The following is a 217,593-nucleotide window of genomic DNA, read 5'->3' as shown; positions in this document are numbered from 1 at the left end:
GATGGTACAACCTGCAGCAGCAGGTAAAACAATGTGCATTTCGGAAATGAAGAATTTACCATCAATACCATTATGAACAGGAAGGATGGGAAAATAAAATGGGCGGATATGTCCAATACCCTCCATCTTTCCCTACGGATGAATTGTGACGGGGATTATAAGAATTGTCAAATGGAAGTACCCTTTCTTATTCAACGTAACTTGAAACTGGAATTGTTGTAATGAAGGCTATGAGCGGGTTTTAACATTTGTTAAAGGCAAAGTTTGTTATATTAGGATAACAAAACCTAAACCTTTACTTATGGGAAATATTTACTCTCGCTGCATAACCTGCATTCTCCTGGTCATGCTAATCGGGCAAAGCCTATATGTTCAATCACAGGACCCCGTACGCAAAAACACCAGGTATCTTTCGGGTTTCCTCTATTAACACTACAGGAATTGACAACTGGTATACAGACTATTGTTACCGGTATCGGCAATCAGAAAGTGGAGGATGTTAAAGGAAGAGCAACTTATAGCCTATCCTATCGTTATTTCCCTTCCCGCCGGTGGGGATAGGTGTTACCGGTATCTACCAGAAGCTTGATGTTAAATTCATATCTCCGGCAGCTAAAAAGTCTTATTTAACAACGGCTATTATGGCCAATGGCCAGTATAACTATTTAGATAAACCCAAGGTTGATGTTTATTCCCGGCTGGCAGCAGGCGTGGTCCAATTTGATGAAACGGGAATTAATGACGGACCTTCCTATACTACATTAGCATTCCAGGTTACAGCCATAGGTGCCCGGATTGAGGTACGTTCAGCACTTTTATCGAGTGCGGATTTGGATATGAGGGTATTATACATGCAGGCTTTTGCCTCAGGATCTGATAGCGAGTGCCTACATGCCGTCTTTTCTTTATAGCTTAGGCTCCCAACCTTTCTCGTATTCCCTTTTCCACATTTTCATGGCTTGCTTATCCTTGAGTATATGTCCATTCGTAGGGTCGGTATGCAGGGTTCTTCCTGTACGCTGGGCAATATTGGCCAACAAGCAAAGCAATATACTTTTATGCCCCTCATTCACAGATGAGTTGAGTTTCTCCCTCTCCACGAATGCTATTGATGAAATTATTGAAGTGATAATAATCCAGGTTGCCGGTAGAACTTACCAGGTTGCCGGATTCGGCTTTGGCATCTGATTTCACTTCCTTGATCAGTTTCTTATTGTAGTCGAATATTTTATAGGTATCGGCTCCGTAATTCACCAAGGTGCCTTTATCGCCGTAAATGATAAAGCCCCTGCTGGCGCCTTCTACCGGGTAATCATTGCAGCTCCTGCTTTCCCAGGTAATCGCTTTGTTGCTGCCAAATTCAAAACTAGCTACCTGGGTATCGGGCGTTTCCCAATCGTCATTAAAGGCATAACGCCCACCGGCAGAAGTAACTTTCGTAGGGAAGTCGACACCCAGGAACCAACGACAGCAGTCAATTTCATGGGTACCATTATTACAAGTTTCGGAAGTACCCCAATGCCAAAACCAGTGCCAGTTATAATGTACCAGGTTATCCATATAATCCCTGCGTGGGGCAGGGCCCTGCCACAGGTCAAAATCAAGGGTCATGGGTACGGCTACTTTATTGCCCCGACCAATGGATTTACGGTTATTAGCATACCAACCTTTTCCCAAATACACATTACCGATGATACCTTCTCTTACTTCTTTCACTGCATTGATGAGGGTAGGGAAAGAGCGGCGTTGGTTGCCCATCTGAATCAGTTTACCGTATTTATTCATAGCCTGCACCAGCAATTCGCCTTCATAGGGGTTATGGGCGCAGGGTTTTTCCACGTACACATGTTTACCATGTGATACGCCTAGTATCGAAGCAGGCGCATGCCAATGGTCAGGCGCGGCTATTACCAGTGCATCGAAATCTGTTTTCTGTACCAGTTGCCGGATATCTTTTATCACGGTGGGTTTTCTGCTGGCCTGGACAAATGGTTTTAAACCATTCTGAATAGCTTTTTCTTCCACATCACACAGGTAGGCTATTTCTACATTGGGTAGTTTGGAAAAGCATTCGGCCAGGTAGGCGCCACGGCTATTGACACCCATTACAGCCAGCACGACTTTATTGCTGGGGGCATTCTTTCCAAATACGGGGAAGTTGAGTATGGTGATACCTGCTGCTGCCATTGAGGTGCTCTTTATAAAATCCCTTCTTTTCATGGAACAATCATTTTGTAGGTATATTAAAGTTGTTGGGCCAGTGAAATCAAAATAACTTATCTTTTAAATACATTCATTGATTAGCGCGCCTTATGATCCATTCTTTTAACATTGCCATCGTTTGCAATACCTTGGCTGGTAGTGGTTATTCAGCACATCTTACCCGGCAAATGCAGGACCTGCTGGAAAGCCAGCAAATACCCTGTACAGTCTTTATGGACCAATGGCCCGACCAGTTTACTGGCTTTACGGATGTCTTTATCCTGGGTGGCGATGGTACCTTGAACCATTTCATCAACCAGTATCCAAATATATCCATTCCCTTGTCAGTTTTTAAGGGTGGATCCGGAAACGATTTCGGCTGGAAGTTATATGGCAATCTTTCCTTTGAGGCGCAGGTGCGAAGGGTGTTGGCAGCCTCGCCCAAAATGGTGGATGCGGGCAGCTGTAATGGCCGTTTATTCCTGAATGGGGTAGGAATAGGCTTCGATGGAGAAGTGGTAAAATCGATGGGTAAGAAGCGCTTTATAGCCGGCCACCTGGCCTATCTGGCCACTGTGATCAGGAAAATCTTCTTTTACCGGGAAAAAGTACTGGAGATTGAATACAATGGGCAGGTAGAAAAAGACCGTTATTTTATGATCAGCATCGCCAATGGCTCACGTTACGGAGGTGGTTTTATGGTGGCACCCCAATCGGTTGTGGATGATGGCTGGCTCGACCTCGTGATCATCCGGAAAATACATCCTCTCAAAAGGCTTTTTTACCTGCCCAAGGTGGAAAAGGGCAAACATATAACCCTTCCATTTGTGAAAACGGAAAAGATAAAACAGGTAGTGATCCGTGCCACCGAGCCGATACCTGCGCACCTGGATGGTGAACTCATAGAGTGCGCGGAGTTCTCCCTGGAAATGTTGACCGGTAAGTTCCTCTTCAGGGGCCAGAAGCATGTATAGTCAGCAGGGTATTTTGAACCCATTACTTTTCCTGACCGGGGTAAAATAAAAAAGCCCAACCTGAACAGGATGGGCTAATAAACCTCTAAAAAACTACTTATGATGCAGAAATCGATTCATTCTTTTGGTCGACGGTAATAACAGGAATATTTGAACCATAGGACAGGATCTTTTGGTGAGCCTGCTCCACCAGCCTGGTAGGTGAAACTCTTTGAAAGGATTGGCCATGATCAGGTCGGCATTGATCCGTTTAGAGAATTCGAGGGTGCTTTTGGCCAGGTTCTTTCCTTCAAGCAGGAAGGACTGAACGGGTATGGTAGATAGGCTTTGCACTACTTCCAGGGCTTTATCCATGATGTTTTCGGCCGCATTGCCATCGTTATCGTTGCGCAAGGATACCAGGTAAACGGTCGATTTAAAGGAACGGGCCAACATGGTAGCGAGTTTAATGCGGTGCATGGGCAGCTCACCGGTCAATGGCAATACGATCTTTTGAAATGGCTTACCAGTCCGCTGGAGCGGATAGCTAGTACTGGCACATTGGTTTTACGGGCCAACCTGCTGATGGATACGGAAGAAAGTATGCGGTGTATGAGGTTGAATTTGGCCAGTCCCACTACGACCAGGTCCATTTCGTATTGTTCAATGTATTTAGACAGCTGCTGACTGGCATTGCCTTGCAGCAGACTGATCTCAATTTTACCCCCGCCACAAATATGCTGGCGATATATGTCTTTTAAAGCTTCCAGCTTTCTGCTGGCATTGTTCATTTCAGCAGCATGGCCAGGCATGTTCAAGCTGGTTTCTATCGGCAATAATGGCAGCAGGTTATTGGATACCACATGGACCAGGTGAATATTGCAATGAAAGGTATTAGCCAGCTCTATGGCTTTGGATATAGCCCATTTGTTTTTTCCAGTGAAATCTACCGGCACCAGGATATTGTAAAAGGTTTTAGGCATACGCGGCTTTTTAAAGGTTTACAAATTGAGTGATTGTTGTTTTAAGCGAGAGACAGCAAGGGTTCAAAGCTGTTTTCCCGGATATTTTTCAATGCGATCGATTCAAGTAGTTCATCTTTGGTACAAAAGCAACGCCTTTACCGGCATGGCCCACCATGCAACGGTCATCACGGCTATCGCCTACGGCCATACAGTTCTTCAACTGAACGCTGTATTTTTCACTGGCATATTGCAAGGCATTGGTTTTGCAAAAAGAGTGGCCACATATACTGTCGGGTGAACCAAAGAAATAGTAGGGCAGGTTTACTTCGCCAGTGGCTTTCCCTTCAAAGAATTCGAGCTGGTTGGCATAGGAGAAATCAGCATCTATCTGCTGACGCACATAATTGGTAATAAGGGTATAGCTATTGCTGATAATGCCTATGATATACCCTTTCTCCTTGAGTTGCTTTACTACTTCTTTAATGTCTGGTACCATGTTTATTTTACTGGCCACATTGAGCATATCATCCATGGTACGACCTTTGAGCAGCATACCAATTCGTTTGGTAAGGATAATAGAATCCTTCTCCTGTGCCCGCAGGTCTTCCAGTTTTCCGGTGAATCCAAATTCTTTTGCAAAGGCGTCAATAGTCCGGCCCATGAGGATGGTATCATCCATATCGAATACCACCATTTTGTGAAAGCCGCTCAACTTTTCACGCAAGGTTTTATTCATTTCCCGGTTGATGGTTTCCAGTGAATGGATCTCTTCTTCGCTGATATCTTCGGGATGTTGGCGTTGTGCCTTGCTGATGATGGCACGAGACACCTCTTTACTCATTTTGCCCAGGGCTTGCCAGGGTTTACTTTTGTTCTCTATATAACCAATATTCACTTCTTTGATACGGGCTTTCATCAGGTACATGTCGATCAGGATCCCTATATCCACTCCATAATCGTTGAAGAAATCGATCTTTTTAAAATAGGATCTCTTACCGGCAATCATTCCGCTTAATGGTTGTGTGAAGGAGGAAAGGCCCGGATAGAATATATTCAGCAAGGGTTTTGCTACCAATTCGGTTACCCGGCCAGCGTTGCGGGCAAAGCTGCCTTTTACGAAATCTGCTTCATCATTGATGAGGGGCTCTGACAAGCCTGTAATGGTGCCATCGGGATAGGGATCAATATCTCCATCAAGAAAGAGGATGATCTCGTTGGTTGCCTGTTGAATGCCATCCTTCATGGAAATACCTTTGCCTCGTACCTGGCTGGTAATTACTTTAGCGCCTGCAGCTATTGCTACTTGTGCGGTTGCATCTTCTGACTTATCATCTACTACAATAACTTCCGTTACCTGTGGATGCTGGCGACAAAAGGCAACAACACGGGCAATGGTTTGCTCTTCATTTAAAACGGGAATAATAACAGTTAGCACAAGTACCTCCTTTTGTAAATTCTACGATTATGATTGGTATAAACTGCAGCTTTTGTTCCACAAAAGCCTGTTGTTTCCAAGGTCAGGTTTATATTGACAAAAGCCATGCCTTGTCTATGGTCATTAGATTAAATTTCTGTGTTCGCAATAGGAAGCCAATGACTTAATTCAATCAGCTTTCAACGGGTGAATAATATCGGCTTTGCACCTTCAGGGAGCATTAAAACGATATTAAAAGGCAATTAAGATGAGGAGGGGGAAAGGCGGGAGGTAAGTGGCTAGGGTGAATGGCCCCAACCTACGATTGGAGGTGTTTGTTTTGAAGGGATGGGGAGGTGAGTGTTCAGTTGTGAGTAGCGCGGGGAATGGGAGGCCTGGCAGAGGGGAGGATATTGTGGAGATGACTGGGTATTGGGAATGAGTGTTCTATAAAGTAAAAAATCCTTCTGAGTGATCAGAAGGATTTAGTGTATACAAAGAGATCAAATTTGATTAATAATCCCTGTTGTAACCGCCGCCGCCGCCGCCGCGATTGAAGCCACCTTTTTTGTAGCCGCCGCCGCCGGAACCACCGCCGCCGAAGCTTCTTTTCTTGAAGCCGCCACCGCCGCCACCCTGAGGTTTAGGCTGTGCTTCGTTAACGATGATCTTTCTGCCGAGTACTTCTGATTCGTACAGGCTGCTCAATGCATTTTGAGCTTCGCCATCTTCGGGCATTTCTACGAAACCGAAGCCTTTGCTACGGCCGCTTACTTTGTCCTTAACGATTTTTGCAGAAGTAACAGAACCATATTGTTCAAATAAGGTTCTCAGATCCTCGTCGGTCATTTGCCAGGAGAGGTTCCCTACGTAAATGTTCATTGTAACTAAAATTTTTAAAGTGCTGAAAAAAAACCGATAATGACAATAGTTACTGCAATGAACTGAGGAAACCAGGATATTAGGTAAGACACTTCAGAACACGAGAACTAAGTACATTAATCAACTGTGAAGATAGTGAAATAATTATGTAAACAACAAAATTATTCCGCTGACCCTTTACTGGGGCGGATTTGGGAGGTTTTGCAGATTTAAAACGTTGTAAACCTGTGTAAATTGTCTGATGGAGACATACCATGAATAATCTTCTTTAAGATTCGTTTGCAATGCCTTTCCAACCTGATCTGACGGAAGCATTTTATTGCAATATTGTTTTCCCCAGCCTGCCATCCCGGTTGTATACATCCTGCCTGAAATTCAGCTTGCCATCTGATGTTACAAAGGCTGTAAAATAGCCAATGAATACAGGAACAGGCTGTTTAAGTGTGACATATTGTTCTTTGCCGGCATTCATGGCCTGGGTGATTTTGTCACTGGTCCATTCTGGCTGATTCCTGAGCAGGTATTCGGCTAGTTTTTTAGGTTCGGCCAGTCGGATACAGCCATGGCTGAAAGCACGATTTTCGCGTCCAAAAAGGCTTTTTGAAGGGGTATCATGCAGGTAGATATTGTAGCTATTGGGAAAAGGAATTTTACCTGTCCAAGTGAGTTACCGGGACCGGGCTTTTGCCGGTAGGTATTGCCTACTTTTTCCATCCGGTGGCGGGCCAGGTAATTGGGATTGCGGCGGATACCGGGTAAAACTTCATTTTTCAGGATGCCGGGAGGGATGTTCCAGTAAGGGCTGAATACTACGTATTTCATTTCGCCATAAAAGATAACGGTTTTGTGTACAGCTTGCCCCACTACAACGTTCATACTCCACAATGCCGAGTCTTTATTGAAAACATACAATTTGTAATCGGGGATATTGATGGCAAGGTATTCGCCCATGGGCCGTGCAGGCACCCAGCGGCAACGTTCCATATTCACAATAATTTGTTCAATGCGTTGGTTTACAGGGACGTTCATTTCGTTGATCACTGCAGGGCCTATTACAGCATCCTCATTCATGCCGAAACGCCGCTGAAATGTTTTGATGCCTCGCGTAAGCGCTGTGTCGAAATGATTGCTGCCATCATCGGCCTGCAGGTCGCCGGTAATGCGCAGGTATTGCCGTATCTGTTTGATGGCCGCTCCTGAATCACCCGCCTGGTATTTTTTCTTATCGGCCTTGATGGCTGGCCACCCGCCTTGCGTGGCTATATTCCGGTATTCTTTGAGCTGATCCTTTAGTTTGTAGTACTGATAATACAAAGGTTCATCGGCCAGGAAGGAATCGGTAGGTGATTGCAGTAAGGAGTCGAGCATGGCATTCTGTGCTATTTTTTACGGGGCAGGAACCAATCCAGGGCCTTGGTTTCTTTTTCGGGTATACCCTGCCATACATGGCGGGCGTAATAGAAATACTGCGCCGTAAGCATGAGTTCTGTATTCACATCAACAGAAGGTGCGGTGGTCTTGTCATTGGTTTTGTATTGTTCATCTGCTACCAAGGTATCAAAAGCGCCTTTGTACAGTACTTTCTGGGGTATGCCTTCATCGCTGATGTTTTCTACTCTATTCAACAGGTTGCCTGCCTGCTCAATAATGCCCAGGCTATCGAACCAGGCATAGGTATAACCGCGGCCGCTATAGAATTGCTGTATTTCCTTGCTATAGTCTTTAATTAGGGATATGCCGCGAGGAATTGAACGATCTGTGTACTGTCAAAACGAAGTGATCGTTGCGTACTGAAATTACCAGGTATGGAAGGATCAATATTACTTTTTAAGGGGAGGGTATCTTTTGCTGTTCTTACATAGGGCTTTTTTGAGCATCCTGGCAAGCAACAAGGCATACCAAGGTCAGGTACAGAATGTAGAAAATACGCATTGTGAAGGATTGTAATATAAATATACGGGAAGCTTGGAGAATTCTGAAGTCAGAATTTGGAATACAGCATTCAGAATATAGAATACAGAAGGGAGGGTTGTAAGTGGATAGGTTGATGAGTTGACAGAGGAGGGAGGGGGAAGGGTTGACAAGTTGAGAAGTTTAAATGCAGACAAGGGGCGGAAAATAAAAGACCTTCCCGGCGGGGAAGGTCTTTTAATGATTTGTATCAGACGAGCTTACTCGGCTACCACTTCAAATTCAACTTCAGTACTGTTGCCATTACCGAAATCAATAGTTGCCTTGTAATTACCCAGTTCTTTTACTTCATCCACGATAGAGATCTTCTTGCGGTCGATCTCATATCCTTTTTGCTCACGGATAGCGCGGCTGATCTGTAAAGAGGTAACGCTACCGAAGATCTTGCCACTGGTACCGGTTTTAGCACCGAGTTTCAGCACTCCATCTTTCAGTTTAGCGATTACCGCATTTACTTCTTTCAACATCGCTTCTTCCTTTTTGCGGATCTGCTTCATCCTTTCTTCCAGTTGTTTCAGGTTGGAAGGATTGGCTTCTACTGCAAATTTTTGAGGGATGAGGTAGTTACGGGCATAACCATTGCGCACTTTCACTACTTCGTGAGCGCCGCCCAGGTTATCTACGTCCTTTATCAGGATGATGTCCATGATGTTTTTTTGTTCACCGTTTCCCAATCTATCCCGACTTATGGGAGGGGATGACTGTCTACCCGTTCATCACGGGATTAGGGTGAGGTTTACTTTAATAGATCCGTTACATAAGGCAGTAATGCCATCTGGCGGGCTTTCTTAACTGCCTGCGCTACTTTACGTTGGTACTTCAGAGAGTTACCGGTAATGCGGCGGGGAGCATCTTGCCCTGATCGTTCAGGAATTTCTTCAGAAATTCACCGTCTTTGTAATCAATGTACTTGATACCATATTTCTTGAAACGGCAGAATTTCTTCCGGGGTTTCTCGGTTTTAATGGCGGTCAGGTACTTAATTTCATTTGCTTTTGCCATGTGTTATCCCTCCACTGCTTTTTCGACTCCTGTAGGTACACCACTTCTCTTTCTTCCATTGTACTCGACGGCGTATTTATCGAGTGCAGTGAACATGTGACGGAGCACATTCTCGTCACGAAGCAATTGAATTTTCAATTGCTCATTGAAGGTGGATGGCGCATTGTATTCCAGTACCCAGTACAAACCAGTGGTTTTTTCTGGATGGGATACGCCAGTGATTTCAGACCCCAGGGATTGGTGTGCACAATTTGACCGCCATTATCAGTAATGAAGGCAGTAAATTTTTCTGGGCGGCTTTGAAGTCGTCCTCAGAGAGCACAGGGGTAAAAATCACCATCAATTCGTAATTGTTCATGATCCCTGTTTAATTGTTTAGAAAAAAATTGATTAAATCCCCGTTGCTACTAAATTTCAGCCAAAGGACTGGGATTTTTTTGCTAAGGGGCTGCAAAGATACAATGTTACAGGGACCTGGCAAAGGGGATGGCGGAAAGTTTTAGAATCAGGGGGAACTTTTTGGTAACTGATAGTCAGTTGTTTATCTTGCACTCTCAGCAAAAGTAGGGTTTTGCTGCCAGGTCCAAGCGATTTTAAAGCCACTCAACCGGTAGGCTAAGGTGTTTAAATAAAATCCAAACTCTTGTGCTGGACTGACTTATAAAGGCACCCGCTATAATAATTGAAACAACAAATTAAACTGAACTTTCGTTTATCCCTATACCTATTACCCCCTATTTATGCAACTTCAGCGAGCTTACTTATTCTTTTTCTGCATCCTGGTATGTACAGGATCGATTGCGCAGGATAAAAGCCTGTATAGTTATCAGGAATTATCAAAAATATTTTATGAAAAGCAGAAAGATTCCTTGAAAAAGGCTTGGGTTTGTCCTGTTCTCTACAAAGAGAAAGAAACCCAAAAGAAGTATAAAGAAATTTGGGATTCACGGAGCAGTTTTTTGACTGATGCTATCGAAAGCAACAGCTATGTGCATGATAAAGAGGTTTTTAGTTATGTCTATGGCATTGTTAGCCAAATTGCGAACGCAAATAGGGACCGGGTACCCGTGGCTCCCTTTATATTGTTGGACAGGAGTAGTTCAGTGAATGCTTATGCACTTGGCAATAATATCCTTGCCCTGAACCTTGGGTTAATTACTTTTTCTCAGTCGAGAGAGGAGCTGGCACTGGTATTGGCACATGAGATGTCGCACAACATTCTTGCGCATCCCGAGAATGCCATGAAACAGCGGGCCGAGTTGCTTACCTCGGAAGAATATAAAAATTCTTTGAACGCCGTATTGGATTCTAAATATGAGCGTCTTACCCGTTTGAAAAAGATACTGGCGAATTATTCATTCAGCCGAAGCAAGCACCAACGGTACCATGAAAGTGATGCCGATTCTTTGGCCATTATTTTATTGAAGAAGGCTGAAATTTCATTTACAGCAACCTATTTTTGCGGTTGGATAGTGCCGACATACAATACAGGCAGCCATTGAAAGCGCCTGTTAAGGAGTATTTTACAGCTTATAATCTTCCTTTTGAAGATGGATGGTCACAAAAGCGATCAAAGGGGTTATCTACCCGGAACTATAACTTCAGGGATACTTCAACCCTGCAGGACTCTTTAAAAACCCACCCTGATTGTGAAGAAAGGTATCATAAAACGAAGGGTTTTACGGACGTGAAATCAATTATTACACCTATTCCGGCTGCTATCAGGGAAAGGACTAATAAGATAGTGCTGTGGAATTTATACAACAACATGAATCTTACCACCTGTTTGTACCGGATTATGCTGGAAAAGGATAAAGGCAATAAAGATGAGTGGTATGATTTTATGGTATACAATATATGTTCGGGACTGTTTTATGCTGACAGGGAATTGATGCGGTTCAATGCCATTGGTGTAATCCCCAAGGAATACGTATCAAAGGAGTATTATGAATTGCAAACAACTCTTGAACAGATACCACGGGAAAGTCTTGAGGGATATTGTAAATCATTTCAAAATGCCCATTTTTGGAAGAACATGCCGCCAGCCGAAAAATCTTTCAAGAGGTTGATGTATGCGCTGGCGCTGGATGCCGATAATTCAGATAAGCATAAAGCTTTAATTGCAAAAGAGTTTACTGTAGATAACTCCACCAGTTTGTATCGTGAATTTGCCAGAATGTTTGAAACCAAATAAATCAACTCTCCCCTTAAACATGGTCTGAAATGAAAAAAGTAATGTTACTAATGCTAACGTTTTCGTTGGCTCGTTTGTGTTCTACTGCTCAATCGAAAGTATTTAAAGAAGTAAGTGATGAGATATCCTCACAGGTAGGGCCTATTACACAGGATGGCGCCCTGGTAGGTTACCTTGTATTTACACGGCTTGAAAAAGTGAGTGAAGATTCTTTTAATTACCGGGTAACGATCTTGGATGAAAATCTGAATGATATCGGTTCTGTGAATTTTAAAGACGAAAGTATCTATCTGCAGTGCGTAGCTTTTGAACAGGATGTTCTTTGCCTGGCCTATTTCAAATCCCGTTTTTATGGAAAGGCCTTTGCCAACAAGAAAGAATTCAATGCGGCACAGCCGGGATTCAAGCATGCTGTTATGCTCCAGTTTTTGGGACTGAATGGGAAAATACTAAAGACAAATTTTTGCCTATTAAACTGGAGATGGAATCCTTTCCTACCGGAAAACACAGGGAAGTAAAAGCTTATGGAAAGTTGAAGAATGATATTCAACTTATCAATGTGCCGCAATATGGTTTTGCCTGTTTCTTTGGCGGTGAAGATAAAAAAGAGCTTTCTGTTTTTACACCTGACGGAGTGCGCTTATGGCAAAAGCAGGTTAAAGAGGAACCCGCCGGCTATTTTTTGGCTTCTGGCAAGGATCTGTATATGGTGATGAGAAGTAAAGACAATTCAGCATCTGTTGATTATGAGGTTCATAGTTTTGGCGTACCAGATAGTGTTGTTTATCCGAAATATCCGGTGAAAGATAAGAAAGGACACAGATTGGGTGTTCTTGCTTTTGAAAATAATCCTGCTACCGGAAAGCCTTATATCAGCGGTTATATAAAATCGAATCGTAGTAGTGCACATGGGGCCTCTCCCAAAGGTATTGCCAAAGGGTATTATGCAGGCATCTATAACTGCAGCATCGATGGTCATGATAAAAAAGATATCAAGGAAACGTTTTCTTACTGGGATGATGAGTCCAACCCATCTATTTCGGCTAAAGGTTATTACAGGGACAAGAAAGTGTATGCCGACCTGATGACCTCTTTCAAGGATTATGCGGGCAACACCTATTTTGTAGGCAACTCTTTTGTAAAGCGGGCCAGAATAGGAACCATTTTTTTTTCTTTAATTACGGCTCCGCTGATCACCCCACCAATATTTATCCTTGCGTTGGGTGGTACGTCGAAGGCTAAATTGAAAGATCCTATTTTACTCAAACAGGATGCAAAGGGTGTATTAACTTATGAAACGCCTGTGGAAAGTAAAAAGGGAGCCTTTCGCAGGTCGGCCTTTCCGCTGAGTTTGAGTGGATACAGGGCGTTTTCAACCGTATTGAATACCAATTCAAAAACCCATTACCTGATTGTTGATGATGGCGAAAATTCAAGTATTTATAATGTGAATAGTAAAAAAGTTGTTCGCAAAGTACCAGCAAAGGATGGCAATGCTACAAGGAAGATATTGCCCGCCAAAGAAGGATATATTATGGTTTCTGAGTACAATAAAAGGAAAAATTTACCCGGGTTTCTATTGAAGCTATATAGACAGGAACTGAAGGCCACTTCCTAAATTATACCCTAATCAAATGGTTGTTTTCCGAAATAATCTGATATGTATCCTGGGGGCATTGTTGTTGCTCTATACTGCCCATGCATATACGCCTGCCAAACCGGCCGGTCTGAAATGCGAGTACCTGGTCAATCCCATCGGGATTGACGCAGCACAACCGCGTTTTTCCTGGCGCCTGATGGATGAAAGAACCGGGGCGCGACAAACAGCTTTCCAGATTTATGTTTCTACCTATTCAGCAGATATGAAGAAGGGGATGGTTTGGCAATCGGCCAAAATGAATGGACCTGCCAGTTTGATCATTTATGCAGGCAAGGCCTTACAACCTTTTACCCGCTATTTCTGGCGGGTGGATATTTGGGATAAGGATGGTATTAAGTCCGGCTCCTCTATCGGGAGTTTTGAAATGGGTATGATGGATAAACGTAACTGGAAGGGGGCCTGGATCTGTGATGTAAACGATGTAACTGTAAAACCTGCCGGTCAGTTCAGGAAAGTGTTTGAAGCGGCTAAAAGATAAAGCTGGCAAGAGCCTATATCGCAGTGGCTGGATTGTACGAATTATATATCAATGGGCAACGGATCGGTAATCAACGACTGGATCCTATGTATACGCGATTTGACCGGCGCACTTTGTATGTAACGCATGATGTAACGGCGCAACTGCAAAGGGGTAAAAATGCCATTGGGGTATTATTGGGGAATGGCTGGTACAATCACCAGTCGACCGCTGTCTGAATTTTCACAAAGCGCCCTGGCGGGCAAGGCCGGCTTTTTGCCTGGACTTACAGATTACCTATGAAGATGGGTCCATGGAAACGATTACTTCGGGCAAGGATTGGAAAACGGCGCTAGGACCTGTTGTTTTTAATAGTATTTATACAGCGGAGCATTATGATGCCCGCCTCGAACAAGCTGGTTGGAATACAGCAAGTTTTGATGATAGTAAATGGAATGCTGTTGTGTATCGTGCTGCTCCTTCCAACAATATAGTAGCGCAGGCCATGCATCCTATTCGGGCGGTAGAAGAGATCGCTCCGCAATCGGTGAACCGGATCAGTGATACGGTTTATGTGTTTGACCTGGGCCGGAATATTTCGGGCGTGAGCCGGCTAAAAGTGAGCGGGGAAGCCGGCACCATTCTCCGGCTGAAACATGCAGAACAATTGTATCCCAATGGCCGGGCCGATCTCTCTAATATAGATGTACATTATCGCCCTAGTGATGATAAAGATCCTTTTCAAACTGATATTTTCATCCTGGCTGGCAAAGGGGAGGAGAGTTTTAGGCCCCGTTTTAATTACAAAGGCTTCCAGTTTATAGAAGTGACCAGCAATAAACCGGTAACGCTTACGAAGGAAAGTCTTACGGGTTATTTCATGCACAGTCAGGTACCAGTGGCGGGCCAGATCAAATCATCAAACAACACGATCAATAAAATCTGGTGGGCTACCAATAATGCCTACCTGTCGAACCTGTTTGGTTATCCTACAGATTGTCCGCAGCGGGAGAAAAATGGCTGGACAGGTGATGCACAGATCGCCATTGAGACGGGCCTGTATGGGTTTGATGGGATCACGGTGTATGAGAAATGGCTGGCCGATCACCGTGATGAGCAGCAGCCCAATGGGGTATTACCTTCCATTATTCCTACGGGCGGCTGGGGCTATGAGTGGGGCAATGGTCCTGACTGGACCAGTACGATTGCCATCATACCCTGGAATATTTATTTGTTCTATGGCGATAAAAATTACTGGCCGATTGTTATGACAACATCAAACTGTATGTAGATCATATCAATGAATTGTATCCTTCGGGCCTTACTACCTGGGGCCTGGGCGATTGGGTGCCGGTGAAATCAAAGAGTCCGGTGGAATTTACATCTACCGCTTATTATTTTACCGATGCTACTATCCTGGCCAAGGCAGCAAAACTATTGGGTAAGGAAGCGGACTATAAAAATATAGTGTCCTGGCAGCTAAAATAAGGGATGCCTTTAATGGGAAATACTTCAATAAAGAAAAGTTTACCTATGGCTCAGGATTACAAACGGAACTGAGTGTGGCTTTGTATTGGGGACTAGTGCCGGTTGAGCATAAAAGTAAAGTAGCGGAAACGCTTGCCAAAAGGGTAGAGCAGGATAATTTCCACCTGGATGTGGGATTGCTGGGAACAAAAGCGATCCTCAATGCTTTGAGTGAAAACGGCTATGCGGACGTTGCTTATAAACTGGCTGCACAGGAAACATTCCCTTCCTGGGGCTGGTGGATTGTGAATGGCGCTACTACGTTGTATGAGAACTGGGACATCAATGCCAAGTCAGATCTTTCGCGTAACCATATCATGTTTGGTGAAATTGGAGGGTGGTTATACAAAGGTATTGGCGGCATTAAGCCCGATGAAAAAGAGGCTGGATTTAAAAATGTGATACTGGAACCTCATTTTGTCGAAGGGCTGGAGCAGTTTGAAGCGGTACACGAAGGCCCTTATGGAAATATCATCGCTGCCTGGGAAAAAAATGCGGGTTTGATCAGCTGGTCGGTTACGGTTCCTGCCAATTCAACGGCTACCATCCTGCTGCCGGTCACTGATGGTCAGCATTTGTATGAGCATGGCAAGCTAGTGACCGGTAATGAGGGCGCGATACGTGCTGCAGATAAATATATGCCAGGTAAACAAGTGTATCAGGTGGTGGCGGGGACTTATCATTTTGAGATCAGGTAGCGGTGAGATACACGCCGGATCCATGTGGAATAGCCTAAATAGCCTCTTTTAATTGCACTGGGATCCACGCCGAATTGCACTGGCCCTCTATAGTGGAGTGCTAGTTGTAGAGCATCCCAGTGCAATTCCCAGGCCCTTTTAGGCGTATAAGCTAGTACTAGCCTAGGTTTCAGCTTGTACCAATCACCCAATTTAATACAATAAAGGCTGGCTACCTGGCTGTAGTGGGAAGCACCATTTTGCCTTATTCCCCGATAAGTTATTGGTTATGAATATAATACGGCTAAGTCTGAATGTAAATGGCCGGTAGCGGATTCCGCTACCGGCCATTCTTATTGAGGGTAATCGGGGAGATATCTATTTTACCATGACCTTCTCCGTTCTTGTGCCACCGGTACCGGTGATTTTCAATAGGTACATGCCGCCAGGCAGTTGGCTTACCGGAAGCTGAATGACCTGGTTGGACGAGGCTTGCAGATTACGCTGTTGCAGCAAACGTCCGTTGAGGTCGGTAAGTTGAATAGCCAGGGGAGCATGATTGTTCTGGATATTTATGGTCAGGTACTGATAGGCCGGGTTGGGGCCGAATGAAATAGAGAAGCTCTTATTGATCGAAATTTTAACTATTGCAGAGGCTTTCTTCCTTTCATCCAGGTCAACCTGCTGCAGGCGATAGTAGGTATTGCCGTTGAGCGGTTGCTCATCGGTAAAGGAGTAGTTTACTACTTTATTGGAATAGCCTGTTGCATTCACTTTTCCGATCGGTTCAAAGCTGGTTCCATTTCCGCTTTTCTCTATGATAAACTCCTTGCTGTTGTTTTCCTGCGCCGTAGTCCAGGTAAGGTTTACCCGGTTGTTTACTTCGTCGTACTTAGCACGGAAGCTGGCAAGGGTAACGGGGAGCAGCATATCATTGCGCGTGTACCAAATGGGAGCCGTTACTGCTTTATTACCATCTTCCTGCGTAATCACTGCATAATAGTACCAGGTAGTGTTATTGGGCTGAGTGTTTTGCGGATCGCCACTGGTAAAGTTGATACTGGCCGTATTGGTATAGGTCTTAATAGCAGCAGCCGGTGTTGCCGAACCTACCTGACCACCCCATATTTCAATAGTCGTTACCAGTTCGGCATCGGGATCGGTTACGTTGATGGACAATCCAGGAACGCCGCTGTTCATCACCTGGCTTCCCATGGGGCGTGTATCATTTTTGAAATCGATCCGCACATTACAATCCTGTGAAGCGTAATAGCGCATGGAACGAATGGCTTCCATAACAGCTTCCCTGCTTTTGGCCGAACTGAGGACTACCATCCTGTTGGCATTGGCCGTACCAAAAGTGAGGTTATGGTTATCCTGGTCCATTTGAGGAGCCAGGTGATATCCTTTGAAAGCATGGTGCGGTAATAGCTTAAATAAGCCAGGCTCGACGGGAAATCATTGTAGGTAGTAGAGGTGGAGAACGCGGGACCGCTTTCAATGGCTGCTCCCACAATGACTGCATCTGCTGTTGCATTATAACCTGCTGCCAGGTCGCTATAGTCGGCTGTATTGGGATGGGCCAATGTAACAAAGGCGCCACTACGGCTATTAACAGTATTCCACAATGCGGCATAATCGTTCTTGGCCACAAAGAGGTCATAGTTACCCGATTCCCATCCTATAAGGTCGTCATCAAATCCGTACACCAGTACGTGACCACCATTTTTAATGACACCCCATTCCATACCCCAGAGGGTTACAATGCTATGTCCACCCGGACCTGCCACTCCATTCAACGAATTGGCTTCAGCAAAGCCCTGGGCATAGGTGGGATAGCTCATACCGGCACCTGCATGGTTGTGTTCTGATATGCCGAGGAAGTCCATGCACAGAGCATCCCGTGCAAAGGCAAAGTCTTCATCAGGTGTATTGGCCGTATTATCCTTATTGCCATCGGAATAAGATGAGTGAGCATGCAGGTTACCATACAAATACAAGTAACCGGTGGCCGGATCGAAAGGAATGGCAGTGATCTGCGTGCCATTTGAATAGCTACTTCCTTTGCGTGTAAAGGCCTTGAAATAATAGGTAGTGCCATTAGTAAGTCCTGTAACAACTACATTGGTTCCGGTGCCACGATATACTACTTGTTCCCCTCCAGCATAAGCCGGGTTGGCTGGCGCAGGATAAGTATCACCGGTGCCTATAATGGAGCTGGTGGATGCCACCACAATTACTTCATCATAGCAGGCGGCAGCAGGAAGTGTCCAGGAAACGGAGATCTGTGCATTGCCGACAGTTCCGGCAAGTGCAGTCACATTTTCCGGGTTGATGCAAAGGGTTGTGAAATTGCCGGTGAGCGCGGGTGATAGATAACACAGGTCTGCACTATTGTATTCGTATAATGAAAAATGATAGGTTGTATTCTGCGACAAGCTGGCATAGGAAAATGCAGCGGCAGGTCCGTTATAGATCACAAAATTGCCTGAACCTATTTCTGTACCAGCCGGGTAGACCAGGCTGTTATAGATGGCGCTATTGACTGGTTCTCCCTTTCGGGCTATCACCAGTACATTATCGCCGCTGCCCCTTGTCCAGGTAAGGTCGATGGTATTGCCTGTGATAGTGGGTGCTGCCAGTCCAGACACCTGCGTGGTTGGCGGTGTACAGGCTGGCGGCGCTGTAGTGGCAATGGTTCCTGTTAATGGGGCACTGGTATTATAACAGTTGGAGGCTGCAATGGTCGAGAATACGAAGAAATAATAAGTAGTAGAAGGTGTAAGCCCTGTAGCGGTAAAGGTGTTTCCGCTCAGCGATACTACATTGGCATTACCTATCACATCATCAATTGCATAAGCTGTTCCGCTGGAAGGCAATTCGGTTAGGGTGGGGGCAGTAGAAACCAATACCAGGTATGCATCAGCCGGAGTGGTTCCTGCTACAGCATTTGTAAAACTACCATTGATGGATTGCAGGGCGGGTGTAAGGTTGAGTATTGTAGGTTGATTAGTAGGCGGTGTACAGCCCAGTGTAATCGTAAAATCATCGATGCCAAGGCCATCTTCGGCGCCCGTTACGTCAAAATCTTGCCAGCGGATGCCAAAAACAGCACCATTGGGTATAGACAGCCCATTGATGATATAATTAATGGTTACACGATTGCCGGTTGCATTACCATCAAATGGCCCTACCGTACCGGATGCATTGGGAGCAATGAAATCCAGACCGTCAATATCTGCCCATGTTCCGGTAGTGAGACTGGTAGTTGCAGGGCTGAATTGAAAATCCATACGGTCATTCCTGTTAGCAGTACCCAGTCTCCATTGTTCCCCGGTATAGGTAATGCTAAGAGAAGTAACCGTAGCACCGGTATTGTTGGTGAACAAGGCGCCAATGACCGGCGTAAGGCTTCCTGATCGGAGGGCGCCAAATGCCCTGTCTGCATCGGAGCCTGTACCAAAGCTATAGGTGTTGCCGCTATTGGCAGCACCAGCGCTTGCGGCATAGGTGAGGTCGGCATTGCCGCCGCTTTCAATAAATGCCCAGCCTATAGGAGTGACACTCGATGTGCCGGTGGCAGCCAGTGTATTGAAATCTTGTCCATAGGAGCCGGTAAAATTGACGGTATTGATATCCTCGGAAGTGAGGTTAATGGAAGCGGTAGCGCTTGCAATGGTATAAGGGCTGGTAGCGCCGGTAAGGTTGATGGTTATGGTTTCGGGTACTTCTGCCAATGCATCATCTATTACATTAATAGACACCAGGGCCGAAAGTTGTCCGCCAGGTATGATTATATCGCCTGCTTCAGGATCCGAGAAATCGGCACCCAGGGTGGCTGTACTGCCGGTAAAGTTGTAACTAACGGTTATGTCTGTAGCCGATACGGATGAAAGGGTAACGGTAAAACTGCCATTGGTGGCAGGTTCTGCAGCATTGGTGGTAGAGGCTACAGAAACGGTGGTACCAGGGCCGCCTCCGGTGGTATAATTGATAGAGAAATCATCTACTGACAGGCCGTCATCGGCGCCCGAAGGGTTGAAGTCGTTCCAGCGGAAGTAGAAGGTGCTGCCGGCGGGAATGCTGAGGCCACTGATGGTAAAGGTGACGGCCGTGCGGTTGGCGGCATCATTACCATTCATGGAGCCGGTGGCGGTAACGTTGGGAGAAGAAAAATCCAGCTGGTTAACGTCGGTCCAGGTGCCTGTTGCCAGATCAGTGGCATTGAGGCTGTATTGAAAATCAAGCCTGTCTGCTCCCCGGCCGGTGGTGCCGCAGCGCCACTGCTCACCAGTATAGGATACCACAATGGATGAGATTGTGGCGCCAGTATTATTGGTAAAACCTACGCCAATGGTGGGAGTAAAAGTGCCGGATAATAAGCCGCCCAGCGCTCTTTCGGCAACGGATGCTGCGCCAAAACTGTACGTATCCCCGGCGGTTCCTCCGCCATTGCCGGCAGTATATTGTCCATTTACCGTGGCAGAGGTACCGGTTTCCAGGATCAACCAACCGGCAGGAAGGACATTGGAGGTACCTGTGATTGCCAGGGTATTAAAATCCTGGCTATAATTGCCATTGGGAGTGGTGAGTGATACTTGCGCCTGTATTTGGTTGATTGCCAGGCATAGCAGTATCATAATGAGATAGTAGCTTTGTCTCATGAAATTGTTTTTTGGTTATTGTAGCTGGAGCACAAGGCACAGAAAAGACGGGCCTAACAAAGGATTGGATGGGGTGTTGAGGTGGGTTGTATCACTTCAAAGATAAAGGCAGTAAGATTACCTCAATGTTATGGATAGACGGAAGTTTTCAACAAAGTTGGTTTTTGAGGTAACTGGGTAGATGAGAACGGTTGAGGGTGGCCCACCTGACATTTTTACCGGTTTGTTCTGGCTGGCATTTTCTTTGGTAGCTTGTATGAACAAAACCTGCTTTTTATATGCAAAAAGGAACGATACGGGTACAAACAGAGAATATTTTCCCCATCATTAAGAAATTCCTGTACAGCGATCACGATATTTTCCTTCGTGAGCTGATCAGCAATGCGGTAGATGCCACGCAGAAACTCAAAACTCTTTCTTCCATTGGTGAAGCAAAAGGTGAGTTGGGCGAATTGCGGATCGATGTAAAACTGGATGCCGAAAAAAGACGATTACCATTTCTGACAGAGGGGTGGGTATGACGGCTGAGGAGGTTGAAAAATACATTAACCAGGTGGCCTTCAGTGGTGCTGAAGAGTTTGTAAAAAAATACAAGGGGCAGAACGAGAACAATATCATCGGAAAGTTTGGTCTTGGCTTTTATTCTGCTTTCATGGTGAGTGATAAGGTAGAGGTATTTACCAAAAGCTTCCGCGAAGGCGCTACTGCGGTTCGTTGGGAATGCGATGGCAGTCCGGAGTATACTATTGAAGACACGGAAAAGGCCGATCGTGGTACGGATATCGTATTGCATATCAACGAAGAAAGTAAGGAGTTCCTGGAGGCATCCCGGGTAGAAGCGGTATTGCACCGTTTTTGCCGTTTCCTTCCGGTACCTATTTTCTTTGAGCCCAATGCCGGAGAAGAAAAGAAAGAAGAAAGTGCAAAGCCCGAGCAGATCAACAATACACAACCTGCCTGGACCAGGAAGCCTTCGGATCTAACACCGGAAGACTACCAAAATTTTTACAAAGAGTTATATCCCTATCATGAAGCTCCTTTGTTCTGGATCCATGTGAATGTGGATTATCCCTTCAACCTTACGGGTATTCTCTACTTCCCCAAGATCAAACAGAGCTATGAGATCCAGAAGGACAAGATACAATTGTATAGCAACCAGGTTTTTGTAACAGATGAAGTAAAAGACATTGTACCGGAATTCCTGATGTTGCTGCATGGTGTGATCGACTCACCGGATATTCCGCTGAACGTGAGCCGTAGCTACCTGCAAGGTGATCCCAATGTGAAGAAGATCAATAACCATATTACCAAGAAGGTGGCCGATAAGCTGGAGGAGATCTTTAACAAGGATCGCACATCTTTTGAAGAAAAATGGGATAGCCTGGGATTGTTTGTGAAGTATGGTATGATGACGGATGATAAGTTCCTGGAAAAGGCCAATAAGTTCCACATATTTGAAGCTGCTTCTTCCAATACCGGGGATAAGAAATTCTATACGCTGGAAGAGCTGCGATTGGCTACAGAAACCCTGCAAAAAATAAGGATGGTAAACTGGTAATCCTCTACACGACCGACCCAGTACAACAGGATGCATACATCAAAACGGCGGCAGAGAAAGGATATATTGTAGTGAAGCTGGATACCATGGTAGATGCCGCTTTCCTGAATCAAATGGAAAGTAAGTGGAATGATGTGCATTTCAACCGGGTGGATGCGGACATTGCCGAAAACCTGATCGACAAGCAGGAGAATACAGAATCGGTATTGAGTAAAGACGATGAAGCAAAGCTGAAAGAATTGTTCAATATACAACCGGCCAACCTGCATGTAACAGTAGAAGTGAAAGGGCTAAGTACCGAAGCGCCGCCCGTAGTGGCTACCCGCCCAGAATTTATGCGCAGGATGAAAGATATGGCTGCCATGCAAGGACCAATGGGAGCTTTTTATGCCAATATGCCCGACGAGGTGATCCTCACAGTAAATGGTAATCACCCCATATTCCAGGGCGTACTGGCCGAGGTTAATACTGAAAAGCAATCTAAAACCGTACTTAACCTGGCCGATCTTGCCTTGCTATCACAAGGACTGTTGAAGGGAAGTAACCTCACTAATTTCATTAACCGCAGTGTAGAATTGATGGGAGGTGAGAAGAAGGAAAGTGTAGTAGTGGAAGAAGCTAAGTAGTGAATAATGAATCAGATTGATATTAAAGGCCGGGCTTCTTAGGTAGTCCGGTTTTTATGCTTCCGACAGCCTGAAGTCGATCACTTTTAATTGTAGATGTTTTTCGTCATTCCATACATTCTCATCGAGGGTGAAAACGATATCCAGTGGTTTTTGTTCCTGGAGCAGGTAAAATTTGCGGGCCATATTGAAGCCAATGCCGTTGAACAGGATATTTTCCTGGCGGAGGGAGAACTTAATATGGTTGTCCTTGACCACCCTGGAATAGCCGCTATTCGTTACATTTTTGGTTACCCAAATGGGTTTGAGGTTATCGGGGCCAAAGGGTTCCATTTGGTGGGTAATATTATAGAATGCTGGCTTCAGGTCCCTGAAATGGATTTCCCCGTCAATGATGATCTCGGGTATCAGCAGTTCGGGATTTATGGTGGCAGCTACTACTTCTTCAAAGCGGGCGCGGAAAGCATCTACATTACCCGGTTCGAGGGTCATACCTGCCGCATAAAAATGCCCACCATAGCCCAGCAGCAGGTCTTTGCATTGGTGAATGGCTTCATATACATTAAACCCGGCCACGCTACGCGCCGAACCAGCTACATATTCGCCTGATTGTGTGAGTACTATAGTAGGGCGGTAATAATGGTCAATGAGGCGGGAGGCCACAATGCCTACAACGCCCTTATGCCAGTGGGGTTGATAAATAACGGTGGATTTACGCTCCAGGAATTCGGCATTGCCTTCAATGAGGGCCAGGGCTTCGTCCGTAATATTTTTATCGGCCTCCTTGCGGTTGGTATTGTCCGAATGCAGCATCTCGGCATATTGGTGCGCTTCTTCCTGGCTGCCAGCAATGAACATTTGTACTGCTTTGCGGGCATCGTCCATTCGTCCGGCGGCATTGACCCGGGGGGCGATCATAAACACGAGGCTATTGATAAACAGGGCCGATTCCAGTTTGCTGAGCTGCTTCAGGGCACTAATGCCATAATTGGGCATCTCATTGGCCTTTTTAACCCATAAAAGGCCAGTATGCGGTTTTCACCGGTCATAGGCACAATATCAGCCGCAATGGCTGTAGCTACCAGGTCGAGGTATTCTTCGGCCTCGGCTGCCGGCAATTGGAGGCGTTGGGTAAGGGCAGCAATCAATTTGAAACCCACACCACAGCCGCAAAGCTCTTTATAGGGGTAAGGACAGTCCGCTTGTTTGGGATTGAGGATCGCTACTGCTTGTGGCAGCACTGCATCGGGGGTGTGGTGATCACACACCACAAAATCGATTCCCAGGCTCCGGGCATAGCTGATGAGATCAACCGATTTAATACCACAATCGAGGGAGATGATGAGGGTAAAACCGTTTTCAGCGGCGAAATCAATTCCCTGTTGGGAAATGCCATAGCCTTCCCGGTAGCGGTGTGGAATATAAAAGTCTAATTTTTCGGGGTTATAGTGCTTTTTCAGGAAGCTGAACATGCAGGAGACGGAGGTAATACCATCAACATCATAATCGCCAAAGACCAGTATTTTCTCCTGTTTGTCAAAAGCGGCCAGGATGCGGCGTACGGCCAATTCCATATCTTTCATGAGCCAGGGATCATGCAGGTCGGAAAGTTGTGGCCGGAAATATTGTTTGGCGATGGGGTAGTCGCTTATGCCACGCTGTACCAACACTTTACACAGGGCGGGGTGTATTTTGAGGGATTCGTACAGGGCCTGTATCTTGTCTTCATCTGATGTCAGTATATTCCATCGTTTCTGCATGGTAAAAGCCAATGTGTTAATTTGAAAATTTGAAAATGAGTCTCTCTGACTGCAAGGAAATTACTTATTAAAGGGTATTTGTTTCATGCCTTTGGGGCATTTACAAATGGCCTAATAAGCACATTTTCAAATTAATACTTTCTGTCTGTTGTAAACCGTACCAGTTCTTCGAGCCCCTGTTGCACTTCCGGGTTTTTAAACTCCTGTAATATACTCAAAGCCTCGTCACGATAAGCAAACATCTTTTGTTCGGTGTATTCGATACCCCCATTCGCTTTACGGTATCGATAACTTCCTGAACCTTTTCTGCATCCTTATTGTGGTTTTTGATAATATAAATGAGGCGCCGGCGGGTAGTGGCATCAGAATTGTTAAGGGTATATATAAGTGGGAGGGTGAGCTTTTTTCTTTGATGTCATTGCCGGTAGGTTTCCCGATGGAATCAGTGCCATAGTCGAACAAATCGTCCTTGATCTGGAAGGCAATCCCCACTTTTTCGCCAAAAGGCGCATTTTTTCAGTCAAGGTCTCATTTTGAGTTACCGACCAGGCACCTGCAGCGCAGGCAGAAGCGAGGAGAGAGGCCGTTTTACCGGTAATGATCTCGAAATAGACATCTTCTTTGAGGTTAAGGGTCCGGGATTTTTCCAATTGTAGCAGTTCTCCTTCACTCATTCGCCGGATGGCGTCTGAAAGGATTTGGAGGATTCTGAAATCGTCGTGGTCAAGGGATAGTAGCATCCCCTTGGCGAGGAGATAATCACCCACAAGTACCGAAATCTTGGTTTTCCAGAGGGCGTAGGTGGAAAAAGCCCCGTCGTTCCAGGGATTCATCCACTACATCATCATGAACCAGGGTGGCGGTATGGAGGAGCTCTACCAGGGAAGCGGCGCGATAGGAGGATGCGGTTACGGGGCCGCATAATTTGGCCGAAAGCAGTACAAACATGGGTCTTAGCTGTTTGCCTTTCCGGTTTACAATAAACCGCATAATGCGGTCCAGCAAAGGCGTTTGGCTTTTAACTGCCTCCCGGAATTGTTTCTCAAATTCAGTCAATTCATCCCGTAGTATAGCCTGTGATAATTTCATTTATTCCAAAAGGAACGGCAAATTACTATTTTACTTCGTAAGTAAGACAGTTAATTAGCCATACATATAGGAGTCTTATTGAATGATAGACAGCAAGATAATACAGGTGTTGTTGGGTAAAAAATTTGGTATTTAGTTTTCAATTAATATTTTTGTGACTAATTTGGACATTGGTTTTCTTAATCCTTCACATAAACTTTAGTTATGGCAAGCAAAAAGTACACAGGTCTGTTTGGCTTACTATGCCTGCTCGCGTCTGGCTCGTTTGCCCAAATAGGCGGCAGCTACGATGTACAGGATTCCTCTGTAATACCATCAAAAAGATTACCTCAGCACAGTGAATTTATGGCTAACAATTATCCCTTTCCTGCTAAACCCAGGAATCGTTGGGAAATTGGTATCAAGGGCGGCCTTGGTAACATAATCGGCGACGTTCGCTCCAAGTTTGGATGGGGCGCCGGTTTACATGTTCGTAAAGCACTGGGTTATGTATTCTCTTTACGTGGTGATTTCAATTACCTGAACACGAAAGGGCTTAATTTCCAACCTTCAACCAATTATCAAAAGAATCCGGCCTGGAATGCATATACTACGCAGCCGGTATTCTACAATTACAAAACTAATATCTACGATGCGAGTTTGCAGGCTGTATTCACACTGAATAACATCCGCTTCCATCGGGCCAAAACCGGCTTCAACGTATACGCGTTTGCCGGTATTGAGGAACGATCTTCGACACCAAAGTCGATGCCTTGAACAGCAGCGGTGCTGCTTATGACTTCTCCAGCATTATTTCTAAGTACGGTCCTAGTGGTTTCCAATACAAGGATCGTAAGGATATCCGCAAGGACCTGAAGAATCTGTTGGATGGTAAGTATGAAACCGAAGGTCAGGAAGACAATGGTCAGGCTAAATTATTTGGTGAGCCTTTCCGTCCCAACCTCAACTTTGGTCTCGGTATGCAATTCAAACTCAGCAAAACCATCAGCCTAGGTATTGAAGACAAGATCACCCTTCCCAAAACGGACTTGTTGGATGGTAATCAATGGCAAGAAAATGGCCGCCCCAACACTGCTCAGACCAGGGATATGGATTTGTACAACTTCTTCTCAGTTGGTTTGAACTTCGCTATCGGTGGCAGCAAATCTGTGGAGCCACTGTGGTGGATGAATCCCCTGGATTATGCTTACAACGAGATCAACAAGCCCCGTCACATGAGACTGCCAAGACCAGTTTTGGATGATGCAGATGGCGATGGCGTTACCGATCAGTTTGATAATGAGCCTAATACACCTGCTGGTGCACCGGTTGACTCTCATGGTGTAAGCCGCGATACCGATGGTGATGGCGTTCCTGATTACAAAGATAAAGAACTGATCACACCTACTCAGTGCCAGCCTGTTGATGCTGATGGCGTTGGTAAATGCCCTCCTCCTGCTTGTTGCGATGAACTGAGAGAAGCGATGAAGAACTTGAAACCAGGTAGTGCTTGTAACATCGGCAGCCTGCCAAGTGTAAGCTTCAAAGGCAAATCAGTAACCCTGAGCAATGATGCTAAAGCATTGTTGGCCAGCGCAGCTCAACAAATTCGTAACAATCCTGATTGTAAGATTGCTGTAGTAGGCTATTGCTCTACTAACAAATCCGAGCAACAATTAAGCTGGGATCGTGTAAATGCAGTAATTACTTACTTGGTTGAAAAAGAAGGCATTAGCTCCGATCGTTTCATCTTCAAATATGGTGAAGCTGGTGGCGAGTGCACTACTGTTGATCTGCGTGATGGAACTGGTGAGCAAGGTCCGAACTCCGTACCTGCTCCACATCCGAACTTGCGCCGCAGAGGATAATACTTTTGCTGTCAACATTATAAATAATAACCCCTCCTTGTAAAAGGAGGGGTTTTATATTTATCTTAACGACCGGTTTCGATCCATTATACAATCCTTTCCTATTATTGCACCTAATACCTTAACTTTGCCCACCTTTATGAAGTCAGCGCTTTTAATTGTATTTTTCGCGATAGGGATTGCATCCTGTTCTAAGTTTGCCAAAGTGCAGAAAAGTAATGATTATGATTACAAACTGCGAATGGCTGAAAAGTATTACGTAGCCAAGAAATACAATTACGCCAAGCAACTTTATGAAGAGCTGTTCCCCTATTGAAAGGGCAGCCTCAATTTGAAGATCTTTTCTATAAGTTTGCCTATTGTGGCTATTATTTGCGTGACTGGATGAATGCAGAAAACCTGTTCAAACAGTTTGTAGAGGTATTCCCCAATAGCCCCCGCGCAGAAGAAATGGAATATATGCGGGCCTATACCTATTACCGGCAATCACCCAAAACGCCATTGGATCAAACCAATACGCAAAAAACAATTGGGTTGATGCAGACCTTTATTAATACGCACCCCGGCTCAACCAGGATCAAAGAGGCTACCGATATCATTGACAAATGCCGTTTGAAACTGGAAGCGAAAGAGCATTTAAGCGCAGAGCTGTATTACAATATGGGCAAATACCGGGCTGCAGCTATTGCTTATACGAGCTTGATGAATGATTTTCCTGATTCGCAGAAAAGTGATGAATACAAATTCAGGATTATCAAATCGTATTACCAATTTGCATCCAATAGTATTGAAGATAAAAAGCCTGCCCGTTTTGAACAGGTAGTTACGGAATGCAACGATTTTGTGGACCGTTTTCCGGAAAGCAAACTAATAAAAGAAGTTGAGCGTTATTCCAGTTTATCGCGAAACAATATTAAAGAAATCAGTAAAGTATTCAATAATGAGCAAGTTAAGAAGACAAATTAGCGCTAATACCGCTAACACAGCGGAAACCAAAGATCTGAACGTGATCAAAGGCAAAACCGGTAATGTGTATGAATCCATTGCCATCATTGCCAAACGTGCCAACCAGATCAATATTTCCCTGAAAGAGGAGTTGCACAATAAGCTGGAAGAATTTGCCAGCCATACTGATAGCCTGGAGGAGATCCACGAGAATAAAGAGCAGATTGAAATATCAAGGGCTTATGAGCGTATGCCCAACCCTTCTTTGTTGGCTACCCAGGAATTCCTGGACGACAAGATCTACTACCGCAAGAACGAAGATGATCTGTTTAGCTAATTGACTGAACAGGTAAAAATAGTAAGCGATGGGGTTCACCCGTCGCTTTTTGTTTTGAACACTATTAATTTGATAATGTGGTAATTTGAGTATTTGAAAATGGATGTAGTGCCGAGAACAATAACATTTTCAAATTAGCTGATTTTCAAATTTTCAAATTAGTTTTATCTTATGTTCCAGGACAAAAGATATTGCTCGCTATTACAGGAAGCATTGCCGCCTATAAATCTATATTACTTACCAGGCTAATGGTAAAAGCCGGGGCAGAAGTAAAAATAGTAATGACGCCGGCAGCCCGTGACTTTGTTTCTCCCCTTACACTTTCTACACTTTCAAAGAATCCCGTAGTCATAGATCTAGCCAATAATGAATCTTGGGCCAACCATGTGCAATTGGGGCGTTGGGCCGATTTGATGGTAGTGGCTCCTTTAAGTTGTAATACACTCGCTAAAATGGCCCATGGACTATGCGATAATATGATGCTGGCTACCTATCTCTCGGCCACTTGTCCAGTCATTGTAGCTCCGGCGATGGATGAAGATATGTGGCATCATCCCGCCACCCAAGCCAATTTGAAGTTATTGGAGGGCTATGGCAATAAGCTGATCCCAGTAGGCAGGGGAGAGCTGGCCAGTGGCCTGTATGGCGATGGCCGGATGGCCGAGCCGGAGTCCATTATGCAATTTATACAAGAGCATTTTTTTTGAAGCAGGACCTGGCGGGTAAAATTGCCCTCGTGACGGCCGGCCCAACTTATGAACCTATTGATCCTGTTCGTTTTATAGGGAATCATTCCTCCGGAAAAATGGGCGTGGCCATTGCCGATGAATTGGCCCGGAGAGGCGCTACTGTTCATCTGGTATTGGGACCATCGACGGTAAATTCTACCGCGGCAGGGGTCAAAATACATCGCGTGCAAACAGCCGAACAGATGTATGAGGCATGTATACGGGAATTTGTACAGGCAGATATAGCTGTTATGTCGGCAGCAGTAGCCGATTTTACCCCGACTGTTACCAATCCTGAAAAGATCAAAAAAACAGCTGGTGATCTAACTGTTGAGCTTACCAAAACCAGGGACATTCTGAAGTCGCTGGGGCAGGAAAAACGGAAAGGACAATTGCTTGTCGGATTTGCTTTGGAAACCAATAATGAAAAGGAATACGCCCGTGAAAAACTGACTGGTAAAAATGCCGATATGATTGTCTTGAATTCCTTGAATGATGAGGGCGCCGGATTTGGCCATGATACCAATAAGATCACTATTTTTGAACGGAGCGGCAATGAAATTCCTTACGATCGGAAACCCAAGCAACAAGTGGCTCATGATATCGTTGATAGAATTGTAAACCTGTTGTATGCGCAATAAGTTGTTTTTACTGGTATTATTATTTTCCGGGTTGCAAACCTCGGTCTATTCCCAGGAGCTGCGGGCACGTATTAGTATCAATGCCAGCCAGGTAAGCTCCCAAACGGATAAAAAGATATTTCAGACCTTACAGAACTCCCTGAATACTTTCCTGAACAACCGTAAATGGACCAATGAAACTTTTCAAACGAATGAAAAGATCGCTTGCCATTTCCTGATCGTTATCCGGGCTGCCCAACCAGGAAACGTGTATCAGGCATCTATTACGGTACAGGCAGCCAGGCCGGTATTCAATACCAATTATGAAACACCCCTGATCAATTTCCAGGATGAGGCGTTTACCTTCAAGTATGTAGAATACCAACCGGTTGAATTTAATGAGAACCGTGTTTCAGGCTCCGATCCGCTGGTGTCTAACCTTACGGCTACCCTGGCTTATTATGTTTACCTGATATTAGGCCTTGATTTTGATTCTTTTGCTCTTCGTGGGGGGATCCTTATTTTCAAAAGGCACAGGCTATTGTAAATAATGCACCCGAGAACCGGGATATTGCCGGCTGGAAAGCCTTCGATGGATTGCGTAACCGTTACTGGCTCATGGAAAACCTAACCAATAACCGGTATACAATGGTACATGACGCTATTTACAGCTATTACAGGCTTGGGATGGATGCGATGTATGAAAATGAGACAGAAGGCCGCAATGCGGTATTGAATACCCTGAATATCCTGAATACCCTGAATACAGATATCTCCAATACAATGATCATTCCTTTCTTTTTCAGGGAAGGCCACGGAATTTACGCGCATATTCAAGAAAGCATCACCAGAAGAAAAACAAAAAGCACGCGAAATTCTCATGAAAGTTGATATTACAAATGCCAATACTTATAAACAGGAGCTAAAATGATGGGATTGATGAGTCGGAAAAGACAGCAAGTCCGGAAGTCCGGAAGTATTTCGAAGTATATGGCTACCGGACTTTCGGTCTTCCGGACTCTCGGTCTCGTTATTTTGTTTGTTGCCTGTACAAATAAGAACAAGATCCCCAAGGATGTAGTACCCCAGGAGCAAATGGAAAAGGTGATGTGGGATATGATACAGGCCGACCGTTTCTCCTCTCAATTTCTGGAACGTGATTCAGCTGCCAGAAAGAATATTAAAATTGAAACCCTACAGCTGTATGAGCGGGTGTTCCAGATCCATAAGATCACCAAAGACGAGTTTGTACACAGCTTTGAATTTTACCTAAGTCGTCCCGATATCAATAGGGTTTTGTTCGATACGTTGGCTGCCCGGGCCAACCGCCGGAGGGCGGACGTGTACACCAATCCCGATGCGCCACAGGTTGTTGATTCGGTAAAACGGGTAGAGTAAATTGTTGATCACCTAGTGAGCCGTCTCTTACATCAAAGAGCTGTAAACGAAGAACTATACACTTTATGAATAAAGTTGTTGCTAACGCTGATGCTGCCATTCATGATATTCCTGATAGCGCCACTATTATGTTAGGAGGGTTTGGCCTATGCGGTATTCCCGAAAATTGTATTGCTGCCCTGGTACGTAAAGGGATTAAGGACCTGACCTGCATTTCGAATAATGCGGGGGTAGACGATTTTGGCCTTGGCATGCTGCTAAAGACCCGGCAGATCAGGAAAATGTTGAGCTCCTATGTAGGAGAGAATGCTGAATTTGAACGGCAATTGTTGAGTGGAGAGCTGGAGGTTGACTTGATACCGCAGGGCACCCTGGCTACCCGTATACAAATGGCCGGGATGGGTATTCCCGCATTTTTACCCCAGCCGGATATGGAACCGAAATCGCCGCTGGCAAAGAGGTACGCGCCTTCAATGGAAAAAATTACCTGATGGAAGAGGCATTACACGCCGATTATGCCATTGTGAAAGCCTGGAAAGGTGATTATATGGGTAACCTGGTATTCCGCAAAACTACCCGCAATTTTTCTACCTCTATGGCCAAAGCCGGTACCATTACTATTGCAGAAGTAGAAGAACTGGTGGCGCCGGGAGAACTGGACCCCGACCATATTCATGTAGCAGGCATTTATGTACACCGCATCTTTGAAGGGAAATCCTATGAGAAAAGGATCGAAAGAAGAACAGTGAAAATGAGTTAAGTTGATAAGTTGGAATGTTGACAGGTTGATGGGGAAGCCCTTGCTAAACAAACAGGGCTGCATTAAACATACAATCATCAGAAACCCATAAATTATTATGGCATTAGATAAATTCGGTATTGCTAAGCGTATTGCGCAGGAATTGCGTGATGGAATGTATGTAAACCTGGGTATTGGTATTCCTACCCTGGTGGCCAATTATATTCCTGCTGGTATTTCTATTATGCTGCAATCGGAAAATGGCATGTTGGGCATGGGCCCTTATCCGGTGGCAGAAGAAATTGATGCGGATCTTATCAATGCAGGTAAAGAAACTGTGACGATATTGCCAGGAGGTGTTTTTTTGATAGTGCAGAAAGTTTCGGGATGATCCGGGCAGGTAAGGTAGACCTCACTGTATTGGGAGCTATGGAGGTGTCGGAGCAAGGGGATATTGCCAACTGGAAAATACCCGGCAAAATGGTAAAAGGGATGGGGGGCAATGGACCTGGTAGCCAGTGCCAAGAATATCATTGTGGCTATGATGCATACGAACCCTAAAGGCGAGTCAAAAGTATTAACAGCCTGTACCTTGCCGTTGACTGGTGTGCAGTGCGTGAAGCGCATCGTTTCGGACCTGGCTGTCATAGATGTACTGCCTGTGGGAGGTTTCAAATTGGTGGAAAGAGCGCCAGGCGTCACGGTAGAGGAGATCCGTTCTAAAACGTTGGGCAGGTTAATTATTGAAGGTGAGATACCTGAAATAGCCATTTAACGTATGTATGTTTTGCCAAGGGCCTGTAGCAAAGCAACTACTCTTATTTACAACATCCTTTCCATTGGCTCCTTCTTTGGCTGGGCGCAGCAAGCTGCTACAATAAAAAACGCAAAACGGATATCATTGATCACAGACAATAAGATCAATTTTTCCTGTTGTAATGCCAGGGCTCCCTTATCCTGTGAACCTACAAAGCCAGTAAGTATAAACATCGTAAAGTAACAGATATTACCGCCCGCTATCCAAAACATAGGCGATTGGAAAATAAACAATTGTTTATCCCTGATGAGTTGTAGTAAGGCAACAATTGCAGCCAATAACAGTATGAAGGCGGCGGTCATTGCCAACCCGAATGAATAATTGGCTGCACCGCGTAAGGCATAAATAGTAATGGCTACCGATGTAAATGACACTAAAATGGTATGGATCATTTCCCGGATCCACAATGAAGAGATCGTCAGTTTAAAGAGGTAAAATAATAGGGCGAATTCTCCGAGGCCAAAGATACCATTGATGAAAGTAATGTTTACTGGTACCAGTTGAGGAATATACACCATGAGGTGTTGCATAAAGGCAAGCAGACAAATAGCGCCCAGGAAGATCATTATATCCTGCTGCCAGGTACGTCGTATAAAAGTGATCAAAATAGGGATAATAGGCAATAGGATTGCCAATAAAGAAAGTATCTCTGGTATGCCAATACCGGTTTTTACCATGGTAATAGGTTCGGAAACCGGTTTTCCATAGAAGAAACTCTCTCCCGTTCTACTCCCGATTATCCAACTGGGAAGGGGTTAAGTGACTGTGGTGTTATTGAGATTTTTAAGCTGTATATATCAGTGGGTTAAACGATCAGTAGGTTGATATATGTCAGCAGCAGTAAATAAAATTAGTCAATTAAGTTGTTCTTTACCGCAAAGAAAACCAGCCCGGCGGTATTTTTTGCTCCAAACCGTTCCATCAGCCTATCTTTTATGGCTTCAACGGTACGTGGGCTCACTTCCAGTTTTTGAGCAATTTCGTGGGCTGTAAACTCCATACAGATATATTTGATCACATCCCTTTCACGGTCGCTAAGGGTGATCTCACTGTTCAGGGTGGGTACTACTTTTTGACGCGCATGTGATTTCTTAAGTAAGATCCTGTTAACGAAGTTATTAAGGTAGTAGCCTTTGCTCATGACTTCCATGATGGCTTTCTTGATCTCTGCAGGATCAGCACTTTTAAGCAGGTATCCATTGGCGCCTATTTCCATCATATGGCTAACAAAGCGCTCATCTTCATACATGGTAAGTGCTATGACATGTATTTGTGGGTATTGTTTGGCAACTACTTTAGTGGTTTCGATGCCATCTTTCTGCGGCATGCGGAGGTCCATCAGGATCACATCTGGTTGTTCCGGAGCTGAAGGAAGTGTGTCTAATAATTCTTGGCCGTTTTCTGCTTCAAAAACAAACTTGATGTTGGTATAGGGCCGTAAAGACAGGATAACACCCTTCCGGAAAATTTTGTGGTCATCAGCGATAGCAACTTTAATCGGTCCCATTGTTTTTATGATATTGGCAGCTCAATTTACTTAAAATAGTCCGTTATCACTACTATCTACCTGCTGTAAATCCATGAATACTCACTGATAACGAAGCACAAATGTAATTAGTTTTAATGCTTCAACGCTTGATTATTATCGGATATAATAAGCTGTTTATTATTCAACTGCAGGTTCTTCTTCCTGTTTAGGGATCTCAATAGTGACTTTATAATAAGTTTGAGACATGTCTTTTTCAAAGAATATGCGGCCTTGCAATAATTTCAACCGGCTTTGTATATTTTTCAATCCCAGACCAACATTACTTTTATTGAGTTTCTCAAAATCGTTTTGAGTGATCCCCGGCCGTCATGATGCAAACGGATGTAAAGCTTACCACCACCCAGGTTTTGGGTGAGATGAATAAAGCTGGCATTGCTGTGCTTGAGGATATTATTTACAAGTTCTTGTATAACGCGGAAAATGATCAACTCCTGATCGGGATGGAGGCGTTCGCGGTAGTCGTGAAAGCGACAGCTGGCGTTCATGCTACCCGAACCGCTGATCTTTTGAAAGAGGTCATTAACAGCCGATTCAAGCCCAAAGTTTTTAAGGGTGGGTGGCATCAGGCTGTGGGAGATATTACGGATCAGTTGTATCGTATCGTCAATGATTTGTTTGGCATTGTAAATGCTTTGCAGCTGGGTGGTCTTGTCGAGGTTGACCAGGTTTTCGTTCAGGTAAAGCCGGGCGGTAGCCAGTAAGGCCCGCATCATCGTGCAAGTCGGCAGCAATGCGCTGGCGTTCTTCTTCCTGAAGGCGAATAGAGGCATTCAGCAACATTTTTGCTGTTCCTGTTCCAGGCGTTGCAGGCGCATCTGGTAGCGGATAACCTTTCGCTGGTGAAATATAATAAATACAATAAGCCCGATGGTAAGGGCCAACATACCCACTGTACCAAAGAAGAGTACCAGTGAAACGGGGCTGTCGGGGTTATTGATTTGGAGAAAGAACATGGGTGGTGACTGTAGGGGCAGGGTTGGTTTTAGGGGTTAGATGGCCGGCCTCTCAAATAGCTCATCGTCATAAGGGCGGTCAACAAATGATTTTGGTTTATAATTGGGTATAATGAAAGCAGTTGCAAGCAACAGATTTTTTATGATATTGGATATATAATTTATGAACCAGTAGGCTTTTCTTTCTTCCTGGGTAAAATATTGGGTGGAGACAAATAGAAAGAAGGTAGCCGCCATATAAATAAGTATGGCAACAATGATCCAGAAAGTTTTGGACGAATAAACGAAGGAAACTTCCATATCCCTGATCTGCTCAAAAAAGAAGCATACACAAAAGATAATGATGAGGATGGATTCGATGGAAGCAGGTATGGCGTCAAAATTGTTCGATTGGTTCTTATTGAAGAGGGAATACAATACCAATGTAATAAATAATGGGGCAGCCCATACAATGATCTGTTTGATGAGTTTAGATTTCATACTGAGGTACAGGAACAGGGAGAAGAATGTATATTCCATGACTGTAAAAAAACTAAACACATAGAATTTTACAGGTGAAGGCTTGGGTAATTCACTTAGTAGATTATCAGTAAGGTAGGACAGCGTTACATAAATAAAAATTACCCATAATTTACTTTCCTTATTCCGTTTGAGGAAGATGAGAAAGAAAATTATGGGTATGATGCCCGATATTATACTTAATCTTTGGATCAGCAAAGCCTTTTAATGTTTCTCAAATATAAAAGGCATTTGCTTAATAGTCAAGTAATCAGGGAAAAAGAGTTTTTACCAGCCAAACAGCCATTTCCAGAAGGAACCTTCGTCTGCATCAGACCTGTCGCCTACAACACCGGCCTCATTCGTAATTTTACCATCGCTATTTACTACGCTGTATTCGAAGATGTTATTGCCATCCTTGTCAATACCAACGTAAACCAGGGTTTTTGCCTGCTTCGTTGATAGCGTTGTAAAAATGGATGCCTTCACAACCTGGTTGAGCCAGGATCTTTTCAATGATGTTTCTACCTACAATATAGTTGGAGGTGTCGGTAGGGTTTGCTTCACGGTAATTGTTGATCAGTTCAGTGCCCAGTTCCAGGCCAATTTCCTCACCAATAGCAGCCGTAGGGCGCTTGGTAATGAGTTCATTTGGGATCATAGTAGTAAGTTTTTAGAGGTTTAGAATAGTAGTTTGGAGCACCAAAAACCTCCAAAAAAAAAAAAGGTAGACAACGGGTGGTATTCATGGTCAAAATGGATTAAATTGCCTGCAATTCAATAGGGTAGTGGATTTGCGAGGATTTAAGTGGTAACTATACGAGGTAAAAACGAGTAAAAACGCTGAACCGACTTAGTATTTATACTAACGTATAAGGCGCATAATGGGTGGGTAGACTTACTAAATCTAGGCGGGTTATTAATAATTGAGGCTGAAATGTGGATAAATGCGAGCCCTGGTTATTGGCTGGATTTTAAAAACGGGACTGCCAGATCAGTAATATGCAGCAAATATTGTGCTGTTTTTTGCTTCCCGACCTCCGGGTAGCCGTTTACAGAAAAATACCGGTTTTAGTATTGGACAACACGCCAGGTAGGTTCGACAAATACGATAAAGGCAGGATCAACAAACAAGAGAAGGAAGAAGTTGACTGATATTGGATTTGACGTTGGTTTTCATAAGATTAATGGAAATTATTTCTGGACGGTAACTCTGGACATTGGATGTGAGAGGTTGCCTATCCGCTCATCAATCAACTTCAAAACAAAAATAACCGGATACATTATAGGGGTCAAGAGCACTTTTGCTCATTTTTATTCGTTCAGTATTTACACGGTCGGACGTAGAAATTCAATATCCCGGTTAGAAAAACCCGATTGATAATAATCAACTAACTATTGTTGTGCAGATCGGGTAGGATTTTTACCCGAAATTGCTTTTACAGGAATGTTTCGTGCGTTGGGAATGGATTACCCCTGGCAATGATAGTGCCGTACCAAAACTTGGATATTATGTAGCCTAATAACCCGTTAATAAGCCAAACCCGCCTACAACTATGAGTGCTGAACTGGTAATTAAAGTTTCACTCGCGGATGACCATAAAATCTTCCGTGATGGTATTAAGATGGCCCTAAAAGGAAAGGATTATTTGAGGATCCTTTGGGAAGCCGAGGATGGAAAAGACCTAATGCATAAGATGCAACTCAAAAAACCCGATGTATTACTGATGGATATCCGCATGCCCGAAGTAGATGGGGTAAATGCCATCGGGATCCTGCGGAAAGAATACAGTGATGTGAAGATCATCGTGCTCACGATGTATGACGACCAGGAAATGATTACCAAGATGATGGAAATGGGAGCCAACGCCTATCTCACCAAGACCTCCGATCCCGATGAGATCTACCAGGCCATCCTTACCTGCATGAACGATGATTTCTATTTCAATGACCTGGTTAACAAAGCGGTGCTTTCCAAGTTACAAACCAAAAAGCAGGTACGCCAGTTTTATCCCAACCCCGTCAAGTTTTCGGAAAAAGAAGTACGCATACTGAAGCTATTGGCGGAGGATAAGACCACGGAAGAAATCTCCAAAGAGATCTTTTTAAGTCCTCGCACGGTAGAGACGATCCGGCAGAATATGAAATCCAAAGTAGGGGCCAAAACCATTGCAGGCCTTATTATGTATGGAATGCGTAACAAACTAATCGACTAAAGTATAGATACTATTTACACCTCATTTTCTTATTGTAAAACAAAAGGTACAAGCTACAGTAGCTGCAACTTGTACCTTGTATTTTGAAGTTCTTGATTCTTATCTTTTTCTTAATCCCGTATCAATCTTTGCAGACTGCCTGGTTCCTCATCAGGCTTTGGGATTCAATTTGATCTGTAATTCATCCAATTGTTTATTGTCGATCGTTGCAGGTGCATCCAGCATTACATCCCTGCCACTGTTGTTTTTTGGGAATGCAATAAAGTCACGAATGCTTTCACTGCCACCCAGGATAGCGCACAGCCGGTCAAATCCAAAGGCAAGACCACCATGGGGGCACCATACTCAAAAGCACCCAGCAAGAACCCAAATTTATGCAGGGCCTCTTCCTTACTCATACCCAGTGCCGCAAACATTTTCTCTTGCAGGTCGCGTTGGTAGATACGGATAGAGCCTCCTCCGATTTCATTGCCATTCAATACCATATCGTAAGCATTGGCCTTGATATTGGCATAGGGATGCTTCAGGTATTCAGCAGCATTTTCAATGAGCGGATTATTATTGATCATTGTTTGGATCTGATCGGGCTTAGGAGCAGTAAAAGGGTGGTGACGAGCAACCCAGCGATTGTCTTCTTCACTGTATTCAAACAGCGGGAAGTCCAATACCCACAGTAACCTGAACTCATCTTTCTTACGAAGTCCCAGTCTTTCGCCCATTTCAGGCGCAACTCACTAATGGCTTTACGGGTCCTTTCTTCCAGGCCGGCCAGGATCAGTACCAGGTCGCCCGCTTTGGCGCCGGCTGCATCAGCAATTGCTTTCAATTTATCTTCTGTAAAGAACTTATCTACACTGCTTTTGTAAGTGCCATCTGCATTACACTTGATAAATGCCAATCCTTGCATACCGATCTGTGGTCGTTTTACCCAATCGGTCAACTCATCGGTTTGCTTGCGGGTATATTCAGCGCAGCCGGGAACCGCAATGGCTACCACCGTCTCTGCATCATTGAACACTTTGAACTCGGTACCGGCAATCAGCTCTTTTTTGCCAATGCCGCATACTCTTTAGAGAAGGCCGATTTAATGTTCAGCAAGGACATACCAAAACGGATATCGGGTTTGTCATTACCATATTGCCACATCGCCTCTTCCCAGGTCATGCGTTGTACCTTATCAGTATAATCAATACCCTTTACTGCTTTGAAGATGTGTTTGATCATGCCTTCAAACATGTTCAGGATATCTTCCTGCTCTACAAAGCTCATTTCACAGTCAATCTGTGTAAACTCGGGCTGACGGTCGGCACGGAGGTCCTCATCCCGGAAACATTTTACTACCTGGTAGTAGCGGTCATAGCCGCTTACCATCAACAATTGTTTGAAGGTTTGTGGCGACTGGGGCAGGGCATAGAACTGACCTGGGTTCATCCGGGAAGGCACTACGAAGTCACGTGCTCCTTCCGGCGTACTTTTAATAAGGAAGGGTGTTTCCACATCCATGAACTGTTGCTCATGGAGGTAGTTCCTGGCGGCCCGATTTACTGAATAGCGCAGTTCCAGGTTCTTTTTAACGGCATTGCGCCGCAAATCGAGGTACCGGAATTTCATGCGCAGGTCATCACCACCATCTGTATCATCCTGGATGGTAAATGGTGGGGTAACTGATTTATTAAGGATCGTAAATGAATTAACTTTGATCTCGATATCCCCGTGGGCAGGTTGGGGTTTTTATTACTGCGTTCTGCCACAAGGCCCTTTACCTGGATGACGAATTCACGGCCCAATGGCTGTTGATCCAATTGGGGATTCAGTTCTTCTCCGAATAGCAGTTGAGTAATGCCGTACCGGTCACGCAGATCAGCAAAAGTGATGCTGCCGAATTTCCTAACCGTCTGTATCCAACCGGCGAGTGTTATTTCCTGGCCGGCCTGTGCTAACCGTAGTTCGCCACAGGTATGCGTTCTGTACATGCCTATTGTTTATTTTATGTTTATCTGTTTACAATGAATATGGAAGCAAAACGTTGTTTACCGAGACCTGTTACTGAAGCTGTTTTTTTCAGCTACGGAATGATAAACAGTTAATATTCAATATTCAAATTCAAAATGGTCACTTTTGATCAGTGAGCGGCAAAGGTAACAGAAAACAGGCATCCTTCCGCTGCTGACCGGGGTGGCCGGAAATGATTATTTTCGACAGCCATGCCCCAGGATTCCACCAATATGTTTATTCTCCCCGGAAGGGATACCATGTATCGTCCATTGGATAGTACTACCAGGGCTTTTATTGATAGCATTCATAAGGGGGCACAGGTTCGGATTTCGGAACAAGAGCGAATAACCCACCAGTTGGGCAACTGGATTTTTGCCATCCTTTTAGTAGTGTTGCTGGTTGGACTGGTTTTACCCCGCATTGTCCGCCGCTTACGCCTGCTTTTTATTCCCGGAAAGCCCTGGCTGTTTATGACGACCGGCAGCCCGATTACCATGCCCTTTTGATGCAATACCTGCCTTATTACCGCAATTTACCCCCTGACCAACAACAGCGGTTTTTGCGGCGTACTGTGGTATTTATGACTACCAAGCAATTTGAATATGTTGAAATAGAGCCCGAAGAGCGGATGCCTTTACTCATCAGCGCCACGGCCGTCCAACTCAGTTTTGGACTGGAGCATTACCTGATGGATCATTTTGAAAAGATCTTTGTAATGCACCATGACTATCATTACGGTTTTAACAGTGTTCCTTTTCAAGGACACGTAACACATGACGGTATTTATTTATCCTGGAGTAATTTCCTGAAAGGGTTTGATAATTACCAGGACGGTGATAATGTGGGACTTCACGAGATGGCACATGCGCTGGCTTATGTGAACTTCAACGTGAATGAAGGGCGGGATGATGGTTTCCACGACCGGTTTTTTAACTTCTCTTTAATTGGCCGTAAAGTATTTAAAAAATGCAATCTGATGAGGAGGGAGGATTCCTGGGCCGGTATGCTGCTTCCCGTTACGAAGAGTTCTGGGCTGTATGTGTAGAGAATTTTTTGAGCGCCCAACTTCATTTAAAATACAATTGCCTGAATTATATGCTGCTATGTGTTTATTGCTAAATCAGGACCTATTAACAACTGGAATATTGCTTAGTCCGGTAGAAGATGCTTAACATCAGCATGTTATAATAAGTCCACAAAAAATGGCGCAGGGGCTTTCATTTATCAACTATTGTTTTTATTTTGTTCCCGGGTTGAGATACCCGCTTACGAATTGAACCCCAATTGATCTTGTAACTTCCATCTCCCGAAAGACCGTTTTTCTAATCCAAACTTTGTGAAACCATCCGTGGCTCGCGTACCTATTCACAAAAAGAAAAAAATGGACCCTTATGGAAATTTTGATCATTTTCCTGGTGGTTTCAAGCATCCTCATACTCCATAATCCGGTGAGTGAGTGGATCAACCGCCTGTTAGTTAAACGTCAGTACAAGACTTTCCTGGCACAAGAAACTTTTTATCACTCCATCATTTCCCCTTATATTCGTTATTATAATCGGTTAAGCCTGGAAGATCAACACAAATTCCTGTTTCGTACTTACCTGTTCCATAGGTCAAAAAAGTTCCATTATATAGAGGTGAGCGAAAGTGCCGAAATGCCTATTCTTATTAGTGCTGCTTCTGTTCAACTTACTTTCGGATTGGACAAGTACCAATTGAATTATTTCAGGGATATCTATGTAATAAAGGACGATTATCATTATGGTTTTTATTCCCGTCCTTTCATGGGCCATGTTGATCTCAGTGGTATTTATTTATCGTGGGATAATTTCCTGAAAGGGATCAAAGGCGAATCGCCCAATTGTAATGTAGGCTTACACGAAATGGGGCATGCACTGGCCTGGGTTAATTTCATTACGCAAACGGAAGAAGACAAGCATTTTAAGAAGGAATTTAAAAATTTCTCCAAGGTTGCCCGTCCTATTTTTGAATCTATGCAGCAGGGGGCAAGGAATATGCTGGGCGAATATGCTGGTGTTAATTACCACGAGTTTTGGGCAGTGAGCGTGGAGGTTTTCTTTGAAAACCCTATCCGCATGCGTCATGAACTGCCTGAACTTTTTAAGGCCATGAGCCTCTTACTGAAGCAAGACCCTTCTGTGATTGTAAATACCGCCAAAATTGCCGCCTAGCGAAGTAACGTTTACCTGACTCAATTTTAAGACATAACAGGCCGTTTTTATGAGCACCATCCTTTGGTGCTCATAAAAACGGCCTTTCCATTTTGCTGCGACCATTTTTCTCAATAGTTTTATCATTTCCAGGAACTAACGCATTATGAACTATCAACCGGGCCTGCACATTATTGCAGAAATATCCTCCTCTCGCCAGCACTTGCTTGAAAAATCTGCTGTCGTACGGCAACTATTGAATAGCCAGATAGAAAAATACAGCCTTAGCAAATTAGGGGAAGTGTACCACGATTTTGAGCCCGGCGGTTTTACGGCAGTCATCTGTTTGAGCGAATCCCATATTTCACTTCATACATGGCCTGAATATGAACGTGTTAACCTGGATATTTATCTTTCTAACTACCAGCGTTACAATGATGATACAGCGCGGCAATTGTTTGATGAGTTGGTGGCTTTTTTGAGGCTGGCATTATCTCCTGTCAACAATTAAAAGATAACCGTATCTATTCATGCAGACAACCCTTCATAGCTGTCCTTCCTGTTCAACGGTCATTACATTTCATTCGCGGGATACCAATTGTATAGTATGTCACCAATGTGGCAGCAGGCTGCAACGGTGGGATGATGGCGTATTGAAGGAAAAGGGAGAAATGGTTAGTGTGCAGGATACACTTTCTCCGATACGGATTGGCACAACAGGTGTATGGAATAATAAAAAGTTTACCGTCATAGGCAGGGTGCGGTGTTATTTTGAGGAAAGCGTTGTTAATAACTGGAATATCTACTTTGAGGATGGTCGCCTGCTGGCGCTCGTAGAAAGTTATGGGCAGTTTGCTATTTATGAAAAGGTGCCATCTGACGTAAAGTTGACCTATAGCAAAGTGTACCGGTTGGCAATGGGAAATGGCGTCGTTGAATCGGCATCTGGTCAAAATTATATACTGGAAAGGAAAAATACCTGCCTTCGTATTGAAGTGGAAGGGGAGGTATGGGTGTTTGATTGGAATGGTGTATTTGGAACTGTGGAAGCGGCCAGCCTCGAGGGCGACCGGGTAGAAATTATGGACCTGGAAAACAATTCATATCTCTATTTCCGGATACATTACGAGGATTTTGATGCATTCAACTTTCAGCAATTGCGCTCATTGAAAGTGGGGAATATTACTAAAACCCTTCCCTGCAACCAATGTAATAAATCTAATGAATTAAAGTCATTCCCGTTGGCGCAGTCCTTCGTTTGTAAGCATTGTGGGGCGGCGCTCTCTTACCATGAAGGGCGGGTGAAGTATCGCCAAAAGCTGAAATTGGATAAAACGCCTGCTATTCCTTTATATTCCAAAGGGGTGCTGAAGGGCACTGAATATGAAGTGGTAGGATATGCAGAGAAAGAAGATGCACACGGATGGCCATGGCGGGAATATACCCTATTCAGTCCCATGAAAGGATATGCTTTCCTGTCGGAATATAATGGGCACTGGATATTTCTGCTGGAAAGAACAAAGCTCCTGTCATGCCATACAGCAATAAACAGGAACTACTGTTTGAAGGAGAGCCATTCCTCTTGTATAACGAATATCACTATTCCATTAAAGATGCACGTGGTGAGTTTCCCGGCGACGTATTCAATGATGCGAGCCCTCATTGCCGGGAATTTATTTCCCTCCTGAAATGTGGGCCAGGGAATTAAACAAAGAAGGATTTGTATGGTATCATGGCGAGCATATCAGTTCTTATGAAATATACAGCGCCTTTGGCCGTGACATTTCATTGCCTTACCGGGTAGGGGTTGGTGCTGTGCAACCAGTGAAAGGAGTTGTCAACCTGCAATGGCTCAAAAGATCCATGCTGGGTGCTGTCTTGTTAATGCTCGTGTTGTTTGGCATTACTACCCTTTTCAATCGGGAGGAGGTAATTTATTCAAATACCCTGTACATGCTGGATTCTACCAGTACGGAATCGGTGGTAACACCGAAATTCAGATTGGAAAAAGGGAGTGGCAACCTGTTGGTAAAGGTGGATGCGCCATTGGTCAACAATTGGCTGGAGACCAATATAACATTGGTAAATGCCGATAATGGAAAAGAATATCCGCTGGTAGTGGGTTTTGAACACTATAGTGGATATGAGGATGGTGAATCCTGGTCGGAAGGTGGCACCTCAATGATGGCCTGCTTACCCAAATACCTGGAGGCAACTATGTTCTTGAGATCATTGCCTCCAAACAGGCAGGTACTGCTATGCCTTATTATACCATCGAAGCCAAATATGATATACCCATGTGGAGCAACCTATGGATATTTCTGGTGCTGGTACTGATACCCGGATTGTTGGTATATGCTTATATCCGTAACCGGGAAGGCGCACGTTGGTCCAACAGCAATTTTTCACCTTATCATACTTCTTCCTAATGCTATTCAATAATCCCAATATAAAAAAGATGGGCTGGTTTTACCTGCTGGTAATTATACTGGCAGGCTGGATGACCTACGCCAATCTGACTGGCTGGAAACTGTTTTATTCCAATGCACCACAAACCTGGAGCTCAAGTGGCCCCGGCTATCATAAATAATCAAACAATATTTTATGCAGGCAAATCCTATTCTAAATTCCGTGATCTATTCCTTTTTGGGGATCGCTGTGCTGGTAATCTCTTTTGTGGTTGTGGAGAAGTTGACTCCCAAACACAACCTCTGGAAGGAGATCGTGGAAAAACAAAATACTGCCCTGGCCATTGTGGCAGGTTTCTTTATGCTGGCCATTGCAATTATTGTAGCATCGGCTATTCACTAACGCGGTAATTATTTTGTATGCAGTTGTTGTTGTTGCTGGCAGTTTTTGTGATTGCCACCTGTGGATTGATATACGAGTTGGTGGCTGGTACCCTTGCCAGTTACCTGTTGGGTGATTCTGTAACACAGTTTTCCACCATCATTGGAGTATACCTTTTTCCATGGGCGTGGGCTCTTTTCTTTCCCGCTATTTTAACCGGAATCTGCTGCGTTGGTTTATCCAGATCGAACTGTTGGTAGGTTTTATCGGCGGATTTAGCGCCATGCTTTTATTCATTGTTTTCCCATTGGCTTCCTCCTTTCGTGTGGTACTGTATACCCTGGTGTTTTTGACAGGAACGGGTGTAGGACTGGAAATACCCATATTAATGCGGATACTGAAAGACAAGGTAGCCTTTAAAGAGCTGGTATCCCGGGTCTTTACATTTGATTATATTGGCGCACTGCTTGCCTCCTTGTTGTTCCCCTTGTTGTTGGTGCCCTACCTGGGGCTGATGCGCACCTCCTTATTCTTCGGCATGCTCAATGTGGGGGTGGGCTTGTTCCTGGCTATTAAATTTGGGAAGGAGATCAGAAATGCCAGCTTATTACGGGCTACGGCTATTGTGCTCATCCTGGCTCAATTGGTAGCGTTTGTATTGTCAGAGCGTATTTTGAATTATTCAGAAAGCCTGGTCTATAACGACCGGATTATTTTTGCCACTTCTTCCCCTTACCAGCGTATTGTACTTACGCGTAATAAAAGAGAAACCCGATTATTCCTGAATGGCAATCTTCAGTTCAGTTCGGCAGATGAATACCGGTATCACGAAGCCCTGGTGCATCCGGGCCTGCAGGCCGTACCCCATCCCAGGCATGTATTGGTATTGGGCGGCGGTGATGGATTGGCCATCCGGGAAATACTCAAATACAATTCGGTTGAAACGGTCACCCTGGTTGATCTTGATGCCGCCATGACGAAATTGTTTACCGCTAATAGTATGTTGGTGGCGCTGAATCAGCATGCCCTCTCCAATCCGCGTGTGCAGGTGATCAATGGAGATGCTTTTTCCTGGTTGCGCAACAATGACCGGCAGTTTGATTTTGTAGTGGTGGATTTCCCAGACCCTTCTAATTTCTCCATAGGGAAACTATACTCCAATACGTTTTATAAATTGTTGTATCAACGCCTGACGCCGCAAGGGATGGCTGTTATTCAATCTACTTCGCCCTATGCAGCGCCACGTTCATTTTGGTGTATTGATCAAACAATCCGGTCGGTAGGATTTCACACAGCCCCTTATCATAACCTGGTCCCTTCATTTGGCGAATGGGGGTATATCCTGGCTATAAAGGACAGTGTATACCATACGCCGGCAGTGTATCCCGCCGGACTGAAATTCCTCAACCCGGCTACCGCCCAACAGATGTTTGTATTTCCGCAGGATATGAAAACTACCAAATCGTTGGCAGTTAATAAACTCAATAACCAGGTACTGGTGGATTATTTTGAAGAAGAATGGGGGCTTACCTGGAATAATTATGCGCAGAAGGAATTTCATACAACAAGTGGCTGCCCTGGCAGGAACCGGATTGGTACTATCGGGGTGTAATGCTAACAACAAACGGCTGGTGCCTGGCAGGATAGTGGGCGCCGCTGCCAAAACCGGGCATTTGCTGCGGGATGGAAAGATACCCGGAGAACCGCAAAGTATTGGCCAGGCGAAGGTAGTGATAGTGGGGGCAGGTATCAGTGGCTTGTCGGCTGCCCGCAGTTTGCACCGGCAGGATATGAAGGATTTCCTGGTGCTGGACCTGGAAGACCATGCCGGTGGTAATGCCTCATCCGGTGCCAATAATGTAAGCCATTACCCTGGGGGCTCATTATGTGCCCCTGCCCAATAATGACCTCAAAGATTATTTATCCTTCTTGCAGGAATGTAACGTGATTACCGGATACGATGCGCAGGGATTGCCCGTATATAATGAATACCATTTGTGTTTTGACCCTGAAGAGCGTTTATATATTAATGGTTCCTGGCAGGAAGGCCTGGTGCCGAGAAATGGTGTGCCGGCCGATGAATGGCAGCAGGTGCAGCGTTTTCTGGAGCACATGAACCAGTTACGATATACCAAAGGGCGCGATGGGAAAGATGCTTTTGCCATACCGGTCAACAACTCTTCCAACGATGAGCAGTTTGTTCAGTGGGATTCACTTACCATGAAAGAATGGTTGTTGCAAAATGGATATACCACGGAATACCTGCATTGGTATTGCAATTATTGCTGCCGGGATGACTTTGGTACACGTTATGACGAAATAGCTGCCTGGGCAGGCATTCATTATTTTGCTGCCCGCAAAGGGCAAGCTGCCAATGCCAAACACCAGGATGTATTGACCTGGCCGCAGGGTAATGGCTGGCTGGTAGAACAGTTACAAAAAGATTTTTCAGACAAAATAAAGCTCAATAGCCTCGTTACCAGCATACGCACTATGGCCGATGGGGTAGAGGTCAGGTACCTTGATGTGGTATCCGGTCATTTACAGGCCATCAGGGCCCAACATTGTATTGTAGCTGTTCCGCAATTCATAGCCTTGCGTTTACTGGCACCCGACACTACCCGCCAGCAATTGGTGCAGGAACATTTTACCTATGCTCCCTGGATGGTGGCCAATCTCACCGTCACTACCTTGCAGGAGCGCAGGGGCGAAGGCCTATGTTGGGACAATGTGATCTATAATAGCGAAGCATTGGGATATGTAGATGCCACCCATCAATCCATTAAGCAGCAAGAACCCGAAAAGGTGCTTACTTATTACTGGCCGCTAACACGGGAGGATGTATTAGCAGAGCGGAAGAAAGCATCTGTCAGAACGCATGAAGAATGGGTGAACCTGGTATTACAGGACCTGGTCAAAGTACATGATAATATTGCCCATGCTGTAACCAATATTGATATTATGATCTGGGGGCATGGCATGATCAGGCCGGTCAGGAATTTTATTCACGGCAAAGCCCGCCGTATACTCAATGAACCTATAGGCCAACGAATATTTTTTGCTCATACCGATCTGGCGGGTCTTTCTTTTTTGAAGAAGGCTTTTACCAGGGCGGGCAGGCAGCAGCAGCGATCTTACAAGTAATCAAAACAGGATGAAGCAACCATGGATATATTCGTCCAGGCTCGATAGTATCTTCATACTATCCCCGCCTTTTATTTCATTACTGATCGTTTTTCTTTTCCCCGGCTTGTTTTCTACCGGTACAGGAATGTCTACTGCCTGGTGGATCATATTGGTGGTTTTTATTGATGTGGCGCATGTATACAGTACCCTATACCGTACTTATTTTGACAGGGATACTTTTCAACAACAGAAAAATAGGCTGATTGGTATCCCGGTTGCGGGATTTATCATTGCTGTATTGTTGTATTACATGGATGCTATGCTTTTCTGGCGGGTGCTGGCTTACCTGGCGGTCTTTCATTTTGTGCGTCAGCAATATGGTTTTATGCGCATATACTCCCGTAAAGAGCCATTCAATAAATGGTATTACCGCATTGATCAGGTGGCTGTTTATAGCGCTACTATTTACCCCTTACTTTATTGGCATTTACATGCACCGCGCAACTTCCACTGGTTTGTGGAAGGGGATTTCCTTTACTTTAAGGCAGGAGTTTTATCGGTGGTGGCCGCTGTAGGCTACCTACTGGTGATCATAGCTTACCTGATCAAAGAGTTTGTATTTGTAAAAAAGGAAAGATTTTTTAACTGGCCACGTAACCTGGTGATGGCAGGCACTTTCCTTTCCTGGTACTTCGGTATAGTATATTTTAATGGCGATATGGCATTTACCTTGCTCAATGTGGTGTCGCATGGTGTGCCCTATATGGCATTAATATGGGTATATGGCCACAAGAAAAGTACCCAACCTGGCAACCGGTCTTATGGCAAACTGGTTAAGCACCTGTTCACAGAATATGGGGTGGTACTGTTTGTATTGAGTATGATGTTGCTGGCGTATGTGGAGGAAGGCTTCTGGGATGCCTGGATATGGAAGGAACATAATAATGTATTTGGTCTCTTTGAGGCTATTGCCTTCAACCCCAAAAGATATACTGGCCCTACTGGTGCCATTACTAGCCCTTCCACAAATTACACATTACATCATCGATGGGTATATCTGGAAAGTTTCTAAGGGGCATATCCCATTCAAGAATAGCTGATGATTTTTTAGCGCAGTATACAACCTGTTTTCTCTGGCTCCAGGCGGCAGCACCTGCATGAAGTCTGTATATTTAACCTGCTTTACCGGATTAAACCTCTTCTGCCGTTGCCGGAATTACCGTTACCTGAACTGCTTCCGCTTTATCCTTTTTGCGTTGCAGTGGCGCATAAATAAGATAATAATACCCCAGGATTAAGATGCCGATGGAAAAGGGAATGATACAATAGGGTTTTACTTTTTCATCTACCGCATAAAATTCCGCGATCATCCAAATGGAGTTGGCAGTGATCCAGATCGTGATGGCCAGGTTATGCGCCAACTCGGCCACAATATGTTTATTTTTCCAGGTAATCCACACGGCCACCAACAAAGTGGGGGCAATCATGATCATGCCCAATGGCCTGAATAATAGGCACCAGCAAAGGTCTTTTACCAACCAGAAAAGAATGTGCAGGTTTTCCAGCTTACGGAACTTGGCCGGAACTACATAAAGCTCCTGTGATTCCTGTGACAAGGCAGTAAAGTTTAAATGACAAAGGGTGGTGAACGATGCAAAAATATAAAACCACGCAGAAAAATACCTCCCCAAATTGAGTAGGGGGTAGGGTATTGTGTGTGAATGACTTAAGGGGTTTAGTGGTCAGTGATGAGTTGTGAGTAGGGGCGGTAAGTCACTTCCCACTCGCCTACCGGGCTAATACCCGCTGAAATCGCTTCACATCAGCCAATGGATCAAGTGTTGTACCGCCTTTCAGGGAGTTGACCCATTGGTTGGCAAACCAGGGAGCCAAAGAACAACCCTTGGTGCCCATGCCATTGAAAATACCTACCGCCGGATGTTGTGGATGAAAGCCAACAAAGGGCCGGCGTTCCAGCGTGGCAGGCCGTAAGGATGCTTTATGGTCAATGATCTGGAAAGGCAGTTTAATGGTTTGTAACAACCAGTTATGGGCAAACTGGCGGTATCCCGGCGTAGGCAGGTCATTGTCAAACTCCCACAGGTAGGTGGAGCCCAGCCAGAAAATATCATCCTTCCAGGGCACCAGGTTAAATCCTTTTTAAAAATATGGGTAGCTGGCAGGTCCTTGATCTCTACCCATACGGCTTCGCCTTTATTGGGAGCAAAGGGCAGGTTTTTGAAGTAAGGGTTTTGAGCCGTGGCTATACCATCGCTAAAAATAACACGGGAGGCCGTAATGTCTTTATAAGTAATACCATCGGGTGTTACCTGCAGGTGGTCTAATTCAAACCATTCTTCCCGTAGTAGTTGCTGGCTTTGCAGGAGCGAACGATAAGCTGGTAAAATATCCTGCAACCTGATCAAATAACAGGGATCTATCTCACCATAGCCAAAGTCGTAGTTGAATAAAGTATGCCAGTGATAGATATCTGCTGGTAGTGATAAATATTGTGGGTCCTCTTCGTACTTCTTTTCAAAAGCAAGTTTCATTTGTGGGGTGGCATAAAAATCGACAATGCTTGTTGTTTCCATGGCCTTGATATCCAATGCAGCCCCCAAGGCTGTATAGGCTTCCTGTGCAAGAGGCATTACCTCATCGATCAGCCATGTTTTTACAATGCGCCTGCCGGTAACCGGGTTGATGATGCCGGCTGCCACTTTGGAAGCGGTATTGTTTTGCGGCTGATCGATCACCACGTAAGAATACCCGGCTTGTTGCAGGTACCAGCTTAAAAGGTTCCGCAAATACCCTGGCCCACGATCAGGAAGTCTTTGTGCATAATGCAAAAATAAGCCGGCCACCCTTTCAAAGAGTGGCCGGCTTAAAAACCCAACTGGTTTATTTGTTTAGTAGAGGTGACACCTTTCCCTTGCGACGCAGACGAAAGGTGTCACCTCTTTCTGATAAGGTGGGCCACCCTGCCGCCCGGCAAAGCAGCGCTGCAGGGTGGCCCGCCTTTGTGTGCAATCACCTCTTATTTCGTTTCCACATTTACCTTCACTCCTTCAGAATGACTGGTAAATTCAGGTGCATACATGCACTGAATGCTGGTTACCCCATTGCTGAAGGTACCCGTATGGGTAACGAACAAGGGATATTCAAATACCCAGGTGCCCTTGGGCAGGTACCCAAAGAAGAAATTGGTGCTGGCATCCCTGGTACTTTCATAATAACCCAATCCGCCCTGCCATTTGTAGCTGCTCAACACATTTACCGGTTCCATACAAGCAGCCCGCATATCTTTCATGTGCACATATTCCATATTGCGGTCTACCCGCAGCTCAATACGCACTTTTACTTTATCACCTACCTGCAGCGCATCACCTTCGTTAATGGGCTGTAATACCGGCCCACGGTCTGTGAGCTTTTCTACAAACAGTTTCTTACTCAGCTTCAATGGTGTTTCTGCCGAAGTGATCTTGTCCAGGTTCTCAAAATACTGCCAGTATACAGCTCCCCAGGATACCGACTCGTTGGCAGCAGGCGCCGATGAAGAAACCGTTACTTTGATATTCCCCATTTCGGGTTTTACATCTTTACCATCAATTACTTTCTTAAAGTAACCCGTACCCGCTTCGGCGGCCTGGTCATTGCTGCGAATAGTGTAGTTACCCAGGCTGATCTGTACTTCGGGTGTATTGCTAAGCCAGTCATTGCCTTGTAATAACAGCGCATAACACGCATCTGCTGTGGCCCTGGTGGTTTTCCAGTTCTGCGTTTGCTTTTGTTTCAACAGCCAGGCCTTCATATCCCCAACCGCTTTGCTGTCTTTTGTTACTTCCGTAAAGACTTCTATCATCAATGCCTGGCTTTCAATGGGGCTTTGGTACCAGTAATAACCTGGAGCAAAGGCTTTCCAGTACATGCCCATCTCTTCATTCACCAGTGCATTTTGCTTCAGCGATGCTACTACCGCATTGGCTGTTTTACTATCGCCCGTGCGGTGAAGGGCCAAAGCGATCATGCCCTGCATGTACTTGCTTTGTTTTACCCAATGCTGTTGCGCTTGTTTCCTGAAGTAGTTATAAGCTTTAGACACCTCGGCCGGTATGGCAGTTTCCGGGAAGAAGCTGCGCATGTACAGGTATTGGATCTGTATGTTGCTCAATCCTTCCAGCGGCTCTTTTGCTTATTGCTCTTCAACAGGTCCTCATAATCCTTTTTCAAGGCTTTATCCAGGTAAGGGATGGCAGCTTTTATGATGGCGGTGATCTTTTTATCATCCTGCAGGGCTTTCAGTTTTTAAGGTGGCCCATGCTGGTGATGATGTACTGCGTAATATAGCGGTCATCGGGCCCGCCCTGGAACCATACAAAGCCGCCATTGCTGCTTTGCATATCCTGCAACTGGTTAAGGGCCGATTGCTGTTCGCGGCTCATGCGCACCATGTCAAACAGCAGACCAATATTCCTTTTTGCTGCGCTTCTGTTTTTGCTTCCAATACCCAGGGTGTTTCCTGCAACAATACAGACTTCAGTTCTTCATTCTTTGCAGGTTGCTCAACAAGGACGCTGTATCCGTCGTTTTCCAGCGTTCAAAGATGGCCTTGATACGGGGCGAAGCATTGGCAATAGAGCTGGCCAGCGAATTGGCATAATACCGGTTGAATACCTGCTCGGCACACTCATAGGGGTACTCCATGAGGTAGGGAGGGCCTGTACGGCATACCAGGCGGGATTGCTGGTAAACTCAACAGTCAGTGCATGCTGGTTCAGCGTTTCACTGGCGCCGCTTTTCAGCAGCTTATCAAAGCTGAAGTTTTTAGTGGCATTACCACGCACAGGCAGCGGCAGGCTTTCTGTTACCAGCATCCGGTTGCTCACAACGGGCAGCATATTTTCTTCTCCATCACTCAAGGCTTGCTCATTAGACCCTGCCTTGGTAGATGCTACCAGCCGGTAAGTAACCGGTTTATTATACTGATAAGGTATCTCTAAGGAGAAGTTAACGGGAATGCTTTGACCCGCACCTACTGTAAAGAACTGGTTGGGGAACACATTGCGGAACCAGCCATCCACCGATTGGTTGGTGGTGGGATCGATCAGTTGCAATTCTACCTGCCCGGTCAGTTCTTTACTGCTTAGGTTCACGATCTTACCGCTGAAGTCCATCCGGTCGCCTTCGCGCATAAAGCGGGGGGCATTGGGTTGTACCATTAGTTCCTTCTGCGTAATGATGTTTTTCTCACTGTAGCCAAAGGCCAGTTCCTTGCTGTGGGTCAGGCTCATCCATTTCCATTGCGTAAGCGCTTCGGGCATGGTGAAGGAAAACTCCACATTGCCTTCGGCATCCGTATGCAGGTCGGGGAAGAAGAAAGCCGTTTCATTGAAATTCTTGCGCGGTTGTACAGCAGGGGCAGAAGGAGTTTGCTGCTTTTCATCAACTTCTACCAGATCAGCAACGGTCTTTTTTGTCTTTTCTCCCCAAGCAAACATCTCACCTTGGGATTTTATTTCTTCATTTGCTATAGGAGCTGCTGCCGCTACTGCCATTTCTGCTTCTCCTTTCCGGTAAAGTCTTCTTCCGCCTACGGCTCCTCTTAGCATAATTTGGGTGCCGCCCCCACTACCCAGGTCCATCAACTGGTCATACGTTTTTTCAAAGTAGGCCGGATTATCATCCCGGTCATTCCATTCCTGCGATGCCACCTGCCGGAAGTTCGCATTGCCATCCCAATTGGATGAAAAGTAATAATAGTTCCAGATAGAAGGTGATTGCCAGTTGTGCGTCTTAAACTGATCGAGTGAAGCGTCATACATGGCGGTGAGCATTTCGGCTGCCACCTGATCTCCTTTGTATCCACTGATCTTTACTTTCCACTTTTCGGCACTGCCAGGCAAGGTCTTATCGCGGAAGGTCGTATAGGCAATGGTCAGTTCCTTATTGGTGTAAGGAATAGTAAACTGCAGGTTATCGGTATATACCCGGTTATGCTTTTACAAAAGCGATCTGTACACCCAGCCCGCCACGGTCATTTTCCGAAACAGGTAGCTCAAAAGACAAACTATTACGATTCAACAGGGTGAACCTACGTTCTTCTTTGGCATCCCTTCTTCCAACATCATGGATCATAAATACATCGCCCAGGTTGGTACTAAGCTGGTAGCTGGCTGTTTGGCCTGGCTCGTAAATGGTTTTCACAGCCTCAATACTACCATAAGCCGCAGGGTTGATGTTGCTGGTTGTATTGTACAACTGAGTATACTGTTTGTCCTTTACCGTTTCACCAAATTTGTCTTTGGTGATGGCTTCCACTACATACCAGCCGGCTGGCAAGGAAGATTGTTTGATGGCAAACTTTCCGTTGGCACTGGTAGTATCTGTAAGTTCCAGTACCTTCTCTCCTTTTCCCAGGTGCTTACCTCATTTTCATTTTTATAGATATCATAAGGGAAAGCTGCCTGGTATTCCTGCTGCGTCAGCACAAACTGGTCGGGCTGCTCCCAATAACGATTGCGGTAGCTGCGTTCGGGCACTTTCAATTTGTGGATGGTGAGGGTTACGGTGGCTTGCTCAAACAGGTCATTGAAATTGGTGGTATTTACCTGGATGGTCTTAATGCTGTCGGTATGTAGTTTTGCCAGAGCGCCTACCTTTAACTGAAGGGCCTGGTAAGCTACGGCTACCGAGGCATTGCCACTTCGTGTTTCTCCGTTAATATCTGTTACATCGGCACTCACTTCATAGTGGAAGCTGGGCTGGTCTTTTTATCTACGCCTAGATCGGGCAGCGCTTTAAAGGTGATCTCAAAGCTGCCATTGGCCTTGGTGGTGGTAGTGCCATGGGCAACTTCCACTTCTTTGCTGCTAGAAGGCGGCCATATTTTATGACCCCAGCCATAATACCACATCGGCATAATGGTTTTGCGTACTACCCTGTACTTTACGGCAGCCCCGTCTATATTATTACCGGCATAAGCTTTGGCCGTACCAATTACTTTGATACTGTCGTTGAGCCGGTAGCTGCCGGCAGGTTTGGCAATCTCTGTATAGAACTTAGGCCGCTTGTATTCTTCTACTGAAAAATAAATACTTCCATTCGTCTTTTTGTCCTGCAGGTGAAACTGACCATTCAGCACATTGGAAGGCAAAGTAAACTTACCGGAGTAAGATCCATAGGCATTGGTAGTTACTTTGATGGAGTCTGCCTGTTGCCCGTTTACATCTATCAATGCCAGGGTGGTAGAGAAATTGGCCAACACTGCATTTTGATTGGACCCTCACGCCGGTTGAGCACAATGCCCTTAAAATAGATGATCTGTCCCGGCCTGTAAATAGAACGGTCGGTAAACAGAAAACTTTGGTTGCTGGAGGTCGCAGGCGGGGTTTCCCCACGTTGGTAGTTATACTGGAATTCATCCAGCGACAGGCGATCTTCTTTGGTGGATATTTCTATACGGAAATAATTATTGCTATTCGTCTTGGGCGGATAAAGGGTAAAATACCCGTTCTTATCGGTGAACATATTTTCTCCCTGACGTTCCACTTCCTTGCTGGCATTGTAATCATAGTTGCGGTACCATACCTGTACGGCAGCACGGGCAATGGGCGCGCCTGTTTCACGGTCCAATACAAAATAGTCCTTGTCCTTATTGATATAGGCCAGGTTGGAAACGTAAAATTGCTGTATGGCCAAAGGATTGTTGGTAAAACCAAACTCTTTGTTAGCGCTCACCAGGAAAGCATATTCACCTACGGGCAATCCATCGGCTTTGATCTCTATCCGATGCTGCTGATAATCTTTGGTATCAGGCAGGCTTTGTGTAAAGGTTTTAAGTACGGGCAAGCCAATCAGTTTTTTCCAGTAACCGTCACCCCAGGTATCATTGCCCAGGCTGGTCCTTGTTTTTTTATCCATTTTCACCAACCTCACGTGCAGTTGTGTAATATTCCGGTAGGTAACCAGCGTACGGAAAGCTTGTCCTGGAATATTTACCCTTTCTGTTTGCAGGTTCACCTCCTTGTGTTGGATAGTCGCCAGCAGGTTAATGCAATTGGCTTTTCCTTCACTGTTCTCTTTTTTGTTGCACAACCTGTTCGCAAATTTCTTTGGCTTTTAAATAAGCGTAGCGGTGGGTGGTATCTTTTAATGCATCGTAGGATCCGGCTTCTTCCACATAAGTATTGGCCAGTAAATACCAGGCCTGTGCCGCAATGGGCCGGTTGCTGTGGGCGGTAGTAAGCTGTTCCAGTGCTTTGCGGTACAGTCCTTTTTATTATCAACAACGGCATAGCTGTTTGCGAAAGCCAGGCGGTCAATATCAATATCAATCAGCGCATCCGGTTGGGCATCCGTGAGGTGAAACTGGATCAGGCGTTGGTAAAGCTGCAGGGCTTTGGCATGCAGCGACAGGCTATCAGTCGTCACAAAACGGTGATTGGCAAAAGTGCGGGCATCGGCAAAAGCGGCGGCGTCATCAATTTCAAAAGCATCGGCCGGTTTGTTGATATTCCTTTCATCCGTTTTGAAATAGGTCAGCGCATGATTGGCCAACAGATCAAAGAGGGTGGGACGCAGGTGCCGTGTATTGCCCTTTTCAATGATGGCATCAAAAGGTTCCAGTTTCGTTTGCCTTAGTAATTTTTCATTCTTTAAAGAAGCCAGGTACAGGTCACTGATCTTTTTATGCAGATTGGCGCTGCTCCAGGTCGCAATATCTGTTTGGTTAAAGTTGACTGTAGTGGAACGGTCATACAATTTCCAGCGGTTTTGCTGGAAATAGCTCCAATACAAACTGGCCGTTATGTTTTCCAGGATGGCGCGTGCCGGTTCGGCAGCTTTGCCTATTTCGGCTTCCATCTCCGCAATGGTGCTTTTATTGGGATCTTCTTCCTTGATATCCCTTAGCTGGGCACGGTATATCAATGCCTTGATGAGCTGTGCATCATTTTTTTTCTTTTTGTGCCTGTGCATATAGCTTATTCACTTCCGTGAGGGCCGATGCGGGTAGCCCTTTTGTTGAATAAGACTGTCAATTTTTTCCAGGCTTTGTCGTAAGTAGTCATTTTTGCTGGGCGGTTGCGGTAAATAGAAATAAGGCGGATAGTGCTAAGCATAAGACCTTTTAACGGGCATACTATCAAATTTTATACAAGTTATACAATCTGCAATATTTTTGCGTCTTTGCGCGTTTTAAAATGCGCATTATCCTATTGTGATGCAGTAATTGATCCAATTTCATACACCTAAAATCCCCTATGGCTGATATAGCAAAGCTTTAACATATTCTTACTAAACGATCTGTACATCCTGGCATCTAATCCTAAACAACCAACAGGAGGTTTATATGAAAACAGTTTTTACCCTTATTTTACTGGTTTTCGCTTATACGGTGACTGCACATCCCAATAATGGAAAATTAAGCATTACCAACCTGGGCAACCAGCGGCTACTGGTAGAGGTAGATGGTAAGCGGTTTGAAAACCGTATCCGGGATGATGATAAGTTTATGTTAATCCCTGCTTTGTCTACGGGTATACACTCGCTTAAGGTGTATGTATTAACAAATGGCAGGAGTGGAATAACACGGAAGCCAAGCCTCCTCTTCCAAAAAAATATCAACGTACGGGCGCAATACCATATTGATGTAGTGATCAACCGTTTTGGCCGGGTATTGTACGATGAATTGTCCATGAAGGATCCCAATTATGTGGATACAGATGATAATGATTGGTACAATGATCGCCCCAAAGGCCGTGATACGGATTATTATCCCGGCCGTGACGACCGCGACAGGCCCCGGGATAGGGATAACAGGTATGACCGGCCCATGAGTGATCAGTCTTTTGCTGCCCTGAAAGAGACCCTTACCAAAGAGCGTTTCGATAATTCCAGGGTTACCATTGCCAAGCAGGTAATTGACCAGAATTATTTTACGGCCGAACAGGTAAAACAACTGGCACTGATGTATTCATTCGATAGTTATAAGCTCGATCTTGCAAAATATGCCTATAAGAATACCGTGAATAAGCAGGATTATTTCATACTGTATGAAGTATTTTCCTTCAGCAACAGTAAGGACAACCTGGCCAATTATATCCGGCAATTCAAATAACTGTTTCTACGTGTTTAAAGTGATGGATTAAATTGAAGGCCCCGGCATTGCCCGGGGCTTTTGATTGTTGGGGTCTGGCAAAAGTATAATAATCTGGCAGAAGGGCCATAAAATACCGTTAGCAGCAGTTAAGGGATCAATGTCGTTTAGTTCTTTTAGGGGAGTCACTCTGCCGCCGGGCTGATGCAGCGCTGCAGCGGGACCCACCTTTGTAACTGGCAAAAGTTTTCTTAATGAAACGATATTGGTTGAGGAATAGGCATCCTAAAGAAAAGCGGCCCGCTATTGGAAGCGGACCGCTTTTAAAGTATTGGTCAATTGGCCGGGCGATCCCGGTTATTTTTCTGATCACAGCAGCCATGGTTGCACCAATGTCTGCAGGGCTGGATACTACATGGATACCGCAATCGGCCATGATCTTCATTTTGGCTTCGGCAGTATCTTCTGCACCGCCCACGATGGCGCCAGCGTGGCCCATACGACGTCCGGGAGGAGCCGTTTGACCGGCAATGAAACCTACTACCGGTTTTGTGCCATGCTCTTTGTACCAGCGGGCAGCTTCTGCTTCCATGCCGCCACCAATTTCACCGATCATTACGATAGCTTCTGTTTCGGGATCATTCATGAACAATTCCAGGGCTTCTTTGGTAGTGGTACCAATGATGGGGTCGCCACCGATACCTACTGCAGTTGAAACACCCAACCCAGCTTTAGCTACCTGGTCAGATGCTTCGTAGGTGAGGGTACCTGATTTAGAAACGATACCGATCTTTCCTTTCTTGAATACAAAACCGGGCATGATACCTACTTTGCACTCATCGGCTGTGATAACACCGGGGCAATTGGGCCCAATCAGCCTGGTTTTAGTACCCTGGAGGTACAGTTTGGCTTTTACCATATCCTGTACAGGGATACCTTCGGTAATACAAACTACGAGGCCAATACCCGCTTCAGCAGCTTCCATAATAGCGTCGGCTGCAAAGGGAGGGGGACAAATATGATCGATACATCGGCTTTAGTGGCTTTCACGGCTTCTGCCACGGTATTGAATACGGGGCGATCCAGGTGGGTAGTACCGCCTTTATTGGGCGTTACACCTCCCACCACATTGGTACCATATTCGATCATTTGGGTAGCATGAAAAGTGCCTTCCGTACCGGTAAAGCCTTGCACCAGTATCTTTGATTGTTTGTTAACTAATATGCTCATAGCGGTGATTTATAAATTCAGGAGCCGCAAAAGTAAGGCATAATGTGCATATGTAGGGAGGTAAAATCAACAGGCCAGATACGAGAACCGGAACCCCCGAAACGCACGCTAAAAGCCTCTTAATGAAATGAAAGAGAGCCTGATAGATCCGATATTAATAATAATTTAATACCAGCAATATGGCCGTCATTTATAGCCCCATTGATACCTTTTGCAGGTGATCAAAGGCAAGTACAAAGCGAAAATATTGATCTATTTGTCAGACAAGCACCGACGCTACAGTGAGATCAAACGAAAATTCCCTTTGATGAGCGAACGTATCCTCATCAAGCAATTGAAGGAGTTGGAGCAGGAGGGCATCATTGCCAAAACTGTTACCGGCCATAAGCCACCCCTCATCGTACAATATTTCATCACCCCGTATGGTTCCACCGTATGCCCCATCATCAAACAAATGTGGTTCTGGGGCGAACGGCATGAACAACGCCCGTGTTAAACCATCACCATTTGTTCGTTATTGCCTGGCTTTGCCATTCCTGGTAATTTTGCATCAAATAGAAAGTTATGCTTACAGCAGTAGATCAGCAGTTGAAGATTGTGCCTTATGAACCCATTCACCGGGATGCTTTTCGCCAATTGAACCAGGCATGGATCAACCGGTATTTCCGCCTGGAAGAGGCCGATAACCGGGCGCTCAACGATCCGGAGGGGTATATACTAAACAAAGGAGGTTTTATTTTCATGGCCTTATGGGAAGGCGAAGTGGTGGGCGCCTGTGCACTGATCAAGGTTAACCAGCGGGTATTTGAATTGGCCAAGATGGCAGTAACCGATAAAGTACAGGGCAAAGGCATTGGTTATGCATTGGGCAAAGCCTGCATAGACAAAGCCCGGGAGTTGGGTATTAAGAAGGTTGAATTGTTGTCCAATACCCTCCTCAAGCCCGCTATCCACCTGTATACCAAACTGGGCTTCAAAGAAGTGCCCTTACCGGCTACAGACTATGAACGGGCCGATATAAAAATGGAGATCCACCTGCAAGACCTGGTGAAAGCGGTAATGATCATTGCCGATGACCTGCCCGCCGGCCTGGCCATCAATACAGGTGCAGTACTGGGTGCATCACTCGGCAATAAGTTGCCGTACATGATAGCGGAAGACCTGCAGGATGCTTCCGGTGGATTGCATACAGGGCTCACCTGGATTCCCTTGCCCATGTTGAAAGCCAACCGGCAGGTTATACAAGGCATTTGTACAGAAGCAAAGCAACTGGGTGGATTACTGGTGATCGACCTGTCGGAAGTAGCGCAAACAGCGCGTAGTTATGAAAACTATAAAGCTTCACTCGAAGCGCTTTCAGAAAAGGAGATCAGTTACAGTGGAATAGCCATCTATGGAGATAAAACAACCATCAATAGGCTGACCCGGAAATTGGAATTATATAAGTGATCACTTGATCAGTTTTGTTCAGTCGCCAGCCTCTGGCTGGTGACGGCTATTGGTGAGCCTCCGGCTCACTTGATCAGCTCATCCATATTCCGGTCGTTATCGATCTTGCCGGTTTGTTCCAGCATACGCATGTCTTTGGCGTCTTTTAAGAATTCGGAAGCGAAGATAAACTCATTGAGCAGTTCATTTTTACTGAAGATGATCTCTTTATTAGTGCCTTCCCATTCTTTAAGGCCCTGGTGCATGTAAATGATATGATCACCAATTTCCATTACGCTGTTCATATCATGCGTATTCACGATGGTGGTGATATTGTATTCGGTAGTGATCTCTTTGATCAGTTTATCAATAACGAGAGGTTTGGGGATCAAGACCTGAATTGGGTTCATCACAAAACAGGTATTGGGGATTGAGTACAATGGCGCGGGCAATACCCACCCTTTTTCATACCCCCGCTGAGTTCGGAAGGGAATTTTTTGTTGACATCTTTGAGCTTTACGCGTTCCAATACCTCATTCACCCGTTTCAGCTTCGTGGCATAATTGTCTTTCGTGAACATATCCAGGGGAAACATAATGTTCTGTTCCACCGTTTGGCTGTCAAATAAGGCCGATCCCTGGAAAAGCATACCAATCTGCTTGCGGATATCTTTCCGCTGCTCATCGTCCATCGTGATGAAGTTGATATTGTTGTACAGGATATCTCCTTCATCGGGTTCAAATAGCCCCACCAGGCATTTCATGAGCACGGTTTTGCCGCTGCCGCTGGCGCCAATGATCAGGTTGCATTTACCTGCTTCCATTTTCGCGCTCACGCCTTTCAGCACCTGCTTTTCTCCAAAGCCCTTCTTGATATCTTTTACTTCAATCATAAGATAATGGCGTACTGCCGGGCTACCGGCAGTACGCCTGATTTATCGTTAATTACTTAGCAACAATTGCGACAAGATATAATCGGCAAATAAGATAGCAATACAGCTAACTACTACCGATTTTGTACTGGCCCTGCCGATCTCCAAAGCGCCGCCACTTACATGATAACCATAAAAGGCGGATATGCTGGAAATGATAAACGCAAATGTATAAGCCTTTATCAGGGCAAAGAATACGTTATACGGTACAAAGGCATTTAACAACCCGGTATCAAACTCCTGTGGAGAAAGAATGCCCGACAGGGTACCTGCCAGCCTGCCACCCCAGATGCCCAGTCCACCTGCAATAATGATGAGCATGGGTATGGTCAGCAAGGCCGCCAGTATCTTGGGCAGTACCAGGTAGGCCTTGGTATTGATGCCCATGATCTCCAGGGCATCGATTTGCTCACTTACCCGCATATTGCCCAATTCACTCGCTATTTTACTGCCTATCACGCCGGCCAGTACAATACATACCAGGGTAGGTGCAAATTCCAATATAATGGTATCGCGTACGATCTGGGCAATGGTGCTTTTGGGAATGATGGGACTTACCAACTGATAAGCTGTTTGCAGCGTAGATACGGCTCCTATGAAGAAAGAGATCAGGGCCACGATGCCCAATGACCCAATACCAATTTCACCGCATTGGTGCATGAATTCCTTCCAATACATCTTGCCGTTCTCCGGTTTGGAGAACATGCCTTTAATCATCAACAGGTAACGGCCAAATTCGGTAAATAGTGTCATAAATTCTTACTACAATAATAAGCCAACTAACTGAGTATTGACCATATCAGGAGGTTAAATGTGCAAGAATGCCCTTAGGAGGCATCCTTGCTTTCTTTTTACCTTTTTCCACCAATGCGTTCTTACCGCTTCGGCAGGATTGCCCTTGCATTTTAACTGCGCGTCAATAACGGTGATCAGGGCCATATTGTAAATGCTCCTTACCGAACTGCCCAGTTGCAGGATATGCACGGGTTTCTTAAGACCCAGCAAAATAGGTCCAATAGCATCAGCGCCCCCTACTTCCTTCAATAAATTGTAGGCTACATTACCCGCTGCCAGGTTGGGGAAGATCAGGGTATTCACTTCCTGGTCTACCAGCTCACTGAAAGGGTAACTTTCTTTGAGGATCTCCTGGTTAAAGGCAATACTGGCCTGCATTTCACCATCCACAATTAAAGTAGGATCTTTTTGCTTTACAATATCACGGGCCTTGGATACCAGCCGGGCTTCGGGCGAATCGCTGCTGCCAAAGTTGGAATAGCTCAACATAGCTATGCGCGGGGTAAGGTTGAAGTTCCTTACTTCCTGTGCTGCCATCAGGGTTATATCAGCCAGCTCTTCGGCCGTGGGATTGAAATTGACCGTTGTATCCGCCATGAAGATGGGGCCGCGTTTGGTAAGTAACAAATACATACCGGCTATCTTCTTTACGCCGGGTTCGGTACCAATTACCTGCAGGGCCGGACGAATGGTTTCGGGATAATTGCGGGTAAGGCCCGAGATCATACCATCTGCATCGCCGGTTTCTACCATCATCGCACCAAAATGGTTGCGGTCTTTCATGATCTTGGTAGCCTCATAACGGTTAATGCCACGGCGTTTTCTTTTTCAAAGAACAGGTCGCCATATATCTTCCTGCGGTCTTCATAATCATCATTACGCGGGTCAATGATCGGCATATCATCAATGTCGATCTTCATCGAATTGGCAATGGCCCGTATCTTTTTCTCATCACCCAACAGGATGGGGTAAGCAATACCTTCCTCAAAAGCGATCTGCGCGGCCTTCAGGATCTTTTGGTTATCGGCCTCAGCAAATACTACCCGTTTTGGATCACGGCGGGCTTTATTACCCAGGATACGCATCACCTGGTTATCCTGGCCCAGGCGTTTTTCCAATTCAATGGCATAGGCTTCCCAATTGTCGATCTTGATCTGTGCTACACCGCTTTCAATGGCTGCTTTGGCTACTGCCGGAGCAACGGTACTGAGCAGGCGGGGGTCAACCGGTTTGGGAATAATATATTCAGGACCAAAAGCCAGGTTGTTTTGGTTATAGGCCAGGTTTACAATATCGGGTACAGGTGTACGTGCCAGTTCGGCCAGGGCTTTTACAGCCGCCAGTTTCATGGCTTCATTGATCTGCGTAGCACGCACATCAAGGGCGCCACGGAAAATGAAAGGAAAGCCCAGTACATTGTTAACCTGGTTGGGATAATCACTGCGGCCAGTGGCCATAATGATGTCCTTGCGGGCAGCGGTAGCTACCTCGTAACCAATTTCCGGATCAGGGTTGGCCATGGCAAATACAATGGGGTTTTTAGCCATTGATTTTACCATTTCGGGCGACAATACATTGCCCTTACTAAGGCCAATGAATACATCGGCATCCACCAGCGCCTCTGTGAGGGTAAGGTTTTTACCGCTCGACAGGAATTCTTTTTCATATCATCCAGGTCCGTACGGCTTTCATGTATCAGCCCCTTACTATCGAACATCCGGATATTCTCTACTTTAGCGCCCAGGGCTATGTACAACTTGGTACAGGCCATGGCCGAAGCACCGGCGCCATTCACCACAAACCTGGCCTTCTCTATTTTCTTCTTTTGAATTTCTACTGCATTCAGTAATGCGGCTGCGCTGATGATGGCGGTTCCATGCTGGTCGTCATGCATCACCGGGATCTTCATTTGCTCTTTCAGCTTTTGCTCAATATAAAAGCATTCAGGCGCCTTGATATCTTCCAGGTTTATACCACCAAAAGTAGGTTCCAGTGCTTTCACGATCTGTACAAACTTCTCAGGGTCTTTTTCATTGATCTCGATATCAAATACATCAATATCAGCGAATATTTTGAATAATACTCCCTTGCCTTCCATCACGGGTTTGCCGGCTTCGGGACCAATATCACCCAGGCCCAATACAGCGGTACCATTGCTGATAACGCCTACCAGGTTGCCTTTGGCGGTGTATTTATAAACTGCTTCAGGATTGGCTTCAATTTCCCGGCAAGGTTCGGCTACTCCGGGCGAGTAAGCGAGGGAGAGGTCTCTTTGGGTTTTAGTCTCTTTAGTGGGGATTACTTCGATTTTTCCAGGTCTTCCTTTGGCATGGTATTCCAGCGCCTGTTCCTTAATGAATTCTTTTTCATACTATTTATTTAATCAGAGGGCAGAGAAGGGGTGGTTTGGGATATTTGGTTGAATGACCTTCACGCCATAAAAACAGGCGTGCAATTTAAGGTAATTATACTATCCGGGTGTTAATCTGCCAGTTAGGTAAAAACAAGGCCAATATCCGTATGGCGCCTCCCCGCTTTGTTGGAGCCACCTATATACCAACTCCGGGCTTTGTTTCAGGATAAGTTGTATTTAATCAGCACTTAAACTGCTTATAAGCCGTAGATAAGCCATATCTAATAAGGACAGCTTATCTACAGCTTATCTACGGCTTATTCCCAAATCTGCCCCGAACCAGTCAGCAACTTGAAACGATCCTTTGGGGGTAGTGCATACACCTGGAAGGCGCCCGTATGGCCATGGCCGGGCAGCGGGTAGGGTGCTTTGAAAGAAGGTTTCAATATAAGTAATTGATTGATTATGAGTGAATAATAAAGAGATTGGATGAGCGGTAAGAAAAAAAAACACAAATTATTTGGAGGAAGGCAGACAGTAGTAGTATGTTTGTGTACTATATAAGTAGTACACTAAAACACCGAGCATGGTAAACATTCAACAATTGCACTTTGGCTACCGTAAGAAAAAGGTATTTACGGGACTAAGCCTGCAGCTACAACCCGGCCATATTTACGGGTTACTGGGTAAAAATGGAACGGGTAAGTCGACCCTGCTGCGCAATATTGCCGGCTTGCTGTTTCCCGACCAGGGCCAGATTGATGTGATGGGGTTTGTACCCGGTAAGCGGCAACCTGCTTTTTTTGCAGGAAGTATTCATGATTCCTGAAGAGTTTTACCTGCCCAATAATCCTGTGGCGCAACTGGTGAACAGTCTTTCTCCCTTTTATCCCCGCTTTAACCAGCAACAATTTGACCGGTACATCCAGGAGTTTGAAGTGCCTGCTGCTCAAAAAATGGAGAGCATGAGTTATGGACAGAAGAAAAAGTGCTCATCAGTTTTGGCCTGGCCTGCAATACTTCTTTATTGCTGATGGATGAACCTACCAATGGATTGGATATTATGAGCAAAAGCCAGTTCCGTAAAGTAATGGCGGGAGCTATTGATGAAAACAAATGCGTGATCATCAGCACCCACCAGGTAAAAGACCTGGAAAACCTGATTGACCGTATTACCATTATTGATGAAGGAGCCATCTTGTTTGATCAGTGCATTGAGGATGTAGCGCACAAGCTGTCATTCCGTATTTCTTTCGACCAGGATGAAATTAAACATGCCTTGTACAGTGAATCGTCTTTGCGTGGCAGCGCCATTATTACTGCCAATACCGATGGCGAGGAGAGTAAGATAGACCTTGAGTTGTTGTACAAAGCCATTGTTACCAACCGTAAACCCATTCAATTAGCTTTTAATTCTTAAATCACGAACATGAACCAGGTTTTTGATCTTCAACGCTGGGGGCTATTGGTGCGTAAGCACTGGGCCGATAACCGGAATAAATATTTGCTGTCGCTGGGAGCTATTGCGGCCTTGTTGCTGCTGTGGTATGGTTTTCTGATGCTGGTAGATGGCAGAAGTGTTATGCAAAAAGAAGGACAGATCATTACTTATTATGTAGGCCTTTTCATAACGGGCTCTTTATTTGCCAGCCTGCTGTACGGTGATCTTGCCAATAAACCCAAGGCTATTAATTTTCTGACGGTACCTGCCTCGCAACTGGAAAAAGTGCTGGTGATGGTGCTGTATTGTGTACTGATATTTTTTGTATGTTATACCATCATCTTTTATGCTGTTGATTATATCATGCTGAAGGTGAACAATGCAATTCAACTGGCCAAATGGGAAGAGCAGCATGAAGTGGGTAGTGTTTTTGTTCCGGAGAAAGTAGCGAATGTATTTGCCCGGTTTAGCAAGAACGATTACGAGAATCCGTTTAATACGCTGACGCTGATATTGCTGATCTTTTTTGCTGTACAGGGGCTTATGCGCTGGGTTCAATTTACTTCCCTACTTATAGTTTTATTAAAACAACCATCGCTTTGCTGTTGGTGATGCTGTTCTTTGTGATCCTGGTTGGCAAGGTGCTATTTCCCATATTGCCGTCGGGTGGATTTGGAAACGGCTTAACAGAGTTCTATTTGCCTGGCCCCACCGGCCAATGGGGACAGCAGGCCATCGTACTGCCCTCCTGGACGGATAAAGTGTTCTTTGGCTATTTCAAATTCGTACTGGCGCCGGTATTCTGGGTGATCACTTATTACAGGTTAAAGGAAAAAGAGGTTTAACCAACGTAAACAAATTATTATGCAATTCAGAGAATCGCAAGCTATATACTTACAGATCGCAGACTATGTATGCGAGAAGATACTGCTGCAGGAATGGAAGGCGGAAGAACGGGTGCCTTCGGTAAGGGAACTGGCTGTACAACTGGAGGTAAACCCCAATACCGTGATGCGCACATTTGAATTCCTGCAACAGCAGGAGATCATTTATAACCAGCGGGGCATTGGCTATTTTGTTTCACCAGGTGCGCTCAACCAAGTCATCAAATACCGGAAACAGGAGTTTACGGATAAAGACCTGCCACAGGTATTCCGCAATATGTACCTGCTGGGCTTATCGCCGGAAGATCTGAAGCCCTGGTATGAAAAGTATAAACAACAACATTTCGCTTAACCCGCATAACTCAGTAAGATGAGAACGAGTAACAAAATATTATTAGGACTGTTCCTTACCACCATCATTGTTTTTGCCAGCCTGTTCATTTCGGTACGGGTCATGTATGCCAATGGGCGTATTGTGCAACGTGACCGGATTAATAACTGGAGTGATATACATCGGATAAAAGAACCCATCCGGGAAGTGAGGCTAAATGGAATAGGGGATATCATGATCATTCCTTCCGATTCGACCAAATTGGAAATATGGAAGGATAACCAGCATGTAAAGTGGCGGGTTGAAAATGGTGTATTGTATGTAGAGGCCGATTCCACCCTGACACGTGATGGGAAAATCAGGCATCAAATATACGGTCATATAGAACTGTCGCTTCCCAATGTAGACAGTATCCAGGCGGTGAGCAGTAATGTTGTTGTAAAAATACGGCTGATGCTGCCAGGTTCAAACCGGTATATCAATTCCACCTGCAGAATACCGAATTGGCTTTTGAGCAAGGCCGCAGTAATGAAGAAGCCACATTTTACGATAAGCTAACCATATATGCCAATGGTGGATCGGCCTTAAGATTCCGTGGCAATATATGGGTAAATGAACTGCAGACCAGGCTGGCTGGCGCCGAGTTTGAAGACGGGGACGCTTCCTTTGGCAAACTGGGCATGCAAATGGACAATTCTTCGAACATCCATATAGACGGACGAAATCTTCGCAAAGCAATCATTACTTCAACAGAATAACATGAGTAAGCATATTATCGAAACCCAGCGACTGGACTTTTTGTTCCGGTCCGGACAACCCATCCTGCAACAGTTAAGTTTACAGGTGCCCACAGGAAGCATTTACGGATTTCTTGGCCCCAATGGCGCAGGTAAAACAACTACGCTGCGACTTATCCTGGGGTTGCTAAAAAAACAGCAGGGCAGTATCAGTTTATTTGAAGAGAACTAGGCGCCCAACGCCTGGAAGTGCTGAGCCGCCTGGGATCATTGATCGAACAGCCTTCATTGTACTTACACCTTACAGGCAGGGAAAACCTTGAATTGTTCAGGTTGTCTTATCAAGCCCCTAAAAGCAGGATCGATGAAGTGCTGAATATTGTAAGGCTCAAAGATGCAGCCAACAAAAAAGCCAAGGCCTATTCGCTGGGTATGAAACAACGCCTGTCGATTGCCATTGCCCTGTTGCACGATCCGGAACTGCTGGTATTGGATGAGCCTACCAATGGATTGGACCCCAGTGGTATTATTGAAACACGGGAGTTGATCAAAACGCTGAACCGTGAGCAGGGTAAAACCATCCTGGTATCCAGCCATATGCTGGCCGAAGTAGAGAAGATGGCCACGCATGTAGGCATCATCAATAAAGGCAAGCTGTTGTTTCAGGGACCACTGCAGGAATTGCAGCAATTGAAATCAAAGCAATCGGCTATTGAAATTGAGGTGAATGATACGGCCCACGCACAAAAAGTATTGAATGGGCATTTCCCCATCAAAGAAGTAAATGGCACCAAACTGCTGGTACATTTTGAGGGTAAGGAAAAAGATGGCCTTGATAAACAAAACACTGATACAGCAGGGTGTTGAAGTGTATCAATTGTCGCTGACACAAAATGACCTGGAAAACTTATTTATTCAAATTACATCTGAATAGTTATGGCCTCCTTTATTATCAATACCAAAGCCGAAATATTGAAATGCCGTAAAACGGCTGCCTATTGGCTTACCTTATTGGCCAGTGTATTTGTGCCTTTATTATCCTGGTTGATGCTGGTAGCAAAACCTGAACATTTTGTGAAGAAGCTTAAACCGGATGCCTGGCATATTTTTATGAATATGTGCTGGGAGCCAGCCGCTGCTTTCTTTTTGCCCATGTATGTAATACTGGTGACCAGTTTGATCGTACAGATTGAATACCGCAATAATTCCTGGAAGCAGGTATATGCTTCTCCCCGGAGTTATGCCGATATCTTCTTCTCCAAATTTCTGGTGATCCATTTGATGATCATTGCTTCTTTGGTCTTGTTCAATGTTTTCATGGTAATAAGTGCACTGACGGCCAATGCCTTGAATAGTGGCTATACCTTTTTAATTCACCCTATCCCTGGACGGATATACTGACCGTTACCGCCAGAATGTATGTATCGATACTGGCAGTCACGGTTATTCAATACTGGATCAGCTTACGGTTAAAGAATTACATAGCCCCGGTGGGTATTGGTTTGGCCTTGTTGATCACTGGTCTGGTAGTCATACAATGGGAGCATATCAGGTATTATCCCTTTGCCTATACGATGCTCACCTATTTCACCGACTTAAACAAGGGAACTTAACGCATCTAAACTATTCTTATATCTGGTTTACGGCCATCCTGGTACTGGCTTTCCTGGATACGGTGAAGCGTAAGGAGCGGGGGTAAGTATTAAGTTAATGTATAAATTGATAGTTATGAGACTCCTGGTACCGATCGTGGTATTGTTGGTTACCTTCTTTTGCTGCCCCGGCCTGGGGAGGAGGGACAGGCAACAACTGATGCAGCCACTTATGGGCAGGATGAACGGCCTACCACAGGGGCTGATGTCACCAACCTGACAAAAGAGGCGGCTGATTATGACGATGCAGTGGAAGCGGCCGGGGTGTTGAACAGGCTGGATCTGCTGAATTTTTAACAGGGCAGGACACCTGTTTGTCATCCATCTGGCTGTGTTGGTGGATATAATGCCTGATTTTATTGAAAATGGTGTAACCTAGCAGCTGTTCAGGTAGTCTCAATGCGAATAGTAAAATCCCATAGGGTACATCTATGATATTTCATACACCAAAACAAAAAAGTATAGCCATGAAAAAAATGCTCTTATCCTTTATGATCCTGCTGCTGGCCGCAACGGCCAGTATAGCCCAATGCGACAAAAAAGTTGTGTTCTACTCCGATAAGCAGGAAATGATCAGCCCGGAAGGGAATGTTATGGATAACAAAACTGATGTACTAACCCTTGAATTTTCCAAGGAAAGCGTTACTGTCAGGATAGCCGATAAAGACGGGACTTTGGACGGAACGATTCAGGAAGTGATTTGCGAGTGGAAGGAAGTATACAAAGTAGGAAAGGCTGTTTATAAGGGAGCGTTTCAAAAGTCCAACAGCAGCGAAAGCACTACTGGTAGCATGACAGTAGAAGCCAAAGATGGGCAATTGCAGATAACTGTAGAACTGGCACGGCTGGACGGAAGGAAGATCAGGATACTGGTGAATAAATACGAAGAAAAATAAGGCTGGGTTGCATGAAAAAAAAAATGATCTTCTTCTTAATACTGATTTTTCAGGCCTGGCTGGTACAGGCCCAATCAACCGTGTGGGTAAGTGGAACAATCGATAACCTGGGTAAGGATAGTATACGGGTAGGGGTATTATTGGATGGGGTTACCAGCCAGTTCCTTACCTTAAAAGTAGCGGTTGTTAACAGGGCGTTTGGTGTAAGGATACCGGTTAAGCAGCCCGCCCTGGCTACCTATAAGATTGGCGGTTATCATGTGTTTACTCAGAATAAAGGCCGGGAACATGCTATGATAAAGGACTACCAGGTAAATGGCTATCCTACCACCTACATCATTGGCCCTGATGGAAAGATGGCCGTGGTGAAGCCTGCCCGTAACGCACAAGGATTAATCAAGGAAATAGAGGCGGTGTTGCCGCATTAATTACAATGACTTTTAGTAAAGCTTAACCCCCTTTAAGGAGAGTCACACTGCCGCCCGGCGGATGCAGCGCTGCAGCGTGGCCTACCTTTGTACCTGGTAAAAGTTTTCTAGCTAAACGGCATTGAATAGGGTACTGCAAAGATTGCCTGGAATAGTATGCCAGGTTCATTTTAAAACAAATACAGCATGAAAAAAAGAAATTGTAGACCATATCGGTTGCCTGCTGTTTGGCAGCCAGGTACAAAACGGAATGAACAACCCCCTGCACCTGCACAGCGAAAAGCAGTTCAGGGTAGGGCCTGGCGGTAAGCTGGAAAGTACGGCCTCTGTGCTTACGGATATTTGGGTAGACCAGGAGGCGATCTACCTGCATTATTTATTGCCCGATGGACAGGAAGTACGGTTTGCCAATAAGGTAAAGCAGGTGGATTGTACGATGAACAGTGATTATACGGTGCGCAGTATTGTGTACGAAACAGAGCCGGTGCAAACGGGGCAGGAGCGGCCGCGCTTAATGTTTACCCTGCAGTGCGAAGAGGACAGTGTTAAGTTTTATGAAGCCAATGAAGGAGAATCAGGAGCGGCCAATAAGGTATTGTTTGAAATATGCTGAACCAGTAAACAGTTTTTCTATACGCAAGTTAACCTTAGTTAACACGGGGCGGGTTTATTCCTGCCCCTCTTTTATTTAAGCAACCAGGGTGGACCGTCGACCGGCGGCCCACCCTGATCATTTTATTTCATCACCGATAGTTCGATATGGGAAGGGTATTGGGCCGACCGGTGGATGGAATGGGTGGCGACTTGAAAATCGGATACTTTGGCTTCAAAAATATTGGGCATATATTTTTGCGGGTTGCGGTCAATAATGGGAAACCAGGTACTTTGAATCTGTGCCATGATCTTATGCCCTTTCTTAAATACATGGTTGATGCTGTGCAGGTCAACCGAATAGCTTTCTACTTTACCCGGTATAATGGGAGTAGGATGCTCAAAGCTTTTGCGGTAGCGGCCACGGAATACATCATTGGCCACCATAAACTGGTAGCCACCCATTTTACGGTCTTTGGGATATTCAGCCGGGTATACATCAATCAATTTTACCACCCAATCGGCATCACTGCCGGTAGTAGCCGCAAATAGCTTGGCCCACAACTGGCCGGTGATGGTAATGTCTTCGGTCAATACATCCGTTTCCCAACTCAATACGTCAGGGCGGTTGTGCACAAAACGTTGGTCTTCGGTAAGCCAGGTGCGCCAGCGGGAGCCCGGTCCATAAGTTTGTTCAATGGGCCTTGGGCGGTAAGGTACGGGATGGGCTGGATCGGAGATATAACTGTCGGCCGCTTTGGGGGTTACCGGTTTATCGAACGAGAGTTTGCCATGGGCCTGGAAATACAGGTTTTGTTGTACCGCTTCGGCTGGCGGCCAGCTGGCATAGTTCTTCCACTGGTTGGACCCTGTTTGGAAAGTTATGGCTTCTGAAAAATTACCATCTCCTTTCCTTTGAGGTGATAGGCAAACCAACGGGCCTGTATGTCTTTACGAAAGGTAGGGCCGGTGGCGGTATCAAAATTGATATTGCCTAAACTGTTACCGGCGCCGCCCGACCAGCCACCATGATTCCAGGGGCCTGCCACGATAAAGTTTTTATGGTTGCGGTCTTTTTCTCCAATACCTCATACGCTTTGAGTGGGCCGTAAAAATCTTCCTGGTCCCACCAGCCTGCCACATGCATGGTATACACCCTGGGTGAATCCAGGCGATAAGGGAGTGATTGTTTTTGCCAGAAAGCATCATAATTGGGATGGGAGGCAAAATCGTTCCAGGTAGGAATATGGTTGTGGAAATATTTCTTGTTTACGTTGGCCAGCGAGCCCAGTTGCAGGTACCAATCGTACAGGTCGTGCATACCAAATGGGAAGAGGCTGTCGGTTTTGGCGGCTTCTTCCATAAAAGCGTATTCAAATCCGTAACTGAGGCGGAAAGCGCCATTGTGGTGAAAGTCGTCACCCATCCACATATCAGAAGGAGTAGCTTGTTCTGATACAGCAATGAGGGCGGGATGTGGGTCAATGGCGCCCTGCATGGTGGTCCATCCATCATAGGAAATGCCGTACATACCGGCTTTGCCGTTGTTGTTGGGAATGTTTTTCAGCAGCCATTCAAAAGTATCATAGGTATCAGTGCTTTCGTCGATGGCCCTCGGATCTTTCTTGTCGCGGCTAAAGCGTTGCATCTCAAACTTACCTTCACTTTTATAGCGGCCACGGATATCCTGGTATACAAAGATGTAACCATCATCGGCCAGGTCTTTTACATAACTCCCTTTATCGGGGCGCCGGCGTCGCTTACACCATAAGGTGTACGCCTTAGCAGGAAGGGGTATTTCTCGGTGGCAGCGGTGGGCGTAAAGATCACAGTATTGAGTTTTACACCATCCCGCATGGGGATCATGAGTTCCTGCCGGTTGTACTTACTTTGAGTAGTGCTTTGTGCCTGTGCAATAACAGTGAATAGCAGCAATAAGAAGGTTGGTGCAGTTAGTCGTGTCATAAGAATAGGTTTTGACAATCGTAAGGTATTTTCCTGTAAGGTGGGCCACCCTGCAGCGCTGCAAAAGCCGCCCGGCAGGGTGACTCACCTTTAGTTAATCCATTCGCGCATTGGCGCCCAGCCAGGCCATCATACCCATCCCTGTTTCAATAGCACTTTCATCAATGTTAAAGGTGGGGGTATGTACACCCGAGGTAATGCCCTTGGCTTCATTCATCACCCCAGGCGGTAAAAGCAGCCGGGGATCAATTGGGTATAGTAGCCAAAGTCTTCTGCTCCCATGCGCATTTCGGTGGTTTCTACATGTTCCGCACCCATATAGTCTTCGGCCAGTTTCCTGGCAGTGGCACTCAACCCCTCATGATTATAAACGGTAGGATAGCCCACGTCAATATGCAGGTCAATTTCGCCACCCATGGCATGTACCAATCCCACGGCATTGGTGCGGATGAGCTCATGGGCTTTAAAACGCCAGGTTTCATCCAGCGCGCGGAAGGTACCCATCAGTTTCACTTCACTGGGAATTACATTGGTAGTATGCCCGCCTTGTATGGAGCAAATAGAAAGTACGGAAGGGGATAAGGGATTCCTGTTGCGGCTGATGATCTGTTGCAGGCTCACAATGAGGTGCGAAGCAATGAGGATGGTATCTACTGTTAAATGGGGGCTGCCGCATGACCACCTTTACCCTTGATGGTAATGTAGATCTCATCGGCGCTGGCCATTACTTGCCCGCCACGGAAACTAAGTTGCCCTACCGCCAGCTGTGGATGTACATGCAAGCCAAAAATGGCTTCCGGAGCCGGATTGGTCAATACGCCCTCTTTGATCAATATGCTGGCACCGCCGGGATTGCGTTCTTCACCAGGTTGGAAGATCAGTTTTACCGTTCCTTCCCATTCATTCCGCAGCTCCTGTAGTATTTTGGCGGCGCCCAACAGGCAAGTGGTATGTACATCATGACCACAGGCATGCATCACGCCTTCGTTCTTCGACTTATAAGGAATATCATTTTCTTCCAGGATGGGCAGGGCATCAATATCGGCCCGTAAGGCTATCACCCTTTACCTGGATCCTTACCTTGTATCAATCCTACCACACCAGTAGTAGCCATCACCTGGTAAGGGATGCCAAATTCCTGTAGCTTTTGTTGTATGAACTGTGAGGTTTGTACTTCCTGGTAACTCAACTCTGGATGGGCATGCAGGTGATGCCGTATATCAATAAATCCGGGAGCATAGCTATTGGCCAGGCTTTGTATTTTCTGTTTCAGGCTGCTCATGGCTCAAAAGTAAAGCAATAGTCCGAAAGACCGTATGTCCGAAAGTGTTTTGCGAACCTTCTTCCGGACTTTTCCGACTTCCTGACTTCAGCTGACTTCTTAATTCGCTGCGGGGTCAGGGTTCACTTCAATGGTATCCCGCACCACATATACGCCCGAAGGGAATAGGCGCTGTAGGTTGGGCAGGTAGTCATCGGCTTCTTTGCGGTCTTTAAAATTACCGGCCTTCAGTTTATAGAAAGGTGCCTGGTACATGAGGTATACGTGCAGATCAGGAAATTCCTGGTACAGTTTGGATTTAGCACTCATGGCCTTATTACGGTCGTTGGTATTGACCACCAGGATGCGGAACCCCGGAACAAAACGCCTGGCATTGCGGGTAGTTATTTCATTGATCTCTATCTGTTTTTTAACCAGCATATCAATGCGCGGATCTTTGTGTACGACCACTGAACTGGTATCGGTTTGGGCCATGCTTTGAAGGCTGATCAATAGTCCTAGTATGACAACTAAATGCTTCATGTTATAATCTCTTAATAATAATCAGTAATTATTAATTAATAATTACTGATTATTAGGTTCGTACTTTTATTACTAATAACTTCCTGTGCTATTTTCCTTTTCCCCCGTTACAATGGCTACACTGGCACTACAGCCCAGCCTGGTGGCGCCGGCATCTACCAATTCCCTGGCAAAGGTATAGGTTCTGATACCACCTGAGGCTTTCACCTGGATGGTAGACGGTAAATGTTTGCGCATCAGTTGCACTGCTTCTACGCTGGCGCCTTTTTCGGCATACCCGGTAGAGGTTTTAACAAAGTCCACACCTGCTGCTGCATACAAATGACAACATTGGATGATCTCTTCTGTCAACAATATGCCACTTTCAATGATCACTTTTACCAGCCTGTCATGCCGGTGAGCAGCGGCCAGGATACCTTTTATCTCTGCCTCCAGCAAGCCTGTATTGCCTGCTTTGAGAGCTACCAGGTTAATTACTACATCCAGTTCATCTGCTCCATCGGTTATAGCCTGATCTGTTTCTGCCTGTTTGGCAGTTGCCGTGGAATAGCCAAAAGGGAAACCAATGACGGTAGCCACTTTAACGTTACTGCCGGATAAATATTTTTTTGCCAGGGATACGAATGGGGAGGCACACAAACAGCAGCAAAGTGATACTGCATCGCTTCGTCACATATTTTTTTATCTCATCTGAAGTGGCAGTGGGTTTTAATAGGGTATGATCAATGTACTGGGCTATATTCATAGAAAAATGAGCAATTTTAATAATTCATGAGCAGGAAACAATGGCTATAAACGTCTCATGGAGGTTATTTGCCGGTCAGGCAATTTTGCATGGTCTAAATTAATGCATTTAGCTAAATTGGACCTTTTCTGTTCAGATTAAAAACCAACCAGCATATGAGAAAAACAGGCTTAGCCCGCCAGGGAGAATGCTTTCCCTAATGGGGCTGTTACTCGCGTTAAATTCTTCTACACTGGCGCAGACCACCTTCCCGGTAAATGGGGTGGCGGATCCAAAAAATGGCGCCTACGCTTTTACGAATGCCACGATTGTTAAAGATGCCCAAACCACGCTTACCAACGCTACGCTGGTGATCAGGGACGGGAAAATTGTTGCTGTGGGCGCCAACCTGGCTGTTCCCAAAGATGCCGTAGTGGTGGATTGTAATGGCAAATTCATTTATCCATCTTTTATTGACGCGTATGCTGATTATGGTATTACAGCGCCTGCCCGCCAATTGGGCGGCTTTAATTTCAATGCACCTGCCCAGCTTGCCTCCAACCAAAAGGGGGCTTATGGCTGGAATCAGGCCATTCATGCCGAAGTAGAAGGAGCTAAGCTATTTAATACGGATGAGGCCAAGGCCAAGTCACTGCGTGATATCGGTTTTGGTACGGTACTAACCCATCAGAAAGATGGAATTGCCCGTGGTACCGGGGTGGTAGTTACCCTGGCCGATGACAAAGAAAACCTGGTGATCATCAAAGAAAAGGCTTCCGCTCATTTTTCATTGAATAAAGGAGCGTCCACACAAAGTTATCCCAGCTCCATGATGGGTACCATTGCCCTGCTGCGCCAAAGTTATATTGATGCAGCCTGGTATAAGAGTAACCCCGCCAAAGAGGGTACCAACCTTACGCTGAAAGCATGGAATGAAAACCAGGGCCTGCCACAGATCTTTGAAGCCAATGATAAATGGAATGTACTGCGTGCCGACCGCGTAGGTGATGAGTTTGGTGTACAATATGTTTTCAAAGGCGGTGGTAATGAATACCAGCGTATCAAAGAAATGGCGGATACCAAGGCTTCTTTTATCCTGTCGTTGAATTATCCCGCCGCCATGGATGTGGATGATCCCAATGATGTTCGCTTCACTGGTTTGGATGATATGAAGCATTGGGAATTGGCGCCTTCCAATCCAGGTGCTTTTGAAAAAGCAGGTATTACTTTTTGTTTGACCACTGCCGACCTGAGTGCGGTGGGTGATTTCTTAGGTAACCTGCGCAAAGCCATTGAATATGGCTTAACAGAAACGAAGGCGCTGGAAGCGTTGACCAAAACGCCCGCTACCCTGCTGGGTGTTTATGATAAAACCGGTAGCCTGGATGCGGGTAAACTGGCTAACTTCCTCATTACTTCAGGCCCCATCTTCCAGGAAAAGACCGTGGTATTCCAAAACTGGGTACAGGGCAACAAGTACGGCGTGAAGGAAGACAGCTGGTTTGATGTAAAAGGCACTTATAAATTAGTAGCCAATATGGCTGCTGGTGCAAAAACCTATGCAGTAGAACTGAAGGATGGCGGAACGGCTTCCTTTATTGAAAAAGATACATTGACCGGTAAATATTCTTACGATGGCAAACTGGTGAAGCTGAGCTTTACAGAAGGCCGCGGCCCGCGTGCTGTTGAAACAGTAATGAGTGGTGTGGCAAGCGGTCAGGTTTGGAATGGTGCCGGCCGTGATGGCGCCGGTAATAAATTTACCTGGACAGCCAATTTTGAAAAAGCAGCGGTAGCCAAAGCTGATAGTGCAAGACCCAAACAACCTTTACAACTGGGTAAAGTAACCTTCCCCTTCCTGGCCTATGGTGCCGAAGAAGTACCTAAACAAGAAACCATCCTCATTAAAAATGCAACGGTATGGACCAATGAGAAAGATGGCAAGCTGGAAGGAACGGATGTACTGGTAACAGGGGTAAAATCACTAAGATCGGTAAAAACCTCTCTGCAACAGGTGCTAAAGTAATTGATGGTACGGGCAAACATTTAACACCAGGTGTTATTGATGAGCACTCGCATATTGCGGCTGCTTCTATTAATGAAGGGGCTCAAAGTGTAACTTCTGAAGTACGGATTGCCGATAACCTGAATCCGGAAGATATCAATATCTATCGCCAGTTAAGTGGTGGTGTTACTACTTCCCATATCCTGCATGGATCGGCCAATACGATTGGTGGCCAAACCCAGTTGATCAAATTGCGTTGGGGTGCCAATGATGAGGAACTGAAGTTCAAAGGGTCTGACCCCTTTATCAAGTTTGCCCTGGGTGAGAATGTGAAACGCAGCAGCTCCAGTGCCAACAACCGTTTCCCTGATACGCGTATGGGTGTTGAGCAGGTATTGACAGATGCTTTCCAGCGTGCGAAGGATTATGAAAATGCACTGAAGGCTAAGAAGCCAGGTGTGCGCCGCGACCTGGAGCTGGATGCACTGGTAGAGATCATGAATAAAAACGATTCATTACCTGCCACTCTTATGTGCAAAGTGAAATCACTTCTACCATGCGTGTAGCGGAGAAATTTGGTTTCCCCATCAATACGTTCACGCATATCCTGGAAGGCTATAAGGTAGCGGATAAAATGAAGGCGCATGGTGTCAATGCTTCTACTTTCAGTGACTGGTGGCAGTATAAAATGGAAGTGGTAGATGCTATTCCATATAATGCGGCTATCATGCAAAGGGTAGGGTTGAATGTAGCGATCAACTCCGATGATGCCGAGATGGCGCGTCGCCTGAACCAGGAAGCTGGCAAAATAGTGAAGTATGGCGGCGTAACAGAAGAAGAAGCGCTGAAGATGGTAACACTCAATCCTGCTAAGATGCTGCATGTGGATGATAAAGTGGGCAGTATTAAAGTTGGTAAGGATGCCGACCTGGTACTGTGGAGCAATAACCCCTTAAGCATTTATGCAGTTGCCGAGAAAACAATCGTTGACGGTACGATCTACTTTGATCGGGATCGTGATAATGAGTTACGTGCACAAATACAGGCAGAAAGAACAAGGTTGATCCAAAAGCTGGCAGCGGCAAAACGTACCCCCTGCAGCAGGTGGTGGCGCTCCCGGTGGTGGTTTTGGACGCCCCAGGCCCCGCTATGAAGTGATCCTTACCTGTACCGATCACTACCATAGTCATGGATTGCTGGCTATTACCGAAGAGGAAGCCGAAGTTCTTAATGAAAAAGATAACCCTGTAAACGAAACTGAATTATGAAAAGAATATTCTTCACTATATTATTGGGTAGCTGGATCGTAACAAATGTTTCCGCACAGGAAACGGTGTATCCTGCTCCCGCCCAATCGCAAACTATTGCGCTTACCAATGCCACGGTGCATGTAGGTAATGGGCAGGTTATTGAAAATGGCATGGTATTGTTTTCCAAGGGCAAGATCGTTGATGTGCGCCCTACAGCAGCCGTTGCTGATGCGAAGGTGATTGACTGCAAGGGCAAGCATATTTACCCCGGTCTTATCTTATCTGAATCCAACCTGGGTTTGGTGGAAGTAGGAAGTGTGCGGGCTACCGTTGATGAGAATGAACTGGGTTTGATCAATTCCAATATCCGTTCGCTGGTGGCTTATAATACGGATTCTAAGGTTACCAATACCTTACGTAACAATGGTATCCTGCTGGCGAATATTGTACCTGGCGGCGGTGTGATCTCTGGTAGTAGCTCTGTAGTGCAACTGGATGCCTGGAACTGGGAGGATGCAGCTTACCTTCCGGATAATGCGATCCATTTCCGTATGCCATCGCTGTTGATACGTGGTGGTGGCCGTGGTGGTTTTGGCCGTTTTGGCGGCTTTGGCCAACAGCCTGCCGGTGATCCCATTAAGCGGGCGCTGGATCAGATTGAAAGTGTAAAGGTATTTTTCCGCGAGGCCAGGGCTTACCACCAGGAAGCCAGCCATGAGGAAACCAACCTGAAATTTGAATCAGTAAAAGGTTTGTTCAGCAAGAAACAAAAGTTGTTCATTCACTGCAGCATTGTGAAAGAAATGCTGGTAGCGATCGACTTTGTAAAGGAGTTTGGTTTTGAAGTCGTGATCGTGGGCGGTTCTGAAAGTTATCAAATTGCCGATCTGCTGAAGGCAAATGATATTGCAGTGATCCTGGAACAAATGCACAGCCTGCCTACCATGGTAGATGATGATGTAGACCAGCCTTATAAAACACCTGCTGCTTTGCAAAAAGCCGGAGTGCTCTTTGCTATCAATGATGATGATGGCAATACCCGTCAACGCAACCTGGCTTTCAATGCAGGTACGGCCGCTGCTTATGGGTTGACCAGGGAAGAAGCACTGGCGGCTGTTTCACTCAATGCCGCTAAAATATTGGGCGTGGGTGATAAAACCGGTTCACTGGAAAAAGGTAAAGATGCCAACCTGTTGGTATGCGATGGCGATCTGCTGGATATGCGCAGCAATATTATTCAACAGGCATTTGTTCAGGGCCGGGAATTAAATCTCACCGACAAGCACAAGCAATTGTACGAGCGGTATAAATACAAATATGGATTAAAGTAATAAAGATCCGTTCTCTTTGACAATGGCCCCGCTTCAGTGGGGCCATTTTCGTTGTGTGCCGGGCATGTATATCAGCTCTAGGGTGAAAGTCCCGAATACGTGTTACAGTGCATAGTATTAGCCAAGGGCAAGGGTGTCCATCGCGAGGTGGAATCTGAAAGAAGCCGGCGGCAAACGTTCGAGCCTACGAACAGAAATTGCATACAAGGCGGGCTGACATGGGTGATGTTGCAACACAAACAGAAACCCTACACTGTGCAGACTGTCAGAACGTAAATGCAGAGGCTACATGAACGGAAAGCGGATATACTTACCCCGGGAGGTCTGCAGGCGATTCTTCGCTTAGAGCAGAAGTCAGCCGAAGCCGTAGTAGGAAGGAAACGAGCCATCTCCCCGTAAAGGGCAAAGACGGAAGACTCACAGCCAAACCGAAGGGCCGAATGTTAGAATGGCGAAAATGAACAAGACGTTTATGATTGATGCGATTACAATAGAAGAACATTAGAAAACTACCTGTGTGAGGATAAGCCGGAAGCTAAAAGTAAAACACAGGAGGAGTTGAGCCTCATCATGCAACCAATGGGAATAACGCTGGGATGATTTTTTTTTAAGTAATAGTATGCTGGAAGAAATATTAGATATCCGCAATGTACAAAAAGCCTTTAAGCAGGTAACTGCCAATAAAGGGGCTGGAGGTATAGATGGTATGCAGACCGATGAACTTCGCGACTACCTGAATACCAACTGGCAAACACTGCGTACTAGTATTTTAGAAGGCACGTACCGCCCCCAGGCAGTGAAGAAAGTAGAAATAGACAAGGAAAACGGAGGCGGTAAAAGGATGTTGGGAATACCTACAGTAATCGACAGGTTAATTACGCAGTCAATAGCCCAGTGGTTGAGTCCGCAGTATGAAGCGGAGTTCTCCAATTATAGCTATGGGTTTAGAGAGAATCGCAGTGCTCATCAGGCAGTGTATCAGGCTCAAACCAGCCTGAACGACGGCAATGAATGGGTAGTAGAGCTGGAGCTGGAGAAGTTTTTCGATCGGGTGAACCACGACCGGTTAATGTCGGCGCTGGCCCAAAAGATAACGGACAAGCGGACACTGAAGCTACTGCGAGCGTACCTGAACTGCGGAATAATGGAGAATGGAGTAGTGATAGAACGCAAAGAAGGCACTCCTCAAGGTTCTCCGTTATCACCGCTGATGAGCAACATTGTTTTAAATGAACTGGACAAAGAGTTAGAGGCAAGAGGCCACCGGTATGTACGATATGCAGATGACTGTAGCATCTATGTGAAAAGTGAAAAGTCAGCGGCTCGAGTGCTGACTACAATCACAGAGTTCATAGAAAAGAAGCTAAAGTTAAAAGTAAACCGCACAAAAAGTAAAGTCAGCCGCCCCAATGACAGTACGCTACTGGGTTTTTCTTTTTACCGAAGCGAAAAGGGCTGGCAAATACGTATTGCGCCCAAATCGCTGAGAAAGATTAAAGAAAAGATGAAAGAGCGAACTCAGCGTAAAGCCCCGGTAAAGTGGAAGACAAGATAAAGAAGATGGAGGCGACAATCGTTGGTTGGGTGAACTACTTTAGGATGGCCAAAGCCAAAAGCAGAATGGAGGAACTGGACAGATGGGTAAGAACGCGTCTAAGGATGGGAATATGGAAACAATGGAAAAGACCAAAAACGCGGTGGATTAACCTGAAAAGGCTGGGAATCAATCCTGGGAAAGCCTATGAGTGGTCAAATAGCCGTAGGGGCTATTGCCGCATTGCACACAGTCCAATATTGACAAGGGCATTAAATAATGAATACTTTGTCAGGCATGGATACGTAGGGTTCGCAAACTACTATTACTGGAAAACAACTCACCAAACTAAGTTATTCTGACAAACCGCCGTATACCGGTCGGTACGTACGGTGGTGTGAGAGGTCTGTGAGGGAATTAATCCCTCACAACCTACTCGATTTCAGTTATTGATCTTAAGCCCTTCAGAGGTGACACCTTTCCCTTGATTCGAAAACGAAAGGTGTCACCTCTGAAAGGAAAACTAAGTCTCACATAAAAGGGTAAACACTGACATTGTTGTTAGCGCATGAAGGGAGTAGCTTGTGTATCCAGGGCATCCTGCAGCCAATAGGGATTTACCTGTGCCAGGGTATCGGGCAGGGCATCTTGAGGAAAATAACGAAGCTCGGCCGTTTCTTCATTGGAATAACCGGGTGTTATTTCCTGCAGCAGGTTTACCTCAAAGTAAGTGGTAACATATTGCACAGTACGATGGGAATAATGGTAGGTTTGTGATGAGGGCGATGAATAGATGCCTATGAGGCGTTTGATGCTGGCGCTGGTATCCGTTTCTTCTTTTATCTCGCGCAGGATGGCTTCGGTTACACTTTCTCCAAATTCCACATGCCCTGAAATAAGCCCCCATTGCCCCACATCTTTACGGCGCTGTAATAATACTTCTCCCTGGTGATTGAAAATGATGGCGGCTACTGCGGGTAATATTTCTTGCCTGCTTTGCATAGATGGGTAAGTTTGAGGCCTTCATCAGGCTATCATGGCTACCCTGATAAATGCATTGCCGTTTTTAAATAGGAATTTCTTTTTCAACTGCTGGCGGCCTTTTACAGTAAACCATTGAGGGTATAATTAGCTCCATTGGTAACCCGCAGCTTCCAGCACAATACTTTTCGGCTCCCGGAATACTGATCATTTCTTTTCCTTCCACTTCCACCTGGGTAGTGTATTCAAAGTACCGCATACCGGGATTAACGGTTTTCAAAACAAACTGCTTTTGCTTTTCAAAAGGTAATACCGCAATGAGTTCATCGGTCATTACGCCATTGTAAAAGTGTGCATTTGTTTTCGTAAACCTTCGAGTACTGTCCTTAAAGGTAATGGTATTCTCTATTATGCCATTGGCGAATAGGACCTGCTCCTGGTATTGCTCAGATTGAATAGCCGAAGAGTAGGCCAATGGCTCCAGGTTGGTGGGCTGGCAATAGCTGGAATCACGGTCAATGCCTTTGGCCGTTTGATACATTTGTATGATCAGGAAAGCATCCTTTCCCTGATAAGTTGTTTTTTGAATGGTACGGGTTAAAACAGCATTGAAATGGATAAGGCCGTCTTTTGTTTCAGTGTATTGCAGGTACTTTCTTTCTGAAGGATTTAGTTTACCAGCAACATCTTTAATAAGAAAGGTATCGCGCATACCGGCCTGGGTCATGGGGGCCACCAGTACCAATAATAGGGGCAGAACAGCTGCATGTATAGTACGCATGTATGATGTGGTTGAATGTGTACCACAAAATACAAGGATGCTGGTTTACTTGCCTCAAGGGCCAGATGAACCGGCAGTTTAATTGATTAAATTGTACGAATTAACTGCCAGGATCTACCAGCCAATTCTCTTTGATGATATTTCACTACCGACTGTAGGGGAGATTCCATTCATTAATCGTATACAAAGGGTTCATCCCTCAAAATGATCAATATTTCATTGGCCTGATCGTAGTTGATGCCAATATACTTTTTAGCTGTCATGGTAAAAGTGGAGGACTTGGAAAGGTTTCCATTGATGACGACCTTAATGGAATGGTTGCCATGACCTTCATCGAGTTGGGTACTGCCTGCAAAACCCACTGTAGAGGTTGTTACTCTTTGATGGTATACTGATTGACCATCAATGTAGATCTCCACATCGTCGTTGTGAAAGGTTGAGTTGGCTGCTAATACCAGTTTATGCGTTTCGCCAGTAGCTGTTTCCTTATTTTTCTTACAGCCGGTAAAAACAGGGTCGTTATCAAAAGCGATCCGGTAAAGGTCAGGAGTTGCTTCATAAAGGAGTTGCTTGTTTACCTGCTGACCTGTTTGGCAGGAAAAGCGTTGCATATCGGGGTGATATATTTAAAATTGAAATCTGTTTGGGGTAAATATGCTACTGCGTATTGAGGTATTCAAACAGCTCAATAAGGTCCTTCTCACGCTTAAACTTCAGTTTCTTTGATTCGGCCATGTTTTTAATAACATCGCCATACCCGGGAAGGGTATAGAGGTAGTCCTTGTCTTTTTGATCATAACGATCTGCCCATCGGGCAACTGGGCATACAGGAGTTCTTTTATATTATCCTGCCTTTTTCTTCGGTCACTTCATCTTTATACAGGCCAATGGTTTTGGCCTTGCACTTCAGCAACTGGAATTTGCCTTCTACCAGTACCTGGTAAAATGTTTCGCCCGTGTTTTTATGAATGGGGGATAGCCATTTTTGAAATGAACAGCGGTCGTATCGCCTTTTATAACGAGTAACATATTGAAGGCGGCAACGGGATGGTTAAACTCCATGGTAGTGCCGCCTTGCAGGTAATATAGTTTTTCACCAAATTCATCGAAGAGAAGGGGCACATTCATGGGAGGCGTGCCATTTCTGAAGATCACCAATCCGGGCACCCAATCCTGGTTGAGGAATTTGGAGCGAACGGTTTCATCATCGGGCATATCGGGGAGGCGGCTGATGGCTACGGGGCGACCGGCCGAGCGGGTATCGCTGCCCGTACCTTGTGCCTGGGCAACAACAACCATCATGAGCAGGGAAGCGCTGCTAATATTTTTCTCATATGACTGTCTTTGCCTAAATATACTGAATTTGGCTGATGACATTAATGACCGATTGATCAAAACACCATGAATTGCTTTTTGCGTGTATCCAGTACCAATATATGATGTAAAAATAATTTGTTGCCCGTCATACCGCCGATGCCCATTTTCATCATCTGACTTACCTGGGTTTCGCTAACGCCTTCTATCCAGCTAGCGTGGCGAATAGGTGTTGCCAGGCCAGCCAGAGTGATGCTGTCATTGGTGGTAATGGTATTGGCCATTAATGATTTGCCCCAGGACGACACAGGGTATTGAACCGGCTGATGGTTGTCTATCGCCAATTGAAGGCAGGTGGCTTTATTGGTGAGCAGCTCAAAAGCACTGGACCCGGAGTCAAAATAGAGGATGGTTTTTTTCCCCTTGATCTCTGCAGGCAATAAAATACGCCGCATGGCATACATAAAGCTCGTAGGTGTTGCTTTGCTGTATGAGGCAGGTAGGGTATCGCTGATGATCAATTGTTGGCGGGGATAATCAAGGATAGCGATCTTGTTATCGATCAGGTCTGTGCCCAGGGTGCCAATAATATGAATAGCTTTTTTGTTCGTCCAGTCAATGCCCGTGCTGTCAAAGGAGCGTACGGCAATTTGGGCGGCTTTGAGTGAAAGCGGGCCAGCCTTGAAGGAATAGTTGCTTAGGCTGTCGGCCAGCCTGGACAGGGCCTTGGTGGCCGGGTATTGCTGGTGAATGGCCTGCAGTTGATCCTTGTAAAAGAGAGAGTAGGGCGAGCCGGTATCAAATTGCATGTAAAAGGTGCCGGGACTACCCGGAAGGGTCACTGGGATCAGGAGCGCAGCATGAGGGTCCCATTGTCCGTTCAGGCTATCACCTTTCCATTGCAAAGGCAGGGTATGGGTACCAGCCGGTAAACTAAGTTGCAGGGCAGGCAGTGGTGGGGGAAGCTGGGCCTGGATGGCTTGGGTACAAAAGCAGAACAGGAGTAGCGGAATGAATTGTTTTTTCATGAACCGAAGGTAGGCCCATGCTTGGGAAATGCCTACGCCAACACCCCGACATTACCCCGTCATTTACCCGACAAGTGCTGTTGATCAGTTGTTTATATAGGAGGCCCGGCTGTAATGCCTGATCCTGACAGCCGTAAAGCCAATGATAAAAGCATTGAGCACATACATACCGGCAAAGATCCAGATATAGTTCAGTAGATTGCTTTTCTCGAACCAGGTGGCTTGAATAAGATTATAAATGAGGGTCAGCAACAAGAGAAAGTGGGTGCTGATGGTCCACCAGATCTGCTGGCGGATGATGCGCTGCCCGGTTGTTTGCAGGGTGCCATCTTTTTCCTTCCACTTTTTCAGGAGCAGGATGGGGATGAGGAAGTGTATAAAGGGGACTACGAGATAAGAAAAGGCTGATAGGTTGAGCATTTGTAGAAAGTGGCTGCTTTCCTGGCGTTCTTCCGGGCGCTGCTCATTTTGATGCAGGAGGCAGAAAGCGCTATTGACTTTGAGGCATGTTCTGACGGAAATAAACTCTTCCAGGGGCATATTGAGGGCGGCCGCGATGGCTTTGAGGGTATAATCACGTGGAATACTTTCACCGTTTTCAATACGTTGAATGGTGCGTACGGTGATCGTTGCTCTCTCGGCCAGTTGTTCCTGCGTTAAACCTTTGCTCTTTCTGGCGCTGACTACTTTGTTTCCAAGACTCATGGTTGTAGAACTATCATTAGGGTACTCCATAAGCAAAGCCGGTGCCACCGGCTACTAATAGACTTTGGGGTAACGAATACAAAGATAGTTGCGGGAACCCAATACCGGAAATATTGTGCAATTTGGTACGGGTTCTTACTTAGGATAATGCGGAAAATACTGTGTAATGATTTGTCTGTTAGGGGATTAAATAAATGTCAAATTTACTTTTGATTGCCCTGGTTAGAAATAGATCATGGCCAGGGAACCACAAAGGGCTTTCACCAGCATCAGGCCATCAATAATGAACAGGTAATAGAGGATGGATTTGCGCTGGTGCATGGACCAGGCCACCCGGATGAGGGCCACAAAGGGAATGATGTTCAACCCTATTTTCATGGGATGGAAATGGTTAGCCACGGCAAACAAAATAAAAGAGGCCAATCCAATTACACAAAGGGGAATGATGATGTAAAAAATGGTCTTGCGCAAGCCCGCTTTTACTACAAATGTTTTGAGCTGGCAATTATAATCCACCGCATAGTCCTTTATATCGAACATGATACACAATACGGTAATAAACATAAAGTTCTTGATGAAGAACCAGCCATCCACCAGGGTAGGTTGAAATACCTGCCCATGATCAATAAGGTAATACAAAACAGGGTATACCGTGACCAGGCCTGCCCAGGCAAAGCCAATGATGAAGGGTTTTAACCAACCGGAATTGCGAAGGCTAAAGCGGCCCAGTTTGGAGTGATTGAATCCGTAATACAGTAAAGCGGTGACCGGGAATATAAAAAGCAGCAGCCAGGTGAGCGGCGGCTGGCTGATCAGGTGCTGCCAATTCTTATACAACATAATTGCTACCCCTGCGGCCACAATAAGGGTAAGCATGACCTGGGAAAAAATACCCAACGCTTAAACTGCATGTACCAATTGGTTCTTTTATTGGTGGTTTCAACGGCTACTTCCGTAATATACGCCCGGGTGTAATAGAGGATGGTGGCACAGAAAACGAGGGTATAATACAGTCCGCTGTTCAGCGGGTACTGTTGCTGGAGACTGGCTTCTATAGAAAGCGCTACGGCACACAATCCATAGAAGTAATTACCAAAGAAGATAAAGCGGGTTATTGCATGATAAAATGACCTCGTCATGGTTTATGCGCCTTTAACAGCTGCAAGGTATGCTGTAAAGATTGATTATTGCTCCATCCCTCATGGCCAGGGATAACATAAATGGGTACAGGAAACTTTTTCATCACTTTCCGGAGAGAATGGGGCCATTCCTTCACATTGGCATCCGACAGGTTGCCCAGGCTGGTGGCTTCGGTACTTTTAACGAAACAGCCGCCATACAATACTTTTTCGCGGGGAAACCAGATCACAATATTATCCGGGGCATGGCCAGGGCCGGGATAAAATACTTCAAACTGCCGGCCGCCTGTTTGGAAGGTAGTATCACCTGCAAAATGGAAGGCGGCTTGTTCTTCTCCTTTTTTCTTACACAGTTCAAAAGTTTGCCAAGTGGAATAGGTCTTCACACCGTGTGCATACAGGTGATTGAGCCCTGCCGTACGATCGGAATGGAAATGGGTGGAAATAGACAATACCGGTTGTTGGTGGTGGCGTGCCTGTAAACTATCGAGTAATGGTTTGAGCTGTGTGGTGTCCCAGGGCGTGTCAAAAGGACGATCCCTTTGGGGGTTACCAGGTACATGCTATTGAGGGAAACAGCTCTTTTCCAAAGAGGTTATAGGTAGTATAGACGTAGAGATCGCCGGTAAGGTGGGTGATCTTTAATTTGGGGCCGGTAGTTTGTGCCGACAGGTTGAGGGTAGATATGGTTAGGATAATAGCCAGTAAGGCAGGTAGGCGTTTCATGTGCTAATACTGATTGGTTTGGTTTATTATCTCGCGTTTCCACGCAATGACTTGTACGCCGTGCGAATAATGTGCCAGTTCGGGTGGGGTGGTGAGGTTTATATTACCGATCTTATAGTTTAGGTCAAGAGAATATACATCTGCACGTTGCAATGACCAGGGGCGGTGATCGGTATGTAGATGGATATTATCAGTTAAATACATGCGTCAGCCATTTTGCAGAGGTGAGTAATCAATCCTGATATCCTCCTCCCCAAATGCAAAAAAGATACGTCAGCGTTATAAAAAATTTACCAACCTTACTACCTGCATCATCCATTACTCTAAATATGCCACAGGTGCCAAGATCGCCATATACGGTATGGGTAAAGTCGGGGATTATTTCCTTGATAAAAGTAAACTGCACAGGGATAAACTTACATCATAAATTCCAGATATGGAATCATTTCAGCCACACTACTTTTTGCTCTGACGTATGTTCCATTCCAATAATTTCACGGTATAAGTCTGGCCGGCGCGCTTTGATATAGCGGTGGCCCCCAGCCTGGATAAGTTTTTCAGGTGTGAGGCTGGCAGTTACAAGGTCATCACCCAGGGTACGGCATTCGGCAAGCACATCGCCAAAGGGGTCAATGATCATAGAACAGCCATTTTTGAGCTGGTCGTCGTCCATACCAATAGGATTGGAGAAAACAGCATAAATAGCATTGTCGTAAGCGCGTGCGGGCAACCATTTCATGAGCCAGTCGCGCCCTTTCATGCCATCAAATTCCAGGCGTAGGGAAGTAGGATCGGCTTCGCGGTTTTCCCAGAGCTTAGCATCTACAAAACCAGCCCCTGGCCGGGTAGAAGGGGTACACATGGTTACATGGGGCATAAAGATCACCTGGGCACCTAACAAACGGGTGGCCCTTACATTTTCAATCACATTGTTGTCATAGCAGATCAGGATACCGCATTTCCAGCCGTAAAGGTCAAATACACAATATTGATCGCCTGGGATTAAGTAGGGATTGATGAATGGATGGAGTTTCCTGTATTTGGCAATCAGTCCCGTCTTATCTACACATACATAGGCTTTGAATAAGTTGTCCTGATCGTCTTTTTCAAACAGTCCGGCCAGGATGGCCATATTATGTTTGGCGGCAATGGCTTGCATTGCTTGTATGCTTTCACCATCCGGAATGGGTTCGGCAATGGCCAGCATTTGTTCTTTGGATAGGTGGCGGGCAAAAGTGTAGCCGGTAATAGAGCATTCATGAAAGGCTACTACCTGAGCGCCTTGTGACGCTGCTTTGGCGGTCAGTTGATCAATGATCGAAAGATTGTAGGCTTTGTCGCCGCTTTTATTTTCAAACTGCGCAGTGGCTATTTTTAAGTTGTTCATGGTATTTTAAATAAATGGATAAGATAATCGGGCACATAAATGTAGAACACATTAATGGTGCACTTTGATTAACAGTTGTTAATATTTAATACTACCATTACCAGGGTGTTCCCTGCAGGTCAATGGCAGCAGGCGATATTGTTTTATCGGGGCTTAGCAACATGGTATTGGCGGTCCATAACTTCCTGCCGGATGGCTGTTCAATATAAACGGTGCTGTTGACCGTGTACCAGCCCAGCCTGTTATAGAAAGGGATCATGGCATCAGCACAAAGCAATAAGGCGTGTTCGCTTTTTAATTCATCAAACAGGAAAGAGGTGGTTTGAGTAAGGGCCTGGGAGGAATATCCCTTGCCCCGGAAAGCGGGCGGGGTGATTACGTTGTTGACGCCTGCTATTTTGGAGGGAATGCCATCCAGCAATACCTGCCGCTCAATAATATTGAAGAAGGTAACAATGGTATCGTTCTCGGTGTGCAGGATTGTCCAGTCAGGTATTGCCCAGGTGGTTTCCTGTACAATGGGAATATGGCCAAATTCGGCCTGGATATAATTGTGTAGTGTTTCTTTAATGGCTGGGGAAAGGGAGTCGTATTTTTCGATGCTGATCATCCTGATGAAGATAGCATAAAAAAGCATCCACTTGCGTGAATGCTTTTCAATATAATGGCTTAATTATTAAGCGTCTTTACCGTGGCAGTTCTTGAACTTCTTGCCGCTGCCGCAGGGACAAAGATCATTGCGTCCTACTTTGGGGCCTACGCGCACAGGTTCTTGTTTTACCTGGGTAGAAGGATCGAAGTAATCATTTTCATTGGCTGCATAATCATTACCCCGACGGTCGATATCTTCCTTATTGGCCTGCATACGGCTCATATCCGTTTTCTCTTCCCGTCCTTCCTTGATCTGCTCCCCATTGTTTTGCTCCACTGGAATATTGGCATGGCATAGGAAGCTGATGATATCTTTATTCACATCACTGTCCATGCGTTTAAACAGGTCGAAGGCGGTGATCTTATAGATCACCAGCGGATCTTTCTGCTCCAGGTAAGCCGTTTGTACACTTTGTTTCAGGTCATCCATAGCCCGCAGGTGCTCTTTCCAGGCATCATCAATGATGGCCAGGGTGATCTGCCGTTCCAGGGCATTGGTCAATTCACGCCCTCCGGTTTCTACCGTCTTATTCAGGTTGGCCAGTACCTGCATCCCTTTCTTACCGTCGGTAAAGGGTACTACCACATTCTCGATATGGTTGCCCTGGGAAGTACGGATATTTTTGAATACAGGAACAGCCTGGGTTTGTACGTCCGTCAGCTTGCGTTGGTAACGGGCTATTGCTTCATTATACAGTTGATCGGCCAGTTGATTGGCATTGGCCTTTTTGAATTCGTCTTCTGAGATAGCGCTGTCAATGCCAAAGTTTACGATGGCTGCCATCTTGAAGCCTTCATAGTCTTCCTGCTCCTGGAAGCCTGTGATCAAACTTTCGGCTACAATGTAGAAGGCATTATCGAGATCAAGGGCAAGGCGGTCACCAAACAGGGCGTGGTTACGTTTTTGTAGATCACGTTCCGCTGTTTGTTCATTACATCATCATATTCCAGTAAACGCTTACGGATACCGAAGTTGTTTTCTTCTACTTTCTTCTGCGCCCGTTCAATGCTCTTGGTTACCATGCTGTGCTGTATCACTTCACCTTCTTTGTATCCAAAGCGGTCCATGATGGAGGCAATGCGTTCGCTACCGAATAAACGCATCAGCTCATCTTCCAATGACACATAGAATTGAGTAGTACCAGGATCGCCCTGACGGCCGGAACGACCACGCAACTGCCTGTCTACACGACGGCTTTCATGGCGTTCTGTACCAATGATGGCGAGGCCACCAGCTTCTTTTACACCAGGCCCGAGCTTGATATCCGTACCACGACCAGCCATGTTCGTGGCAATGGTGATGGCGCCGGCCAAACCAGCTTCTGCTACCACCTGCGCTTCCCGGGCATGTTGTTTTGCGTTCAATACATTGTGCGGGATCTTTTTACCAGCCATCATCTTACTCAGCAATTCACTTACTTCTACGGAGGTAGTACCTACCAGTACGGGGCGGCCTTCATTGCGCAGCTTTTCTATTTCATCAATAACGGCTTTGTACTTCTCGCGCTTGGTTTTATAAACCAGGTCTTCATGGTCTTTACGGATGGCTGTTACGTTGGTAGGAACCGTCACCACATCCAACTTATAAATATCCCAGAACTCACCAGCTTCAGTAATCGCCGTACCGGTCATACCGGCCAGCTTATGGTACATCCGGAAGAAGTTCTGTAAAGTAATGGTAGCATAGGTTTGCGTAGCGGCTTCGATCTTCACACTTTCCTTGGCTTCTATGGCCTGGTGCAGGCCATCGCTATAACGCCTGCCGTCCAGGATACGGCCTGTTTGCTCATCTACGATCTTTACCTGACCTTCCAATACCACATATTCAATATCCTTGTCAAACAAGGTATAGGCTTTCAATAATTGTTGAACAGTATGGATACGATCGGCCTTGATGGTATAATCATTCAGTACCCCTTCTTTACGTTGCAGCTTTTCTTCACTGTCCTGTACTTCTTTTTCAATTTCGGCCAGTTGAACGCCAATATCAGGCAGTACAAAGAATTCAGGGTCTTCACCGGCCTTGGTAATGGCCTGGATACCTTTATCCGTTAATTCTACCTGGTTATTCTTTTCGTCAATATGGAAATACAGTTCCTGGTCTACCGTAGGCATTTGTTTCTGCTGATCGGCCAGGTAATAGTTCTCCGATTTTTGGAGTTTTACCCGCACGCCTGGTTCACTTAGGAACTTGATCAGGGCGCTGTTCTTGGGCAATCCACGATAAGCGCGCATCAGGGCTAGTCCGCCGCTCTTGGGTTCATCATCTCCTGCTTCAAATAATTTCTTGGCCTCATTCAGGTATTTATTGGTTACCTGCTTTTGCATGTCTACCAGCTTTTCCACCCGGCTTTTCAGCACATGGTATTGCTGATCATCGCCACGGGGTACGGGACCTGAAATGATCAGGGGGTACGGGCGTCATCGATCAATACACTATCCACCTCATCCACCATGGCAAAATGGTGTTTGCGTTGTACCATTTCTTCCGGTGTATGCACCATATTATCCCGGAGATAGTCGAAGCCAAATTCGTTATTGGTACCATAGGTAATATCGGCCTGGTAGGCTTTGCGCCTTTCGGCGCTATTGGGCTGGTGCTTGTCAATACAGTCTACCGTAAGGCCCAGCCATTCAAAGATCGTTCCGTTCCATTCAGAGTCACGTTTGGCCAGGTAATCATTCACCGTAACGATGTGTACACCTTCCCCAGCCAGTGCATTGAGATATGCAGGCAGCGTAGATACCAGGGTTTTACCTTCACCCGTTGCCATTTCGGCAATCTTTCCTTCATGCAATACAGTACCACCAATCAACTGTACATCATAATGTACCATGTTCCAGGTAATGGGGGCGCCACCTGCATTCCAGGTATTCTTAAAGATGGCCTGGTCACCTTCTATGCGGATATATTCTTTCTTTACACTCAGGTCGCGGTCCAGCTGAGTAGCCGTGGATGCGATCTCAGGATTGTCTTTAAAACGGCGGGCAGTCTCTTTCACTACGGCAAAGGCTTCGGGCAGTATTTCCTTCAGCACTTCTTCGATCTGTTTATCCCGGTCCTTGATCAGTTTATCTACTTCCTGGTAAATGGCATCCTTGCCATTGATATCACTGAAGGGTAATTCCTCGGCTTGCTTGTTCAGGGCGGCAATTTCGTCGTCGATCTTTTGCAGGTGAGCCTTGATACGCTGACGGAATTCCTGGGTTTTATTCCTTAACTGGTCATTGCTCAGGGATTGGAAGGCCGCAAATTGTTGGTGAATCTGCTGTACGAGGGGCTGAATATTCTTAATATCCTTCTCCGACTTACTACCTCCGAACATTTTCGATAAAAACCTAACATGATTATAGCTGGTTGAAATGTTTACAAGATTAATGAATCTTCTAGCCGTCAAAAAAGGTGCTATAGTTTGATAACGAGCCAATTTGACAGGACGTCAAAGGTAAGGAAAAGCGATGGTAGTCAGGCTTAAAGAGTGGTTAGCGCTGCAGGTCTGGGCGATTCATTTAAAATTATCCCATAGCAAGCTGTAATGAAACCAAAATTGGCTGTTACCGATTGCATTAATGCCCATTTTCATGGGTTCCAGCCGCTTCATTTTTATAAAGTATACGAAGCAGCAAAAAGCTAATGTGTCAATACGTACAAAAAGGATTACAACGATAGTATGAGCAGGTAAGGTAGAGATCAGTGTGAAAAATTATTTTCTATGAAAATGAACAATCTGGAAAATATCGTGGGGTGATCCGCCAGGTTTGCATAGAAAACCATTTTTAGGGAGCATTTAAAGGCAAAAAGGCAGAAATGCCAGGTAGTAAGTCAGGATGATCAGTTTTTAGCAATCCCCGGTATAGGTCAGGATACCATGCCGACCTATACCGGGTAGGGTGATCTTGCTTATGGGAGGTGGTCAATAAACTCCAATAGGCTATTTTTCAGTTAATTACCCAATAGTTGAGGGCGTTCAGTGTCATTGTTTAAGGCTGATCAATCCCGGTTTAACCTCATTGTGTACAGGTGTAAGCGTTTGCAGGTATTTAAAAATCGCTTTGAGTTCATCATCACTCATACGGGAGAAGGAGGGCCATGGCATGGGACTATGCGGAATAATCCTTCCCTGGCGGAATCTTTGTACAAATTGTTCCCGGGTCCAGCCCGTTAATTTACCCGTGGCGGCATCGGGTGTAAGGTTGGGAGTAAGCAGGGAAATCTTTTCCGGGTCTATGATTGATTCCATGACGAGGCCTCCTGCAAAAGGCTCACCGATCAGAGCGCCTGTAGTCATATCGCGGTTGGAATGACAGCCCACACAATTGGCGATGCTATTGGCCAGGTATTTACCATAAATGACTGTGGTATCGCGCGGAATACTTTTGCGGATGGGGCCCGTGGGGCCTACAGGTTTTATCATAAAGGCTTTAACCACTTTGCCCAGCATGAATACATCATGGTCGGGCACTTGATGATTGACTGGCTTTTGGCTTCTTAAAAAGAAATAATGGCCGTAAGGTCTTCGTCCGTGGCATCATGAAAGGGCATAAAATCCAATACAGCTGTTCCATTAGGACGAACTCCATACCGTAATAAACGGGCTATTTCTTTATCGGATATTTTACCGATGCCTGTTTCCATATCCGGGGTAATATTCCTTACATAAATGGTAGCAATGGGTAATTTGAATGGCATACCGCCGGTAAGCGGTACATCGGCCCCTTTCAGCATCAGTGCCTGGGAACCTTCGGCCCGGTGACAATCGGCGCAATGACCCGGACCATAGGCCAGGTATTTACCGCGGGCTATAATACTACTGTCGGTTGATGCCTGGATATCCGGATAAGGGGCTTTAAACCGGAGGTTCTGCCGGCAGGCCACTGTGAGGGCCAGTACCACGATCAGGAATACAATAACAATACCTGTCCACTTCAGGATCTTCATTAGCAACTTCATGGCTTAAAAAAATGTTCAATGGTTATATACTAAAGATTAGCGAGGACAAAACTTCAACTTTATTAAGGGGTGGGAAAGTGGATGCGGATAGACTGTGGATTGTGGGTAGTGAATTGTTGTTGAGGACGGAATTTTTTGAATCAGGCCACCATTTTATTAAACATTTGCCGTCTTATACACAATTATTAGTGGGGAGTGTTAAAAATATTTGTTGGTGTGACAAAATAATTAGTAATTTTACTGCTAAAATTATTAGTCTATGGCAATAGCTGGTAAAAACCTGAAGTATCTCCGTAAGTTACGGGGTGGACCCAGGAAGAGTTCTCCAATAAACTGGGCATCAAGCGTTCCCTATTAGGCGCTTATGAGGAAGAAAGAGCTGATCCTCGCATTGAAGTGTTGGAACAGGTAGGCGAGATGTTCAAACTTTCGTTGGATGAGTTGCTATTAAAAGACCTGGGGGATGCTAAAGGTAATTACCTCGCTAAGCGAAGGGCACAAAAATGGCTGCAGGATCCAGCGAGATCCAGTTGGTGCCTTTAAAGGCTGCAGCCGGTTACCTGGCTGGTTATGCCGACCCCGAGTTCCTGGATGAATTGAATACCTTTACCTTACCCATGCTGGCCCCAGGCTCTTACCGGGCTTTTGAAATAGTGGGTGACTCCATGTTGCCCACGCCGAGTGGGTCTGTAATTGTAGGTGAAAAGGTGGATGATGTAGAAGATGTAAGGAATAACAATACCTATATCGTTATCTCCCGCAATGAAGGTATTGTTTATAAACGCGTATTGAAGAATACAAGAGCTAAGAATAAGTTTACACTGATAAGCGATAATGTAGCTTACCAGCCCTATAATATCAATGCCGAAGATGTGATTGAATTGTGGAAAGCTACCATAGTCATCAGTAAGGCCAATACCCAACAACGTTGGGATGTGAACCAACTGGCCAATGTAGTGAGCGACCTGCAAGAGCAGGTGAGCAAGCTGAAGAAGAAGAAAGCGAATTAAAGAAATTGACATTAGGTTGGCCGTAGCAGTTACTTCGTAACGATACAAGTCGCATGTCAATTTATTTTGCAACGCAATAATCAAATAATTACTAATTAAGAATTATTTGATTATTGCGTTGTTGTTTTATAGTTACGTTGGTTAGAAGTAAATATCCAGCGCAGCCCGGAAGGTATTGCAATGCGCTTCTACAATGGTCTTGATATTGGGCGAATAACCTCCACCATGGCAACCGTGCAGGGAATATGATGTTGGTGCAGGAGCGAGAACACTATTTCATCTCTTTGGCGACAACCTGGTAACGACACCTGCAGTTTACCAAATTTATCGGTAGCCAGGATATCTACGCCCGAAAGAAAGAAAGCGAAATCAGGCCGTACCTGGTTGATCAACGTTTGCAGCGTATTTTCCAACAAGGGCAAATAAATGTTGTCATTGGTGCCATCTTTCAGCGCAATGTCCAGGTCACTGCGCTCCTTATGAAAAGGATAATTGTGGTCGCCATGCATACTGAAGGTAAATACCCGTGGTTCTTTTTCAAATAAACGGGCTGTACCATTTCCTTGGTGTACATCGAGGTCGATGATCAATATTTTATGCGCCAGGCCCTGATGCAATAAGTAGTTGGCGGCTACCGCAAAATCGTTCAGCAAACAAAAGCCCTCTCCCCGGTCGGCAAAGGCATGGTGGGTACCACCTGCCACATTCATGGACACGCCTTGTTCAAAAGCATGGTGGCAGCAATCGATGGTGCCCTGGGTGATCACCAGTTCGCGCTGTGTTAAAACGGGCGATTGGGGAAAGCCAATATGTCGTTGTTCTTTGGCCGACAGTGTTTGCTGGTGCAGCTTTTCCAGGTAGGCCCCATCATGTGTCCACAAGATGATCTCATCCGGACAAGCAGTAGGTGCAAACAGGTTTTGCATGCTGATACTGCCTTCATACAATAGCTGTTCCGGGATCAATTCATATTTCAGCATAGGGAAGCGATGCCCTTCGGGCAGGGGATGCGCATAAATAGGGTCGTAAGCGATCTTGAGGGATGGTGCGCTCATTGCAATTGAATGATCTGTTTATTTACAATGGCAAAAACATTTTCGTTGGCGGCAGGTTTGATCATGGCCAGGCCCGTAAACTGGCCAAATGCCGGTAATACACAAAATGTTTTGGTAAAATAGAAACAGGGGAATGAAAGCGATTGTTTGCCCAGGCCATTCACCCGGATGCCGGGGTGCAGGTGGCCGGAGAAATAATATTGTTTGCCGGCTCCATTCATTTGTTCGGGCAGGAGATCGTGTATAAAGTGAAAATGCGTATGGAGGCAAAGGGAGTCTTCAATGACTTCTATGGCGGCTTGCTGGTACCACTGATCGTGCAGGATATCATGATTGCCCCTTACCAGGCGAATGGATAAGTGAGCGAAATCATGCCGCCATCTTTTAAAGAGTTCCAGTTCTTTATTCTCGTGGCTGTGAAAGAGGTCGCCTACTACAATTAATTGCTTTGGCTGGAAATACTGCAACTGACTAACCAGGCGTTGCAGGTCGTTCTTGTATACCGTTTGGGGAACAGGGATACCGTGTTTACGGAAATGGCCCGATTTGCCGAAGTGTAAGTCGGAAAGGATTAGTGCTTTCTCTTCTTCCCAGAATACACACCGTTCGGGCGAAAGCCAAAACTGGTGCTCAAATAAAGTATGTGAAACAGGCGCCTGCATGGGTGAGGGCAAAGGTATTGAAAAGCGGGCATTCTCATTGGCTTACTTCACTGCGGGAATCTCACTCGCTCGCCTCTGGCGAGTGAGGGTATTTTCAAGCCTCCGGCTTGGGCTTGTGAGTCAGCGGCTCACCCATAGAGGTCACCAGTCAGAAGCTGGCGGCTAAGGGAGATTGGACTGGCAACTGCTTGTAGTTGATCCGGATTTTGCTTTCCTGAAAGGAGATCTGTCTCACTCGCTCGCCTCTGGCGAGTGAGGGTATTTTCAAGCCTCCGGCTTGGGTTTGTGAGTCAGCGGCTCACCCATAGAGGTCACCAGCCAGAAGCTGGCGGCTAAGGGAGATTGGACTGGCAACTGCTTGTAGTTGATCCGGATTTTGCTTTCCTGAAAGGAGATCTCTTCACTCGCTCGCCTCTGGCGAGTGAGGGTATTTTCAAGCCTCCGGCTTGGGTTTGTGAGTCAGCGGCTCACCCATAGAGGTCACCAGTCAGAAGCTGGCGGCTAAGGGAGATTGGACTGGCAACTGCTTGTAGTTGATCCGAATTTTGCTTTCCTGAAAGGAGATCTGTCTCACTCGCTCGCCTCTGGCGAGTGAGGGTATTTTCAAGCCTCTGGCTTGGGTTTGTGAGCCAGCGGCTCACCAATAGACGTCACCAGCCAGAGGCTGGCGACAGTTTGTAGTTGATCCGAATTTAGCTATTCTGGAACGCTATTCCCTTTGTTAAATCTTTTAATCTCACATTTTCGTAAGTGGTATGTTTTCTTATTAATAAAATCCAATGCTTATGTCTGAGTTACGTAAAGCTAATTTTGATGGACTCTTTTTGTGACTTTGACAGTCGTTGGATGGGTAGATGTGTTTAGTAGGAATTTGTATACTGACATCCTGGTTAAAACCTTCAGTATTGTCAAAGTGAAAAATCTTTGGAAATATATGCGTATGTAATTATGACCAATCACCTGCATCTAATTGCTGCCCAGAAGGAAGGCGACCTGCAGAAAGTGCTGAGCCAGTTCAAAAGCTTTACCGCAAAGGAGATTTTGAAAGCCATAGAAAGCAATGAAAAAGAAAGTCGTAAGGAATGGTTGCTTCACATGTTTCACTTTCATGCCCGGTTTAATAAACAATATTATGAATATCATTTCTGGCAGGCTACCAATCACCCTACTTATATTGCTGGCCGTAATATGTTGATGCAAAAGATAAAATATTTGCAAATGAATCCCGTACGTGCAGGTTATGTAAGAGAGCCTGATCATTGGTATTATAGTAGTTCAAATCCTTTATCCCCACTGAAGGTGTTAGAAGTATAGGTATTATAATATTCGTTTCCTTGTAGCCAAGGACAGTCTATCATCTAAAATTTATTAATTAGAATATGGGAAAAGGGAAATATACTTTTTACAATTGTTCCGCTGCAGAACTTTCTGGTGATGTCTTTTCTTCATTGAAACTCACTGCTCAACAGACAAAACAAGCAAAAGAGCAACTAGCAAAGGCAAGAAAGAAGGCCCAAGAGGAAATGAGTGAAGATACCCGAATAGAACTCAAGCTTCTAAGTATCCGGTTTAGAATGGAAGATTGTATTAATAATAAGAATTTTGATATTACTCAAACATTTGGCGTTTTTCTTAAGCAATATATGGAGGTGTTTGGTGCAAAAGAAAGGAATTCTCCAGACAACTTAGCATAGATGAAACTTTGTTAAGCCACCTCATCAACGAGTCTCGTATGCCCCCAGATGATTTTTTTTATTAGATTAGAAACACATTCTAAGAATGAGATACCTGCTAAATGCTGGTTTAAACTAGTGGAAATGCAAAAGGAATTTTCTCACTCGCTCGCCTCTGGCGAGTGAGGGTATTTTCAAGCCTCCGGCTTGGGTTTGTGAGCCAGAGGCTCACCAATAGGCGTCACCAGCCGGAGGCTGGCGACTGTAAAGCAAGTGCATTCATAGAATACGTGCTAGTATCTAACAAATTAATCTGGCTTACTTCACTGCGGCAATTTCTTCTTTCAGCTGTTTGGCCCAGGCAATCAACACTTCTTTGTCTTCTTCGCTTAATTTGGCTTCTCCATGCATCCAGAGGTAGCTGTTAAGTGGCATCTCATTTTTTTCGATCACCTCTATGATCTCCTCCATTATATGGTCCTGGTCTTTGGGCTTGTAAGTGCCAAATTCACTAAAGTTTAAATTGCGTTTGCCGTCTTCCACATGCTCCTGCATCCACCAGCCAACCGGCTGAATATTGGTATACCAGGGATAGCGGGTATGATTGGTATGGCAGTCGTTACAGGATCTTTTCAGCAGATCAGTGATAGGCTCAGGCACATGGTACTGCTGGGTAATATCATTGGCAGTAATGGCTCCCGATTCATTGCGGGCCGGGCGAATAAATTGAATGACCACCAGGATAATAAGGATCGCCAGGAGAATTTTCTTTTTCATGTAGCCTGATTAAGGTGCACTAATGTAGTAAATCTATTGAAAGAAGAAGCCGGCTTTACACGAACCGGTGTGTTTACTTGCCCAATTGCAGTTGCATTTTCTTCACCCGGTCTTCCAATTTTTCGGAGGTCAGGTTTTCACGCATACTGTCAACCTTAATGGGGAAGCAGAAGGGAGTAAGTTGTTGAGGAAAGGTGAGTATGATATTGGAATGTTGTATGCGCTCCAGCATATTGCGCAGGCGCACCTCTTCCATCTGCTGGTCCATTACCTCCTGGTAAGCCTGCCTTAATAACAGGTTCTTAGGTTCATATTCAGCAAATACGTTGAACAGCAGAGAGGCAGAGGACTGCAGGTGCCTTGCCTTTTTTGTTCGCCAGGAAATCCCTGGAAAATAAGTCCACCGATGACAGCGATATCCCTGAACTTACGTTTGGCCATTTCGGTGGCATTGACACTTCGCTGTATATCGGCCAGTATATCAGCGGGGGTAAAGAGTTCATATACATTGGTGTCATCTACGGGAATAGGCTGATCACTCAACAGCTCAAAGCCATAATCATTCATGGCAAATGAAAAGTAATGGGGCGTATCTTACTGATGCGATAAGCCAGTATGGCTGCCATTGCCTCATGTACCAGCCTGCCTTCAAAAGGAAATACAAAGAGGTGAAAGCCGTCTTTGGTTTCTATTTGTTCAATCAACAGTTCGTTGGCCTTGGGTACGTGGGACAGGTTTTCCTGTAGCTGGAATAGCGGCTTTAATACTTCCAGCTCAATATCTTTTAGTGGTTTCCGGCTTCTGGCTTTGGGCTCCTTGCTGCCGGTTTCTACCTCATCAAACTTCTCCCGTAATTTCTTTCCCAGGTTGGCGGAGAGCGGCATTCTGCCTCCTTGCCAACTGGGTACAATGGATTTGGTAGCATTGGTTTGCGCACCAGGGCTGTCATATCCTTGATCATAACCAGTTCCAGGTTCCTGCCGGCCAGGGTAAATACTTCTCCCGGTTGTAACCTGGAGATGAAATATTCTTCAATCACCCCAATAAAGCCGCCGCTTATAAACTTTACTTTCATCATCGATTCACTCACGATGGTGCCAATGTGCAAGCGATGACGCATGGCAATGCGGCGATTGGTAATGCGGTAAAGACCATCTATGATCTCTATCTTCTTATATTCATCATATTGTTGCAGGGCAGTACCGCCGGCTGTTACAAAATGGATGAGGGAGGCCCATTCATCGGGTGTCATATCCCGGTAGCAATAGGTGGCCGTGATCTCTTTGTAAAGTTCATCGGGCCTGAAGCCGTCGGATATGGCAAGCGTGCCCAGGAATTGTATCAATACATCAAAACAAAGGAGCATAGGCTCCCGGCTTTCTATGAAGTTGTCTTCAATGGCCGATTTCAAAGCCGCTGCTTCTACCAGTTCTAAGGAATGAGTAGGCAGGAAATGTATTTTACTCACTTCTCCGGGCTGGTGACCACTGCGCCCGGCACGTTGGAGGAAGCGGGCTACGCCCTTGGGCGATCCTACCTGGATGACAGTTTCTACCGGGCGGAAGTCGACACCCAGGTCCAGGCTGGCGGTACATACTACGGCTTTAAGTTTACCGCTGTGCAGGTTTTCTTCCACCCAGATGCGCAGGTCTTGTTCGATACTACCATGGTGTAGGGCAATGGCGCCTGCCAGGTCGGGCGCTTCATTTAACAGCGTTTGGTACCAGCGCTCACTCATGCCCCGCGTATTGATGAAAATGAGGGTGGTGCGACTGGCATTAATGATGGGTATTACTTTATGGGCCAGCTTGATACCAAGATGTCCGGCCCAGGGGTATTGTTCTATTTCATCGGGTATAATGGATTCGATAACTACTTCTTTGCGCAAACGGGCTTTGACTGTTTCGCCTTTTGCTCCTACCGGTGATAATAATACATCCTGTGCCTGATCAAGATTGCCAATGGTGGCGCTGATGCCCCATACAGCGCAATGCGTATTGAACTGGACCTGCTGCACATGCACGATCCTGGTAATAGCCAGTTCAATTTGTACACCCCGTTTACTGCCAATCAATTCATGCCATTCGTCAATGGCTATAATTTTAAGGGATTTGAACACATCAGCATAACCCTTTTGGGCCAGCAAGAGGTGGAGGCTTTCGGGCGTGATCACCAGGGATTCGGGCATTTGCCTTTTTTGCTTTTGGCGTTCTGCAATGGCAGTATCTCCATTGCGGATGCCTATTTTCCATTGCATGCCCAGTTCAGTGATCACTTCTTCCATGGCGCGGGCAATGTCTTTGCCCAATGCACGCAAAGGGGTTACCCACAATAGTTGAAGGCCATTCTTTGACTTGGTTTTGTAATTGTTAGGATGTTGATTGATAAAGTTGATAACAGCACCGAGGAATACAGAAAAGGTTTTGCCAAATCCGGTGGGGGCATTAACGAGGCCGCTTTTGCCATGCATAATATGCTCCCAGGTTTCTTCCTGGAAAGGAAATGGTTGATGGCCTTTGTCGGCCAGCCATTGTTGAATAACCTTGTATCCTATGGTATCACGAAGTTCCAAATGAGATATCCCCACAACTCCTATTCCAAAACCCTTATTTTACCTGGTTCAAGAATGATAAACGAGTGTTCTTGCATCAGAGCGATTACTTGCTGGGCATTTTGTTCAAAGTATTTTTTATATCCTGTAACCGCATATTGCCCAATTTTACAAGGACTAATTTAAAAGGTTCTTTCTTAGCAAGGTAAGAGTAGTAAAAATCAGTATCTTTTGTTATAACAGTGCGTTGTTCAGTTATTGAAATGGTGTTGATTGTTTTGTCTGAAGTTAGATTGCCTTCAGAGAGTTCAGAAGAATGAACAACGTCTTGATCCTTAAAAAAAAGAAGCAAGTGATTTGGGTAGATGTGCGTCTAGGAGGAACTTCATGCAGCAGGGATCTCAATATCCTTGAATTTCATTGAGGCAGTTGCATAGGCAAGACAAGCAAGAATGTCCTCTTTTGCAGGTCCGGAAACTCGCTCAAAATATCATCTATCGTATCTCCGCCAGCAAGATATTCCATAATTGATTCCACAGTATACCTCATATTCCGGATAGTAGGCTTTCCATGAGCAACTTCAGGATTTATTGATATGCGCGATAAAAGGCTTTCCATTCAACACTATATTTCTTCAAATTTAATTATAATTACCGGATTGGTATAATCCTCATTAGGTGGTTAAATACCAAATCGTTATGCTATAGTTTCTTCATATACTCCAGCAGGGCTTTTCTTTCGGCCCCGGTTAATTTATCGCCAAAGGTATGGCCATAATTGGCATAGCCGGGTGTGGTTGTATTGTAAATGTTTTTGCCGGGCTGATCTTGTTTTTTGTATACCCAGCCCATCTTTTGATAATCATATTCGGGCTTGTCGAAGTTCCTGGACCAATAGGCGGGGCGCAGGTCACTGTTAAGCAGCGCTTCCAGGGTAGGTACCGATCCATTGTGCAGGTAGGGCCCTGTAGCCCAGATGCCATCGAGTGGTGGAGCTATATATCCATTGAATGGTTCCAGGCGGGCGGGATGGCTGCCCTGCGTAAACCAACTCTTGTTGAACCAGGCTACAAACTGTGGATTGGAATAATTGCTTTTGTACAGCATAGAGTCAGTTTGGATCACTGCTGCGGGGATCAGCAGGTTGGGATAGCTTGTCGCTGTTCCATAAGTGCCATGGCATTTGGAGCAGCTATTGATAAAAACCTTTTCGCCGGTAGCTGCCAGGGAAGAATCAATAGTGCCGGGATAAGGCGGCGGTTGCAGGGAATAAATATAGGCCAGCAGATCCGGCATATGAGTATCTACTTCGGCCGACTCGCTGGTATCTACTACAGTAAGCAGGTTGGACGCGCCAAGGAATTTACCAAAATCACCCCTGCCAAATCCATTGTAGAACATGGCATTTTTCTTTTTCAGCAACCACCATGCGGGTACATCAGTAGGAATTACCTGCGTGGGAATTTCAAGTAGTGCAGAGTCGCTCCACTTAAAAGTAACCGGATCACGATGAGCTGCCAATAGTGCAGCCAGCCGGTCGGCAGCATTTACCCCTTGCACTTCGGTTTGTAAATTGGTGCCAATCGCTTTGGCCACTTCGATAAAGGCTTTGGAAGCATGGTATTTTTAGGCGCCGTGAGTTTGAGAAAAGATTCCAGTGTTTTCAGGTTCTTGATATTGAGCTTGTCATTTTGGGTAAAATCAATCGTGGTATTGCCCATGCCAATGTATAACTGGCCTTCAAATACCTGTGCATGACATTGGAGGCAATTGGGAGCTACCAGTATTTCTCCATTAGACGCTGTTACCGCAGTATATTCAAAAGGAATCTTTTCATTTTTGCCTTCCCTTTGTAAGAAGTTTCGTTTGTCCTTACCGAGGCCCATCACGAAGGCACTGTAGGGGATGCCTCCTTTTACATAGTCACCAGTAATGAGGTATTCATATCCTTTTGTTGCGTCGCCGCCCAATCTTTGCGTGCTTGGCGGAATGGGTACAGGATCATACTCATTGTACACCTGTATCCAGGTAGTAAATGCAAAGCCGCTCACCAGCAATAGCAACAAAACAAAATAAGTTCTCATGAATCCCCTTTTTCAACCTTTAAGTTACTACATCCGGGGCGTTTTTGTCGTTAATATTCAGTACCAGCATTGGTTGCGCCCTATGGATTTGGAGGATTTTGAATAGGCAGCCTTTCTTCAGGCAGTGTAAACAGGGTTTTATTCCAATAGCCATTTTGACCAGAACGAGTACACTCAACTGGCAAGCGTTGGGAACTACAAAGGTTGGTTAGGTAAAAGAATTCCTTCTAATCATAGAAATCCTCAAAATCCAGGTTCAGACAGGCTAATAAACAGCTTTTACTACGCCATCTACCTTTTAATGAAGTAGAGTTTTTGTTTTCAAAGTAGTCCAGGGTCATCGTTTGCTTGTCGATAACAGGCTGGATATCGAATTCCGTGAAGAGTTTGAATTTCTTATCCCCCAGGCCTGATCCAATATTTTTACCATGCCAGGAAAGGAGGTGGCCAAAATGATAAAGGCTTTCATACCCCCTGTATACCATATCGGAGGGGCGGGAGTAATAGTTAACCCTGAAGTGATCCTGTAAACCAATGGCCACTTTATCGGCAGGATTGATATAAAAGGGAGTGCTGTAATATACTTCTATGCCTTTGAAGAGGGGCTTCTCAAAATCAAATTGGTCCCAGGTGGGCATTCCTATCACAGTAGATGTATAACTGCTGCTAACTGCGGCCAGGTGCTGGCAAACCTGCTGTCCAAAAAAGCATCGAGGCTGGCTACCAGGCATACATTGGTTTTATTACTATCAAGGTAATCCGTGATATCGTCCTGCGTAAAATTATTCTCCAGCGTCACGTATTTCATTTTCAATGGCAATCCCAGTGTCGATTTTTCGGCTTCAGTGAAGTAGTTCTTCAGGATGTCTTCGTTGGGGCCTTTTTCCGGAATACCACAATGGTGGAAACGGAGAAGTTCTTTTGCAGGAACTTATAAATGCCCACACACTGCGTTGATAAGGTTGAGTTGAGGATAACGTAGTAAGGATTATTCGTAGCCCCTGCCTCATTGGGCATGTTTACATTGATAAAGGGGATCGTATGCGAAGCGGCTATTTGTACCAGTAAATTGGCTTCATTCAGATTCACGTGGCCAATCAGTAGATCCATTTTCTTTATCTCCTCACTTTGTAGTATGGACATTAATGACTGGGTAGCCGACCGCGTATCATATACATGTATTTCCAGTTGCAGCCCTTCTTTTTCATGGAATCAATGGCCAGTTGGGCGCCTTCCCAAAACTCCAGTCCGGGGTTAATGAACTTGGGAAAACTTTTCGCATAACGGTATTGCCCGGTGGCATCAAAAGCCGAGTCGAGGTACAAAGGGGCGAATAAGGCAATATGGTGACGCTTGGGAAGAGAGTCGGGCCGTATGGCCGCTGAATCAACCTGCGAAAAAGAAATAGTCCACTGCAACAGGGCGCAAATGGTTAAAAAGATAAGCTGTCTATTCTTTTTCATGATGGTTCGTTATGAAGTGATCCCTTCCACAATTTACCTGAATGGGCGCAGGCAATAACGCACTGTGCTATACAGATATTTTATTGAATTACAAGGATTATGAGTCAAGACGGTTACTCCCACTCAATCGTTGCAGGGGGCTTGCTGCTGATATCGTATACCACCCTGTTGATCCCTTTCACATTATTAATAATATCATTCGAAATATGTGCCAGGAAATCGTAGGGGAGGTGGGCCCAGTCGGCCGTCATGCCATCTACGGAGGTTACAGCGCGCAAAGCAAGGGTGAACTCATAGGTACGTTCATCACCCATTACGCCTACACTTTTTACCGGCAGTAGGATAGCGCCGGCCTGCCATACCTGGTCGTACAGGTGGTGTTCTTTCAAGCCTTCCACATAGCGGTCGTCCGCATCCTGTAACAAGGCTACCTTATCGGGGTGATCTCTCCCAGGATACGAATGGCTAAGCCAGGGCCGGGGAAAGGATGACGATTTAACAAATTAGCAGGGATTCCCAGCTCAGCGCCTACCCGGCGTACCTCATCCTTAAAGAGAGAACGGAGAGGTTCAACCAGTTCGAGGTGCATAATATCAGGCAGGCCGCCCACATTGTGGTGCGATTTGATCGTTACAGAAGGACCATGGACTGATACACTTTCAATGACATCGGGATAAATGGTGCCCTGGCCCAGTAAGCCAATCCCATCTACTTTCTTGGCCTCTTCCTGGAAAACATCTATAAAGAGCCTGCCAATCACTTTGCGTTTGGCTTCGGGATCAGTTTTGCCTTTCAATTCACGGTAAAAAGTTCCTTCGCATCTATGCCTTTTACATTGAGGCCAATGGTAGCATAAGTATCCAGTACCTGCTGAAATTCGTTTTTGCGTAATACCCCATTGTCTACAAAAATGCCAAACAGGCGGTCGCCAATGGCTTTGTGTATCAGGGTAGCCGCTACGGTAGAATCCACTCCACCACTTAAGGCCATGATCACTTTACGATCGCCGATCTGTTTTTTGAGGGCGGCTACCGTATCGGTAATGAAGTGGGCAGAGGTCCATTCCTGTTTACACCCACAAATATTGACCAGGAAGTTCTTCAGTATCTTTTTACCCTCGATAGAGTGGTACACTTCGGGGTGAAACTGTACGCAATAGAGCGGGAGTTCGGCGCCATTCTTTTGAAGGCAGCATAAGGGATGGTATCAGTGGTGGCCAATACCTCAAAGCCAGCGGGGAGGTCCAGCACAGAATCAGCATGGCTCATCCACACCTGGCTATTATCCGTTACGTCTTTCAGTAATACGTCTTCTTTTGCCTTGGTCATCAGCGCGCGGCCATACTCCCTTTTATTACTGTTGGCAACCCGGCCGCCATATTGTTTGGCGGTGAGCTGGGCGCCATAGCATACACCCAGTACGGGTAATCGCTGATGCAGGCTTTCTACATCCACAACCGGCGCATTGGCATCATTGACCGAGAAAGGGGAACCCGACAAAATAATACCCTTCAAAGCGGGGTCAAATTCAATTTTGTGGTGGTAAGGGACTATTTCGCAATATACATTGGCCTCGCGGACGGCCCTGGCAATCAATTGAGTATACTGACTGCCGAAATCGAGAATGAGAATCTTTTCCGTCATGGTGGTGCGAAGGTAATAAATTTCGGGTTTATGGAATCCTGTAACGTTTGCCATTCTCTTGCGTCTAATCATGAAAATCAACCAATAATTCAGCATTTTTGTCGAGCCAAACTACCAACACATGAAAAAACTAGTATTTATCCTCTGCGCTTTGAATATCCTGGTCCTATCGTCCTGCGATTTTGTTGCCGGCAAACGGGTCAAGGGAATGGAACCGTGCAAACTGTTGACCGGAATGAATCTGGCTTTACAGGCATCGTATCCGGCAGTAATTTCGATACCTACGTGGGTATCGGTCCCTATTCAGTAAAAATAGAAGCGGAAGAGAACATCATACCTTATATAGAAACCTTTGTAGAAAATGGCATACTCAGGATTGAAACCAAGGACGGTTTCTGGCTCAAGCCCCGCCGGTCGGTAAAGATCATTGTTACCGCTCCCCGCCTGTCCAAACTCCATGCCAGCGGTAATGGCGGCATAACCAGTACTACAAAAATTACTGATTCGTCCAGGATCGATCTGCGTGTAACCGGTAATGCGGAAATGAAAATGGAGGTAGATGCCCCTGAAATTGACGCGGAACTAACTGGTAATGGCGGCATTAATTTAAAAGGACTGACCCGTGATTTTAAATGTAAAACAACCGGCAACGGTCATATTGAAGCCCTGGACCTGCAAGCAGAAGCTGCCAAGGTGGAGATCTTTGGAAATGGAAATGCCGATGTGTCGGCCAGCGTAAAACTGGATGTACGGATTGGAGGTAATGGCGATATCCGTTACAAAGGCAATCCCCAAACTTCTACACAGATAACCGGTAATGGAAGTTTGAAGAAAATAGATTAATTCACATCACATATTCACATACTTTACCGTAATCCACACATCCCTGTTCCGGCCTTTATCGTCGGTACAGGAGATCTTTACGGGACCTTCTTCAGGAATAAAGAATTGTTTGGCCTTCGCTTCGGCTGATTTATAGAATTTGTTGTTGATATACCAGAATACTTTACTTACATCATTGCCTGTTTGACAGGTTAACTGAAGTGGTTCGGGGTGTTTACGGCTGATCAGGTATTCTGCGCCATTGCGGGAGCGGTAATCGCTGGCGCCCCGCCAATAAATATTTTTCACAATTGGGATTGTGTACGGGTATTTTTCATAGGCTATGCGATGCTCATCATAGTACTGCTGCATTTCGGGAGTTACGGTTTTATACCATTTCTTTTTATAACCAGCCTGAGGCATACAGATCTTACAATAGGATATTTTTTCATCGGGTGAGATCATGACTTCCTGCCGGTTGTTGCAGGCCAGGGTAGAAGATATCAGGGGAATAAAATAATCAGTTACTGTATTTACGCAATGCGCTGCGGGTACCATACCGGTTTCTGAACAAACCAGGCGGCTTTCGCAATCCTTCGGTTGGGTAAACCATTCCTGATCACTGTCATAATCAATGGTATTGAAAACCTTGAACAGTAAGGGGGTGGCAACATTGGCGCCACTTAGTTCGGGTATTCCCTGGGCCGAAAAATTGCCTACCCAGATGCCTACAGTAAAGTTTTTATTATAACCAATGCTCCAGGCATCGCGGCGACCGTAAGAAGTGCCTGTTTTCCAGGCAATTTTAGGCATGTGCTCGGTGCTCTGCCAATTGAGGGGAAATCGGGCCGGTTGACCTTCGATAATATTTCATTGATCATAAAGGTAGCCGCGGGACTCATCATGGAATAACCAGCGCGGTCCTTACTGGTTTCTGTTGCAAGCGTTCCATCCACTGCCCTGGTATAGTTGGGGCGAAAGTATTTGCCTTCATGGGCAAAAGCACTGTACAGGCCTGTCAGCTCTTCCAGGGTGGCGCCACAGCCTCCCAATACCATCGACAATCCTAGTTTTTTCTGATCTTTTTTACCTGCCTGAAATCTAGGGCGGCCAGCTTATGTACCAACTTGTCTTTGCCCAGCATACGTAAGCCCTTCACCGCCGGAATATTGAGAGAGTGTTCCAACGCATATTCCATCGTTACATAGCCATTGAATTGCTTGTCATAGTTTTCGGGGCATACCCATCATAATTAATCGCCACATCCGTAATGATCGCCTTGGGCGTCATCAATCCCTCATCCATGCACATACCATATAAAAGGGGCTTTAAGGTGCTGCCGGGTTGGCGGATGGCGGCGGCGCCATTGACCTGTCCCGCATCCAGGGTGTCATAAAAGCCGGAAGAGCCAATATAACCTGCTACATTATGTGTTTGATTATTGATGATGATCACTGCAGCATTGCGGATGTTCTTGAGGCGCAATGAACGCGTATAATCTTCCACCAGCTTTTCTACCCGGGTTTGGATATTCATATCAATATTGGTGGCAATGATATCGCCGCCCTGCTTTTTTAACTTCCAGGCGAGGTGGGGAATCAGTTTGGGCACCACATCACGGGTAGCTGTGAGGGGTTCACTAAGGGCGTCTTGTATTTCTTTTTCAGTAAATACTTTGTCTGCGGCAAACTTTTTGAGCCAACGGTTCCGCTCCTGTACGATCAGGTCATTGTTTTTGCCCATTACCAGCGTGGAGGGGCGGTTGGGAATGATGGATAAAGCTGTGATCTCCGCCAGCGAAAGGTGGTCGGGGTTCTTATTAAAATACAAAATAGAGGCGCTTTTACACCTTCAATATTGCCACCATAGGGTACCAGGTTGAGGTAGAGTTGTAGGATCTCATCCTTACTGTATTTCCATTCCAGCTCAAAGGCCCGGAATACTTCTATGAGTTTGTTGAAATAGGTTCTTTTTTAGGTTCTAATGCCCGGGCCACCTGCATGGTGATAGTGCTGGCGCCAGAAGTACGTTTTAACCGGAAAATATTCTTGGCCATGGCCCGGCCAATAGCCAGGAGGTTTACCCCGGGGTGGTAATAAAAATACTGGTCTTCTTTTTCTATAATGGTTTTGCGTAGCAGGGGGATATTTCCTCGAGGTAGGTTTTCATGCGCCATTTTTCATCCCTGGTGAGATAGGCATGGATCACTTCGCCTTTGTGATCCGTAATAATGGTGGAATATTCTACCCGGTCGGGCAGGGGAAACCACCATTGAAGCAAAAGAAAAAGCAGGAAGAGGCCACCGCTGGTGATCAGTAACCATTTACCGCCTTTTTTTAGCTTGCCCCGGATATTTTTCACGGGCTAAAGATAGGAAAGGAACGATTAGACCGGACTGGTCCAGTTTATAAACCGGTATTGCCTGATAAATTCATCATATTCGTCAGCGTAACTCTTTTTCTGGTGATGGGCAACCTGGTTGTCAATATATCCTCTTACGGTATCTACCCGGGACTCACTGACGGAAATGGCAAAATATTCATCCTGCCAGTCTAATTTCTCTGTTTTGAAGTCTGCCTTGTTATTAAACCAATAAGCAGACTCACTTTTTATTATTTGGGCTGTTTTTTCGATGCTTTGATCTGAAGCCAGGGATACCAGGCAATGTACATGATCGTGATAGCCATTGACCCTGTCGAGGTAAATGTTATTTTGGAGAGCGTTGAGGCGGATTTGTTCAAACAATAATTCCCTGTATGGATTAATGAGGATGCGTTGCCTGTTCTTTGTAGACCATACATAGTGTACCCAAACCCGGATATAAGGCATATTATTTTACCGCTACATACGAACATTTATGGGAAACCGATTTCCAGGAATCATTTTCCAGTTGTCTTTTCTTTAAAGGCATCTTACTTGAGCTGTATTGTGTCGGGTTGAAAAATATTGTGGCAAATGGGGTTGGTTTTTGGACCTACAATTTAACAAATCCTTATCCATTGCAATTTGCAAATGGCATTAGCCGTTATGTATCTTTCGTATGAAATTATCCCTATATGGCTTCGTCCAGCCTTCCTCCTTAGCTTTCCTGAATATACTTATGCTGCCGGGTTCAACCGGAAATAAATGGGGCAGTTGAACTGCTGTGGCCACCTGCCAGCCGAGTAAACTTTGTGGGGACTTTCTCACGGTTTTCCGTGATTTTACCGCATAATCTTTAACGAAGGCTGGGTAATCCCTGATATTTTGTACTTTTCCCCCGCTTTTACCTTTACAATCATGTCAATGTTAACTCACTATGCGTAAACACTTGTTAGCCGTAACAACCGCACTGGTTGTTATTTTTTGTTTGCCTGTAACCGCAGTCTGGTAAACCTCGATTATACCAATGCCAAAGGGGAAGTACAATCCCTGGGTAACCTGGTATTCAGGTTTGATAAATCGCTCATAGCCGACTCGCTGTTGAATCAATGGGATTCTACGGACTATATTAGTTTTGAACCCAAAATACCTGGCCGCTTTCGCTGGGAATCCCCCGACCAACTGGTCTTTTCTCCTTCCCGGCCTTTACCACCCGCTACCAGTTTCAAGGCAAGGCTTAACAAGGATATCCTGGCACACAGTGAATATGGTAAGATCGGTAAGGCGGAAGACATCAGCTTCTCCACGCCCTTTCTGCAACTGGATAATACAAATGTAACCTGGACACTGGCGGATGAACGTAGCACTACGGCCCTGCCACAGGTAGACCTCTATTTCAATTACCCCGTTAACCCAACCACCATAAAAGAAAAGCTGAAATTGGAAATTGGCGGAAAAGCTGCCAGTTTTGATATGCTTACCCTGTCGAACGACAGTAAGATCTCTTTACGGCTGGCGGGTATAAAAGCGGAAGACAAGGACCTGGATGCCAAGGTAACCCTGGATAAAGGATTGATACCGGATGGTGGCGCCAATGGCACCAAAGAAGCCATTGAGAACAAACTCATCATCCCTTCGCCTTTTAACCTGGGTATTAATGATGTTACAGCCGAGCATGATGGTACGGGCGGTACGGTGTATGTACGTACCACACAACAGGTAGTGATGGAAAATATCAGCTCCCGCATTCAATTTGATCCGGCTGTAAAATTTACGGTGCAGCAAACAGATGATGGGTTTAGTATAACCAGTGAAAGTTTTGACGCTGATAAAACCTATGTCATTACTTTATTGAAAGGATTGCGTGGCCGTATTGGCGGGGTATTGCGGGAAGAGTACAAAGGCAATGTAGCTTTTGGTGAGCTGGAACCTTCGCTAAGCTTTGGCAACAGTAAGGGGGTATACCTCTCTTCCAAAGGCAACCAGAATATAGAAGTGAAGATCATCAATATCCCCAAGGTAAAAGTGATCATTTCAAAGATCTATGAAAGTAACCTGCTGGTAGCGCAGCGTTACGGGTATTATCCCAAAGATTCACGCGGCGGATCGGATGATGGGGACTATTATGAGGAGGATTATGGCAGTGGTGGCGGTGATGTGTCGACCGGGGATGTTATCTATGAAAAGGAAATTGACACCCGCTCACTGCCCAAATACGGCAATAGCCGGTTATTTACCTTTAATGTTGAGGACCGCCTGCCCGATTTCAAAGGGATTTACCATATCAAGATCCGTTCTACCACAGATTATTGGGTTAACGATAGTCGCTTTATCTCTAAATCTGATATTGGTTTAATTGCCAAAGAGGGTAAGGACAAGATCTTCGTATTTGCCAATTCCATCAAAACGGCCGAAGCCGTAAATGGGGTCAACGTAATTGCTTATGGCAACAATAACCAGGTATTGGGTACCGCTACTACCAATACTGATGGCGTGGCCGAGCTGGCCTTGTCGCGCAAGGAATTTGCAGGTTTCCGTCCGGCCATGATCATTGCCAAAACAGCAGATGATTTTAACTACCTCCCTTTTAATAATACCCGCGTCAATACCTCTCGTTTTGAAGTAGGCGGTAAACGCAGCAATAGTACAGGGCTTGATGCCTTCATTTATGCAGAAAGAGATATTTACCGGCCGGGTGAGAAGGTAAACTTTTCCGTGATCCTGCGCGACCGGTTGTGGAAATCGCCAGGTGAACTGCCTGTTAAGATGAAGTTCTTGATGCCGAATGGTAAAGAATTAAAAACTTTCCGTAAGAGTCTCAATGCACAGGGCTCGCTGGAAGGGGATGTAGACATTGCCGTATCGGCGCTTACCGGTAGTTACACCTTGGAAGTATACACTTCAAATGATGTTTTGCTGGGCAGTAAGAACTTCAGCATTGAGGAGTTTGTTCCCGACAGGATTAAAGTAGCTGCCAAACTGGATAAACCGTTCCTCACCCCGGGGCAAACGGGCACACTTAGTATCAATGCGGTCAATTTCTTTGGCCCACCCGCTGCCAACCGTAATTATGAAGCAGAGATCCAGGTAAAACCCAGGTATTTCAGTCCTAAGAAGTATAACCGTTTCAATTTTAGTTTAGAAAACCAGGCTATTTCTTTTGATAAAGACGTAAAAGAAGGTAATACCGACGACAATGGAAATGCCAGCATGAGTTATTCAGTACCGGATATCTATGCCAATAAAGGCCTGTTGCAGGCTACTTTCTATGCCACCGTATTTGATGAAACCGGCAGGCCGGTGAGCCGGAATGCCTCGGTTGATATCTATACACAAACCGTATTCCTGGGTGTGGGTAATGATGGTTACTGGTACCATCCGTTGAACCAGTCAATCCGTTTCCCATTGATCGCTGTAGATAAAAATGAGGCGATTGCCAGTGGGGCCAGGGCCGAGGTAAAAGTGATCAAACATGAATACCGCACCATCTTGCGCAAGGAAGGAAGTTATTTTCGCTATGAATCCCAGCGGGATGATAAAGTGGTGGCAGAGCAGGTATTGCCTGTAACCGGTGAAAATACCGCCTTTTCTTTTGTGCCCCGTACACCAGGCAACTATGAATTGCGCGTGTCTGTACCGGGCGCTTCCAGTTATGTAAGCAGTACCTTCTATAGTTATGGCTCCTGGAATACCGACAACAGTTCTTTTGAAGTAGATGTAGAAGGGAATATTGACATTGAACTGGATAAATCTTCTTATAAATCGGGTGAAAGTGCCAAGGTCTTGTTCAAAACACCCTTCAGTGGCCGTATGCTGGTGACAATGGAAACCGATAAAGTTGTTTCTTACCAATATGTAAATGTAGAAAACCGTAGTGCTTCGGTGGACCTGAAGTTGACTGTAGACCATTTGCCCAATGTATACGTTACTGCCACGCTGATCAAACCACATGATGTAAGTGAAATACCGCTTACAGTAGCGCATGGTTTCAAAAGTATCCTGGTAGAGGAAGCCGACCGTAAAATAGCAGTTACCATAGAGGCCCAGAAGGCTGTACGCTCACGCACACACCAAAAGGTAACTGTAAAGGCCAAGCCGGGTAGTTTTGTTACCCTGGCGGCGGTCGACAATGGGGTATTGCAGGTGAGCGATTTCAAAACGCCCGATCCTTATGGTCATTTCTATGCGCCCAAATCATTGGAGGTACAAGCCTATGATATGTACCCACTGCTGTTTCCTGAATTAAGGGCTCGTTTAAGTAGTACGGGTGGTGATGGCGACCTGGAAATGAATAAGCGTACGAACCCCATGCCGGCCAAACGCATCAAGATCGTTTCTTACTGGAGTGGAATTGCCAAAGCGGATGGCAGCGGTAATGCCAGCTTTGAATTTGATATCCCGCAGTTTAGTGGCGAAGTGCGATTAATGGCAGTAGCTTATAAAGATGAGAGTTTTGGTAGCACTGAAAGCGCCATTACCGTGGCGGATCCGTTGGTATTGAGCACGGCCTTGCCCAGGTTCCTAAGCCCGGGCGATACCGCTACAGTACCGGTGATCATTACGAATACGACTGCCAGGAGTACATCGGCCACCGCTACGCTTAATGTAAGCGGGCCGCTCAAAGTAATTGGTGATAACAAGCAATCCGTTTCGCTGAATGCCAATAGTGAGAACCGGGCGGTATTCCAGGTAGTAGCTGCCCCGGCGGTGAATGTGGGCAAGATAGCTGTAGAGGTAAATGGATTGGGAGAGAAGTTTACGGATGAAACAGAGATCAGCGTACGTCCCGCATCACCTTTGCAGGTATTAACGGGTGCTGGCAGTATTACTGGCGGTAATACCCAGCGGGTAACGATGCCGCTCAATGACTTTATGCCTGGCAGTGCAGATTATCAGTTGGTGGTAAGCCGTAGTCCGGCGTTGGAGCTGGGTAAGCAATTGCGTTACCTGGTGCAGTATCCCTATGGCTGTACGGAACAAACAGTGTCGGCAGCATTCCCACAATTGTATTATGAGGATATGGCGCAACAAATGCAGGCAAAAGGGGCCGGTAATTCCGGAGCAAATTATAACGTACTGGAAGCGATCCGTAAAATTAAATTGCGTCAGGTGCATAACGGTGGCATCACTTTATGGGATGGAGAGGGTACGGAACAGTGGTGGACGAGTGCGTATGCCGGGCACTTCTTAGTGGAAGCGCAGAAGGCGGGCTTTGATGTAGATAAAAGCCTGCTCAGTACCCTGGTGAATTTCCTCAATAACCGGTTAAAGAATAAGGAAACCATCCTATACTATTATAATCAGAAGGAGCAAAAGAAAATCGCGCCCAAGGAAGTGCCTTATAGTTTGTATGTGCTGGCGTTGGCAGGAAAGCCCAATGTATCCGCTATGAACTATTATAAGGCCAATCCCCAGTTGTTGAGCCTGGATGGTAAATATTTGTTGAGTGTGGCCTATGCGATTGCAGGTGATAAGGCCAAGTTCCGGGAACTGTTGCCTACCTCCTTCAGTGGCGAGGTATCGGTGGCCCAAACGGGTGGTAGTTTCTATTCTGATATCCGCGATGAAGCGGTGGCTCTAAATGCCTTATTGGATGTTGATCCGGGCAATCCGCAGATACCGATCATGAGCAGTCATGTGGCCAATAAGCTCAAGCAACGTACCTGGTACAGTACCCAGGAATGTTCGTTCAGCTTCCTGGCCTTGGGCAAGCAGGCGCGCGCGGCCAATAAAGCAACCGTAACAGCCGAAATAAAGGTGAATGGTAAAACGGTGGGTACCGCAGCCGCCAATACGCTGAAATTAAATGCGAAGGAGCTTGGTAACAATAATGTAGAGATTACGACTAAAGGGGAAGGAAGGTTGTATTATTTCTGGCAAAGCGAGGGTATCAGTGTGAGTGGCGCTTATAAAGAGGAGGATAATTACATCCGTGTACGCCGTAAATTCTTTGACCGTTACGGCCGGGTGATTACTGGCAATACCTTCAAACAGAATGATATGGTAATCGTTCAGATCAGTTTGGAAAAGGCCTACAGTGGGGATGTGGAAAATGTGGTGATCACCGACCTGTTGCCGGCTGGTTTTGAAATAGAGAATCCCCGTACCAAGGAAATACCGGGTATGGATTGGATCAAAGATGCCAATACACCTACTTACCTGGATGTGCGTGATGACCGTATTAACCTGTTTGTGGACCTGACAGGCGCCCGCCAGACATACTATTATGCAGTTCGTGCCGTATCGCCCGGGTTGTTCCGTATGGGGCCTGTAAGCGCCGACGCGATGTACAATGGTGAATACCATTCTTATCATGGAGCAGGGTTAATAAGAATAACTCAATAGGATTGTAGAGTAGATTCTTTATACTGGTTCAATACGAACCGTAAGGATCAAATAGATCAAAAACTATCAAATGAAACCTAAAAGATTGTTTAAGTTAACAGTGGCTGTTATCTGTGCGTTGGTCGTGGGTACTTCTTTCCTGACTCCCGAACGTGCGCCGAAAAAGCAAGGTAGTGGAGAGTTTGTCATTGAGTACAAAGGGAAAAAGTATGTGGCTACTGAAAGGAATGGTACAGCCACTATTGGAGCCGATAAGAAAGCGTTTGTATTTATTGTGGGTGACTGCATGGAAGGCAAAAAGAGTTTCAGGCTGCAGTTCAACTTTTATCCCATGCCCAATGCGTTTAAATTGGGTAAATATGAGTTAACTACCTGCGAGAACCACACTGACAGGCACCTGAAAGACGGATGTGTGATTGTAAGTTACGGTACCCTGGCTGATAATGATAATGAGGCGCCACCGCAACTCCCTGGTGATCTGGCAGGCGTTTCGGAAACCGGTTCGGTTACCTTTACTACTATCAAAACGAATCAGCCTGACAAAACAGCTTTAATAACCGGTAGCTTTGAGTTTACAGGTAAGAACGATGTAGATTATTCCACTGAAAAGACCTTTTCGATCAAAGGTACCTTCAAGAACCTGGAAGTTACCTATGCCGATTTATCGGGCCCTATCAGATAATTGGATCATAACATTCCTATAGTCAAACAGCGACTGCCTTTGGTGGTCGCTGTTTGATTTAAAGACCTTGGTGAATTGACCTGGCCAGCGCTCACGTTTCACATCTCTCCTTTCCCGTTTCGCTGTATCTTTGCGTACTTATCTGCTAATAGTATGGAGGAGTATCGCCCACTTTTAACTACCTACGCTTATAATATTCTCGGCACACTGGATGAAGCAAAAGATGTTGTGCAGGACGCCTTTCTGAAATTTATGGATGTAGAACGCGGTAAGATCGCGGATAAACGCAACTACCTGATCCGTACAGTAATTAACCTGTCCATCAATGCCAAGAAAAGGCAGCGAAAGCTGGTGGCGGAATATCCGGGGCCTTGGTTGCCGGAACCGGTGGCAACAGAAAATGCAGATGGTGGGCTGTTGCAAAAAGAGGTATTGTCCTACTCACTCATGGTATTGATGGAAAAACTCAATGTACGGCAAAGAGCTGTTTTTATTCTCAAAGAAGCCTTTGATTATGAGCATGAAGAGATTGCAGCGGCATTGGAGATCAGTGTTGACAATTCAAGAAAATTATTGAGCCGGGCCAGGGAGCAACTGCAAAAGGCACCCCGGTTGCGATGAAGCCAACCTCCACTGATTACGTCAATAAATTCCTCTCCGCCATTCAGCAGGGCAATACGCAGCAACTGGAGCAAATGTTACATGATGAGATCGTGTTGTTATCAGACGGTGGGGGGAAAGCGGTGGCAGCTACCAGACCATTGGTTGGTATTAAAGCAGTTAGCAGTTTTTTGATGGGCATATATACCAAACATTACCAGTACGCACGTCTTGAAAGCGTAATGTTGAACCATGAACCTGCTTTGTTTTATTACGTTGATGATGTGCTGGTTACCGTGCAGGTGTTCAGCATCAGGGATAACCATATAGGCAATTTCTATTTTATGCGCAACCCGGATAAGCTAAAAGAACTTCAAAAATAATTGCCGGAAACCGTCACGTTTTGCTTTGCTGCTTTGTTTTCTATGTATAAATCATAAAAACAAAGTATATGGAAAGAATCCCTTTTTCAGCAATGCCCGAAGGGTTGTATAATGTCCTGGCGCAAGGAGAAGCATATATTAGTAAATCTGGAATTGATCTTACCCTCATACACCTCATTAAAATGCGTGTCTCTCAAATAAATAGTTGTGCGTATTGCCTGGATATGCACTATAAAGAGTCCATACATGCAGGAGAAACACCCCTGCGACTGATCTCTTTAACGGCCTGGCGGGAAACGCCTTATTATACTCCCCAGGAAAGAGCAGTACTGGCCTTCGCAGAAACATTGACGTATATGCCCGCCAATGAGAACAGTGATCATATTCATGATGAACTGGACAAATTTTTTTCCAAAGAGGAGATTGCTAAAATTACACTGGCCATTATTCAGATCAATTCCTGGAACCGGTTGGTCCGCTCAACAGGTGTAGTGCCTGGTAATTATAAGGTGAGAGAGAAAGCAGCGGCACATTAGGTCGCTTCGGTTAAAAGCCTATATATTCATAAAATCAACGCAATAATCCGTAATTATTAATTACTGATTATTGCGTTCTTCATTATTGATAAATTTCTTACGGGCTATTTCCTTCCCCTGCCTATTGTATGTTTTTACGCCATGCAGCCTTCCCGAGGTAGTGAAATATTTCCAGGTATCTTGTTTGCGTCCCCGGTGATAAGCGCCGGTAGCGCGCATGGCTCCATTATTGATCCACTCCACCCATACTCCTTCACGGAGACCATTGTTATAGAATCCTGAATCTTTTACCTGGCCATCGGGATAGTAGTTGATGTATAAACCATCGTGCAGGCATTCAGTGAATGGGGGCAGGTAAGGTTGTAAGCCATTCAAGGTATTCTGTTCCACGCGATCTTCGAGTGAGCGGGGGACTACCGTTTGGGGATCGGCTGCATTGATGGCCAGGGTAAGATAGGAGTACAGGGGGCTGAGTAATTGGTAGGCGTAAGAAAGATCTGTTTTTGCAATATCAGTAATGGCAAAAAAGTGGCTTTGGCTTGGCGACGCGCAATTTCATCTTTAATTCGGTGCAACATATAAGCGTTGTAGGTCCGAAGTGAACGGGGCTGACCATTGCTGTACCAGCTTTTCCACTCACCATCGGGTATGTTGCGTACCAGCCTGCCCGAATCGCAAAGTTGGCCGGGATGATACCAGCTCATCCAGGTGCCATGTAGCCGCCCTCGTTTGGAGGCTCCCGAAAAAGCGTATCGCCATTGGCAGTGAAGCCGGTGATGGTAGTTTTTGCCGGTGTTTTTATCGATGAGCAGGGGTGGGTTGGATGTTGATGGATGCCATCCGATGGGTATGAGCAACGATTTGGAAGAAAGGGGTATACTGCCCGCGTTGATACCGGATGGATGCTGTTGTGCCCGGCCAGGGTATACAAACAGTAATGCCCATACGGTAGGTATGAGTAGGTATTTTTTCATAACAATGACAAGCTGTTACAAGTATAAAGTTAGTACAGCTGGCGGTTCAATGAACGTTTGCAAGAAAAAAATTAATACCTTTCTAATTCAGTTACAGGATACAGTGGCGGTTTGGGCGCCATGCGGGCACAAAAAGAAGGAATGTGTTTAAATGATAATACGAGTTTTCTTTCCTTCCTGCGGATGGGATAGGCGCATCAGCGAAAAAAAGGAACACTGTATTTCATGGTATAGTCAATTGGGCGGTTGTGAGATACCGCAGGAGACCATTGAAGGGTATTAAAGAAACGGATCACTTCAGCCGACATGAGCTCGTGGGGAGTAGATAAAACTTTGATATGCGTCATTTTCCCTTCCTTTGATATGGTATACGCTATTTCCACAGTTCCTTCAATATTGGCTCTTTTCAGTGATTCGGGCCAGAACATATTATCAAGTGCATATTTATCAAAATCAATGAACTTGCCCTGGACTACGGGTATTTTTGGATGGCGCAGGCTTTACCCGAGGAGTTGCCTTGTTCATCAAAACATTCCAGGCCAGTTACTTTATTGTTTTCATATTTTTCTTTGGTGCTGCGCATACCATTCTCCCGGTAATATTCCCATTCACCAAATTGTATATTGCGTATATAGCCGCCTTTCGATTCCAGGTTGCCATTGCTATACTTGTATTTCCAGGGACCTTCTTTGCGGTTGAACCGGTAATCCCCCGAGTCCCGTACCTGGCCATTGGGGTAAAAACTCATTGAAGGGCCGTCTAATATGCCCACACTGGTATCACCTGCTAATAGCGGAGCGCGTTTTTCCCTTGGATTGATATAACCACGGATTGTTCCGGTGATTTTAATGGAATCCTCGTAATGTTTAATAGCAACCAATTGTCCTGAATCGTTCCAACTATGCCAGATACCGGTTTGGTAATTATTGATGTAACATCCTGAATCCTTCAGTTGGCCGTTTTCATACCATACCTTCCAGATGCCCTGTTTCACATTCTCAATAAATCGTCCTTCAATGGCTTTTTGTTTTTTGGGATGATAAAGCACAAAGGTGCCATCTTTAATCGTGAGCTCCTCATCCAGGAAATAGACATTCAGTAATATGGCCGTGTCTTCATAAACGGACATTAGTTGCCAGTGGCTGCCATTCCGCACCGCCAGTGCAGGGAAAGTCATGTTGGCTTTATTGGTAAAGGCCAGCCTTTCATCCAGGTATTTGCGTACCGTATCACGTTGTTTTTTCTGCGCGATACCACTGAAGCAGGAAATCGTCATGGCAAATACAAGTACAATTAATTTATACATAGGCCAAAGTTCGATAAGTATTGAACACATGCATATATAAATACTCAATGGTCAATCAATGTCGTTTACTTAATCTGTCAACCTTCGACGGGCGTTTGGTCCCCTTTAGAGGCCCCGCTTTGTAGCAACATGTTGCGTTTTTAATGCGGCGCCGTAGCTGACGCTACGCCTGGCTTAAGTAAACGACATTGATTGCTCAATTTACAACTCTAAAAACAGGATACCGATTATGGGCCGGTTCGTACCAGGGCGAATTCCTGTATATAAAATCCAGCTGTGCCCCGGCGCTTTTGGCCAGGGTTGTATCAGTGGCTTTCTTTTCTTCGAGTTTGGTTTTAAGGCTGGGGTTGTCTTTCAGGTATTGTGCAGCAATATCTTCAAAAGCATAGCCGCTGAAGCCTTCTTTTTGCCCCAGTATGCCATCGAAATAGTTCCAGGCAAAATAAGAATCATCAGCCTGAGGTTCCAGTACTTCTATCAGGAAGCGATTGGCGGGCTGATTCATAGGAATATAATAATCGCCTTTGCGGAAGGCTATTTTTGGAGGCTGGCACTCAGTTTCACATCACTGTTGAGGTGGTGCATTTCGTAAGGGCGGGGGCCGTTTTATAATCCTCAATGCGATAGGCTTCAACTTCAATAACAGTATCTTTTGTCAGCGGGGTCATTTGTACTTTGTTGATCTTTAAGAGATCGAGCACCGTCCACCAGCCCTGGGGTACCATGTACGCTGCTGGTTTTTTGATCGTGGTCTTTGCGTCGAAGTAATTGTAATACTTCAGTTCTTTTTCATAGGGCTTCGTGCGATCGTAATACAGCCTGGGCAGGCCCGATATGTCGCTGGGTTTGCGACTGGCTTCATAACCTTTGAAGGTAACCGTAGCATTTTTATTCCTGTTGAGTACCCAGCTTACGGGAAACTCGGTTTGTTGTTTGACCGATTGTTTGGTTTGCGCACGCAGTTGTTTGATGGTGCTGCTGTTTTTGGCCGTGAAAGCGATGAAGCTTTCCATGAGTGCGTAGGTAGATTGTACCCTTTGTTCATAGGGTTTGAGCATATGCGTTTCGGGCACAAAAGCAAAAGTATGCCAAAGGGTAGCATAGCCGCTGCTGTAGCGTGGCCCATCAAAGTAAGCGGTAAGGCCCATATCGGGCGTGCCGCCGCCAAAGCTCACATAAGGAACCAGGTCGTAACCCTTTTCTTTCATCAGGCTGTACAGCCCGGGTTCAAACTGTTGGTTCATGTACTCGCCCATAATACCGCCCAGTTTGCTGTGTTGCGAAGTGAGGAGAGTCATGATATGCTGGTAATCGGCTCCGTTGCTCACATGGTTGTCTACAAATACATCCGGATCACACAGTTGAAAGATCTCCATAAAGGACCTTGCTTCTTTGGAATCCGCTTTGATGAAATCCCTGTTGAGGTCGAGGTTTTGTGAGTTGCCACGGAAACCAAATTCCTTGGGACCATTTTGGTCAACGCGGTAGTTGGCGCTGCGGTTGAGGCAACCCCCGATATTGTATACGGGGATGATGGCTAGTACCACATTGGCGGGTAATGTTTTCTTGTTGGTAACGATATCGCGCACCAACAACATGCTGGCATCGATACCATCGGGTTCGCCCGGGTGGATGCCATTGTTGATGAGGATAAAACGTTTGTCTTTCTTTTTGAGGCTGGCAATGTCCACATCCTTATCGGCGCTAACAATGACCAGGTTGAGTGGAAAGCCTGCATCGCTGGGCCCCATCGTCAGCATTTTGATCTGTGGGAAGCGGGTATCCATCATTTTCCACCAGGCGATGGCTTCCTGGTAGGTAGGTGTTTCCAGGAAATGGGATTGCTCGTATTTGGTAGGGATCGTTTGAGCAAAAAGAAGGAGGGGTGTACAGGCGCAAATGAACAGTAAAATTCTTCTCATTGTTATTTGGTTGTGCCATAAAAATAAGGAAGCCCTGATTAAGTAAGTTAATCAGGGCTTGTTTTCACGTAAAATTATGGGCCGGTCAACCGGTGGAGCCGCCGGCCAGGGTTTTCGTTCTTCCACCAATTGTTTTACTGTACGGCCTCCTACTTTTTCAATGACATCTCCTTTTTGTAAACCCGCTTTGGTAGCCAGGGTGTCATTATAATTACCGGTTACTACCAGTTCATCACCGATAAAGTATGTAACTACGGGGAGGTAGCCATCAAATTGTTTTTCTATGACGGGATTGTAGCTACTGGCATGAGAATCGTTCACACTGTTGATCAGCTGTGCCAGGGAGGTATTATAAGACAGCGAGTCCTTTGCTTCTGCCATTTTGGGAATAAACTCATAGAGGATCTCATTCCAGTTGCGGCCGATGATGTTTTTATAAGGAGAGAAGTAATGTATGATGTTCCAATAGCGGTATAACGTCAACAGCCGGAACCCTTCAATGGGGTAAATGCCATTGCGCCATTTGTATTCCGATTCACCAAATACAGCGATGTTTCCCGCTCCTTCATATTGGGCGTATTGGCCGGGACCTTTGTGGCGGTTGGCCAGTAGGAACTGCAATTTTTGCTGCAGGTCATTGATGAAATGCTGGTCTTTCATCCAGGCCAGGTCAATATTATAAGTGAGCGCCTCATCCGGTATATTGGTGTTGCAACTGCTGCAGGGGTTGATCACACCCAGGCTGTCGATCCAGCGCAATAATGTTTCGCTGAAACCGCCATCATCGGTTGCATTTTTAGCCAGAGGTACCATACGCAACAGTTCCCAGTCCCAATTGAAATTGCCTTTAGCTACCAGGGGATGGTAATATTTTAGGAACCCCCAGGTTTGTCCCAGCAGCGCGAGGCGGGTAATCTGGTCACCGGAAAGCGGCTGGATCTTTTCGTTGACGGGTTTCAGAAGGTGGTGGTTTCCTGAAGAGGTTTCCCATCGGCCAGGATGGTAAAATTGTCGAGCCATACGCTTCCTTCGCCTTTGTAATACCCCGAGATACGGAAGTGATCGATGGGGAAGGTGAGTTTGGACAGATCGATCTCGCCGGTGTACAAGGTCCAATCAGTTGAGCCCGTTATTCTGAATGTTTTTGGTTTCCACTGTTTTCTCTCCCCGGTCCTGGGCGGCATAAAATCAAAAATGCATTGATTTACGGGGCCTGTGAGCTTGGCGTAAAAAGATACCGTGAGGGTTTTGCAGGGTACATCAAGTCCTATGCTGTTAACCACCTGTCCTTCTGAAAGTTTTTGCCCTGGGGGTTGTATTGGAAGCGGAGGGCGTATTTACCCTGGTGCACAGTGCTACTGTCTGGTTCCACCTGGTAGTGGAGATCAGAAAAGGCTGTTTTGGTCCAGGAAACAAAAGATTGATTTTGATGGTTGTATTGCTCAAAACCCAGGTTCCAGGGGTCATTTTGAGCAAAAGCCCCTGCTGCCATTAAGGAGCTGGTAATCAGTAGGATCAGGTTTCTGACGGTGTTGTTCATTGGTTTGGTGATGTTTACTGTAAAGCGGCTTCCCTGGAGCGCAATCTGGTTAAAAAACCTGTTAATGCACAAGAGGCCAGGAAAAATACGGAATATACACAGGTATGCCTTTTAAGGAATATTATGACGAATGGGATCGGCGATATGGTTGGGGCCTCGTCAGACTCTTCTTTATGGAACAACGGGCGCCAAGGAAGCTAAGAGTCACAGGTCAGGACCAGCCCCCTAGGGTGGTTCCAAGGTAGAACAAGGGTAGTCCAAGGGTACCGGAAGGGTAGTAAAGGCGCATTTTCATAAAAAATAGAGAAATTCTGACCTTTCAGCCCAATTCAATGCATCTAATTAATAATCAATCAGGTAGGGGCATAAAAAATAGTCCCGTCACGAATGAGGGGACTACAGTAGCTTTATTAAAGAGTCTCGGAAAAACTATTTTGCAGCGGCCAGAGCGTTCACTTTTCTAGTGAGCTTGCTTTTCAGGTTGGCAGCTTTATTCTTGTGGATGATACCTCTTTTAGCGAGTTTATCGATCATAGAGGCTACTTCAGGCAATTGTTCACCAGCTTCTTTACCTGTCTTCAACGCTTTCAGGTCACGGATCGCATTACGGGTTGTTTTACCGTAGTACTTGTTTCTGTCCCTGCGTTTTGTAGCCTGACGCACATCTTTTTTGGTAGCCTTATGATTTGCCATGTTCTTTCGAAAAATTTAGGACGGCAAAGGTAAGCCTGGACAGGAATAATCAAAAAAATGGGGTTTATTTTCTAAAAACCTTCTAAGGTGTTCAAAAATAAGGAAAAGGGGTTGAAATGGTGCAGATACGGCTTCAGAACAACCGGCACCCCTTCGCTGTTAATCTAAATGCAATAAAATAGGCTGATCGTCTGTTAATCAGGGAATCGTGGCTATATTTGTACCCCGATTTTAAATACCTATATTCTTTTAGCATTTCAACGGCTTCTTCATGAAGGACTTTTCGTACATCACCAGTTCATCTCCGGCTTTTATTGAGAGTCTCTACCAGGATTTTGTGAAAGACCCCAATAGTGTGGACCCGGAGCTTAAGAAATTTTTTGAAGGGTTTGACTTTGCCATTGGTGAAGTAAAATCCGGCGCCAATGGTACGGCTGTGGCCGAAGTGCCTGCTGGCGTTGGCGGCAGCATTGATTGGAAAAAGAGGTGGGAGCTTACCGGCTCATCCTCGGTTATCGCAATAAAGGGCATTTGATTGCCAAAACAAATCCCATTCGTCCACGTAAGGACAGAGGCGCCAATCTTGACCTGGCTTTTTCGGTTTCACCGAGGAAGACCTGGACAAAACATTCCATGCGGGTAATATGATCGGTCTGGGCACTACTACCCTGCGCAAAATACTTTCGCACTTGCAAACTTGTTATGCGGAGCATGTAGGCACAGAGTTTAAATACATCAGCGACCAGAAGAAAGTAGACTGGTTGACGAATGAGATGGAGCGCAATTTTGGCAAGCCGATCCCTGTGGTACAGAAAAAACGCATCCTGGAAAAGTTGAACCAGGGCGTCATGTTTGAGAAATTCCTACACACCAAATACATTGGTCAAAAACGCTTCTCGCTCGAAGGCGGCGAAACAACCATCGCTGCACTGGATGCCATCATCAATACGGCTGCCGATTTTAATGTGCAGGAAGTGGTGATCGGTATGGCGCACCGTGGCCGTTTGAATGTGCTGGCCAATATCATGGGTAAAACCTATGAGCAGATATTCAGTGAGTTTGAAGGTACCGCCAAGTTGGATCAAACAATGGGTAGTGGCGACGTGAAATACCATATGGGTTATGGCAGTGAAGTGCAAACCCCCAATGATAAAACAGTGCACCTTAAATTGATGCCCAATCCCTCACACCTGGAAGCCGTAGATCCTGTGGTAGTAGGTTTTGCACGTGCTAAAGCCGATGTGCTGTACGAAAGCGATTACGATAAATTATTACCGATCCTCATCCATGGTGATGCTTCTGTGGCCGGACAAGGCATTGTATATGAAGTAGCACAGATGAGTGAACTGGACGGTTACTATACAGGTGGTACCATCCATTTTGTGATCAATAACCAGATTGGTTTTACAACAGATTTTGAAGATGCCCGTAGCTCGGACTATTGTACGTCGCTGGCCGCCATGATCAGGCGCCCGTGATGCACGTGAATGGCGATGATGCAGAGGCAGTGGTAAAGTGCGTGGAAATAGCTACACGTTACCGCCAGGAGTTCAATACGGATGTATTCATTGACATGGTTTGCTACCGCAGGCATGGACACAATGAAGGTGATGATCCGAAGTTTACACAACCACACCTGTATGCTTTGATTGAAAAGCATGCCAACCCACGGGAAGTATATACGAGTTACCTGCTGGAAAATGGTGAGGCGGATGCCAAAGAGATGGCAAAAGACATGGAGAAGAAGTTCTGGGCCGATCTGCAGGAACGCCTGGATGAGATCAAGCAAAATCCTTTGCCTTATCACTACCAGCAACCTGAATTGGATTGGAAGAGCTTGCGCAAAGCCAATCCGGAAGATTTTGACCAGAGTCCTGTTACAGCGATCAGTGAGGGTGATTTCAGGAAAGTGTTTGACGCACTGATGGTATGGCCTGCGGATTTCAAACCATTGAAAAAGGTAGAAAAGATATTGCAGGATAAAGTGAAGTTGTACAATGAGGAAGGAAAGGTAGATTGGGCTACCGGTGAATTGATGGCTTATGGTACTTTGTTGGTGGATGGAAAGGATGTACGGATGAGTGGACAGGATGTGTGCCGTGGTACCTTCTCACACCGGCATGCTGTATTGCGCGATGAAAATACCGATAAGGCGTATAGCCGCTTGAGCAATATACCGGATGCGAAGGGAAAATTCAGGATCTACAATTCCTTATTGAGCGAATATGGTGTACTGGGATTTGAGTATGGTTATGCCATGGCTAATCCCAATACACTGGTATTGTGGGAAGCGCAGTTTGGTGATTTTTGCAATGGCGCGCAAACAATGATCGACCAGTTCATTGCAGCCGGTGAGCAGAAGTGGAACCGGATGAATGGAGTGGGTATGTTACTGCCGCATGGTTATGAAGGGCAAGGCCCCGAGCACAGCAGTGCACGTATGGAAAGGTTCTTGCAAATGTGTGCGGAATTGAATATGGTGGCTACGAATATCACTACTTCGGCCAACTTCTTCCATGCCCTGCGCAGGCAGCTGGCCTGGCCATTCCGGAAGCCCTGGATCAATTTCTCGCCCAAAGCCAACTTGCGTCATCCCGGTACTTATTCGCCCAAACAGGAATTCATGGAAGGTGGTTTCAAAGAAGTCATCGATGATGCGTTTGTAGGGAATGCTGATGAGGTGAAGAAAGTATTGTTCTGCAGTGGTAAAGTATATTTTGACCTGGCCGACCGGCAGCAGAAAGAAAGCAGAAAAGATACCGCAATCATCCGGGTAGAGCAATTGTATCCGCTGCCCCTGAAGCAACTGGAAGCTTTGTATGCCAAATACAGTAAAGCCACCTGGTTTTGGGTTCAGGAAGAACCCCTGAATATGGGTGCTGCTGCTTTCCTGCAAATGAACCTGAAATCAATCAACTATGGTGTCATCAGCCGCCAGCCCAGTGCTGCCACAGCCACCGGTTATATGAAGGTGCATACCTTGGAGCAAACGGAGATCATTGATACGGCATTTTCCATTTAAAATGAAGTAACTTGGGGCCCTTTCGGGAGGGCTGCTAATTGTATAGCAGCAAACTGCGCCTGACTGGTTAAAGTCACCCCAAAAACAGAAATAAGAAATAAGTTAATATGATCGATATTAAAGTTCCGACAGTAGGTGAATCAATCAGCGAAGTGACTTTACTGAAATGGGTAAAGAATGATGGAGATTATGTAGAAAGGGATGAAGTGATTGCTGAGCTGGAAAGTGAAAAAGCAACTTTTGAAGTGAATGCTGAAAAGGCCGGTATTTTAAAACGGGCGGTTCAGGAAGGCGATACACTCAATATTGGAGATGTATTGGCTTCTATTGATGACACTGCCGCCAAACCCGAAGGCGCTGCTGCTTCTAATGGCGCACCGGCTGCCAAAAAGAAGAGCCCAAGGCTACCCCGGCTGCTGAAAGCAAACCTGCTTCACAAGCGCCGGTAACTGCTGTTCCCAATGACCTGAAAGCTACACCCGTAGCTGCTGCTATTATAGCCGATAAGAAAGTAGATCCTAAATCTGTAACGCCCAGTGGTTACCAGGGTAAGATCGTAAAAGATGATGTACTGGCTGCCCTGGCCAATCCGGGTAAAGTAACGGGCGGAAGAGCCCTCTTCAACAGAGACCAACGCCGGGAAAAGATGAGCCAGTTGCGGAAGACCATCTCTCGCAGGTTGGTAGAGTCTAAGAATACAACGGCGATGCTGACCACCTTTAATGAGGCCGATATGAGCCGCATTATGGAGATCCGTACCAAGTACAAGGATAAGTTCAAAGAAGCACACGGTGTAGGTCTTGGCTTCATGAGCTTTTTTGCCAAAGCTGCCGCCATTGCTTTACAGGAATGGCCTGCCGTGAATGCCTATATTGATGGCGACCAACTGGTATACCATGATTATGTAGATATTTCTATTGCTGTTTCTACGCCACGGGGTCTTACTGTTCCCGTAATTCGTAACGTGGAAAGCCTTAGCATGGCCGATATTGAAAAGAAAGTAATTGAGCTGGCAGGTAAAGCACGCGACAATAAACTTTCCATGGAAGAATTGCAAGGGGGTACCTTCACCATCACCAATGGTGGTGTATTTGGCTCGCTGATGAGTACCCCAATCATCAATCTGCCACAAAGCGCTATCCTGGGTATGCACAAGATACAGGAGCGCCCCATGGCCATCAACGGACAAGTAGTAATTAAACCCATGATGTACCTGGCTGTAAGTTATGACCACCGCATCATTGATGGCAGGGAGTCAGTAAGCTTCCTGGTAAGGGTGAAGGAATTGCTGGAAAATCCTGAACTGTTGTTGTTTGGTAAAGATCCGGTGAAGTCTTTGCTGGAATTATAAGTGGAGAAACCAGCTTCGGGCCAACCTGAAGCCGAGGTTCGTCAACGCTATAAAGATATATGTTTCAAAAAGCCCGTTGTAAAGACGGGCTTTTTTGCTTTGGAGAGTGGCTTATAATGGGTCAGGGAGTACCGATCTCTCGGGGCCATGTTGGTGTTGTATAAATGGGTATACGAGGCTTTTAGGGGGACCTTTGTACGTTTCAAATAAACTGCTACGAATAATAAAAAGCAAGGCCGGTGAGAACACCAGCCTTGCTGGCGGGATTAAAAATTTTAATGCCTGCCATTAGTATCACCGCACTTCATTCTAAAGCTTTACTACCCGCAGGTATTGGAGCCGGAAAAGTTTTATTTAGGGGTTAGTTTACATATCGAACAGGGTAAAAGGCGCCGGTTGTTCAAAGTTCAGGACCCGGTAAATAGAAGTCAATCCCCTTTTGAGGGGGCGTATAAATAAGTGACATACTGGCAGGAGTGAAGGCGGAGAATTAAGCAAGTATCAGCCTGGTCTCTCCCAGGATCAGCCGGAGATCAGCCGGGGTTTAGCCGGGGATCAGTCCAGTATTAGGTAAGCCAAACGTAAACTTGAAGTAAACCGGAAGTAAACTTGAAGTAAAGTGAAAAGGTGATTTACCAGTCCATTGGCCGCCGGAAGCGTGCCGGAGAAAGTAAAAACTAAGATGGATAACCCCAGCTGGCATTTGAAAAAGGTTATGTGTTTACACCCCTAAATTACTGATAAAATGTCATATTGCGCACCTCATTTCCAATTGACCACCCTGCCCCGAAGCAACTAAATGTCGATTCATTGTAGTTTAGGTAAGCCGCCCATATAAGGTGGGTCGCTCTGCTGTCTGGCGCACGCAGCGCCGAAGAGCGGCTCACCTTTGAACCGGACAAAGTAAGTTCGATTAAGCAAACGGTATTGAGTCGTAAATAAGCTATGTTTTGCCTGGAGGTGAAAATTGGATGTCGGGGTCTGAGGATCGAGTGAAGCATAGCGGCTCAGACAATCCTTTCACTCAGGGCCTTGGCAATGGCTTCTTTGCCGCAGTTGACATGAAGCTTCTGATAAATGTTTTTGAGGTGGGCGCGTATGGTATCAAAAGCCAGGTTCATTTCGGAAGCTATCAGCTTGATGCTGTACCCTTTGGTAAGCCATTGAAGTACTTCAATTTCGCGGGGGAGAGGTGGTATTTGTTGCTATCGGGTCGGGCCTGGAAGGTCTTCAGTACCTTTTAGCAATGGTGGGCGACATAGGTGCACCTCCTTCCAGTACTTCTTGAATGGCATCGAAGAGTTTTGCCGGGGGCGTTTTTTTAACAGGTAACCATTGGCGCCCGCGCAAAGGCATTGGAATAGTTTGTCATCATCTTCAAATACAGTGTACATGATCACAGAGGTTTTGGGATGGGCTTCCTTGATCAATTGCACACCCCGGATACCAGATTCGCCAGGCATATCAATATCCATCAACACTACATCGGGCTTGTATACACGGGCAATATTGGCGGCGTCATTGCATTGGTTATAATCGCCTACTACATCGTAGTCGTTCATCTTTAACAGGTAGGCCAACGATTCGCGTAGCCTGTCATTATCTTCAAAAATGGCAATCCTGGCTAACATGCTATAAAGGTACGCTTATGATACCACTAACTGGTATCGCTCATTTGGGGGATGAGTGGGGGCTAATTTACCGGGAAGCTGATGGAGGTACGGGTTCCTTTTCCGGGAGTAGACTGGATATGCAGTTTGCCTTTCCATTTTTCAGTGCGTTGCTGCATGTTCTTGAGCCCATTGCGATGGGTAATATGTGAGGGGTCAAAACCTTTACCATCATCTTCAATGGTCATGTGCAGTTGATTGCCTTCGAGCCAAACACGGATATTTACCCGCCGGGCATCCGCATGTTTGTAAATGTTATTGATCACTTCTTTGAAAAGCAGGAAGCAGTCGCGCCGTTGTTCCATATTCAGTTTGCGCTGGGCAAAATGTTCATCCAACTGCAGGGAGTACTGGATATTGGCCCCATCAAAGATCTCTGCCGCATAGCGCCTCATCCGCGCAACAGTTTGCTCCAGGGTGTCGTTGTTGGTATTGATGCTCCATACAATATCATCCAGGGCCTGACTGGAGTTGTTGACCTCTTCGGCAATGCGGTTGAGGAATATGCCTGCTTCTTCCTGGCGGTCGAGCTTTTGCCGGCTTAATTCAGACAGGATGCTGATATTGGTTAAGGTGGAACCTATATCATCGTGCAGATCCGTAGCAATGCGGTTGCGCACTTTCTGTAAAGCGATGAGTTGATTAATACGGTATTGGTAAAGAGAATAGAGTAGGGCGCCCAGGACAACCACCAACAGACCCAGGAACCACCATGTTTTCCAGAAAGGAGGCGTAATCGCGATGGAAAGGATGGCTTCGGCATTTTACTGCCTGTGGCCGGGCCCCAGGCTTTAACACGAAAGGTATATTCGCCCGGGGAATATTGGTATAAGCCGCATAGGTTCTGTTGCCTGCTTCGATCCAGTTTTTATCGTACGGGTATAGCTGGTAGTAATAATTGATCTTGCGAGGGGCTACAAAGTCCAGGGCCGCAAAGCTGAAGGACAAGGAGTTTTGATGCCAGGACAGTTTCAGTAGTTTTTATAAGTAATAGCCGTATCCCCCTTCCAGGGTTCATTGTTAATAGTGGCCTGGGTAATCACAACAGGTACCGCTGGGTTACTGCCCGTATATTTGATAGGATCGAACCAGTTCAGGCCATTAGAACCTCCAAAATACAGAACCCCATTGCGGTCGGCATAGTAGGCGCCCGTATTGAACTCATTGCCTTGCAGGCCATCTTCGGCAGTAAACAAACTGAAATGGGAGTTATTGATCTTATGTAGGTCAGTGGGGGATAAAGCGGATAATGCCGCCATTGGTGCTCATCCATAAATTACCCAATTTATCGGGTACGATACTATAAATGGTATTGTTGGGCAACCCGTTTTCTTCAGTAATGGGAATGGATTTACCGGACGTAGTATCAAACACAATGATACCATTGCCAAGCGTACCGATCAATAAATAGGGCGGTCGAAAGAAGAGGCATTTCAGGGTGGGTTCTTCTTCGCGTAATTGTTGAAGTGGTTTGTCTTGCGAGAGAAAAGAGAATTTTTCTGACCGGGTATTGAAAAACTGGATGCCCTTATTTTCAAAGCCAAGGCATAATAGGGTATCGTTGATGGCAATGATGGTGCGGATATTGTTGTCGGCTATCCCCTGCTTATCTAATGGGTTGTACTGGAAGTTCCTGATAAGCCCCTGCTGTTTGTCCAGCAGGCATAGCCCTGCATTACGGGTGCCCAGCCAGGCGCGGTTATGGTTTACAGGGAGTATGGACCATACAGTATGATCGGGCAAATAATATTTTCCTTTGGCCTTGGGGGTGAAATTGGCTTTGGTAACTTTAGTTTGGCTATTCATGATCAGCAGGCCATTATCCTGGATGCCTATCCAGGTATCATCAGCATCTGCATGCAGGGCAACAATACGTTCGCTGCTATCCGTGATATGCGCTGCTGAAAGGTTTACCCGGTCCAACTGGCGGCTTTGTATATTGGTGGCATAAGATAGCCCACTGGAAGAGGTGCCGATCCATAAACCTCCTTTATCGTCGGTGGTGATAGAGCGTACCTGTTCGATAGGTATTTTCTTCTGTAGCGTATTTTTCGAGAGAAGGGAAAACATATTGAGGCGCTTGTCGTACAAACTGGCGCCACCGCCATCGGTACCTACCCAGGTGCCTCCCAGTTTATCGTGTTGAATGCAAAGCACATCTTTATAGCTTAGACTAGCGGCATTGCCTTCCTCAGGTTTGAGTTGGCGAACAGTAGAATCCTTCGGGTTTAATATGAACAACCCTTTGCTAAGGGTGCCTATCCAGATACGCCCCTGGGTGTCGGTCTTGATGGCTTGTACCACCAAATCAGCAGGCAGGTTTTGTTCGGAGCTAAAACCAGTATAGGGAACGAATGTATTATCCTGGGGGCGTTTGCAGTAAATGCCCTGGGCATAGGTGCCCACCAGAGGTTGCCGCTGCTGTCTTCCTCCATTACACTGCAGGAAACAGGAGTACCAGCGGCCTTGTGAAGGTAGTGCGTCTTGCCACTGGATTGGCCAGGTGTCAATGCAGTAATGCCATTGGTAGTAAGGACCCAGTATTTTTGTTGTGGCAACGAAAAAGAAAGTGAATAGAATCGCTGTTGAGCCAGCCATTGGCCCTGGTATAATGGGTGGTATGAGCGGCTGTATCCTGGTAAAACAATCCTGCTCTTTCAGTACCAATCCACAAAGCGCCATTTTTCTCCTGACGAAAGCAACTGACAGCAGGTAATTTCATTCCATTTAATAAACTCCGGAAAGGGGTAGAGGAGTCATTGTACAGGTTAAACCGTTCGAGTTTACCCCCACTCGTGATCAGCCAGAGGTCATGATCAATACCTGCTATGACTTTACCCAACCGGCTATAAGCACGGGTGGTAATATCATCGAAGTTTTTCCTGAATACAGCAAATTCTTTGCCGTCGTAGCGGTTGAGCCCATCTTGTGTGGCAAACCAGAGGAAACCTTTATCGTCGGTGGCGATATCTATGACGCTGTTTTGCGACAAGCCATGGTTGATGTTGATCGTTCTGAATGAATAAGCGGCTTCCTGGGCTGCTGCCCATCCAGGCAGTAGTAAAATATACCATATCAGGAGGCGAATGCGCATGGATTGGAAAGGTACTCACTATTGACTATTCACTATCTTGCACCGGATGAAATTTTTCGCTCACCTCAATACCGCTGTGCAGGTGCTTGACCGCTACAAAGGGCAGCAACCTTTCGGTATTTTTATTAAAGACTTCTTCAGGCAGGATAAAAATACGGATCGCGAGACAGGAAGAGTATCAGTCACCTGTGTTATTGTTATTTCCGGTTGGGAAAGGCTTTCTCCCAATTGCCCGCGGCAGAAAGGGTAGTGGCGGGTTTATTCCTTAGTTCAACGGCCCCTAATGAATGGCTGGGGCAATTAAAACCGGCCTGGAATGAGCAGGTGGCTTTGCCATTGGAGGAAAAGTTCTTACTGGTAGCGGCATCGGCTTCAGAAGGAGAAAGTGTACAGGCTATTTTTCCGTGGGGCACTGCGCTTAGCCAGGGCATTGATTGGGAAGCATTCAACGGCTCCTTTTTGGTACAGCCACAGCTTTTCTACGACTAAGGCCCGGCAGGGAAGTAGTAGTGCGGCAAAAGCTGGAGGCCGCAGGTATGGCGTATAGCATGCCGGCAACCAACTGTATTGCGTTGGCCAATGCTTCAAAAGTGGATGAACTTATTCAGCTTAACAAAGAGGCAGTCATACAAGACTATAGTTCACAAAGGGTAGGGGAGCTGCTGAAAGTGGAGGGGTGGCCCCGGCCGGGTATCCCCGTATGGGATTGTTGTGCGGCTAGTGGAGGTAAATCTATTTTGGCCTGCGATATACTGGGTAAAATCGATCTCATTGTTTCAGATATACGCGAATCAATTATCGTTAACCTTAAAAGCGCTTTGCCGAAGCAGGGATCACCCAATATGGGTCTTTTGTTGCTGATCTTAGTAATGGGCATGAGCGGTTGCCATTAGCTAAAGCACCTGAATTGATCATTGCAGACGTGCCTTGCTCGGGTTCGGGCACTTGGAGTAGGACACCGGAGCAGTTGTATTATTTTGATCCGGCAGGGATTGTGCCGTATCAGGAGTTACAAAAGAAGATCGTGGGGAGGGTAATTAAAGAGTTAGCTCCCGGAGGGCATTTTTTATACATTACCTGTTCAGTATTTGAAGGGGAAAATGAGGCCGTGGTACAATATATACAGGAGCAGTTTGGCCTGCAGGTGATCAAAATGGAGTTGTTAAAGGATATGACCAACAGGCAGATACAATGTTTGCAGCCCTGTTGAAGAAAGGGTAATGTGTTTGATGACCAGGTTGATTAGGGTAGCTTCATTACTTTTGATCAAAGAAACGGTTCGATCCATTGTACAAGGATACCTTATACATGCCACTCTGCCAACCGGCGGAGTAGATCGGCCAGTTAAAATAACCAACTGGTTTGCTGGCGATACGTTTATACACAATGCGGCCTTGCATATCACTGATCTGTATACCCAATTTATTGATTGCATCGGGTGAGTTGATCACAATATTGACCTGGCTGCTAAAGGGGCTGGGCAATATGCGGGTAGTATTAAGGGGGAAGCAAATAGCATTGATGGACGCTTGTAGCGTGGCTATCTCAAAAGTAGTATCGGTGCCAATAGCCTGTACAATCTGATAGGTAGCCAATCCTTTGGCTGTTGTAGTGATGGTATCCTGCCAGGTATATTGATTGGATTTGAAAGCCTGCGAAGCGGAGGCCACCTTTTAACAGGGGTAAAAGTGGTTTCGCCCGGTAGTTTGCGGGCAATCGTGTACACCATGCTGGTATCGTCCTTGCTGGTCCATTGGAGGTTCACCATACAATTATTATAGGTACTGCTGGCATGGGCTTGTTTTTGCAATAGCGATACCATCGCTTTTTAAAGTCGGGCAAGCCATATCCAAAGCGTTCATCGGGGTTGTTGAACTTGTGGGCGCTTCTTTGTACGGCATCAATAATGGCCATATTGTTTAATTCAGGGAAGGCTTGCCAAAGACAGGCTATCAAACCAGCTACATTGGGATTGGAGAAAGAGGTACCGTTACTGGACATGGGATTGCCGTTTACATTGGCCATAATGGCGCCCTGGCCTACAGAAACGATATTGGGTTTTATACGTCCCTTGCTATTGGGCCCCCAACTGGAAGAACCAGCTATGATTCCAGCATTGTTGACAGAGCCAACCGCTACTACACTATCGCCATCTGCCGGACAGATTACAAACTTAAGATCGTCTGTGCGGTTGCCATAATTGCCGGCGCTGTTCATTACAATCATGCCTTTGCGGGCTGCATAGTCGGCTGCGCGGGTAATGATGGAGGTATTGCCATCCCGTTGTGCATACGTATGATCAAAAGCGTGGTCATCGAAGTCGGCATAACCCAGGGAGGAAGAGATCATATCTGCTCCGGCACTATCGGCAAATTCAGCCGCAGCGGTCCAATATTGTTCTTCAACAGGATATTCAACCCCTACTTGTTCAGTGCGCAATAACCAAAAACTGGCATGGGGGCCGTGCCTACTATCACGCCGGGCCTATTGGCTGCAATAATCGTAAAGCAGTAAAGACCGTGTGTGTCATCCTCCGTAACACTGCTTTCATTCCTTACATAATCCCAGGTACCGAGTATGCGGTTTTGCAAACGTACACTATCGAGTGCGGGATTGGTAGTATAGGTACGGAATCCTGCATCGAGAATGGCTATAATGATGTCTCTGCCTGTAAGACCGTGGTTGTGGAGGTAGTCGCCCCGGTGGATGCGTACCTGGTTACTATTGCTGCCATAGTCAAGTGCTGTTTCGCCATTAGTTCTGGCGGCCTGATCAATGGCCCCGGCAGTGAGCGGCGTATAGGTTTCTGTGAATTTATTAATGTGTTTATTATCCTGGCTACTTTGGGTTCTTAATCCCAGTGGACTGGTGGCTATTACAAAGGGATAGGAATTAACCTTGGCCAAAGCATTGGCATCGGTAGTAGTGATCAACACCTGGTTGAGCCATTTGGAGCTATTCAAAATCGTGAGGTTGGGAATTTTCCGGAGACTGTCGAGCCAGGCTGCAGATACCGGCAGGTCCGTAGAGTCGATGGCGATATGCTGACGTGTTCTTCTTTCAATAGCCCTGGGAGAAAGAAAAGTGGCAGGTGCTGCCAGGGTATGGGCAGTACCTTTTTATCGGTAAACCTGACAATATAACGGGAATATTGTGCCCGGGTACCCAGGGAAAGCAAAATAAGGCAGGCTATTGTAAAGAGGTACTTCATGCAGCAATGGTTTTGGCCTTCCTTCTGCTTTAAAGGAAAGGTTTAATTATGATCCAGGATGGATAGTCTCAAGCCAAAGCCCACCTTTTTACCCATGGGTTCCGATTGAGTAGGCGGTTGGTACTCCCAAATGGCTACATCCCGATAGATAAGACCGATGTTTTTAGCATATTTCTCTACCCATACAGTTTTGAGGCAGGCTTGTGAATATCAATAACAGGCACATCGGTGGAGTCATTGATCTGCGTAATCGTAATGGTATTGTCGTATGCTTTTCCGTTCAGTTCGGCAGCGCCAAATTCTTCATACGTATATTCCCAAAACTCCATGCCCTCGGTGATGCTGAAATCAAATTGCTTATAGGGTTCTTCGGGTAAGTAACCATTGCCCTTCCAGCTACGGCCTTCTTTGACCGGGCCTTGCATTTTGAGGAAACGCAGGTTGTTTTCATTTACTTCAACAATATTATCACCCTCAATCACTTCATAGGCCACATTGGCCTTCCAATCGGTTTCGTTGGTACTGTTCAGGTCACGCAGGTAGCGTTGTATGCGCCAGGTAGGCCGGTTGAGTTGATCGGCATACTTACCTTCCACAATGTCCTTCGCCTGATAGGAACTGATCGTTTCATCGAGCCCAAAATTGGTGAATTTGGTGGAGTCTAACCTGTATATGACATATTTGCCTATTTGCAGTTGGAGGAAATCAGTTGGTTTATCATACTGCGTATCGTCGGTTTCCTTGCCACAGGCATTGATGATGACCAATAAAGTAAGTACTGAAAGCCAATGTAACAGGGTAACGTGTTTTTCATGGTAAACCGGTTAGATTCTATGGATATCTTCTTATTGGACAAGTATAACTCTTTTTAGTTGCCTCCTTAGATACGTTCAGCATAGGGCTGATGGATGGGGCAGGGTATAAATAAAAACCGGGAAGTTTTGATCTTTCCCGGTTGTGATAACGTTTTATCAGCCTATTTATTGCTTGAAAATCAGGTCCGAAAGCGACTTCAGGGGGTGTTTTATCCTCTTTGGATGATGCCTCCGCCAATTACATCATTCCCCTCATAAAATACAGCACTTTGTCCAGGAGCTACGCCTTTGGCATCTTCATAGAACCTGACATTTACGCCTTTTTCATGGGTGTAGAGGTTGGACAGGGTGCCCTTATCCTTGTAACGGATCTTGGTAATGGCTTCCATACCGTCGGTTATGCCGTCGTATTTAAGCCAATTGATCTTGCTTACGACCATGTCATGGCGGTTGAGGTCATCCTCATCGCCCAACATGACGGTATTGGTTTCGGGGATGATATTGGTCACATAAACAGGCTTCCCAAAGGCAATATCGAGCCCTTTACGCTGGCCAATGGTATAAAAGGGGTAACCCTTGTGTTTGCCCAGGACCTTGCCTTCTTTATCAACAAAATTGCCTCCTGCCACCTGTTGTTCCAGTCCATCGACCCGGCGTTTCAGAAAGCCGCGGTAGTCATTATCAGGCACAAAGCAGATCTCATAGCTTTCGCTCTTTTTGGCCAGTTCGGGGTAACCGTAATCGAGGGCCATCTGGCGGATCTCGGTCTTGCGGTAAGTACCCAGCGGCAGCATGGTTCGGGCAAGAAGGTCTTGCTGAAGGCCCCACAGCACATAAGATTGGTCCTTTGTTTCGTCGACTCCTTTGCTAATGTAATGACGGCCATTCGTGTGTTGGTGAATACTGCCATAGTGACCTGTTGCAATGAATTCACAATCAAGCGCATCGGCACGTTTTAACAGTGCCCGCCATTTAATATGGGTATTGCACATCACGCAGGGATTGGGAGTACGTCCGGCAAGGTATTCATCTACAAAATTATCGATTACAAAGCCGCCAAATTCTTCCCGGATATCCAGTATAAAGTGCGGAAAACCATGCTGTACGGCTGCCATGCGGGCATCATTGAAGGAGTCTACATTGCAGCAGCCCGTTTCTTTTTACTGCCTCCGCTGGCGGCATAATCCCAGGTTTTCATGGTAATACCCACCACCTCATAGCCCTGGTCGTTGAGCATGAGGGCTGCTACGGTACTGTCAATACCGCCGCTCATGGCTACCAGCACTTTTCCTTTACGACTCATTTTTGCTTGTTTAGTATGGAGAATAACAGGCAAATATACAAACTGTTCGGGGAAGTCTGGAAGACGGGAGAGTTGGGGGAGTCCGGAGGTCGGGAAAGTCCGGAAGACTGGAGAGTCCGGAAGTTGTAGAAATTAGGCTGGTATGCATAACGTGTTGAATTATTGTTGATTAATGAGTCGCGGCAAATCGTTGAACGGCTTGCCGGTTCGCGCATCATTGTTTATTTTTCCGGGTTTATACCCAACCAGAAACAATATGAGAAAACTGCTATGGGCCCATGGCTTTGTGGCCTTTCAATTGCTATCGCTTTTTGTACAAGGGCAGGACCTAAATTATTACCTGCCGGATTCGGTTAGTTACAGTCCTGCTATTCCCAAACCCAAAGATGTTATTTTCCACGAAGTGGGTCAGTGGCATGTTACACATGACCGGCTGGTGAATTATATGCGGGCAGTGGCAGCGGCGGCGCCTGAGCGGGTGAAGCTGGAAACAATGGGTTTTACCTACGAAGACCGGCCACAGGTATTGTTGATCATCACTTCTCCTAAGAACCACCAGCGGCTGGAAGAAATACGACAGCAACACGTACAGCTGACCGACCCTTCGCGCTCGGGTTCCCTGAATATTGATAACATGCCCATCGTGGTTTGGATCGGACATTCCATCCATGGTAATGAGCAGAGTGGTTCCAATGCTTCACTGGTAAGTGCCTATTACCTGGCAGCCGCGCAGGGCAAGAAAATAGAAGAATTGCTGGATAATGTGGTGATCTTATTTGACCCTTCGTTTAACCCGGATGGCATGCAACGGTTTTCATCCTGGGTCAACCAAAACAAGAGTAAGAACCTGGTAACCGATGTAAATAGCCGGGAGTTTAATGAAACCTGGCCAGGTGGAAGGTTCAACCATTATTGGTTTGACCTTAATCGTGACTGGTTGCCAGCGGTGCATGTGGAAAGTCAGAATAGGCTCAAATGGTTCCACGCCTGGAAACCCAATATTCTTACAGATCATCATGAACAGGGTAGTAATGCTACTTTCTTTTTCAACCGGGTGTGCCTTCGCGCGTAAATCCGTTGACCCCTCAAAAGAACCAGGAGTTAACCGCTAAACTCGGGATATACCATGCTGCGGTACTGGATCGTATCGGATCACTCTATTTTACCAAAGAGAATTATGATGACTTTTATTATGGGAAGGGGTCTACCTATCCTGATGTGCAGGGTTGTATAGGCATCCTTTTGAGCAGGCATCCTCTCGTGGACATGCGCAGGAAACCATGAATGGCGTACTGCGTTTCCCCTTCACCATCCGGAACCAGTTTGTAACAGCCCTGTCCACATTGGAAGGTGCGCAGGCGCTACGCAAAGAGTTTCTGAATTACCAACGTGAATTTTATAAAGAAGCATTGGCCGAAGCTGCTGCGGCGCCACTGGGCGGATATGTATTGGGGTATGGGAATGACCCCTTTCGTACTGCATTGTTTGTTGAGATGTTGCGCCGTCACCAGGTAGAGGTATATGAACTGGGGAGTAATTTTACGAGCGAACCCGGGATTGGTTTTAATAAAGGCGAAGGGTATGTAATACCCGCCAATCAACCACAGATCCGTTTGCTGCATGGCATTTTTGATAAAACGCTTACCTATAAAGACAGCTTGTTCTATGATATTACTGCCTGGACAATGCCACTGGCTTATGGCCTGTCTTATGCGGAAGTGAGTAAGGGAAGGTTCGCTCCTTCGCTATTGGGTAACAAAGTAGATAAAGTGGTTTTTCCGCAAGGCAGTGTAAATGGTGGTAAAACGAACTATGCTTATTTATTCAGGTGGGATGATTACAATGCGCCGCGTGCTTTGTATGCTTTACAAAAAGTGGGTATTGCCGCCAGGGTTTCTACAGTGCCTTTTCAAATTGCTACCGCCACGGGCAACCAGTCATTTGGATATGGAACTATTTCTATTCCGGTACAGTTGCAAACGGTAGATGGTGACAAATTATATGCTACGGTGCAACAGGTGGCAGCTGATAATGGGATTACGATCTATGCGGTTAAAACGGGAAATGTGATCAGTGGAAGCGACCTGGGCAGCAGCCGGATGCCAGTGGTTACCAGGCCTGCTATAGCTTTATTAACCGGCGCAGGCGTGAACCCTATAGATGCGGGGGAAGTGTGGTATTTGCTGGACCAGCGTTTTAATATTCCCGCCACACATTTAGATATCAATGTGTTCAATATTATTGACCTGAACAGGTACAATACCATGATCCTGGCGGGAGGTAATTACAATAGCCTGAATAAGGACAAACTTAAGACCTGGGTGCAGGCTGGCGGCACCTTAATATTGACCGAAGAAGCAGTGGAATGGGGTGCGCAGGCAGGGCTTACCAATGTGGGTTTCAAAAGGCCAAAGAAGATACTGCCAAATTGCTGCGGTATAATGAACGGGAATACCGGGAGGGCGCCAGGCGCATGTTTGGTTCCATCTTACGGGCCGAGGTAGATCAAACACATCCACTGGGGTATGGTTATAACCAGCCTTATGTTGACTTATTCAAGGCCAACAATATTATTCCGGAGCGTAGTAAAAATCCTTATTCCAATCCGTATGTGTATGGCGAGAAGCCCTTGCAAAGTGGTTATATGGTTAAAGAAAACCAGGAGGCTTTGAAAAATTCTGCCGCTGTGCTGGTCAGTGCTATCGGGAATGGAAGAGTGATCTCTATTGCCGACAATCCCAATTTCCGTGCTTTGTGGCTGGGTGGTACGAAGTTATTTATGAATGCTATTTTCTTTGGGCGACTTATTGATGCCGGTGCTGCAAAGGCGGATGAATAGCTGGGAGGTAGTATTTAGGCGATGGCTGAAATTGCGGCAGGCGTGCAATACTTCACATGTTATCAACAGCAAAAATACTATTTATGGTTACCGTTGCGGGAAACTGTAAATTGCCGGTTGAAACAATTAGTACGAAGCTAAAATTATTAAGTATGATTAAACTACAAGCAATCGGTAACCTGGGTAAGGATTGTGTTACCAACACAGTGAATGGCAAAAATGTGATCAACTTCAATGTTGCGCATACAGAGAAGTTCCGGGATGCCCAGGGTAACCAGAAAGATAAAACCATTTGGGTAGAATGTGCGTATTGGACAGACCGTACGGGTATCGCACCTTACTTACGTAAGGGTACTCAGGTATATGTAGAAGGTACGCCTGATATCAGAACCTATTCCAAGAATGATGGAACTACAGGTGTTTCTTTAACCTTGCGTGTATTGAGTATCCAATTGCTGGGCAGCCGTGGTGAAGGTGGTGATAACCAGGGTGGCGGTTACAGCAATAATAATAACAACTATGTTGCTCCTGCCAATAATGCAGTACCTGCAGCTGCTGGCAATTATGGCGAAGCTCCAATGGATGACTTGCCCTTCTAATTTTGTACTATCCCACTGTTTTATAGTTTAAGTAAATGCCCCGCTTAGCGGGGCGTTTTTGTTGGCGTCGATTACACGGTTATTGGCCATTTTGACACGCTTTTGGCTTGTTTTTGCACGAATATCAGTTTGCACAAAAAGGTAGCCCGCCGTTGATTAAATTAGCTGATTATTTTACCTATAACCGTGTATATGAAATATTTAAAGATTGTTTTGGGCGGCGTGCTCCTGTATATGTTGGTATTTTCTACCGGCACACAGCTCGCCTCCTGTCAGAAAGAGCCCATTTATGATACAGTTATTGTAAAGGATACAGTCACTATCCGGGATACGGTTGACTGCGATTGCTACGATTTGAAAGATGGACTGGTAGCCTTGTATAACTTTAATGGCGGTACCCTTAATGACAGCAGTGGCAAGAATAACCATATTGTATTTAATAATGCTACCAAGACTACGGATCGTTTTGGCCGGGCCAATGGCGCTTATTTATTCGATGGAAGTAATAGCTATATGAAAGTGACCAATAGCGCCAGCCTTAATCCAGCGAGCAGTATTACCCTCTCGGCCATCGTTAAAGTGCAAGGCTTTTATCATGGCCTTTGTAAGGGAAACCAAATTATAGGGAAACAAATTTCCAATGATTATGAAGATGGTTATTATGCACTCCGGTTTTCAGACTACACCGATTGCTATACACCTATTGATGTAAATAAGCAGTTCTTTTCAGGGGGTATGGTAATAATTATGGATCATCTGGAACAGCTGCGATCGCAGACACTAATGCTATTAAGGTAGGAAGATGGTATAACGTTGTGTACACTTATGAGAATGGTGTTTCAAAAATATACATAGATGGATTGCTGAAAGCAGAGCGGAATAATCCTGCTTCGTTCACTCCAAGCAATGCCGATGTATATATTGGAAAGACCATCAACCCACAATATCCTTATTATTTCAATGGGGTTATCGATGACATTCGTATTTATAACAGGGCTTTATGTTATGGTGAAGTAAAACAATTAAACAGGTTGAAGAACTAATATTTAAGGCTAAACGATAAATAAGAGCGGGCGCTTCTTGTTCTTGCGAACACAGGAGACGCTCGCTTTTTTATTGAGATCCTTCTGCATTAAGCTGATTAAATGGATGATTTGAATTATCTTAAAGGCATGGCAGGATCTGGCTGTTTATGTTGTAATTAATTATTGATTAATCAACTGTTATGAATGCCCGCACAAAAAAGGTATTGGTGAGTAGTTTACTGATCATAACTGGTTTTTATGTAGTGCTTTGCATCCTGGTGTATTTTCTGCAGGAGAAGCTGATCTTCTTTCCGGAAAAGCTTGCAAAAGATCATGAATTCCGATTTAGCCAGCCTTTCCAGGAAATGAGTTTTAGCATGGACGATGGTAAGTCATTGAGCGGTCTGTTGTTTAAGGCGGATAGTTCGAAGGGGCTTATTTTTTATTTGCATGGAAATGCGGGTTCGCTGGATTCCTGGGGTGAAGTGGCCCGGTTTTATACAGATGCTGGTTATGACCTTTTATGCTAGACTACCGGGGTATGGGAAAAGTGAAGACAACATCAGCAGTCAGGATAAATTTTACAGCGATGTGCGTGCTGTATATGATCAATTGAAAGTGGGTTACCGGGAGGATTCAATGATTATCCTGGGGTATTCAATCGGAACAGGGGCTGCTACCTGGCTGGCCGCTCAAAGCAAGGCCCGCTTACTGATCCTCCAGGCGCCTTACTATAATCTGTCGGATATGGTGCGTCATTATTATCCAATCTTGCCACCTTTCTTGCTTAAATACAAGTTTGAAACCAACAAGTTCTTACCGCAATGTAAAATGCCGGTGGTTGTATTTCATGGTGATGCAGACGGGGTGATCTATTATGGGTCATCTGTCAAGCTGAGCAAGCTCTTTAAAGAGAAGGATACGCTAGTCACTTTACCAGGAGGAGGCCACAACGGCATGAGTGAGCGGCAAGACTACCAGGAAACCTTTAAGCAACTACTACGGAAGAACTTTTAATATTTCCGTCATTCTTTACTCGATTTATTACCTGTTCCGCTCGTAGGTCTTCACCAATTGTTCCAGTTCGGCACGGCTAACAGGGGCCTGCTTATCATCAAGGTTGATAACAAAGAGGTAACCCTTGCTGCCAACTGTGGCCATAAAGGCGCTCACCAGGTTGAACTGTTCACTCACCAGCAAACGGCCATTGGAAACATTCCATAATTCTTTGGCGCAAAGGCAACCATTGGTGGGGGTAAGGGGATACCAGGGCTTATTCTTAAAATACTCAGGGTCGATGGTCGTGCCGTGGGCGATGATCTCCGTACGGCCAATTTTGCCCGCCTGGAATACTTCAGTCATGGGTGTGTATTTCCTCCAGGATGGAGGGAATAGGTCGAGATAGGAAACCATTGAATCGCGCGTGCTATCCCAATGTTCCCAGGGAGGCATTTGAAAATACTTTTCCCAGCTATTTTCATTGGGCATGATCAGTTGAAGGTTGGGGGTAGGGCCAATGAGCGTGTTGCCAGATACAGCGGTACCCTGTATGCTGTAAATGCCCTGTGGTGTACTCCCATTGGTAATAAAATAAGGCAGGTTGGAGGCCGAGCGGGCCAGTTGTTCAAAGATCATCAGCCGTCCATCGGGATGCCGCATAAAGCGGCCTGCAGCATCCTGCACAATGGCCATTCCTGCATAATCGCGGTTCCAGCGTTGAAAAGAATAAATGGTTTTTTGTTTACGGATAGCTTGGCTGCTAAAGAGGGCAGTAAGGTCGGGCGTTTTACGGGCCTTATTGGTGAGGTAGGTGTTGAGGTGATTTTCCAATGCCTGCAGCAAGGGTATGGAGTCATAATTGCTGAACTGTTCTACCATCCTGATCTTGATATCATTCACGTTATTGGTAGACGTATCATGCCGAAAGAGATAAGCTGCGCACATGGCAAACAGCTTGGGGTGCGTTTCGTTTTGAAACACCTTTTGTACCTGCTGCGCAAAAGTACTTGGGTAGGTGGCATAGACCGCTTCCAATAAGGCTCTTTTGGTATCGTATTGGAGGGAATCATATTGAAGGAAGAGTTTGTCAAATCCATTAGCCACATCGTCGCCGGTAAGCTGAAACTGGGAGATTGCCAGGCAGGCTGATTCAAATTGGTATTCTGAATTACTATCAAGGGCTTGAGTGAAATGGTGGCCTATTACATTTTCCCGCAGGTCTTTTTCGAGCCAGGCTCTTTTTTTCGTACAAAACAAAACCGGAGTAAATATCCTCCCTGCGTGTTTGAGCAGTGGAAGTAGTTTGCCACAAGAGCAAGCCCAGCAAGAGTACCAGCCATAACTTCATGTTACAAATGTATGGCCCTGCGGCATAATATGAACAAGGCGATAAGGCAACAAGGCAATAGGAAGTCTTAGACAGTCAACCGTATACTGGGTAAGCCGTCCCGATAACTGGCGGGAAGGGGCCCTCCCTAAAGCTGCCTTCGGCTGGTGACGGAACAAACTGTTTAATTGAGGTGTATTTTCTCCAGTTGCTTTATTTTTCCAGGATCAGTTTTTTCTCCGCCAGCGAGGTGGTAAGGTTATGTGCCTGAGAAAGGTACTGCCGGCCATTATTACAATCACCCAGTTGGCTATAGAGTTCACCCAATACAGCTGGGTAGAGGTATTGTGTTGCTACGAGTTTCTCGATACCCTCGATATTCCAAATTTCCTGGATAGCTTCAGCCGCCTGATCCATTTGAGCCAGCACAATGGCCCGGTTTAAACGAACGAGAGAGGTTGGTTTTTTTCGAGGAGGAGGTCATAGAGGTAACGCATTCGCTGCCAGTTCGTGTCCTCAAAGTGAGCGGCCATGCAATGTTCGGCTGCGATGGCCGATTCGATATGATAGATGGTCAGTGCCTGTCCTTGTGAAGAATGATTAAGGTATTGAAAACCGCGTTTGATCAGGTCTTTATTCCAGGTACTGCGGTCCTGGTGCTGGAGCAGGATAATGGTATTGTGCGCACCTATGCGACTTTCAAATCGGGAGGCCTGGAAACACATGAGGGCCAGCAAGGCATACGTAGCAGGCCGGCTGCCAACAGCATGTTGAGACAATAGTATGCCAAGGCGCAGAGCTTCCACGCAAAGGTCATGCCGTATGAGTTCATCTTCTTTGCCCGAATTATATCCTTCATTGAACAGGAGGTATAATACTGAATATACAATTTCCAGTCGCTCCTTTAGCTGTTCACCCACCGGAATTTCCAATGGGATATGTACTTCTTTCAGGAATTGTTTGGCGCGGTAGAGGCGTTTCTGAATGGTAGCTTCATTGGTAATGAGTGCGCGGGCTATTTCGGAAGCACTAAAACCAGAAACAGTTTTCAAGGTCAGGGCTATCTGGTCTTCTTCTTTGAGGGCGGGGTGACAAGAGGCGAAGATCATACGCAACTGGCTATCGGCAATCTCCGTATCGAGGAAGAAATGTTCGAGCGCTTCTTCAGCCTCTGTTTTTAGCTGATGTACCAGTTCTTGCGAATACAAACGGAAATGATGTTCACGGCGAATGAGATCGATGGCTTTGTTTTTAGCCACACGCATCAGCCAGGCTGCGGGATTATCGGGTAATTGTCCATAACGCCAGCTTTGGGCGGCTTTGAGAAATGCCTCCTGTATTACATCTTCTACCATGCCCAGGTTATGGGTTCCAAATACGCGGGTAAGCACAGCAATCATCTTGCCGGACTCATGCCGGAAAAGATGTTCTACAACCTGCTGGGGAGATTCGTTGGGCATTAAATACCAATTGCTTATTGCCAGTTAACAGATACCGGTTACCAGCTTGCTGGTAACCAGATAAGGATGTACAGTTACCGGTTTCCGGTTACCAGTTGCTGGTAACCGGAAGCCGGTATTCTTGAAATGATCTTTTTCGTTAAGTTTAGTCCGCACCAGGAATAATCTGTACTTCTCTTACTTCCAGGCTGCCAGCTAATGCAAAATCGGGATAGCCTTTAGAATGTTGTACCGCTTCGTCAATGTCTTTGGCTTTGATAATAAAGTAACCGCCTACGAGTTCTTTGCTTTCAGCAAAAGGACCATCGGTAACCACGGCATTTTTACCGGACACCATTTTGCCTCCTTTAATTAAGGGGCGGCCTTCAACATAAATGCCTTCATTTTTAAGCTGCTGTACCCAATCCAGCCATTTGTACATATTTGCTTCTGCTTCTTCGGCACTCAAATTCATGTCTTCATAATAAGGGCCTTTGAAAATGAACATAAACTCTTTCATACGAATGATTTTTGCGTTATTAAATGTTATTGTCGCAAGTATGACGGATAAGGAAAGCGTGGGAGGACAAAATTGAGAAAATCTTTCTAGTCTTCCTTACCGGGTAAATAAAAACCCGGCAAGTGCCGGGTTTTCTGGTCATTGGGTAGTTTTCTAAGGGAGTATGCGGTGATAATTCTATTGAACCCTGAAACTTTTACTCACTTTTTTATCGGGTCGGCTGGCTATCACGGTATAAACACCTTTGTTAAAGCCGCTTACATCGAGTCGAATAATACCGGTTTGGTTTTGGAGGTTTTGGGTGATAAGCATTTGTCCCTGCATATTAAACAGCTGGAGATTTGCGAAGGGCTCATTCAATTGCACTTGTAGCTGGCCATAAGTGATCACTGTAGGGAAAAGTTGTAGCTCCATGCCTTTTTCGGGATCGGTATCCAGGCTGATGATCTTTGAATAGGTGTAGGTGGCATCTTTATCGATCGATTTTAACCGGTAATACATCCTGCCTTCGAAATGGGTGGGGTGCTTAAAATAGTATTCGGGGCTTACATTATTAGGATCTGTCAGTACCGTGCCTGCTTTTATCCACGCTGATCCATCATTGCTGTATTCAAGGTCAAATTGCTGCAGGTTGATCTCCCGGCTGGTTTTCCAGCGTAATTCATTGTATCCTGTCTGTGCTTTTGCTGTGAAAGAAAGGAGCGTAAGGGGCAAGGCGCTGGAAACGGCTACTTGGAAAAGGGCGCCTGCAGTAAGGGAAAGGGCATAGAGTTCACCATTTTCGGCTTCACCAAATGAGGCAATACGTCCAGGCAGTCCACCTTGTTGCGTTACCTGCCATCCGGTACCGCCATTGGATTTGATGAGCCATACATTGTTGGAAATATAATCGGCACAAATATAATAACCCGCCAGTGTGGGAAATTGGGACCCTCGATAAACATAACCACCAGTCACGGCAAATCCACCGGTCACATTATCGTGTGGATACGAAAATATGGGGCTTATATAATTGGCTGCAGGCAGGCAACCACTGCTATTAAAAGGGGCATTGGCTTCATAACAACGCCATCCATAGTTAACGTTACCCGTAGCTGCAGCCGGACGGAAATTGATCTCCTCCCATCCATCCTGTCCCACATCGGCAATCCACATGTCGCCTGTACTCCGATCGAAGCTCCAGCGCCAGGGATTGCGCAGACCAAAGGCCCAAATGGCGTGTAAGGTATCCGTTGCAGAAATGTAAGGGTTGTCGGCGGGGATGCTGTAATATGGAGGCGTTGTAAAGTTACCTACATCAATCCGGATCATTTTCCCCATGAGGCTATCGCCGCGCTGGGCATAATTGCGTTCATCACCACTGCCGCCCCCATCGCCGGCCGCAAAATACAAATAGCCATCGGGTCCAAAATTGAGCTTGCCTCCATTGTGGTTGGTTTCGGGTATTGGCTTCTCAATGGTGAGGATCACGGTTTTGGACGATGGGTCGGCCAGGTTGGGATTACCTGCCTGTACCTGGTAGCGGGCAATTTCCACATCACCAACGGCATTGGTATAGTGTACAAAGAAATAACGGTTGGTGGCGTAGGCGGGATGGAAGGCCATGCTGAGTAATCCTCGTTCTCCGCCAGAAGTAATGCCGGTTACGGTGAGGAACGTCCCCAACAAATTAAAGGAAGCATCGTAAGCTTTGATGGTGCCGCCTCGTTCTACAATAAAGAAACGGTTGGTGCCATCGGATGCATTGACCACATCTACCGGCGCGCTGAGGCCTGAAGGAATAACGGGGGTGAAGGTCAATACGGGCTGAGCTTGCAGCGTTGTACATGCCAACAGCAGGTACACAATTAAGCCGGGCAGAAAACGGCCATGCAGGGGAGTAGTGTTAGTCATATACTTGATTTTACAGGTGGAAGCCAGGTAAAAACAGTTAGACAGGTACTGGAAAAAGGAGTTATTGGAATGGGTACAAATCCAATGCCCGGAGGTAAAAGGCATGTAGGGACGGAATCAGGAAAAAGGTAATTGGCAGGGGGCTTAGAATAATGCGAAAGGCATGTAGAAAATACCAATAATTGTTGTAATACTACGTATCTAATGGCTTTCAATGCATAAGAGACTGATAATCTGTTGGTGTTTACAAAAAAGCTCCTTAATTTTACGGGTAATCAGCCAGGCTGTATCTTTCCATCCGTACCCCCGGCACAGCTGCCAATGAATGACTAATTTACCCAACACATATTGTATTTAATATCTTCCTGGAAGATATGAGAGGTTGTCAAAAGGGCCTTATTTCGCAATAAACAAAGGGGGAAAACGCAATGATGAAGAACATGAATGATTTAACATGCGTTCTTTGATTTAGCCGCCTTAAGCGGTGCGAAATAATTAAAGCCAACTTTTGTACAACCTCTTTTTCATTTGCCCCTGGCAATTATTTTTGTAGCATGATCACTTATAATCCTAAAGACTGGTTCACCTTTATTTTTCGTTTTCATAAGGGCGAGACGTTGCTTAGGCTGGTACCCCTTATCCTGGCTATTAGCGCCTATACGACCTTGATTGCCTTCCTGGAACTGGAGGTATTCAAAATGAGCCAGAGCAACTATCTCAAGAATATTTCGCTGATGAATAATCTCTTGAGTTTTGTGATCTCGATGTTGCTGGTTTTCCGTACGAATACTGCGTATGACCGCTGGTGGGAAGGACGCAAGATGTGGGGGCGCTGGTGAACAATAGCCGGAATCTGGCGATTAAAATGAATGCGATCCTGGCTCCCACGGATGATGGGAACCGGGCTTTTTCAGACGCGTAATACCTATGTATGCCAATGTACTGGCGCGTCATTTGGGAGAAGAAAGTACGCGCTTGGCGTTGGATGAAAAAGAGCATCCTGAACTGGAAGGGCTGGATCATGCCAAACATGTACCAAACCAGGTAGCGGCCTTGTTGCTGAAGCGTGTTTATCGCCTGAACCAGGAAGGAACGATTAGCGGCGATCAGTTAATTACACTTAAAGACGAGTTACAGGCTTTTACAGATGTATGTGGCGCCTGTGAAAGGATCAAAAATACACCCATCCCTTTTTCTTATAGCGTGTTCCTGAAGAAGTTCATTTTCTTTTACGTGATGACCTTGCCGCTGAGTTTTGTTTTCAGCCTGGGATATATCGCTATCCCTGTAGTAGCTTTTATATTTTATGTACTGGCCAGTCTTGAATTGATCGCCGAGGAAATTGAAGATCCTTTTGGCAATGATGCCAATGACCTGCCTACACAAAAATTGCCAGCAATATCAAGAAGCATGTACAGGAGATCTTGTAGGGAGTGTAATTCTTCCGGTAGCCTAATAATCATTGTTTATTGCGTTGATGTTGTGCCTACCCGATGAATGGTAGTTGACCCTGATGAGGCAGATATTTTCTTTTATTATTCCACCAAAGAGAGTTTGTATTTTCTGGCATGGCGGTGAGGGCTTATGGGTTGCTGTTTATGCATAGCCCATACCTTCAGGAAGCAGGCGCCGTAGTAAAACATGAAGGAGCAATAAAATACAAAAAGAAGGAGCAGCACAAAGGAAGTAGAAGTGGCGTAAATATTCTTGATGGTACTGTATGATAAAAGTAACCCCAATATCATTTTTGCCCAGGGTAAAGAGCATACCCGTAAAGAATGCACCTGCCAGGGTGACCTTCCAGCTGGTAAATCCATCGGCAATGTATTTAAACAGGATGGTAAACCAGGCAGTAGCGGCAATTACAGAAACCAGTTGTTTAAAAACCCGTACGAGAAATACTACTTTATCGGGGAGGAGGGAGAAGGTTCCTTCGACCAGGAGGACCGCCAGGAACAAAATGCCTGCCAGCAGAATGACTACGAATGACCTGCCCCTTTGTCTTAATTGAAATTTTATACCTACACCTTCCTTAACACGTATTTCCCATAGTTGGTTAAGGGAGTCCCGTATTACTTTAAAGAGAGTGGTGGCTACAAATAAGAGGAATATGAATACAGCCGCAGCAATATACCAGGATTGTGTGAGCAGGCGGACATTGCGCAGGGTAGCCCGCATTTCTTCAACTGCATTGGGTCCCAGGATATCTGTGAGCCCTGTGAATAGTTGGTGACCGATGGCCCTGCGCCCCATGATGAGCCCGAATATCTGTATAAGGATAATGAGTATGGCTGGCAATGCAAAGGTGGTAAAGAATGCCGTAGCTGCAGCCATACGCAAAGGTTCATTCTTTTAAACTCCCGGAAAGCCGCCTTTAATAGTCCTGATAATGTTACTGCGTCACGAAAAAAAGCCATGAGGTGCTGGATTTTACTGTAGCTCACGAAGTGGCTAGCCGGGATGAAGGTAGTTAAAAGGAGGGAATGGATATTGCGTGCAATCGTATTAGTTGAATAAGGACTGGTTAACAGTTATAATAAAAACTCCCTTTCTGGAAAAAAAGGGAGTTGGGTAAACCATCCAATATGTATATTCCTTTGAAAAACTGTAACCATGTTTAAAAAAACCGGGACGCTCCTGCTACGCTACATTCAGTAGAGGGAGGATGAGCTGACATTGGGTATCCTTCACCCTGCTGCTTTCCTGCCCTGTTGAATAATTTGATTTCCTGCTTGCCATACTTGTCTCGCGCCTCTCTTCACGGAATCCCGGTTTTGTTGTTGGTATGCTGTAAGGGTTAATTACAGCTGTTTCCAGGGTACCTGTACGATCTTTTTGGGTACGAATAGTTTAGGTATGCTCTCCAATTGAAAGGAACAAAGACCATCTTGACAAGATTTATGAGATAAGGTCCGGTTGGTCATTTGCTCCTTTGATGACACAAAACTAATGGGAGTAGTGACACCTGTAAAATGCTATTGAGTAAACTGTGCTTATTGTTTAATGAATGGCGTCAAAAATGCTATGAACTGTCGGTCAATAGCTGGTAAATGAGGCCAAAAGCCACTTATAGGAAGGCTTAACAAAACATTAAATGCTGGTTCCGTCCAGTCGGGCGGGATATTTCGTATCGGTTTAGAGAAAGATATGCCTTATTGAGCGGCCTTTCGGCTATGTTGGGCTGATATTGTAGTTGCCAATGGGCAGTATGGGCCGTTTTGATAGGGGGTATTGGTTTTGCACAGTATTCTTGGTAAAAGCTTATTTTGCCGTTTTAATCAGGTGGGACGTATGCGGTTTACGAGGTTGTTTATTTTTTGTTATTGTTCCCTGTCGCTGCTGCTGGTGATGGAATTGCCGGCGCAGGTGGTGCCTGATACTGCCATTAAAAAGGCAGGATTTAAAAAGCCTGATACCATCCGGCGGGCTAGTATCGACAGTTTCATCCTGAAACGGCGGGGGCTGTTAGGTAAACTGGCCCGCAACCTGCTCTCCAACAATCCTACCGGCGATGAAGTAACGGGGCCTATCAGGAATGACCTGCTTTTTAGTATCTATAATGACCGGGTCATCCGGAGTATCCAGATCGTTGGGCTGGATTTTGGTACAGCGATAACAGATACCAGTAAAACATTCAAGAGCCGGCTTACGAACCTGGCCAACGGGTTTCACCATAAAACGCGCGGGTTTGTGATAAGGAACAACCTGTTTTTTGAGGTGGGCGACCGGGTATTTCCTTATCTGTTGGCCGATAACGAGCGTCATTTGCGTGACCAGTCTTATTTGCAGGATGCGCGGATCGTGATCAGGTCATCCGACAGGAGTAATGATTCGGTGGATATTACCATCTTTACGAAGGATGTATTGTCAATTGGTGGCTCATTCAGGATGCACAATAGCCAAAGCGTGAGTGGATCGATCAGGGAAGATAACCTGGGTGGTTGGGGCGACCGTTTGCAAGGGAGTGTGTTGTATGACCAACGGCGTAAAGAACGGGTAGGGTATGGTGGGGAATTTATTAAACGGAATATTGGCGGCTCTTTCATTGATGGCTCAATAGGCTACGATAATTTTAATGATGCTTTTAATAGTGGCCGGGATGAGGAAGTAACTTTCTATGCACGCCTGATAAGACCGCTGGTAAACCCTTATTTGCGATTTACTTATGCAGCTGAAGTGGCATCACACCGCACGGAAAATATGTACCTCAATGATTCTACTTATAAAACAGATGCGCGCTACCGCTATTTTAATTATGATAGCTGGGTGGGATGGAATACGGGTGCTTATAAACTGGGTAAAGGGCAAAATGAGAACGACCGTACGCGTACGTTGCTAAGTGTTCGTTTTTTCCGGAAACAGTTTCAGGAGGTGCCGGAAGTGTTTTCCCAAGAGTATTATTATGACTATATAGACAGGATGGCTGCCTTGGGCTCTTTATCCATTTTCCGCCAGGATTTCTATAAAGTACGCTATATCTATGGTTTTGGCCGTAATGAGGACGTACCAGAGGGAATGGACATCTCGCTTACTGCGGGCTGGACAAAAACGCAGGGTAGGGAAAGGCCGTATGCCGGTATTGATTTTCAACGTTTTTTCTTTACAGAAAAGGAGCATTATTTTAATTATACTGGACGGGTAGGAGGGTACTTCAACAAGAATACGCTGGAGGATGTAGATGTGTTGTTTAACCTGGATTATTTTTCCAATTTACAAAGTCTGAGTAAGAAGTGGAAGCAACGCACTTTTGTTAGTGCCGGTATAGCGCTACAAGCCAATAAGGAATTGAATGAACCGCTGTTTCTGGAAAGCCAATTTGGACTGCCTGAATTGCGCAATACTAAAAAGATATATGGTGAGATCCGAAGCACCTTGAAGGCTGAATCTGTTTTCTTTAGTCCCTGGATGTTTATCAACTTCCGGTTTGCCCCTTTTATATTCGGGAATCTTACGCTGCTAACCCCCGAAAAGCAGGAGCTTAATAAAAGTGATCTGTACAGTAGTATTGGGGGAGGGTTGCGCAGCCGCAATGAAAGTTTGATATTTGGTACGCTTGAGTTTAAAGCTTTTTCTTTCCGCGTAAGAATTATTTTGGCGACAGCTGGCGGCTGGAAGTCAATAGCAGTGTTAAATTCAAGTACAACCGCCAATTTATTAAACGCCCCGAGTTGATCATTGCCAATTAAAGAGGTATCTCTATAGGAAAAGAGGTGGCACCTTTTCCTTTGACTACTGGAAAAGGTGTCACCTCTTTTAGAGCGCTTCGGGCAAAAAAAAGGGCGGTGTAGAAACACCACCCGTTCATCAACGATTGCTTGCCATACGAAAAAGCAGTTTATCTCATGTAACGATATAGTGGCATGCCACTATCAATAAATTGAAGGCGATGTAGAAACATCACCCGTAGGTTCAGGTATGAAAGTTGAACCGATGCAATGCAGTTACGGGTGGAGTCGAACCACCGTAGAAGGTCTTGCCAACCTTCGCCTGTCCTCTCGGCCACGTAACTCGTGTCTGTTTAAGAGCTTCTGTGCCGGTGATATACCCATTGGAGGTAATACACCCGGATAGTGTCGAAATAAGCGATCAGCAATATGGCTGCAAACAACAGCAGTATATTGAGCCATATTGCAGGATATACCAATATAAAACCTATCGTGAGGATTAATAAGCGTAAGAACTCCAGGTAATAGATCCATTGTTTCTGCTCCATAATGGCCCCGCAATTGATCAGGGTTAGCAGGATAGCCAGTGAGATCAATACTTGCTGTGTTAAGGGTATATTATGTTCAAACAGGATGAAAATAAAGAGGAGACCAATAGTTAGGCCGATCTGCCATACTACATACCTGTTCAAAGGCTTATCAAAAGGAGCATTGCTTTGGCGTATCTGGAACCGTTCTTCTGCTATTTCCCGAACTGCCGGATCTATTTGATCTGGTTTACAGAATAACAATTTCAATTTGTTCCAGCCTCCCTGGGTCCGCCGGATGGCGTAGGTAAGTTCGGCCAGAAAATGAAAGTGTTGCCAAAGGAAGCTGTAGCTTTTGACAGGATGCGTTAAGCCATATTTGATCTCAACATTATCCTCTTCTTTTTGAAAAGTGCCAAAGAGCTTATCCCAGATGATAAATACATCGCCATAATTCTTATCCAGGTACTGTTCATTGCTGGCATGGTGTACCCGGTGATGTGAAGGGGTGACTAACACATATTCGAGTATGCCAAGTTTACCGATCAGGCGGGTATGGATGAAAAACGGGTAAAGTCCATGCACCAGTAATATGCTGGTGATCATTGGCGCCGGGAACCCGAGCAGGGGTAGTACTGTCCAGAAACCGGTGCGGATGAAAGCCTGTAATACGGTAATTCTTGCCGAAACAGTATAATTAAAGTCCTCACTCTGGTGGTGTACGATATGCGCAGCCCAAAAATATTGATCTCGTGGGCAAGGCGATGATACCAATACCACATAAAATCGGTACATAACAAAAGCAATATCCATAACAGGAGGCCAGGTTTTATATCAAACAGTCCATAGTGCTTTTGTATATAGTCGTATATGAAAAAGAATAAACCAACTACCCATACATCCAGGAGGCGCTCGGCAATGCCCACGCTGATATTGGCAATAGAATGATGCAGGTTGAAGTAAGGCAGTTTTTACGCCTTGCCACCACATATTCCAATATCATGAACGAAACAAAAGAGGTACTGCAAAGGCCAGTAAGTTCAGTTTCATAGCTCGCTGTGTTGATGGAATAGCCGTGTATCTATTTCGGATCGAGTTTTATCGTGGTTTTTTTAGAAGGATCTTTGATGCTAACCTTTTGAGACCTGTATTTAGGGTGCTCAATTACCAGTGTTACCGGTAGTTGTTGCCAGGTAGAGATCACAAACACGCCATCTTTTCCGGACAGGGCTTCTTCTTCACCAGATACGATATAGACATAAGCATTTTCAACCTGCCTGCCATTGAGGCTGTGGATGATATTGCCTTCTATTTTTACGGGTTTAGACGGAAAGATATCCGATGGGTTCATGATGAGTGCTGGTACTGCAATAAACCAGCTGAAGGCGGACGTAGATTTCATGTAATTATTTTGGATAAACAAATAAGTGTGTATTCCTGTTAGGAAGTACTAACTACATCGCGCTTTTGAATTTTGTGGTAGCATCTCTGATTGTTCTGATTGCAATGATAGTGATATATATTAAGTCTACCAAAATAGTGGACTACTATTGTGTAAGTTTTTGTAAAAAGAGGAGATATGCTGGGAAGTTCGGGGAAGATGGTATTAATAATGTACGTAAATAGCTATTCCAAAGTTCGTTGAATGGTGTATTTATAGCGTTTTTATATTGCAAACGGGAGGGGGAGGCAAGTCTTTAAGGAGGGCTTTACAACCCCGTAACTACTTTTTTTTCCACTTTTTTGAGCATAGGCATAGAACTTGTATTATAAGGCGGTGACGGTTCTATTCACCACTTAAAACGCTTAAACTTATGACCACCAAGGGAAAGTTATTGGGCTTTTGCTCAATGGTATTAACTATTGCTGTCGTTTTTTTGCCTGCTCCAAGGATGATTCCATGAAAGAAGAGCCGGTGCCAGCTGGTAAACAGCAGGTTAAATTGTATCTCACGGATGATCCTGCATTGTTTGACAAAGTTCTCATTGATATTAAGAGTGTAATGGTATTAATAGATACCTGTGATAAAAACAAGGATGACGATGATCATCATGGCAATCATGACGATGATGATGACCATTGTGTAAACTGGGCTAGCCTGAATATTACACCGGGCGTATATGATCTGCTCACTTTGCGTAATGGGGCGGATACATTGCTCGCCAGCGGCATTATTCCTGAGGGCAGGATCAAAAGATCAAAATTGAGTTGGGTACTAATAATTCACTGGTAAAAGACAGTGTTACTTATCCGCTTAGTCTTTTCCCTGGTACACAGGCCAGTATTGTGTTGAAACTGAAGGGTGGGGAATGGGATGAATACCTGCCAGGCCGTAGCCAGTTGTGGCTTGATTTTGATGTGTCCAGGTCAGTAATCAGAGTAAGAGATGGTAAGTTTTACCTGTTGCCGGTGATCAAGATCTTTACTGTGAAAGCTACGGGGAGCCTGGAAGGCAAGGTTTTGCCTAAGGAAGCCTATCCTGTTGTGAGTGTGTACAATGCCCAGGATACAGGATATGCCATTCCATGGTTCAATGGAGAGTTCAAGGTAAGGGGGTTGAAGGAGGGTACGTATAATGTGTTTATCAATGCTTCGAATGGTTACCAGGACACTACCATTACGGGTGTTGAAATTCGCCGGAACAGGGAAACTGCGCTGCCTAAGATCACGCTGCATAAATAGTCAATACCATTAGATCAGATACCAATTGAAGGAAGTGGGGTTGTTTTCAACTCCACTTTTTTTATGGATAAGGGCGTAACTTTGTGGCTTAAGGACTACTATGCTGATTTACAAAGAATTTACCTTCGATTCGGCTCATTTTCTGCCCAACGTGCCGGATGGTCATAAATGCAAGGAGATGCATGGGCATACTTACCGGCTGCGGATATGGATCAAGGGGCAGCCTGACCCTCATCTGGGATGGGTTATGGACTTTGCGGTATTAAAAGCATTGTGAAGACGGTAGTAGCTGAATTGGATCATAAGTGCATGAATAATATAGCAGGGTTGGAAAACCCCACTTGTGAGCTGATAGCAGTATGGATATGGAACCGGCTCAAGCCTTTGTTGCCGGCCATGGATCACCTGGAATTACATGAAACACCTACTTCGGGTGTTATTTATAACGGAGAATAGTCCGGAAGACCGAAAGACGGAAAGTCCGAAAGGCTTTTGTACTGACTTACGGGCTTTGCTGACTTTCAGGCTTGCTCCCCGGCTTATTTCGGGTTAAGCCGGAAGTAATTATCCAATGACAAGGGCCCTCCACCTTCTACCAGGAAGAATACCAGCAATAGGAAAATAATGGTTGTGAATGGCAGTTCCGTGCCCGATGCGAATATGCCGTACTGGTTGGCCATAATGATAATGGCTGCCAGGAGGATGGGCATTTGAGTAATACGGCCCAGCGGGTGAGTAATCCGATGATGATTAAAAATCCTCCCAATAAGTGAGCCCAGGTAATGATAATGATAATGGCATCGGCAGCATTACTAAAGATGGTGCTGTACAATAATTGATGGGCATGTATGGAGTTAAACATGAAGGAAATGCCTTTGTAGATTAGGCAAAGGCCCAAGGCCACCCGGATGACTACCAGCCAGCGGGGGTGATGTACCAAGCTCCAGTTGTGGATTTGTTGAAGCGTACCCATGGCAGATTATTTTAAAAGAACGATGATATTGTCTTTATAAAGTTACGGCTATTATTCAAGCTGGTACTGCATCCGAAATTAATTTTTGCAGGCAGTTATAGCTTGTTTTTAACATTGATTTACCAACGTATACGGTATCCGAAACCGTCTTATTCACATTACATACTATTTTTATTGCTGGTACGTTTTTAGTGTTACCTATATTTGCAATCTTCTATGAACCAAACCCGGAGGCCGTAGGTACGTTGTCCTCCCTCAAAACATAATTTCACTATGAACAATAAGACCTGGTTACAGGCCACTGTGCTGTGCGTAACAGCGACTGTATGTACAACCTTATTAAGCAATTGCCAATCGACCGCTGCCGAATCTCCTGTCATTAGCAAGAATACAGCTGATACTACTGATAAAAAGCTGCTGGAGAAACACCAGCCTCTCCCACTACTTTTTGGATACAGCATTGTATGATGCCACTATGCGATCGATGGTAAATGGCGATTCAACCGGTAAATGGCCCGTGAAGGCCGATTACCCGTTGCCTGGAGCTATTTTACCTATGAAAAGGGTATTGGCCTATTATGGCAACCTGTATTCTACCAGGATGGGTATCCTGGGTGAGCTGCCTGAGCAACAGATGTTGGAGAAGTTACAGGGGGAAGTAAAACGCTGGCAGGCGGCTGATACTACAGTAGAAGTGGTTCCTGCCCTGCATTATATAGCGGTTACTGCCCAGGGAAGTCCTGGTGCGGCTGGCAAATACCGTCTCCGGATGCCCTTTAAAGAAATTGATAAGGTACTGGCCATGGCCGCCAAAATCAATGCATTGGTATTCATTGATATACAGGTAGGTTTGGGTACAGTCCAGGATGAAGTGCCGCAATTGCAGAAGTACTTCAAAATGCCGCATGTTCATTTTGGCATTGACCCCGAGTTTTCAATGAAAACGGGCGCTAAGCCCGGATCAGTGATAGGAAGCTTTGATGCCGCTGATATCAACTATGTAACGAATTACCTGGCCAGGATCGTCAAGGAAAATAACCTGCCTCCTAAGATGCTGGTGGTACACCGCTTCACACAGGCGATGGTTACTAATTATAAGCAAATTAAAATACAGCCTGAAGTTCAGATCGTTATGGACATGGATGGATGGGGCGCAAAGGCCAGGAAGATCACTACCTACAAAACCTTCATTCATAGAGAGCCAGTTCAGTTTACCGGTTTCAAGCTATTCTATAAAAATGATTTCCGGGAACCAGGTAGCCGTATCATGACGCCAGAAGAAGTATTGAGCCTGAAGCCGAAGCCCATCTATATTCAATATCAATAGTGAGTGGGGATGCGGCGGCAAACTCAGCCCAATGAGAGACAAGTTGAAAGCAACGAGCTGCGAGGGGATACAGTTGGGGGATTGTGGGTGACTGGTGAATTGTATGTAGTAAGCAGGTGTGGAGTGGGAAATGGGAGTAGGGATGTCTAATGAAAAGGAACCTGTGATTGAATTATTCTGAAGGATATCAAAAGATTTAAATAAAGGAGCCTTGCAGGTATCGATCCTGCAAGGCTCTTTGCTTTGACCGGCTGCCCCATTAAAGAGGCAGGGCCGGCTATTTTATTTTGTTACCAAACCAGCTTTTGCGGAAGGCCAGCATTTCGGCAGTAGGTGTTTGTCCCTCTTTTCGAAGGTCACAATACTGAAATAAGGATTGCCAATTAAAGTAAGGGTAGCGGTTTTCTTTTTCGCCACGGTGATCATATTCTACCTGAATAGCATCACCTGGTTTGTGTTCTTTCAGAATGGGCTCCAGGTCGGCTGTTTTTTTAACGGGTTTGCCATCCAATGTCAGGAGTTGATCATCAATATCCAGTCCGGCATTGTATAAGGGTGTTCCGATCACAGTATTAGAAGTGATGGTGAGGTTATTGCCTTCTTTCATTTGCACATAACCCAACCAGGGTTTACTTTCGTTGGCCCTTTTAAAACCAGCCCGGCTTTTTCCAGAAGGGGTTTGTAGTTAAAGGATTCATGACCGGTTACGTATTTGCTGAAAAAGTCGGCTGAAAATTTCTTGTCGCCGGTAACATTTGCCAGTACGTCTTCCAGTCCGGGAATGGTATAAGGCACTGCTGTTTTGCCAAACTTTTTCCAGAGGGCGGTCATGTAGTTGTCCAGTGTAAGGTTGCTGAAGCGGGTACGCAATTCAAGCTCCAGTGCCAGGGCTACTGCTCCCCCATATGGATAGTAAGATGTATACATATTGGCATAATTGTTCTTATCAATGGCGGTACCAGCATCTACAAAAACAGCATGGCGGCTCATTTCGGCCGGGGAGAATCTTTTGGCGCCGGCGCTGTTTTCTTTGGTATTGATAAGGCCTGCCAGGGAAGGCAGGAACTCATCTACGGTTTGTAAGTTTGAGCGGGTCATAAGCAGGTCGCCATAATATTGGGTAAACCCCTCTGCGCACCAAAGCTCATTGCTCATGTTGCTTTTTCAAAATTGAAAGGCTCCAGTGTTTTGGGGCGTATGCGTTCTACATTCCAGCAATGGAAAAATTCATGGGAGAATACATCCAGGAGGTAATTGTTGCCATCAAAATTGGCCGGGATGCTAATCATGGTAGAGTTACGGTGTTCCATACCATCGCCTTTCACCCAGGGATTGATGCTGGCTATAAAGGTATATATGCCGTAATCATAGGCCGGTACTTCACCAAAAACAGTCTGTGCTTCTTCGGTTATGGTTTGTACTTTACGGGCAAAAGCGGTAGCGCCAGAGTCGGTGGCTTTGGCTTCCATGGCCAATCTGAATAGGTATTCCTTACCATCCGCATTTTTAAGTTTCCATTCTTTCCAGATAAGGTCGCCAATCTTGGTGGGACTATCCATAAAATACTGTAATCCGGGTGCTGTAAACAGGGTAGGATTGCCTTCTACAGGTTTTAATTGGGTGGCAATGGTCCATTTTTTGCCTTCGGGGATATCGAACTTGATATCGATAGGGGCTTTTTCAAGTCCTTTTACCCACATAAAAACAGCAGGCATATTGAAGTGAATGTTTGTTTGGTCAATACCCGCATAAGTTCCGTCGGGGTGATTGGCATAGAGGGTATATTCTACGCGTACATAGCCATCCTGACGGGATACCTCGTATACGTCGCCATCGATGCGATTGATGGTAAGCGGTTTGCCTGCCCGGTCAAATGCCTTTACATCATACACGTTTTTACCAAATTCGTGGGTGGCATAGCGGCCGGGCGAAGAACGGCTCATGCGGAAGGTGGCATTCCTTTGGGGAATGTCGGTAGCGATCAGGGTGATCTTAGCTTCATGGTGTGCAATATTGGGAAAGGAAACAATATAGCTTACCTTTTGGGCCAGTACGACAGATATTGACGATAAACAGAGCGATAGCAACAGGAGTTTCTTCATTTTGAGCGTTTATAGGTGGACAAGATAGATAATATTTGACAGGATGGGCTCCGGTGAGCCCTACCAGATTGTAGTAAATTAGCGATCAAATTAAGTTGATATGACGGAACGTGAACATCAATTTATGCAGACGGCTATTGAGCTGGCTCGCCAAGGCATGCATGCAGGGCATGGAGGGCCTTTTGGGTGTGTGATAGTGAAGGGTAATGAAATTGTGGGGCAGGGCTGTAATGCGGTTACCTCCAGCAATGATCCAACGGCGCATGCTGAGGTAGTGGCTATCCGGGATGCCTGTCGGCATTTGCAGGTGTACCAGCTTACGGGTTGCGAATTATATACTTCGTGTGAACCTTGCCCTATGTGTATGGGAGCTATTTACTGGGCCAGGCCCGATAAAGTATTTTTGGCGGTACCCGGTTTGATGCTGCTTTTGCAGGGTTTGATGACTCATTTATATATGAAGAGTTGACTGTGCCGGTGGCAGACAGGCGAATACCCTTGGTAAACCTGGACAGAAAGGAGGCGGTGAAATTGTTTGAAGAATGGCTACAGAAACCGGATAAGGTGAAGTATTAAAGACTAGCTGCGAGCTTTGAGCTACGAGCTGCGAGGTAGTAAGAAGGCGAAGCGGCTTCCAATGGGCAGTGATTTGTGAGAATTGTGAGCGGTCAGTTGTGAGGGTAGCTTAATGGGGGTAATCAGCAGGAAATGCCTATTGTTGGAGTTTTTTGATAACGATATAACCCAGGATGATGAGTAGTAATATCAGGAAGATGGCGAGGTAGGTCCAGGGTTGTTCCTGGATCTTACGACGTTCGCGGCGTTGTTTCTTATGCTTTATGTATTGATTCAATTCTTTGTTCAGCTGGTCAACATAGACATTGAGGTCCTTTTGGCAGAAAAGTCCTGTAAGCCTTCCATGGCTTCATTAGCAAAGTCATTATCAGCCATCCAGCGCTCTACTTCATTTTTATCCTTCTCAGACAGCTTGCCTGCCAGGTAATCCATCAGCTTCTGGTTGTCGATGTCCTTGTTACTGTTTGATAATATGTTTAACAAGTCATGATTCATGGCATTGATGCGGTGTATAGCATTGTTTGATCAGCGATTAAGTTTCTTGTCCAATAATATTTTCAGGTTCCTTTTACCATTCTGAATATAGCTTTTAACCTTCATCATGGGATAGCCTGTTTTGTTGGCTATTTCCTGGTAGGATCGCTTTTCCAGGTAAAACAAAGTTACGCACAGTTTCTGCTCGTTGCTAAGTTCACGAAGGCTTTCGTCCATTAATTCCAATTGGCGGTCTTTTTCCAGGTGTAATTTGACGCCTTCCTCTTCTACGGGAGTAACGGCCATTTGCTCCTTGATCTCGGTTTGGCGGCCTGGTTTATCGCGTAGATACATGAGGCAATGGTTTTTGCCACCATGTATAGCCAGGATTTGAAGTATTCTACGCGGTATTTATGCAGTTCGGTAATGGCTTTGAGGAAGATCTGTTGAACACTGTCCTTGGCTTCCTCCTCATTTTTCAGGTATTTCATGCACACTCCCAATAACAGGAGGGTGTATCGCTGTAGGAGCACTCCCAACCAGTAGTTGTTATGGTCGGCATAAAAGCGATCCAATAGTTCCTGGTCGGTTATATGTGCATATTGGTCTGGTTTCACCGGGGGAAATTAGCTATTTTCTTGTAGTAAGATGCAGGAGCTGGGATTTTTCATAAAAGTTAACGGGTTAATTAGTTAGGAGGTAGGAAAAGGGAGGGCTTTTTTGTTTCTTTGTTTAAAATTTGGAATAGCCTATGTCATTCGTAGTATGTTGTGTTCCTGTAAGCCCTTTGCGGGCCGAATCGAGCCATAGAAGTGAAATGATCAGCCAGCTATTGTTAGGGGAAGCGGGGAGTTATTGGAGGAGACGGAGAATTTTGTTAAGCTGCGCTGCTTGCATGATGGTTACGAAGGCTGGTGTCAGCGTAACCAGGTAGTGATTGAGGAAGTACTACCAGGGCATACGGATAATGGTTTGTATGTGGGCGACTGGATGGATAAAGTGTTGATCAATGGGGTAGTGGCTTGGGTGCCGATGGGAGCCCCTGTATTGGCGCCAGCACAGGAAGTAATACAGGCGGGGCCTTATAAACTTCAATATACCACGGGAAGCGCCTGGCAGGTTGCGGGGGCGGTACCAACACCGGAAAGTGTTAAGGCCAGGGCCGAGCGATTTTTAAATACGCCTTATTTATGGGGTGGCCGCAGTGTTTTTGGCATTGATTGCAGTGGGTATTGCCAGTTGGTATTCCGTTTTTCAATATTCCCTTGTTACGGGATGCTTACCTGCAGGCTACGCAGGGTGAACATATTGGGTTTTTACAGGAAGTACATGGGGGCGACCTGGCATTTTTTGACAATGCCGAAGGACGGATCATTCATGTAGGCATATTGCTGAATGAATCGGAGATCATTCATGCTTCTGGTAAAGTTCGGATAGATAAGATAGACAATGCGGGTATTGTGAATACGGATACTGGCCAACGTACGCATCGGTTGAGGATGATTAAGCGATTTTTTTAGACGTGAATCGGCAATCGGCAATCTCTTACTTCGAGGGGACGCGTTCGTTAATTCATGCTTAGACGGGACAAGCAGCGTATCTTTTGCTTTGAATATAATAGAAATGGGCCCAAGGTAGGATACCGCTGGGCCCATTTCTATTATTAATGCCTGCTTATTTGGTAAGCAGCTTGGGCAAAAATTCTCTTTATAAGTATTGATGGCATCCTGTACTACTTTCAGGGCCATGGATTTGTCGCCAAACTCTTCAACTACCACGGTTTTATTCTCTAGTTTTTTATATTCCTCAAAGAAATGGCGCAATTCTTCAAAGAAGTGACGGGGCAATTCTTCAATATTGTTGTAATGGTTAACACCGGGGTCGTTGGCGGCTACGGCAATGATCTTGTCATCGGCATCGCCGCTGTCCACCATTTGCATTACGCCAACCACCTTGGCTTCCATAAGGCAAAGTGCCTGTACGGGTAAAGAAGTAATAACAAGGATGTCCAGGGGATCCTTGTCATCGCCATAGGTTTGGGGATGAAGCCATAATTACAGGGATAATAGAAGGACGAATATATTACGCGGTCCAGTTTGAGCAAACCGCTATCCTTGTCAATTTCATATTTGGCTCTCGAGCCCTGTGGAATTTCAATCACTGCATTTACGATACGGGGGCATTGGCACCATAGGGCACTCCATGCCAGGGATGAGAAATTGTTGTGGTCATGCTGATTACAAATTAATGTTGTACAAAGAATTGATAGCTGTTAATCAGGCGATGGCAATCGTTGGGGGTGCAAGTACAGGTATCATCCCGGGAGGATGATCTGCAGCTATTGCATTTTGATCACGGATTTGAGGTCTACCAACCATTCATTATCGACCCTTACGATCCGTATGGTAGTAGTATCTGTCGGATGAAAGGAGTTGTTGTATTTGTAGTTGGTAACGGAATCATTTACCGGCTGAATTTCTATGGGAAGGATGCTGGCCTCACCAAAGGAATGCTTGTCCTCATTGGTCATTTTCTGGTAATTGGATTGCTGCTTTTTGAGCAGGGTAAGGTTGTCATCGTCTTTCAGGAGGTAGAATTTGGCTTTTTCGTAATTGCCATCCAGGGAGGCGCGGATAAACTGGCGGCCTGCATCCTGGGCATCTTCGGCTTTCTCGTAACCGGTGCTGCCCGAGCAAGCTGCGAATGTTACAGTCAGGGCTATAATGGTGAGCTGTTTGATCATAAAGCAAAAGTAAAGGTTTCGGGATGAAAATGCTACGGGGAGGCCCTGGAACAGGGGGTAAAGGCAGTTTTTTGGGAATCAGTCAGGATAATATAATCTGAATATGGCCTGGATATGGACTAAATATAGAGCTACAGGCTACCTAATAGCAAGGTAAAGACTAGGAATATCGCTATAAGGTCGCTGTAAGGTCGCTATAACGTCGCTATAATATCACTAAAGGACGCTTTAATAGCGCTATGGGTGCCTGGGCAAAGGGAGGTGGCATCCTGCCCGGAGTGGGCGGTATACCCTGTTTGGAGGTCCATTTGGGCAGTATTGGGCATTGGCCTATTCATGGTTTTAAAGATACGAAAAAGCCCAGGCAAGAAGGCCTGGGCTGCTTTAAAAATATTTATCTGGAATTACCCTTCTGTATTGGGTCTTTCGTCCGCAAATTTATTATTGCGGTTTCCCCTCCAGTTGCCGGGTGTGTACTCGGGTGGTGGGTTTTCCTTCTGGTCCTTGTCATAGGCCTTGATAATGGCTTTCACGAGGCGGTGGCGCACCACATCTTCCTCATCCAGTTCAATATGGGCGATGCCGTCAATATTGCGCAGGATACGTACGGCTTTTTCGAGGCCACTGCGTTGGTTTTTGGGAAGGTCAATCTGGGTCATATCGCCGGTAATGATGGCTTTGGCATTGGCACCGATGCGGGTCAGGAACATCTTGATCTGTAAATCGGTGGCATTTTGGGCTTCATCCAGGATAATGAATGCATTATCGAGGGTACGGCCACGCATGTAAGCCAGGGGTGCGATCTCAATTACGCGGGTACTCATATAATAGCCCAGCTTATCGGCAGGTATCATATCGTCGAGTGCATCGTATAAAGGACGCAGGTAGGGATCGATCTTCTCCTTAAGGTCACCGGGCAGGAAGCCAAGGCTTTCGCCTGCTTCTACAGCGGGCCGGGTGAGGATGATCTTTTTAACCAACTTGTTTTTCAATGCCCTTACAGCGAGGGCTACTGCGGTATAGGTTTTACCGGTACCGGCAGGGCCAATGGCAAAGACGACGTCATTTTTTCTGCTTCGTGCACCAGTTTTTCTGGTTCACGGTGCGGGCACGAACGGTTTTCCCATTGGGGCCAAATACGAGGACATCATTGGGGTTGCGTTCAATAAAATTGTCAACGGTTTCCGCATCATCTCCACCGAGTATTTGCTCAAAATAGTTTTGACTCATGTGGCCATTTCGTTGGAGGTATTGAACGATGAGGTCAATCTTCTCTTTGGCATTGTCCACCTGTTCGGGTGAGCCGCTTAATTTAAGTTGTGTACCGCGGGAAAGAATTTTTAATAGCGGGAATCTCTTTTGAGGATATCTAATTTACCGTTGTTTACACCGAAAAACTCAATGGGGTTTACGGCGTCCAGGCTGATAATAGTTTCTGTCAATGCACTTCAATTTAAGTTCACAAAAGTGTACCGATTAGTTTCGATACTGCTAACCCTTCCAGCTATTCCAAATATAATTTTTGAAACAGCTACAAAGCAAAGTTACTTATTAACAAGGTGTGGAAATCACAGGTTAAAGGATTTAACAGAATTGGGTGATGTATTCACCGATTAAAAAATTGAATGGATTTTGGTGATGCAAATGGATTGTATCTTATTGAAATTACAAACTTCTTGATCAACATGCACTTATTGCTACTTTATGTTTTTGTAAAGCAATTTGTGCAGTTAATATCAAACATTTGCTGACAGTATTTGTTTGGTATCTTTTTGAAAGTGATTAACTATTGGAAACCGGGTTTCCATTGGCTACCGAATAAATCTTTTTATGCCTGTTACTACTGATACGACTGAAAAGCATAGACTTAGTCATCCAGCATGTAAATCGCAAATGATGCCTGTACAGGATGCGCTGGATATTTTGCATGGCAAATGGAAACTGTTGATCCTGATGTCGCTGTCAACAGGCCCCATGCGTTTTAAGGAAATACAAAGGCAGGTGGAAGGTATTACGGCTAAAATGCTTTCCAAGGAGTTAAAAGATTTGGAGATCAATGAGCTGGTGGAAAGAACGGTATATGATACAACCCCTGTAGCGGTAGAATATTCAAGAACAGCTTATGGTAATAGCCTGAAAAAGGTAATTGATGAATTGCATGCCTGGGGTGTACAGCACCGCAAGCGGGTGATGAGGAAGAGTAGTTGAGTGCAGGATGCAGTTTTTAGGTATTAGCATGTAGCCATGGGCCGGAGGGGGTGGTATGATAACCATACCGTTTTATTCCTCTTTTTTGAGGCTACGAAGGAGTTCTCCATAGCTCCATTTACGAGAAAGGCCATTAAGGGTTTGGGCTATGCGTTTGGTTTTGGTGGCTTCTGTTTTTGCGCTTTCAATCCATTTACTGAAATAGCCCTGGTGAGATTTGGCCAGGGAATTAAAAAAGCAAGGGCCTGTGGCTCATCGGCCAGGCATTCCATTAATTCGGGTGATAATTGCTGGGGTGTCTTATCTTCCTGTAATTGTACCTTGAGCATGGCACCTTTGCGTTTTTGGTGCCTTTGCGCATTTCGGCATTAATGGGCATCAAAAAACTACCACCTCCATGTGGCAATAAGGCTACGTTCTTAATGGAGTGATCATCCAACTTCCCTTTCACCCGAAAGCTTTTCTTCCAGCCTGGTTTCAGCTGGTTGGCCATATCGGGTGGGATGATAATATAGGTCCACCTGGTTTTATCACCTTGTTCAGCAAATTGCAATATTGTGGTCGTGAATTGCACCATGGGTGTAGCCGGCAATCTTCAATTCAGCATTGTTGATTGTGCAATATACTTACCAAAGTGCAGAAAACATCCGGTGACTGTTATGTATTGTATAACAGGAGAATAGGCCTTATATACTGCGGAGTTCTTCTTCTATCTGGTCGTGGAACTGGGCTTCGGTATCCATGATCCAACGGGGAACTGATTGAGGAACGATTTTCCAATTGCCTTCTTCTTTTTGCATGCGAAAGAGGATGCGGTTGCCGCGGTCGTCCACCACATCAACGGTAAAAATGCCTTCATTAACACCGCCCAGTTTTCTGAAATTAAACTCTCGCAGGCGGCCTTCTACTTTCAGCAGTTTGGTGAACTGAATATTTTTAACGAATTGGATGCGCATATACTTCTATTAAACGATTTTGAGTTATCAATTCTCATGCTACACTTTGTCAAAACTTTCTTAATAACCGAAAAAGTTTTGCACAGAGGGAATAGCTGTTAGCTTTCAGGTATTAGCTTTTAGCCGGTAGTGACTGGCTAATGAATCTAAAAGGTTAAGGTAAAGTTGAGGGGATAGTTTTTCTGCGGCGGATATAGGTGAATTTCTGCAAAGGTAGGTATTAAATTCCGTTTGAGGGGTGGGTAAAAAATAACCCCCATCCTGCTGATGCGGGATGGGGGCTTTATAAATGGCCTTTTGGCGATTAATACCTGTAATGCTCGGGTTTGAAAGGACCTGCTTGAGGAATACCGAGGTAGTCGGCTTGTGCATCGGTCAGTTCATCCAGTTCAACACCGATCTTTTGAGGTGTAAACGGGCAACTTTCTCATCAAGGATCTTAGGCAACACATATACTTTGTTCTCGTATTTGTCGGTGTTGGTCCAAAGTTCCAGCTGAGCCAGGGTTTGGTTGGTGAAAGAGTTACTCATTACAAAGCTGGGGTGACCGGTACCGCAACCGAGGTTAACGAGGCGGCCTTCAGCCAGGATAATGATGTCTTTACCATCTACATTGTAGATATCAACCTGTGGCTTGATGGTGTCTTTGGTATGACCATAGTTGGTATTCATCCAAGCCATGTCGATCTCGATGTCGAAGTGGCCAATGTTACAAACGATGGTTTTATCTTTCATTGCACGGAAGTGCTTTTCTGTGATCAGGTCGCGACAGCCGGAAGCAGTAACTACGATATCGGCTTCTTTTACTGCATCGATCATTTTCTTTACTTCAAAGCCGTCCATAGCAGCCTGGAGGGCGCAGATGGGGTCGATCTCTGTTACGATCACGCGGCAACCGGCGCCAGCCAATGAAGCGGCAGAACCTTTACCAACATCGCCATAGCTACCTACAACGGCTATTTTACCAGCCAGCATTACATCGGTAGCGCGGCGGATAGAATCAACGAGTGATTCTTTACAACCGTATTTGTTATCGAATTTGCTCTTGGTTACAGAGTCGTTTACGTTGAAAGCGGGGATCGGCAAAGTGCCTTTGGCCATTCTTTCATACAGGCGGTGAACGCCGGTAGTGGTTTCTTCGCTGAGACCTTTGATATGTTGTACCAGCTCGGGATATTTGTCGAATACGATGTTGGTAAGATCGCCACCATCATCGAGGATCATATTCAGGGGGCGGTCAGCAGCGCCAAAAACAGGGTTTGCTCAATACACCAATCAGCCTCTTCGAGGGTTTGTCCCTTCCAGGCATAAACACCGATTCCGGCGGCAGCAATGGCAGCAGCGGCATGGTCTTGGGTAGAGAAGATATTGCAAGAGCTCCATTTTACCTCGGCGCCAAGGGCGATCAGGGTTTCAATGAGCACAGCAGTTTGAATGGTCATGTGTAAACAACCAGCTATCCGGGCACCTTTCAGTGGCTGAGAAGGTCCATATTCTGCCCGCAGGGACATTAAGCCAGGCATTTCTGCTTCTGCCAGACGAATTTCTTTGCGGCCCCATTCAGCTAAGCTGATATCTTTTACCTTATAGGGTAAGGAGAAATCAATGTTTTTTGAGATAGTTGACATATTATTTTATTATTTCAGGCCGCAAAGCTACAATTTAGGGTTGTAATGGCCAAGTATGAGCGTTGGGAATACGGCTGCGCGCTAGAGCGAATACAGTTGAGTAGGTGAGTAGTGGGTGGTGTGTTTGGAGGCTGAAATCAATCCAATGAGTTTGAGATCACAGAGGTGTATCGTTTGGAAGGCAATTCTGACCCTGCGGATGAAGCGGTAGTATATGCTATTGAATCCAGGCAAGGGGAGAAAGGTGTCCTGGTGGATGGATTTGGGCCCAGTTCCGATACTGCCAGCGAAGCAATGGTTGAAAAGCTGGCAGTCCGGCGTCCGGCTTAATGCTTTGAGATATCAGCTACAGTCTTCTTTTCCAATAATTTAAGGGTTGCATCGCGCACCTGGATCATAGAATCATGGAGACCGCATTGCTTTTCATCGCAATTCTTGCAACGTTCATAAAAATAGAGGCTTACGCAAGGTAGCATGGCAATGGGGCCGTCTATGAGGCGCATAATTTTTGCCATAGATACTTCTTTAGGGGCTACCTTAAAAAGTAACCTCCTCCTTTCCCTTTTTACTTTCAAGTATGCCTGCTTTTTAAGTTCCAGCAGGATATTCTCCAGGAATTTTAAAGGAATCTTTTTCTTTTTGGCTATTTCTGCAATGAGTACGGGCTGATTATCTTTTTTTCAGCCATGTACATCAAGGCTTTAAAAGCATATTGGGCCTTTTTAGAAAGCATGTGACGATTTGATTTGGCGGCGAGAAAGTTAGAATATTTTTTTGAATGACCAAGAACTTATACCAGTTTATGTTCATAGATATATTTAATAAGACCGATTACGTTGTTAGTCCTGGTTTTACGAAGAATGTTTTTGCGGTGTGTTTCAACGGTCCGTTCACTGATGCCAAGCTGGCCTGCGATCTGTTTGTTATTAAATTCCCGTTCGATTAGGCGGATAACTTCTAGTTCGCGATAGGTAAGGGGCGTATTTTCCGCTGTACCTTCTAGCTGCTTTTTCATACTATCAGATTAATTTTCAGGTGACAAAGGTTAATGGTCAACCGGTATATGATACCGGTAATATATGTTAAAGAATAGATGACAATGGTTACAGTAAGGTTGTCTGAAGGGGCACAATAAAAGGAAGCAGGTTCTTTTTCCCGGATAAAGGTAAGGCGGTGGAATAGGATAACCCATAAAAGGGATGTATAGGGCCAGAATAGGGTAATGGCTTGATCAGCCATGAAAGAAAACTTCATGCAGCACATTTTGGTTAAGCCCCGAAAAATTACATCAATTGTTCAACAGCCCGAAATAAAACTTGGTCAAATTGCTTGCGCCAGATCAAATTCCCAAAACATCGCTCATGGTGTAAATTCCTTGCTTATTATAGAGGAATTCTGCTGCCAGTACAGCACCGATAGCAAATCCTTTCCGGTTGTGGGCCGTATGCTTGATCTCGATATCGTCGATGGCGGAAGTATAAGTAATAATATGCGTTCCGGGTGCCGGATCTATCCGTTCGCTGATGATGGATAGGTTTTCGGGATGGGTAGTTTGCTGGTTAACCCATTGTTTTTTTCCAGTATTGATGTCCAGTATTTGTTCGGCCAGGGTAATGGCTGTTCCACTGGGGGCATCTTTTTTTTTTGTGTATGGTGCACTTCTGTAAGCGATACGTCGTATTCCTTATGGGGCGCCATGAGTTCGGCCAGGCGTTTATTCAGGGCAAAGAAAATGTTTACGCCAACGCTAAAGTTGCTGGCGTACAATAGGGCGCCTTTATGAGTGAGGCAAAAATTGGCAGCTTGTTCATAGCGGGCCAACCATCCGGTAGAACCACAAACTACGGGTACGCCGGCTTCCACACAACGTACTACGTTTTCAAAAGCACTTTCGGGACCGGTAAATTCGATGGCTGCATCGGCCTTACGGATATTGTCAATGGTATTGTCTTCCAGGTTTTCAATACCTACCCTAAGCACAATTTCATGGCCACGTTGAAGTGCTATTTCTTCGATGGCTTTTCCCATTTTCCCGTAACCGATGAGCGCAATTTTCATGTGGAATATTTTGGAGAATACAGCATTTAGAAGGAATACATAAAATATTTCCCTGAAGATGACCTTCAGGGGAAGGTTTAGCTTCTGACTGCTGACTTTTTTACCGCAGCGAAGATATTGTTTTTGGCTGATTTTTACCGACGGTGAATACTAAACTCAGACCGGGTACATTGCCAGACAGGATGGTGGGCTTTACGTGGAAGGAGAGATCGTCGCTTACGTCAAAATCTTTCAGGTGTGCATCTACCGTAGCGTCTACCACATTGAGGCCCCATAATAGTAATCCGAATAGGATGGCATAGTCTCTATTGCGGCGAAACTCATTGCGGTAATTGATGAGTGAATTGGTGCCATTGGCACTTTTTACGAGTGGCAGGAGTTGTGGATCCACTTTGTCCAGGAATACGGGCAATCTATTGTCAAGTGCTGCTACTTTTACGGCATACCGGGTGCGGTTGTACCATTCCTGGTTGTAATACACCAGGTAGGCGGGTATGCCAATACCTGCTGCAACGAGGGGTAGTTTCCAGTATTTTTGTTGTACACCTGTCCCCAGCCGGGAATGATGGCCGAACGGAGAGCGGCTTTGCGGGGGCTATGTTTTGACTTGGCAAGTGTGTCTTTGATCTTGGTGGTATCGATCTTTGAAGGGCGTTCTTCTTTTATTTTACCCGTGGTTGCATTTATTTCCAGGACTGGTTTGGAAACGGTAATAGTATCCTTGGGCCGTTGTGCCGGGACCAACAGGGGCATGATGATGACAACTGTAATAACAAGAAATACTCTGATCATGCAAAAGATACTTAGTTGGCAGTAACACCAATGGCATCCAATATTTTATTCAGGTCCTGGATGGAGTAATACTCAATGGAAATGCTACCGTGTCCTGTTTTGTTGTGATTGAGTTTTACTTTGGTGCTAAAATGCGACGCTAAATTATCTTCAATTTTCTTGTAAGCAGGTGGCAGAGAGGCTTTTACCGAATTTTTAACAGCCAGTGGGCTTTTGTACAGTCTACGTACCAATTCTTCGGTTTGTCTTACAGAAAGATCTTTGCTTTTGATCTCATTGTAGATAAAGAGTTGTTTGTCTACTGTATCTACATTGATAATAGCCCGGGCGTGGCCCATACTGATGATACTGGTGCGTACTGCTACCTGAATATCGGGAGGTAATTTGAGTAAACGAATGTAATTGGCTACGGTGCTTCTTTCTTTGCCCATGCGCTCAGCAACCTGTTCCTGGGTTTGGTTCAGTTCTTCCATCATTCGCTTATAGCTAAGGGCAATTTCCATAGCGTTGAGGTCTTCACGCTGGAGGTTTTCCAATAAAGCCAGTTCCAGCAATTGCTGGTCATTGGCCTGGCGTATATAAGCAGGTACATCTACAAGGCCCGCCAGTTTGAGGCTCTCCAGCGGCGCTCGCCCGATATGAGCCTGTATTTGCCATTGGGGAGTGAAGAAACGGTAATGGGTTGTACCAGGTCGTGCATTTTGATGGAGGCCGACAGTTCATTGAGGGCTGTTTCATCAAAGTCACGGCGTGGCTGTTTGGGATTGGGTTCTATATTTTCTACAGGAATGCGCTGCATGGTGGTCACTTGTTCTACCACTTGTGTTTTGAGGCTGCTACCTGTTGTATTCTTCAGGTCGGAATCAATGCTTTGCAACAGGGAACGGATTCCTTTTCCCAATAACTCTTTATTATTACCCTTTTCTTTTGACATTGTTTATTTTTTAGCTGCGGCTCCCGCTTGGGCGGGACAAGTTTTGAGCTGCAAGCTGCGAGCGATAACCCGTAGCTAACAGCCCGGAGGCCGCCGCTTATTCTAATATTCTTTCTTCCTGTTTAATTTTCGTCATATCATTCTTTTGCAGGATCTCTTTGGCCAGGTTGAGGTAGTTCATGGCTCCTTTGCTTTGGCCATCGTACAGGATCACTGGCTTGCCTACGCTGGGGGCTTCGCTGATACGGCTGTTGCGATGAATGATGGTGTTGAATACCATTTCATCAAAATGTTTGCGTACTTCATTTACCACCTGGTTGCACAGGCGCAAGCGGCCATCATACATGGTCATCAGGATGCCTTCGATCATCAGTTCGGTATTCAGCCTGCTTTGCACTATTTTAATGGTATTGAGTAATTTACCCAATCCTTCCAGGGCGAAGAATTCAGTTTGTACGGGAACGATCACGGAGTCGGAAGCTACCAGGGCATTCACGGTAATGAGGCCCAGGGAAGGAGAACAGTCGATGATCACAAAATCATAATCGTTCTTTACAGGCTCCAGGATACCTTTTAATACGCCTTCGCGATTGGGGTAATTGATCATTTCAATTTCGGCCCCTACGAGGTCGATATGTGAAGGGATCACATCGAGATTGGGTACATCTGATTTTAAGATCACATCTTTTGCCAGGGTACCATTTACCATGCAATCGTACAGGCTTTGTTGAATGTTGTGCAGGTCGAAGCCTACACCAGTGGTGCTATTGGCCTGAGGATCTGCATCTACCAACAGGGTCCTGAATTCCAGTACGGCCAGGCTGGCAGCCACATTGATAGCTGAAGTGGTTTTACCTACACCGCCCTTTGATTGGCTACTCCAATTACTCGCGCCATTGTTTTTAATAAGGTTGTTTTACGTGAATCGCTAATTCCCGCTTTAGCGGGACAAGCTGTGAATCGGCAATCGTTGCTGGTCGTTTGATCCCCAGTCTGTTTCGGGCGCCATAATAAAGAATAATCATTAACTAATAATTACTGATTATTGCTTTTGCTAATAAACGCTTTATAATAGATCAATAGTATCACCGATTTTTACCAGTTTCAGCTCCGCGCCGGCGTCAGCAAATGTTTTGATGGCCTGCTCATGGTCAATTTTTATATACCCGAAAGTGTCATAATGAACGCCAATAATGGTCTGGCAATTTACTATACGTGCGCATTCAGCCGCGTCAGCAGCATCCATGGTAAAGTTGTCACCAATCGGTAAGATGGCAAAATTTAGTTTTGCCCAACGGGGTATCAATTGCATGTCGAGCGTGAGGGCGGTATCGCCACTATAATAAAAATTTCCTTCATCTGTATAGATGATGAATCCCATGGGGTTACCGCCATAGCTACCATCTGGCAAACCGGAAGAATGTTGTGCCACCACACATTTTACAGTAAAAGGGCCAAAACGCCATTTACCGCCGGTATTCATCTGGTGTACATTGGTTATGCCTTGTTTTTGGAGCCATTCACCAATTTCCCAGTTACAGATCACCTGGGCGCCGGTGCGGGAGGCTACCCGCACACAATCGGCCGTATGATCGGCATGGCCGTGGGAAAGCAGGATATAATCTGCCTCTATTTGATCAACATCTATAATATTGTTAGCCAATTCGTTATACGTAATAAAGGGATCGAACAACAGTTTCTTACCTTTTATGGTTACCGAGAAACAGGAATGGCCGTAATAGGTTAATTTCATAGTTTACACTAATTAAACGAATTACACGAATTAATTGAATTGATCCAATACACGAATTGAATAAATTACAGGATATTTCAAAAGGACGGCAAAAATACGTTTTCGGTGTAAGAAATAACAACCAAAAACCTTCTAAGCTGTTAATGCTTTAACATGAGTGAGTTTTATACTATTATTTCCGGCACAAACAGGGTGGGTAGCAATACTATAAAAGTGGCCCAACATTACCGGGATCTGTTAGAAAGCCACGGAATTAACACCAGGCTGGTTTCGCTGGAAGGCTGGAAATCGGTAGATAGAACGCCGGAATATGTTCAATTAGAGCAAGAGGTATTGATCCCTTCCAAGAAATTCATTTTTGTAGTTCCTGAATACAATGGCAGTATTCCCGGGGTATTGAAAGTGATGCTGGATATTTCGGACTATAAAAGGTTTGGTGGGGTAAAAGGCGCTTTTGACCGGGGTGGCGCTGGGGCGGTCGGGCAATCAACGTGGGCTGGACCATTTAACAAGCATCCTGCACTACCTGAAGGTTGTTGTATATCACAATAAACTGCCCATTTCGTCTGTGGATAAGTTACTGAATGGCGCCGGTGTTATTCATGATAAGGGTACTTTGGATGCCATTCAGGCACAGGTTGATGAATTTATAAGCTTTTAGAGAAAACCGGAAAGCCGGGAAGATAGAAAGGCCGGAAGGCTGAAGGAATGGAAGAAGTGAGTGGCCGGTGTAGAGCCTAAAAAAATTACTACGCATAAAATATGCTCACGCTCCAATCGTCTACCGGGTATAAACAAAAATGTAATAGTCCTGATTTGAGTATTTAACTGCTGCGGGCCTGACCGGTGCCTGACGGCAGGATGGCTATTTCATTTTATCTATTACTAAATTAACTTTTCATGCGTAATGCAGGATTTACATGGGTTTTGATGGGCATCATGGTTTTATTAGATATTTATGTGTACCAGGCCATAAAGGTAATAGCGCCGGTATCGCCCAGGATGCGCCTTTTGTAATGACAGTTTATTGGATACTGTCGGTGGCTGCTATTGCCATGATCATGATGTTGCCTTACAGTAATCCGGCGGCTTGGCCCAAATGGATCCGTACCTATGTATTTGCCATTGTGATCGGGTTGTTCATGAGCAAGCTCCTGGCTTCTCTATTCATTGCGGTGGATGATATTCGCCGTGCGGGTACCTGGGTAGTACAGCGGTTTTCGGGAAAAAGCCTTGGTGCAGGAGAGGAGGGAGCAGGAGGAATTACGCGGTCGGCTTTCTTAAGTTGGTTGAGCCTGGCAGTGGGTGGTGGGCTTTTTGGTACGCTGCTGTATGGATTTAACAATAAATACCGCTACCAGGTAAATAAGCTTAGGTTGAGTTTTGCCAACCTGCCGGCTGCATTTAAAGGATTGAAGATTGTACACATTTCTGATATCCATTCGGGCAGTTTTACCGACAGGCAGGCTGTGGAGAAGGGAATAGAAAAGATCATGGAGCAAAAGCCAGACCTTATTTTGTTTACCGGCGATCTGGTGAATGACCGTGCCACGGAGATGGAAGAATATAAATATGTATTCAATAAATTAAAAGCGCCGCTGGGTGTGTATTCCACCTTGGGTAATCATGATTATGGTGATTATGTACATTGGGAAAATGAATCGGTGAAGGCAGCCAACCTGGAAAACCTCAAATCGGTGCACAGTGATATGGGATGGCGTTTGTTGATGAATGAGCACGTGGTGCTGGAGAAAGAAGGACAGCAAATTGCCTTATTGGGTATCGAAAACTGGAGTGCGCGGGGCAATTTCCCTAAATATGGCAAGATGCAGGAGGCGCATCCGGGTACGGAACAATACGCATTCAAAATATTGATGAGCCATGATCCCAGCCATTGGGAAGCTGAGGTGCTGGATAAATACAAAGATGTAGACCTGATGTTGGCAGGCCACACGCATGGTATGCAATTCGGCTTAGAAATTCCCGGATTTAAATGGAGCCCTGTACAATATATGTATAAGCAATGGGCGGGGTTGTATGAAGCTGAAAAGCAGAAGCTTTATGTGAACCGGGGTTTTGGATTTATTGGTTATCCGGGCAGGGTAGGTATTATGCCAGAGATAACGGTTCTTGAATTGGCTTAAAACTGTACTAGTTGGTGAGGGTGCAATTATCAATAGCAAAGGGCCATTTACTGATCGTAAACGGCCCTTTTACTTTGACGTAAAATAAAGTTGCTACTAATTGCAGAACCAAAACCAGTTAACATTAACCATTGTACCAATCCTTAAATGCGGTCCTTCTTAATCTTCACAAATCTTTCTGCATACTTGTTTGGCTGGGTCACTGTATGCAGTACATGTTTTAAAATGGGTACAGCGTAAGCACAGGAATCCTAAAATGGTACGGTATTAAAAACGGACACCCAGGATCTAAAAGCCATCATGTTGCCAAGTCACAAAAAAAGGAGCGTTGCTGGTAAAATTTAAGCTCATGTGACCCGCATGATCTCTAATAGGCGGATGCTTAGGGGTGGTTTTTCAAACAGGCGAAAAAGTATCTGAACATTAGTTAAGGGTAGGGTTCAGGGGGCAAGGTTTTAAGTGTTTTCCTTTTTAGTAACCTGTTACTTTGTAATCACATAACAAATATACTGCGGCTATTGGGGAGGATGAGGTTGAATCGGTGAGCCGGGTTAAATTGTAGCCGGAGTACTTCAATTAGCCGGTGGGGGCAATGGCGGGTGATAAGGGGCTAGTGAGCGCGCGACTAATGGTAAATGGTTAGTGGCGATTGGTAAGTAGTTGATCGTTAATGGTTAATGAAAATTCCGAGGGAGTGGAGCTTTATTTCAATAAAGGTAATCAGGGAGGGTTCAATTTGTGTATTACAATAATTTCAATTTTTTCATGAACTGGCTACGATAACTTTCGGCGATGGGTATGGGTGTACTCATGATATTGAGTACGCCATCTTCAATGGTGTCTATTTTATCCAGGGCTACAATATAACTGCGATGGATGCGCATCAGATTGGCCGAGCTTAATTTTTCTTCCACTGCTTTGAGGGTAGTATGTACAATATACCATTTACCGGGGGTATAGATCTTAATGTAATCGCCCATCGCTTCTATCCATAAGATATCTTCCAGCTTCATCTTTTTTAAGGCGCCATTGTCTCGAATGAATAGGTAGTTCTCATCTATATTATTCACTTCCGTTTTATCGCGCTGTAAAACTTCGCGGGCTTTGTCAATGGCCTGCAGGAGACGGGGAAGAGTGACTGGTTTCAATAGGTAATCGGCCACATTGAGCTCGAATGCTTCCAGGGCATAATCTTTATTGGAAGTGGTGAATATGATCAGTGGCTTTTTGGGCAGCGATTTCAACAATTCAATGCCACTCATTCCAGGCATTTCAATATCGAGAAATACAAGATCGGGAAACTGGCGGGTTATATTTTGATGGGCTTCCAGGGCGTCCCTGCATTCGCCTAAAACTTCCAGCACGCCTGTTTGCGTAACGAGTTGACTGAGCATGAGCCTGGCCATTTCGTTGTCATCTACTATGAGGCATCTTATCTTTTTCAGAGGATTAATCTTTGGATAAATGGAAATGTTACGTTTAAGGTAGGAAAAATATGGCAATGAAAGGGCCATTAGTATTTTTTAATACTAATATGGTTGTATTCATTAAACGTGCAACCGTTTCCGGGCATCCCTGCCCCTTGGCTACTGGATAAGTTGCACAAAAAAATAAGCAAGGAGGGGGTATTGTTTACATGGGTTGTACTGCACGGGGCATGTAGATAAAACCCCATTTGAAACATTAGCTGGAATGAGGAGGCAAACGATTTTATAACTTTATTCACGAACGGTGCAACGAATTAACAACCAGTTTTGTTTCCTTGGCATATAAGTTGAAAAATACTTTATGAACTAAATATCAATTGATTTATGAAAAAGAAATCACTGGCTTTACTAACAGTAGCCCTGGCCCTTACTACCCTTTCATTTGCGCAAGGATTTCATGTTGGTGTGAAGGGGGCGCCAATATTTTTAAAGTAGATGGAAAGTCATTCAATGATGAATTTAAGTTTGGTTATAACCTGGGCGCCTTTGCCGAGATCAACTTCAATCAAAAATGGGGGTTGCAACCCGAGCTTTTGTGGAATCAGACGAATTACCGTACCGGAAATGATTTTTCGTCTTTGTATCCCAATGGGAAAAATGACGTGAAAGGAAAACTGAACTATATCAGTATTCCTATCTTGTTAACCTATCGCCCAGTAAAGATCTTCTCTTTACAACTCGGACCTCAATTTGGTATTATGACCAGTCAGGATAAAGACCTGTTGGGATCAACCAAGGAGGCCTTTAAAAGCGGTGATTTCTCCATGTTAGGCGGCGCTCAACTGAACCTCGGTGGTTTGCGTGTAGGCGGCCGGTATGTAGTAGGGCTTACCAATATTAATGATATTGACAACAAAGAAAAATGGAAGAACCAGGGTTTTCAGCTCTACCTGGGGTATGCCATATTATAGTGCTTAGGATGAAGGATTAAACAAAAAGCCTTGCAGGCCTGCCCGGCCTGCAAGGCTTTTTGTTGCGATTATTGGTAAACAATCGCTTTTGGCTGTAAAACACTGCCCTTTGTTTTCAAAACAAAGGTTATTGGCTGTAAATCAACGGCTTTTGTGTGTAAAACAATGCCTGTTGTGTGTAATACACTGGGTATTGCAGGTAAAGCAATGACCATAGCTTGTAAAACAATGGCTTTGGCCTGGAAAACAATGGGCATTGCTTGTAAAACAATGACCACTGGTTGTAAAACAATGACCACTGCTTGTAAAACAATGACCACTGCTTGTAAAACAATAGTTATTGTGTGTAAAGCCATAGCTTGTGCAAACCCACATTTGTCAAATTTTAGGCATTATCCGGAAGGCTATGTACTAGCTTTTTAATGTGGGCCGTTATTACAATAACCGGCCTTCCTAAAATGGATTTGCTATTGCTGTGTGCCGGGTATTGACCGGCAATATATTTAATGTGAAAACCGCCCGTTGTATGAAAAAGCCAAGACTAAAATCGGACTTTACCCGGCTTACAGATGCGCTAATGGAAATTAAAGCGGAAGCTATTGTAAGAGCTATGACGGGCAATGCCTTTTTCCGGCTCCATTGCCTGCGCTGGCACTGGTAAGTGTAACCATCGCCGATTATGCAACGCTGCTTTCGAGGGCGCAAACCGGAGATAGGATCCAAATTGCTTTTAAAAATGAAAAACGGGAAGCCCTGGCACAATTACTCACCCGGCTGGCTGCTTATGTAACGCTTGCTGCCGATGGCGATGAAGCGATCATGGTGAGTAGTGGTTTTGAACTGGCAAAGGAGCCTGGCAACAGGCCGCCAATAGGAACGCCGGAAAACTTTTTGGTAAATTTTGGCCTCAATACAGGCGAAATGGTGAGCAGTGTAGCCAGGGTAATGGGTGCGCGATCGTATGTTCATGAGTATACGCCCGATCCCATAGGGCCAGATAGTGAATGGAATAAACAGTTTACTACGCGGCGCAAATATACTTTTGCCGGCCTGGTGCCGGGGCAAAAATATTGGTTCAGGGTGGCTGCCATTGGCCCGCGGGAGCAAATAGTATATACCCATGCACAGGTTAGCATGGCAGCATAAGCCCGCCCCCGGCCCCTGCTACAGGAGGGGTGTAGGGCAAAATATAGCTATGAAGAGCTGGATTTTAGCAGCAGCATTCCGGTTGCCATAATTTCTGTTACCTGCCTTTTAATGCCTTCTTTATCGGTGTAGCTGCGGCTAAGCAGTTTACCTTCTATCACTGTATCCCTGCCCTTCTGCAAGTATTTTGCTGCCAGTTCTGCCAGCCTGCCCCAGGCAATTACTGTGTGCCACTGGGTTTCGGTTATTCTTTCGCCCTGTGCATTACAATAGGTTTCATTGGTAGCTATGCAAAAGCGTACCCATTTTTTGCCTTTTTCTGTAACCTTTATTCCGGGCTTTTTACCAATGCAGCCAATGAGCTGTACTTTATTGCGGAGTGCATACATAGGTGTATTATATTAATTGGAAGGAGGTAATAATATTAATGAGCGTGTGGATCGGCTACCGGGAAAATTATGATCATGCCATGGAAGGAAATTATTTTGGCATAATCATCGGGTTGGAAGCCGATCCCATACAGCCATTGACCGGCAATTTTTATTTCAGGATCTATGGCGCTGCGGCCATTGCTATTAGGAAAAACGTGGCGGCGGGCCAGGGAGCGGTACCGGCGGTTTACTTTAAGGTGCTTTTGCCGGGGAGCCGTAAACTGGCCCTGCTGTATAAGGGTGGCCAGGTAGGCCTTAAGTTCCAGGGTATCAGAAACAGCATCTGCCAGCAGGCCGGTTATAATAAGGGTGCCGGCTTTGGCACTGGCATCCGGGCCATTACCGGTTATGGCGGGCAGGGGGATAACTTTGGCTTGTTCTCCGGCACCGGCCAGTGATGAATTTTTTGTTTGTGGTTTCATAATACATTATTTTAATGTTTCGTATGGGCGTGGCTGTATTGCAAAGGCATACCCAAAGTAAAGAACAGGCCGGCGGGTAATGAACCACAAAGCGATGTATGATACATTGAATGCAGTGTGTTTTACCATAAAAAAAAGCGTGTATAATACACGTTAGAATTTTTTAAATACAGGGCGATTTTGATATATTTGTAGGATATAAATAAATGAGCTATGGCATCAAAAGCAGTACACCACGGTAATAATGTAAAGCGCCTGCGCGAAACATTGCACGTAAAGCAGGAAGCCCTGGCGGATGCTATGGGAGTGAGCCAGCAAAAATATCACTGCTGGAACAAAAGGAGCAGATTGACAGGGCACAGATGGAAGAAATAGCCAAGGCCCTGAAAATACCGGCGGAGCTTATTGAGCATTATGATGCGGAAGCCACCATAAGTATTATTGCTAATCATTTTACGAGTCAGGATGATTCTACGCTCAACGGGAATGCTAACAACTCAGGCGCAAAATATGAGCAGTGTACATTCAATCCTCTTGATGAGATGTTGAAAGCAGTTGAGGAAAACAGGCGGCTGAATGAAGAACACAAGCAATTGTATGAGCAGTTGCTAAAGGCAGAGCGCGAGAAAGTGGCACTGCTGGAGAAGATGGTGGGTAAGTAGTGCGAAAAAGAGCTATTTAAGCCAGGGCATGCGTAGCTTCTTTGGTTACTTGGAATACTTAGTACTTTTGCCTGTAAACTATTTAGTATAAAAGCGTGTATAATATACGTTAGTAGTTTCTTAAATGGAAGGTAATTTTATTATATTTGTAAGATATGAATACCACAGCTATGGCATCAAAAGCAGTACACCACGGTAATAATGTAAAGCGCCTGCGCGAAACATTGCACGTAAAGCAGGAAGCCCTGGCAGATGCTATGGGAGTGAGCCAGCAAAAAATATCACTGCTGGAACAAAAGGAGCAGATTGACAGGACACAGATGGAAGAAATAGCCAAGGCCCTGAAAATACCGGCGGAGCTTATTGAGCATTATGATGCGGAAGCCACCATAAGTATTATTGCTAATCATTTTACTAGTAATGATACTTCTACATTAAATTGTACCAATTACGGCTGCACCTTCAATCCATTAGATGAATTGCTGAAGGCATTAATGGATAACAGGCGGCTGAATGAAGAACACAAGCAATTGTATGAGCAGTTGCTAAAGGCAGAGCGCGAGAAAGTGGCACTGCTGGAGAAAATGGTGGGTAAGTAGTGCGAAAAAGAGCTATTTAAGCCAGGGCATGCGTAGCTTCTTTGGTTACTTGGAATACTTAGTACTTTTGCCTGTAAACTATTTAGTATAAAAGCGTGTATAATATACGTTAGTAGTTTCTTAAATGGAAGGTAATTTTATTATATTTGTAAGATATGAATACCACAGCTATGGCATCAAAAGCAGTACACCACGGTAATAATGTAAAGCGCCTGCGCGAAACATTGCACGTAAAGCAGGAAGCCCTGGCGGATGCTATGGGAGTGAGCCAGCAAAAAATATCACTGCTGGAACAAAAGGAGCAGATTGACAGGGCACAGATGGAAGAAATAGCCAAGGCCCTGAAAATACCGGCGGAGCTTATTGAGCATTATGATGCGGAAGCCACCATAAGTATTATTGCTAATCATTTTGCGGAAAATCCTACATTAAACGATAGCGCCACGTTAAATAGTGTAATAAATGGCAACTATACCTTTAATCCACTTGATGAAATGCTGAAGGCGATAGAGGATTACAAGCGGGCACATGAAGAGAACAAGCAATTGTATGAGCAGTTGCTAAAGGCAGAGCGCGAAAAAGTGGCACTGCTGGAGAAGATGGTGGTGGGTAAATAAAGGAAAAGGTTATATAAGATACAGATCAAAACGGACTATCCTCCCTGTGGGGCTAGTCCGTTTTGTATAAATGAATGAATGTTTTGATGAAAAATCCTGCGGTTAAATAGAACCGGCTGCCGGAATTTCTACAATTCAACAAAAAACTATTTGAAGCATGGCCCTTATTAATCAAACATTGAATGGTTATACATTTATAGAATTTATTGGGGCAGGAGGGTTCGGCTCCGTTTATAAGGCTTCCAAAAACGGAAAAACTTTTGCTATAAAGGTTTTCAGGGAAGAGTACATTCTAGCTGAATACAAAAACGGCAGTAAAAATAATCGTATTCAACAGGAGATTGATATTATGAAAACTGTCAATCATCCCTTTTAGTAAAATATATTGACGATTTTCAAGGTAGTGATTTGAATGTTCCCTCTTATTTTTGGTAATGGAATATGCTGTGGGCGAAACGCTTGAAAAACTTATAGAACGGCATGGTTTTGCATATCCGGAAAAGGCTGTTACCATTTTCAAAAATATCCTTGAGGGGATAAAAGGTTTACATCAAATAAGGGGCAACGATGATAATAAGGGTATTATTCACCGGGATCTAAAGCCGGAAAATATTATCGTCCATGGAGAAACAATCAAAATATTGGATTATGGTATATCCAAGGTAATTGACTATACAGCTTTAACAAGTACCGGTAATTTTTTGGGATCTCCTTTATATTCTTCACCAGAGCAGATAACAGATAGTAAACATATTGATAAGCGAAGTGATCTTTATACTTTAGGGGTCATATTTTATCAAATGCTCACAAAAAAAAGTGCCTTATGAGTTTAGAAACTTGCCTGAGTTAATAGATAAAATAAAAATGAAAGTCCCATTCCCCCAGGAAGTATTTACCTGATATAGCTAATAAATATGAAAATATCATATTCCGGTTATTGGAAAAAAATCCTTATCAGCGATATTCCAATATTGATGACTTAATCGGGGTGTTTAATTCAGATGAGCCTGCCTTTGTAAGGAAGTATGATACAACACCAAAGTTTGTTTTGCGGCTTTGGAATGATGGCGCGGCCCTACAGGAATATCTGAAAATTCATAGCGATAAAATGTGTGTTGACTACCCCGCGATACATCAATTTCAGCAAAAACGCTTCTACAATTAATACAAGGCAATCAATTCGTAAGAATAATTGACCCTGAAACTGTACGATTTGCATATGATACGTATATAGACAGAGAAGGATTAAAGAAACTTCCTTATTGTCCATCAGGATTTGAAGTAATTACACCTGCCTATCTGAGGTCTTATAAGAAGCAACAGGAGTACGTTAAACAGGTTATTGATGAAGAAGCAAAATTGGGCGCAGATATCTTTGTTTCTCCTTATCATTATACTCATAATACAACACTACTTCCTACTTATAAGCAAAACCCGGTTGAACAATGGTTTGATTTGGATATTAAGCTTTTAAAAGAGAGTATTGATTATAAAAACTCAGTGCCTGCATATGAAGGTAAAAAGTTATATGCAGGTATTTGTATAAACAGCAGCAGTTTAACCGACAATCAAAATAAGAATGATTTATTGAATTATTATTCAGCCCAGGAATGTGATGGTTACATTGTTTATGCTGATGGTATTGATAAAAATACAAGTGCTGTTGTATTGTATCATTATATTGATACATTGTTAAAATTACAAAGATTTACAGGGCGTCCGGTTATTGCGGGCCGGGTGAGTAGCCTTGGTTTAGGGCTAATATCTTTAGGCCTTTCTGGTTTTTCATCGGGAGCAGCAAGATTTGAGAGCTTTTCGGAAGAATTACATAAAGATGCTGCTGCCGGATATAACCTTTATGAAAGGTATTATTTTCCTGAATTGTTGGGAACTGTTTCGATTGAGAAAAACGCCCAACTAGGCTTAATCAAATTTCAAGTATTCTGGGAGCCTGCAAATGCCCTTATTGCAAAGGGAAATCTGCTGAAGATGTAATTAAAGCGCAAAACAATAAGCTACATTATTTGCATTGCGTACATTTGGAAGTAGAAACGATTAAAAATACCCCGGATAAACATACTTATTTTAAAAATAGAATAAAACTGGCAATAAGTAATTATCAGCGCTTAACAGCGGTTTATAAGCGGGATGATTACAAACACCTGATTGTTTGGAAGGAGGTTTTTGAAAATATAAGACAACAAAACTATGTTCAGATATGAAAAGGAAATGATACCCGTATTGGTTGAAAACCTGGCAAAGATTTTCAATACACAATACATTGCCAAAGAATTTAGTACCGGCAATGGCATAGCTGATTTGGTGTTTACTACCAATCTGAATGAAGAAAGCCTATTTTTAACGATTATGGCTTAATGGCTTTGTTTGTGAACCTGTTTCAGCAAAAAAAAAAGTCTTAAGAAGGGATTGGCTGGATGAAAGCTGTTATGATAAAGCACGGCTGAAAAAACTATTACAGCACCTTGAAGGAGAAGACTATATTTATTTTGAGGGTACCAAGATAATGCAGACAAGAAAATACAAAGCCCATACACAAAATTTGTTTTCTATAGAAGCCAAGCTAAAAGATTGGAAAAGTGGATTTTATCAGGCATTGCGGTATAAATTCTTTTCGAACAAATCTTACCTGGCATATCCCAAACAATACATTCACAGGGTTGATCTGGAGCTGTTGAAACAGCACAATATTGGTTTGATTGCTGTAGACAACGACAGTATCGAATTTGTATATGCCCCAAAAGTTGAAAAACCTCAGGATAAAATTTCTCATTTATTCCTATCCGAAATGTTTGCTCAACCCTTCAAGTTACGAGCCTGAATTTTAAGTGTAACCATAAATGAGGTCTTTTTATGAAACTGGAAAAGTGCCATCCTTCAGTGTAAAGGTGGCTCTACAGAGATAAGGTCGGTTTGTCAATAGTAGTTTATTCTACTACCGGCCTTTTCATTGCTTTGTTACGTGAAAAAGTACCAGACCGGGCGATAATCCACCTGTCTACAGACCATTTGCCACTGCCATTGATAACAAGGATAATGGAGATGGCCCAGAACAGGATATCAAATTCATATCCTTCTCCTTTGTTGGTGCCAAACCAGTTCATAAAAACCATTGGGCAGGTGGGCTACAAAGAAGGCGCCTGTCATTACGATGCCCATGAGGGCTGCATTGATTCTGCCGGCAAAACCGATGATGAGTAATACGGCGCTTACAGATTCGATGAGTATCACCAATGCGCTAAGCCAGGAAGGAAGGCCCACGGTGCCGGTAAAATATCCCATGGTATTGTGCCATCCAAAACCGCCAAACCATCCGAGCGCTTTTTGTAGTCCATGACCAAGCATGACCACCCCGAGGGCTACGCGTAATATAAGCCAGTTGTAATTGTTGGAGGTTGCTAATAATCTTTGTTGCATGTCTATTCTTTTTATCCTGAATGATTAAATTGATAGAACAAAATTGCATCAAAGCCAGCGCTGTAACCAATGATATGGGATAAGAAAAAGAGCTAACCTGGGTTAGGTGATTTTAAAGTTTACCCGCCATTTGCCGCCTGATGCGGCTTAGTGATTCGGGGCAATGCCCAGGTAGGAGGCTATTTGTTTGAGGGATAGCCTTTGTTCAAAATGGGGGTAGCGGTTAATAAAATCGAGGTACCGTTCTTCGGCAGTCAGGCTCATAGTATCGCTGATGCGGCGTTGCATGCTGATAAAGGCATTTTGCAACAGGATGCGGAAGAAGCGATCAAATTTGGGTATTTCTATGTACAACTGTTCCAATTGATTTTTTCAATCAGGAGTAATTCTGTGTCTTCCAGGGCGTCTACGTTATACAAAGCAGGCTGTCCGCTCAAAAAACTATACATATCACCTGTCCACCATTCTTCAAAAGCAAACATGAGAATGTGCTCCTGGCCATTGTTATCAACCTGGTAGGTTCGCAGGGAACCCTTGTTCACAAAGCATTCATAGCGGAAAACATCTCCTGCCTGTACCAGGTACTGACGTTTGCGCAGGGTACGGGGTTTCAAAACCGCGGTAAAACGGTCTGTTTCTGGCGGAGTTAACTGTATGAAGCGGGCAATGTTTTTGAGAATAAGATCATACATGCGGTAAAGATAGGTCAGTTCCAGGTTTAGCTATGTTGTTTTGGGCTGCTATCCTACTTGTGGAAAAAGGTTATGCGTCATTAGCTAATGGTAGAATTATGGAAATTAGTAATCAGATGGAGCCGGTTGTTTTACCAGCGCCAGCATATGCTCCTGTTAAAGAAAATGAGCAAGTGTTGTTGGCACTGGGTATTACGGTAAATCATATTGCTGCGCTGCCCATAATCGTCCGTACAGGTGTGTGTTTTCTACTCCTGGAGGTACGTAATTACGAGGTGCTGCAATCCCTGCATCCTGCTCCGGAAAATATGCGCCTTTTGTCAGATGAGTATGAGCTGGCGGGCTTTTGTATTTTTGCCGTAATGCGGCCAAGCTGGCCGCTGCTACCGCGCGCCTTTTTACCTGCCTGGCTGGTGCAGGTGTACCGGGTATTCCTGCTGCAGGGGCTCTTGCCTGCTATCTGTATGATATAGCGATGGTTAAGAAAGAGGAAATGACAATTTTGCAGGTTCAAGCTACCGCCCCCGGCGGTATGGAGCAGGTTACCATTCACCTGCAAGTTCAGGCCGGAAAGATCCTTTCAATCCAACCCCTGGGCGGAGCTAAATGACGCCCACAGGGTGTATCCCTTCATAGCTTATCTTTGGTTTATCCGGATAGTGTGAGGTTGTAACCTATTAAGTTTTAATCAGAAGTAGTTACCTGCTTTCTGGTTGGCATTAAACTTGACCTATATACCCTTCTCTTCAAAATCCCAGGATTTTAAGAACCGGCGTGTTATTTTGTCATAGATAAACTGTAGTATGAGTAGTATGAAAGAATCCTCAATTTTGTTTCAGTCAGAAGATGATATGGACTTTATCCCGATAATCCCCCTGAATGAAAATGAAGATGATAACGGCCCCGAGATTGTGATTCCGGGCGAATTGCCGCTATTAGCGCTTAGAAATACGGTCTTATTTCCCGGCGTGGTATTGCCCATTACGGTGGGGCGCGATAAAAGTATCAAGGCCATAAATGACGCTTATAAGGCTGACAAATTGGTAGGCGTGGTTGCACAAAAAGACAGTAACGTAGAAGACCCTACTGTCAGCGACCTGGAAGATATTGGAACCGTGGCCCGGATCATTAAGCTGATCAAGATGCCGGATGGCGGTACAACGGTGATCATTCAGGGTAAAAAGCGCTTTAAAATAGCCAGTATTCTTACCGATGATCCCTATTTCAAGGCGGCCATTACGTTGCTGGAAGAAGATGATGCTGCGAAACCAGACGATTTTGAGGCCTATGTAGCCAATATTAAGGACCTGGCTACGCAGATCATCCAGCTATCGCCCAATATTCCTGCGGATGCGGCGATCATTTTAAAGAATATTGAGAATCCCTCTTTCCTCATCCACTTCATTTCAAGCAACCTCAATACAGAGCTGGTTGAGAAGCAAAAGCTGCTGAAAATGAATAATATAGAGGCTAGGGCCGATTTGTTGATGCAGTTGCTGCAGCGGGAATTACAGTTTGCCGAGCTCAAAAATAAGGTGACCACGAAAACGAAGACGGAGCTGGACAAGCAGCAGCGGGAGTATTTCCTGCAGCAGCAGATGAAAAGCATTAAGGAAGAGCTGGGTGGTGACAGCAACGACCGGGAAGTAAAGGACATGAAGAATAAGGCAGAAACCACCAAATGGTCTGAAGCTGCCAAAGAAATGTTTAAGAAGGGAATTGAAAAGCTGGAACGTATGCATCCCAGTACGCCCGATTATTCGGTGGTGTACAACCATCTTGATCTAATGCTTGACCTTCCCTGGGGCATTTATACAAAGGACCTTTATGACCTGAAAAAGCCAGGAAGATACTGGACCGCGATCATTATGGTATGAACAAGGTGAAAGAACGTATCCTGGAATACCTGGCGGTGTTGAAATTGAAAGGCGATATGAAGAGTCCCATCCTATGCTTTATCGGACCTCCCGGTATTGGTAAAACTTCACTGGGCCGTAGTATCGCCAGCGCCATTGAACGGAAATATGTGCGTATTAGTTTGGGTGGCTTGCATGATGAAAGTGAAATAAGGGGGCACCGTAAAACGTATATTGGCGCCATGCCTGGCCGTATTGTTCAATCGCTTCGTAAAATAAAATCATCCAACCCTGTTGTGATCCTGGATGAAATTGACAAGGTAGGAACTGATTTCCGTGGCGACCCCTCTTCGGCTTTATTGGAAGTATTGGATCCCGAACAAAACCATACTTTCTACGATAACTACCTGGAGTTGGAATATGATCTTAGTAAAGTATTGTTCATTGCTACGGCCAATGATATAAACAATATTCAACCTGCACTGCGTGATAGGTTGGAGATCATTGATCTCAGTGGGTATGCTGTAGAGGAAAAGGTAGAGATCGCCAAACGACACCTGCTTCCCAAACAAAAGGAAGCGCATGGCCTGAAGGATATTAATTTCAAGATAGGTGATAAGGTATTGGAAAAGATCATCCAGGACTATACGCGTGAAAGCGGGGTGCGGGAGCTGGATAGGTACCTGGCATCGGTAATGCGATATGAAGCAAAGGAGTATGCTATCAAGGGAAAGGTTAAAAGCACGCTTACAGCCAATGATATAGAGAAGATACTGGGTAAACCTCGTTTCAGCAATGAAATGTACAAGGTGGCCAATATGCCGGGGGTGGCTGTAGGGCTTGCCTGGACCTATGTAGGTGGTGATATTTTATTTGTGGAAACGAGTTTAAGTGACGGCAAAGGGGAGTTGAAACTGACGGGCAACCTGGGTAACGTAATGAAGGAAAGTGCTACAACTGCATTGACCTGGTTGCAATCGAATGCTAAAAAGCTGGATATCGACAGCAGCATCTTTGAAAAGAAAACCATCCATATCCATGTACCGGAAGGGGCTACGCCTAAAGATGGTCCCAGCGCTGGTATTACCATGATGAGTGCCATCTGTTCGGCTATCACCGGCAGACGTGTAAAGCCTTATCTGGCCATGACAGGTGAAATTACTTTGCGTGGGCAGGTGTTGCCGGTTGGCGGCATTAAGGAAAAAGTGCTGGCGGCCAGAAGGGCAGGACTTAAGGAAATCATCCTTTGCTGGCAAAACGAAAAAGACATTCAAGACATTGATTCCGGTTTTATCAAAGGACTGAAATTCCATTATGTGAAGACGATGCAGCAGGTGTTGGAACTGGCATTGGTATAGTTTTTAAATAGTTGGAGAGGTGACACCTTTGCTATTGTTGCACAGAAAGGTGTCACCTCTTTGCTTTAATGAGATTTTAATAATATTACCCTCCACACATCGAACAAAAAAATTGAGGCCTTGTTATATTAATATAGTGATCACGACGAAGTAGATTCAGGATCACTTAAAATTTTTCATGTTGGTTGTTTTAAGGGTTAAAGGAATTCCTCCATATCGATGGAGGAATTTTTTTTTAACAAAACCTTGAGAATTATCACCTATTTTCGATAGCATACTGCATGCGGAAAATACTGCTGATACCGGTTTTGTTGTTGATACAGCTGTATGGGGTTGGCCAAACCCTGGGCGGCAATACTGTTTACAATTTCCTCAGATTATCGAATACGCCTCAATTGACCGGCCTGGGTGGGATCAATATTTCCAATCAGTCGGCCGATCTGGGATTGGCCTGGCATAATCCCGCCTTGTTACGTACTTCGATGCATACCCAGGCTAATTTTGTATTCAATGCTTTTATGGGAATATCCGTAATTATCATTTGTTTACAGGGTTCAGGCATGAAGCCTCAAAAACCACCTTTGCTGCAGGGGTTAATTACTTTAACTATGGATCCATACCCGGAACAGATATAGCCGGTAACCGGTTGGGCGATTTCAGGCCATCGGACTATGTAGTACAGGTATCGGCCAGCCGGCAATACCTGGAGCACTGGCACTATGGAGCTTCTGTTAAATATATTCATTCCAACTATGGACAATACCGTTCTTCGGGTCTGGCGTTGGATATAGGGATAAGTTATGCCGATACAGCACACTTTTTACAAGCATCATTGGTGATCAAGAATATGGGCGCCCAGATAAAAACCTATGCAGGAACAGCAGCTGGCGATCTCCCTTTTGACCTCCAGGCCGGTATTTCTAAAAAACTGGCCAAAGCGCCCTTGCAGTTTAGCTTTACAGCGCATCACCTGCACCAATTTGATATCAGCTACCGCGATACGGTCTTCAATAATGAGAATGGATTTGATCAGAACATGGGCGATAAAAAGTTCACATTTGATAAGTTATTTCGCCATATTGTGTTGTCGGTACAGTTGTATATAACGGATAAAATAGAGATCAGTGCTGGTTATAACCATTTGCGCCGCAGGGAGTTAAATGTAGGTAATACTGGTAATGGGATCAATGGTTTTTCATTGGGAGCAGGCGCCTTATTCAGGAAAATACAGGTGCGTTATGCCCGGAGCTATTATCAAAACAATACTGCCTATAATCAATTTGGCCTTTCACTGTCGCTTCGTGATTATTTTGGCAAAGGCAAATAAACGCTCCGGCGGCAGCGGGGCAATTAATTGTTTACCCTTAGTGTTTGTTAACACCTTCCTTTGACTTTCTTAAATTTAACTGACAAATTTCTTTATTTGAAACAGATTCAAGTACTTTAGTAGGCATGCCTTGTAACGGATAGTATGTTCGTAACTACCTGGATTGACCTAAGTGAATGACTACTGCATTGATAATAATCAAACGCTTCAAGGCGACGAAAAATCATAATGTTTCTATATCAAAATAAGTCCGTTAATGATCAAAGTGGTTATTGTAGATGATCACCGCCTGGTGCGGGAAGCGTGGAAACTGGTATTGAACAGGGATAAAAGATTAACGGTAGCAGCCGTTTGCGAAAATGGTTATCGGGCTGTAGAAGCCTGCCGTAATTTACATCCGGATGTGGTATTAATGGATATCAATATGGACCCCATGAATGGGATCGAGGCCACCAGGGCCATCCGTGAATTTTCACAAACAATCAAGATCATTGGTATATCTGTACATACGGATCTGTCCTATATTAATGCACTGATGAATGCCGGGGGAATGGTTATGTAACTAAAAATTCATCCGGCGAAGAAATGATTGGCGCCATCATGTTGGTAATGGAAGGACAACAATATTTCTGCAAGGAGATATCGGATAATATTCATTAATGCAAGGCCCTGCCTGCTTTTTTAATAAAAAGCCTGAAGAATATATATCCTTCAGGCTTTATGCTTTTATAGAAAAGTTGTTTAAGCTGTAGTAGTTTCCAGTGCGTGGTGGTGATGACCTTGCTCCTGTTCGGCTTTAAAGGCTTCTCTTGGTTTTAGGCCCAGCATGTCGAACATGGCCATATCCTCATCAAAGGAAGGGTTGGGGGTGGTTAACAATTTTTCACCAGCAAAATGGAGTTAGCGCCAGCCATAAAGCACAAGGTTTGATCTGAAATGCTCATGGTGGCCCTGCCGGCACTTAGGCGTACCATTGCTTTGGGCATGAGAATGCGGGCGGTGGCTATCATACGTACCATATCCCATACATTTACCTTGGTATTGTGCTCCAGGGGCGTCCCTTTACGGGTACCAGGGCATTCACCGGCACGCTTTCCGGATGCTGGGGCATGGTGGCCAGGGTATACAACATTTTAACACGGTCTTCGTGGGTTTCACCCAGTCCTACAATACCGCCGCAGCAAACGGATACACCGGCTTTGCGCACATTGTCAAGAGTTTGCAGGCGATCATCGTAAGTGCGGGTAGTAATGATCTCTCCATAATATTCGGAAGAGGTATCCAGGTTGTGGTTATAGGCATACAGTCCGGCATCGGCTAATTTCTGTGCCTGGTTTTCCGTCAGCATGCCAAGGGTACAGCACACCTCCATCCCCATTTCATTCACGCCTTTTACCATGTCCAATACCCGGTCAAAATCGCGGTTATCCCGTACTTCGCGCCAGGCGGCGCCCATACAAAAACGGGTAGAACCAGCCTCTTTGGCCTTTTGGGCATATTCCAGTACTTGCTCTTTTTCATTAAGGCCTGTACATTTACATCTGTATGGTAACGGGCAGCCTGGGGACAATAGGAACAATCTTCCGAACACCCCCTGTTTTTATGGATAACAGGGTACAAACCTGTACTTCATTGCTTTCATTGAATGTCCGGTGCACAGTAGCAGCCCGGTAAACCAGCTCCAAAAAGGGCATATTGTAAATTTCCTGTATCTCCTCTAGCGTCCAGTCGTTTCTTATCATAGTAGTTAGATTGTCTGTTTAGACCCAATAAGGGTCAAAAATATAAAAACTATTTGCTGATAACAACAAGGTCTTTTTATTGTTCACAACCCTTTATGGCAGGTATCACTAGGCCTCCGGCAGGCTTATTTGCCAGATAAATAGGTAGTAGAGTCTTTTAATAGTGGAATCTGTTGATTGAACAGGGTATTGAAGGTGATCCTGAAATAATTTACGTTTGACATGCTATCGTAAAACTTCGAGTAGTTTTTGTCTGGAAAATACGTGGCATTCAGGTTCCTAAAAATATTGATGCTGGTATCGCTCCTGTTCCTGTAGCCATGATCGCCCAGTAAAATAATGGCGGCGGATGAGTTGGTATTTTTTTAATGGTATCTACCAATTCCCGGATCTTACTGTTCACGTACTGTACATATTCAACATAGTTGGCAGGGTTGGGTAGTATTGCTTCCCGAACCAGCGAAGAGTCTGATTTTTGATTCCCATAACGGTCAAAGAAGAAGGGGAAATGAGGCATCATAAAGTGGGTATAGATAAATCGAGGCTCTTTGCTTTTTATGGTTGATTGGTGGATTACTTCCCTGAAAAAGGTTGCATTGTTATCCCTGTGTTCAAGAAAAGTAAAGGCTGCTTTCCCAAAAAGTTTTGCGAGTAGTTTATTAGAATAGAAATACCATTCAAAGTCGCGGTATATCCTGGCAAATAAAGTACCCTCTGTGATCATCCGGGTTTTTAATGGCAGTAAGGATTGTTGTACGATAGAGGGGCTGCCTGCCAGGTCGAAAATAGACAAATTGACGATGGTGTAGCCATTCATGCCCAGGAATTTAATCACCTCATTCTTTTCTATCAAAGGGTTACAATTCAGGTAGTCATACCGGTTTACCCTGCCGCTGCTGTCTACAATGTGCAGGTAATTCATGTTGAGAATAGAAGCTACCGAGAAAGGCGTGAAATTATAATTGCTGATACTATTGGGTTGTAAACCAAATTGGCGGGATACCAGGAAACTGTCGAGGTCATTAACGTACCCAAACCTTTCTTTTAAAAAGCGGGAACTTCCGTATTCATCAAATATGAAAAAATAAATATCTGGTTTCTTACAAGAATCGGGAATGTGCAGGTTGTTTTGCCGGGCAAAGCTGTAATTGCCCATTTTATTATTGTCCAGGTAAATTGCTTTCCAGCCAATGGTGGCCAGGTCAATACCGAGATAGATCAAAAACAATACATTCAAAAGAACACAAGTTTAGTAAAGGGCTTTTGGTTTTTTTCAGGAAAATAAACAAGGCAATAGATCCGGCTGCCAGTATGGAAAGCAATATGCTGTACCTGTGTAATCCTTTAATGGGTGAGTGGGCTTTCAAAAAATCAAACAGGGCGCCATAGAATAAATAAACCGACATGAGGGCTGTGGCCATCAAGGCCGCTTTACTGGTATTCCGGAAAACGAGCTGGAATGGCAGGAAAACAACCAGCGTGGCTACACAATAGCTACCCAGCAAATAAACAATATCCCGTATACCGATAAAAGCAAAATGTTCAGCATAACCATGAATAACAAAAAGAGGGGCAACAAAAGCACAAACCAGGGCTTCTGTTTTAATGTTTGGGGCATCATGACCTTTTCCTTTTCATGTGATACAAGGTACGCGCTGTATGCGGTACCGGAGCCTTTTTCAATATATCAAAGTGAATTGAAAAAGCTTCTTCAAAATGGGCTACAGTATAGTCCTGGAAGATATCTGCACGGCTGGCCAGCATCTGTTTTACTTTTTCATCTTCCTTCGGCACAAATTCAATAATAAGCTCGGGTGCTGTATCCTGCAAGTAATCAGCCAGCATAGGGAAGGGGATATTTCTCCCGATAGCAAGGTGATGAATGAGTGCCAACGCTATGACCAGGTCAACTTTTATCCTTTCATGGAAAGCGGCCCTTTCGCGGTTATGAAAGCCTATTGCGGGAGTAGGATTGGAAATATCCAGTATCAGTGGCAATATATTAGGGATGCCTTTCTTCTTTATCTCCTGGTATAAACGGTTAATGCACTGCCCGTCTACATCTGTGGCGATAACCTGTAATCCCCGGGAAGCAAGTATCTTTGAGAAATAGCCGTCATTGGCGCCTGCGTCGAGGACTGTTTGGACATTTAACCCTTCGCAAAACTGACGGAAAATAACTTCCTTTTGCTGCAGGTATTCCTGGCTTATGATCGTGTGTTCGTAGTAATTGTTCCAGGTAGTTTTATGCGGCCGCTCTTCGGGAAAACGGTGCAATATACTTTTGAGGTGGCTGATAAGATCAAGCAGCTTCTTTTTTTTGAAACTGGACGGTATTACCTCCTTCTTTCTTGTTGCGCTGAACCGTATTCTGCAGGTATACATGCAGCCATACACCCAGGCTTAGGCTGCTTTTCCAGGGCAAAAGGCGGGCCGTTACATCAACCGGAATGCCATCGATGTAGGTACTGAGTATTTTCTGTACGTCTTTTTCAGGTAATGTTCCAGGTACAACGGGAAAAGAAAGCATTGGCAAAACTGGCGGTAAGCCACCCAGGGTTTGGTATGATCGTAGCTTTCAAAAGAAAGGGTGTCAATGAAAACGGGCCTTCCTTCAATAAATTGAATGTTAAAGGGAGTGGCATCTTTGAGCGTCATGCCATGGTTGAGGGCCGTTTGTTGTATATCTAATGTTAGTAAGGCCGCATCCCTCAACTGGTCGAAACTCCATTCATAAGGGTAGGTAATAAAAGGAACAGCAGCCGGTTGTAAGGTTTTATACCATTCCGGCATTTGGGTGATGTTATCAGGTATTTCCCGATGGTCGATCAGCTGTTGCTTGTTCACCAATTGCTGATACAAACCACTACTCATGAGCCGGTCGTAAGCAGCTGCATAGGATTGATTGACTTGCCTGTATGTAATTCCTTCAGCCTGGAATATGAAACCAGCCGGGTCTTTGAAGGATGACGGATGCCTGTTGTAGTTAATCATTTACATTGTCGTTCCCGGTCGCGTCGTCCTTTTTGGGTTTAAAGAAAAATGCTTTGACACGCCACCATATATTTTTGAAATAGAACAAAGCGCCTAAAATAGCAGCTATAATGGCTTGTACGAGGTAGCTGCCACTACCGGGATCAACATATAGGAATATGGATGTTAATATCATAGGTAGCTAAGCTTTGTTTTGGGCGATAAAGTTAATAAAGTCTCATACATCAGTTGTATGGTCTGTTCAATGTCGCTTTTATGCAGCATTTCCACCGTCGTATGCATATACCGCAGGGGGATAGAAATAAGTACCGAAGGGCAACCGTCGTTAGCATAGGCAAACGAGTCGGTATCTGTACCAGTACTTCTGGAAACCGTTCTTAACTGTACGGGTATCTTCTTTTTCTCGGCTACGTCCTGTACCAGGTCCAGCAGTTTGTTGTGAACAGCCGGGCCATAAGCCAGGGAAGGACCTTTGCCACAAGCTACATCCCCTTCAATCATTTTATTGACCATGGGTGTATAGGTATCGTGGGTAACATCGGTTATGATAGCAATATTGGGTTTGATGCGGCGGGCTATCATTTCGGCCCCACGCAATCCTATTTCTTCCTGTACTGCATTAACCACATAGAGCCCATAGGGAAGGCTTTTTTATTTTCTTTCAGCAAGCGGGCTACTTCGGCAATCATGAATCCGCCAATACGGTTGTCAAAAGCCCGGCCGATGTAGTAATCATTGGCCAGTTCATCAAAACCATCCTGGTAGGTGACCACAGAACCAATATGAATACCCAATTCTTCCACTTCTTTCTTATTGCGGGCGCCGGTATCGAGAAACAGGTTGTCTACCTTGGGCTGGGGGTCTTTAACATCAGGGTTGCCCAGGCGGGTGTGGATGGCCGGCCATCCAAATACGCCTTTACAGGGCCCTTTTTGCCATGAATGAATACCCTTTGTCCCGGGGCTATCTGATGGTCTACACCTCCATTACGTTTCAGGTACAATAACCCCTCGGCAGTGATATAATTTACAAACCAGCTTATTTCATCGGCATGAGCTTCAATGACTACCTTAAAGGGAGCTTTGGGATTGATGATGCCTACTGCTGTTCCATAGGGATCAACAAAAGTGGTGTCAACATAACCTTTCAGGTATTCAAGCCATAACTTCTGTCCACTGCTTTCAAATCCTACGGGTGATGGATTATTGATATATTCTTTCAGGAACCGGAATGCGTTGTTTGTGATGATCGATTTAGCCTTTACTGCTTTTGCCATGGTTATTGATAATAAGTTGAATTTGTATATAAAGCTTTAAAATTACATATTTCTACCTTGCATTTTAATGGATCTTCAATACTACTATTCTTGCCTGTGCATTGTGTGTGATGGCTGTGGCAGATTTATACAGCCCTGTTTGCTGAAAGGCATCTAAATCGGTACTGTACCGGTAAAAAAAAGAAGAAATAGTCGATGCCATTCTCCTGAACAGCGGTTTGCAATTCCCGGTAATTGTTGGCCTCTCTTGTTGGTATATAGTATTGAGAATCATTTATATATGCTACCCGCTGCAATAGCTGATGGTTACCGTTGGCCGTAGAGGCGAATTTCCCCTGGATGCCTTTGGCTTTCCATTCTTTGGCCAGCATGAACAGCTCTTTGTCGGCCCCGGCGGCATCCTTTAGCCAGTTAACAGGGAATACCAGAAAACTGCTGAAGAAAAGCACCCAGGCAATCATGCAGTATTTGGGGGCCAGCCGTATCAGCTCTACACTTTTTTGCATCAGCAGGGTTCCGCTGATCAGTAGCAGGAAAGTGATAACCCAGATATAACGCTGCTGGATACTGATTGCCATATAGCCGGCAAGAAAAAGTACCATGACCTGGAGAAATATGGTCAACAGTTGCTCTCTTTTTTTAAGTAGATAAACCAGCTGACCAAGCAAAATGGTGATACTTAAAAAGAAAGCGTGGTCAGCGTTTGTAAGGCTGTCATAAAATTGGTAAGGATAAGCCTGATCTCCTGGATCAACAGAAAGAAAAAGCTTGCCTTTTCGTACCGGAATGGGTAATTGAGGGGTCTTCCCATTCGCAGGGTGAACCTGATAAAGGGGGCGCTTTTAGCAGGGAGCCCTGGTATTCCAACCTGTTCAGCAGGGTCCATTTAAAGTTCAATTCGGCAGCATATCCAAAGGTTAGAAAGCCATATTTGCGGTAGAGTAAATAGATCCAGGGGCTGGCCAATAGCAGGAAAGTGGAGAAGGCTATAAAAATGTTCCTTACAACCAGGGCTTTCCTATTACTAAGGATGGATGCCCTGTACATCCATAGCTGAATCAACAAAAAATGGACAACAAAAAGGCAAGACCGAAGGTTTTGGCAAAATATGCCAGACAGGCAATAATACCACAGGCAATATTCCTGTTACGGTTGGTGAAAAGATCTTTGGCAGAGACAATATCCGTATAGATCAATACCAGGAGACAGAATAATATATCGGCGGCCAATTCATAGTAGGCGTAGCTTACCACAATCGGGATGCAGGTAAGCAGGGCGACGGTTTTAAGCGTTTCGGTGATCGTGGTTTTATTCAGCAGCCTGTTTACCCACACCAGGATGCCCCACCCTATTATACCATTTGAAATTTTGAAAGCTGTGATGCCATCTATACCACATTTGAGAAAGGGAACAATGAGCCAGGAATGCAGGGGCTCCAGCAACCATTGACAGCCCCTGAATAATCGCCGGCGGCCAGTCTTTTAGCCACCATCAGGTAGCCGATACCATCAAGATCAAATATATACTGGTATAAGGGATAACAAAGAGCAAAGACAAGCAGGTAAAGTACCGAAACAACAAGCAGCCGGTTTGTATTCTGCATCAGGTATTGATTTTATCCGCGATAATGCAACCAAAGCTAATGAATGGATACAAAGATTGAGCAGGCTGGTATTTTGCCTTGCCTGAAGGTAGTGCCGGTGTAGTACTGGCTGGCCGGTAATAACTGGTTTTTACTAACGAAGGATAATGATCTTGTCAGTTTGTACCGTGTCGCTGGTATGACCGCCTTTATCCTGCAGGGCAAACCTAATGATCAGCGTGTCGGATATTTTTTAGTGGGATCGCTGGGATCCGTAGGGGCCTGTGCCGCTGAAATGAGGTGATTTTGATAATCCAAGTTCAAAATGATCTCACCAGTCGATTTGGCCGGGAAATCAGGAATTCTTAACCAAAAGCTGTCCCTGATGGTGGTGCCACTGACGGGTGGTATGGTATTGAGGCGTATTTTTTTCACGAAAAGTGAATCATTGACATCTCCTCCTTATCATTGAACTCCAGGGTAATACTCAGGCCGCCACTGGGCGGTACAATATTCCCACTGACCGAGGTAATTTTTATGGAGGGTTTGGTTGCCGGCTTATCTTTGCCACAGGCCAACACCAACAATATACCGGCGCAGAGGGTTATATAACGCATATTTTTCATGATTGTGTACAAATTTAACCGCTTGTGGTTTAACAATACGATATGAAATGTGAACATGAAGATAAAATATTTTCAACGGATAAGGCTCATTTTGAAGAACTGGCAATAGACCTGTTTCACTTTCAATATAAACATAACCCCGTTTATAATCAATACGTAAACAGCCTGCCAATAGTTGGGCAGTCTATCAGGTCCCTGGCCGGGATCCCCTTTCTGCCCATCCAATGCTTCAAAACCCATACTGTCAAAACTACGGCTTTTGAGGCCGAGGCGATATTTGAGAGCAGTGGCACTACCCAAACCATCAACAGCCGGCATTATGTGAAGGATCTTGGCCTGTACAAACGCAGCTTTTGACCGCATTCAGGCAGTTTTACGGTGCGGTGGAAGATTGGTGTATCATTGGATTGCTTCCATCTTACCTCGAACGCAGCCATTCTTCCCTGGTGGTGATGGTTGATGAGCTGATCCGCCAAAGTGGGCATGAGGCCAGTGGGTTTTACCTCTACGAACATGCAAAGCTGCAGGGTATTTTACAACAGTTGGAAGCACGAGGCCAAAAGACCCTGCTGATCGGCGTAACCTTTGCCTTGCTTGACTTTGCTGAAAAGTTTCCCCTACCTTTAAAACATACCATTGTGATGGAAACTGGCGGTATGAAGGGCAGGCGGGAGGAAATGACCCGTCAACAGGTACATGACCTCCTGCAAGCGGCATTCGGACTACCGGCCATTCATGCAGAATATGGTATGACGGAACTCTTATCGCAGGCTTATTCGACCGGGGCAGGAGTTTTGCATTGCCCGCCCTGGATGAAAGTGCTGGTGCGGGAAGAAGATGATCCCTTTGCCGTACACCGGGCAGGTAGCGGTATCCTGAATGTAATAGACCTGGCCAATATTTACTCCTGTTCCTTTATTGCGACCGAAGATGTGGCGCGCGTATATGAAGATGGTAGTTTTGAAGTACAGGGGCGTATGGACAATAGTGATATCCGGGGTTGCAGTTTGATGGTGGCAGGAATGTAAAAGCAACGTTTTCAGATCATCTAATGTCAATAACCAAATTTTAATCGCTATGAAGCAAACCATTATCGCCATCGTAGGGGTGGCCATTATTGCCTTTCAGTGTGGCGTGAACAAAAAACAGCCATCAAAAGATTGTGTACAGGGAAAAGTGATCCGCATCAGTTGCGCCAGTTATGTAGTACAGGCGCTCAATAAAGACACCGTAGGAGAAGATGGTTGGAAAAACATGATGGATACAACCATGGTCTACGACAATGTATTTGATGTAGCCAATAAGTGCAAGTTGCCCACCGATATTAAGGCTGGCGACACCATTTACTTTACGATCCATCCTACAGAGCCCTCTGATTGTGTAAGCTGTATGATGTTTGATGGGCCGCCTACTGTAAAATATGACCTCAAGGAAGTTTTCAAAACCCCTGCCAATAGTTAGCGGTAGGGTATATCCAGTAAACCTGAACAGGGAATAGTGCCTTGCCGCTGATGGCTTTCCAAAGCCAGTTCAATCATGCGCACCGTATTATAACCGTGTTCAGGTTTTTCTTTTAATGGCGCCTGGTGTACAATGGCATCGTACAGGTTTTTGTAGTATAAGCCAAAGTCGCCGGCCTGGGAAGGCCATTTTTTCTCTTACCAACTTTCCATCCAGTTCGGTATGTAGCAAGCCATAAATGGCCTCAGGTTCCTGCCCCCACTGTTCTCCCCGGGTAATGCCCCTGCCCGCAACAGGGCTTCCTGAGGATCTTCCCCACTTTTAATAAAAGAACCTACTGTTCCGTGGATCATGTACCGGGGGCCTGGCTCGCGCACCAACATGCTGGCATGCAGGATTACCCTGGTAAACCCATAATCGAGCCGCAGGTCAAAATAGTCATCTACCTTGGCATGGGGCCGTTGCTGGCGAATGTCGGCGGTTATGTTTTTGGGCAATCCGAAAAGTACAAAGCCTGATCGATCAGGTGGGCCCCCAGGTCGTACAGGATACCACTGCCTGGCTTCACTGCCTCACGCCAGGCCGTTGGCCGTGCTTCGGCCCGATAACGGTCATAATGCCCTTCAAACTCATGCACGTCACCCAATAGCTGCTGATCCAGGATATCGCGGATGGTTAAAAAATCGCTCACATAGCGGCGGTTCTGGTATACACTTAATACCTTATCGCTACTGGCTGCCAGCTCCACCAGTTCTTTTGCTTCGGCCACTGTATTGGTAAACGGTTTTTCTACTACTACATGTTTGCCGGCCAACAGGGCTGCTTTGGAATAAGGGAAATGCGTTTCATTGGGTGTAGTGATCACAATAAGGTCAATGGAAGGATCGGCCAACAGCTCCTCCATACTTCTCACTACCCGTACATAGGGGTATTTTGTTTGCGACTCATTTTTGTTCTTTCCACTACAGCTACCAGTTCATACTCCGGCATGGTAACAAAAAAGGGCGCGTGAAATACGGTTGCCGAGATACCAAAGCCTACAAGACCTACCCTGATTGGTTGTGCCATGCTGTATTTTTGGCAAGATAGCCAATTTGAAAGCTATATAGCCTGGTAAATGATTTGCTATTACTAACTTGCCACTATCTATGGATTCGCTTACACATATCGTACTGGGGGCCTGTATTGGAGAGGTCGTTGCCGGCAAACGGTTTGGTAAAAGGCTATGTTCTGGGGCATCCTTACCCAAAGCCTGCCGGATATTGACTTTGTCGCTTCTTTTTGGATGAATCCGGCCAATGACCTGCTGGCGCATCGTGGTTTTACCCACTCTTTTTTATTCGTAGTGCTGGTTGCGCCACTGCTGGCATTGGCGGCCAACCGGTGGCATCGGCCACATAATTATACCTGGCGAAAATGGACCCTGTTCTTTGCCCTGGAAATGCTGGTACATGTGGTGTTGGATGCCTGCAATGCATACGGCACCGGCTGGTTTGAACCATTCTCGCATTACCGGGTTTCTTTTAACCTGCTTTTTGTAGCCGATCCTTTATTTTCTATTTGGCCCCTTATTGCTTTCCTGGTATTGCTGTTTTCTCGCACCAGCTATGCCGCCCGCCTCAAATGGGCCATTTCGGCTTTTGTACTGTGTGTAGTGTACATCGGCATCAGTATCGTCAATAAAAATGCGGTCGACAGATCAGTGAAAGCCATTGCCCGGGAACAAGGCATTACCTGGAACCGATATTTCAGTACGCCTACCCCCTCAACAATATGCTATGGTTTGTAGTGATGGAAGACGATAAAGGTTACTATACCGGCCATCGGTCTGTCATGGATAAGGGAGGTGATACCACTTTATTCCATTATAAGTTGCGCCATGATGATTACCTGGAGCCGGTGAAAGAGGCCGGAGACCTGCAAAGGCTCATCCGGTTTTCACAAGGATATTATATTATAGACCAGTACGATAGTACCTTGGTATTTAATGACCTTCGCTTTGGGCAGATCATTGGATGGCAGGAACCCGATGCCCGATTTGTATTTCATTTTTACCTGCAAAAACCCGACGAAAATTCGCTGGTTATACAACGAGGGCGGTTCATCAACTGGAACAAAGCGACTGTACTATCTATGTTTCGCCGCATCCGCGGTCTTAAATGAACGTTGTTTGAAATAGAAAGTAAATAGAAAGAAAAGAATGCGTATTACCTGGTAACAACATTGTTGGTATAATCTTTTCAGAAAATTATACCGGATCCGGTAATCCTCTTCCGTGATCCGTTCACAATCCTCACCGATCACCTGCTCAATATGCTGCTGCATAGATTGAGCAAATATTTCTTCCTGTACATCCAGGTTAAGCTCTATACTGGCAAAAGCACTGATATTATTTACATTGTAAGAGCCAATGGTGGCCCACTTGCCATCATATGTAGCAATCTTGGCATGTAATACACTTAATTTGTATTCATATACCTCGATATTATTGCGGAATATCCAACGGTAAATATAACGTTCGGCATGTTTGGCCAGTTTTACATCCGAGATGCCTGCCAACACCAGTTTGATCTTTACCCCTCTTCTGGCGGCGCGGGCCATTTTCTTCCGCACCAGCATGCCCGGTAAGAAATAGCTGGACATAATGTATATATGCGACCTGGCTTCTTTAAACATGCCCAGATAACTATTCGTGATCTGCGCTCTTTTTGTACCCAGTCATTTCTCCGCAAGCGGATGGCACAGGCGGGCTGCGGTTGACCAACTGGTGGGTGGGTTTGCCACAATAGTTTCTTCCGTTCTCTTTTTGACTTTGTCCACAACTCCAGGCATACCCGTACCAATTCCGGAACTATTTCACCTTCGGTGTACAAAGCCCAGTCGAGCCAGGCCGGCTGGTCAAAGCCATCATTGTATTTATTGCTGATGTTGATACCGCCCACCAGGCTGTAGCGGGCATCTATTACGGCTATTTTATGATGCAGGCGTCGGCCAAAATAGAAATGGTCACTTTTTAGTAGGGGTTGAAAGAAGCGGAAGTGAATACCTTCCTGTTCCAACTTGCTGATAAAATGGGCCGGTAAGTTTTGTGAGGCATAACCATCTACCAATAGGTAAACGGCTACCCCTCGCCTGGCTGCTGCCATGAGTGCTACCGCCACTTCCTGGCCCGTTTCATCCTCATCATAAATATATACCTGTAAATGAATGGTATGCAGGGCTTTGTCGATAAGCGACAAAAGCAGGGTAAAATAGGCCCCTCCGCCACGGATCAATTGGGCTGTATTGTGGCTGGTATAGGCAAAAGAGGGCCTGGATCTTACCGAAGACATAGGCTACAAGCTAGTAAAATATTCTATTCTGAAATAATTTGACTTTTCTACAGGCAATAAAGTGATGATACCTGGTACAAGGGGATGCTAGCCGAGAGGTGTAATCTGTATCCGGGCAATAGCCCATAATCAGGCACGGGACTTGTTTTATATCAAAAAAACAAGGGGCTAAATTCAACGCCTTAGTTTTTATTAGTAGTAATTACTTACCCGGCAAATTTTAGGTTAACCATAACTGCTATATTTCCATGTTCTTGCCAGGATGTGTAGAAGCAGGATAAAGTACAATTATGGATTTTAATTTAATGACCGGGGAGCATACAGCAGTAGCTTATTCTCCAACAATACCTTCCTCCCTTGCCCGTTTCCATGTGCCTGGCGCCAGGGAGCTATATGCTACTGGTGATTTTGGGGCCTTGTTGTTTTATGAACAGGCCGGGCCAGACTTTAGTTTTTGGTACAAAAGCTATTTTATAAAGCAAAGCACCTTTTTAAGTGCAGTCGCAGAAGCGCCTTTATTTCAGTTGTGTTTTTCAATCAATCGTACCCTTCGGTTTCAGCAGCAGGGTATGGGTAAAACAAGGCTGCCCCAAGGCCAGTTCAATATCCTGTATGCACCTGCCATACTAAACCAAACCTGGTTTGATAAGGGGAAAAATACATGGTGTATGATATTCACTTTTCCCGCAGCCACCTGGAAAAGTTGCAGTCGCATTTTCCCTACCTGGCCGAATTCCTTATTAAGACCGAACTGGGTTTACCTTGCCAGTTGAGCCCGGTGCATGCCCATATTACGCCTGATATGATGACGATACTGCACAATATGCATTATTGTTTATATACCGGCAACCTTAAAAGTACCTACCTGGAAGCCTTATTACTTAGGTTATTGTTGATGGCCCTTACCCGCCTGATGATGGTAAAGATCCCGGTCAATGAAGTAAAGCTGCAACCTTATGAATTGGCCAAGTTGCGGGAGGCCTGGGAATATTTGCTGCATCATTTGGATCATCCTGGCACCTTGATGGACCTTTCATATACAATAGGTTTGAATGATTTCAAACTCAAGAAGGGATTTAAACAATTGTATGGCATTACCATTTTTGAATTTCTGCTGGAAGCGCGGATGGAGAAAGCCCGGAGACTATTGCAGGAAACCACGATGACAGTGCATGCGGTAGCCATAAGTGTAGGCTATAAAAATATATCCAGTTTCACAGTGGCGTTTAAGAAAAATTCAGCCTCTTGCCCAGTGAAGTACAGGGCAATGATCACGGGAGGAACCCGCATCCTAAACCGGGGAGGTAGGTATTATGGAATTGTGCTAGGTGTTGAACAGGCGCTCCAGCCTTCGGGATCGCCAAATAAGCGCTGGTTGATCTTTTCCAGCCCGGCCAGCGCTTTAAACTTTCTAAAGTCGACCATTTGTTGGTGGAGTTTGTCCGGATCGGTTAATTCATCAATTAATAATTGGTTATCTGCATGCTCCTCGGTCCAGGCTTGTAGAGTGGCTTTGTCTGAAGCAGTTGAGTGAGTACAAAGGGCCTGGGTGATTAGCCTTGCCATTAAGGATGCTTGAATGATTTGCTCTTCTTTCATCGGATGTAAAGTTATTAATCTATATGCTGGTGAAACATAAGACGTTTTCGAGCCTATGGGGTGGTGGTTTGGCCAATCCACAGGTTGGCTGGTTTAACCAGGATGCGGAAGAGAGTAAGCGATAGTCAGAAGTACAAGTAAACTTGATGGGGGTATTGGAATTAATATTACAACACAACGAATCATTGAACTATAGTTATAACAACTGTATGGGCTTTTAGTACTAAATGGAAATCGAAAAATTATTATTAAAATTTGAATACACTCGTGAATTATCTATGGACAAAAAGTGACCCTTGGGTCTGTCGGTAGCCATTATATAATTGGTTAATAACGTATAAGTGAAGGAGTAATTACAGAACGTAGTTTTTTGATACCATTTGTCTAATGGTTTTCACTTAATAGACAGTCGAAAAAAATGAGTTAGTAGTCAATTATAGAAATTTTTATCCGGATAACATAAACAAAGTGACTGAATCGGTTGGATATTTAGGTGGGAAAGAATAGTATGTTTAACCCGGCAGGTTTTTGGGATAATCGCCTTCCTTTTTAGCCTGCCTTGAAAAATGGGATATAGTAGTAACTCTTCTTACAATCCGGGTGCCTGGTTATGTATAAGGTCCATTTGGTGTTAACGAGGCCTTGGTTATGTTTAGGTTAGAGGGTCAGCATAATTTGCAAGGTGTACCATTGAATGGCGGTGTTTTCCCTGCTCTGTCGCTCCTGGCAGTGGAAATACATGGGTGATAACGCGGTTTTGCATAACCGGCACCCGGATTATAATTAAACAGTTCATGAAGTTGCTTTTTCGTGGACTGCATAAACCGAAGCCTGTTGGATGTTAGGTGCGGAGGAAGCAGATAGGCAGGGCTCCTTGCGAAGTAGGGAGAAAATAAAAGCCAGGTAAGAATACCCGGCTGTGGGGATTCATGTGCCCTCTTCTGTACCCGGAAGAAGGCATGATGCACATGAGGAAAGAAAGTGAACGGGGTTCACTTTTTTCTTTAGTCCGGTGTCCTGTTGTTTTGTTCAGGGAAGATTCTTTCCGAAAGTTTTTATTTAGATGCCGGCTAGAGACCGGCTGCTTAAAAGAAAAATAAAAGGGAGAGTAGAAACACTCCCTTGTTGTGACCCAACCAAACAGTCACATGAGATCAAAACTAACTGCTATTATAGACCCATTACAGGCCATATAGGAGCAGCATTACATGAATTTGGTATGCTGAGAGGGCAATTATTTTATCTAAAGAACTTAATTCCATTTACAACTCACTGTTATTATCAAGCTCACCTAAGCGCCGGCGTTAACCTGATCCTTATGCGGAGCGTTCTACTTATAAAACAACTTATTGGTCATTTTGTACTAAACGGAATCAAAATATATTTTTTTGCTATGTATTTATTATTCCCAAAATGATACAGGTTTATGCTAATAATGACTGCTGTTAAAGGAATATATGAGTTAGCAAGTCGCTTTTTACACGCAAAAAGTAGTTGTACGTAAGCAGGAATGAATAAGGTTTTAACTTAGAATTTGAGTGCCTTCAAATTTGGTGCGTAATAATTGAATGCCCCTGGCTTTTTGATTCCTGACGGTATGGATGGAAATTTCCAACTTATCTGCGATCTCATGGTTTTTAAGGCCCTTTACATAGCTCATCTTAAGGATGGTGCGGCATTGAACCGGCAGCCTGTTTAGCTCCTGGCCAATAACCCGAAGCACTTCCGCCCGGATCATTTCATTGAGAACAAATCCTTCTTTCTTTTCTGCCAGATAAAGCATTTCGGCCTGTGATAAGGTATCCCGTTGGGATTGCTTGATAATATTAATACAGGCATTACGGGTAGTAATGTAGAGGAAGGCTTTAATGCCATGCTCACTCTCGAAATCTGACCGTTTGTCCCATAACTTCATAAACGTTTCCTCCACAATATCTTCCGCTACCTGCTGATCTTTTACCAATCGTTCGGCAAAATAGCAGAGCGGGTTATAATGGAGGTCAAAGAAAATGCAAAAGCCTTCGGATTTTCGCCTTTAAGCTCGGTTAACATAGTTGCGCAAGTTGCCTCTTGGTGCATCAACAGCAGGTTTTAAAACGGTTTAAAGAAATAACGTATCGCAAACCAAACGATGGCCAGCACTATCAGTTTGGACAATAACTCATTGCCACCGATAGTGGTGCTAGAACTTTACTGATGGGAATACAAGGACAAGTAGATGCTCATTACGAACATTCAACTGTTGAACGAAAACTCGTTAACCAAAACAGGAACTATTCAATAGTAGTACCATTCGATACTATACTAATGAAACATTGCTACCTGAGAGCTTACTTTTACCAGAATGAGGAGGAGGAATACTATTTTCAAGAACAAGTTTACAAGTAATATTCAATATTACAAAATTCGCCCATCTACTTTTTACACCGGGACATTGTAATATATTAATATATAAGGCGCTATTGCTTAAAAATATTTTAGCAAAATAACCATTCCCTTTGCCGTTATGAGCAATTTCCCCTGAATTTTTAGATTTTAATAAAGTGGCGCTATTTTATGCTACCCATTTGCACAAACGTTTCAGCAACTGCCAGGATGTTTCCTGGCTGCTAAATCTGCCCAGGGCTGCTTTGTGGAAGCGGGCAGCCTTAGGCGTACCCGTTGGGTGAAGGTGCGGGTCATGATTTTGACATCCAGCCAGGTGGAAGCATTGCGCAGGTAAAAATATCCCACTGATAACGCCGGGAAATAGCTTCATAATCCATGGCTGGCCCATGAAAGCCATTTACCTGGGCCAATCCGGTAATACCCGGTTTTACCATATTCCTTAACTTATAATGGGGTATCATCCGGCCAAATTGCCGGCAATCAGCATGCATATGAGGGCGCGGACCTACAATACTCATCTGGCCCAGCAGTACGTTGACAAACTGGGGTAATTCATCCAGGTTGGTTTTCCGGAGCCAGCGGCCTGTCCGGGTAATACGACTGTCATTCTCCTCCGCTTGTTTTTCATCGGCCTCCTCATTAATCACCATCGTACGGAATTTATAACAGGTAAATGAACGCCCACCTTTACCCACTCTCCGCTGTAGAAAAATACGGGCCCCCGTGAATCCAGTTTCACCAACAATGCCAGCAAAGGCAATAACCAACTGAATACGCCAAGCACGATAAATACCGACAATACCATATCAATTACCCGCTTCACCAGGAAATAAGACCACTTGCCGGCAATATAATTCCTGTACGATATGCTTCTTTTTCCCTCCTTAATCAAGGGGGCATCTTGTTGTAGTGTTACTGCCATGCTTACATTGATTGTATGAGCTGTATATTAATCAATACCAGGCTTCGGTGATCTTGTGAGTAGAAGCAACCTTTTTTTGCCAATCACAGTATTTCAAAGAGAATACGATACCATCAAAAAAATAGTTGCCTGCATGTATACTATTGATACATCGCCCGTGTGCCGTACTGCTGACCTGGAGGATAATATTTTGAAAGTATTGGCATGGTTCGACCTGTTTAGCTATCCACTTACTGCACCCGAAGTGTTGTTTTTCCTGGAATGCACCGCCAGCGCCGAAGACCTTGAACCTGCGTTGCAATACCTGGTACAAGAAGGGCTGGTATTTGGGCAGGATGGGTATTATTCATTGCAGCAAAAGGCCGAGTTGGTGCCCCGCCGGATAAAAGGGAATAAGAAAGCCAAACAGATGCTCAAAACAGCGCACCGGATAGCCCGGCTCCTGTACCATTTTCCTTATGTACGGGGTGTTTGCATTTCGGGGTCCTTGTCCAAACATTTTGCTGATGACAATGCCGATATTGATTTCTTCATTATTACCAGCGCCAACCGCTTGTGGATAGCCAGAACAATGATGCATTTGTTCAAGAAGCTCACTTACCTATGGGGTGGACAACATTGGTTTTGTATGAACTATTATATTGATGAGGAAGCCTTACTGATCAGGGAACAGAATTATTTCACCGCTATCGAACTGGCCACCCTGATGCCGGTTTGTGGTAATGAGACCATTCCTCAGTTCTTCCGCGAAAATGACTGGGTGCAGCAGTATTTTCCCGGTTATGCTGGAAAAACAGCGCTGTACCCCGATAATAATAAGGGTGATTGGTTTAAAAAATTAAGTGAGCATATATTCAATAGCCGGATTGGAAGTCGCCTGGAGGATTACCTGATGCAACTAACTACCCGCCGGTGGAAACAAAAGGAAGATGAACAGCGTTTGAATATGCGGGGAGTAAGAATGGGCCTGTCTACGGGTAAACATTTTTCAAAACCCAACCCTGTTTTTTTCAACAAAGCATCTTGGAGCGATACCAGCAAAAGCTGGAGGCAGTTTGGGCCCGACGCGCCTTGCTGCAAACAATAGATCATTCACTACAGCCGGCACATGCCCATGCGCAGTAACCGGTTTACGCCTGGCTTCTTCGTTCTTCCAATCGCATACCTCTTTGCGCCAATACCGCTCTCCACTTGAATACCGGTAGCCGGAACAGGTTGGCCAGGGGCTTTTTCAGTGCTTTGTGGTAAAACATTTCATTGTTGATCAATTGGATCGCATAATCGTAGTAACGCCGGTTATAAGTTCGTTTGAAATCTATATCCCGGTCAGTACTGCTTTCCCAGGGCAGGCTGGTAACAAACCGGTCTTCTACTTCGGCATACAAAGGTGTTCCCTTAATGGGGTAGGTTACTGTAATCGTAAACAGGTCGGGCTCGGCCGATTTGAGGTGGTGGATGGTTTCATAGATATCCTCTTTTGTTTCGCCAGGATAACCTACCATGATGAAAGTACCGGCTTGCAAACCATGATACCGGGCCAGTTTGATCATATCCCTTACCTGCTGTACTTCTACCCGGCGGTCCATGAGGTCTATAATTTTTTGTGATCCGCTTTCGGCGCCGATCCATACCCTGAAGCAGCCACTGGCTTTCAACTTCAAAATAACATCCTCATTCATCCGGTCGGCCCGGGTAATGCATTCAAAAGGCATGACAATATTTCGACTGGTAACCTCTTGCGTAAATTCATCCAGCCATTTATGGCTTACCGTAAATACATCATCTACAAACCAAATACTGTCTACTGAATAATGCGTTTTGATCCAGGCAATTTCATCGGCTACCGCAACGGCACTTCTGCGCCGGTAACTCTGTCCATATACCGCCCTGCTACACCATTTACAGGAATAGGGGCAGCCCGCATGGTGCTTACCGAAATGGCATTGGTGCCATGGCGTTCTTTCCAGGCATCGAAATACAATTGCAGGTTCACCTTTGTACGATTGGGCATGGGCAATTCGTCCAGGTTCTTTAGTTTACCCCTTTCCCGGTTTTGGCGTACGCCCAGTTGTGCATCCAGGTAAGCAATGCCATCGATGGTACTTAAGTCGCTCGTATTGGTTCCTTCTACCCATTGTACCAGTTCCAGCATCGTTTGCTCTCCTTCACCCAATACTATGAAATCGGCCTGCTGTTCCAGGAATTTCACCAGGTGATTGCGCACTTCAGGTCCTCCCAATACAATTCTCGTATGGTTTAATAAGGGTTCTTGTTTGATGAATTGAATGATGCGCAGCACATTCAGTTTTGTCATCAGGTTGGTATAAATGCCTACTACCTGTGGCCGGTCGTCCAATAATGCTTTGCAGAGGTTATCAAAAGTTGAGAAGGTACTGTCAAATACCCGGTTCTCATATCCATGTTGTTCCAGGTAGGCCGAAATATACAGAATACCCAGGGGCACATAGGGGCGCATAATGGCTTGTTCTTTTTCGTCTTCGCCCAGAAAGTAACCATGGGTAAGCAGGATCTTCATGGTGTTTGCTTTTTTAAAAGTAGATAAGTATGATCGGCTAGTGCACTGCAAAAGGACACAGGGCGCACCCATTGTTCTATTTTTACCAGCAGGCCAAATACCCGTTTGTACTTGCGCATGCTATGTTCCATATAGGATGGCGGGATGAAGAGGCCTACCGGTTTTTTTTTTCAGCAGGGCAAAGGGTTGCATGTTCTTCATAAACCGGCGTACAGAATAATAGAAAACCGGTTGTGATACAGTGGGGGTAAGCCGGGCGTCCACCGGCCTGCGTGTCCACCTTCTGAAAGCATTATGGCCATCGCCTTTCAATAAATAATAACAGGTTTCCCACCAGCAATATTTGCCAAATAATACCGCGGCTATATGGCCATGATCAGTAAGCAATTGCTGCAATGCCTCATTAAGTGCAGTGAGCCCTTCGGGCGATAGGCAATTCAGGCCGGCAAAATTGGAAAATACCAGGTCAAAGCGTTCCTGTGCCAGCGTATTGCCCAGGTCTTCAAAGGAACAGGTAATAAACACGGGATTGCCACTAGCCATGCCAGGAGCTGTTTTTCCCT

290 protein-coding genes and 24 pseudogenes (1 of these 314 only partly in view) are annotated in these 217,593 nt (G+C 45.2%); 128 read left to right on the top strand and 186 right to left on the bottom strand.

Going from position 1 to position 217,593, the window contains the following annotated elements; genetic code table 11:
• Positions 1-33: 33 nt before the first annotated feature.
• Both RS881_RS49695 and RS881_RS49690 read left to right on the top strand, forming a co-directional pair.
• On the top strand, positions 34-222 hold the full coding sequence (locus RS881_RS49695) for a hypothetical protein (protein WP_315817609.1): 189 nt from the start codon (positions 34-36) through the stop codon (positions 220-222).
• A gap of 329 nt (positions 223-551) precedes the next feature.
• Positions 552-911, top strand: coding sequence for a hypothetical protein (locus tag RS881_RS49690; RefSeq protein WP_315817608.1), 360 nt, complete (start codon positions 552-554; stop codon positions 909-911).
• On the opposite strand, the gene RS881_RS49685 is transcribed toward RS881_RS49690, so the two are convergent.
• On the bottom strand, positions 906-1,073 hold the full coding sequence (locus RS881_RS49685; protein ID WP_315817607.1) for a hypothetical protein: 168 nt from the start codon (positions 1,071-1,073) through the stop codon (positions 906-908). The two genes, RS881_RS49690 and RS881_RS49685, sit on opposite strands and share 6 nt — an antisense overlap.
• Positions 1,066-2,220 carry a Gfo/Idh/MocA family protein gene (locus RS881_RS49680; RefSeq protein ID WP_315817606.1) on the bottom strand — a complete coding sequence of 385 codons (1,155 nt, stop codon included), beginning with the start codon at positions 2,218-2,220 and terminating at the stop codon, positions 1,066-1,068. Before RS881_RS49680 ends, RS881_RS49685 begins: the two co-directional genes overlap by 8 nt.
• A 92-nt stretch (positions 2,221-2,312) precedes the next feature.
• On the opposite strand from RS881_RS49680, the gene RS881_RS49675 reads away from it, so the two are divergent.
• Positions 2,313-3,176: a diacylglycerol/lipid kinase family protein gene (locus RS881_RS49675; RefSeq protein ID WP_315817605.1), complete on the top strand. Its 864-nt coding sequence runs from the start codon at positions 2,313-2,315 to the stop codon at positions 3,174-3,176.
• A 93-nt stretch (positions 3,177-3,269) separates the two neighbouring features.
• Here the strand turns inward: RS881_RS49675 and RS881_RS49670 are convergent, their stop codons facing one another.
• The 10 genes and pseudogenes from RS881_RS49670 to RS881_RS49620 all read right to left on the bottom strand — a co-directional run bounded on the left by RS881_RS49670 (position 3,270) and on the right by RS881_RS49620 (position 9,637).
• A complete protein-coding gene (locus tag RS881_RS49670; RefSeq protein ID WP_315817604.1) occupies positions 3,270-3,659 on the bottom strand; it encodes a hypothetical protein in 390 nt (129 codons plus the stop codon).
• A complete protein-coding gene (locus tag RS881_RS49665; RefSeq protein ID WP_315817603.1) occupies positions 3,650-4,138 on the bottom strand; it encodes a universal stress protein in 489 nt (162 codons plus the stop codon). Before RS881_RS49665 ends, RS881_RS49670 begins: the two co-directional genes overlap by 10 nt.
• Positions 4,139-4,226: 88 nt before the next feature.
• Positions 4,227-5,555, bottom strand: coding sequence for an HAD-IB family phosphatase (locus RS881_RS49660; protein WP_315817602.1), 1,329 nt, complete (start codon positions 5,553-5,555; stop codon positions 4,227-4,229).
• A gap of 492 nt (positions 5,556-6,047) precedes the next feature.
• Positions 6,048-6,416, bottom strand: a complete 369-nt coding sequence (rbp, locus tag RS881_RS49655; RefSeq protein WP_315817601.1) for an RNA-binding regulator — start codon at positions 6,414-6,416, stop codon at positions 6,048-6,050.
• Between the two features lie 316 nt (positions 6,417-6,732).
• Positions 6,733-7,784 (bottom strand): annotated as a pseudogene (locus RS881_RS49645) (L,D-transpeptidase family protein).
• An 11-nt stretch (positions 7,785-7,795) separates the two neighbouring features.
• Positions 7,796-8,065, bottom strand: a complete 270-nt coding sequence (locus RS881_RS49640) for a L,D-transpeptidase scaffold domain-containing protein (RefSeq protein WP_425476408.1) — start codon at positions 8,063-8,065, stop codon at positions 7,796-7,798.
• A gap of 522 nt (positions 8,066-8,587) precedes the next feature.
• Positions 8,588-9,034, bottom strand: a complete 447-nt coding sequence (gene rplI / locus RS881_RS49635) for a 50S ribosomal protein L9 (RefSeq protein WP_315817598.1) — start codon at positions 9,032-9,034, stop codon at positions 8,588-8,590.
• 89 nt (positions 9,035-9,123) lie between these two features.
• Positions 9,124-9,389 (bottom strand): annotated as a pseudogene (gene rpsR, locus RS881_RS49630) (30S ribosomal protein S18).
• Positions 9,390-9,392: 3 nt separating this feature from the next.
• Complete coding sequence (locus RS881_RS49625) at positions 9,393-9,575, bottom strand: hypothetical protein (RefSeq protein ID WP_315817597.1); 183 nt, start codon at positions 9,573-9,575, stop codon at positions 9,393-9,395.
• Positions 9,524-9,637, bottom strand: coding sequence for a hypothetical protein (locus RS881_RS49620; RefSeq protein WP_315817596.1), 114 nt, complete (start codon positions 9,635-9,637; stop codon positions 9,524-9,526). The genes RS881_RS49625 and RS881_RS49620 overlap by 52 nt, the downstream gene beginning before the upstream one ends.
• A gap of 621 nt (positions 9,638-10,258) precedes the next feature.
• Here RS881_RS49620 and RS881_RS49615 point away from each other — a divergent pair.
• From RS881_RS49615 to RS881_RS61055, 8 genes and pseudogenes are all read left to right on the top strand, one after another.
• A complete protein-coding gene (locus RS881_RS49615; protein WP_315817595.1) occupies positions 10,259-10,891 on the top strand; it encodes a M48 family metalloprotease in 633 nt (210 codons plus the stop codon).
• Positions 10,855-11,583 (top strand): hypothetical protein, encoded by a 729-nt coding sequence (locus RS881_RS49610; protein WP_315817594.1) that lies wholly within the window; start codon positions 10,855-10,857, stop codon positions 11,581-11,583. The genes RS881_RS49615 and RS881_RS49610 overlap by 37 nt, the downstream gene beginning before the upstream one ends.
• 29 nt (positions 11,584-11,612) lie before the next feature.
• Entirely contained in the window at positions 11,613-12,101 is a 489-nt protein-coding gene (locus RS881_RS49605) for a DUF6770 family protein (protein ID WP_315817593.1), read from the top strand.
• A complete protein-coding gene (locus RS881_RS49600) occupies positions 12,047-13,201 on the top strand; it encodes a hypothetical protein (RefSeq protein WP_315817592.1) in 1,155 nt (384 codons plus the stop codon). Before RS881_RS49605 ends, RS881_RS49600 begins: the two co-directional genes overlap by 55 nt.
• A 16-nt stretch (positions 13,202-13,217) precedes the next feature.
• Complete coding sequence (locus RS881_RS49595; RefSeq protein WP_315817591.1) at positions 13,218-13,721, top strand: glycoside hydrolase family 78 protein; 504 nt, start codon at positions 13,218-13,220, stop codon at positions 13,719-13,721.
• Positions 13,722-13,744: 23 nt separating this feature from the next.
• On the top strand, positions 13,745-13,939 hold the full coding sequence (locus tag RS881_RS49590; protein WP_315817590.1) for an alpha-L-rhamnosidase N-terminal domain-containing protein: 195 nt from the start codon (positions 13,745-13,747) through the stop codon (positions 13,937-13,939).
• Positions 13,894-15,520 (top strand): annotated as a pseudogene (locus RS881_RS49585) (family 78 glycoside hydrolase catalytic domain); the annotation flags it as partial. The gene RS881_RS49590 and the pseudogene RS881_RS49585, both read left to right, overlap by 46 nt.
• A 24-nt stretch (positions 15,521-15,544) precedes the next feature.
• A complete protein-coding gene (locus RS881_RS61055; RefSeq protein ID WP_350340339.1) occupies positions 15,545-15,925 on the top strand; it encodes an alpha-L-rhamnosidase C-terminal domain-containing protein in 381 nt (126 codons plus the stop codon).
• A 357-nt stretch (positions 15,926-16,282) separates the two neighbouring features.
• Here the strand turns inward: RS881_RS61055 and RS881_RS49570 are convergent, their stop codons facing one another.
• Both RS881_RS49570 and RS881_RS49565 read right to left on the bottom strand, forming a co-directional pair.
• On the bottom strand, positions 16,283-17,290 hold the full coding sequence (locus tag RS881_RS49570) for a T9SS type A sorting domain-containing protein (protein ID WP_315817588.1): 1,008 nt from the start codon (positions 17,288-17,290) through the stop codon (positions 16,283-16,285).
• A complete protein-coding gene (locus RS881_RS49565; RefSeq protein WP_315817587.1) occupies positions 17,233-20,568 on the bottom strand; it encodes a hypothetical protein in 3,336 nt (1,111 codons plus the stop codon). The genes RS881_RS49570 and RS881_RS49565 overlap by 58 nt, the downstream gene beginning before the upstream one ends.
• 278 nt (positions 20,569-20,846) lie before the next feature.
• Here RS881_RS49565 and RS881_RS61050 point away from each other — a divergent pair, with 278 nt between their 5' ends.
• The 3 genes from RS881_RS61050 to RS881_RS61040 all read left to right on the top strand — a co-directional run bounded on the left by RS881_RS61050 (position 20,847) and on the right by RS881_RS61040 (position 22,752).
• Positions 20,847-21,089: a hypothetical protein gene (locus RS881_RS61050; protein ID WP_350340038.1), complete on the top strand. Its 243-nt coding sequence runs from the start codon at positions 20,847-20,849 to the stop codon at positions 21,087-21,089.
• A complete protein-coding gene (htpG, locus tag RS881_RS61045) occupies positions 21,086-22,126 on the top strand; it encodes a molecular chaperone HtpG (protein ID WP_350340037.1) in 1,041 nt (346 codons plus the stop codon). The genes RS881_RS61050 and htpG overlap by 4 nt, the downstream gene beginning before the upstream one ends.
• A gap of 71 nt (positions 22,127-22,197) precedes the next feature.
• Positions 22,198-22,752, top strand: coding sequence for a hypothetical protein (locus RS881_RS61040; RefSeq protein ID WP_350340036.1), 555 nt, complete (start codon positions 22,198-22,200; stop codon positions 22,750-22,752).
• A gap of 54 nt (positions 22,753-22,806) precedes the next feature.
• Here the strand turns inward: RS881_RS61040 and RS881_RS49555 are convergent, their stop codons facing one another.
• The 4 genes and pseudogenes from RS881_RS49555 to RS881_RS61035 form a co-directional block, all read right to left on the bottom strand.
• Complete coding sequence (locus RS881_RS49555; RefSeq protein WP_315817586.1) at positions 22,807-23,748, bottom strand: single-stranded-DNA-specific exonuclease RecJ; 942 nt, start codon at positions 23,746-23,748, stop codon at positions 22,807-22,809.
• A complete protein-coding gene (locus RS881_RS49550) occupies positions 23,721-24,524 on the bottom strand; it encodes a single-stranded-DNA-specific exonuclease RecJ (RefSeq protein ID WP_315817585.1) in 804 nt (267 codons plus the stop codon). Before RS881_RS49550 ends, RS881_RS49555 begins: the two co-directional genes overlap by 28 nt.
• Before the next feature lie 264 nt (positions 24,525-24,788).
• A pseudogene (locus RS881_RS49545) lies at positions 24,789-25,345 on the bottom strand (polyprenyl synthetase family protein).
• Positions 25,272-25,601: a polyprenyl synthetase family protein gene (locus RS881_RS61035; RefSeq protein WP_350340035.1), complete on the bottom strand. Its 330-nt coding sequence runs from the start codon at positions 25,599-25,601 to the stop codon at positions 25,272-25,274. Before RS881_RS61035 ends, RS881_RS49545 begins: the two are co-directional and overlap by 74 nt.
• Positions 25,602-25,805: 204 nt before the next feature.
• Between RS881_RS61035 and RS881_RS49540 the strand changes: the two genes are divergently transcribed.
• The 10 genes and pseudogenes from RS881_RS49540 (at position 25,806) to RS881_RS61020 (ending at position 32,990) form a co-directional block, all read left to right on the top strand.
• Positions 25,806-26,357: a hypothetical protein gene (locus RS881_RS49540; protein WP_315817584.1), complete on the top strand. Its 552-nt coding sequence runs from the start codon at positions 25,806-25,808 to the stop codon at positions 26,355-26,357.
• Positions 26,354-27,448 carry an OmpA family protein gene (locus RS881_RS49535; RefSeq protein WP_315817583.1) on the top strand — a complete coding sequence of 365 codons (1,095 nt, stop codon included), beginning with the start codon at positions 26,354-26,356 and terminating at the stop codon, positions 27,446-27,448. Before RS881_RS49540 ends, RS881_RS49535 begins: the two co-directional genes overlap by 4 nt.
• Positions 27,449-27,760: 312 nt before the next feature.
• Complete coding sequence (gene bamD / locus RS881_RS49530) at positions 27,761-28,414, top strand: outer membrane protein assembly factor BamD (protein WP_315817582.1); 654 nt, start codon at positions 27,761-27,763, stop codon at positions 28,412-28,414.
• A 40-nt stretch (positions 28,415-28,454) separates the two neighbouring features.
• Positions 28,455-28,730: a DNA-directed RNA polymerase subunit omega gene (locus RS881_RS49525; protein WP_315817581.1), complete on the top strand. Its 276-nt coding sequence runs from the start codon at positions 28,455-28,457 to the stop codon at positions 28,728-28,730.
• A gap of 191 nt (positions 28,731-28,921) precedes the next feature.
• The gene (locus RS881_RS49520; RefSeq protein WP_315817580.1) at positions 28,922-29,437 is read left to right on the top strand and encodes a flavoprotein; all 516 of its coding nucleotides are present in this window, start codon (positions 28,922-28,924) and stop codon (positions 29,435-29,437) included.
• Positions 29,434-30,099, top strand: a complete 666-nt coding sequence (locus RS881_RS49515) for a phosphopantothenoylcysteine decarboxylase domain-containing protein (protein WP_315817579.1) — start codon at positions 29,434-29,436, stop codon at positions 30,097-30,099. Before RS881_RS49520 ends, RS881_RS49515 begins: the two co-directional genes overlap by 4 nt.
• Positions 30,089-30,969 (top strand): annotated as a pseudogene (gene porD, locus RS881_RS61030) (type IX secretion system protein PorD). The gene RS881_RS49515 and the pseudogene porD overlap by 11 nt, the downstream one beginning before the upstream one ends.
• A 99-nt stretch (positions 30,970-31,068) precedes the next feature.
• Positions 31,069-31,476: a DUF4296 domain-containing protein gene (locus tag RS881_RS49495; protein ID WP_315817577.1), complete on the top strand. Its 408-nt coding sequence runs from the start codon at positions 31,069-31,071 to the stop codon at positions 31,474-31,476.
• 65 nt (positions 31,477-31,541) lie between these two features.
• Positions 31,542-32,236, top strand: a pseudogene (locus RS881_RS61025) (CoA transferase subunit A).
• Positions 32,237-32,333: 97 nt separating this feature from the next.
• A pseudogene (locus RS881_RS61020) lies at positions 32,334-32,990 on the top strand (3-oxoacid CoA-transferase subunit B).
• 47 nt (positions 32,991-33,037) lie between these two features.
• Here RS881_RS61020 and RS881_RS49465 read toward each other — a convergent pair.
• The 6 genes from RS881_RS49465 to RS881_RS49440 all read right to left on the bottom strand — a co-directional run bounded on the left by RS881_RS49465 (position 33,038) and on the right by RS881_RS49440 (position 36,693).
• The gene (locus tag RS881_RS49465; RefSeq protein WP_315817572.1) at positions 33,038-33,709 is read right to left on the bottom strand and encodes a hypothetical protein; all 672 of its coding nucleotides are present in this window, start codon (positions 33,707-33,709) and stop codon (positions 33,038-33,040) included.
• A gap of 173 nt (positions 33,710-33,882) precedes the next feature.
• A complete protein-coding gene (locus tag RS881_RS49460; protein ID WP_119051708.1) occupies positions 33,883-34,539 on the bottom strand; it encodes a response regulator transcription factor in 657 nt (218 codons plus the stop codon).
• 284 nt (positions 34,540-34,823) lie between these two features.
• A complete protein-coding gene (locus RS881_RS49455; RefSeq protein ID WP_315817571.1) occupies positions 34,824-35,351 on the bottom strand; it encodes a sensor histidine kinase in 528 nt (175 codons plus the stop codon).
• Entirely contained in the window at positions 35,352-35,534 is a 183-nt protein-coding gene (locus tag RS881_RS49450; RefSeq protein WP_315817570.1) for a hypothetical protein, read from the bottom strand.
• A 36-nt stretch (positions 35,535-35,570) separates the two neighbouring features.
• Positions 35,571-36,251: a hypothetical protein gene (locus RS881_RS49445; RefSeq protein ID WP_315817569.1), complete on the bottom strand. Its 681-nt coding sequence runs from the start codon at positions 36,249-36,251 to the stop codon at positions 35,571-35,573.
• A gap of 202 nt (positions 36,252-36,453) precedes the next feature.
• On the bottom strand, positions 36,454-36,693 hold the full coding sequence (locus RS881_RS49440) for a hypothetical protein (RefSeq protein WP_315817568.1): 240 nt from the start codon (positions 36,691-36,693) through the stop codon (positions 36,454-36,456).
• A 365-nt stretch (positions 36,694-37,058) separates the two neighbouring features.
• Here RS881_RS49440 and RS881_RS49435 point away from each other — a divergent pair, with 365 nt between their 5' ends.
• On the top strand, positions 37,059-37,187 hold the full coding sequence (locus RS881_RS49435; RefSeq protein WP_315817567.1) for a hypothetical protein: 129 nt from the start codon (positions 37,059-37,061) through the stop codon (positions 37,185-37,187).
• A 401-nt stretch (positions 37,188-37,588) separates the two neighbouring features.
• Complete coding sequence (locus tag RS881_RS49430; RefSeq protein WP_315817566.1) at positions 37,589-38,248, top strand: response regulator; 660 nt, start codon at positions 37,589-37,591, stop codon at positions 38,246-38,248.
• Between the two features lie 150 nt (positions 38,249-38,398).
• Here the strand turns inward: RS881_RS49430 and RS881_RS49425 are convergent.
• The 4 genes and pseudogenes from RS881_RS49425 to RS881_RS49410 form a co-directional block, all read right to left on the bottom strand.
• A pseudogene (locus RS881_RS49425) lies at positions 38,399-38,913 on the bottom strand (amino acid--tRNA ligase-related protein).
• Positions 38,814-39,266, bottom strand: coding sequence for a GAD domain-containing protein (locus tag RS881_RS49420; RefSeq protein WP_315817565.1), 453 nt, complete (start codon positions 39,264-39,266; stop codon positions 38,814-38,816). The pseudogene RS881_RS49425 and the gene RS881_RS49420 overlap by 100 nt, the downstream one beginning before the upstream one ends.
• A gap of 20 nt (positions 39,267-39,286) precedes the next feature.
• Entirely contained in the window at positions 39,287-39,859 is a 573-nt protein-coding gene (locus tag RS881_RS49415) for an amino acid--tRNA ligase-related protein (RefSeq protein WP_315817564.1), read from the bottom strand.
• On the bottom strand, positions 39,856-40,221 hold the full coding sequence (locus tag RS881_RS49410) for an OB-fold nucleic acid binding domain-containing protein (protein ID WP_315817563.1): 366 nt from the start codon (positions 40,219-40,221) through the stop codon (positions 39,856-39,858). Before RS881_RS49410 ends, RS881_RS49415 begins: the two co-directional genes overlap by 4 nt.
• 231 nt (positions 40,222-40,452) lie before the next feature.
• Here RS881_RS49410 and RS881_RS49405 point away from each other — a divergent pair, with 231 nt between their 5' ends.
• The 12 genes from RS881_RS49405 to RS881_RS49350 all read left to right on the top strand — a co-directional run bounded on the left by RS881_RS49405 (position 40,453) and on the right by RS881_RS49350 (position 49,402).
• On the top strand, positions 40,453-40,749 hold the full coding sequence (locus RS881_RS49405; RefSeq protein ID WP_315817562.1) for a hypothetical protein: 297 nt from the start codon (positions 40,453-40,455) through the stop codon (positions 40,747-40,749).
• A complete protein-coding gene (locus RS881_RS49400) occupies positions 40,749-41,288 on the top strand; it encodes a zinc-dependent peptidase (protein WP_315824863.1) in 540 nt (179 codons plus the stop codon). Before RS881_RS49405 ends, RS881_RS49400 begins: the two co-directional genes overlap by 1 nt.
• Before the next feature lie 346 nt (positions 41,289-41,634).
• Entirely contained in the window at positions 41,635-42,435 is an 801-nt protein-coding gene (locus tag RS881_RS49395; protein ID WP_315817561.1) for a zinc-dependent peptidase, read from the top strand.
• A 145-nt stretch (positions 42,436-42,580) separates the two neighbouring features.
• Entirely contained in the window at positions 42,581-42,925 is a 345-nt protein-coding gene (locus tag RS881_RS49390; protein WP_315817560.1) for an S-adenosylmethionine decarboxylase family protein, read from the top strand.
• Positions 42,926-42,944: 19 nt separating this feature from the next.
• The gene (locus RS881_RS49385; RefSeq protein WP_315817559.1) at positions 42,945-44,102 is read left to right on the top strand and encodes a DUF4178 domain-containing protein; all 1,158 of its coding nucleotides are present in this window, start codon (positions 42,945-42,947) and stop codon (positions 44,100-44,102) included.
• A 1-nt stretch (position 44,103) separates the two neighbouring features.
• Entirely contained in the window at positions 44,104-44,751 is a 648-nt protein-coding gene (locus tag RS881_RS49380) for a hypothetical protein (protein WP_315817558.1), read from the top strand.
• 91 nt (positions 44,752-44,842) lie between these two features.
• Positions 44,843-45,004 (top strand): hypothetical protein, encoded by a 162-nt coding sequence (locus tag RS881_RS49375; protein ID WP_315817557.1) that lies wholly within the window; start codon positions 44,843-44,845, stop codon positions 45,002-45,004.
• Positions 45,005-45,045: 41 nt separating this feature from the next.
• Positions 45,046-45,225 carry a DUF350 domain-containing protein gene (locus RS881_RS49370; RefSeq protein ID WP_315817556.1) on the top strand — a complete coding sequence of 60 codons (180 nt, stop codon included), beginning with the start codon at positions 45,046-45,048 and terminating at the stop codon, positions 45,223-45,225.
• A gap of 160 nt (positions 45,226-45,385) precedes the next feature.
• Complete coding sequence (locus RS881_RS49365) at positions 45,386-46,816, top strand: polyamine aminopropyltransferase (protein ID WP_315817555.1); 1,431 nt, start codon at positions 45,386-45,388, stop codon at positions 46,814-46,816.
• Between the two features lie 19 nt (positions 46,817-46,835).
• On the top strand, positions 46,836-47,108 hold the full coding sequence (locus RS881_RS49360; protein WP_315817554.1) for an FAD-dependent oxidoreductase: 273 nt from the start codon (positions 46,836-46,838) through the stop codon (positions 47,106-47,108).
• Positions 47,092-48,348, top strand: a complete 1,257-nt coding sequence (locus RS881_RS49355) for an FAD-dependent oxidoreductase (RefSeq protein WP_315817553.1) — start codon at positions 47,092-47,094, stop codon at positions 48,346-48,348. The genes RS881_RS49360 and RS881_RS49355 overlap by 17 nt, the downstream gene beginning before the upstream one ends.
• Before the next feature lie 10 nt (positions 48,349-48,358).
• Positions 48,359-49,402: a hypothetical protein gene (locus tag RS881_RS49350; protein WP_315817552.1), complete on the top strand. Its 1,044-nt coding sequence runs from the start codon at positions 48,359-48,361 to the stop codon at positions 49,400-49,402.
• Positions 49,403-49,520: 118 nt separating this feature from the next.
• Here the strand turns inward: RS881_RS49350 and RS881_RS49345 are convergent, their stop codons facing one another.
• The 11 genes from RS881_RS49345 to RS881_RS49295 all read right to left on the bottom strand — a co-directional run bounded on the left by RS881_RS49345 (position 49,521) and on the right by RS881_RS49295 (position 57,306).
• Positions 49,521-49,946 (bottom strand): hypothetical protein, encoded by a 426-nt coding sequence (locus tag RS881_RS49345; protein WP_315817551.1) that lies wholly within the window; start codon positions 49,944-49,946, stop codon positions 49,521-49,523.
• Positions 49,947-50,118: 172 nt separating this feature from the next.
• Positions 50,119-50,244 carry a hypothetical protein gene (locus RS881_RS49340; protein ID WP_315817550.1) on the bottom strand — a complete coding sequence of 42 codons (126 nt, stop codon included), beginning with the start codon at positions 50,242-50,244 and terminating at the stop codon, positions 50,119-50,121.
• A 14-nt stretch (positions 50,245-50,258) separates the two neighbouring features.
• Positions 50,259-51,137 carry an FAD-binding oxidoreductase/lyase gene (locus RS881_RS49335; protein WP_315817549.1) on the bottom strand — a complete coding sequence of 293 codons (879 nt, stop codon included), beginning with the start codon at positions 51,135-51,137 and terminating at the stop codon, positions 50,259-50,261.
• 230 nt (positions 51,138-51,367) lie between these two features.
• The gene (locus tag RS881_RS49330; protein ID WP_315817548.1) at positions 51,368-52,501 is read right to left on the bottom strand and encodes an alpha-2-macroglobulin family protein; all 1,134 of its coding nucleotides are present in this window, start codon (positions 52,499-52,501) and stop codon (positions 51,368-51,370) included.
• A 127-nt stretch (positions 52,502-52,628) separates the two neighbouring features.
• On the bottom strand, positions 52,629-52,772 hold the full coding sequence (locus RS881_RS49325; RefSeq protein WP_315817547.1) for a hypothetical protein: 144 nt from the start codon (positions 52,770-52,772) through the stop codon (positions 52,629-52,631).
• Between the two features lie 120 nt (positions 52,773-52,892).
• Positions 52,893-54,233 (bottom strand): alpha-2-macroglobulin family protein, encoded by a 1,341-nt coding sequence (locus RS881_RS49320; protein ID WP_315817546.1) that lies wholly within the window; start codon positions 54,231-54,233, stop codon positions 52,893-52,895.
• An 88-nt stretch (positions 54,234-54,321) separates the two neighbouring features.
• On the bottom strand, positions 54,322-54,669 hold the full coding sequence (locus RS881_RS49315) for a hypothetical protein (protein WP_315817545.1): 348 nt from the start codon (positions 54,667-54,669) through the stop codon (positions 54,322-54,324).
• Positions 54,648-55,073: a hypothetical protein gene (locus RS881_RS49310; RefSeq protein WP_315817544.1), complete on the bottom strand. Its 426-nt coding sequence runs from the start codon at positions 55,071-55,073 to the stop codon at positions 54,648-54,650. Before RS881_RS49310 ends, RS881_RS49315 begins: the two co-directional genes overlap by 22 nt.
• Complete coding sequence (locus RS881_RS49305; protein WP_315817543.1) at positions 55,070-55,594, bottom strand: hypothetical protein; 525 nt, start codon at positions 55,592-55,594, stop codon at positions 55,070-55,072. The genes RS881_RS49310 and RS881_RS49305 overlap by 4 nt, the downstream gene beginning before the upstream one ends.
• On the bottom strand, positions 55,561-56,424 hold the full coding sequence (locus RS881_RS49300; protein ID WP_315817542.1) for a hypothetical protein: 864 nt from the start codon (positions 56,422-56,424) through the stop codon (positions 55,561-55,563). Before RS881_RS49300 ends, RS881_RS49305 begins: the two co-directional genes overlap by 34 nt.
• A gap of 54 nt (positions 56,425-56,478) precedes the next feature.
• Positions 56,479-57,306 (bottom strand): hypothetical protein, encoded by an 828-nt coding sequence (locus RS881_RS49295; RefSeq protein WP_315817541.1) that lies wholly within the window; start codon positions 57,304-57,306, stop codon positions 56,479-56,481.
• A gap of 373 nt (positions 57,307-57,679) precedes the next feature.
• On the opposite strand from RS881_RS49295, the gene RS881_RS49290 reads away from it, so the two are divergent.
• On the top strand, positions 57,680-58,447 hold the full coding sequence (locus RS881_RS49290; RefSeq protein WP_315817540.1) for a proline and serine-rich protein 1 family protein: 768 nt from the start codon (positions 57,680-57,682) through the stop codon (positions 58,445-58,447).
• A gap of 136 nt (positions 58,448-58,583) precedes the next feature.
• On the opposite strand, the gene RS881_RS62105 is transcribed toward RS881_RS49290, so the two are convergent.
• Both RS881_RS62105 and RS881_RS62100 read right to left on the bottom strand, forming a co-directional pair.
• Positions 58,584-59,411, bottom strand: a complete 828-nt coding sequence (locus RS881_RS62105) for a succinate--CoA ligase subunit alpha (RefSeq protein ID WP_315824862.1) — start codon at positions 59,409-59,411, stop codon at positions 58,584-58,586.
• Positions 59,412-59,420: 9 nt separating this feature from the next.
• Positions 59,421-59,656 (bottom strand): annotated as a pseudogene (locus RS881_RS62100) (succinate--CoA ligase subunit alpha); the annotation flags it as partial.
• A gap of 217 nt (positions 59,657-59,873) precedes the next feature.
• On the opposite strand from RS881_RS62100, the gene RS881_RS49275 reads away from it, so the two are divergent.
• Together RS881_RS49275 and RS881_RS49270 are read left to right on the top strand one after the other, a co-directional pair.
• The gene (locus RS881_RS49275) at positions 59,874-60,152 is read left to right on the top strand and encodes a winged helix-turn-helix transcriptional regulator (protein WP_315817539.1); all 279 of its coding nucleotides are present in this window, start codon (positions 59,874-59,876) and stop codon (positions 60,150-60,152) included.
• A 68-nt stretch (positions 60,153-60,220) separates the two neighbouring features.
• A complete protein-coding gene (locus tag RS881_RS49270; protein ID WP_315817538.1) occupies positions 60,221-61,105 on the top strand; it encodes a GNAT family N-acetyltransferase in 885 nt (294 codons plus the stop codon).
• Positions 61,106-61,170: 65 nt separating this feature from the next.
• Here the strand turns inward: RS881_RS49270 and RS881_RS49265 are convergent, their stop codons facing one another.
• Genes RS881_RS49265 through RS881_RS62090 form a run of 6 tightly spaced genes read right to left on the bottom strand, consistent with a single transcriptional unit; the run spans position 61,171 to position 65,109 of the window.
• Positions 61,171-61,476 carry an ATP-binding cassette domain-containing protein gene (locus RS881_RS49265; RefSeq protein ID WP_315817537.1) on the bottom strand — a complete coding sequence of 102 codons (306 nt, stop codon included), beginning with the start codon at positions 61,474-61,476 and terminating at the stop codon, positions 61,171-61,173.
• Positions 61,477-61,493: 17 nt separating this feature from the next.
• Positions 61,494-61,976 (bottom strand): ABC transporter ATP-binding protein, encoded by a 483-nt coding sequence (locus RS881_RS49260; RefSeq protein WP_315817536.1) that lies wholly within the window; start codon positions 61,974-61,976, stop codon positions 61,494-61,496.
• A 48-nt stretch (positions 61,977-62,024) separates the two neighbouring features.
• Positions 62,025-62,768, bottom strand: a complete 744-nt coding sequence (locus RS881_RS49255; RefSeq protein ID WP_315817535.1) for an MlaE family ABC transporter permease — start codon at positions 62,766-62,768, stop codon at positions 62,025-62,027.
• A 54-nt stretch (positions 62,769-62,822) separates the two neighbouring features.
• Positions 62,823-63,593: a phosphate acyltransferase gene (locus RS881_RS49250; protein ID WP_315817534.1), complete on the bottom strand. Its 771-nt coding sequence runs from the start codon at positions 63,591-63,593 to the stop codon at positions 62,823-62,825.
• Positions 63,590-64,423, bottom strand: coding sequence for a phosphate acyltransferase (locus RS881_RS62095; protein ID WP_315817533.1), 834 nt, complete (start codon positions 64,421-64,423; stop codon positions 63,590-63,592). Before RS881_RS62095 ends, RS881_RS49250 begins: the two co-directional genes overlap by 4 nt.
• Positions 64,363-65,109 (bottom strand): malic enzyme-like NAD(P)-binding protein, encoded by a 747-nt coding sequence (locus RS881_RS62090; RefSeq protein WP_315824861.1) that lies wholly within the window; start codon positions 65,107-65,109, stop codon positions 64,363-64,365. The genes RS881_RS62095 and RS881_RS62090 overlap by 61 nt, the downstream gene beginning before the upstream one ends.
• Positions 65,110-65,749: 640 nt before the next feature.
• On the opposite strand from RS881_RS62090, the gene RS881_RS49235 reads away from it, so the two are divergent.
• The 15 genes from RS881_RS49235 (at position 65,750) to RS881_RS49165 (ending at position 72,145) form a co-directional block, all read left to right on the top strand.
• On the top strand, positions 65,750-65,992 hold the full coding sequence (locus tag RS881_RS49235) for an ATP-binding cassette domain-containing protein (RefSeq protein ID WP_315817532.1): 243 nt from the start codon (positions 65,750-65,752) through the stop codon (positions 65,990-65,992).
• Entirely contained in the window at positions 65,967-66,197 is a 231-nt protein-coding gene (locus RS881_RS49230) for a hypothetical protein (protein ID WP_315817531.1), read from the top strand. Before RS881_RS49235 ends, RS881_RS49230 begins: the two co-directional genes overlap by 26 nt.
• Positions 66,152-66,583, top strand: coding sequence for an ATP-binding cassette domain-containing protein (locus tag RS881_RS49225; protein WP_315817530.1), 432 nt, complete (start codon positions 66,152-66,154; stop codon positions 66,581-66,583). The genes RS881_RS49230 and RS881_RS49225 overlap by 46 nt, the downstream gene beginning before the upstream one ends.
• A gap of 9 nt (positions 66,584-66,592) precedes the next feature.
• Entirely contained in the window at positions 66,593-67,216 is a 624-nt protein-coding gene (locus RS881_RS49220) for a hypothetical protein (protein WP_315817529.1), read from the top strand.
• Positions 67,210-67,449: a hypothetical protein gene (locus RS881_RS49215; protein WP_315817528.1), complete on the top strand. Its 240-nt coding sequence runs from the start codon at positions 67,210-67,212 to the stop codon at positions 67,447-67,449. Before RS881_RS49220 ends, RS881_RS49215 begins: the two co-directional genes overlap by 7 nt.
• Before the next feature lie 19 nt (positions 67,450-67,468).
• The gene (locus RS881_RS49210) at positions 67,469-67,840 is read left to right on the top strand and encodes a GntR family transcriptional regulator (protein WP_315817527.1); all 372 of its coding nucleotides are present in this window, start codon (positions 67,469-67,471) and stop codon (positions 67,838-67,840) included.
• 18 nt (positions 67,841-67,858) lie between these two features.
• Positions 67,859-68,377, top strand: coding sequence for a hypothetical protein (locus tag RS881_RS49205; protein WP_315817526.1), 519 nt, complete (start codon positions 67,859-67,861; stop codon positions 68,375-68,377).
• Positions 68,378-68,578: 201 nt separating this feature from the next.
• Complete coding sequence (locus RS881_RS49200; protein ID WP_315817525.1) at positions 68,579-68,788, top strand: ATP-binding cassette domain-containing protein; 210 nt, start codon at positions 68,579-68,581, stop codon at positions 68,786-68,788.
• 17 nt (positions 68,789-68,805) lie between these two features.
• Entirely contained in the window at positions 68,806-69,423 is a 618-nt protein-coding gene (locus RS881_RS49195) for an ATP-binding cassette domain-containing protein (RefSeq protein WP_315817524.1), read from the top strand.
• A gap of 69 nt (positions 69,424-69,492) precedes the next feature.
• Positions 69,493-69,957: an ABC transporter permease gene (locus tag RS881_RS49190; RefSeq protein WP_315817523.1), complete on the top strand. Its 465-nt coding sequence runs from the start codon at positions 69,493-69,495 to the stop codon at positions 69,955-69,957.
• 14 nt (positions 69,958-69,971) lie between these two features.
• Positions 69,972-70,169, top strand: coding sequence for an ABC-2 family transporter permease (locus tag RS881_RS49185; protein WP_315817522.1), 198 nt, complete (start codon positions 69,972-69,974; stop codon positions 70,167-70,169).
• Between the two features lie 159 nt (positions 70,170-70,328).
• A complete protein-coding gene (locus RS881_RS49180) occupies positions 70,329-70,505 on the top strand; it encodes a hypothetical protein (protein ID WP_315817521.1) in 177 nt (58 codons plus the stop codon).
• A 170-nt stretch (positions 70,506-70,675) separates the two neighbouring features.
• On the top strand, positions 70,676-71,104 hold the full coding sequence (locus RS881_RS49175; RefSeq protein WP_315817520.1) for a hypothetical protein: 429 nt from the start codon (positions 70,676-70,678) through the stop codon (positions 71,102-71,104).
• Between the two features lie 23 nt (positions 71,105-71,127).
• Positions 71,128-71,532 carry a TlpA family protein disulfide reductase gene (locus tag RS881_RS49170; RefSeq protein ID WP_315817519.1) on the top strand — a complete coding sequence of 135 codons (405 nt, stop codon included), beginning with the start codon at positions 71,128-71,130 and terminating at the stop codon, positions 71,530-71,532.
• A gap of 250 nt (positions 71,533-71,782) precedes the next feature.
• On the top strand, positions 71,783-72,145 hold the full coding sequence (locus RS881_RS49165) for a hypothetical protein (RefSeq protein ID WP_315817518.1): 363 nt from the start codon (positions 71,783-71,785) through the stop codon (positions 72,143-72,145).
• 122 nt (positions 72,146-72,267) lie between these two features.
• Here the strand turns inward: RS881_RS49165 and RS881_RS49160 are convergent, their stop codons facing one another.
• The 8 genes and pseudogenes from RS881_RS49160 to deoC all read right to left on the bottom strand — a co-directional run bounded on the left by RS881_RS49160 (position 72,268) and on the right by deoC (position 76,531).
• Positions 72,268-73,059 (bottom strand): CocE/NonD family hydrolase, encoded by a 792-nt coding sequence (locus tag RS881_RS49160; protein ID WP_315817517.1) that lies wholly within the window; start codon positions 73,057-73,059, stop codon positions 72,268-72,270.
• 58 nt (positions 73,060-73,117) lie between these two features.
• Positions 73,118-73,980: pseudogene (locus RS881_RS49155) on the bottom strand (CocE/NonD family hydrolase).
• A 202-nt stretch (positions 73,981-74,182) separates the two neighbouring features.
• Positions 74,183-74,308 carry a hypothetical protein gene (locus RS881_RS49145; RefSeq protein ID WP_315817515.1) on the bottom strand — a complete coding sequence of 42 codons (126 nt, stop codon included), beginning with the start codon at positions 74,306-74,308 and terminating at the stop codon, positions 74,183-74,185.
• The gene (locus RS881_RS49140; protein WP_315817514.1) at positions 74,305-74,709 is read right to left on the bottom strand and encodes a M20/M25/M40 family metallo-hydrolase; all 405 of its coding nucleotides are present in this window, start codon (positions 74,707-74,709) and stop codon (positions 74,305-74,307) included. The genes RS881_RS49145 and RS881_RS49140 overlap by 4 nt, the downstream gene beginning before the upstream one ends.
• A gap of 35 nt (positions 74,710-74,744) precedes the next feature.
• Positions 74,745-75,149 carry a M20 metallopeptidase family protein gene (locus tag RS881_RS49135; RefSeq protein ID WP_315817513.1) on the bottom strand — a complete coding sequence of 135 codons (405 nt, stop codon included), beginning with the start codon at positions 75,147-75,149 and terminating at the stop codon, positions 74,745-74,747.
• Positions 75,146-75,370, bottom strand: coding sequence for a hypothetical protein (locus tag RS881_RS49130; protein ID WP_315817512.1), 225 nt, complete (start codon positions 75,368-75,370; stop codon positions 75,146-75,148). Before RS881_RS49130 ends, RS881_RS49135 begins: the two co-directional genes overlap by 4 nt.
• 99 nt (positions 75,371-75,469) lie before the next feature.
• Positions 75,470-75,892, bottom strand: a complete 423-nt coding sequence (locus RS881_RS49125) for an SPOR domain-containing protein (protein WP_315817511.1) — start codon at positions 75,890-75,892, stop codon at positions 75,470-75,472.
• Positions 75,893-75,964: 72 nt separating this feature from the next.
• Positions 75,965-76,531 carry a deoxyribose-phosphate aldolase gene (gene deoC, locus RS881_RS49120; protein WP_315817510.1) on the bottom strand — a complete coding sequence of 189 codons (567 nt, stop codon included), beginning with the start codon at positions 76,529-76,531 and terminating at the stop codon, positions 75,965-75,967.
• Positions 76,532-76,836: 305 nt separating this feature from the next.
• Between deoC and RS881_RS49115 the strand changes: the two genes are divergently transcribed.
• The 6 genes from RS881_RS49115 (at position 76,837) to RS881_RS49090 (ending at position 83,098) form a co-directional block, all read left to right on the top strand.
• Entirely contained in the window at positions 76,837-78,642 is a 1,806-nt protein-coding gene (locus RS881_RS49115; RefSeq protein ID WP_315817509.1) for an amidohydrolase family protein, read from the top strand.
• Positions 78,643-78,863: 221 nt separating this feature from the next.
• Positions 78,864-79,187: an amidohydrolase family protein gene (locus RS881_RS49110; protein ID WP_315817508.1), complete on the top strand. Its 324-nt coding sequence runs from the start codon at positions 78,864-78,866 to the stop codon at positions 79,185-79,187.
• Positions 79,154-79,774, top strand: a complete 621-nt coding sequence (locus RS881_RS49105) for an amidohydrolase family protein (protein WP_315817507.1) — start codon at positions 79,154-79,156, stop codon at positions 79,772-79,774. Before RS881_RS49110 ends, RS881_RS49105 begins: the two co-directional genes overlap by 34 nt.
• Before the next feature lie 111 nt (positions 79,775-79,885).
• Positions 79,886-81,202 (top strand): amidohydrolase family protein, encoded by a 1,317-nt coding sequence (locus RS881_RS49100; protein ID WP_315817506.1) that lies wholly within the window; start codon positions 79,886-79,888, stop codon positions 81,200-81,202.
• Between the two features lie 619 nt (positions 81,203-81,821).
• Positions 81,822-82,757 carry a group II intron reverse transcriptase/maturase gene (gene ltrA, locus RS881_RS49095; RefSeq protein WP_315817505.1) on the top strand — a complete coding sequence of 312 codons (936 nt, stop codon included), beginning with the start codon at positions 81,822-81,824 and terminating at the stop codon, positions 82,755-82,757.
• A complete protein-coding gene (locus RS881_RS49090; protein WP_315817504.1) occupies positions 82,742-83,098 on the top strand; it encodes a group II intron maturase-specific domain-containing protein in 357 nt (118 codons plus the stop codon). The genes ltrA and RS881_RS49090 overlap by 16 nt, the downstream gene beginning before the upstream one ends.
• Positions 83,099-83,297: 199 nt before the next feature.
• Here the strand turns inward: RS881_RS49090 and RS881_RS49085 are convergent, their stop codons facing one another.
• The 17 genes and pseudogenes from RS881_RS49085 to RS881_RS49005 form a co-directional block, all read right to left on the bottom strand.
• Positions 83,298-83,738: an NUDIX domain-containing protein gene (locus tag RS881_RS49085; protein ID WP_315817503.1), complete on the bottom strand. Its 441-nt coding sequence runs from the start codon at positions 83,736-83,738 to the stop codon at positions 83,298-83,300.
• Positions 83,739-83,802: 64 nt separating this feature from the next.
• Entirely contained in the window at positions 83,803-84,498 is a 696-nt protein-coding gene (locus RS881_RS49080) for a DUF3108 domain-containing protein (protein WP_315817502.1), read from the bottom strand.
• Between the two features lie 173 nt (positions 84,499-84,671).
• The gene (locus RS881_RS49075) at positions 84,672-85,109 is read right to left on the bottom strand and encodes a diacylglycerol kinase catalytic domain-containing protein (RefSeq protein WP_315817501.1); all 438 of its coding nucleotides are present in this window, start codon (positions 85,107-85,109) and stop codon (positions 84,672-84,674) included.
• A 316-nt stretch (positions 85,110-85,425) separates the two neighbouring features.
• Positions 85,426-85,875 (bottom strand): hypothetical protein, encoded by a 450-nt coding sequence (locus tag RS881_RS49070; RefSeq protein WP_315817500.1) that lies wholly within the window; start codon positions 85,873-85,875, stop codon positions 85,426-85,428.
• A gap of 14 nt (positions 85,876-85,889) precedes the next feature.
• A complete protein-coding gene (locus RS881_RS49065; RefSeq protein ID WP_315817499.1) occupies positions 85,890-86,840 on the bottom strand; it encodes a hypothetical protein in 951 nt (316 codons plus the stop codon).
• An 84-nt stretch (positions 86,841-86,924) separates the two neighbouring features.
• The gene (gene relB, locus RS881_RS49060; protein WP_315817498.1) at positions 86,925-87,575 is read right to left on the bottom strand and encodes a type II toxin-antitoxin system RelB family anti-toxin; all 651 of its coding nucleotides are present in this window, start codon (positions 87,573-87,575) and stop codon (positions 86,925-86,927) included.
• 192 nt (positions 87,576-87,767) lie between these two features.
• Complete coding sequence (locus RS881_RS49055; RefSeq protein WP_315817497.1) at positions 87,768-88,385, bottom strand: UbiA prenyltransferase family protein; 618 nt, start codon at positions 88,383-88,385, stop codon at positions 87,768-87,770.
• Positions 88,386-88,390: 5 nt separating this feature from the next.
• A complete protein-coding gene (locus RS881_RS49050; RefSeq protein WP_315817496.1) occupies positions 88,391-88,684 on the bottom strand; it encodes a hypothetical protein in 294 nt (97 codons plus the stop codon).
• Positions 88,681-89,202: pseudogene (gene bla / locus RS881_RS49045) on the bottom strand (subclass B1 metallo-beta-lactamase); the annotation flags it as partial. The pseudogene bla and the gene RS881_RS49050, both read right to left, overlap by 4 nt.
• A gap of 31 nt (positions 89,203-89,233) precedes the next feature.
• Positions 89,234-89,410 carry a hypothetical protein gene (locus tag RS881_RS49040; RefSeq protein ID WP_315817495.1) on the bottom strand — a complete coding sequence of 59 codons (177 nt, stop codon included), beginning with the start codon at positions 89,408-89,410 and terminating at the stop codon, positions 89,234-89,236.
• A 3-nt stretch (positions 89,411-89,413) separates the two neighbouring features.
• On the bottom strand, positions 89,414-89,614 hold the full coding sequence (locus RS881_RS49035) for a hypothetical protein (protein WP_315817494.1): 201 nt from the start codon (positions 89,612-89,614) through the stop codon (positions 89,414-89,416).
• 238 nt (positions 89,615-89,852) lie between these two features.
• The gene (locus tag RS881_RS49030) at positions 89,853-90,797 is read right to left on the bottom strand and encodes a nitrilase family protein (RefSeq protein ID WP_315817493.1); all 945 of its coding nucleotides are present in this window, start codon (positions 90,795-90,797) and stop codon (positions 89,853-89,855) included.
• A gap of 97 nt (positions 90,798-90,894) precedes the next feature.
• Complete coding sequence (locus RS881_RS49025) at positions 90,895-91,434, bottom strand: GNAT family N-acetyltransferase (protein ID WP_315817492.1); 540 nt, start codon at positions 91,432-91,434, stop codon at positions 90,895-90,897.
• A gap of 39 nt (positions 91,435-91,473) precedes the next feature.
• Complete coding sequence (locus tag RS881_RS62085; protein WP_315824859.1) at positions 91,474-91,662, bottom strand: SEC-C metal-binding domain-containing protein; 189 nt, start codon at positions 91,660-91,662, stop codon at positions 91,474-91,476.
• Positions 91,663-91,794: 132 nt separating this feature from the next.
• Positions 91,795-94,774 (bottom strand): annotated as a pseudogene (secA, locus tag RS881_RS49015) (preprotein translocase subunit SecA); the annotation flags it as partial.
• A 648-nt stretch (positions 94,775-95,422) separates the two neighbouring features.
• Positions 95,423-95,911, bottom strand: a complete 489-nt coding sequence (locus RS881_RS49010) for a c-type cytochrome (protein WP_315817491.1) — start codon at positions 95,909-95,911, stop codon at positions 95,423-95,425.
• Positions 95,912-95,937: 26 nt separating this feature from the next.
• A complete protein-coding gene (locus RS881_RS49005; protein WP_315817490.1) occupies positions 95,938-96,399 on the bottom strand; it encodes a c-type cytochrome in 462 nt (153 codons plus the stop codon).
• A 333-nt stretch (positions 96,400-96,732) separates the two neighbouring features.
• Between RS881_RS49005 and RS881_RS49000 the strand changes: the two genes are divergently transcribed.
• A complete protein-coding gene (locus tag RS881_RS49000; RefSeq protein ID WP_315824858.1) occupies positions 96,733-96,942 on the top strand; it encodes a helix-turn-helix domain-containing protein in 210 nt (69 codons plus the stop codon).
• On the top strand, positions 96,903-97,409 hold the full coding sequence (locus RS881_RS48995) for a S24 family peptidase (protein WP_315817489.1): 507 nt from the start codon (positions 96,903-96,905) through the stop codon (positions 97,407-97,409). The genes RS881_RS49000 and RS881_RS48995 overlap by 40 nt, the downstream gene beginning before the upstream one ends.
• Before the next feature lie 188 nt (positions 97,410-97,597).
• Here RS881_RS48995 and RS881_RS48990 read toward each other — a convergent pair whose 3' ends face one another.
• Positions 97,598-98,464, bottom strand: coding sequence for a histone deacetylase family protein (locus tag RS881_RS48990; protein WP_315817488.1), 867 nt, complete (start codon positions 98,462-98,464; stop codon positions 97,598-97,600).
• Positions 98,461-99,126 (bottom strand): ligase-associated DNA damage response endonuclease PdeM, encoded by a 666-nt coding sequence (pdeM, locus tag RS881_RS48985; RefSeq protein ID WP_315817487.1) that lies wholly within the window; start codon positions 99,124-99,126, stop codon positions 98,461-98,463. The genes RS881_RS48990 and pdeM overlap by 4 nt, the downstream gene beginning before the upstream one ends.
• Positions 99,127-100,050: 924 nt before the next feature.
• On the opposite strand from pdeM, the gene RS881_RS48980 reads away from it, so the two are divergent.
• Positions 100,051-100,440 (top strand): transposase, encoded by a 390-nt coding sequence (locus tag RS881_RS48980; RefSeq protein ID WP_315817486.1) that lies wholly within the window; start codon positions 100,051-100,053, stop codon positions 100,438-100,440.
• Between the two features lie 65 nt (positions 100,441-100,505).
• Complete coding sequence (locus RS881_RS48975) at positions 100,506-100,820, top strand: hypothetical protein (RefSeq protein WP_315817485.1); 315 nt, start codon at positions 100,506-100,508, stop codon at positions 100,818-100,820.
• A 297-nt stretch (positions 100,821-101,117) separates the two neighbouring features.
• On the opposite strand, the gene RS881_RS48970 is transcribed toward RS881_RS48975, so the two are convergent.
• The 15 genes and pseudogenes from RS881_RS48970 to RS881_RS62065 all read right to left on the bottom strand — a co-directional run bounded on the left by RS881_RS48970 (position 101,118) and on the right by RS881_RS62065 (position 109,316).
• Positions 101,118-101,576: a heme-binding domain-containing protein gene (locus tag RS881_RS48970; protein ID WP_315817484.1), complete on the bottom strand. Its 459-nt coding sequence runs from the start codon at positions 101,574-101,576 to the stop codon at positions 101,118-101,120.
• A gap of 73 nt (positions 101,577-101,649) precedes the next feature.
• Positions 101,650-102,460, bottom strand: a pseudogene (locus tag RS881_RS48965) (hypothetical protein).
• Entirely contained in the window at positions 102,406-104,163 is a 1,758-nt protein-coding gene (locus RS881_RS48960) for a DEAD/DEAH box helicase (RefSeq protein WP_315817483.1), read from the bottom strand. Before RS881_RS48960 ends, RS881_RS48965 begins: the two are co-directional and overlap by 55 nt.
• 70 nt (positions 104,164-104,233) lie before the next feature.
• Positions 104,234-104,479: a DUF5615 family PIN-like protein gene (locus RS881_RS61000; protein WP_350340034.1), complete on the bottom strand. Its 246-nt coding sequence runs from the start codon at positions 104,477-104,479 to the stop codon at positions 104,234-104,236.
• 65 nt (positions 104,480-104,544) lie between these two features.
• Positions 104,545-104,745 carry a DUF433 domain-containing protein gene (locus tag RS881_RS60995; RefSeq protein WP_425476328.1) on the bottom strand — a complete coding sequence of 67 codons (201 nt, stop codon included), beginning with the start codon at positions 104,743-104,745 and terminating at the stop codon, positions 104,545-104,547.
• A gap of 83 nt (positions 104,746-104,828) precedes the next feature.
• Complete coding sequence (locus RS881_RS48955; protein WP_315817482.1) at positions 104,829-105,722, bottom strand: c-type cytochrome; 894 nt, start codon at positions 105,720-105,722, stop codon at positions 104,829-104,831.
• A complete protein-coding gene (locus tag RS881_RS48950) occupies positions 105,674-106,210 on the bottom strand; it encodes a hypothetical protein (RefSeq protein WP_315817481.1) in 537 nt (178 codons plus the stop codon). Before RS881_RS48950 ends, RS881_RS48955 begins: the two co-directional genes overlap by 49 nt.
• Before the next feature lie 227 nt (positions 106,211-106,437).
• Positions 106,438-106,848, bottom strand: a complete 411-nt coding sequence (locus RS881_RS48945; protein WP_315817480.1) for a hypothetical protein — start codon at positions 106,846-106,848, stop codon at positions 106,438-106,440.
• Between the two features lie 5 nt (positions 106,849-106,853).
• Positions 106,854-107,009 (bottom strand): hypothetical protein, encoded by a 156-nt coding sequence (locus tag RS881_RS48940; RefSeq protein WP_315817479.1) that lies wholly within the window; start codon positions 107,007-107,009, stop codon positions 106,854-106,856.
• Positions 107,010-107,068: 59 nt separating this feature from the next.
• A complete protein-coding gene (locus RS881_RS48935) occupies positions 107,069-107,353 on the bottom strand; it encodes a hypothetical protein (RefSeq protein WP_315817478.1) in 285 nt (94 codons plus the stop codon).
• Positions 107,353-107,673 carry a hypothetical protein gene (locus tag RS881_RS48930; protein WP_315817477.1) on the bottom strand — a complete coding sequence of 107 codons (321 nt, stop codon included), beginning with the start codon at positions 107,671-107,673 and terminating at the stop codon, positions 107,353-107,355. The genes RS881_RS48935 and RS881_RS48930 overlap by 1 nt, the downstream gene beginning before the upstream one ends.
• A 113-nt stretch (positions 107,674-107,786) precedes the next feature.
• Positions 107,787-108,098: a GMP synthase (glutamine-hydrolyzing) gene (locus RS881_RS62080; RefSeq protein WP_315817476.1), complete on the bottom strand. Its 312-nt coding sequence runs from the start codon at positions 108,096-108,098 to the stop codon at positions 107,787-107,789.
• 2 nt (positions 108,099-108,100) lie between these two features.
• Positions 108,101-108,469 carry a hypothetical protein gene (locus tag RS881_RS62075; RefSeq protein WP_315817475.1) on the bottom strand — a complete coding sequence of 123 codons (369 nt, stop codon included), beginning with the start codon at positions 108,467-108,469 and terminating at the stop codon, positions 108,101-108,103.
• The gene (locus tag RS881_RS62070; protein ID WP_315817474.1) at positions 108,466-108,807 is read right to left on the bottom strand and encodes a hypothetical protein; all 342 of its coding nucleotides are present in this window, start codon (positions 108,805-108,807) and stop codon (positions 108,466-108,468) included. Before RS881_RS62070 ends, RS881_RS62075 begins: the two co-directional genes overlap by 4 nt.
• The gene (locus RS881_RS62065) at positions 108,774-109,316 is read right to left on the bottom strand and encodes a glutamine amidotransferase-related protein (protein ID WP_315817473.1); all 543 of its coding nucleotides are present in this window, start codon (positions 109,314-109,316) and stop codon (positions 108,774-108,776) included. The genes RS881_RS62070 and RS881_RS62065 overlap by 34 nt, the downstream gene beginning before the upstream one ends.
• A 216-nt stretch (positions 109,317-109,532) precedes the next feature.
• Between RS881_RS62065 and RS881_RS48905 the strand changes: the two genes are divergently transcribed.
• On the top strand, positions 109,533-110,159 hold the full coding sequence (locus RS881_RS48905; RefSeq protein ID WP_315817472.1) for a head GIN domain-containing protein: 627 nt from the start codon (positions 109,533-109,535) through the stop codon (positions 110,157-110,159).
• Between the two features lie 6 nt (positions 110,160-110,165).
• Here the strand turns inward: RS881_RS48905 and RS881_RS48900 are convergent, their stop codons facing one another.
• From RS881_RS48900 to tnpA, 7 genes are all read right to left on the bottom strand, one after another.
• The gene (locus tag RS881_RS48900) at positions 110,166-110,951 is read right to left on the bottom strand and encodes a penicillin-binding protein 1C (RefSeq protein WP_315817471.1); all 786 of its coding nucleotides are present in this window, start codon (positions 110,949-110,951) and stop codon (positions 110,166-110,168) included.
• Positions 110,867-111,202: a hypothetical protein gene (locus tag RS881_RS48895; RefSeq protein ID WP_315817470.1), complete on the bottom strand. Its 336-nt coding sequence runs from the start codon at positions 111,200-111,202 to the stop codon at positions 110,867-110,869. The genes RS881_RS48900 and RS881_RS48895 overlap by 85 nt, the downstream gene beginning before the upstream one ends.
• A 136-nt stretch (positions 111,203-111,338) precedes the next feature.
• Complete coding sequence (locus RS881_RS48890) at positions 111,339-111,968, bottom strand: penicillin-binding protein 1C (RefSeq protein WP_315817469.1); 630 nt, start codon at positions 111,966-111,968, stop codon at positions 111,339-111,341.
• Positions 111,881-112,063, bottom strand: a complete 183-nt coding sequence (locus RS881_RS48885) for a transglycosylase domain-containing protein (protein ID WP_315824857.1) — start codon at positions 112,061-112,063, stop codon at positions 111,881-111,883. Before RS881_RS48885 ends, RS881_RS48890 begins: the two co-directional genes overlap by 88 nt.
• Before the next feature lie 20 nt (positions 112,064-112,083).
• Positions 112,084-112,314, bottom strand: a complete 231-nt coding sequence (locus tag RS881_RS48880) for a transglycosylase domain-containing protein (RefSeq protein ID WP_315817468.1) — start codon at positions 112,312-112,314, stop codon at positions 112,084-112,086.
• Positions 112,257-112,499, bottom strand: a complete 243-nt coding sequence (locus RS881_RS48875; protein ID WP_315817467.1) for a hypothetical protein — start codon at positions 112,497-112,499, stop codon at positions 112,257-112,259. Before RS881_RS48875 ends, RS881_RS48880 begins: the two co-directional genes overlap by 58 nt.
• Before the next feature lie 24 nt (positions 112,500-112,523).
• Entirely contained in the window at positions 112,524-112,967 is a 444-nt protein-coding gene (tnpA, locus tag RS881_RS48870; protein WP_315817466.1) for an IS200/IS605 family transposase, read from the bottom strand.
• A gap of 516 nt (positions 112,968-113,483) precedes the next feature.
• Between tnpA and RS881_RS48865 the strand changes: the two genes are divergently transcribed.
• The 5 genes from RS881_RS48865 (at position 113,484) to RS881_RS48845 (ending at position 121,045) form a co-directional block, all read left to right on the top strand.
• Positions 113,484-118,844 (top strand): alpha-2-macroglobulin family protein, encoded by a 5,361-nt coding sequence (locus RS881_RS48865; RefSeq protein WP_315817465.1) that lies wholly within the window; start codon positions 113,484-113,486, stop codon positions 118,842-118,844.
• 70 nt (positions 118,845-118,914) lie between these two features.
• Entirely contained in the window at positions 118,915-119,526 is a 612-nt protein-coding gene (locus RS881_RS48860) for a hypothetical protein (RefSeq protein WP_315817464.1), read from the top strand.
• Between the two features lie 153 nt (positions 119,527-119,679).
• The gene (locus RS881_RS48855; RefSeq protein WP_315817463.1) at positions 119,680-120,147 is read left to right on the top strand and encodes a sigma-70 family RNA polymerase sigma factor; all 468 of its coding nucleotides are present in this window, start codon (positions 119,680-119,682) and stop codon (positions 120,145-120,147) included.
• Positions 120,144-120,509: a sigma-70 family RNA polymerase sigma factor family protein gene (locus tag RS881_RS48850; protein WP_315817462.1), complete on the top strand. Its 366-nt coding sequence runs from the start codon at positions 120,144-120,146 to the stop codon at positions 120,507-120,509. Before RS881_RS48855 ends, RS881_RS48850 begins: the two co-directional genes overlap by 4 nt.
• A gap of 68 nt (positions 120,510-120,577) precedes the next feature.
• Positions 120,578-121,045: a carboxymuconolactone decarboxylase family protein gene (locus RS881_RS48845; protein WP_315817461.1), complete on the top strand. Its 468-nt coding sequence runs from the start codon at positions 120,578-120,580 to the stop codon at positions 121,043-121,045.
• A 60-nt stretch (positions 121,046-121,105) separates the two neighbouring features.
• On the opposite strand, the gene RS881_RS48840 is transcribed toward RS881_RS48845, so the two are convergent.
• The 10 genes from RS881_RS48840 to rpsT form a co-directional block, all read right to left on the bottom strand.
• The gene (locus tag RS881_RS48840; protein ID WP_315817460.1) at positions 121,106-121,435 is read right to left on the bottom strand and encodes a toxin-antitoxin system YwqK family antitoxin; all 330 of its coding nucleotides are present in this window, start codon (positions 121,433-121,435) and stop codon (positions 121,106-121,108) included.
• Between the two features lie 23 nt (positions 121,436-121,458).
• Positions 121,459-122,019, bottom strand: coding sequence for a toxin-antitoxin system YwqK family antitoxin (locus tag RS881_RS48835; RefSeq protein WP_315817459.1), 561 nt, complete (start codon positions 122,017-122,019; stop codon positions 121,459-121,461).
• A 197-nt stretch (positions 122,020-122,216) separates the two neighbouring features.
• The gene (locus RS881_RS48830; RefSeq protein WP_315817458.1) at positions 122,217-122,447 is read right to left on the bottom strand and encodes an energy transducer TonB; all 231 of its coding nucleotides are present in this window, start codon (positions 122,445-122,447) and stop codon (positions 122,217-122,219) included.
• 44 nt (positions 122,448-122,491) lie between these two features.
• Positions 122,492-123,325: a toxin-antitoxin system YwqK family antitoxin gene (locus RS881_RS48825; protein ID WP_315817457.1), complete on the bottom strand. Its 834-nt coding sequence runs from the start codon at positions 123,323-123,325 to the stop codon at positions 122,492-122,494.
• A gap of 196 nt (positions 123,326-123,521) precedes the next feature.
• The gene (locus RS881_RS48820) at positions 123,522-123,830 is read right to left on the bottom strand and encodes a hypothetical protein (protein ID WP_315817456.1); all 309 of its coding nucleotides are present in this window, start codon (positions 123,828-123,830) and stop codon (positions 123,522-123,524) included.
• A gap of 55 nt (positions 123,831-123,885) precedes the next feature.
• Positions 123,886-125,247, bottom strand: a complete 1,362-nt coding sequence (locus RS881_RS48815; protein ID WP_315817455.1) for a M14 family metallopeptidase — start codon at positions 125,245-125,247, stop codon at positions 123,886-123,888.
• Positions 125,248-125,298: 51 nt separating this feature from the next.
• Positions 125,299-126,267: a S41 family peptidase gene (locus RS881_RS48810; protein WP_315817454.1), complete on the bottom strand. Its 969-nt coding sequence runs from the start codon at positions 126,265-126,267 to the stop codon at positions 125,299-125,301.
• Entirely contained in the window at positions 126,204-126,530 is a 327-nt protein-coding gene (locus RS881_RS48805; protein ID WP_315817453.1) for a hypothetical protein, read from the bottom strand. Before RS881_RS48805 ends, RS881_RS48810 begins: the two co-directional genes overlap by 64 nt.
• Complete coding sequence (locus RS881_RS48800; protein WP_315817452.1) at positions 126,515-126,787, bottom strand: hypothetical protein; 273 nt, start codon at positions 126,785-126,787, stop codon at positions 126,515-126,517. Before RS881_RS48800 ends, RS881_RS48805 begins: the two co-directional genes overlap by 16 nt.
• A gap of 429 nt (positions 126,788-127,216) precedes the next feature.
• Positions 127,217-127,480, bottom strand: a complete 264-nt coding sequence (rpsT, locus tag RS881_RS48795) for a 30S ribosomal protein S20 (protein WP_315817451.1) — start codon at positions 127,478-127,480, stop codon at positions 127,217-127,219.
• Positions 127,481-127,751: 271 nt separating this feature from the next.
• Between rpsT and RS881_RS48790 the strand changes: the two genes are divergently transcribed.
• The 5 genes and pseudogenes from RS881_RS48790 to sucB form a co-directional block, all read left to right on the top strand.
• Positions 127,752-128,015 (top strand): 2-oxoglutarate dehydrogenase E1 subunit family protein, encoded by a 264-nt coding sequence (locus RS881_RS48790; protein ID WP_315817450.1) that lies wholly within the window; start codon positions 127,752-127,754, stop codon positions 128,013-128,015.
• A 109-nt stretch (positions 128,016-128,124) separates the two neighbouring features.
• Positions 128,125-129,218 (top strand): annotated as a pseudogene (locus RS881_RS48785) (thiamine pyrophosphate-dependent enzyme); the annotation flags it as partial.
• Positions 129,204-130,502 (top strand): oxoglutarate dehydrogenase E1 component family protein, encoded by a 1,299-nt coding sequence (locus tag RS881_RS48780; protein ID WP_350340336.1) that lies wholly within the window; start codon positions 129,204-129,206, stop codon positions 130,500-130,502. The pseudogene RS881_RS48785 and the gene RS881_RS48780, both read left to right, overlap by 15 nt.
• 107 nt (positions 130,503-130,609) lie before the next feature.
• Positions 130,610-130,951 carry a biotin/lipoyl-containing protein gene (locus RS881_RS48775; protein WP_315817447.1) on the top strand — a complete coding sequence of 114 codons (342 nt, stop codon included), beginning with the start codon at positions 130,610-130,612 and terminating at the stop codon, positions 130,949-130,951.
• A 5-nt stretch (positions 130,952-130,956) separates the two neighbouring features.
• A pseudogene (gene sucB / locus RS881_RS48770) lies at positions 130,957-131,853 on the top strand (dihydrolipoyllysine-residue succinyltransferase); the annotation flags it as partial.
• 1,007 nt (positions 131,854-132,860) lie between these two features.
• Here sucB and RS881_RS60985 read toward each other — a convergent pair.
• The 7 genes from RS881_RS60985 to RS881_RS48745 all read right to left on the bottom strand — a co-directional run bounded on the left by RS881_RS60985 (position 132,861) and on the right by RS881_RS48745 (position 136,617).
• Positions 132,861-132,986, bottom strand: coding sequence for a LuxR C-terminal-related transcriptional regulator (locus RS881_RS60985; RefSeq protein ID WP_350340335.1), 126 nt, complete (start codon positions 132,984-132,986; stop codon positions 132,861-132,863).
• 72 nt (positions 132,987-133,058) lie between these two features.
• A complete protein-coding gene (locus RS881_RS48765) occupies positions 133,059-133,484 on the bottom strand; it encodes a response regulator (RefSeq protein ID WP_315817446.1) in 426 nt (141 codons plus the stop codon).
• Between the two features lie 62 nt (positions 133,485-133,546).
• Complete coding sequence (locus RS881_RS48760; protein WP_315824856.1) at positions 133,547-134,215, bottom strand: sensor histidine kinase; 669 nt, start codon at positions 134,213-134,215, stop codon at positions 133,547-133,549.
• Complete coding sequence (locus RS881_RS60980) at positions 134,166-134,471, bottom strand: triple tyrosine motif-containing protein (RefSeq protein WP_350340033.1); 306 nt, start codon at positions 134,469-134,471, stop codon at positions 134,166-134,168. The genes RS881_RS48760 and RS881_RS60980 overlap by 50 nt, the downstream gene beginning before the upstream one ends.
• A 23-nt stretch (positions 134,472-134,494) precedes the next feature.
• Complete coding sequence (locus tag RS881_RS48755; protein WP_315817445.1) at positions 134,495-134,782, bottom strand: hypothetical protein; 288 nt, start codon at positions 134,780-134,782, stop codon at positions 134,495-134,497.
• A complete protein-coding gene (locus RS881_RS48750) occupies positions 134,751-135,929 on the bottom strand; it encodes a ligand-binding sensor domain-containing protein (RefSeq protein ID WP_315817444.1) in 1,179 nt (392 codons plus the stop codon). Before RS881_RS48750 ends, RS881_RS48755 begins: the two co-directional genes overlap by 32 nt.
• A 100-nt stretch (positions 135,930-136,029) precedes the next feature.
• On the bottom strand, positions 136,030-136,617 hold the full coding sequence (locus RS881_RS48745; protein ID WP_315817443.1) for a ligand-binding sensor domain-containing protein: 588 nt from the start codon (positions 136,615-136,617) through the stop codon (positions 136,030-136,032).
• A gap of 228 nt (positions 136,618-136,845) precedes the next feature.
• Here RS881_RS48745 and RS881_RS48740 point away from each other — a divergent pair, with 228 nt between their 5' ends.
• Genes RS881_RS48740 through RS881_RS48730 form a run of 3 tightly spaced genes read left to right on the top strand, consistent with a single transcriptional unit; the run spans position 136,846 to position 137,827 of the window.
• A complete protein-coding gene (locus tag RS881_RS48740) occupies positions 136,846-137,106 on the top strand; it encodes a hypothetical protein (RefSeq protein WP_315817442.1) in 261 nt (86 codons plus the stop codon).
• A 47-nt stretch (positions 137,107-137,153) separates the two neighbouring features.
• Positions 137,154-137,510, top strand: a complete 357-nt coding sequence (locus tag RS881_RS48735) for a hypothetical protein (RefSeq protein ID WP_315817441.1) — start codon at positions 137,154-137,156, stop codon at positions 137,508-137,510.
• A gap of 14 nt (positions 137,511-137,524) precedes the next feature.
• Positions 137,525-137,827: a hypothetical protein gene (locus RS881_RS48730; protein ID WP_315817440.1), complete on the top strand. Its 303-nt coding sequence runs from the start codon at positions 137,525-137,527 to the stop codon at positions 137,825-137,827.
• A 46-nt stretch (positions 137,828-137,873) separates the two neighbouring features.
• Here RS881_RS48730 and RS881_RS48725 read toward each other — a convergent pair whose 3' ends face one another.
• The 6 genes from RS881_RS48725 to RS881_RS48700 form a co-directional block, all read right to left on the bottom strand.
• The gene (locus RS881_RS48725) at positions 137,874-138,287 is read right to left on the bottom strand and encodes a T9SS type A sorting domain-containing protein (RefSeq protein ID WP_315817439.1); all 414 of its coding nucleotides are present in this window, start codon (positions 138,285-138,287) and stop codon (positions 137,874-137,876) included.
• A gap of 91 nt (positions 138,288-138,378) precedes the next feature.
• Positions 138,379-139,056, bottom strand: coding sequence for a S8 family serine peptidase (locus tag RS881_RS48720; protein WP_315817438.1), 678 nt, complete (start codon positions 139,054-139,056; stop codon positions 138,379-138,381).
• A complete protein-coding gene (locus tag RS881_RS48715) occupies positions 139,038-139,682 on the bottom strand; it encodes a hypothetical protein (protein WP_527250446.1) in 645 nt (214 codons plus the stop codon). The genes RS881_RS48720 and RS881_RS48715 overlap by 19 nt, the downstream gene beginning before the upstream one ends.
• Positions 139,683-140,004: 322 nt before the next feature.
• On the bottom strand, positions 140,005-140,595 hold the full coding sequence (locus tag RS881_RS48710) for a hypothetical protein (protein ID WP_315817436.1): 591 nt from the start codon (positions 140,593-140,595) through the stop codon (positions 140,005-140,007).
• Positions 140,596-140,852: 257 nt separating this feature from the next.
• Positions 140,853-141,758, bottom strand: a complete 906-nt coding sequence (gene mnmA, locus RS881_RS48705; RefSeq protein WP_315817435.1) for a tRNA 2-thiouridine(34) synthase MnmA — start codon at positions 141,756-141,758, stop codon at positions 140,853-140,855.
• Between the two features lie 20 nt (positions 141,759-141,778).
• A complete protein-coding gene (locus tag RS881_RS48700) occupies positions 141,779-141,946 on the bottom strand; it encodes a 7-cyano-7-deazaguanine synthase (RefSeq protein WP_315817434.1) in 168 nt (55 codons plus the stop codon).
• Positions 141,947-142,202: 256 nt separating this feature from the next.
• Here RS881_RS48700 and RS881_RS48695 point away from each other — a divergent pair, with 256 nt between their 5' ends.
• The 9 genes from RS881_RS48695 (at position 142,203) to RS881_RS48655 (ending at position 147,426) form a co-directional block, all read left to right on the top strand.
• Positions 142,203-143,018: a M14 family zinc carboxypeptidase gene (locus RS881_RS48695; protein WP_315817433.1), complete on the top strand. Its 816-nt coding sequence runs from the start codon at positions 142,203-142,205 to the stop codon at positions 143,016-143,018.
• A complete protein-coding gene (locus RS881_RS48690) occupies positions 143,003-143,230 on the top strand; it encodes a M14 family metallopeptidase (protein WP_315817432.1) in 228 nt (75 codons plus the stop codon). Before RS881_RS48695 ends, RS881_RS48690 begins: the two co-directional genes overlap by 16 nt.
• The gene (locus RS881_RS48685; RefSeq protein ID WP_315817431.1) at positions 143,227-144,450 is read left to right on the top strand and encodes a hypothetical protein; all 1,224 of its coding nucleotides are present in this window, start codon (positions 143,227-143,229) and stop codon (positions 144,448-144,450) included. The genes RS881_RS48690 and RS881_RS48685 overlap by 4 nt, the downstream gene beginning before the upstream one ends.
• Positions 144,420-144,785 carry a hypothetical protein gene (locus tag RS881_RS48680; RefSeq protein ID WP_315817430.1) on the top strand — a complete coding sequence of 122 codons (366 nt, stop codon included), beginning with the start codon at positions 144,420-144,422 and terminating at the stop codon, positions 144,783-144,785. Before RS881_RS48685 ends, RS881_RS48680 begins: the two co-directional genes overlap by 31 nt.
• Positions 144,786-144,937: 152 nt before the next feature.
• Positions 144,938-145,384 (top strand): single-stranded DNA-binding protein, encoded by a 447-nt coding sequence (locus tag RS881_RS48675; protein ID WP_315817429.1) that lies wholly within the window; start codon positions 144,938-144,940, stop codon positions 145,382-145,384.
• A gap of 192 nt (positions 145,385-145,576) precedes the next feature.
• The gene (locus tag RS881_RS48670; RefSeq protein ID WP_315817428.1) at positions 145,577-146,182 is read left to right on the top strand and encodes a hypothetical protein; all 606 of its coding nucleotides are present in this window, start codon (positions 145,577-145,579) and stop codon (positions 146,180-146,182) included.
• Complete coding sequence (locus tag RS881_RS48665; RefSeq protein ID WP_315824855.1) at positions 146,155-146,427, top strand: LamG domain-containing protein; 273 nt, start codon at positions 146,155-146,157, stop codon at positions 146,425-146,427. Before RS881_RS48670 ends, RS881_RS48665 begins: the two co-directional genes overlap by 28 nt.
• Before the next feature lie 182 nt (positions 146,428-146,609).
• Positions 146,610-146,939 (top strand): alpha/beta fold hydrolase, encoded by a 330-nt coding sequence (locus RS881_RS48660; protein WP_315817427.1) that lies wholly within the window; start codon positions 146,610-146,612, stop codon positions 146,937-146,939.
• A complete protein-coding gene (locus RS881_RS48655; protein ID WP_315817426.1) occupies positions 146,923-147,426 on the top strand; it encodes an alpha/beta hydrolase in 504 nt (167 codons plus the stop codon). The genes RS881_RS48660 and RS881_RS48655 overlap by 17 nt, the downstream gene beginning before the upstream one ends.
• A gap of 27 nt (positions 147,427-147,453) precedes the next feature.
• Here RS881_RS48655 and RS881_RS48650 read toward each other — a convergent pair whose 3' ends face one another.
• The 5 genes from RS881_RS48650 to RS881_RS48630 all read right to left on the bottom strand — a co-directional run bounded on the left by RS881_RS48650 (position 147,454) and on the right by RS881_RS48630 (position 152,587).
• Positions 147,454-148,665: a hypothetical protein gene (locus RS881_RS48650; RefSeq protein ID WP_315817425.1), complete on the bottom strand. Its 1,212-nt coding sequence runs from the start codon at positions 148,663-148,665 to the stop codon at positions 147,454-147,456.
• A gap of 283 nt (positions 148,666-148,948) precedes the next feature.
• Positions 148,949-149,164: a hypothetical protein gene (locus tag RS881_RS48645; RefSeq protein WP_315817424.1), complete on the bottom strand. Its 216-nt coding sequence runs from the start codon at positions 149,162-149,164 to the stop codon at positions 148,949-148,951.
• A gap of 11 nt (positions 149,165-149,175) precedes the next feature.
• Complete coding sequence (locus RS881_RS48640; protein ID WP_315817423.1) at positions 149,176-150,195, bottom strand: RNA polymerase sigma factor; 1,020 nt, start codon at positions 150,193-150,195, stop codon at positions 149,176-149,178.
• 145 nt (positions 150,196-150,340) lie between these two features.
• Positions 150,341-150,694, bottom strand: coding sequence for a YciI family protein (locus RS881_RS48635; RefSeq protein ID WP_315817422.1), 354 nt, complete (start codon positions 150,692-150,694; stop codon positions 150,341-150,343).
• A gap of 177 nt (positions 150,695-150,871) precedes the next feature.
• Positions 150,872-152,587 carry a PQQ-dependent sugar dehydrogenase gene (locus RS881_RS48630; RefSeq protein ID WP_315817421.1) on the bottom strand — a complete coding sequence of 572 codons (1,716 nt, stop codon included), beginning with the start codon at positions 152,585-152,587 and terminating at the stop codon, positions 150,872-150,874.
• A 554-nt stretch (positions 152,588-153,141) separates the two neighbouring features.
• Here RS881_RS48630 and RS881_RS48625 point away from each other — a divergent pair.
• The gene (locus RS881_RS48625; RefSeq protein ID WP_315817420.1) at positions 153,142-153,426 is read left to right on the top strand and encodes a bestrophin family protein; all 285 of its coding nucleotides are present in this window, start codon (positions 153,142-153,144) and stop codon (positions 153,424-153,426) included.
• An 88-nt stretch (positions 153,427-153,514) separates the two neighbouring features.
• Complete coding sequence (locus RS881_RS48620) at positions 153,515-154,084, top strand: bestrophin family protein (RefSeq protein ID WP_315817419.1); 570 nt, start codon at positions 153,515-153,517, stop codon at positions 154,082-154,084.
• Between the two features lie 99 nt (positions 154,085-154,183).
• Here the strand turns inward: RS881_RS48620 and RS881_RS48615 are convergent, their stop codons facing one another.
• Positions 154,184-154,921 carry a YihY/virulence factor BrkB family protein gene (locus tag RS881_RS48615; protein WP_315817418.1) on the bottom strand — a complete coding sequence of 246 codons (738 nt, stop codon included), beginning with the start codon at positions 154,919-154,921 and terminating at the stop codon, positions 154,184-154,186.
• Between the two features lie 957 nt (positions 154,922-155,878).
• Here RS881_RS48615 and RS881_RS48610 point away from each other — a divergent pair.
• Positions 155,879-157,759: a BamA/TamA family outer membrane protein gene (locus tag RS881_RS48610; protein ID WP_315817417.1), complete on the top strand. Its 1,881-nt coding sequence runs from the start codon at positions 155,879-155,881 to the stop codon at positions 157,757-157,759.
• Positions 157,760-158,105: 346 nt separating this feature from the next.
• On the opposite strand, the gene RS881_RS48605 is transcribed toward RS881_RS48610, so the two are convergent.
• Together RS881_RS48605 and RS881_RS48600 are read right to left on the bottom strand one after the other, a co-directional pair.
• Positions 158,106-159,074 carry a sterol desaturase family protein gene (locus RS881_RS48605; RefSeq protein ID WP_315817416.1) on the bottom strand — a complete coding sequence of 323 codons (969 nt, stop codon included), beginning with the start codon at positions 159,072-159,074 and terminating at the stop codon, positions 158,106-158,108.
• A 286-nt stretch (positions 159,075-159,360) separates the two neighbouring features.
• A complete protein-coding gene (locus RS881_RS48600) occupies positions 159,361-159,681 on the bottom strand; it encodes a hypothetical protein (RefSeq protein WP_315817415.1) in 321 nt (106 codons plus the stop codon).
• A gap of 498 nt (positions 159,682-160,179) precedes the next feature.
• On the opposite strand from RS881_RS48600, the gene RS881_RS48595 reads away from it, so the two are divergent.
• The 3 genes and pseudogenes from RS881_RS48595 to queD all read left to right on the top strand — a co-directional run bounded on the left by RS881_RS48595 (position 160,180) and on the right by queD (position 161,417).
• Positions 160,180-160,512, top strand: a complete 333-nt coding sequence (locus tag RS881_RS48595) for a DUF4382 domain-containing protein (RefSeq protein WP_315817414.1) — start codon at positions 160,180-160,182, stop codon at positions 160,510-160,512.
• A complete protein-coding gene (locus tag RS881_RS48590) occupies positions 160,488-160,961 on the top strand; it encodes a hypothetical protein (RefSeq protein ID WP_315817413.1) in 474 nt (157 codons plus the stop codon). The genes RS881_RS48595 and RS881_RS48590 overlap by 25 nt, the downstream gene beginning before the upstream one ends.
• Before the next feature lie 100 nt (positions 160,962-161,061).
• A pseudogene (queD, locus tag RS881_RS48585) lies at positions 161,062-161,417 on the top strand (6-carboxytetrahydropterin synthase QueD).
• Positions 161,418-161,553: 136 nt separating this feature from the next.
• Here the strand turns inward: queD and RS881_RS48580 are convergent.
• A complete protein-coding gene (locus RS881_RS48580; RefSeq protein ID WP_315817412.1) occupies positions 161,554-161,934 on the bottom strand; it encodes a DoxX family protein in 381 nt (126 codons plus the stop codon).
• 448 nt (positions 161,935-162,382) lie between these two features.
• Between RS881_RS48580 and RS881_RS48575 the strand changes: the two genes are divergently transcribed.
• Positions 162,383-163,261, top strand: coding sequence for a hypothetical protein (locus tag RS881_RS48575; protein WP_315817411.1), 879 nt, complete (start codon positions 162,383-162,385; stop codon positions 163,259-163,261).
• A gap of 277 nt (positions 163,262-163,538) precedes the next feature.
• Here the strand turns inward: RS881_RS48575 and RS881_RS48570 are convergent, their stop codons facing one another.
• Positions 163,539-163,874: a PDZ domain-containing protein gene (locus RS881_RS48570; RefSeq protein ID WP_315824854.1), complete on the bottom strand. Its 336-nt coding sequence runs from the start codon at positions 163,872-163,874 to the stop codon at positions 163,539-163,541.
• Positions 163,865-165,363: pseudogene (locus tag RS881_RS48565) on the bottom strand (M61 family metallopeptidase). Before RS881_RS48565 ends, RS881_RS48570 begins: the two are co-directional and overlap by 10 nt.
• A gap of 100 nt (positions 165,364-165,463) precedes the next feature.
• Here RS881_RS48565 and RS881_RS48560 point away from each other — a divergent pair.
• Positions 165,464-165,832: a nucleoside deaminase gene (locus RS881_RS48560; protein ID WP_315817410.1), complete on the top strand. Its 369-nt coding sequence runs from the start codon at positions 165,464-165,466 to the stop codon at positions 165,830-165,832.
• A 243-nt stretch (positions 165,833-166,075) separates the two neighbouring features.
• Here RS881_RS48560 and RS881_RS48555 read toward each other — a convergent pair whose 3' ends face one another.
• Genes RS881_RS48555 through RS881_RS48540 form a run of 4 tightly spaced genes read right to left on the bottom strand, consistent with a single transcriptional unit; the run spans position 166,076 to position 167,030 of the window.
• Positions 166,076-166,216, bottom strand: a complete 141-nt coding sequence (locus RS881_RS48555) for a hypothetical protein (RefSeq protein WP_315817409.1) — start codon at positions 166,214-166,216, stop codon at positions 166,076-166,078.
• Between the two features lie 8 nt (positions 166,217-166,224).
• Entirely contained in the window at positions 166,225-166,434 is a 210-nt protein-coding gene (locus RS881_RS48550; RefSeq protein ID WP_315817408.1) for a hypothetical protein, read from the bottom strand.
• A 30-nt stretch (positions 166,435-166,464) separates the two neighbouring features.
• Positions 166,465-166,719: a sigma factor-like helix-turn-helix DNA-binding protein gene (locus RS881_RS48545; RefSeq protein WP_315817407.1), complete on the bottom strand. Its 255-nt coding sequence runs from the start codon at positions 166,717-166,719 to the stop codon at positions 166,465-166,467.
• A complete protein-coding gene (locus tag RS881_RS48540) occupies positions 166,701-167,030 on the bottom strand; it encodes an RNA polymerase sigma factor (RefSeq protein WP_315817406.1) in 330 nt (109 codons plus the stop codon). The genes RS881_RS48545 and RS881_RS48540 overlap by 19 nt, the downstream gene beginning before the upstream one ends.
• Before the next feature lie 274 nt (positions 167,031-167,304).
• On the opposite strand from RS881_RS48540, the gene RS881_RS48535 reads away from it, so the two are divergent.
• A complete protein-coding gene (locus tag RS881_RS48535; protein WP_315817405.1) occupies positions 167,305-167,796 on the top strand; it encodes an NlpC/P60 family protein in 492 nt (163 codons plus the stop codon).
• The gene (locus tag RS881_RS60975) at positions 167,679-167,933 is read left to right on the top strand and encodes a C40 family peptidase (RefSeq protein ID WP_350340032.1); all 255 of its coding nucleotides are present in this window, start codon (positions 167,679-167,681) and stop codon (positions 167,931-167,933) included. The genes RS881_RS48535 and RS881_RS60975 overlap by 118 nt, the downstream gene beginning before the upstream one ends.
• Before the next feature lie 246 nt (positions 167,934-168,179).
• Here the strand turns inward: RS881_RS60975 and RS881_RS60970 are convergent.
• From RS881_RS60970 to RS881_RS62055, 4 genes and pseudogenes are all read right to left on the bottom strand, one after another.
• Positions 168,180-168,574, bottom strand: a pseudogene (locus RS881_RS60970) (inorganic diphosphatase); the annotation flags it as partial.
• A 177-nt stretch (positions 168,575-168,751) separates the two neighbouring features.
• Positions 168,752-169,156 carry a hypothetical protein gene (locus RS881_RS48525; RefSeq protein WP_315817404.1) on the bottom strand — a complete coding sequence of 135 codons (405 nt, stop codon included), beginning with the start codon at positions 169,154-169,156 and terminating at the stop codon, positions 168,752-168,754.
• A gap of 404 nt (positions 169,157-169,560) precedes the next feature.
• Positions 169,561-170,205: a PhoH family protein gene (locus RS881_RS62060; RefSeq protein ID WP_315824853.1), complete on the bottom strand. Its 645-nt coding sequence runs from the start codon at positions 170,203-170,205 to the stop codon at positions 169,561-169,563.
• Positions 170,206-170,218: 13 nt separating this feature from the next.
• Positions 170,219-170,446 carry a hypothetical protein gene (locus tag RS881_RS62055; RefSeq protein WP_315817403.1) on the bottom strand — a complete coding sequence of 76 codons (228 nt, stop codon included), beginning with the start codon at positions 170,444-170,446 and terminating at the stop codon, positions 170,219-170,221.
• A gap of 603 nt (positions 170,447-171,049) precedes the next feature.
• Between RS881_RS62055 and RS881_RS48510 the strand changes: the two genes are divergently transcribed.
• Entirely contained in the window at positions 171,050-171,364 is a 315-nt protein-coding gene (locus tag RS881_RS48510) for a winged helix-turn-helix transcriptional regulator (protein WP_315817402.1), read from the top strand.
• A gap of 72 nt (positions 171,365-171,436) precedes the next feature.
• Here RS881_RS48510 and RS881_RS48505 read toward each other — a convergent pair whose 3' ends face one another.
• The 5 genes and pseudogenes from RS881_RS48505 to RS881_RS62050 all read right to left on the bottom strand — a co-directional run bounded on the left by RS881_RS48505 (position 171,437) and on the right by RS881_RS62050 (position 173,948).
• Complete coding sequence (locus tag RS881_RS48505; protein WP_315824852.1) at positions 171,437-171,553, bottom strand: hypothetical protein; 117 nt, start codon at positions 171,551-171,553, stop codon at positions 171,437-171,439.
• 82 nt (positions 171,554-171,635) lie between these two features.
• Positions 171,636-171,941, bottom strand: coding sequence for a DUF1905 domain-containing protein (locus RS881_RS48500; RefSeq protein ID WP_315817401.1), 306 nt, complete (start codon positions 171,939-171,941; stop codon positions 171,636-171,638).
• A 109-nt stretch (positions 171,942-172,050) separates the two neighbouring features.
• The gene (locus RS881_RS48495) at positions 172,051-172,320 is read right to left on the bottom strand and encodes a hypothetical protein (protein ID WP_315817400.1); all 270 of its coding nucleotides are present in this window, start codon (positions 172,318-172,320) and stop codon (positions 172,051-172,053) included.
• A 304-nt stretch (positions 172,321-172,624) separates the two neighbouring features.
• Positions 172,625-173,544, bottom strand: a pseudogene (locus RS881_RS48490) (adenosylhomocysteinase).
• Positions 173,545-173,546: 2 nt separating this feature from the next.
• Positions 173,547-173,948: an adenosylhomocysteinase gene (locus RS881_RS62050; RefSeq protein ID WP_425476327.1), complete on the bottom strand. Its 402-nt coding sequence runs from the start codon at positions 173,946-173,948 to the stop codon at positions 173,547-173,549.
• Positions 173,949-174,122: 174 nt separating this feature from the next.
• On the opposite strand from RS881_RS62050, the gene RS881_RS48485 reads away from it, so the two are divergent.
• The gene (locus tag RS881_RS48485; protein ID WP_315817399.1) at positions 174,123-174,278 is read left to right on the top strand and encodes a hypothetical protein; all 156 of its coding nucleotides are present in this window, start codon (positions 174,123-174,125) and stop codon (positions 174,276-174,278) included.
• On the opposite strand, the gene RS881_RS48480 is transcribed toward RS881_RS48485, so the two are convergent.
• The 9 genes and pseudogenes from RS881_RS48480 to RS881_RS48440 form a co-directional block, all read right to left on the bottom strand.
• Entirely contained in the window at positions 174,275-174,577 is a 303-nt protein-coding gene (locus RS881_RS48480; RefSeq protein WP_315824851.1) for an RrF2 family transcriptional regulator, read from the bottom strand. The two genes, RS881_RS48485 and RS881_RS48480, sit on opposite strands and share 4 nt — an antisense overlap.
• 161 nt (positions 174,578-174,738) lie before the next feature.
• Complete coding sequence (locus RS881_RS48475) at positions 174,739-174,963, bottom strand: response regulator transcription factor (protein WP_315817398.1); 225 nt, start codon at positions 174,961-174,963, stop codon at positions 174,739-174,741.
• 324 nt (positions 174,964-175,287) lie between these two features.
• Positions 175,288-175,536: a dihydrodipicolinate reductase C-terminal domain-containing protein gene (locus tag RS881_RS48470; protein WP_315824850.1), complete on the bottom strand. Its 249-nt coding sequence runs from the start codon at positions 175,534-175,536 to the stop codon at positions 175,288-175,290.
• Positions 175,458-176,006 carry a 4-hydroxy-tetrahydrodipicolinate reductase gene (locus tag RS881_RS48465; protein ID WP_315817397.1) on the bottom strand — a complete coding sequence of 183 codons (549 nt, stop codon included), beginning with the start codon at positions 176,004-176,006 and terminating at the stop codon, positions 175,458-175,460. The genes RS881_RS48470 and RS881_RS48465 overlap by 79 nt, the downstream gene beginning before the upstream one ends.
• Before the next feature lie 100 nt (positions 176,007-176,106).
• A pseudogene (locus RS881_RS48460) lies at positions 176,107-176,759 on the bottom strand (DUF5683 domain-containing protein).
• Positions 176,760-176,809: 50 nt separating this feature from the next.
• Positions 176,810-177,031: a hypothetical protein gene (locus RS881_RS48455; protein ID WP_484557609.1), complete on the bottom strand. Its 222-nt coding sequence runs from the start codon at positions 177,029-177,031 to the stop codon at positions 176,810-176,812.
• Positions 177,032-177,076: 45 nt separating this feature from the next.
• Positions 177,077-177,552: pseudogene (locus tag RS881_RS48450) on the bottom strand (ParB N-terminal domain-containing protein); the annotation flags it as partial.
• Between the two features lie 277 nt (positions 177,553-177,829).
• Positions 177,830-178,564, bottom strand: a complete 735-nt coding sequence (locus RS881_RS48445) for a ParA family protein (protein WP_315817396.1) — start codon at positions 178,562-178,564, stop codon at positions 177,830-177,832.
• A 234-nt stretch (positions 178,565-178,798) separates the two neighbouring features.
• Positions 178,799-179,485 carry a metal-dependent hydrolase gene (locus RS881_RS48440; RefSeq protein ID WP_315817395.1) on the bottom strand — a complete coding sequence of 229 codons (687 nt, stop codon included), beginning with the start codon at positions 179,483-179,485 and terminating at the stop codon, positions 178,799-178,801.
• A gap of 153 nt (positions 179,486-179,638) precedes the next feature.
• Between RS881_RS48440 and RS881_RS48435 the strand changes: the two genes are divergently transcribed.
• Positions 179,639-180,037, top strand: coding sequence for an NADPH-dependent FMN reductase (locus tag RS881_RS48435; RefSeq protein ID WP_315817394.1), 399 nt, complete (start codon positions 179,639-179,641; stop codon positions 180,035-180,037).
• Positions 180,038-180,405: 368 nt separating this feature from the next.
• Positions 180,406-181,629, top strand: coding sequence for a metallophosphoesterase (locus RS881_RS48430; RefSeq protein WP_315817393.1), 1,224 nt, complete (start codon positions 180,406-180,408; stop codon positions 181,627-181,629).
• A gap of 743 nt (positions 181,630-182,372) precedes the next feature.
• Here RS881_RS48430 and RS881_RS48425 read toward each other — a convergent pair.
• Positions 182,373-183,023 (bottom strand): LytR/AlgR family response regulator transcription factor, encoded by a 651-nt coding sequence (locus RS881_RS48425; protein WP_315817392.1) that lies wholly within the window; start codon positions 183,021-183,023, stop codon positions 182,373-182,375.
• Between the two features lie 410 nt (positions 183,024-183,433).
• Here RS881_RS48425 and RS881_RS48420 point away from each other — a divergent pair, with 410 nt between their 5' ends.
• Positions 183,434-184,027 (top strand): porin family protein, encoded by a 594-nt coding sequence (locus tag RS881_RS48420; RefSeq protein ID WP_315817391.1) that lies wholly within the window; start codon positions 183,434-183,436, stop codon positions 184,025-184,027.
• A 68-nt stretch (positions 184,028-184,095) separates the two neighbouring features.
• Here the strand turns inward: RS881_RS48420 and RS881_RS48415 are convergent, their stop codons facing one another.
• A complete protein-coding gene (locus tag RS881_RS48415) occupies positions 184,096-184,347 on the bottom strand; it encodes a hypothetical protein (RefSeq protein ID WP_315817390.1) in 252 nt (83 codons plus the stop codon).
• A gap of 155 nt (positions 184,348-184,502) precedes the next feature.
• Here RS881_RS48415 and RS881_RS48410 point away from each other — a divergent pair, with 155 nt between their 5' ends.
• Together RS881_RS48410 and RS881_RS48405 are read left to right on the top strand one after the other, a co-directional pair.
• Positions 184,503-184,688 carry a hypothetical protein gene (locus RS881_RS48410; RefSeq protein WP_315817389.1) on the top strand — a complete coding sequence of 62 codons (186 nt, stop codon included), beginning with the start codon at positions 184,503-184,505 and terminating at the stop codon, positions 184,686-184,688.
• Positions 184,667-185,173 (top strand): fibronectin type III domain-containing protein, encoded by a 507-nt coding sequence (locus tag RS881_RS48405; protein WP_315817388.1) that lies wholly within the window; start codon positions 184,667-184,669, stop codon positions 185,171-185,173. Before RS881_RS48410 ends, RS881_RS48405 begins: the two co-directional genes overlap by 22 nt.
• Before the next feature lie 47 nt (positions 185,174-185,220).
• Here the strand turns inward: RS881_RS48405 and RS881_RS48400 are convergent, their stop codons facing one another.
• Both RS881_RS48400 and RS881_RS48395 read right to left on the bottom strand, forming a co-directional pair.
• Positions 185,221-185,562 (bottom strand): single-stranded DNA-binding protein, encoded by a 342-nt coding sequence (locus RS881_RS48400; RefSeq protein WP_315817387.1) that lies wholly within the window; start codon positions 185,560-185,562, stop codon positions 185,221-185,223.
• Between the two features lie 35 nt (positions 185,563-185,597).
• Positions 185,598-186,026, bottom strand: a complete 429-nt coding sequence (locus RS881_RS48395) for a hypothetical protein (protein ID WP_315817386.1) — start codon at positions 186,024-186,026, stop codon at positions 185,598-185,600.
• 213 nt (positions 186,027-186,239) lie between these two features.
• Here RS881_RS48395 and RS881_RS48390 point away from each other — a divergent pair, with 213 nt between their 5' ends.
• The 9 genes from RS881_RS48390 (at position 186,240) to RS881_RS48350 (ending at position 190,280) form a co-directional block, all read left to right on the top strand.
• Positions 186,240-186,401 (top strand): helix-turn-helix transcriptional regulator, encoded by a 162-nt coding sequence (locus RS881_RS48390; protein WP_315817385.1) that lies wholly within the window; start codon positions 186,240-186,242, stop codon positions 186,399-186,401.
• The gene (locus RS881_RS48385; protein WP_315817384.1) at positions 186,389-186,688 is read left to right on the top strand and encodes a hypothetical protein; all 300 of its coding nucleotides are present in this window, start codon (positions 186,389-186,391) and stop codon (positions 186,686-186,688) included. The genes RS881_RS48390 and RS881_RS48385 overlap by 13 nt, the downstream gene beginning before the upstream one ends.
• A 155-nt stretch (positions 186,689-186,843) precedes the next feature.
• Entirely contained in the window at positions 186,844-187,287 is a 444-nt protein-coding gene (relB, locus tag RS881_RS48380) for a type II toxin-antitoxin system RelB family anti-toxin (protein ID WP_315817383.1), read from the top strand.
• Between the two features lie 155 nt (positions 187,288-187,442).
• Positions 187,443-187,904, top strand: coding sequence for a type II toxin-antitoxin system RelB family anti-toxin (relB, locus tag RS881_RS48375; protein WP_315817382.1), 462 nt, complete (start codon positions 187,443-187,445; stop codon positions 187,902-187,904).
• A gap of 157 nt (positions 187,905-188,061) precedes the next feature.
• On the top strand, positions 188,062-188,280 hold the full coding sequence (locus RS881_RS48370; RefSeq protein ID WP_315817381.1) for a protein kinase domain-containing protein: 219 nt from the start codon (positions 188,062-188,064) through the stop codon (positions 188,278-188,280).
• Between the two features lie 70 nt (positions 188,281-188,350).
• Positions 188,351-188,731, top strand: a complete 381-nt coding sequence (locus RS881_RS48365) for a protein kinase domain-containing protein (protein WP_315817380.1) — start codon at positions 188,351-188,353, stop codon at positions 188,729-188,731.
• Between the two features lie 110 nt (positions 188,732-188,841).
• Complete coding sequence (locus tag RS881_RS48360) at positions 188,842-189,069, top strand: hypothetical protein (RefSeq protein WP_315817379.1); 228 nt, start codon at positions 188,842-188,844, stop codon at positions 189,067-189,069.
• Positions 189,070-189,263: 194 nt separating this feature from the next.
• Complete coding sequence (locus tag RS881_RS48355; RefSeq protein ID WP_315817378.1) at positions 189,264-189,899, top strand: hypothetical protein; 636 nt, start codon at positions 189,264-189,266, stop codon at positions 189,897-189,899.
• A 213-nt stretch (positions 189,900-190,112) separates the two neighbouring features.
• Positions 190,113-190,280 carry a hypothetical protein gene (locus RS881_RS48350; RefSeq protein WP_315817377.1) on the top strand — a complete coding sequence of 56 codons (168 nt, stop codon included), beginning with the start codon at positions 190,113-190,115 and terminating at the stop codon, positions 190,278-190,280.
• A gap of 569 nt (positions 190,281-190,849) precedes the next feature.
• Here RS881_RS48350 and RS881_RS48345 read toward each other — a convergent pair.
• From RS881_RS48345 to RS881_RS48330, 4 genes are all read right to left on the bottom strand, one after another.
• Complete coding sequence (locus tag RS881_RS48345) at positions 190,850-191,026, bottom strand: DoxX family protein (RefSeq protein WP_315817376.1); 177 nt, start codon at positions 191,024-191,026, stop codon at positions 190,850-190,852.
• The gene (locus RS881_RS48340; RefSeq protein ID WP_315817375.1) at positions 190,989-191,339 is read right to left on the bottom strand and encodes a DoxX family protein; all 351 of its coding nucleotides are present in this window, start codon (positions 191,337-191,339) and stop codon (positions 190,989-190,991) included. Before RS881_RS48340 ends, RS881_RS48345 begins: the two co-directional genes overlap by 38 nt.
• 147 nt (positions 191,340-191,486) lie before the next feature.
• Positions 191,487-191,702, bottom strand: a complete 216-nt coding sequence (locus tag RS881_RS48335) for a cyclic nucleotide-binding domain-containing protein (protein ID WP_315817374.1) — start codon at positions 191,700-191,702, stop codon at positions 191,487-191,489.
• Positions 191,684-192,031: a Crp/Fnr family transcriptional regulator gene (locus tag RS881_RS48330; protein WP_315817373.1), complete on the bottom strand. Its 348-nt coding sequence runs from the start codon at positions 192,029-192,031 to the stop codon at positions 191,684-191,686. Before RS881_RS48330 ends, RS881_RS48335 begins: the two co-directional genes overlap by 19 nt.
• Before the next feature lie 59 nt (positions 192,032-192,090).
• On the opposite strand from RS881_RS48330, the gene RS881_RS48325 reads away from it, so the two are divergent.
• The 5 genes from RS881_RS48325 to RS881_RS48305 all read left to right on the top strand — a co-directional run bounded on the left by RS881_RS48325 (position 192,091) and on the right by RS881_RS48305 (position 197,134).
• Positions 192,091-192,504 carry a hypothetical protein gene (locus tag RS881_RS48325; protein ID WP_315817372.1) on the top strand — a complete coding sequence of 138 codons (414 nt, stop codon included), beginning with the start codon at positions 192,091-192,093 and terminating at the stop codon, positions 192,502-192,504.
• Positions 192,505-192,843: 339 nt separating this feature from the next.
• Positions 192,844-193,908: an LON peptidase substrate-binding domain-containing protein gene (locus RS881_RS48320; RefSeq protein WP_315817371.1), complete on the top strand. Its 1,065-nt coding sequence runs from the start codon at positions 192,844-192,846 to the stop codon at positions 193,906-193,908.
• Entirely contained in the window at positions 193,905-195,245 is a 1,341-nt protein-coding gene (gene lon / locus RS881_RS48315) for an endopeptidase La (protein WP_315817370.1), read from the top strand. The genes RS881_RS48320 and lon overlap by 4 nt, the downstream gene beginning before the upstream one ends.
• Positions 195,246-195,786: 541 nt before the next feature.
• The gene (porQ, locus tag RS881_RS48310) at positions 195,787-196,572 is read left to right on the top strand and encodes a type IX secretion system protein PorQ (protein WP_315817369.1); all 786 of its coding nucleotides are present in this window, start codon (positions 195,787-195,789) and stop codon (positions 196,570-196,572) included.
• A gap of 256 nt (positions 196,573-196,828) precedes the next feature.
• Complete coding sequence (locus RS881_RS48305; protein ID WP_315817368.1) at positions 196,829-197,134, top strand: response regulator; 306 nt, start codon at positions 196,829-196,831, stop codon at positions 197,132-197,134.
• A gap of 179 nt (positions 197,135-197,313) precedes the next feature.
• Here the strand turns inward: RS881_RS48305 and RS881_RS48300 are convergent, their stop codons facing one another.
• The 16 genes and pseudogenes from RS881_RS48300 to RS881_RS48225 form a co-directional block, all read right to left on the bottom strand.
• Complete coding sequence (locus tag RS881_RS48300) at positions 197,314-197,451, bottom strand: hypothetical protein (protein WP_315817367.1); 138 nt, start codon at positions 197,449-197,451, stop codon at positions 197,314-197,316.
• Positions 197,445-197,591, bottom strand: a complete 147-nt coding sequence (locus RS881_RS48295; RefSeq protein WP_315817366.1) for a hypothetical protein — start codon at positions 197,589-197,591, stop codon at positions 197,445-197,447. The genes RS881_RS48300 and RS881_RS48295 overlap by 7 nt, the downstream gene beginning before the upstream one ends.
• A gap of 11 nt (positions 197,592-197,602) precedes the next feature.
• Positions 197,603-198,163, bottom strand: coding sequence for a radical SAM protein (locus RS881_RS48290; protein ID WP_315817365.1), 561 nt, complete (start codon positions 198,161-198,163; stop codon positions 197,603-197,605).
• Between the two features lie 422 nt (positions 198,164-198,585).
• On the bottom strand, positions 198,586-199,551 hold the full coding sequence (locus tag RS881_RS48285; RefSeq protein WP_315817364.1) for a hypothetical protein: 966 nt from the start codon (positions 199,549-199,551) through the stop codon (positions 198,586-198,588).
• Positions 199,517-199,819, bottom strand: a complete 303-nt coding sequence (locus RS881_RS48280; RefSeq protein ID WP_315817363.1) for a hypothetical protein — start codon at positions 199,817-199,819, stop codon at positions 199,517-199,519. The genes RS881_RS48285 and RS881_RS48280 overlap by 35 nt, the downstream gene beginning before the upstream one ends.
• A gap of 112 nt (positions 199,820-199,931) precedes the next feature.
• Entirely contained in the window at positions 199,932-200,711 is a 780-nt protein-coding gene (locus RS881_RS48275) for a class I SAM-dependent methyltransferase (RefSeq protein WP_315817362.1), read from the bottom strand.
• A 39-nt stretch (positions 200,712-200,750) separates the two neighbouring features.
• On the bottom strand, positions 200,751-201,308 hold the full coding sequence (locus RS881_RS48270; protein ID WP_315817361.1) for a hypothetical protein: 558 nt from the start codon (positions 201,306-201,308) through the stop codon (positions 200,751-200,753).
• Entirely contained in the window at positions 201,301-201,483 is a 183-nt protein-coding gene (locus RS881_RS48265) for a hypothetical protein (RefSeq protein ID WP_315817360.1), read from the bottom strand. Before RS881_RS48265 ends, RS881_RS48270 begins: the two co-directional genes overlap by 8 nt.
• Positions 201,480-201,935, bottom strand: coding sequence for a zinc-binding metallopeptidase family protein (locus tag RS881_RS48260; protein WP_315817359.1), 456 nt, complete (start codon positions 201,933-201,935; stop codon positions 201,480-201,482). Before RS881_RS48260 ends, RS881_RS48265 begins: the two co-directional genes overlap by 4 nt.
• Positions 201,908-202,584: pseudogene (locus tag RS881_RS48255) on the bottom strand (zinc-binding metallopeptidase family protein). Before RS881_RS48255 ends, RS881_RS48260 begins: the two are co-directional and overlap by 28 nt.
• A 125-nt stretch (positions 202,585-202,709) precedes the next feature.
• Positions 202,710-203,207, bottom strand: a complete 498-nt coding sequence (locus tag RS881_RS48250; protein WP_315817358.1) for a hypothetical protein — start codon at positions 203,205-203,207, stop codon at positions 202,710-202,712.
• Positions 203,208-203,334: 127 nt separating this feature from the next.
• Positions 203,335-203,631, bottom strand: coding sequence for a hypothetical protein (locus RS881_RS48245; RefSeq protein WP_315817357.1), 297 nt, complete (start codon positions 203,629-203,631; stop codon positions 203,335-203,337).
• 11 nt (positions 203,632-203,642) lie between these two features.
• The gene (locus RS881_RS48240; RefSeq protein ID WP_315817356.1) at positions 203,643-203,918 is read right to left on the bottom strand and encodes a hypothetical protein; all 276 of its coding nucleotides are present in this window, start codon (positions 203,916-203,918) and stop codon (positions 203,643-203,645) included.
• A gap of 53 nt (positions 203,919-203,971) precedes the next feature.
• Complete coding sequence (locus RS881_RS48235; RefSeq protein WP_315817355.1) at positions 203,972-204,187, bottom strand: hypothetical protein; 216 nt, start codon at positions 204,185-204,187, stop codon at positions 203,972-203,974.
• A gap of 213 nt (positions 204,188-204,400) precedes the next feature.
• Positions 204,401-204,601: a hypothetical protein gene (locus tag RS881_RS48230; protein ID WP_315817354.1), complete on the bottom strand. Its 201-nt coding sequence runs from the start codon at positions 204,599-204,601 to the stop codon at positions 204,401-204,403.
• Complete coding sequence (locus tag RS881_RS48225) at positions 204,598-204,783, bottom strand: hypothetical protein (RefSeq protein WP_315817353.1); 186 nt, start codon at positions 204,781-204,783, stop codon at positions 204,598-204,600. The genes RS881_RS48230 and RS881_RS48225 overlap by 4 nt, the downstream gene beginning before the upstream one ends.
• A gap of 51 nt (positions 204,784-204,834) precedes the next feature.
• Between RS881_RS48225 and RS881_RS48220 the strand changes: the two genes are divergently transcribed.
• The 3 genes from RS881_RS48220 to RS881_RS48210 are packed head-to-tail and all read left to right on the top strand — an operon-like array spanning position 204,835 to position 206,253.
• Positions 204,835-205,149 (top strand): hypothetical protein, encoded by a 315-nt coding sequence (locus tag RS881_RS48220; protein ID WP_315817352.1) that lies wholly within the window; start codon positions 204,835-204,837, stop codon positions 205,147-205,149.
• Complete coding sequence (locus RS881_RS48215; protein WP_315817351.1) at positions 205,146-205,820, top strand: acyl transferase; 675 nt, start codon at positions 205,146-205,148, stop codon at positions 205,818-205,820. Before RS881_RS48220 ends, RS881_RS48215 begins: the two co-directional genes overlap by 4 nt.
• A gap of 49 nt (positions 205,821-205,869) precedes the next feature.
• Complete coding sequence (locus tag RS881_RS48210; RefSeq protein ID WP_315817350.1) at positions 205,870-206,253, top strand: hypothetical protein; 384 nt, start codon at positions 205,870-205,872, stop codon at positions 206,251-206,253.
• A gap of 197 nt (positions 206,254-206,450) precedes the next feature.
• Here RS881_RS48210 and RS881_RS48205 read toward each other — a convergent pair.
• Both RS881_RS48205 and RS881_RS48200 read right to left on the bottom strand, forming a co-directional pair.
• Positions 206,451-207,157: pseudogene (locus RS881_RS48205) on the bottom strand (Gfo/Idh/MocA family protein).
• A gap of 8 nt (positions 207,158-207,165) precedes the next feature.
• Entirely contained in the window at positions 207,166-207,321 is a 156-nt protein-coding gene (locus tag RS881_RS48200; RefSeq protein ID WP_315817349.1) for a hypothetical protein, read from the bottom strand.
• Positions 207,322-207,478: 157 nt separating this feature from the next.
• Between RS881_RS48200 and RS881_RS48195 the strand changes: the two genes are divergently transcribed.
• Positions 207,479-208,042 (top strand): metal-dependent hydrolase, encoded by a 564-nt coding sequence (locus RS881_RS48195; protein ID WP_315817348.1) that lies wholly within the window; start codon positions 207,479-207,481, stop codon positions 208,040-208,042.
• The gene (locus RS881_RS48190) at positions 208,027-208,416 is read left to right on the top strand and encodes a hypothetical protein (protein ID WP_315817347.1); all 390 of its coding nucleotides are present in this window, start codon (positions 208,027-208,029) and stop codon (positions 208,414-208,416) included. Before RS881_RS48195 ends, RS881_RS48190 begins: the two co-directional genes overlap by 16 nt.
• Here RS881_RS48190 and RS881_RS48185 read toward each other — a convergent pair.
• Both RS881_RS48185 and RS881_RS48180 read right to left on the bottom strand, forming a co-directional pair.
• Positions 208,381-208,872, bottom strand: a complete 492-nt coding sequence (locus RS881_RS48185) for a phospholipase D-like domain-containing protein (RefSeq protein ID WP_315817346.1) — start codon at positions 208,870-208,872, stop codon at positions 208,381-208,383. The two genes, RS881_RS48190 and RS881_RS48185, sit on opposite strands and share 36 nt — an antisense overlap.
• Positions 208,827-209,585, bottom strand: a complete 759-nt coding sequence (locus tag RS881_RS48180; RefSeq protein WP_315817345.1) for a phospholipase D-like domain-containing protein — start codon at positions 209,583-209,585, stop codon at positions 208,827-208,829. Before RS881_RS48180 ends, RS881_RS48185 begins: the two co-directional genes overlap by 46 nt.
• 290 nt (positions 209,586-209,875) lie before the next feature.
• Between RS881_RS48180 and RS881_RS48175 the strand changes: the two genes are divergently transcribed.
• Together RS881_RS48175 and RS881_RS48170 are read left to right on the top strand one after the other, a co-directional pair.
• Entirely contained in the window at positions 209,876-210,358 is a 483-nt protein-coding gene (locus tag RS881_RS48175; RefSeq protein ID WP_315817344.1) for a hypothetical protein, read from the top strand.
• Positions 210,247-211,119 (top strand): helix-turn-helix domain-containing protein, encoded by an 873-nt coding sequence (locus RS881_RS48170; RefSeq protein ID WP_315817343.1) that lies wholly within the window; start codon positions 210,247-210,249, stop codon positions 211,117-211,119. Before RS881_RS48175 ends, RS881_RS48170 begins: the two co-directional genes overlap by 112 nt.
• A gap of 1,587 nt (positions 211,120-212,706) precedes the next feature.
• Here RS881_RS48170 and RS881_RS48165 read toward each other — a convergent pair.
• Both RS881_RS48165 and RS881_RS48160 read right to left on the bottom strand, forming a co-directional pair.
• Positions 212,707-213,195 (bottom strand): RNA polymerase sigma-70 factor, encoded by a 489-nt coding sequence (locus RS881_RS48165; RefSeq protein WP_315824848.1) that lies wholly within the window; start codon positions 213,193-213,195, stop codon positions 212,707-212,709.
• Positions 213,196-213,862: 667 nt separating this feature from the next.
• The gene (locus tag RS881_RS48160) at positions 213,863-214,339 is read right to left on the bottom strand and encodes a sugar transferase (protein ID WP_527250366.1); all 477 of its coding nucleotides are present in this window, start codon (positions 214,337-214,339) and stop codon (positions 213,863-213,865) included.
• A 288-nt stretch (positions 214,340-214,627) separates the two neighbouring features.
• Between RS881_RS48160 and RS881_RS48150 the strand changes: the two genes are divergently transcribed.
• Complete coding sequence (locus tag RS881_RS48150; RefSeq protein WP_315817340.1) at positions 214,628-215,581, top strand: hypothetical protein; 954 nt, start codon at positions 214,628-214,630, stop codon at positions 215,579-215,581.
• Positions 215,582-215,624: 43 nt separating this feature from the next.
• On the opposite strand, the gene RS881_RS48145 is transcribed toward RS881_RS48150, so the two are convergent.
• From RS881_RS48145 to RS881_RS48130, 4 genes and pseudogenes are all read right to left on the bottom strand, one after another.
• The gene (locus RS881_RS48145) at positions 215,625-216,461 is read right to left on the bottom strand and encodes a B12-binding domain-containing radical SAM protein (RefSeq protein ID WP_315824847.1); all 837 of its coding nucleotides are present in this window, start codon (positions 216,459-216,461) and stop codon (positions 215,625-215,627) included.
• 233 nt (positions 216,462-216,694) lie between these two features.
• A pseudogene (locus RS881_RS48140) lies at positions 216,695-216,970 on the bottom strand (cobalamin-dependent protein); the annotation flags it as partial.
• A gap of 180 nt (positions 216,971-217,150) precedes the next feature.
• Positions 217,151-217,573, bottom strand: a complete 423-nt coding sequence (locus RS881_RS48135) for a hypothetical protein (protein WP_315817339.1) — start codon at positions 217,571-217,573, stop codon at positions 217,151-217,153.
• Positions 217,468-217,593 carry the 3' portion of a methyltransferase domain-containing protein gene (locus RS881_RS48130; protein ID WP_315817338.1) on the bottom strand. It continues 243 nt past the right edge of the window, so the window shows 126 of its 369 coding nt (coding positions 244-369); its start codon lies beyond the right edge, outside the window; the stop codon is at positions 217,468-217,470. The genes RS881_RS48135 and RS881_RS48130 overlap by 106 nt, the downstream gene beginning before the upstream one ends.

The sequence above is a fragment of the Paraflavitalea speifideaquila genome (assembly GCF_032395985.1).
Lineage (GTDB): Bacteria > Bacteroidota > Bacteroidia > Chitinophagales > Chitinophagaceae > Paraflavitalea > Paraflavitalea speifideaquila.
Note: the sequence above shows the minus strand (reverse complement) of the source record. Positions and strands in the feature narration are given on the sequence as shown.

What these genes read in the sequence shown, in the direction of transcription:
- RS881_RS48440 (WP_315817395.1), bottom strand. Translation starts at nt 179,485, where the DNA reads ATGAAATTAACCTATTACGGCCATTCCTGTTTCTCGGTAACCATAAAA.
- RS881_RS48340 (WP_315817375.1), bottom strand. Translation starts at nt 191,339, where the DNA reads ATGCAACAAAGATTATTAGCAACCTCCAACAATTACAACTGGCTTATA.
- RS881_RS49130 (WP_315817512.1), bottom strand. Translation starts at nt 75,370, where the DNA reads ATGAGCAGCCTGAAACAGAAAATACAAAGCCTGGCCAATAGCTATGCT.
- RS881_RS48995 (WP_315817489.1), top strand. Translation starts at nt 96,903, where the DNA reads ATGGCTGCAGGATCCAGCGAGATCCAGTTGGTGCCTTTAAAGGCTGCA.
- RS881_RS49035 (WP_315817494.1), bottom strand. Translation starts at nt 89,614, where the DNA reads ATGTATTTAACTGATAATATCCATCTACATACCGATCACCGCCCCTGG.
- RS881_RS48175 (WP_315817344.1), top strand. Translation starts at nt 209,876, where the DNA reads ATGGATTTTAATTTAATGACCGGGGAGCATACAGCAGTAGCTTATTCT.
- RS881_RS48370 (WP_315817381.1), top strand. Translation starts at nt 188,062, where the DNA reads ATGGCCCTTATTAATCAAACATTGAATGGTTATACATTTATAGAATTT.
- RS881_RS49065 (WP_315817499.1), bottom strand. Translation starts at nt 86,840, where the DNA reads ATGAAAAAACAATTCATTCCGCTACTCCTGTTCTGCTTTTGTACCCAA.
- RS881_RS49270 (WP_315817538.1), top strand. Translation starts at nt 60,221, where the DNA reads ATGCTTACAGCAGTAGATCAGCAGTTGAAGATTGTGCCTTATGAACCC.
- RS881_RS48135 (WP_315817339.1), bottom strand. Translation starts at nt 217,573, where the DNA reads ATGGCTAGTGGCAATCCCGTGTTTATTACCTGTTCCTTTGAAGACCTG.
- RS881_RS48545 (WP_315817407.1), bottom strand. Translation starts at nt 166,719, where the DNA reads ATGGCCGTTACTCCCGTAGAAGAGGAAGGCGTCAAATTACACCTGGAA.
- RS881_RS49595 (WP_315817591.1), top strand. Translation starts at nt 13,218, where the DNA reads ATGGTTGTTTTCCGAAATAATCTGATATGTATCCTGGGGGCATTGTTG.
- RS881_RS62105 (WP_315824862.1), bottom strand. Translation starts at nt 59,411, where the DNA reads ATGGAAGCTGCTGAAGCGGGTATTGGCCTCGTAGTTTGTATTACCGAA.
- RS881_RS48270 (WP_315817361.1), bottom strand. Translation starts at nt 201,308, where the DNA reads ATGATTAACTACAACAGGCATCCGTCATCCTTCAAAGACCCGGCTGGT.
- RS881_RS48825 (WP_315817457.1), bottom strand. Translation starts at nt 123,325, where the DNA reads ATGTATAAATTAATTGTACTTGTATTTGCCATGACGATTTCCTGCTTC.
- RS881_RS49450 (WP_315817570.1), bottom strand. Translation starts at nt 35,534, where the DNA reads ATGTTCTTTCTCCAAATCAATAACCCCGACAGCCCCGTTTCACTGGTA.
- RS881_RS48170 (WP_315817343.1), top strand. Translation starts at nt 210,247, where the DNA reads ATGGTGTATGATATTCACTTTTCCCGCAGCCACCTGGAAAAGTTGCAG.
- RS881_RS49385 (WP_315817559.1), top strand. Translation starts at nt 42,945, where the DNA reads ATGCAGACAACCCTTCATAGCTGTCCTTCCTGTTCAACGGTCATTACA.
- RS881_RS48235 (WP_315817355.1), bottom strand. Translation starts at nt 204,187, where the DNA reads ATGCAGAATACAAACCGGCTGCTTGTTGTTTCGGTACTTTACCTGCTT.
- RS881_RS61035 (WP_350340035.1), bottom strand. Translation starts at nt 25,601, where the DNA reads ATGAAATTATCACAGGCTATACTACGGGATGAATTGACTGAATTTGAG.
- RS881_RS61055 (WP_350340339.1), top strand. Translation starts at nt 15,545, where the DNA reads ATGTTTGGTGAAATTGGAGGGTGGTTATACAAAGGTATTGGCGGCATT.
- RS881_RS48245 (WP_315817357.1), bottom strand. Translation starts at nt 203,631, where the DNA reads ATGTACAGGGCATCCATCCTTAGTAATAGGAAAGCCCTGGTTGTAAGG.
- RS881_RS48610 (WP_315817417.1), top strand. Translation starts at nt 155,879, where the DNA reads ATGCGGTTTACGAGGTTGTTTATTTTTTGTTATTGTTCCCTGTCGCTG.
- RS881_RS48775 (WP_315817447.1), top strand. Translation starts at nt 130,610, where the DNA reads ATGATCGATATTAAAGTTCCGACAGTAGGTGAATCAATCAGCGAAGTG.
- RS881_RS48525 (WP_315817404.1), bottom strand. Translation starts at nt 169,156, where the DNA reads ATGATCAAACAGCTCACCATTATAGCCCTGACTGTAACATTCGCAGCT.
- RS881_RS49400 (WP_315824863.1), top strand. Translation starts at nt 40,749, where the DNA reads ATGCAATACCTGCCTTATTACCGCAATTTACCCCCTGACCAACAACAG.
- RS881_RS49350 (WP_315817552.1), top strand. Translation starts at nt 48,359, where the DNA reads ATGAAGCAACCATGGATATATTCGTCCAGGCTCGATAGTATCTTCATA.
- RS881_RS49325 (WP_315817547.1), bottom strand. Translation starts at nt 52,772, where the DNA reads ATGAGCCGCGAACAGCAATCGGCCCTTAACCAGTTGCAGGATATGCAA.
- RS881_RS49365 (WP_315817555.1), top strand. Translation starts at nt 45,386, where the DNA reads ATGGGCGTGGGCTCTTTTCTTTCCCGCTATTTTAACCGGAATCTGCTG.
- RS881_RS48385 (WP_315817384.1), top strand. Translation starts at nt 186,389, where the DNA reads ATGGAAGAAATAGCCAAGGCCCTGAAAATACCGGCGGAGCTTATTGAG.
- RS881_RS49465 (WP_315817572.1), bottom strand. Translation starts at nt 33,709, where the DNA reads ATGGTAAAAACCGGTATTGGCATACCAGAGATACTTTCTTTATTGGCA.
- RS881_RS62085 (WP_315824859.1), bottom strand. Translation starts at nt 91,662, where the DNA reads ATGCAGGCCAATAAGGAAGATATCGACCGTCGGGGTAATGATTATGCA.
- RS881_RS48190 (WP_315817347.1), top strand. Translation starts at nt 208,027, where the DNA reads ATGCTATGGTTTGTAGTGATGGAAGACGATAAAGGTTACTATACCGGC.
- htpG (WP_350340037.1), top strand. Translation starts at nt 21,086, where the DNA reads ATGACGGCTGAGGAGGTTGAAAAATACATTAACCAGGTGGCCTTCAGT.
- RS881_RS48640 (WP_315817423.1), bottom strand. Translation starts at nt 150,195, where the DNA reads ATGCCCAACGAATCTCCCCAGCAGGTTGTAGAACATCTTTTCCGGCAT.
- RS881_RS48950 (WP_315817481.1), bottom strand. Translation starts at nt 106,210, where the DNA reads ATGAGAACTTATTTTGTTTTGTTGCTATTGCTGGTGAGCGGCTTTGCA.
- RS881_RS48605 (WP_315817416.1), bottom strand. Translation starts at nt 159,074, where the DNA reads ATGTACCGATTTTATGTGGTATTGGTATCATCGCCTTGCCCACGAGAT.
- RS881_RS48845 (WP_315817461.1), top strand. Translation starts at nt 120,578, where the DNA reads ATGGAAAGAATCCCTTTTTCAGCAATGCCCGAAGGGTTGTATAATGTC.
- RS881_RS49255 (WP_315817535.1), bottom strand. Translation starts at nt 62,768, where the DNA reads ATGACACTATTTACCGAATTTGGCCGTTACCTGTTGATGATTAAAGGC.
- RS881_RS48765 (WP_315817446.1), bottom strand. Translation starts at nt 133,484, where the DNA reads ATGTTAGCCAGGATTGCCATTTTTGAAGATAATGACAGGCTACGCGAA.
- RS881_RS49440 (WP_315817568.1), bottom strand. Translation starts at nt 36,693, where the DNA reads ATGATCCCAAATGAACTCATTACCAAGCGCCCTACGGCTGCTATTGGT.
- RS881_RS48695 (WP_315817433.1), top strand. Translation starts at nt 142,203, where the DNA reads ATGAGAAAACTGCTATGGGCCCATGGCTTTGTGGCCTTTCAATTGCTA.
- RS881_RS49555 (WP_315817586.1), bottom strand. Translation starts at nt 23,748, where the DNA reads ATGCCCAATTATGGCATTAGTGCCCTGAAGCAGCTCAGCAAACTGGAA.
- RS881_RS49605 (WP_315817593.1), top strand. Translation starts at nt 11,613, where the DNA reads ATGAAAAAAGTAATGTTACTAATGCTAACGTTTTCGTTGGCTCGTTTG.
- RS881_RS48780 (WP_350340336.1), top strand. Translation starts at nt 129,204, where the DNA reads ATGGCAAAAGACATGGAGAAGAAGTTCTGGGCCGATCTGCAGGAACGC.
- RS881_RS48510 (WP_315817402.1), top strand. Translation starts at nt 171,050, where the DNA reads ATGATGCCTGTACAGGATGCGCTGGATATTTTGCATGGCAAATGGAAA.
- RS881_RS49210 (WP_315817527.1), top strand. Translation starts at nt 67,469, where the DNA reads ATGCAATTCAGAGAATCGCAAGCTATATACTTACAGATCGCAGACTAT.
- RS881_RS48655 (WP_315817426.1), top strand. Translation starts at nt 146,923, where the DNA reads ATGACCTTTTATGCTAGACTACCGGGGTATGGGAAAAGTGAAGACAAC.
- RS881_RS49460 (WP_119051708.1), bottom strand. Translation starts at nt 34,539, where the DNA reads ATGGGACCGATTAAAGTTGCTATCGCTGATGACCACAAAATTTTCCGG.
- RS881_RS49295 (WP_315817541.1), bottom strand. Translation starts at nt 57,306, where the DNA reads ATGCACAGGCACAAAAAGAAAAAAAATGATGCACAGCTCATCAAGGCA.
- RS881_RS49290 (WP_315817540.1), top strand. Translation starts at nt 57,680, where the DNA reads ATGAAAACAGTTTTTACCCTTATTTTACTGGTTTTCGCTTATACGGTG.
- RS881_RS48595 (WP_315817414.1), top strand. Translation starts at nt 160,180, where the DNA reads ATGAAAGAAGAGCCGGTGCCAGCTGGTAAACAGCAGGTTAAATTGTAT.
- RS881_RS48265 (WP_315817360.1), bottom strand. Translation starts at nt 201,483, where the DNA reads ATGATATTAACATCCATATTCCTATATGTTGATCCCGGTAGTGGCAGC.
- RS881_RS48580 (WP_315817412.1), bottom strand. Translation starts at nt 161,934, where the DNA reads ATGGGTACGCTTCAACAAATCCACAACTGGAGCTTGGTACATCACCCC.
- RS881_RS48320 (WP_315817371.1), top strand. Translation starts at nt 192,844, where the DNA reads ATGAAAGAATCCTCAATTTTGTTTCAGTCAGAAGATGATATGGACTTT.
- RS881_RS49185 (WP_315817522.1), top strand. Translation starts at nt 69,972, where the DNA reads ATGTATGTATCGATACTGGCAGTCACGGTTATTCAATACTGGATCAGC.
- RS881_RS48635 (WP_315817422.1), bottom strand. Translation starts at nt 150,694, where the DNA reads ATGAAAGAGTTTATGTTCATTTTCAAAGGCCCTTATTATGAAGACATG.
- RS881_RS48500 (WP_315817401.1), bottom strand. Translation starts at nt 171,941, where the DNA reads ATGGTGCAATTCACGACCACAATATTGCAATTTGCTGAACAAGGTGAT.
- RS881_RS48820 (WP_315817456.1), bottom strand. Translation starts at nt 123,830, where the DNA reads ATGAATCAGCCCGCCAATCGCTTCCTGATAGAAGTACTGGAACCTCAG.
- relB (WP_315817498.1), bottom strand. Translation starts at nt 87,575, where the DNA reads ATGGAGTACCCTAATGATAGTTCTACAACCATGAGTCTTGGAAACAAA.
- RS881_RS49565 (WP_315817587.1), bottom strand. Translation starts at nt 20,568, where the DNA reads ATGAGACAAAGCTACTATCTCATTATGATACTGCTATGCCTGGCAATC.
- RS881_RS48930 (WP_315817477.1), bottom strand. Translation starts at nt 107,673, where the DNA reads ATGAAAAAGAATAGACAGCTTATCTTTTTAACCATTTGCGCCCTGTTG.
- RS881_RS49540 (WP_315817584.1), top strand. Translation starts at nt 25,806, where the DNA reads ATGGCAAGCAAAAAGTACACAGGTCTGTTTGGCTTACTATGCCTGCTC.
- RS881_RS48180 (WP_315817345.1), bottom strand. Translation starts at nt 209,585, where the DNA reads ATGTCTTCGGTAAGATCCAGGCCCTCTTTTGCCTATACCAGCCACAAT.
- RS881_RS49200 (WP_315817525.1), top strand. Translation starts at nt 68,579, where the DNA reads ATGAGTAAGCATATTATCGAAACCCAGCGACTGGACTTTTTGTTCCGG.
- RS881_RS48700 (WP_315817434.1), bottom strand. Translation starts at nt 141,946, where the DNA reads ATGAGTCGTAAAGGAAAAGTGCTGGTAGCCATGAGCGGCGGTATTGAC.
- RS881_RS48945 (WP_315817480.1), bottom strand. Translation starts at nt 106,848, where the DNA reads ATGCCCACCTGGGACCAATTTGATTTTGAGAAGCCCCTCTTCAAAGGC.
- RS881_RS49250 (WP_315817534.1), bottom strand. Translation starts at nt 63,593, where the DNA reads ATGAAAGACCGCAACCATTTTGGTGCGATGATGGTAGAAACCGGCGAT.
- RS881_RS49040 (WP_315817495.1), bottom strand. Translation starts at nt 89,410, where the DNA reads ATGAAACGCCTACCTGCCTTACTGGCTATTATCCTAACCATATCTACC.
- RS881_RS49055 (WP_315817497.1), bottom strand. Translation starts at nt 88,385, where the DNA reads ATGTTGTATAAGAATTGGCAGCACCTGATCAGCCAGCCGCCGCTCACC.
- RS881_RS49680 (WP_315817606.1), bottom strand. Translation starts at nt 2,220, where the DNA reads ATGAAAAGAAGGGATTTTATAAAGAGCACCTCAATGGCAGCAGCAGGT.
- RS881_RS49080 (WP_315817502.1), bottom strand. Translation starts at nt 84,498, where the DNA reads ATGCGTACTATACATGCAGCTGTTCTGCCCCTATTATTGGTACTGGTG.
- RS881_RS48615 (WP_315817418.1), bottom strand. Translation starts at nt 154,921, where the DNA reads ATGGCTGCAGCTACGGCATTCTTTACCACCTTTGCATTGCCAGCCATA.
- RS881_RS62065 (WP_315817473.1), bottom strand. Translation starts at nt 109,316, where the DNA reads ATGACGGAAAAGATTCTCATTCTCGATTTCGGCAGTCAGTATACTCAA.
- RS881_RS48675 (WP_315817429.1), top strand. Translation starts at nt 144,938, where the DNA reads ATGATTAAACTACAAGCAATCGGTAACCTGGGTAAGGATTGTGTTACC.
- rbp (WP_315817601.1), bottom strand. Translation starts at nt 6,416, where the DNA reads ATGAACATTTACGTAGGGAACCTCTCCTGGCAAATGACCGACGAGGAT.
- RS881_RS49415 (WP_315817564.1), bottom strand. Translation starts at nt 39,859, where the DNA reads ATGAAATTCCGGTACCTCGATTTGCGGCGCAATGCCGTTAAAAAGAAC.
- RS881_RS48210 (WP_315817350.1), top strand. Translation starts at nt 205,870, where the DNA reads ATGAAGCAAACCATTATCGCCATCGTAGGGGTGGCCATTATTGCCTTT.
- RS881_RS48560 (WP_315817410.1), top strand. Translation starts at nt 165,464, where the DNA reads ATGACGGAACGTGAACATCAATTTATGCAGACGGCTATTGAGCTGGCT.
- RS881_RS49005 (WP_315817490.1), bottom strand. Translation starts at nt 96,399, where the DNA reads ATGAAGTTGCTAATGAAGATCCTGAAGTGGACAGGTATTGTTATTGTA.
- RS881_RS49235 (WP_315817532.1), top strand. Translation starts at nt 65,750, where the DNA reads ATGGTAAACATTCAACAATTGCACTTTGGCTACCGTAAGAAAAAGGTA.
- RS881_RS49165 (WP_315817518.1), top strand. Translation starts at nt 71,783, where the DNA reads ATGAACAACCCCCTGCACCTGCACAGCGAAAAGCAGTTCAGGGTAGGG.
- RS881_RS49430 (WP_315817566.1), top strand. Translation starts at nt 37,589, where the DNA reads ATGAGTGCTGAACTGGTAATTAAAGTTTCACTCGCGGATGACCATAAA.
- RS881_RS49075 (WP_315817501.1), bottom strand. Translation starts at nt 85,109, where the DNA reads ATGCAACGCTTTTCCTGCCAAACAGGTCAGCAGGTAAACAAGCAACTC.
- RS881_RS49380 (WP_315817558.1), top strand. Translation starts at nt 44,104, where the DNA reads ATGTGGGCCAGGGAATTAAACAAAGAAGGATTTGTATGGTATCATGGC.
- RS881_RS48495 (WP_315817400.1), bottom strand. Translation starts at nt 172,320, where the DNA reads ATGCGCATCCAATTCGTTAAAAATATTCAGTTCACCAAACTGCTGAAA.
- RS881_RS49455 (WP_315817571.1), bottom strand. Translation starts at nt 35,351, where the DNA reads ATGCCTCTATTCGCCTTCAGGAAGAAGAACGCCAGCGCATTGCTGCCG.
- RS881_RS48880 (WP_315817468.1), bottom strand. Translation starts at nt 112,314, where the DNA reads ATGGCGCATGAAAACCTACCTCGAGGAAATATCCCCCTGCTACGCAAA.
- rplI (WP_315817598.1), bottom strand. Translation starts at nt 9,034, where the DNA reads ATGGACATCATCCTGATAAAGGACGTAGATAACCTGGGCGGCGCTCAC.
- RS881_RS48295 (WP_315817366.1), bottom strand. Translation starts at nt 197,591, where the DNA reads ATGGTACGTATGATAGCCACCGCCCGCATTCTCATGCCCAAAGCAATG.
- RS881_RS48475 (WP_315817398.1), bottom strand. Translation starts at nt 174,963, where the DNA reads ATGAAAAAGCAGCTAGAAGGTACAGCGGAAAATACGCCCCTTACCTAT.
- RS881_RS48830 (WP_315817458.1), bottom strand. Translation starts at nt 122,447, where the DNA reads ATGTTCTGGCCCGAATCACTGAAAAGAGCCAATATTGAAGGAACTGTG.
- RS881_RS49220 (WP_315817529.1), top strand. Translation starts at nt 66,593, where the DNA reads ATGAACCAGGTTTTTGATCTTCAACGCTGGGGGCTATTGGTGCGTAAG.
- RS881_RS49405 (WP_315817562.1), top strand. Translation starts at nt 40,453, where the DNA reads ATGCCCCAGGATTCCACCAATATGTTTATTCTCCCCGGAAGGGATACC.
- RS881_RS49395 (WP_315817561.1), top strand. Translation starts at nt 41,635, where the DNA reads ATGGAAATTTTGATCATTTTCCTGGTGGTTTCAAGCATCCTCATACTC.
- RS881_RS48220 (WP_315817352.1), top strand. Translation starts at nt 204,835, where the DNA reads ATGAAATGTGAACATGAAGATAAAATATTTTCAACGGATAAGGCTCAT.
- RS881_RS49175 (WP_315817520.1), top strand. Translation starts at nt 70,676, where the DNA reads ATGAAAAAAATGCTCTTATCCTTTATGATCCTGCTGCTGGCCGCAACG.
- RS881_RS48810 (WP_315817454.1), bottom strand. Translation starts at nt 126,267, where the DNA reads ATGGCTCGACAATTTTACCATCCTGGCCGATGGGAAACCTCTTCAGGA.
- RS881_RS48395 (WP_315817386.1), bottom strand. Translation starts at nt 186,026, where the DNA reads ATGAAACCACAAACAAAAAATTCATCACTGGCCGGTGCCGGAGAACAA.
- RS881_RS49100 (WP_315817506.1), top strand. Translation starts at nt 79,886, where the DNA reads ATGAAAAGAATATTCTTCACTATATTATTGGGTAGCTGGATCGTAACA.
- pdeM (WP_315817487.1), bottom strand. Translation starts at nt 99,126, where the DNA reads ATGCAGGCGCCTGTTTCACATACTTTATTTGAGCACCAGTTTTGGCTT.
- RS881_RS48430 (WP_315817393.1), top strand. Translation starts at nt 180,406, where the DNA reads ATGGGTTTTGATGGGCATCATGGTTTTATTAGATATTTATGTGTACCA.
- RS881_RS48400 (WP_315817387.1), bottom strand. Translation starts at nt 185,562, where the DNA reads ATGTATGCACTCCGCAATAAAGTACAGCTCATTGGCTGCATTGGTAAA.
- RS881_RS62050 (WP_425476327.1), bottom strand. Translation starts at nt 173,948, where the DNA reads ATGTCAACTATCTCAAAAAACATTGATTTCTCCTTACCCTATAAGGTA.
- RS881_RS49340 (WP_315817550.1), bottom strand. Translation starts at nt 50,244, where the DNA reads ATGGGCACCAAGGGTTGTTCTTTGGCTCCCTGGTTTGCCAACCAATGG.
- rpsT (WP_315817451.1), bottom strand. Translation starts at nt 127,480, where the DNA reads ATGGCAAATCATAAGGCTACCAAAAAAGATGTGCGTCAGGCTACAAAA.
- tnpA (WP_315817466.1), bottom strand. Translation starts at nt 112,967, where the DNA reads ATGCCTTATATCCGGGTTTGGGTACACTATGTATGGTCTACAAAGAAC.
- RS881_RS48390 (WP_315817385.1), top strand. Translation starts at nt 186,240, where the DNA reads ATGGCATCAAAAGCAGTACACCACGGTAATAATGTAAAGCGCCTGCGC.
- RS881_RS49495 (WP_315817577.1), top strand. Translation starts at nt 31,069, where the DNA reads ATGGCTACCGGACTTTCGGTCTTCCGGACTCTCGGTCTCGTTATTTTG.
- RS881_RS48800 (WP_315817452.1), bottom strand. Translation starts at nt 126,787, where the DNA reads ATGAACAACACCGTCAGAAACCTGATCCTACTGATTACCAGCTCCTTA.
- lon (WP_315817370.1), top strand. Translation starts at nt 193,905, where the DNA reads ATGAACAAGGTGAAAGAACGTATCCTGGAATACCTGGCGGTGTTGAAA.
- RS881_RS48350 (WP_315817377.1), top strand. Translation starts at nt 190,113, where the DNA reads ATGTTCAGATATGAAAAGGAAATGATACCCGTATTGGTTGAAAACCTG.
- relB (WP_315817383.1), top strand. Translation starts at nt 186,844, where the DNA reads ATGAATACCACAGCTATGGCATCAAAAGCAGTACACCACGGTAATAAT.
- RS881_RS49410 (WP_315817563.1), bottom strand. Translation starts at nt 40,221, where the DNA reads ATGTACAGAACGCATACCTGTGGCGAACTACGGTTAGCACAGGCCGGC.
- RS881_RS49190 (WP_315817523.1), top strand. Translation starts at nt 69,493, where the DNA reads ATGGCCTCCTTTATTATCAATACCAAAGCCGAAATATTGAAATGCCGT.
- RS881_RS48345 (WP_315817376.1), bottom strand. Translation starts at nt 191,026, where the DNA reads ATGAACTGGTTTGGCACCAACAAAGGAGAAGGATATGAATTTGATATC.
- RS881_RS49665 (WP_315817603.1), bottom strand. Translation starts at nt 4,138, where the DNA reads ATGCCTAAAACCTTTTACAATATCCTGGTGCCGGTAGATTTCACTGGA.
- RS881_RS49025 (WP_315817492.1), bottom strand. Translation starts at nt 91,434, where the DNA reads ATGCTTTTTTATGCTATCTTCATCAGGATGATCAGCATCGAAAAATAC.
- RS881_RS48975 (WP_315817485.1), top strand. Translation starts at nt 100,506, where the DNA reads ATGGGAAAAGGGAAATATACTTTTTACAATTGTTCCGCTGCAGAACTT.
- RS881_RS48835 (WP_315817459.1), bottom strand. Translation starts at nt 122,019, where the DNA reads ATGAAAAAATACCTACTCATACCTACCGTATGGGCATTACTGTTTGTA.
- RS881_RS48185 (WP_315817346.1), bottom strand. Translation starts at nt 208,872, where the DNA reads ATGCTGGTGCGGAAGAAAATGGCCCGCGCCGCCAGAAGAGGGGTAAAG.
- RS881_RS48200 (WP_315817349.1), bottom strand. Translation starts at nt 207,321, where the DNA reads ATGGCACAACCAATCAGGGTAGGTCTTGTAGGCTTTGGTATCTCGGCA.
- RS881_RS48685 (WP_315817431.1), top strand. Translation starts at nt 143,227, where the DNA reads ATGAATGGCGTACTGCGTTTCCCCTTCACCATCCGGAACCAGTTTGTA.
- RS881_RS48680 (WP_315817430.1), top strand. Translation starts at nt 144,420, where the DNA reads ATGTTTGGTTCCATCTTACGGGCCGAGGTAGATCAAACACATCCACTG.
- RS881_RS48850 (WP_315817462.1), top strand. Translation starts at nt 120,144, where the DNA reads ATGAAGCCAACCTCCACTGATTACGTCAATAAATTCCTCTCCGCCATT.
- RS881_RS49675 (WP_315817605.1), top strand. Translation starts at nt 2,313, where the DNA reads ATGATCCATTCTTTTAACATTGCCATCGTTTGCAATACCTTGGCTGGT.
- relB (WP_315817382.1), top strand. Translation starts at nt 187,443, where the DNA reads ATGAATACCACAGCTATGGCATCAAAAGCAGTACACCACGGTAATAAT.
- RS881_RS48900 (WP_315817471.1), bottom strand. Translation starts at nt 110,951, where the DNA reads ATGCCTAAAATTGCCTGGAAAACAGGCACTTCTTACGGTCGCCGCGAT.
- RS881_RS49390 (WP_315817560.1), top strand. Translation starts at nt 42,581, where the DNA reads ATGAACTATCAACCGGGCCTGCACATTATTGCAGAAATATCCTCCTCT.
- RS881_RS48195 (WP_315817348.1), top strand. Translation starts at nt 207,479, where the DNA reads ATGTTCTGGGGCATCCTTACCCAAAGCCTGCCGGATATTGACTTTGTC.
- RS881_RS49125 (WP_315817511.1), bottom strand. Translation starts at nt 75,892, where the DNA reads ATGAAGCATTTAGTTGTCATACTAGGACTATTGATCAGCCTTCAAAGC.
- RS881_RS49375 (WP_315817557.1), top strand. Translation starts at nt 44,843, where the DNA reads ATGCTATTCAATAATCCCAATATAAAAAAGATGGGCTGGTTTTACCTG.
- RS881_RS49260 (WP_315817536.1), bottom strand. Translation starts at nt 61,976, where the DNA reads ATGATTGAAGTAAAAGATATCAAGAAGGGCTTTGGAGAAAAGCAGGTG.
- RS881_RS48755 (WP_315817445.1), bottom strand. Translation starts at nt 134,782, where the DNA reads ATGGCGGCATTATCCGCTTTATCCCCCACTGACCTACATAAGATCAAT.
- RS881_RS48435 (WP_315817394.1), top strand. Translation starts at nt 179,639, where the DNA reads ATGAGTGAGTTTTATACTATTATTTCCGGCACAAACAGGGTGGGTAGC.
- RS881_RS48465 (WP_315817397.1), bottom strand. Translation starts at nt 176,006, where the DNA reads ATGAAAATTGCGCTCATCGGTTACGGGAAAATGGGAAAAGCCATCGAA.
- RS881_RS48660 (WP_315817427.1), top strand. Translation starts at nt 146,610, where the DNA reads ATGAATGCCCGCACAAAAAAGGTATTGGTGAGTAGTTTACTGATCATA.
- RS881_RS48970 (WP_315817484.1), bottom strand. Translation starts at nt 101,576, where the DNA reads ATGAAAAAGAAAATTCTCCTGGCGATCCTTATTATCCTGGTGGTCATT.
- RS881_RS48150 (WP_315817340.1), top strand. Translation starts at nt 214,628, where the DNA reads ATGTATACTATTGATACATCGCCCGTGTGCCGTACTGCTGACCTGGAG.
- RS881_RS48670 (WP_315817428.1), top strand. Translation starts at nt 145,577, where the DNA reads ATGAAATATTTAAAGATTGTTTTGGGCGGCGTGCTCCTGTATATGTTG.
- RS881_RS49050 (WP_315817496.1), bottom strand. Translation starts at nt 88,684, where the DNA reads ATGACGAGGTCATTTTATCATGCAATAACCCGCTTTATCTTCTTTGGT.
- RS881_RS48860 (WP_315817464.1), top strand. Translation starts at nt 118,915, where the DNA reads ATGAAACCTAAAAGATTGTTTAAGTTAACAGTGGCTGTTATCTGTGCG.
- RS881_RS48790 (WP_315817450.1), top strand. Translation starts at nt 127,752, where the DNA reads ATGAAGGACTTTTCGTACATCACCAGTTCATCTCCGGCTTTTATTGAG.
- RS881_RS48330 (WP_315817373.1), bottom strand. Translation starts at nt 192,031, where the DNA reads ATGTATGATCTTATTCTCAAAAACATTGCCCGCTTCATACAGTTAACT.
- ltrA (WP_315817505.1), top strand. Translation starts at nt 81,822, where the DNA reads ATGCTGGAAGAAATATTAGATATCCGCAATGTACAAAAAGCCTTTAAG.
- RS881_RS49570 (WP_315817588.1), bottom strand. Translation starts at nt 17,290, where the DNA reads ATGGACCAGGATAACCATAACCTCACTTTTGGTACGGCCAATGCCAAC.
- RS881_RS49170 (WP_315817519.1), top strand. Translation starts at nt 71,128, where the DNA reads ATGATCTTCTTCTTAATACTGATTTTTCAGGCCTGGCTGGTACAGGCC.
- RS881_RS49205 (WP_315817526.1), top strand. Translation starts at nt 67,859, where the DNA reads ATGAGAACGAGTAACAAAATATTATTAGGACTGTTCCTTACCACCATC.
- RS881_RS49115 (WP_315817509.1), top strand. Translation starts at nt 76,837, where the DNA reads ATGGGGCTGTTACTCGCGTTAAATTCTTCTACACTGGCGCAGACCACC.
- RS881_RS48990 (WP_315817488.1), bottom strand. Translation starts at nt 98,464, where the DNA reads ATGAGCGCACCATCCCTCAAGATCGCTTACGACCCTATTTATGCGCAT.
- RS881_RS49085 (WP_315817503.1), bottom strand. Translation starts at nt 83,738, where the DNA reads ATGCAAAGCAGGCAAGAAATATTACCCGCAGTAGCCGCCATCATTTTC.
- RS881_RS48735 (WP_315817441.1), top strand. Translation starts at nt 137,154, where the DNA reads ATGGCGTATAGCATGCCGGCAACCAACTGTATTGCGTTGGCCAATGCT.
- RS881_RS48630 (WP_315817421.1), bottom strand. Translation starts at nt 152,587, where the DNA reads ATGACTAACACTACTCCCCTGCATGGCCGTTTTCTGCCCGGCTTAATT.
- RS881_RS48550 (WP_315817408.1), bottom strand. Translation starts at nt 166,434, where the DNA reads ATGAATCATGACTTGTTAAACATATTATCAAACAGTAACAAGGACATC.
- RS881_RS48855 (WP_315817463.1), top strand. Translation starts at nt 119,680, where the DNA reads ATGGAGGAGTATCGCCCACTTTTAACTACCTACGCTTATAATATTCTC.
- RS881_RS48815 (WP_315817455.1), bottom strand. Translation starts at nt 125,247, where the DNA reads ATGAGAAGAATTTTACTGTTCATTTGCGCCTGTACACCCCTCCTTCTT.
- mnmA (WP_315817435.1), bottom strand. Translation starts at nt 141,758, where the DNA reads ATGGCAGCCGTACAGCATGGTTTTCCGCACTTTATACTGGATATCCGG.
- RS881_RS48425 (WP_315817392.1), bottom strand. Translation starts at nt 183,023, where the DNA reads ATGCTCAGTCAACTCGTTACGCAAACAGGCGTGCTGGAAGTTTTAGGC.
- RS881_RS48935 (WP_315817478.1), bottom strand. Translation starts at nt 107,353, where the DNA reads ATGTCCATACTACAAAGTGAGGAGATAAAGAAAATGGATCTACTGATT.
- RS881_RS49030 (WP_315817493.1), bottom strand. Translation starts at nt 90,797, where the DNA reads ATGAACAACTTAAAAATAGCCACTGCGCAGTTTGAAAATAAAAGCGGC.
- RS881_RS48225 (WP_315817353.1), bottom strand. Translation starts at nt 204,783, where the DNA reads ATGCGTTATATAACCCTCTGCGCCGGTATATTGTTGGTGTTGGCCTGT.
- RS881_RS48305 (WP_315817368.1), top strand. Translation starts at nt 196,829, where the DNA reads ATGATCAAAGTGGTTATTGTAGATGATCACCGCCTGGTGCGGGAAGCG.
- RS881_RS48620 (WP_315817419.1), top strand. Translation starts at nt 153,515, where the DNA reads ATGTATGCCAATGTACTGGCGCGTCATTTGGGAGAAGAAAGTACGCGC.
- RS881_RS49070 (WP_315817500.1), bottom strand. Translation starts at nt 85,875, where the DNA reads ATGTCATCAGCCAAATTCAGTATATTTAGGCAAAGACAGTCATATGAG.
- RS881_RS48600 (WP_315817415.1), bottom strand. Translation starts at nt 159,681, where the DNA reads ATGAAATCTACGTCCGCCTTCAGCTGGTTTATTGCAGTACCAGCACTC.
- RS881_RS60995 (WP_425476328.1), bottom strand. Translation starts at nt 104,745, where the DNA reads ATGGAAAGCCTTTTATCGCGCATATCAATAAATCCTGAAGTTGCTCAT.
- RS881_RS48745 (WP_315817443.1), bottom strand. Translation starts at nt 136,617, where the DNA reads ATGCGCATTCGCCTCCTGATATGGTATATTTTACTACTGCCTGGATGG.
- RS881_RS48625 (WP_315817420.1), top strand. Translation starts at nt 153,142, where the DNA reads ATGATCACTTATAATCCTAAAGACTGGTTCACCTTTATTTTTCGTTTT.
- RS881_RS61050 (WP_350340038.1), top strand. Translation starts at nt 20,847, where the DNA reads ATGCAAAAAGGAACGATACGGGTACAAACAGAGAATATTTTCCCCATC.